General features: G+C 59.3%; 215 protein-coding genes, 2 tRNA genes, 1 pseudogene and 1 other annotated feature (1 of these 219 cut by a window edge). Of the genes and pseudogenes, 47 read left to right on the top strand and 171 right to left on the bottom strand.

Features of this window, described 5'->3' with window-relative positions; genetic code table 11:
- On the bottom strand, positions 1–639 hold the 5' portion of the coding sequence (locus tag E6C55_RS03985) for a CotH kinase family protein (protein ID WP_136368479.1). Its footprint begins 417 nt before the window's first position; 639 of the gene's 1,056 nt are visible here — the first part of the coding sequence; its start codon is at positions 637–639; the stop codon falls past the left edge of the window.
- Positions 640–799: 160 nt separating this feature from the next.
- A complete protein-coding gene (locus E6C55_RS03980) occupies positions 800–1,117 on the bottom strand; it encodes a hypothetical protein (RefSeq protein ID WP_136368478.1) in 318 nt (105 codons plus the stop codon).
- A gap of 179 nt (positions 1,118–1,296) precedes the next feature.
- Here E6C55_RS03980 and E6C55_RS03975 point away from each other — a divergent pair, with 179 nt between their 5' ends.
- Positions 1,297–1,812 (top strand): ferritin, encoded by a 516-nt coding sequence (locus tag E6C55_RS03975; RefSeq protein WP_136368477.1) that lies wholly within the window; start codon positions 1,297–1,299, stop codon positions 1,810–1,812.
- A gap of 162 nt (positions 1,813–1,974) precedes the next feature.
- On the opposite strand, the gene E6C55_RS03970 is transcribed toward E6C55_RS03975, so the two are convergent.
- Genes E6C55_RS03970 through hisS form a run of 3 tightly spaced genes read right to left on the bottom strand, consistent with a single transcriptional unit; the run spans position 1,975 to position 5,905 of the window.
- Positions 1,975–2,742 (bottom strand): tRNA threonylcarbamoyladenosine dehydratase, encoded by a 768-nt coding sequence (locus E6C55_RS03970; protein ID WP_136368476.1) that lies wholly within the window; start codon positions 2,740–2,742, stop codon positions 1,975–1,977.
- A gap of 47 nt (positions 2,743–2,789) precedes the next feature.
- On the bottom strand, positions 2,790–4,610 hold the full coding sequence (aspS, locus tag E6C55_RS03965) for an aspartate--tRNA ligase (protein WP_136368475.1): 1,821 nt from the start codon (positions 4,608–4,610) through the stop codon (positions 2,790–2,792).
- Positions 4,611–4,654: 44 nt separating this feature from the next.
- Complete coding sequence (gene hisS, locus E6C55_RS03960; RefSeq protein ID WP_136368474.1) at positions 4,655–5,905, bottom strand: histidine--tRNA ligase; 1,251 nt, start codon at positions 5,903–5,905, stop codon at positions 4,655–4,657.
- 460 nt (positions 5,906–6,365) lie between these two features.
- Between hisS and E6C55_RS03955 the strand changes: the two genes are divergently transcribed.
- Positions 6,366–6,629 carry a hypothetical protein gene (locus E6C55_RS03955; RefSeq protein WP_136368473.1) on the top strand — a complete coding sequence of 88 codons (264 nt, stop codon included), beginning with the start codon at positions 6,366–6,368 and terminating at the stop codon, positions 6,627–6,629.
- 268 nt (positions 6,630–6,897) lie between these two features.
- Here the strand turns inward: E6C55_RS03955 and E6C55_RS03950 are convergent, their stop codons facing one another.
- The gene (locus E6C55_RS03950; RefSeq protein WP_168735446.1) at positions 6,898–9,240 is read right to left on the bottom strand and encodes an S-layer homology domain-containing protein; all 2,343 of its coding nucleotides are present in this window, start codon (positions 9,238–9,240) and stop codon (positions 6,898–6,900) included.
- A gap of 302 nt (positions 9,241–9,542) precedes the next feature.
- Between E6C55_RS03950 and E6C55_RS33615 the strand changes: the two genes are divergently transcribed.
- On the top strand, positions 9,543–9,944 hold the full coding sequence (locus E6C55_RS33615) for a hypothetical protein (RefSeq protein ID WP_168735423.1): 402 nt from the start codon (positions 9,543–9,545) through the stop codon (positions 9,942–9,944).
- A gap of 35 nt (positions 9,945–9,979) precedes the next feature.
- Here E6C55_RS33615 and E6C55_RS33610 read toward each other — a convergent pair whose 3' ends face one another.
- From E6C55_RS33610 to E6C55_RS03880, 15 genes are all read right to left on the bottom strand, one after another.
- Positions 9,980–10,156 carry a hypothetical protein gene (locus E6C55_RS33610; RefSeq protein WP_168735422.1) on the bottom strand — a complete coding sequence of 59 codons (177 nt, stop codon included), beginning with the start codon at positions 10,154–10,156 and terminating at the stop codon, positions 9,980–9,982.
- A gap of 141 nt (positions 10,157–10,297) precedes the next feature.
- A complete protein-coding gene (gene dtd, locus E6C55_RS03940; RefSeq protein WP_136368470.1) occupies positions 10,298–10,741 on the bottom strand; it encodes a D-aminoacyl-tRNA deacylase in 444 nt (147 codons plus the stop codon).
- A gap of 110 nt (positions 10,742–10,851) precedes the next feature.
- Positions 10,852–13,041, bottom strand: a complete 2,190-nt coding sequence (locus tag E6C55_RS03935; RefSeq protein WP_136368469.1) for a RelA/SpoT family protein — start codon at positions 13,039–13,041, stop codon at positions 10,852–10,854.
- 130 nt (positions 13,042–13,171) lie between these two features.
- Positions 13,172–14,623, bottom strand: coding sequence for a sensor histidine kinase (locus tag E6C55_RS03930; RefSeq protein ID WP_136368468.1), 1,452 nt, complete (start codon positions 14,621–14,623; stop codon positions 13,172–13,174).
- Positions 14,620–15,303, bottom strand: a complete 684-nt coding sequence (locus E6C55_RS03925) for a response regulator transcription factor (RefSeq protein ID WP_136368467.1) — start codon at positions 15,301–15,303, stop codon at positions 14,620–14,622. The genes E6C55_RS03930 and E6C55_RS03925 overlap by 4 nt, the downstream gene beginning before the upstream one ends.
- A gap of 18 nt (positions 15,304–15,321) precedes the next feature.
- Complete coding sequence (locus tag E6C55_RS03920) at positions 15,322–16,488, bottom strand: ABC transporter permease (RefSeq protein ID WP_136368466.1); 1,167 nt, start codon at positions 16,486–16,488, stop codon at positions 15,322–15,324.
- Positions 16,485–17,189 carry an ABC transporter ATP-binding protein gene (locus tag E6C55_RS03915; protein WP_136368465.1) on the bottom strand — a complete coding sequence of 235 codons (705 nt, stop codon included), beginning with the start codon at positions 17,187–17,189 and terminating at the stop codon, positions 16,485–16,487. The genes E6C55_RS03920 and E6C55_RS03915 overlap by 4 nt, the downstream gene beginning before the upstream one ends.
- The gene (locus E6C55_RS03910) at positions 17,189–18,742 is read right to left on the bottom strand and encodes an efflux RND transporter periplasmic adaptor subunit (protein WP_136368464.1); all 1,554 of its coding nucleotides are present in this window, start codon (positions 18,740–18,742) and stop codon (positions 17,189–17,191) included. Before E6C55_RS03910 ends, E6C55_RS03915 begins: the two co-directional genes overlap by 1 nt.
- Before the next feature lie 92 nt (positions 18,743–18,834).
- On the bottom strand, positions 18,835–18,978 hold the full coding sequence (locus tag E6C55_RS33605; protein ID WP_168735445.1) for a hypothetical protein: 144 nt from the start codon (positions 18,976–18,978) through the stop codon (positions 18,835–18,837).
- A gap of 418 nt (positions 18,979–19,396) precedes the next feature.
- Positions 19,397–19,909, bottom strand: coding sequence for an adenine phosphoribosyltransferase (locus tag E6C55_RS03905; RefSeq protein ID WP_136368463.1), 513 nt, complete (start codon positions 19,907–19,909; stop codon positions 19,397–19,399).
- An 80-nt stretch (positions 19,910–19,989) separates the two neighbouring features.
- Positions 19,990–22,422, bottom strand: a complete 2,433-nt coding sequence (gene recJ, locus E6C55_RS03900; protein WP_136368462.1) for a single-stranded-DNA-specific exonuclease RecJ — start codon at positions 22,420–22,422, stop codon at positions 19,990–19,992.
- Positions 22,423–23,006: 584 nt separating this feature from the next.
- A complete protein-coding gene (locus tag E6C55_RS03895; protein ID WP_136368461.1) occupies positions 23,007–23,951 on the bottom strand; it encodes a cation diffusion facilitator family transporter in 945 nt (314 codons plus the stop codon).
- A gap of 76 nt (positions 23,952–24,027) precedes the next feature.
- Positions 24,028–24,933, bottom strand: coding sequence for a protein translocase subunit SecF (gene secF / locus E6C55_RS03890; RefSeq protein ID WP_136368460.1), 906 nt, complete (start codon positions 24,931–24,933; stop codon positions 24,028–24,030).
- Entirely contained in the window at positions 24,923–26,173 is a 1,251-nt protein-coding gene (secD, locus tag E6C55_RS03885; protein ID WP_136368459.1) for a protein translocase subunit SecD, read from the bottom strand. The genes secF and secD overlap by 11 nt, the downstream gene beginning before the upstream one ends.
- Before the next feature lie 174 nt (positions 26,174–26,347).
- Positions 26,348–26,626, bottom strand: coding sequence for a post-transcriptional regulator (locus tag E6C55_RS03880; protein WP_211093514.1), 279 nt, complete (start codon positions 26,624–26,626; stop codon positions 26,348–26,350).
- Positions 26,627–26,891: 265 nt separating this feature from the next.
- On the opposite strand from E6C55_RS03880, the gene spoVB reads away from it, so the two are divergent.
- Entirely contained in the window at positions 26,892–28,484 is a 1,593-nt protein-coding gene (gene spoVB / locus E6C55_RS03875; protein WP_136368457.1) for a stage V sporulation protein B, read from the top strand.
- A 21-nt stretch (positions 28,485–28,505) separates the two neighbouring features.
- Here spoVB and E6C55_RS03870 read toward each other — a convergent pair whose 3' ends face one another.
- Complete coding sequence (locus tag E6C55_RS03870) at positions 28,506–28,715, bottom strand: YetF domain-containing protein (RefSeq protein WP_136368456.1); 210 nt, start codon at positions 28,713–28,715, stop codon at positions 28,506–28,508.
- Between the two features lie 209 nt (positions 28,716–28,924).
- On the opposite strand from E6C55_RS03870, the gene E6C55_RS03865 reads away from it, so the two are divergent.
- Together E6C55_RS03865 and E6C55_RS03860 are read left to right on the top strand one after the other, a co-directional pair.
- A complete protein-coding gene (locus tag E6C55_RS03865) occupies positions 28,925–29,329 on the top strand; it encodes a TIGR04086 family membrane protein (protein ID WP_136368455.1) in 405 nt (134 codons plus the stop codon).
- 119 nt (positions 29,330–29,448) lie between these two features.
- Positions 29,449–30,321: a phosphatase PAP2 family protein gene (locus tag E6C55_RS03860; RefSeq protein ID WP_136368454.1), complete on the top strand. Its 873-nt coding sequence runs from the start codon at positions 29,449–29,451 to the stop codon at positions 30,319–30,321.
- Positions 30,322–30,471: 150 nt separating this feature from the next.
- Here E6C55_RS03860 and yajC read toward each other — a convergent pair whose 3' ends face one another.
- From yajC to hemL, 41 genes are all read right to left on the bottom strand, one after another.
- Positions 30,472–30,786: a preprotein translocase subunit YajC gene (yajC, locus tag E6C55_RS03855; RefSeq protein WP_136368453.1), complete on the bottom strand. Its 315-nt coding sequence runs from the start codon at positions 30,784–30,786 to the stop codon at positions 30,472–30,474.
- A gap of 23 nt (positions 30,787–30,809) precedes the next feature.
- Positions 30,810–31,946: a tRNA guanosine(34) transglycosylase Tgt gene (gene tgt, locus E6C55_RS03850; RefSeq protein ID WP_136368452.1), complete on the bottom strand. Its 1,137-nt coding sequence runs from the start codon at positions 31,944–31,946 to the stop codon at positions 30,810–30,812.
- A gap of 46 nt (positions 31,947–31,992) precedes the next feature.
- Complete coding sequence (gene queA / locus E6C55_RS03845; protein ID WP_136368451.1) at positions 31,993–33,042, bottom strand: tRNA preQ1(34) S-adenosylmethionine ribosyltransferase-isomerase QueA; 1,050 nt, start codon at positions 33,040–33,042, stop codon at positions 31,993–31,995.
- Positions 33,039–35,135 (bottom strand): SpoIID/LytB domain-containing protein, encoded by a 2,097-nt coding sequence (locus tag E6C55_RS03840; RefSeq protein ID WP_136368450.1) that lies wholly within the window; start codon positions 35,133–35,135, stop codon positions 33,039–33,041. The genes queA and E6C55_RS03840 overlap by 4 nt, the downstream gene beginning before the upstream one ends.
- On the bottom strand, positions 35,132–35,665 hold the full coding sequence (locus E6C55_RS03835; protein ID WP_136368449.1) for a thiol-disulfide oxidoreductase DCC family protein: 534 nt from the start codon (positions 35,663–35,665) through the stop codon (positions 35,132–35,134). Before E6C55_RS03835 ends, E6C55_RS03840 begins: the two co-directional genes overlap by 4 nt.
- A complete protein-coding gene (ruvB, locus tag E6C55_RS03830; protein ID WP_136368448.1) occupies positions 35,662–36,666 on the bottom strand; it encodes a Holliday junction branch migration DNA helicase RuvB in 1,005 nt (334 codons plus the stop codon). Before ruvB ends, E6C55_RS03835 begins: the two co-directional genes overlap by 4 nt.
- 42 nt (positions 36,667–36,708) lie before the next feature.
- Complete coding sequence (gene ruvA / locus E6C55_RS03825) at positions 36,709–37,335, bottom strand: Holliday junction branch migration protein RuvA (RefSeq protein ID WP_136368447.1); 627 nt, start codon at positions 37,333–37,335, stop codon at positions 36,709–36,711.
- On the bottom strand, positions 37,332–37,838 hold the full coding sequence (ruvC, locus tag E6C55_RS03820) for a crossover junction endodeoxyribonuclease RuvC (protein WP_136368446.1): 507 nt from the start codon (positions 37,836–37,838) through the stop codon (positions 37,332–37,334). The genes ruvA and ruvC overlap by 4 nt, the downstream gene beginning before the upstream one ends.
- A gap of 221 nt (positions 37,839–38,059) precedes the next feature.
- Positions 38,060–43,939, bottom strand: a complete 5,880-nt coding sequence (locus E6C55_RS03815) for a hypothetical protein (protein WP_168735444.1) — start codon at positions 43,937–43,939, stop codon at positions 38,060–38,062.
- Positions 43,940–44,636: 697 nt separating this feature from the next.
- On the bottom strand, positions 44,637–45,578 hold the full coding sequence (locus E6C55_RS03810; protein WP_136368444.1) for a stalk domain-containing protein: 942 nt from the start codon (positions 45,576–45,578) through the stop codon (positions 44,637–44,639).
- Positions 45,579–45,798: 220 nt separating this feature from the next.
- Positions 45,799–46,503 (bottom strand): BofC C-terminal domain-containing protein, encoded by a 705-nt coding sequence (locus tag E6C55_RS03805; protein ID WP_136368443.1) that lies wholly within the window; start codon positions 46,501–46,503, stop codon positions 45,799–45,801.
- Positions 46,504–46,566: 63 nt separating this feature from the next.
- Positions 46,567–48,327, bottom strand: coding sequence for a LysM peptidoglycan-binding domain-containing protein (locus E6C55_RS35185; RefSeq protein WP_211093513.1), 1,761 nt, complete (start codon positions 48,325–48,327; stop codon positions 46,567–46,569).
- A 412-nt stretch (positions 48,328–48,739) separates the two neighbouring features.
- Entirely contained in the window at positions 48,740–49,174 is a 435-nt protein-coding gene (locus E6C55_RS03795; RefSeq protein ID WP_136368442.1) for a hypothetical protein, read from the bottom strand.
- Positions 49,175–49,485: 311 nt separating this feature from the next.
- Positions 49,486–50,361, bottom strand: a complete 876-nt coding sequence (gene pheA, locus E6C55_RS03790) for a prephenate dehydratase (RefSeq protein WP_136368441.1) — start codon at positions 50,359–50,361, stop codon at positions 49,486–49,488.
- Positions 50,358–51,395 (bottom strand): homoserine kinase, encoded by a 1,038-nt coding sequence (gene thrB, locus E6C55_RS03785; RefSeq protein ID WP_136368440.1) that lies wholly within the window; start codon positions 51,393–51,395, stop codon positions 50,358–50,360. Before thrB ends, pheA begins: the two co-directional genes overlap by 4 nt.
- A 48-nt stretch (positions 51,396–51,443) precedes the next feature.
- Entirely contained in the window at positions 51,444–52,730 is a 1,287-nt protein-coding gene (locus tag E6C55_RS03780; protein ID WP_136368439.1) for a homoserine dehydrogenase, read from the bottom strand.
- Between the two features lie 47 nt (positions 52,731–52,777).
- A complete protein-coding gene (locus tag E6C55_RS03775) occupies positions 52,778–53,215 on the bottom strand; it encodes an ACT domain-containing protein (protein WP_136368438.1) in 438 nt (145 codons plus the stop codon).
- A gap of 188 nt (positions 53,216–53,403) precedes the next feature.
- Positions 53,404–54,747, bottom strand: coding sequence for a GTPase ObgE (obgE, locus tag E6C55_RS03770; protein WP_136368437.1), 1,344 nt, complete (start codon positions 54,745–54,747; stop codon positions 53,404–53,406).
- Between the two features lie 23 nt (positions 54,748–54,770).
- On the bottom strand, positions 54,771–55,541 hold the full coding sequence (locus E6C55_RS03765; protein ID WP_168735443.1) for a Spo0B domain-containing protein: 771 nt from the start codon (positions 55,539–55,541) through the stop codon (positions 54,771–54,773).
- Positions 55,542–55,746: 205 nt separating this feature from the next.
- Complete coding sequence (gene rpmA, locus E6C55_RS03760) at positions 55,747–56,058, bottom strand: 50S ribosomal protein L27 (RefSeq protein ID WP_126958448.1); 312 nt, start codon at positions 56,056–56,058, stop codon at positions 55,747–55,749.
- Positions 56,059–56,063: 5 nt separating this feature from the next.
- Entirely contained in the window at positions 56,064–56,408 is a 345-nt protein-coding gene (locus tag E6C55_RS03755; protein ID WP_136368435.1) for a ribosomal-processing cysteine protease Prp, read from the bottom strand.
- 11 nt (positions 56,409–56,419) lie between these two features.
- Positions 56,420–56,731 (bottom strand): 50S ribosomal protein L21, encoded by a 312-nt coding sequence (gene rplU, locus E6C55_RS03750; protein WP_136368434.1) that lies wholly within the window; start codon positions 56,729–56,731, stop codon positions 56,420–56,422.
- Positions 56,732–56,744: 13 nt separating this feature from the next.
- Positions 56,745–56,823: a sequence feature (ribosomal protein L21 leader region), on the bottom strand.
- 108 nt (positions 56,824–56,931) lie between these two features.
- Positions 56,932–58,167: an Rne/Rng family ribonuclease gene (locus E6C55_RS03745; protein ID WP_136368433.1), complete on the bottom strand. Its 1,236-nt coding sequence runs from the start codon at positions 58,165–58,167 to the stop codon at positions 56,932–56,934.
- A 33-nt stretch (positions 58,168–58,200) separates the two neighbouring features.
- Positions 58,201–59,076, bottom strand: a complete 876-nt coding sequence (locus E6C55_RS03740; protein WP_211093512.1) for a M50 family metallopeptidase — start codon at positions 59,074–59,076, stop codon at positions 58,201–58,203.
- Positions 59,069–60,103 (bottom strand): M23 family metallopeptidase, encoded by a 1,035-nt coding sequence (locus tag E6C55_RS03735; RefSeq protein WP_136368432.1) that lies wholly within the window; start codon positions 60,101–60,103, stop codon positions 59,069–59,071. Before E6C55_RS03735 ends, E6C55_RS03740 begins: the two co-directional genes overlap by 8 nt.
- 131 nt (positions 60,104–60,234) lie before the next feature.
- Positions 60,235–61,383 carry an FtsW/RodA/SpoVE family cell cycle protein gene (locus E6C55_RS03730; protein ID WP_136368431.1) on the bottom strand — a complete coding sequence of 383 codons (1,149 nt, stop codon included), beginning with the start codon at positions 61,381–61,383 and terminating at the stop codon, positions 60,235–60,237.
- Positions 61,384–61,389: 6 nt separating this feature from the next.
- A complete protein-coding gene (minD, locus tag E6C55_RS03725; protein WP_136368430.1) occupies positions 61,390–62,184 on the bottom strand; it encodes a septum site-determining protein MinD in 795 nt (264 codons plus the stop codon).
- Positions 62,185–62,188: 4 nt separating this feature from the next.
- Complete coding sequence (gene minC / locus E6C55_RS03720) at positions 62,189–62,848, bottom strand: septum site-determining protein MinC (RefSeq protein ID WP_136368429.1); 660 nt, start codon at positions 62,846–62,848, stop codon at positions 62,189–62,191.
- 80 nt (positions 62,849–62,928) lie between these two features.
- Positions 62,929–63,456, bottom strand: a complete 528-nt coding sequence (gene mreD / locus E6C55_RS03715; protein WP_136368428.1) for a rod shape-determining protein MreD — start codon at positions 63,454–63,456, stop codon at positions 62,929–62,931.
- Between the two features lie 2 nt (positions 63,457–63,458).
- Positions 63,459–64,313 carry a rod shape-determining protein MreC gene (gene mreC / locus E6C55_RS03710; RefSeq protein ID WP_136368427.1) on the bottom strand — a complete coding sequence of 285 codons (855 nt, stop codon included), beginning with the start codon at positions 64,311–64,313 and terminating at the stop codon, positions 63,459–63,461.
- 71 nt (positions 64,314–64,384) lie between these two features.
- Positions 64,385–65,416, bottom strand: coding sequence for a rod shape-determining protein (locus E6C55_RS03705; protein ID WP_136368426.1), 1,032 nt, complete (start codon positions 65,414–65,416; stop codon positions 64,385–64,387).
- 39 nt (positions 65,417–65,455) lie between these two features.
- Positions 65,456–66,145, bottom strand: a complete 690-nt coding sequence (gene radC, locus E6C55_RS03700; RefSeq protein WP_136368425.1) for a RadC family protein — start codon at positions 66,143–66,145, stop codon at positions 65,456–65,458.
- Between the two features lie 78 nt (positions 66,146–66,223).
- On the bottom strand, positions 66,224–66,814 hold the full coding sequence (locus E6C55_RS03695; protein ID WP_230986517.1) for a Maf family protein: 591 nt from the start codon (positions 66,812–66,814) through the stop codon (positions 66,224–66,226).
- Positions 66,815–67,002: 188 nt separating this feature from the next.
- Positions 67,003–67,245, bottom strand: coding sequence for a DUF4321 domain-containing protein (locus E6C55_RS03690; RefSeq protein WP_136368423.1), 243 nt, complete (start codon positions 67,243–67,245; stop codon positions 67,003–67,005).
- A 244-nt stretch (positions 67,246–67,489) separates the two neighbouring features.
- Positions 67,490–69,127, bottom strand: a complete 1,638-nt coding sequence (locus E6C55_RS03685) for an SPOR domain-containing protein (RefSeq protein ID WP_230986516.1) — start codon at positions 69,125–69,127, stop codon at positions 67,490–67,492.
- 1,021 nt (positions 69,128–70,148) lie between these two features.
- Positions 70,149–70,481: a hypothetical protein gene (locus tag E6C55_RS03675; protein ID WP_136368420.1), complete on the bottom strand. Its 333-nt coding sequence runs from the start codon at positions 70,479–70,481 to the stop codon at positions 70,149–70,151.
- Between the two features lie 166 nt (positions 70,482–70,647).
- Positions 70,648–72,030 (bottom strand): UDP-N-acetylmuramate--L-alanine ligase, encoded by a 1,383-nt coding sequence (gene murC, locus E6C55_RS03670; protein ID WP_211093511.1) that lies wholly within the window; start codon positions 72,028–72,030, stop codon positions 70,648–70,650.
- A 7-nt stretch (positions 72,031–72,037) separates the two neighbouring features.
- On the bottom strand, positions 72,038–73,471 hold the full coding sequence (locus E6C55_RS03665) for a bifunctional folylpolyglutamate synthase/dihydrofolate synthase (protein WP_136368418.1): 1,434 nt from the start codon (positions 73,469–73,471) through the stop codon (positions 72,038–72,040).
- A gap of 15 nt (positions 73,472–73,486) precedes the next feature.
- Positions 73,487–76,153: a valine--tRNA ligase gene (locus E6C55_RS03660; RefSeq protein ID WP_136368417.1), complete on the bottom strand. Its 2,667-nt coding sequence runs from the start codon at positions 76,151–76,153 to the stop codon at positions 73,487–73,489.
- A gap of 974 nt (positions 76,154–77,127) precedes the next feature.
- Positions 77,128–78,813, bottom strand: coding sequence for a LysM peptidoglycan-binding domain-containing protein (locus E6C55_RS35040; RefSeq protein WP_269145533.1), 1,686 nt, complete (start codon positions 78,811–78,813; stop codon positions 77,128–77,130).
- Between the two features lie 182 nt (positions 78,814–78,995).
- Positions 78,996–80,297, bottom strand: a complete 1,302-nt coding sequence (gene hemL, locus E6C55_RS03650; protein ID WP_136368416.1) for a glutamate-1-semialdehyde 2,1-aminomutase — start codon at positions 80,295–80,297, stop codon at positions 78,996–78,998.
- A 79-nt stretch (positions 80,298–80,376) separates the two neighbouring features.
- On the opposite strand from hemL, the gene E6C55_RS03645 reads away from it, so the two are divergent.
- Positions 80,377–81,039 (top strand): Crp/Fnr family transcriptional regulator, encoded by a 663-nt coding sequence (locus E6C55_RS03645; protein ID WP_168735442.1) that lies wholly within the window; start codon positions 80,377–80,379, stop codon positions 81,037–81,039.
- A gap of 14 nt (positions 81,040–81,053) precedes the next feature.
- Here the strand turns inward: E6C55_RS03645 and hemB are convergent, their stop codons facing one another.
- The 8 genes from hemB to E6C55_RS03605 all read right to left on the bottom strand — a co-directional run bounded on the left by hemB (position 81,054) and on the right by E6C55_RS03605 (position 89,467).
- The gene (hemB, locus tag E6C55_RS03640; RefSeq protein WP_136368414.1) at positions 81,054–82,040 is read right to left on the bottom strand and encodes a porphobilinogen synthase; all 987 of its coding nucleotides are present in this window, start codon (positions 82,038–82,040) and stop codon (positions 81,054–81,056) included.
- Positions 82,041–82,109: 69 nt separating this feature from the next.
- Positions 82,110–83,642 (bottom strand): uroporphyrinogen-III C-methyltransferase, encoded by a 1,533-nt coding sequence (cobA, locus tag E6C55_RS03635; RefSeq protein ID WP_136368413.1) that lies wholly within the window; start codon positions 83,640–83,642, stop codon positions 82,110–82,112.
- Positions 83,643–83,645: 3 nt separating this feature from the next.
- On the bottom strand, positions 83,646–84,584 hold the full coding sequence (gene hemC / locus E6C55_RS03630) for a hydroxymethylbilane synthase (protein ID WP_136368412.1): 939 nt from the start codon (positions 84,582–84,584) through the stop codon (positions 83,646–83,648).
- Positions 84,585–84,639: 55 nt separating this feature from the next.
- Positions 84,640–85,299, bottom strand: a complete 660-nt coding sequence (locus E6C55_RS03625) for a precorrin-2 dehydrogenase/sirohydrochlorin ferrochelatase family protein (protein ID WP_136368411.1) — start codon at positions 85,297–85,299, stop codon at positions 84,640–84,642.
- Positions 85,300–85,369: 70 nt separating this feature from the next.
- Positions 85,370–86,194, bottom strand: coding sequence for a cytochrome c biogenesis protein CcsA (ccsA, locus tag E6C55_RS03620; protein WP_136368410.1), 825 nt, complete (start codon positions 86,192–86,194; stop codon positions 85,370–85,372).
- A gap of 45 nt (positions 86,195–86,239) precedes the next feature.
- Positions 86,240–87,646, bottom strand: a complete 1,407-nt coding sequence (hemA, locus tag E6C55_RS03615; RefSeq protein WP_136368530.1) for a glutamyl-tRNA reductase — start codon at positions 87,644–87,646, stop codon at positions 86,240–86,242.
- Positions 87,647–87,936: 290 nt separating this feature from the next.
- On the bottom strand, positions 87,937–88,335 hold the full coding sequence (speD, locus tag E6C55_RS03610; RefSeq protein WP_136368409.1) for an adenosylmethionine decarboxylase: 399 nt from the start codon (positions 88,333–88,335) through the stop codon (positions 87,937–87,939).
- A 235-nt stretch (positions 88,336–88,570) separates the two neighbouring features.
- Positions 88,571–89,467, bottom strand: a complete 897-nt coding sequence (locus tag E6C55_RS03605; protein WP_136368408.1) for a TetR/AcrR family transcriptional regulator — start codon at positions 89,465–89,467, stop codon at positions 88,571–88,573.
- Positions 89,468–89,631: 164 nt separating this feature from the next.
- Between E6C55_RS03605 and E6C55_RS03600 the strand changes: the two genes are divergently transcribed.
- Positions 89,632–91,131 carry an MDR family MFS transporter gene (locus E6C55_RS03600; protein WP_136368407.1) on the top strand — a complete coding sequence of 500 codons (1,500 nt, stop codon included), beginning with the start codon at positions 89,632–89,634 and terminating at the stop codon, positions 91,129–91,131.
- Between the two features lie 421 nt (positions 91,132–91,552).
- On the opposite strand, the gene E6C55_RS03595 is transcribed toward E6C55_RS03600, so the two are convergent.
- The 9 genes from E6C55_RS03595 to E6C55_RS03555 all read right to left on the bottom strand — a co-directional run bounded on the left by E6C55_RS03595 (position 91,553) and on the right by E6C55_RS03555 (position 103,195).
- Positions 91,553–92,143, bottom strand: a complete 591-nt coding sequence (locus E6C55_RS03595; RefSeq protein ID WP_136368406.1) for a non-ribosomal peptide synthetase module — start codon at positions 92,141–92,143, stop codon at positions 91,553–91,555.
- Between the two features lie 181 nt (positions 92,144–92,324).
- Entirely contained in the window at positions 92,325–92,942 is a 618-nt protein-coding gene (gene yihA / locus E6C55_RS03590; RefSeq protein WP_136368405.1) for a ribosome biogenesis GTP-binding protein YihA/YsxC, read from the bottom strand.
- Positions 92,943–92,960: 18 nt separating this feature from the next.
- Positions 92,961–95,396 carry an endopeptidase La gene (gene lon / locus E6C55_RS03585; RefSeq protein ID WP_136368404.1) on the bottom strand — a complete coding sequence of 812 codons (2,436 nt, stop codon included), beginning with the start codon at positions 95,394–95,396 and terminating at the stop codon, positions 92,961–92,963.
- Between the two features lie 188 nt (positions 95,397–95,584).
- Entirely contained in the window at positions 95,585–97,384 is a 1,800-nt protein-coding gene (gene lonB / locus E6C55_RS03580) for an ATP-dependent protease LonB (RefSeq protein WP_230986515.1), read from the bottom strand.
- A gap of 153 nt (positions 97,385–97,537) precedes the next feature.
- Positions 97,538–98,647, bottom strand: coding sequence for a flavodoxin-dependent (E)-4-hydroxy-3-methylbut-2-enyl-diphosphate synthase (ispG, locus tag E6C55_RS03575; protein ID WP_136368403.1), 1,110 nt, complete (start codon positions 98,645–98,647; stop codon positions 97,538–97,540).
- Between the two features lie 140 nt (positions 98,648–98,787).
- Positions 98,788–100,047, bottom strand: coding sequence for an ATP-dependent protease ATP-binding subunit ClpX (gene clpX / locus E6C55_RS03570; protein WP_136368402.1), 1,260 nt, complete (start codon positions 100,045–100,047; stop codon positions 98,788–98,790).
- An 11-nt stretch (positions 100,048–100,058) separates the two neighbouring features.
- Positions 100,059–100,649 carry an ATP-dependent Clp endopeptidase proteolytic subunit ClpP gene (gene clpP / locus E6C55_RS03565; RefSeq protein ID WP_136368401.1) on the bottom strand — a complete coding sequence of 197 codons (591 nt, stop codon included), beginning with the start codon at positions 100,647–100,649 and terminating at the stop codon, positions 100,059–100,061.
- A 225-nt stretch (positions 100,650–100,874) separates the two neighbouring features.
- On the bottom strand, positions 100,875–102,164 hold the full coding sequence (gene tig / locus E6C55_RS03560) for a trigger factor (protein ID WP_136368400.1): 1,290 nt from the start codon (positions 102,162–102,164) through the stop codon (positions 100,875–100,877).
- A gap of 116 nt (positions 102,165–102,280) precedes the next feature.
- Positions 102,281–103,195, bottom strand: a complete 915-nt coding sequence (locus tag E6C55_RS03555) for a HEAT repeat domain-containing protein (RefSeq protein WP_230986514.1) — start codon at positions 103,193–103,195, stop codon at positions 102,281–102,283.
- A 208-nt stretch (positions 103,196–103,403) separates the two neighbouring features.
- Here E6C55_RS03555 and E6C55_RS03550 point away from each other — a divergent pair.
- The 8 genes from E6C55_RS03550 to E6C55_RS03515 all read left to right on the top strand — a co-directional run bounded on the left by E6C55_RS03550 (position 103,404) and on the right by E6C55_RS03515 (position 108,236).
- A tRNA-Gly gene (locus tag E6C55_RS03550) sits at positions 103,404–103,477 on the top strand.
- Between the two features lie 266 nt (positions 103,478–103,743).
- Entirely contained in the window at positions 103,744–103,917 is a 174-nt protein-coding gene (gene sda / locus E6C55_RS03545) for a sporulation histidine kinase inhibitor Sda (protein WP_136368399.1), read from the top strand.
- Between the two features lie 517 nt (positions 103,918–104,434).
- Positions 104,435–104,995 carry a GNAT family N-acetyltransferase gene (locus E6C55_RS03535; protein ID WP_136368398.1) on the top strand — a complete coding sequence of 187 codons (561 nt, stop codon included), beginning with the start codon at positions 104,435–104,437 and terminating at the stop codon, positions 104,993–104,995.
- A 474-nt stretch (positions 104,996–105,469) separates the two neighbouring features.
- A tRNA-Arg gene (locus E6C55_RS03530) sits at positions 105,470–105,546 on the top strand.
- Between the two features lie 391 nt (positions 105,547–105,937).
- Positions 105,938–106,780 carry a YihY/virulence factor BrkB family protein gene (locus E6C55_RS03525; protein ID WP_136368397.1) on the top strand — a complete coding sequence of 281 codons (843 nt, stop codon included), beginning with the start codon at positions 105,938–105,940 and terminating at the stop codon, positions 106,778–106,780.
- A 212-nt stretch (positions 106,781–106,992) separates the two neighbouring features.
- Complete coding sequence (locus E6C55_RS33600) at positions 106,993–107,148, top strand: hypothetical protein (protein ID WP_168735441.1); 156 nt, start codon at positions 106,993–106,995, stop codon at positions 107,146–107,148.
- Between the two features lie 49 nt (positions 107,149–107,197).
- Positions 107,198–107,620: an EamA family transporter gene (locus E6C55_RS03520; RefSeq protein ID WP_136368396.1), complete on the top strand. Its 423-nt coding sequence runs from the start codon at positions 107,198–107,200 to the stop codon at positions 107,618–107,620.
- 4 nt (positions 107,621–107,624) lie between these two features.
- The gene (locus E6C55_RS03515; RefSeq protein ID WP_136368395.1) at positions 107,625–108,236 is read left to right on the top strand and encodes a TVP38/TMEM64 family protein; all 612 of its coding nucleotides are present in this window, start codon (positions 107,625–107,627) and stop codon (positions 108,234–108,236) included.
- A gap of 1,104 nt (positions 108,237–109,340) precedes the next feature.
- Here the strand turns inward: E6C55_RS03515 and E6C55_RS33595 are convergent.
- Together E6C55_RS33595 and E6C55_RS03510 are read right to left on the bottom strand one after the other, a co-directional pair.
- Complete coding sequence (locus tag E6C55_RS33595) at positions 109,341–109,478, bottom strand: hypothetical protein (RefSeq protein WP_168735440.1); 138 nt, start codon at positions 109,476–109,478, stop codon at positions 109,341–109,343.
- 36 nt (positions 109,479–109,514) lie between these two features.
- Complete coding sequence (locus tag E6C55_RS03510) at positions 109,515–109,868, bottom strand: hypothetical protein (RefSeq protein ID WP_136368394.1); 354 nt, start codon at positions 109,866–109,868, stop codon at positions 109,515–109,517.
- A 275-nt stretch (positions 109,869–110,143) separates the two neighbouring features.
- Here E6C55_RS03510 and asnB point away from each other — a divergent pair, with 275 nt between their 5' ends.
- Positions 110,144–111,997 carry an asparagine synthase (glutamine-hydrolyzing) gene (gene asnB / locus E6C55_RS03505; protein WP_136368393.1) on the top strand — a complete coding sequence of 618 codons (1,854 nt, stop codon included), beginning with the start codon at positions 110,144–110,146 and terminating at the stop codon, positions 111,995–111,997.
- Between the two features lie 91 nt (positions 111,998–112,088).
- Here the strand turns inward: asnB and rdgB are convergent, their stop codons facing one another.
- Both rdgB and rph read right to left on the bottom strand, forming a co-directional pair.
- A complete protein-coding gene (gene rdgB, locus E6C55_RS03500; protein WP_136368392.1) occupies positions 112,089–112,727 on the bottom strand; it encodes an RdgB/HAM1 family non-canonical purine NTP pyrophosphatase in 639 nt (212 codons plus the stop codon).
- Complete coding sequence (gene rph, locus E6C55_RS03495) at positions 112,724–113,473, bottom strand: ribonuclease PH (protein WP_136368391.1); 750 nt, start codon at positions 113,471–113,473, stop codon at positions 112,724–112,726. Before rph ends, rdgB begins: the two co-directional genes overlap by 4 nt.
- Positions 113,474–113,745: 272 nt before the next feature.
- Here rph and E6C55_RS03490 point away from each other — a divergent pair, with 272 nt between their 5' ends.
- The 3 genes from E6C55_RS03490 to E6C55_RS03480 are packed head-to-tail and all read left to right on the top strand — an operon-like array spanning position 113,746 to position 117,315.
- A complete protein-coding gene (locus tag E6C55_RS03490) occupies positions 113,746–115,071 on the top strand; it encodes a spore germination protein (RefSeq protein WP_168735439.1) in 1,326 nt (441 codons plus the stop codon).
- 6 nt (positions 115,072–115,077) lie between these two features.
- Positions 115,078–116,223, top strand: a complete 1,146-nt coding sequence (locus E6C55_RS03485; RefSeq protein WP_136368389.1) for a hypothetical protein — start codon at positions 115,078–115,080, stop codon at positions 116,221–116,223.
- Positions 116,224–116,232: 9 nt separating this feature from the next.
- Positions 116,233–117,315 carry a Ger(x)C family spore germination protein gene (locus E6C55_RS03480; protein WP_136368388.1) on the top strand — a complete coding sequence of 361 codons (1,083 nt, stop codon included), beginning with the start codon at positions 116,233–116,235 and terminating at the stop codon, positions 117,313–117,315.
- 8 nt (positions 117,316–117,323) lie between these two features.
- Here the strand turns inward: E6C55_RS03480 and E6C55_RS03475 are convergent, their stop codons facing one another.
- Positions 117,324–118,391 carry a GerMN domain-containing protein gene (locus tag E6C55_RS03475; RefSeq protein WP_136368387.1) on the bottom strand — a complete coding sequence of 356 codons (1,068 nt, stop codon included), beginning with the start codon at positions 118,389–118,391 and terminating at the stop codon, positions 117,324–117,326.
- A 182-nt stretch (positions 118,392–118,573) separates the two neighbouring features.
- Here E6C55_RS03475 and E6C55_RS03470 point away from each other — a divergent pair, with 182 nt between their 5' ends.
- Together E6C55_RS03470 and E6C55_RS03465 are read left to right on the top strand one after the other, a co-directional pair.
- Positions 118,574–119,119, top strand: a complete 546-nt coding sequence (locus E6C55_RS03470; RefSeq protein ID WP_136368386.1) for a phosphatidylglycerophosphatase A family protein — start codon at positions 118,574–118,576, stop codon at positions 119,117–119,119.
- 232 nt (positions 119,120–119,351) lie between these two features.
- On the top strand, positions 119,352–120,029 hold the full coding sequence (locus tag E6C55_RS03465; RefSeq protein ID WP_136368385.1) for a hypothetical protein: 678 nt from the start codon (positions 119,352–119,354) through the stop codon (positions 120,027–120,029).
- A gap of 165 nt (positions 120,030–120,194) precedes the next feature.
- On the opposite strand, the gene E6C55_RS03460 is transcribed toward E6C55_RS03465, so the two are convergent.
- Positions 120,195–121,175: a bile acid:sodium symporter family protein gene (locus E6C55_RS03460; protein ID WP_230986513.1), complete on the bottom strand. Its 981-nt coding sequence runs from the start codon at positions 121,173–121,175 to the stop codon at positions 120,195–120,197.
- 13 nt (positions 121,176–121,188) lie between these two features.
- Positions 121,189–122,181 (bottom strand): MBL fold metallo-hydrolase, encoded by a 993-nt coding sequence (locus E6C55_RS03455; protein ID WP_136368384.1) that lies wholly within the window; start codon positions 122,179–122,181, stop codon positions 121,189–121,191.
- Between the two features lie 192 nt (positions 122,182–122,373).
- Between E6C55_RS03455 and E6C55_RS03450 the strand changes: the two genes are divergently transcribed.
- From E6C55_RS03450 to E6C55_RS03430, 5 genes are read left to right on the top strand one after another with little or no spacing between them, the layout of a single operon-like run.
- The gene (locus E6C55_RS03450) at positions 122,374–123,744 is read left to right on the top strand and encodes a YheC/YheD family endospore coat-associated protein (RefSeq protein WP_136368383.1); all 1,371 of its coding nucleotides are present in this window, start codon (positions 122,374–122,376) and stop codon (positions 123,742–123,744) included.
- Positions 123,719–124,903, top strand: a complete 1,185-nt coding sequence (locus E6C55_RS03445) for a YheC/YheD family endospore coat-associated protein (protein ID WP_136368382.1) — start codon at positions 123,719–123,721, stop codon at positions 124,901–124,903. Before E6C55_RS03450 ends, E6C55_RS03445 begins: the two co-directional genes overlap by 26 nt.
- Positions 124,884–126,263 (top strand): YheC/YheD family endospore coat-associated protein, encoded by a 1,380-nt coding sequence (locus E6C55_RS03440; RefSeq protein ID WP_136368381.1) that lies wholly within the window; start codon positions 124,884–124,886, stop codon positions 126,261–126,263. The genes E6C55_RS03445 and E6C55_RS03440 overlap by 20 nt, the downstream gene beginning before the upstream one ends.
- Positions 126,260–127,435, top strand: a complete 1,176-nt coding sequence (locus tag E6C55_RS03435; protein ID WP_136368380.1) for a YheC/YheD family endospore coat-associated protein — start codon at positions 126,260–126,262, stop codon at positions 127,433–127,435. The genes E6C55_RS03440 and E6C55_RS03435 overlap by 4 nt, the downstream gene beginning before the upstream one ends.
- A gap of 24 nt (positions 127,436–127,459) precedes the next feature.
- Positions 127,460–128,794 (top strand): YheC/YheD family endospore coat-associated protein, encoded by a 1,335-nt coding sequence (locus E6C55_RS03430; protein WP_211093510.1) that lies wholly within the window; start codon positions 127,460–127,462, stop codon positions 128,792–128,794.
- A 66-nt stretch (positions 128,795–128,860) separates the two neighbouring features.
- Here E6C55_RS03430 and E6C55_RS03425 read toward each other — a convergent pair whose 3' ends face one another.
- Positions 128,861–129,571: an HAD family hydrolase gene (locus E6C55_RS03425; protein ID WP_230986512.1), complete on the bottom strand. Its 711-nt coding sequence runs from the start codon at positions 129,569–129,571 to the stop codon at positions 128,861–128,863.
- Positions 129,572–129,844: 273 nt separating this feature from the next.
- Between E6C55_RS03425 and E6C55_RS03420 the strand changes: the two genes are divergently transcribed.
- Positions 129,845–130,285, top strand: coding sequence for a hypothetical protein (locus E6C55_RS03420; RefSeq protein WP_230986511.1), 441 nt, complete (start codon positions 129,845–129,847; stop codon positions 130,283–130,285).
- Positions 130,282–131,361 (top strand): phosphodiester glycosidase family protein, encoded by a 1,080-nt coding sequence (locus E6C55_RS03415; protein WP_136368379.1) that lies wholly within the window; start codon positions 130,282–130,284, stop codon positions 131,359–131,361. Before E6C55_RS03420 ends, E6C55_RS03415 begins: the two co-directional genes overlap by 4 nt.
- 139 nt (positions 131,362–131,500) lie before the next feature.
- On the opposite strand, the gene E6C55_RS03410 is transcribed toward E6C55_RS03415, so the two are convergent.
- The 13 genes from E6C55_RS03410 to moaA all read right to left on the bottom strand — a co-directional run bounded on the left by E6C55_RS03410 (position 131,501) and on the right by moaA (position 143,724).
- Positions 131,501–131,917: a hypothetical protein gene (locus E6C55_RS03410; RefSeq protein WP_136368378.1), complete on the bottom strand. Its 417-nt coding sequence runs from the start codon at positions 131,915–131,917 to the stop codon at positions 131,501–131,503.
- A gap of 391 nt (positions 131,918–132,308) precedes the next feature.
- Positions 132,309–132,824, bottom strand: a complete 516-nt coding sequence (locus E6C55_RS03405) for an InlB B-repeat-containing protein (RefSeq protein WP_136368377.1) — start codon at positions 132,822–132,824, stop codon at positions 132,309–132,311.
- Positions 132,821–133,165 (bottom strand): hypothetical protein, encoded by a 345-nt coding sequence (locus tag E6C55_RS03400; protein ID WP_136368376.1) that lies wholly within the window; start codon positions 133,163–133,165, stop codon positions 132,821–132,823. The genes E6C55_RS03405 and E6C55_RS03400 overlap by 4 nt, the downstream gene beginning before the upstream one ends.
- Positions 133,166–133,296: 131 nt before the next feature.
- Positions 133,297–135,126 carry a helix-turn-helix transcriptional regulator gene (locus E6C55_RS03395; RefSeq protein ID WP_168735438.1) on the bottom strand — a complete coding sequence of 610 codons (1,830 nt, stop codon included), beginning with the start codon at positions 135,124–135,126 and terminating at the stop codon, positions 133,297–133,299.
- A 25-nt stretch (positions 135,127–135,151) separates the two neighbouring features.
- Complete coding sequence (locus E6C55_RS03390) at positions 135,152–135,718, bottom strand: hypothetical protein (protein WP_136368374.1); 567 nt, start codon at positions 135,716–135,718, stop codon at positions 135,152–135,154.
- 22 nt (positions 135,719–135,740) lie between these two features.
- Positions 135,741–136,310, bottom strand: coding sequence for a manganese catalase family protein (locus tag E6C55_RS03385; protein WP_136368373.1), 570 nt, complete (start codon positions 136,308–136,310; stop codon positions 135,741–135,743).
- A 12-nt stretch (positions 136,311–136,322) separates the two neighbouring features.
- A complete protein-coding gene (locus E6C55_RS34510) occupies positions 136,323–136,550 on the bottom strand; it encodes a spore coat protein CotJB (RefSeq protein WP_230986524.1) in 228 nt (75 codons plus the stop codon).
- 177 nt (positions 136,551–136,727) lie between these two features.
- Positions 136,728–136,949, bottom strand: coding sequence for a spore coat associated protein CotJA (locus E6C55_RS03375; RefSeq protein WP_136368371.1), 222 nt, complete (start codon positions 136,947–136,949; stop codon positions 136,728–136,730).
- Between the two features lie 221 nt (positions 136,950–137,170).
- Entirely contained in the window at positions 137,171–138,544 is a 1,374-nt protein-coding gene (locus tag E6C55_RS03370) for a hemolysin family protein (protein ID WP_230986510.1), read from the bottom strand.
- 112 nt (positions 138,545–138,656) lie between these two features.
- Positions 138,657–139,811, bottom strand: coding sequence for a radical SAM/CxCxxxxC motif protein YfkAB (gene yfkAB / locus E6C55_RS03365; protein WP_407923684.1), 1,155 nt, complete (start codon positions 139,809–139,811; stop codon positions 138,657–138,659).
- Positions 139,812–139,922: 111 nt separating this feature from the next.
- Positions 139,923–141,023: an HD-GYP domain-containing protein gene (locus tag E6C55_RS03360; RefSeq protein WP_136368369.1), complete on the bottom strand. Its 1,101-nt coding sequence runs from the start codon at positions 141,021–141,023 to the stop codon at positions 139,923–139,925.
- A 212-nt stretch (positions 141,024–141,235) separates the two neighbouring features.
- Positions 141,236–142,714 (bottom strand): bifunctional metallophosphatase/5'-nucleotidase, encoded by a 1,479-nt coding sequence (locus E6C55_RS03355; RefSeq protein ID WP_230986509.1) that lies wholly within the window; start codon positions 142,712–142,714, stop codon positions 141,236–141,238.
- A 2-nt stretch (positions 142,715–142,716) separates the two neighbouring features.
- Positions 142,717–143,724 carry a GTP 3',8-cyclase MoaA gene (gene moaA / locus E6C55_RS03350; protein ID WP_136368368.1) on the bottom strand — a complete coding sequence of 336 codons (1,008 nt, stop codon included), beginning with the start codon at positions 143,722–143,724 and terminating at the stop codon, positions 142,717–142,719.
- Between the two features lie 129 nt (positions 143,725–143,853).
- Between moaA and E6C55_RS03345 the strand changes: the two genes are divergently transcribed.
- Positions 143,854–144,606, top strand: a complete 753-nt coding sequence (locus E6C55_RS03345; protein ID WP_136368367.1) for a molybdenum cofactor biosynthesis protein — start codon at positions 143,854–143,856, stop codon at positions 144,604–144,606.
- A gap of 120 nt (positions 144,607–144,726) precedes the next feature.
- Here E6C55_RS03345 and E6C55_RS03340 read toward each other — a convergent pair whose 3' ends face one another.
- The gene (locus E6C55_RS03340) at positions 144,727–145,755 is read right to left on the bottom strand and encodes a C40 family peptidase (RefSeq protein WP_136368366.1); all 1,029 of its coding nucleotides are present in this window, start codon (positions 145,753–145,755) and stop codon (positions 144,727–144,729) included.
- 291 nt (positions 145,756–146,046) lie between these two features.
- Here E6C55_RS03340 and E6C55_RS03335 point away from each other — a divergent pair, with 291 nt between their 5' ends.
- Positions 146,047–146,298 (top strand): PLDc N-terminal domain-containing protein, encoded by a 252-nt coding sequence (locus E6C55_RS03335; RefSeq protein ID WP_136368365.1) that lies wholly within the window; start codon positions 146,047–146,049, stop codon positions 146,296–146,298.
- 1,553 nt (positions 146,299–147,851) lie between these two features.
- Here E6C55_RS03335 and E6C55_RS35310 read toward each other — a convergent pair.
- On the bottom strand, positions 147,852–148,286 hold the full coding sequence (locus E6C55_RS35310; protein WP_136368364.1) for a helix-turn-helix domain-containing protein: 435 nt from the start codon (positions 148,284–148,286) through the stop codon (positions 147,852–147,854).
- A 137-nt stretch (positions 148,287–148,423) separates the two neighbouring features.
- On the opposite strand from E6C55_RS35310, the gene E6C55_RS03325 reads away from it, so the two are divergent.
- From E6C55_RS03325 to E6C55_RS03320, 3 genes are all read left to right on the top strand, one after another.
- The gene (locus E6C55_RS03325) at positions 148,424–148,615 is read left to right on the top strand and encodes a hypothetical protein (RefSeq protein WP_136368363.1); all 192 of its coding nucleotides are present in this window, start codon (positions 148,424–148,426) and stop codon (positions 148,613–148,615) included.
- 330 nt (positions 148,616–148,945) lie between these two features.
- Entirely contained in the window at positions 148,946–149,098 is a 153-nt protein-coding gene (locus tag E6C55_RS33590; protein ID WP_168735437.1) for a hypothetical protein, read from the top strand.
- Positions 149,099–149,286: 188 nt separating this feature from the next.
- A complete protein-coding gene (locus tag E6C55_RS03320; protein WP_136368362.1) occupies positions 149,287–149,562 on the top strand; it encodes a hypothetical protein in 276 nt (91 codons plus the stop codon).
- Positions 149,563–149,602: 40 nt separating this feature from the next.
- Here E6C55_RS03320 and E6C55_RS03315 read toward each other — a convergent pair whose 3' ends face one another.
- From E6C55_RS03315 to E6C55_RS03200, 26 genes and pseudogenes are all read right to left on the bottom strand, one after another.
- The gene (locus tag E6C55_RS03315) at positions 149,603–149,866 is read right to left on the bottom strand and encodes a DUF2283 domain-containing protein (RefSeq protein WP_136368361.1); all 264 of its coding nucleotides are present in this window, start codon (positions 149,864–149,866) and stop codon (positions 149,603–149,605) included.
- Positions 149,835–150,152, bottom strand: coding sequence for a hypothetical protein (locus E6C55_RS03310; RefSeq protein ID WP_136368360.1), 318 nt, complete (start codon positions 150,150–150,152; stop codon positions 149,835–149,837). Before E6C55_RS03310 ends, E6C55_RS03315 begins: the two co-directional genes overlap by 32 nt.
- A gap of 71 nt (positions 150,153–150,223) precedes the next feature.
- Positions 150,224–150,505: a DUF3467 domain-containing protein gene (locus E6C55_RS03305; RefSeq protein ID WP_136368359.1), complete on the bottom strand. Its 282-nt coding sequence runs from the start codon at positions 150,503–150,505 to the stop codon at positions 150,224–150,226.
- Between the two features lie 238 nt (positions 150,506–150,743).
- Positions 150,744–151,025 (bottom strand): hypothetical protein, encoded by a 282-nt coding sequence (locus tag E6C55_RS03300; RefSeq protein WP_136368358.1) that lies wholly within the window; start codon positions 151,023–151,025, stop codon positions 150,744–150,746.
- Positions 151,026–151,241: 216 nt separating this feature from the next.
- On the bottom strand, positions 151,242–151,652 hold the full coding sequence (locus E6C55_RS03295) for a hypothetical protein (RefSeq protein WP_136368357.1): 411 nt from the start codon (positions 151,650–151,652) through the stop codon (positions 151,242–151,244).
- A 457-nt stretch (positions 151,653–152,109) separates the two neighbouring features.
- Positions 152,110–152,384 (bottom strand): annotated as a pseudogene (locus tag E6C55_RS03290) (Rha family transcriptional regulator); the annotation flags it as partial.
- 94 nt (positions 152,385–152,478) lie between these two features.
- Positions 152,479–152,751, bottom strand: coding sequence for a Rha family transcriptional regulator (locus tag E6C55_RS03285; RefSeq protein WP_136368356.1), 273 nt, complete (start codon positions 152,749–152,751; stop codon positions 152,479–152,481).
- Positions 152,752–153,399: 648 nt separating this feature from the next.
- On the bottom strand, positions 153,400–153,543 hold the full coding sequence (locus E6C55_RS33585) for a hypothetical protein (protein WP_168735436.1): 144 nt from the start codon (positions 153,541–153,543) through the stop codon (positions 153,400–153,402).
- 659 nt (positions 153,544–154,202) lie between these two features.
- Entirely contained in the window at positions 154,203–154,421 is a 219-nt protein-coding gene (locus E6C55_RS03280) for a hypothetical protein (protein WP_136368355.1), read from the bottom strand.
- A gap of 231 nt (positions 154,422–154,652) precedes the next feature.
- Complete coding sequence (locus E6C55_RS03275) at positions 154,653–157,301, bottom strand: phage tail tape measure protein (protein ID WP_168735435.1); 2,649 nt, start codon at positions 157,299–157,301, stop codon at positions 154,653–154,655.
- Between the two features lie 30 nt (positions 157,302–157,331).
- Positions 157,332–157,844, bottom strand: coding sequence for a hypothetical protein (locus E6C55_RS03265; RefSeq protein ID WP_136368353.1), 513 nt, complete (start codon positions 157,842–157,844; stop codon positions 157,332–157,334).
- A 69-nt stretch (positions 157,845–157,913) separates the two neighbouring features.
- Positions 157,914–158,498: a phage tail protein gene (locus E6C55_RS03260; RefSeq protein WP_136368352.1), complete on the bottom strand. Its 585-nt coding sequence runs from the start codon at positions 158,496–158,498 to the stop codon at positions 157,914–157,916.
- Between the two features lie 142 nt (positions 158,499–158,640).
- Entirely contained in the window at positions 158,641–159,402 is a 762-nt protein-coding gene (locus E6C55_RS03255) for a hypothetical protein (RefSeq protein ID WP_136368351.1), read from the bottom strand.
- Positions 159,403–159,419: 17 nt separating this feature from the next.
- Positions 159,420–160,049 (bottom strand): hypothetical protein, encoded by a 630-nt coding sequence (locus E6C55_RS03250; RefSeq protein WP_136368350.1) that lies wholly within the window; start codon positions 160,047–160,049, stop codon positions 159,420–159,422.
- A gap of 274 nt (positions 160,050–160,323) precedes the next feature.
- Positions 160,324–160,494 carry a hypothetical protein gene (locus E6C55_RS33580; protein WP_168735434.1) on the bottom strand — a complete coding sequence of 57 codons (171 nt, stop codon included), beginning with the start codon at positions 160,492–160,494 and terminating at the stop codon, positions 160,324–160,326.
- Positions 160,495–160,553: 59 nt separating this feature from the next.
- Positions 160,554–161,072, bottom strand: a complete 519-nt coding sequence (locus E6C55_RS03245) for an ArpU family phage packaging/lysis transcriptional regulator (RefSeq protein ID WP_136368349.1) — start codon at positions 161,070–161,072, stop codon at positions 160,554–160,556.
- A 125-nt stretch (positions 161,073–161,197) separates the two neighbouring features.
- Complete coding sequence (locus E6C55_RS33575; RefSeq protein WP_168735433.1) at positions 161,198–161,374, bottom strand: hypothetical protein; 177 nt, start codon at positions 161,372–161,374, stop codon at positions 161,198–161,200.
- Positions 161,371–162,012 (bottom strand): hypothetical protein, encoded by a 642-nt coding sequence (locus E6C55_RS03240; protein WP_136368348.1) that lies wholly within the window; start codon positions 162,010–162,012, stop codon positions 161,371–161,373. The genes E6C55_RS33575 and E6C55_RS03240 overlap by 4 nt, the downstream gene beginning before the upstream one ends.
- Entirely contained in the window at positions 162,009–162,194 is a 186-nt protein-coding gene (locus E6C55_RS03235) for a hypothetical protein (protein ID WP_136368347.1), read from the bottom strand. The genes E6C55_RS03240 and E6C55_RS03235 overlap by 4 nt, the downstream gene beginning before the upstream one ends.
- Before the next feature lie 157 nt (positions 162,195–162,351).
- Positions 162,352–162,534, bottom strand: a complete 183-nt coding sequence (locus E6C55_RS03230; protein WP_136368346.1) for a hypothetical protein — start codon at positions 162,532–162,534, stop codon at positions 162,352–162,354.
- A gap of 133 nt (positions 162,535–162,667) precedes the next feature.
- Positions 162,668–163,033 carry a replicative helicase loader/inhibitor gene (locus E6C55_RS03225; protein ID WP_136368345.1) on the bottom strand — a complete coding sequence of 122 codons (366 nt, stop codon included), beginning with the start codon at positions 163,031–163,033 and terminating at the stop codon, positions 162,668–162,670.
- Positions 163,026–164,018, bottom strand: coding sequence for a hypothetical protein (locus E6C55_RS03220; RefSeq protein WP_136368344.1), 993 nt, complete (start codon positions 164,016–164,018; stop codon positions 163,026–163,028). The genes E6C55_RS03225 and E6C55_RS03220 overlap by 8 nt, the downstream gene beginning before the upstream one ends.
- 341 nt (positions 164,019–164,359) lie before the next feature.
- Positions 164,360–164,683, bottom strand: coding sequence for a hypothetical protein (locus tag E6C55_RS03215; protein WP_136368343.1), 324 nt, complete (start codon positions 164,681–164,683; stop codon positions 164,360–164,362).
- 41 nt (positions 164,684–164,724) lie between these two features.
- Positions 164,725–164,952, bottom strand: a complete 228-nt coding sequence (locus tag E6C55_RS03210) for a group-specific protein (RefSeq protein WP_136368522.1) — start codon at positions 164,950–164,952, stop codon at positions 164,725–164,727.
- Positions 164,953–165,135: 183 nt separating this feature from the next.
- Positions 165,136–165,447 (bottom strand): hypothetical protein, encoded by a 312-nt coding sequence (locus tag E6C55_RS03205; RefSeq protein WP_136368342.1) that lies wholly within the window; start codon positions 165,445–165,447, stop codon positions 165,136–165,138.
- A 73-nt stretch (positions 165,448–165,520) separates the two neighbouring features.
- Entirely contained in the window at positions 165,521–165,772 is a 252-nt protein-coding gene (locus tag E6C55_RS03200) for a helix-turn-helix domain-containing protein (protein WP_136368341.1), read from the bottom strand.
- Positions 165,773–165,953: 181 nt separating this feature from the next.
- Here E6C55_RS03200 and E6C55_RS03195 point away from each other — a divergent pair, with 181 nt between their 5' ends.
- Genes E6C55_RS03195 through E6C55_RS03180 form a run of 5 tightly spaced genes read left to right on the top strand, consistent with a single transcriptional unit; the run spans position 165,954 to position 168,435 of the window.
- On the top strand, positions 165,954–166,547 hold the full coding sequence (locus tag E6C55_RS03195) for a helix-turn-helix domain-containing protein (RefSeq protein WP_168735432.1): 594 nt from the start codon (positions 165,954–165,956) through the stop codon (positions 166,545–166,547).
- 3 nt (positions 166,548–166,550) lie between these two features.
- A complete protein-coding gene (locus tag E6C55_RS33570) occupies positions 166,551–166,706 on the top strand; it encodes a hypothetical protein (protein ID WP_168735431.1) in 156 nt (51 codons plus the stop codon).
- Between the two features lie 57 nt (positions 166,707–166,763).
- A complete protein-coding gene (locus tag E6C55_RS03190) occupies positions 166,764–167,012 on the top strand; it encodes a hypothetical protein (protein WP_136368339.1) in 249 nt (82 codons plus the stop codon).
- Positions 166,996–167,265, top strand: coding sequence for a type II toxin-antitoxin system RelE family toxin (locus E6C55_RS03185; RefSeq protein ID WP_168735430.1), 270 nt, complete (start codon positions 166,996–166,998; stop codon positions 167,263–167,265). Before E6C55_RS03190 ends, E6C55_RS03185 begins: the two co-directional genes overlap by 17 nt.
- Before the next feature lie 21 nt (positions 167,266–167,286).
- Positions 167,287–168,435 (top strand): site-specific integrase, encoded by a 1,149-nt coding sequence (locus tag E6C55_RS03180; protein WP_136368337.1) that lies wholly within the window; start codon positions 167,287–167,289, stop codon positions 168,433–168,435.
- Positions 168,436–168,499: 64 nt separating this feature from the next.
- Here the strand turns inward: E6C55_RS03180 and sufB are convergent, their stop codons facing one another.
- The 6 genes from sufB to E6C55_RS03150 all read right to left on the bottom strand — a co-directional run bounded on the left by sufB (position 168,500) and on the right by E6C55_RS03150 (position 174,435).
- Positions 168,500–169,897, bottom strand: coding sequence for a Fe-S cluster assembly protein SufB (gene sufB / locus E6C55_RS03175; protein WP_136368336.1), 1,398 nt, complete (start codon positions 169,895–169,897; stop codon positions 168,500–168,502).
- Between the two features lie 31 nt (positions 169,898–169,928).
- Positions 169,929–170,378, bottom strand: coding sequence for a Fe-S cluster assembly sulfur transfer protein SufU (gene sufU / locus E6C55_RS03170; RefSeq protein WP_136368335.1), 450 nt, complete (start codon positions 170,376–170,378; stop codon positions 169,929–169,931).
- Positions 170,362–171,588 carry a cysteine desulfurase gene (locus E6C55_RS03165; protein WP_136368334.1) on the bottom strand — a complete coding sequence of 409 codons (1,227 nt, stop codon included), beginning with the start codon at positions 171,586–171,588 and terminating at the stop codon, positions 170,362–170,364. The genes sufU and E6C55_RS03165 overlap by 17 nt, the downstream gene beginning before the upstream one ends.
- Positions 171,589–172,896 (bottom strand): Fe-S cluster assembly protein SufD, encoded by a 1,308-nt coding sequence (sufD, locus tag E6C55_RS03160; RefSeq protein ID WP_136368333.1) that lies wholly within the window; start codon positions 172,894–172,896, stop codon positions 171,589–171,591.
- 23 nt (positions 172,897–172,919) lie between these two features.
- Positions 172,920–173,699, bottom strand: coding sequence for a Fe-S cluster assembly ATPase SufC (sufC, locus tag E6C55_RS03155; protein WP_136368332.1), 780 nt, complete (start codon positions 173,697–173,699; stop codon positions 172,920–172,922).
- Between the two features lie 163 nt (positions 173,700–173,862).
- Positions 173,863–174,435, bottom strand: a complete 573-nt coding sequence (locus E6C55_RS03150) for a DUF1802 family protein (protein ID WP_136368331.1) — start codon at positions 174,433–174,435, stop codon at positions 173,863–173,865.
- A gap of 163 nt (positions 174,436–174,598) precedes the next feature.
- Here E6C55_RS03150 and mtnK point away from each other — a divergent pair, with 163 nt between their 5' ends.
- Both mtnK and mtnA read left to right on the top strand, forming a co-directional pair.
- Positions 174,599–175,834, top strand: coding sequence for an S-methyl-5-thioribose kinase (gene mtnK / locus E6C55_RS03145; RefSeq protein WP_136368521.1), 1,236 nt, complete (start codon positions 174,599–174,601; stop codon positions 175,832–175,834).
- Between the two features lie 55 nt (positions 175,835–175,889).
- The gene (mtnA, locus tag E6C55_RS03140) at positions 175,890–176,963 is read left to right on the top strand and encodes an S-methyl-5-thioribose-1-phosphate isomerase (protein ID WP_136368330.1); all 1,074 of its coding nucleotides are present in this window, start codon (positions 175,890–175,892) and stop codon (positions 176,961–176,963) included.
- Positions 176,964–176,984: 21 nt separating this feature from the next.
- On the opposite strand, the gene E6C55_RS03135 is transcribed toward mtnA, so the two are convergent.
- Positions 176,985–177,305 carry a YunC family protein gene (locus tag E6C55_RS03135; RefSeq protein ID WP_136368329.1) on the bottom strand — a complete coding sequence of 107 codons (321 nt, stop codon included), beginning with the start codon at positions 177,303–177,305 and terminating at the stop codon, positions 176,985–176,987.
- Between the two features lie 219 nt (positions 177,306–177,524).
- Between E6C55_RS03135 and E6C55_RS03130 the strand changes: the two genes are divergently transcribed.
- Positions 177,525–177,944, top strand: a complete 420-nt coding sequence (locus E6C55_RS03130; protein WP_136368328.1) for a hypothetical protein — start codon at positions 177,525–177,527, stop codon at positions 177,942–177,944.
- A gap of 126 nt (positions 177,945–178,070) precedes the next feature.
- Here the strand turns inward: E6C55_RS03130 and E6C55_RS03125 are convergent, their stop codons facing one another.
- Together E6C55_RS03125 and E6C55_RS03120 are read right to left on the bottom strand one after the other, a co-directional pair.
- Positions 178,071–179,765 carry a sensor domain-containing protein gene (locus E6C55_RS03125; RefSeq protein ID WP_136368327.1) on the bottom strand — a complete coding sequence of 565 codons (1,695 nt, stop codon included), beginning with the start codon at positions 179,763–179,765 and terminating at the stop codon, positions 178,071–178,073.
- 94 nt (positions 179,766–179,859) lie between these two features.
- Positions 179,860–180,234 (bottom strand): DUF423 domain-containing protein, encoded by a 375-nt coding sequence (locus E6C55_RS03120; RefSeq protein WP_136368326.1) that lies wholly within the window; start codon positions 180,232–180,234, stop codon positions 179,860–179,862.
- Positions 180,235–180,487: 253 nt separating this feature from the next.
- On the opposite strand from E6C55_RS03120, the gene yhbH reads away from it, so the two are divergent.
- Positions 180,488–181,633: a sporulation protein YhbH gene (gene yhbH / locus E6C55_RS03115; protein ID WP_136368325.1), complete on the top strand. Its 1,146-nt coding sequence runs from the start codon at positions 180,488–180,490 to the stop codon at positions 181,631–181,633.
- Positions 181,634–181,738: 105 nt separating this feature from the next.
- Positions 181,739–181,927 carry a hypothetical protein gene (locus E6C55_RS03110; protein ID WP_136368324.1) on the top strand — a complete coding sequence of 63 codons (189 nt, stop codon included), beginning with the start codon at positions 181,739–181,741 and terminating at the stop codon, positions 181,925–181,927.
- Here the strand turns inward: E6C55_RS03110 and E6C55_RS03105 are convergent.
- The 11 genes from E6C55_RS03105 to E6C55_RS03055 all read right to left on the bottom strand — a co-directional run bounded on the left by E6C55_RS03105 (position 181,903) and on the right by E6C55_RS03055 (position 195,087).
- Positions 181,903–183,252 carry a sensor histidine kinase gene (locus E6C55_RS03105; protein WP_136368323.1) on the bottom strand — a complete coding sequence of 450 codons (1,350 nt, stop codon included), beginning with the start codon at positions 183,250–183,252 and terminating at the stop codon, positions 181,903–181,905. The genes E6C55_RS03110 and E6C55_RS03105 overlap by 25 nt on opposite strands.
- Positions 183,249–183,920 carry a response regulator transcription factor gene (locus E6C55_RS03100; protein ID WP_136368322.1) on the bottom strand — a complete coding sequence of 224 codons (672 nt, stop codon included), beginning with the start codon at positions 183,918–183,920 and terminating at the stop codon, positions 183,249–183,251. The genes E6C55_RS03105 and E6C55_RS03100 overlap by 4 nt, the downstream gene beginning before the upstream one ends.
- Positions 183,902–184,399: a Fur family transcriptional regulator gene (locus E6C55_RS03095; protein ID WP_168735429.1), complete on the bottom strand. Its 498-nt coding sequence runs from the start codon at positions 184,397–184,399 to the stop codon at positions 183,902–183,904. The genes E6C55_RS03100 and E6C55_RS03095 overlap by 19 nt, the downstream gene beginning before the upstream one ends.
- Positions 184,400–184,798: 399 nt before the next feature.
- Entirely contained in the window at positions 184,799–186,031 is a 1,233-nt protein-coding gene (gene efeB / locus E6C55_RS03090; protein ID WP_136368320.1) for an iron uptake transporter deferrochelatase/peroxidase subunit, read from the bottom strand.
- Between the two features lie 15 nt (positions 186,032–186,046).
- Positions 186,047–187,195 carry an iron uptake system protein EfeO gene (efeO, locus tag E6C55_RS03085; protein ID WP_136368319.1) on the bottom strand — a complete coding sequence of 383 codons (1,149 nt, stop codon included), beginning with the start codon at positions 187,193–187,195 and terminating at the stop codon, positions 186,047–186,049.
- A gap of 48 nt (positions 187,196–187,243) precedes the next feature.
- Positions 187,244–188,737, bottom strand: coding sequence for an FTR1 family iron permease (locus tag E6C55_RS03080; protein WP_136368318.1), 1,494 nt, complete (start codon positions 188,735–188,737; stop codon positions 187,244–187,246).
- A 206-nt stretch (positions 188,738–188,943) separates the two neighbouring features.
- Complete coding sequence (locus tag E6C55_RS03075) at positions 188,944–189,474, bottom strand: DUF2812 domain-containing protein (protein ID WP_136368317.1); 531 nt, start codon at positions 189,472–189,474, stop codon at positions 188,944–188,946.
- Positions 189,471–189,818: a PadR family transcriptional regulator gene (locus tag E6C55_RS03070; protein WP_230986508.1), complete on the bottom strand. Its 348-nt coding sequence runs from the start codon at positions 189,816–189,818 to the stop codon at positions 189,471–189,473. The genes E6C55_RS03075 and E6C55_RS03070 overlap by 4 nt, the downstream gene beginning before the upstream one ends.
- A gap of 316 nt (positions 189,819–190,134) precedes the next feature.
- Positions 190,135–190,770, bottom strand: a complete 636-nt coding sequence (locus E6C55_RS03065) for a TrkA C-terminal domain-containing protein (RefSeq protein WP_230986507.1) — start codon at positions 190,768–190,770, stop codon at positions 190,135–190,137.
- A 37-nt stretch (positions 190,771–190,807) separates the two neighbouring features.
- Positions 190,808–193,909 (bottom strand): hybrid sensor histidine kinase/response regulator, encoded by a 3,102-nt coding sequence (locus tag E6C55_RS03060; protein WP_136368316.1) that lies wholly within the window; start codon positions 193,907–193,909, stop codon positions 190,808–190,810.
- Positions 193,906–195,087, bottom strand: a complete 1,182-nt coding sequence (locus tag E6C55_RS03055) for a response regulator (protein ID WP_168735428.1) — start codon at positions 195,085–195,087, stop codon at positions 193,906–193,908. Before E6C55_RS03055 ends, E6C55_RS03060 begins: the two co-directional genes overlap by 4 nt.
- A 158-nt stretch (positions 195,088–195,245) precedes the next feature.
- Here E6C55_RS03055 and E6C55_RS03050 point away from each other — a divergent pair, with 158 nt between their 5' ends.
- A complete protein-coding gene (locus E6C55_RS03050) occupies positions 195,246–199,391 on the top strand; it encodes an S-layer homology domain-containing protein (protein ID WP_136368314.1) in 4,146 nt (1,381 codons plus the stop codon).
- A gap of 52 nt (positions 199,392–199,443) precedes the next feature.
- Here the strand turns inward: E6C55_RS03050 and E6C55_RS03045 are convergent, their stop codons facing one another.
- Positions 199,444–200,184: a ThuA domain-containing protein gene (locus E6C55_RS03045; protein ID WP_136368313.1), complete on the bottom strand. Its 741-nt coding sequence runs from the start codon at positions 200,182–200,184 to the stop codon at positions 199,444–199,446.
- 185 nt (positions 200,185–200,369) lie between these two features.
- Between E6C55_RS03045 and E6C55_RS03040 the strand changes: the two genes are divergently transcribed.
- Positions 200,370–201,302: an AraC family transcriptional regulator gene (locus E6C55_RS03040; protein WP_168735427.1), complete on the top strand. Its 933-nt coding sequence runs from the start codon at positions 200,370–200,372 to the stop codon at positions 201,300–201,302.
- Positions 201,303–201,324: 22 nt separating this feature from the next.
- On the opposite strand, the gene E6C55_RS03035 is transcribed toward E6C55_RS03040, so the two are convergent.
- The 18 genes from E6C55_RS03035 to E6C55_RS02945 form a co-directional block, all read right to left on the bottom strand.
- Positions 201,325–202,491 carry a sn-glycerol-1-phosphate dehydrogenase gene (locus E6C55_RS03035; protein WP_136368311.1) on the bottom strand — a complete coding sequence of 389 codons (1,167 nt, stop codon included), beginning with the start codon at positions 202,489–202,491 and terminating at the stop codon, positions 201,325–201,327.
- Positions 202,492–203,385: 894 nt separating this feature from the next.
- The gene (locus E6C55_RS03030) at positions 203,386–204,417 is read right to left on the bottom strand and encodes a Gfo/Idh/MocA family protein (RefSeq protein ID WP_136368310.1); all 1,032 of its coding nucleotides are present in this window, start codon (positions 204,415–204,417) and stop codon (positions 203,386–203,388) included.
- 51 nt (positions 204,418–204,468) lie between these two features.
- Positions 204,469–205,293, bottom strand: a complete 825-nt coding sequence (locus E6C55_RS03025) for a carbohydrate ABC transporter permease (protein WP_136368309.1) — start codon at positions 205,291–205,293, stop codon at positions 204,469–204,471.
- Complete coding sequence (locus E6C55_RS03020) at positions 205,290–206,174, bottom strand: carbohydrate ABC transporter permease (protein WP_136368308.1); 885 nt, start codon at positions 206,172–206,174, stop codon at positions 205,290–205,292. Before E6C55_RS03020 ends, E6C55_RS03025 begins: the two co-directional genes overlap by 4 nt.
- A gap of 156 nt (positions 206,175–206,330) precedes the next feature.
- Positions 206,331–207,743: an ABC transporter substrate-binding protein gene (locus E6C55_RS03015; RefSeq protein ID WP_136368307.1), complete on the bottom strand. Its 1,413-nt coding sequence runs from the start codon at positions 207,741–207,743 to the stop codon at positions 206,331–206,333.
- 252 nt (positions 207,744–207,995) lie between these two features.
- Positions 207,996–209,039 carry a response regulator transcription factor gene (locus tag E6C55_RS03010; protein WP_136368306.1) on the bottom strand — a complete coding sequence of 348 codons (1,044 nt, stop codon included), beginning with the start codon at positions 209,037–209,039 and terminating at the stop codon, positions 207,996–207,998.
- Positions 209,036–210,787, bottom strand: coding sequence for a sensor histidine kinase (locus E6C55_RS03005; protein ID WP_168735426.1), 1,752 nt, complete (start codon positions 210,785–210,787; stop codon positions 209,036–209,038). Before E6C55_RS03005 ends, E6C55_RS03010 begins: the two co-directional genes overlap by 4 nt.
- 159 nt (positions 210,788–210,946) lie before the next feature.
- Positions 210,947–212,272: an LLM class flavin-dependent oxidoreductase gene (locus E6C55_RS03000; RefSeq protein WP_136368304.1), complete on the bottom strand. Its 1,326-nt coding sequence runs from the start codon at positions 212,270–212,272 to the stop codon at positions 210,947–210,949.
- Positions 212,273–212,306: 34 nt separating this feature from the next.
- A complete protein-coding gene (locus E6C55_RS35180; RefSeq protein WP_330999591.1) occupies positions 212,307–213,317 on the bottom strand; it encodes a GNAT family N-acetyltransferase in 1,011 nt (336 codons plus the stop codon).
- Complete coding sequence (locus tag E6C55_RS02985) at positions 213,314–214,495, bottom strand: amidohydrolase (protein ID WP_136368303.1); 1,182 nt, start codon at positions 214,493–214,495, stop codon at positions 213,314–213,316. Before E6C55_RS02985 ends, E6C55_RS35180 begins: the two co-directional genes overlap by 4 nt.
- A gap of 19 nt (positions 214,496–214,514) precedes the next feature.
- A complete protein-coding gene (locus tag E6C55_RS02980; RefSeq protein ID WP_136368302.1) occupies positions 214,515–215,528 on the bottom strand; it encodes an LLM class flavin-dependent oxidoreductase in 1,014 nt (337 codons plus the stop codon).
- 60 nt (positions 215,529–215,588) lie between these two features.
- On the bottom strand, positions 215,589–216,341 hold the full coding sequence (locus tag E6C55_RS02975) for an amino acid ABC transporter ATP-binding protein (RefSeq protein ID WP_136368301.1): 753 nt from the start codon (positions 216,339–216,341) through the stop codon (positions 215,589–215,591).
- Positions 216,338–217,048: an amino acid ABC transporter permease gene (locus E6C55_RS02970; protein ID WP_136368300.1), complete on the bottom strand. Its 711-nt coding sequence runs from the start codon at positions 217,046–217,048 to the stop codon at positions 216,338–216,340. Before E6C55_RS02970 ends, E6C55_RS02975 begins: the two co-directional genes overlap by 4 nt.
- On the bottom strand, positions 217,045–217,860 hold the full coding sequence (locus tag E6C55_RS02965) for an amino acid ABC transporter permease (protein ID WP_136368299.1): 816 nt from the start codon (positions 217,858–217,860) through the stop codon (positions 217,045–217,047). Before E6C55_RS02965 ends, E6C55_RS02970 begins: the two co-directional genes overlap by 4 nt.
- Positions 217,861–217,936: 76 nt before the next feature.
- A complete protein-coding gene (locus tag E6C55_RS02960; RefSeq protein WP_136368298.1) occupies positions 217,937–218,842 on the bottom strand; it encodes a transporter substrate-binding domain-containing protein in 906 nt (301 codons plus the stop codon).
- A gap of 186 nt (positions 218,843–219,028) precedes the next feature.
- Positions 219,029–219,910, bottom strand: coding sequence for a LysR family transcriptional regulator (locus E6C55_RS02955; RefSeq protein ID WP_136368297.1), 882 nt, complete (start codon positions 219,908–219,910; stop codon positions 219,029–219,031).
- Between the two features lie 472 nt (positions 219,911–220,382).
- Complete coding sequence (locus tag E6C55_RS02950) at positions 220,383–221,174, bottom strand: lipase family protein (RefSeq protein WP_136368296.1); 792 nt, start codon at positions 221,172–221,174, stop codon at positions 220,383–220,385.
- Positions 221,175–222,369: 1,195 nt separating this feature from the next.
- Positions 222,370–223,467: a lactonase family protein gene (locus E6C55_RS02945; RefSeq protein ID WP_168735425.1), complete on the bottom strand. Its 1,098-nt coding sequence runs from the start codon at positions 223,465–223,467 to the stop codon at positions 222,370–222,372.
- Between the two features lie 138 nt (positions 223,468–223,605).
- Here E6C55_RS02945 and E6C55_RS02940 point away from each other — a divergent pair, with 138 nt between their 5' ends.
- Positions 223,606–224,529, top strand: coding sequence for a proline dehydrogenase family protein (locus E6C55_RS02940; protein ID WP_136368294.1), 924 nt, complete (start codon positions 223,606–223,608; stop codon positions 224,527–224,529).
- A 470-nt stretch (positions 224,530–224,999) separates the two neighbouring features.
- On the opposite strand, the gene E6C55_RS02935 is transcribed toward E6C55_RS02940, so the two are convergent.
- Genes E6C55_RS02935 through helD form a run of 3 tightly spaced genes read right to left on the bottom strand, consistent with a single transcriptional unit; the run spans position 225,000 to position 230,449 of the window.
- Entirely contained in the window at positions 225,000–226,106 is a 1,107-nt protein-coding gene (locus E6C55_RS02935) for a M24 family metallopeptidase (RefSeq protein ID WP_136368293.1), read from the bottom strand.
- Positions 226,107–226,109: 3 nt separating this feature from the next.
- The gene (gene recQ / locus E6C55_RS02930; RefSeq protein ID WP_230986506.1) at positions 226,110–227,969 is read right to left on the bottom strand and encodes a DNA helicase RecQ; all 1,860 of its coding nucleotides are present in this window, start codon (positions 227,967–227,969) and stop codon (positions 226,110–226,112) included.
- Entirely contained in the window at positions 227,966–230,449 is a 2,484-nt protein-coding gene (gene helD / locus E6C55_RS02925; RefSeq protein WP_168735424.1) for an RNA polymerase recycling motor HelD, read from the bottom strand. The genes recQ and helD overlap by 4 nt, the downstream gene beginning before the upstream one ends.
- Positions 230,450–230,686 lie beyond the last annotated feature (237 nt).

The following is a 230,686-nucleotide window of genomic DNA, read 5'->3' as shown; positions in this document are numbered from 1 at the left end:
GGTCAGCACCGCCCCCGCGAGCCAGCGCAAGCTGTTGTCGATATCGAGCCGCGCCTCCAGGAACCGCTTCAGCGCAATTCCGTTCTTCTCGTTCAACCCTCGAATGAAGGCGGTAAGCTTGCCCTTCTCGGTCGCCCCTCCGAACCGGTGCTCGTAGCCCGCCAGAAGCGTCGGCTTGTAGCGGCTCGTCTCCGGAATCCGCAGGCCGAAGTCGGCGTTGTTGTTGACCGCATAGAACAGGGAAGAATAGCCGATGCCCCGACTGTGGAAGAACCTCCGCCCGACCCCCTCGATCTCGAGGTACACCCCGAGCGGTTCCCCGTTCCGATAGAGCATCACGTGCTTCGCGCGCGGGCTCGGCACCCCAATCGTCGGCAGAAAATAAAACGAAAGAGCGTTGCGGATCATCGATGGATCGTCAAATTCGGCATTGTAGTGGAAGGTTCGCCCTGCGCGCACGATCTCGTAAGAACGCTTCGGGTATCCTCTCGTATGACCGCCCCGGTAGCGGACCTTCACCTTCGCCGATTGCCCGTTCGTCCGCATGACCGCCGACACGAACCGATCGTTCCACAAGTTGCTCTCCAGTTCCTCGCTCTCCGGCTCTCCGAGGAGAAGGTTGCGCACGGGTAAAGTCATGCCGTCTCCGCCTTTCTGTGGGCAGGGCTGTCGTTCCCGTATAACGTATGAACGCCCGGCATTCGCGGAAACGGCATTCGTCTAGACGGCATAGGCATCCCCCGCGAAAAAAAAGCCACCATCCCAAAGAGATGAATGGCTTAAAGGCGGATATTGCCGATTATTCTTCTCCGTGGCAGCCGCAGGTGCGGTGCCCGCCTGTCCGATGTCCGCCCGTGCGATGGCCGCCTGTCCGATGACCTCCCGTGCGATGGCCTCCCGTGCGGTGACCTCCTGTGTGATGGCCGCTCTTATGATGGCATCCGGTTCGATGGCCCCCCGTATGGTGGCCTCCCGTGCGATGATGACCGCCCGAATGATGGACCTGGCGGCATACGATTCCGCTGAGCCAGTCGCCCGGGATCACGTAACCGCATTCCAAGCGCGCGTGCCCGGTCTTGCAGCAGGACTTGTGCTCGGAGCGAATCTGCATCTTCATCTCGATACACCTCCTGAATAATAAGGATGATTCAATCTATGACAGGACTGGCAGGTTAGATAGAGACAATCGTATCGCCACTGGCAAAAGGGGCACCTTGTCCGGGCGAGCGGTGTCGGTAAAGGGGCGTTGTTCGTTCGCGGGGAATGTCATATAATGGGGAACAGGAGGTGTCAACCATGCTCAATCAAGCTCTGTTGGACAAGCTTAACGATCAGATGAACTATGAGTTCTATTCCTCGCAGGTATACCTGGCCATGGCCGCGTATTGCTCTGCCGAGAGCTATGACGGGTTCGCCAACTTCTTCGTGGTGCAAGCGGAAGAGGAGAAGTTCCACGCCATGAAGATCTACCACTTCATCAATCAGATGGGCAAGCGAGCCGTCGTTACCGGCATGCCGAACCCGCAGGTTGAATACGAATCGCTGCTGGATGCGTTCGAGCATTCCTACAGCCACGAGCAGACCGTGACGCAGCGCATCTACGCGCTGTCGGACGCCGCATGGGAAGATCGCGAGCACGCGACGATCAACTTCCTGAAGTGGTTCATCGACGAGCAGGTCGAAGAAGAGGATACGTTCGATTCGATTATCCAGAAGCTTCGCCGCATCGATATGGACAGCAACGCGCTCTACATGATGGACGCGGAGCTGGCTGCCCGCTCGTTCACGCCGCCGGCGGGCGAAGCCGAGTAAGTTCGTTCTAAGTTCTCGGGCGGCTCGCCTAACGCAGACAAGCCCCCATTATCGCCTTTTGCCGGGCGGTAATGGGGGCTTGTTCGTGTTTGCTTGTGCTTGCTCATGCTTGCTTGTGATTGGGCTTGAGCAGGGGGTGAGCCGGAGCGTTCCCGTGCGGGATCAGTCGTTCTCCCGCTTCTGCTTGCCCTTCTCGACCAATTCGCGGAACACGACGCCGACCATGATCAGCCCCGCTACCGGCGGCACGAAGGCATTGCTCGCCGGAGGCTGCTGCGCCTTGCGGATCTCCTTCGGCGCGGTATCGGGCACGATCCGCTGGGTGACGTCCTCAAGCGGCTTCAGCGGCTCCTCCTTGGAGAAGACGACCTTCACGCCCTTCTTGATGCCTTCCTTCCGCAGCTTCAATCGAATCACGCGCGCGATCGGATCGACGCTTGTCTTCGAGATATCGGCCACCTCGAACCGGGACGGGTCCGTCTTGTTCGCCGCGCCCATGCTGGAGATGATCGGAATTTTGCGCTGCAGGCATTGCTTGATCAGATGGATTTTGTACGAGATCGTATCGGAGGCATCGACGACATAGTCGAGCGGATACTTGAACAGCTCCTCGTACGTCTCTTCCGTGTAGAACATCCGCAGCGAGATCGCGTCGCAGTCCGGATTGATCAGCTTGATGCGGTCGCGCATCAGATCCGCCTTCGGCTGCCCGACGGTCGTCGTCAGCGCGTGAATCTGCCGGTTGATGTTCGTGATGTCGACGACGTCCTTGTCGATCAGGATAAGTCGGCCGACTCCCGACCGGGCGAGCGCCTCGGCCGCAATCGAGCCGACTCCGCCGATTCCGAGGACGGCCACGGTGCTTCCCTTCAGAATGTCGAGCCCGTCCGGTCCGATCGCAAGCTCGGTTCTCGAGAATTGATGCAGCATGATGCTCGTTCAACTCCTCCATGGATAATGGAATGCCGCTTGCCGGATTACTCCGCCGCGCCTTCTTCCGCTGCCGGAGCGGCCGCCTTCGCTTGGGCGGCGAGCGCCTTCGCGGACAAGCGGATATGCAGTTCTTCCATCTGGCGATCCGCGACGGTGGACGGCGCGTCGGTCAGCAGGTCGGTCGCGCTTGCCGTCTTCGGGAACGCGATCGTCTCGCGCAGGTTCGTGCGGCCGGAGAGCAGCATGATCAGACGGTCGAGACCGAACGCGATGCCGCCGTGCGGAGGCGTGCCGTATTCGAAGGCGTCCAGGAAGAAGCCGAACTTGTCCTTCGCTTCTTCCATCGTGAAGCCGAGCGCGGAGAACATCTTCTCCTGCACGTCGCGGCGATAGATCCGCATCGAGCCGCCGCCCACTTCGTAGCCGTTCAAGACGATGTCGTACGCTTGCGCGCGGATCGCGCCCGGATCGGTATCGAACAGTGCCAGATCGTCGTCGTGCGGACGGGTGAACGGATGGTGCAGCGCCACGTAGCGCTTCGCTTCTTCATCCCATTCGACGAGCGGGAAGTCGACGACCCACAGGAACTTGAATGCGCTGTTGTCGATCAGGCCGAGCTCGCGGCCGACCTTCAGGCGCAGGTTGCCCATGACATCGGCAGCCGTCTTCAGCTTGTCGGCGGAGAAGGTGAGCAGATCGCCTTCTTCGACGTTCAGGCGCTCGGTCAGCGCGGCGATCTCTTCCGGCTTGAAGAACTTGACGATCGGCCCCTTCCATTCGCCGTCCTTGATCGTGATCCAGGCGATGCCCTTGCCGCCGTAGCGGGCGGCGAACGGCTGCAGATCGTCGAGCTCCTTGCGGCTCCAGCTTGCGCAGCCCTTCGCGTTCAGCGCCTTGACGACGCCGCCGGAGGCAGCGACGGAAGCGAACACCTTGACGTCGCTGCCCTTGACGATGTCGGTAACGTCCTTGATCTCGAGGTCGAAGCGAAGGTCCGGCTTGTCGGAGCCATACTTGTGGATCGCGTCATGATACGTGAGCCGCTGGAACGGGGTCGGAATGTCGACGCCGACCGTCTCCTTGAACAGGCGAGCCATCAGCTCTTCCATCATCGCGAGCAGTTGATCCTGGGACAGGAAGCTCGTCTCGATGTCCACCTGGGTAAATTCCGGCTGGCGATCCGCGCGCAGGTCTTCGTCGCGGAAGCAACGAGCCACTTGATAGTAGCGCTCAAGTCCGCCGATCATCAGAAGCTGCTTGAACAACTGCGGAGACTGCGGGAGCGCGAAAAATTCGCCCGGGTGCACACGGCTCGGCACGAGGTAGTCGCGCGCGCCTTCCGGCGTGCTCTTCGTCAGAATCGGCGTCTCGACGTCGATGAAGCCGTTGTTGTCGAGGAAGTCGCGGAACACCTTCGTCGCCTTCGAGCGGAGGCGCAGCGTCTTCTGCATCTCCGGACGGCGAAGATCGAGGTAACGGAACTTCAGGCGAAGCGACTCATCCACCTCGACGCCGTCCTCGATCGGGAACGGAGGCGTCTTCGCGCTGTTCACCACTTCGACTTCTTGAACCTGAATCTCGATCTCGCCGGTCGCAAGGTTCGCGTTGAACGTCTCCGGATCGCGCTCGACCACCTTGCCCTTGACGGCCAGAACGTACTCGTTCCGGGCGCGGCTGCCGACCTCAAGCGCCTGCTTGTCGAATTCCGGGTTGAAGACGATCTGGACAATGCCGGAGCGATCGCGAAGATCGATGAAGAGCAGGCCGCCGAAGTCGCGCCAGCCTTGCACCCACCCGTTCAGAATGACCGTTTCCCCTACGTGTTGTTTCGTTAACGTGCCGCAGTCGCGGTTTTTGAGCATCATGTCGTTTGTTCCCCTTTACCTGATCGGTTGTGTGTATTCGTTCGTTAGTTGCCGCGAATCGCGGCTTCCAGCTCGCCTAGCTTGACTTGACGCTGCTCTTGCGTAGCCAGGTGCTTCAGCGCGATCTCGCCCCGGTCCAGCTCATCGTCTCCGAGAATCGCGACGTACGTGGCACCTGCACGCTCTGCGGCCTTGAACAGGCTCTTCGTCTTGCGCCCCTGGAAGTCTTGCTCGACGGCAAGCCCCGCATTCCGCAGCCGCTGGACGATCGCGGCCGATTCGCGGGCCGCACGCTCGCCGAGCGTCATGACGAACACGTCGACCGGCGAGCCGGAGTCCGGCTTCACGCCTTGGTTCTCGAGCAGCATCAGCGTGCGCTCAAGCCCGATGCCGAGGCCGACGCCCGGCCGGTCGTCCCCGCCGATGTCCGCCACAAGGCCGTTGTAGCGGCCGCCGCCGCCGACGGTATCGATCGCGCCGATTCCTTGGGCCTTGTACTCGAACGCGGTGTGGGTGTAATAATCGAGCCCCCGCACCAGACGGGAATTGATCCGGTAAGGAATGCCCATCCCGTCCAGACAAGCCCGAACCGTAGCGAAGTGCGCTTCGCACGCCTCGTCTAGGCTGTCGAGAATCGACGGCGCGTCCGCGAATTTGTCCTGATCCACCTTGCAATCCAGGACACGCAGCGGATTGCGTTCCATGCGCGATTGACAATCCTCGCATAGGCTATCCTTCATCGGAGTCAGGAATTCGAGCAGCTTCGAGCGGAACGCCGCGCGAACCTCCGGCGTACCGACCGAATTGATCTCGACCGTAACGCCTGTAAGCCCGACTTCCTTATAGAAGTGGTAGCCGAGCGCGATAACCTCGGCATCGAGCGCCGGGCTGTCGGAGCCGATCGCCTCCACGCCGAACTGGTGGAACTGGCGATACCGGCCCGCTTGCGCCCGCTCGTAGCGGAACATCGGTCCGATGTAATACAGCTTCGCCAGGTCCGGCTCGCCGTACAGCTTGTTCTCCACGTAGGAACGAACCGTTCCCGCCGTCCCTTCCGGCCGGAGCGTCATGCTGCGGTTGCCGCGGTCCTCGAAGGTGTACATCTCCTTCTCTACGATGTCGGTCGTCTCGCCAACCCCCCGCTTGAACAGCTCCGTCATCTCGAAGATCGGAGTGCGGATCTCGCGGAAGTGATACCTGCGGCAGATCTCTCTCGCCGTCTTCTCCACGAACTGCCACGTCTCCGACTTGCCGGGCAGAATATCCTGCGTACCCGGCGGTTTCTGGAACGCCATGCTTGATCCTCCCTTTCTTCCTCTTCCATCTGCCACGCGGGTGCGATCAAAAAAAGCCCCCGTCCCTGAAGGCAATCGCCTGTCAGGGACGGAAGCTCTTACTCCTCTTCCGCGGTACCACCCGTCATTCGAACGGTGCGAATCCAGCTCAATCGAGCCGACCGCGCACGTTCGCGCTTGATCCGGTTAACGCCCGGCGACGCCGCGAAGCTAATGAGCAGCTCATCCCTTAAATGCGGCGTCATTAGCCTAACAACTTAAGCCTGACGCATTCGCGGGTAAGCCTGCCGTTCGCAACGGGTTCTCGGGGAGGTCGTTCGTCCGGTCATCGTCGGAGAGCTTGCAGCCTGAAGGCTCTCCTCTCTGGGGACCTGGGTCCGGAGTACTTCTTCCCGTCATGGAATCCATGGCTAGATACAATTGTTACTTATTCTAATACACCGCGGCGAGGCGTGTCAACTTGGATGATGACTCTGGACTGGATGGCGACGGTGGAGGATGGCTTGGTGTGGGCGATGGCTTGTCGGGCGGCGGCTTGGCTTCGTTACAGCAACATGCAATTTATGTGGTTTTTCACATTCGTTGTTTGGATTTCCGCATGATCGAGGTGTTTTATGTGAATTTTAGCATATATAAGGGCAGTTCGAGGCGAAACGGCCCTTATGAATGTGGTTTTTCACATAAAATCATCCAAATCACCCGTTTCGGAGCAGCACCAATGTGAATTTTCACATACATCTTCGTTCCCCATCGCCATCGCCGGGCAGCACCACCCTCGCCGACTCCATCGTCTTGATTCGCAGCGTCCTTCCCCCTGTTCGTCTCCATGACAAAGAAAATAACCTGCCGAATCACCGGCAGGTCCAAATGAATTATATTAAAAAAAGGGGGTCGCTATTTATAATAAGCCATTTGTTTTAAAGAACGATGTTACAAAGATTACGGTTTGGTTACAAAAAAGGAAGCGCTATTATCGATTCAAACCCGCTGCATCACCACGGAGGCAAAATAATCCCGCCGCCTGGGAGCCCTCCGGAGCCGCCGCTTGCGTAATCCGCCTCAACCACATTCGAGCGATAAGCGCCGTCCACAACTACGAAGTAAATCTTGGCTGACTGCATCGACAACATTAGTTCATTAATGGTGAGAACATTCATGTTAGTGGACGACATACCGTAAGTAATGACATAATCCGCCGATGGAGCAGTCGGTTCTACCGAATCATAGGTCTCAACCAAGTAATAGATATTGTAATAAGAGCTTGTGTAACCCACCGTCGCTTGAATACCGTCCAAGGTCACATCAAACTCATTCAGCACGCTGTCCGTCCGATAATAAATATAAGTCGACAACGAACCCGTACCGAGCGTATTAGAGCCGACAGCATACAAATAGTAGGTTTTATTCGAGTCCAGATTATCGAGCGTTACCGTGAACCCGTTGCCCGCCTTGGTCATCGTGCCTGAGCGGATCGCCGCTCCCCCGCCGGCATTCTTGCCTTCCAAGATAAGAGCTTCCGACATTCCCGCTTCCATGCTGTCCACAAGAACGTAATGCACCGTATCGGCACCGTCGGAGGTCGCTTGAGCCGTAATCGTACTGGTCGAGCCCGATTCCGTACGCAAGGTTCCCGCTTGATCGAACGTTGCCGTGTATGGAGCGGCAGCAGCGGCAGCGGCGGTCGTGAACGATTGGTAAGCAACCGAGGTCAAGCCGGAGGCCGATTCGCCGACAATATAGACGGTATACGAAGTCGCAGCCGCGAGAGCGTCGTCGGACACGGTCACCTGGCTGTTCGTTACGGGAATAGACGAATCCGCCGTGCCTTTAACGGTCTCTGCATTATAAGAAGAATTGTAGGCGCCCGGAACAACGAAGTAATACAACGTCTCAATCTCCGCCGACGCAGATACGCTTAAGCTGAAGCCGTGAGAGTCGGTCGACAGGCTCGAAGTATCGATCGAGATCGTCGGCTCTTGCGGTTGCTGCGGTTCCTCTTGCTCCTCCTCCGCCTCGAGCGTCGTGAACGCGTTGGACGCAAGAGCGGAGTTCACTCCGGACGAATTGCGTTCGAATGCGTAGAGAACGTAGGACGTGTTCGGCGTCAATTCGGTCAGATCGATCGTGAAGCTCAATTGCTCTGCCGCCGCCACATGGCTGCTTCCTGCATCCATGATCAGATCCAGCGACGGAGCTGACGCAACAGACGGATAAACAGCGTAGTACACTGTTCCCGCAACGGAAGCCGTAATGCCGAAGTGAGCGGAAGTCGAGGCAACCTCAGACGCGGAAGAGATAACAGGAACCGCGACGCTCGCCGGAGGCGTATAAGGTGTCGTCGAGGTCGTCGTCGTTGTCGCCGAAGACGTCGATCCCTTCGGAGCGGTCGTTACCTTGACCGGAATCGGCTGCGAATCATCGTTCTTTACCTCGTTGCCGAAAAGCGTCTTTAATCCGTCCGCCTTGACGACAGGGTCCGTCGCCGTATCGATCGTGAAGCCGTCGTGGAGAGTGATGACGATGGACTTCTTGTCGTCGGACAGCTTGAAGCTATCCTTCGTCGGGTCGAGAGCTTTGCCGTTCACCGTAATCTTCGATAGGTCGATCGAGCTCTCGTCGATCCCCCCGCTTATCGTCAGCTCCAGCGTATTCCCTTCGCCGAACTCGGCCCCGCTCACTCTGAGCGGTATCAACTCTTCGTAAGTGACCTTCGTTTCGTATGAGCCCAGCACAAGCAGGTCACGAGTGGCGTTGGTCGTTCCGCCAAATTTGCCATCCGCGCCGTTGGACAGCAATTTTAACTCAATGGCCTTCGCCACATAGCCTTTCGCCCAATCGGAGACGCTACCATCGTTCACGCCGGCGGTTTGCTCCGCTTCCGTATCCTTGCCGAGAATGCGAACGAGGAACGTCGCCAACTGTTCCTTCGTCACCTTGCCTGCCGGGTTGAACTGGCCTTCGCCGATTCCGTCCGTAAGTCCCGCTTGCTTCAAGGCCTCGATGTAGGGCAGTGCATACCCGTTCGCACCGTCCGCCTTCACATCGCTGAAGCTCGAAGTTGTCGCATCGGCTTTAAGGTCCAGAATCAATGCGGCTACCTTCGCGAATTGTGCGCGATTCATCTCCTCTTGAAGTCCGAAGCTCGTGTCGCTGACCCCTTCGAAGATGCCTGCCGCGATCAACGCGTCGAACTTCGCCTTTGTGGCGGTGTCGAGATCCTTCAAATCCGTGAAATCAGCCGATGTTGCCGCCAAGCTCGTTTCCGCGCCTGCCGCTGATACGGCCCCCAGTCCGAGCGCAAGCGCCGCAGACCAAACCAACGTTTTCTTCTTCAAACTCCCGCCTCCAATTTGAAAAAAGAAATCCATCCGTTCCTTAAAAAAAACGACACGTCGGTATTCTAAATGATAGTATCGCTTTTCTATTCCATTTATCGGATAAAAACTAACGCTTCATGAGACAAAAGTTGCTCTTATTCGAAAGTTTTATCCATTTTTCGTGACTTTGGACTTAGCGCGGCGAAATGGTTCGAGGGAATGGTCTGAGGGAATGGTCTGAGGGAATGGTCTGAGGGAATGGTCTGAGGGAATAGTTTGAGGAAATGGTGCGGCGAAATAGGGGGGGGATCCGAGGACTTTTGCGATTTTATGTGATTTTTCACATTCATTGGCTTGAATTGGCGGCAATCGAGGCGTTTTATGTGATTTTTAGTGTACATCCGGCAACTCGAGCTGACATTTTCTTTATGTATGCTGTTTTTCACATAAAATCGCCCAAACTGCCATTATTAAGCCGCTCGAATGTGATTTTTCACATAAAATCCGACAGCCAGCGACATCGACAGAGATGGCGAGATGGTTGTCGGGGCGACGGGGGTGGCGGGGTTGCTGGGGCTGCGGGGTTGCTGGGGTTGCTGGGGTTGCTGGGGCTGCTGGGGTTGCTGGGGTTGCTGGGGTTGCTGGGGTTGCTGGGGTTGCTGGGGTTGCTGGGGTTGCTGGGTTGGCCCCCACTGTCAAAAAAAGAGCCGCGCCGTCCTTAGACGGCCAGCCCCTTCTTCCGTTGCCACGTTTGCTTCTAGCCGCGGGACATCGGCGGATGCCTCCGGCCGTAGCCGGCACCGCTTCGAACGTCCTCGCCCAACTCGCCCGCGAACTCGGTACCGGCCTGCATGGCCAGCGCCGCCCGGCGGTCGAGCGGCTCCCCTTCGCGCATTGCGCGCTGCAGCTTCGCTTCCTTCGCCGCTTGCCTCACTATCCGTCGACTTCCTTTCCACAACAAGGGATCGACATGTAGTGTTGCCAACGAAGCGCCGCTTCAATCATTCATCGCACAAGACAAGCCGCCAACAGCAATCTTATTCCGTCCGTCTTCCTTCTGACCACTCCCGCCTTCTCACTCCGGGCTGTCCAGAATAAGCGTGACCGGTCCGTCGTTCACAAGCGAGACGTCCATCATCGCACCGAACACGCCGGTCTCGACCCGGATGCCCTTCTCGCGCAGCATCGCGTTAAACCGGTCGTACAGCTCCGACGCCAGCTCCGGCTTCGCGGCACCCATGAAGTTCGGCCTCCGGCCCTTCCGGCAATCTCCGTACAGAGTGAACTGCGACACCGATAGAATCGCGCCTCCGATGTCCTCGAGCGACAGGTTCATCTTGCCCGCCTCGTCCTCGAACACCCGCAGGCCGGCAACCTTGTCCGCCATCCAGCCCAGTTCCTTCTCGCCGTCGCCCGGCGCGATTCCGACGAGAAGCAGATGCCCCTTGCCGATCTCGCCGACAACCCGACCTTCCACGCGAACGCTCGCTTCCGCCACTCTTTGCAGTACGACTCTCATTGGCTGCCTGATGCCCTCCGGCCTGTCGTCCAAGCGAATCCAACGCCTCGCCTGGCCCTTATTCCATACTCCTCGCTTTGTTCCCTGCTCCTCGCCTCTGTTCCTATCGCCTACTGCATCATCCGCTGAACGGAGAAAATATCCTTAACCCGCTTGATCTTCTCCACAACGGTATGAAGATGATCCTTGTTGCGGATCAGAATCGTCAGATGGATGATGGCGACCTTGTTGCGATCCGAACGGCCCGAGACGGCCGCCATGTTCGTCTTGCTCTCCGACACCGCCTGCAGCACCTCGTTCAGCAAGCCGCGGCGATCATGCCCGAGCACCTCGATCTCGACGCTGTAGTTGGCTTCAACCGCCTCTTCCCACTCGACCTCGATAACGCGCGCCGCCTCTTCGCCCTCCGTTGCCTGCGGCAGGTTCGCGCAGTCGGTCCGATGGACGGAGACGCCCCGGCCGCGGGTGATGTAGCCGACGATCTCGTCGCCGGGAACCGGATTGCAGCAACGCGCGAAGCGAACGAGCAGATTGTCGACGCCCTTGACGACCACGCCGCTCGACGGCCGATTCTTCCGCTCCGGAATCGCCTTCGCTTCCTTGTGCACCTCGCCGGTAAGCTGAATCTGCTGCGCCTCTTCCATCTCCCGGCGCATCTTCTCCGTCAGCTTGGTGCAGATCTGCGCCGCGGTGATGCCGCCGAAGCCGATTGCGGACATCATGTCCTCGATATCGTTGAACGTGAACTTGCGCGCCGCTTCGAGCAGCTTCTCGTCCGTCATCCATTCCGACGGCTCAAGGCCGATGCGCTTCAGCTCGCGCTCGAGCGAATCCCAGCCCTTCTCGACATTCTCCTCGCGCTTCTCCTTCTTGAACCACTGCCGGATCTTGCTGCGGGCATGCGACGATTGGGCGATCTTCAGCCAGTCCTGGCTGGGCCCGTAGGAGTGCTTCGAGGTCAGAATCTCGACGATGTCGCCGGTCTTCAGCTTATGGTCGAGCGGAACGATCCGCCCGTTCACCTTCGCTCCGATCGTGCGATTGCCGACTTCCGTATGAATGCGATAGGCGAAGTCGAGCGGCACCGAACCGGCGGGAAGCTCGAACACCTCGCCCTTCGGCGTGAATACGAACACAAGATCGGTGAAAAAATCCATCTTCAGCGACTCCATGAATTCGGCCGCGTCCCTCGTCTCCTGCTGGAGCTCGATGATCTCGCGGAACCAGTTCATTTTGTCCCCGAAGGAGCCTTGAACGACGCCCTGCTCCTTGCCTTCCTTGTACGCCCAGTGGGCCGCGATCCCGTACTCGCTTGTCCGGTGCATCTCCCACGTTCGGATCTGCACCTCCGTCGGCTCGCCGGTCGGACCGACCACCGTCGTATGGAGGGACTGGTACATGTTCGCCTTGGGCATCGCGATGTAATCCTTGAAGCGCCCCGGCATCGGCTTCCACAGCGTATGAATGATCCCGAGCGTCGCATAGCAATCCTTGACGTTATCGACAAGGATGCGAATCGCCAGCAAGTCGTAAATCTCGTTGAACTGCTTGTTGCGGGTCGTCATCTTCTTGAACACGCTGTAGATGTGCTTGGGACGGCCGGAGATGTCGCCTTGGATGCCCATCTCCTCGAGCTTCTCGCGGATCTTGGCGATGAGGTCGGAGATGTACTGCTCCCTCTCCGTTCGCTTCTTCTTCATGAGGTTCGCGATTCGGTAGTATTGCTGGGGGTTGAGGAAGCGCAACGCGATGTCTTCCATCTCCCACTTGATCGCGCTGATCCCGAGCCGGTGGGCGATCGGGCAGTAGATCTCCATCGTCTCGTGGGCGATGCGGCGCTGGCTCTCTTCGCTCTGATACTTCAGCGTGCGCATGTTGTGCAGCCGGTCGGCGAGCTTGATCAGGATGACGCGGATGTCGTTCGCCATGGCGACGAACATCTTCCGGTAGTTCTCGTTCTGCTGCTCTTCCTTGGAACGGAATTGGATCTTCTCCAGCTTCGTAAGGCCGTCGACAAGCCCTGCGATTGTCTCGCCGAAGTGCTCCTTCAAGTCTTCCAAGGTGACGTTCGTATCTTCGACAACGTCGTGAAGCAGCGCCGCGATGACCGTGACCACATCCATCTGCATGTTGACGAGGATCTCGGCCACCGCGACCGGATGAAGAATATAAGGTTCGCCGGATTTGCGCAGTTGTCCCCGATGAGCTTCGTCCGCGTATTCGAACGCTTCTCTCACCCGCTGCAAATCCTGGTCTCTCATATAGGTTGAAGCTTTCTCGAGCAATTGCTCCATGCCCATTGCTTTGATTCCTTTCCGCAGGCCGGAGGCGCCGCCGCTGTGCCAAGAAGTTATTCCTTACATTATGCCTCTTGGCGGCAGGAATCGTCAACCGACACAGGGCAACTCCAGACCTTCCGGGCATACGTTCCTACTCTTCCAGCGGCTCGCGTCCCACATAGTGACGGGCCGATGCGGGGGGCTCCACCGCCTCCAGCTCGAACCAGAAGCTCGTGCCTTCTCCCAGCTTGCTCGACACCGTTGCGCGGGTTCCGTGCTTCTCCAGCACGTGGCGCACGATCGACAGACCCAGCCCGCTTCCGGAATGCGCCGACCGCGCCTTGTCCGACTTGTAGAACCGCTGCCACACCTTGTCGAGATTCGCCTCCGCGATGCCGACGCCATGATCGTGAACTCCGATGAGCGCGACATCCCCGCGCCGCTCGATCGACACCTCGACCGACTTGCCGTTCGGCGAGAATTGGATCGCGTTGAGCAGCAGATTCGACAGCACTTGATCGATCCGGTTCGGATCGGCCTTCACCCATACGTCCTCCTGGTCGCCAAGCAGCGAGAAGCCGAGATTCCGCCGGGTAAAGTCCGGGTCGAGTCCGGCGAGCAGCCGGCGCACCCACTCCGAGATATTGTAATTCGCCGGATGGATGTCGAGCTGCCCCGCTTCCATCCTCGCCACCTCGAGCAGATCGTTCACGAGCCGATTCATGCGCTGGGTCTGCTCGCGGATGAGGCCCAGGTAGATGCCGCTTCGCTCCTGGGGAATGGCCCCGTCGATCATCGCCTCCACGTAGCCTCCGATCGAAGTGAGCGGCGAGCGGAGATCGTGCGACACGTTGGCGAGGAATTCCCGGCGCATTCGGTCCAGACTCGCGAGCTCCTCCGACATGTGGTTCAAGGAGTCGGCCAGTTCGCCGAGCTCGTCCTTCGGCTTCGCAGACAGCCGGATATCGAACCGCCCCTTGGCGATCATCCGCGCCGCTTCGCTCATCTTCCGAATGCGGGAGCTGAGCTTCCCGGACACGAAGGCGACAATGACGAACCCGACGACGAAGGCGGTAATCATGATCGAACGGAACCCGCTGTTGAAAAAAAACAAAGGACGCGGCTCGACCACCGTGCGGATAACGAGATACTTTGCTTCCATGTCGTCCGTTCCGTTGATCGCCGTCGCAGACAGCGAGACGCGCGGGTCGGCGAGCGACGGCACGTCCAGGAACGGCTTGCCTTCCTCCAGCTCTTCCCGTGCGACTTCCCAGTCGTCCAGGTCGAGCGTCTCGGCATCCTGGGAGCCGGTCTGCATAAGGGTCTCGCCTTGCGCGTTCAGCACGAACAACGTGCGGTTGATCGGCCCCGAAGCGAGCCGAAGCGCGGCCCTCATCATGCCGGGGTCCCAATTCTCCCGGTAAGAGCTGCGGACAAGCGCAGCCGCGACGCTAAGCTGATCCTTCTCGAAGCGCACATTCCGATCGTTCAGCTCCGTGCGCACGAACCAGGAAGAGAACAACGCCGTCGAGGCGAACGAGATGACCAGAACGGCGAAAAAGGCGAGCAGCAGCTTGGCGGTGATTCCGTTCCACCGCATCATGCTCCGCCCACCTCGAACTTGTAGCCGACTCCTCTTATCGTCTCGATCCGGTAATTCGGCGTCGACCCGATTTTCTCCCTGATTCGTTTAATATGAACGTCCACCGTCCGCGGGTCCCCTTCGAAGTCGTAGCCCCATACCCGATCGAGCAATTGCTCTCGCGTCAGCACCCGGTTCGGCATCGTGGCGAGCGTGTGCAGCAGCTCCATCTCCTTCGGCGGCAGCGTCAGCTCCGCGCCCCCGCACTGCACGATGTAACGGTCCAGGTCGATCACGAGGTCCGCATACCGCACCGGCTCCCGGGCGAAGCCCGGCTTCAGCCGCTTCATGACCGCCTTGATCCGGGCCAGCAGTTCCTTCGGGTCGAACGGCTTCACCATGTAATCGTCCGCTCCGAGCTCGAAGCCCTTCAGCTTGTCGTAGCTCTCGCCCTTGCCCGTCAGAATGATGATCGGCGTCGATCGCTCGGACCGGATCTTCTTGCACACCGCGAACCCGTCGAGGCCCGGAAGCATCAGATCGAGGATGACGAGTTCCGGCAGCTCGGAGAGGAAGAGCGCGATGCCTTCCTCCCCGTTCGCCGCGACGGAGAACGAGAAGCCCTCGCGCCCCAGGTACAGTCCGATAAGCTCGCTGATATAAGGATCGTCTTCGATGATGAGAATATTGGCGATGGCCATATCGGGCTGCACTCCTTCTTATTGTCTCAACGCGTCTACCGGATTCAATCTCGAGGCCCGGCGGGCCGGCAGGAAGCCGAACAGCACGCCGACGCCCATCGAGAACAGCAACGCCAATACCATAATATTAACCGAAGGCGATGCCGGCGAGTCCATCAGCTTCCCTGCGAAGTTGGAGCCGCTGGCGCCGACGACAACGCCGACCAGCCCGCCGAGCCCTCCGATCATCGCAGCCTCGACCAGGAATTGGAACAGAATGTCCCGCTGCTTGGCGCCGAGCGACTTCCGGATTCCGATCTCCCTTGTCCTCTCGGACACCGAGGTCAGCATCATGTTCATGATGCCGATCCCGCCGACGAGCAGGGAGATCGCCGCGACGTACGTCAGCATCGTGGACATGGAGGTCGATACCTCCGTGATCGTCGCGAGCAGGTCCGCCTGGTTGAACACCGTATACGAGTTCTCGTCGTTGCGGAAAAACGTCTGCAGGTTGAATTCGAGCATCGTCTGGACGAAGTCGACCTTCTCGCTGCTCTCGACCTGCACGTAGATCGTGCGGATCGCATCCGTCTTGAGCGCCACGCGCGCAGTCTGGATCGGAATGATGACGACGTTGTCGCTGGAGCCGGTCGTGGTCGAGCCCTTTGACTCCAACACGCCGATGATCTTGTACAAACTGCCGTTTAAGCTGATCTTCTGGCCGACCGGATCGTCGATGGACAATTCCTCGGCGACTTCCGAACCGATAACGGCAACCTTCTGGGAGAACTCCCCGTCGATCTCTTTAATGAATCGACCTTGAGCGACCGTGTAGTCCCGTACTTCGGCGAAATCCGGCGTGGTCGCCTGAACCGAAGCGCTGTACGTCGTCGTCTTGTACTTCGCGGTCACGTTGCTTGAGATCACGGGCGCATAGGCTTCAACGCCATCGATGTCCGTCAGCGATTCCGCGTCCGCCAGGGTAATGCTCGTCACGGCGCCGCGGCCGACAACGTTCGCCGTCAGCATGTTCGTGCCGAGCCCTTGCATCTGGCTCTTGACCTGCTCCGCCGTCCCGTTCCCGATCGCGACCATGATCGTAACGGAGGCAACGCCGATCATAATACCAAGCACCGTGAGCAAAGTTCTCATCTTCTGAGAGCTTACGCTGTGCCAAGCCATCTTGACACCTTGGGATAACTTCACGATGCTTCAGTCCTTTCCTCGGTCAATTTCCCGTCCTGGATGCGGACGACACGCTTCGCCTGCGCGGCTACGTTAGGATCGTGGGTGATGATGACGATCGTGTTGCCTTCCGCGTTCAACTCCTTGAGCAATCCCATAACGTCACGACTCGTCTTGCTGTCGAGCGCCCCGGTCGGCTCGTCGGCGAGCAGAAGCGGGGGAATCCCCGCCAATGCCCGCGCAATCGCCACACGCTGCTGCTGCCCGCCGGATAACTGATTCGGAATATGGAACATTTTCTCCCCGAGGCCGACCTTCGTCAGCGCCTCCTTCGCCCTCGCCCGGCGTTCGCTTGAAGACAGCCCGCGATAGACAAGAGGCAGCTCGACGTTATCGACAGCTCGCAGCTTCGGCAGCAGATGGAAGCTCTGGAAAATGAATCCGATCTTCGTATTGCGAATCGCCGCCAGCTTCCCTTCGCTCAATTCCTCGACCTCCTTGCCATCAAGGAAGTACTTGCCGCTTGTCGGCTGATCGAGGCAGCCAAGCACGTTCATCAAGGTCGACTTCCCGGAGCCGGACGGCCCGATGATCGCCATGAAGTCGCCGTGGTAGACCGTAAGGTCGATTCCGTCGAGCGCGTTGAACGTCTCTCCGGCAAGCGTGTATTGCTTGTAAATATTCTCGAGTCTAATCAGCGGAGCTTGTTCTTGGCTGCTCATTAGCGTCCGCCTCCTCCACCGAAGCTGGCGCGGGTCGTGCCTCCACCTCCGCCGCCTCCGCTGAAGCCGCCTCCGCCTCCGAAGTTGCCGCCTCCGCCGAAGTCTCCGCCCATACCGCCCATGCCGCCCATCATGCCGCCCATCTGGGTCGTTGTGGTGGATGTGCTGACGATAACCGGAATCAGAACCGTATCGCCTTCGCTCAGACCGGTCAGAACTTCGACTTGCGAATCCGTCGTAATGCCGACCGTGATCTCCTGCATCGTGAATTCGCTGCTGCTCGATTGATTTGACGTGCCGGTCATTCCGCCTTGACGTCCGCCGCCCTGGCCGCCGCCGAAGCCGCCGTATCCGCCTTGACCGCGGCTGCCGGATTGCCCGCTTTGACCGGACGCACCGGATTGGCCGTCCTGGCCTCCGTTAGCCATCTGGCTCGGGTCGAAGCCCTCCGGCATGTTCTCCGGATCGTAGCCCTCCGGTGCGCCGCTTGGCATTGCCCCGTCCGCCGGCGCTCCGCTCGGCGCCGCTTCGCCGCTGCCTTCGGAAGCCGTTCCACCGGAAGCTGCGCCGCCGGAAGCCGCTCCGCTGCCCGTGCCCGTTGTGCTGCTCGTGCCGTCGTTCGGCACGCGAACGAAGTACTTGCCGCCGATCGATTCCACCGCGTCGACGGAGACGATAAGCGCGTCCGTCTTCTGCTCGATAATGATCGTGATGTCCGCCGACATGCCCGGCAGCACGTTCTCGATATCGTTCAGCGTGACAATGACAGGGAACGTCGCCACCCCGTTCGAAGAGCTCCCGTTCTTGGATATCTCAGTCACCGTGCCGGTAATCTCTTGCCCGGAGAGAGCTTCAATCGAGACGTCGGCCTCTTGTCCGACCTTCAGCTTGGTAATGTCGAGCTCGTCGGCCGAGATCGTCACTTCCAGCTTGTCGTAGTTAACAAGCGTAAAAGCAGTCAGACGCGCCGACACATCGTCACCGGCCTTGATGTCCACGTTCGTAACCGTGCCGTCGATCGGCGCCACAATCGGGTCCGGAGCTTCGGCCTTCTCCTGATAATCCTGAATCTCCAGCTTCGTCTGCTCGATGTTGAGCTGAGCCGACTTGATGCTCATCTCCGCGGAGGCGATCTCTTCTTCGCTGCCGCCCGAGATCTTCAGGTTCTTCCACTTCGTCTGCGCCTGCTCGAGCGTCATCTCCTGCTGCTGCAAGCTCAGCTTGGCTTTGTTCAGCGACAGGGTCACATCCTCGCCTTCGAAGGTGGCCAAGACGTCGCCTTTCTTGACGACATCGCCTTCTTCGACGGTTACCGTGCTGACCGTCCCCGCTTCGGACACAATCGCATCCTCGGTCTCGCTGACGGCGACCGAACCGGAGCCGGATACGCCATTGGTAATCGTCCCCTTGGTGACGCGGGATTGCTGGAAGGTCTGCGCCGCGGCTACCGTGTCATCCTTCGTGTAGTACCAGTAGCCTGCGCCGCCCGCAGCGCCGAGAACACAAACGATGAGGACCCAATTGATTATCTTTCTGATGCGCTTCTTCTTCATTCCTCGTGAGCCTCCCAATATCAAATCCAAACTATGTAGAAAATATTAACTGAATACTATCACTCCTAAATGAACGGACGATGAATTCCAGCTTAAGCCCACATGAAAACGGGGGATCCAGACGAAGGGGATTCGGGCGAATTCCTTACCTCCGCGCGCTCTCTCCCTGCCCTTCTCTTCATCTTCCTCTTCCTCTTCATCTTTATCTTTATCTTCATCTTCATCTTCATCTTCATCTTCCCCATTCCTCCGCCATCCCCCCGAGCTTCGCTGACCATACTATTCGCCCCCGATCCAATGACCTTTGCGATTTTATGTGGTTTTTCACATTCGCTGGCCCGGATTCGGGGTGACTCCAGGTGTTTTATATGATTTTTAGCATACATCCGGCAATTCGGGCCGGAATCTTCTCCATGAATGTGATTTTTCACATATAATGGCCCAAACTGCCCGCTATCGAGCTGCACGAATGTGATTTTCCGCATAAATTCCTGATCTCCGGCGAGATTCGGCGGCTTCGCGGGCTTTAGCGGCTACCTTATTCTAGGAACATTGATCCCCCTACCGATAGGCCAACAAAAGACGGAAACAGCAAAAAAAGCCCTCCTTCCGGTCCGATCATCGGAACCGAAGAGGAGGGCTTGCATCCGTTCGTTAATATTGCACGAGAGAGCGGGTCTCGATATCCGTCAGCTTCGCGCGGCCGTCCAGATAGCCGAGCTCGATCAGGAAGGCCGCCCCGACGATCTCGCCGCCGAGCTGGCGGACCAGTTGCGAAGCGGTAGCGATCGTGCCGCCCGTGGCGAGAAGATCGTCCGCAATCAGGACGCGCTGCCCCGGAGCGATCGCATCCTTATGGACGGCGAGCTTGTCCTTGCCGTACTCGAGATCGTAGCTCGCTTCGATCGTCTCGCCGGGAAGCTTGCCGCTCTTGCGGATCGGGACGAAGCCGACGCCGAGCGCAAGTGCGAGCGGTGCTCCGATGACGAAGCCGCGTGCTTCGGGCCCCGCCACCACGTCGATCTTCAGGTCCGCGACGAGTTCCTTCAGCGAATCGATCGCCGCTTGATACGCCTTGCCGTCCTTCAGCAAGGTCGTAATATCCTTGAATCGGATTCCCGGCTGCGGGAAGTCCGGAATAACGCGGATGTATTCTTTGAAGTCCATGCTTCGCACATCTCCTTCCGTTCTTATCATGAATAGAATTATACACATCCGTCTGGCCGATAGCTATTGCGCAAGCCCGCCTACTCCCGCAGAAGCCAACGCTTCAGCTCCCGAACCGGCAGTTGCGCCAGCGAAGCCAGTTCGGCCTGCGCCTTCGACCGCCGATACCTCTCGGACAGCTCCAGCCCTCTTCGCGGAGGCGAAGCAACGCAGGCGATCTGCGAGCGATTCGATGTGAGGAAGCCCAGTTCAAGGAACACCTCCTGCATCATCCGTACGACCGCAAGCGACAAGCCCATCGAATCCGCCGCCCGTCTCAGGAACCCGTCCGGGGCATCGACCCAGCTCTCCTGCTTCCGGAACAGCTTGTAGACGTCCCCGAACCGCTCCCGGTCCGGGAACGCTTCGTTCCTCTCCGAGCCGCCGTGCTCTCCCGCGAAGAGAACGATCTCGTCCAGCCGGTCCCGGTGGCGCGCGATCGTTCGTCTCAGCGCTTCCGCTTCTTCCGGCGTGTCCGGCAAGCCGGCGAGCGCCAGCGTCCAGCCGGCCGCGCCGCCATGCCCGGCCGCCGGAGCCCGGCTCGCCGCAGGCTCTCCGGTTCCCTCCCCGCCCGGCCACTCAAGCTCCGAGGTCGCCGAGGCCAAGGCGGAATAAGCGGCCACGAATCCCCCGTCCGCTTCGGCGCGCTCCCGCAGTCCCCGCTCTATTCCGGCCGGGCAGAAGACGGCCAACTGAACCGCTCCGCCCCGGAGCAGATCGCTTAAGCGGTCGCGCAGCGACGCTCCCCGCATGTCACGAACGGCAGGCTTGCTCGCCTTGAGATCCTGCAGCATGAATTGGACACGGCGGCTGCCGTTCCACTCGTTGACCGTCAGCTCGCCGAGAAGATCCATCGCGGTTCCCGAGCGGAGCAGGTCGAGCGAGTCCGCCATGCCGAACCCGACCGCCTCGATGCGGCGCCCGCGGCAAGCGGCGACGAGCCGGACATGGTTGCCTTCCTTGCCGAGCGCCCGAGCGTCCGCGATATCCGCCTCCCTAAGCACAAGGCGCGGAGTCGGATTGCCGTTGCCGAACGGCTCCAGCAGCTTTAAGCATTCGGCCGTCTCCAGCGTCAGCTCCTCCGCGGAGCAGACGAGATCCGCCTTCTTGCTCGGAATCCAGTCCTCTGCCGCTATTCTCTCCTTCGCCAGGCGAGACAGGCGGATACCGAGCTCCTTCACGTTCTCCCGGACAAGCGTCATTCCCGCCGCCGCTTCGTGGCCGCCGTAATGGTCCATCAGGTCCGCGCATTCGCTCAGCGCCTCGTACAGGTTAAACCCTTCGATCGAGCGGGCGGAGCCTTTGCACTTGCCGGTCTCGGGATCGTGGGCGAGAATGACGGCCGGCCGGTAGTACCGCTCCACGAGCTTCGAGGCGACGAGGCCGGCAATGCCGGCATTCCAGCCGTCGCCCGCCAGCACGATCGCTTCCGGCATCTCGCCTCCGCATTCCCCGATCTGCGCCTGCCAGAGCTCCTCGGCTTGCAGAGCCGTCTCGTCAACGAGCAATTGCCGCTCCTTGTTCAGCTCGTTCAGCTTGTCGCTAAGCTCCCTCGCTTCGTCATCGCTGTCCGTCACGAGCAGTTGCACCGCTCCGTCCGCCCGCTCCAGCCGTCCGCCCGCATTAAGCCGCGGGGCCAGGCCGAATGCGATCCGTCCGCTCGACAGCTTGCCGTATTCGGTCCCGCTTACTTCCGCCAAAGCGCGAATGCCGGCGGACGGATCGTTCACCATCCGGCTTAGCCCGAGCTTGACGAGCGCTCGGTTCTCTCCCGTCAGCGGCATAAGGTCCGCCACCGTTCCGATCGCCGCGACGTCCGCGAAGGCTGGCTCGAGCTTGCCAAGCAAAGCATGCGCCAGCTTGAAGGCGACTCCCGCTCCGGAGAGTCCCTTGAACGGGTAGCCGCAGTTCGCTTGCTTCGGATTGACCAGCGCGACAGCGGCTTCCGGCAGCACGGCGGGCGGCTCGTGGTGGTCCGTCACGACGACATCGATGCCGCGTTCCTTCGCATACGCAATCTGCTCCACCGCGCTGATGCCGTTGTCGACGGTCACGATCAACCGCACGCCGGCATCGGCCGCGAGATCGATCGCCTTCAGATTCATCCCGTAGCCTTCCAGGCTGCGATGAGGGATGTACGTGTCGAAGTCCCCGCCCAACCGCCTGAGCAGGCGAATCATCAGCGCGGTCGACGTGACCCCGTCGGCGTCGTAATCTCCGTACACCCGTATTTTCTCGCGATCCGCAAGCGCTCTTCGAATCCGTTCCGCCGCAGCCTCCATGCCTCGCATCAAGTAGGGGTCGTGGAACTCCTCTTCGCCGGAGCGCAGGAGCGTCTCCGCCGCCTCCGGCGTCCGATAGCCTCGCGAGACGAGCAGCCGCGCCACCAGGGAAGGCAGCTTCAACGCTGCAGAGAGCTCCTTCGCCTCCCGTTCGTCGACCTCTCCCAGAAGCCAGCGGTACGATTTTCTCATTCCTGAAGCCCCCTCTTCCTTCTCTCCGTCTTGCCTAGAACATACTCTCTTACGGCACCCGCACGTTGCTCCCGTTCGCGAACCGACGAACGAACTTCAACACTCGCCGCCTGGCCGCCCGCTCGAATTGCCGCTTTATCCGCTCGGGTCGCCGCTTTATCCACTCGGGTCGCCGCGTCATCCGCTCGAATTGCCGCTTTATCCACTCAGACCAACACTTTTTATGCTATTTCTCACATTCGTTCCCCTGCTTTCTGCACGAACTGAGGCGTTTTATGTGATTTATAGCATTCGTTGGCCCGTCGCCCCTCTGATTTGCAGCGTTTTATGTGATTTATAGCATATATGTAGTGATTGCGGCCGGAATTCGGCTCGCGAATGTGAATTTTAGCATAAAACCAGCAAATCCGCCGCGTTCCAAGACACTGAATGTGATATATCGTATATATCGGCCCTCGCCCGTGCGACAAGGCGCCCAGACAGACCAACTCCGCCGACTTCCGGCCCGGGCCCGGGAAGACGTTCGCTTCCTCTTAGGGCAGGCCGCTTATCGGCGGAGCTGTTCCTTCCTTCGTTATGGAACGCTATTGCACGAATACGCCCAATTCTTCTTCCTGGTGATTGGACTTGTACGGATAACCGGGGTCGAACGGCTGCACATGGATGTTCGCGTCGGCGACGTGCAGGAATCGCTTGGTCAGTTGCCGCCTCACCCGATGGGCGATGTCCTGGCCTTCGAAGACGGTAATTCTCGGGTTGACCCGGATCGTCAAGTCGACGATGATGTAATGCCCGAGCTCTCTCGCCCGCAGGTCCTCGACCGCCACGACTCCATCCACCCTCTGCGCCGCCTCGAGCAGCGTCTGCACATCCATCTCGTTCAAGCTGTCGCTCTCCGTGGAGCGGATAACCCCATGGACAAGCTGATAGCCCGACTTCATGACGAAGACGCCAATGACGATACCCGCAGCCGGATCGAGAAAATAAAGCGACGGAACGTTCACGATATCACCGGTCATTGCCCCTACTGAGCCGACTAGCGCGGTCAGGGAAGCGAAGATGTCGGAGCGGCTCTCCCCGCGGGCGGAATCCGCCCGCATGCCGAGAGTCGATTCGTATCTTCGGCGATACCGAACAAGTCCCTCCCGGGCGACGATGCCGAGAATAATGACCGCGACGGCGCTCCAGCCCGGCGCTTCGTTGACCCCTCTCACCATCTTGCGAACGGAGGAGAGTGCGATCTCGATCCCGCCGACAAGCATTAGAGCGGAGAACACGATGCCGTAGATCGCTTCCGCAGGCAGCTTCTGCTTGTCCTGCATCGCCCGCGGAGCATGGCCGACTCTCTTCATCTTCAGATATACCGTCGTCGCCGCGGCCGTATCCGCCGCCGAATGGCAAGCGTCCGCGAGCAGAGCCTTGCTGCCCGTCAGCCAGCCGGCCCCTCCCTTGAGAATGGAGAGCCCAAGCAGCCCTAATGCGGACATGCCCGCTCCGTGCTCTGCGCCGGCGAACCGTCTCTGAGACATATCGAGCCCTCCCTTGATCTTGCTATCTCTCTGAACTGTCCGACTGTCCGACGTTCGAATCCGTCCGCGCCTCGCGTTACGGCGCGGTCTGCGGCTTCGGCTTATGAGGCTTGGCCTTGCGGCGAAGCAGGTGCCAGAGCGGGCTGGCGATGAAGATCGAAGAAGCCGCGCCGATGAGCAGGCCGAGCAGCATCGCCAGCGAGAACATCTTCAGCGCTTCGCTGCCGAAGGCGAACAAGCAAGCGGCGGCGAACGCGACGGTGACGACCGTGTTGATCGAACGGGTCAGCGTCTGGCTGATGCTCTTGTTGACCACTTCCGTCAGGTCGGAATCCGTCTTCAGCTTCGCGAAGCGAAGGTTCTCGCGAATTCGGTCGAAGATAACGACGGTATCGTTGATCGAATACCCGATGATCGTCAGAATCGCCAGGATAAACGGCAGATTGACCTCCAGTCGGAACAACGAGAAGATCGTGATAACCATAAACGCGACGAACAGCAGGGAAGCGACCGCGGAGATCGCGAAGCGCCACTCGAAGCGGATGGCAACGTAGATGACGATGCCGACGCTCGCGATCAGAATGCCGTACAATGCGTTGAGCTCCTGCTCCTTCGCAATCTCTACGTCTACAATATTAATCTCGAAGGCGGCCGATTCATCGAATTTCTCCTTGAAGTCGGATTCCAGCTTCGTCTGCTGCGCTTCGGTGAGCGCCGCCTCGAAGCGGATCGACACCCGCTCTTCGCCGGAGGTGAACGTATACTTGCCGAATTCCTCGCCGTTCAGGAACTCTTCTACCTTGGCCTTGTCGATCGGCTTGCTGACCGAGATATCGACCGAGGAACCGGACTTGAAGTCGATTCCGTAATTCAGCCCGAACAGGGACAGCGAGAGAATGCCCGCCAGCACAAGGACAATCGCGCCGATGAACACCGGACGGGCTGCCTTGACGAAGTTGAAGTCCTTCCACTTATAGCGCACGGATCTCACTCTCCTTCACGCCATAATAAGACGGCTTGTTGAAGCGACCGCTCTTCACTACAAGCTGAAGGAAGAACCGAGCCAGGAAAAGATTGGTCGCGATGTTGATGATGATGCTCGCCAGATGCACAACGGCGAAGCCCTTGACGGTGCCTTGGCCGATGAAGTACAGCACGGCGCCGACGATAATGTTCGTGATGTGCGCGTCGATAACCGTCCGGAAGCTGTTCTTGTTGCCCGAGCGAAGAGCGGAGGAGATGCTCTTGCCGTTGCGAATCTCGTCCTTGATTCGTTCCGCGGTAATGATGTTCGTATCGACGGCGATGCCTATGCCCAGAATGAAGGCGGCGATGCCCGGCAGCGTGAGCGTCGCGTTCATCATCCAGAACACGGCGAGCAGCACCCAGACGAACACGAGAAGACAGATGCAAGCGATAAAGCCGGGCAAGCGGTAGAACACAAGCATAAACAGCAGAATGACGATAGAGGCGACGATGCCGGCGAGAGCCGTCTCTTCGAGCGACTTCTGGCCGAGGGTTGCTCCCACGCTCTGCGAATACTTCTCGGTCAGGCTGAGCGGCAACGCCCCGAGATTGATGACGTCGGCGAGCTCCTTGGCCTCCGCAATCGTGCGTTGGCCGGAGATGGTCGCCGTTCCGTCCGTCAGAGCCTGCTGAACGACCGGATCGGACAGCATGTCGTCGTCAAGATAGATCGCGAGATTCTTGCCGACGAGGCGGGTCGAGATCTCGGCGAATTTCTCCTTGTCCTTCACTTCGATCTGAATAAGCGGCTCGTTCAGGCTGTTGTACACAACCTTGGCCGCCCCTTCGACGAAGTCGCTGCCGAGGAGCTCGACCTTGCAATAGCCCGCGTCGGCTTCGCAGCCGCTGGCGCTGCGGAATTCAAGCTCGGCAGGCTTCTTCATGATTGCCCGAACGGCTTCGGGGTCGCTGACTCCCGCGATCTTGACGCGGATTCGATTGCTCCCTTCCGTCGTAACTTCCGGCTCGGATACGCCTGTCTTATTGGCGCGCTTCTCCAAGCTCTTCGCGGTCTCCTTAAGCGATTCCTTCGTGACGGTTCCGCCTTCCGTAAGCGGTTGCGCCTCGTACAGAATCTCGAAGCCGCCCTTCAGGTCGAGACCCAGCTTTGTCGAATGAAGCAATCCAGGGCTTGACCATACAATAACCCCGAATGCCACAACGACGACTAGCACGAACGTGAGCAGTCGTTTCATTGTGCGTTGCGATCCCCTTTCGTTCTCAATGTTCCTATTATACCTACGCGTTAAAAAGGAAGTCAATTTGTCGAAAAACGGGCAGCCGCTCCCAAAAAAAGCAGGCAGCCGGGACGGCATGATCGCCCGGCTGCCTGCGCTTGTTCGATCGGATCGCATCGGCGGGAGCGACGTCTACCGCTTCTCCCCGCGATACAAGCTCAGCGTTATGTAGTTCATATACTGGTTCACTTTAAGAGACATGATATCGTTCACCATCACGTGAAGAGCCGGCGTTCCCGACTTGTAGTACCGATCGCTGACGCACTCCCAGATATCCGGTCCGGTTACCTGCTCGTAGCCGATCATTCGGAACTCCTCCGCCTTGTTCACGCACAGTTGCTCGATCATGCGATTCCTCTCCGCTTCGCTGAGAACTTCGCTTCGAGCCGCCTCATCTTCGTTATCCGGCATGCCAGTTCCTCCTACCTGTCCGCGAGACTTCAACATCGGTGAGTATTAACTTCGATACCTTGCTTGCGAATTCCTCCCTGCTTAAGCAAAAACGCCTTCAGCCCGCTCGCAGCGCCCTCGTCCTCGACATCCTCCAGCCCTCTTCATCTTCGGCTTCCTCACTGCGCATGGACAAATCGCCATCGCCGCGGACAACTTCAGGCATCAAGCGGGCAGGCGGCAGCATAGCATGTACTATTCACGTCTGCCGCGAGAAGGGGTTGCCATGTCCAAGCGCAAGCAATCGTTTATTCAGGGTGCGATGATCCTGCTGGCGGCGGGGCTGCTGAACCGGCTGCTCGGCTTCGTCCCGAGAATCGCGCTGCCGCGCATTATCGGGTCCGAAGGAGTCGGCCTGATCCAGCTCGTCTATCCGTTCATGATCGTCATCCTTACCGTCATTACCGGAGGTCTTCCCCTCGCCGTGGCCAAGCTGGTCGCCGAAGCCGATTCCCGCGGCAAGCTTCGGCTTGTGCGGCGCATTCTCCGAATCGCGATGGGAATGTCGGTCGCGGTCAGCCTCGCCACCGCCGCTGCGTGTCTGGCGATGGCCGACTGGATCTCCACGACGATCATGACCGATCCCCGGGTCGGCACCGCGTTCGTCACAATGATTCCGGCGCTGCCCCTTGTCGCGATATCGTCCGTCTGGCGCGGGTACTTCCAGGGCAAGCAGAACATGATTCCGACCGCCATCTCCCAGACGACGGAATCGCTTGTCCGCATTGTCCTCACGCTGCTGCTGACGACGCTGCTGCTTCCTTGGGGCCTCCATGCGGCTGCCGCCGGAGCGATGGCCGGGCTCGTCATGGGCGAGCTCGCCGGCCTCCTTATCTTGTGGAGACAGCTCCGTCTCGATTCCAGGGCCAGAGCTTCAGGGGATTCGGGCGCCGCTTCCGATCCTTCGTCGCCGCTTGCGGACTCCGTATCACCGGAAGAGGAGAAAGCCCTTCCCCGCCGCCTGCTCGGCATTGCGCTTCCGGTGACGGGCAGCAAGCTGATCGGCTCGCTCTCCTACCTCTTGGAATCGATTCTGACCGCCAAGAGCCTTGTCGCGGCCGGAATCGCGGTCGCCGCCGCCACATCGCTCTACGGAGAACTGCAGGGCATGGTCATTCCGCTGCTTATGCTGCCCGGCGCCTTGACCTATTCGCTTGCCGTCTCGCTGGTTCCCGCGCTGTCGGACGCTGCCGCGCAGGGCGACTGGGCGGGCATTCAGAAGCGGCTGCACCAGTCGATGCGCCTTGCGGTCGTCACCGCCGCCCCGTTCATCATTCTTATGGCGCTGCTGGCGGGACCGATCTGTTCTCTCCTGTACGGGAACGACTCGATGGCATGGATGCTCCGCCTGCTCGCCCCGGTCGCCGTCTTCGTCTACATGCAGGCTCCGCTTCAAGCGGCTCTCCAAGCGCTGAACCGGCCGGGAACGGCCCTCGTCAATACGTTCGCGGGAGCGCTCGTCAAGCTGTTCCTCATTGTCCAGCTTGCCAGCAACCCCAGCCTGGGCATTCGGGGCGCGATTATCGCGGTAGCCGTCAACATGGTGCTGGTCACGCTGATGCATTGGTTCAGCGTCGCGAGACTGACCGGCTTCCGCCTTCTTCCCGCCGACTTCCTGAAGGTCGCGCTGGCGATGCTGATCACCGGAGCTTCCGCCTTGGCCATCTGGAACTCGGCGATTCCCGCGAACGATCCGCTGCGGCTGGTCGCCGCCTCGTTCGCCGCGGTTGCCGTCTATGTGCTGCTGCTGATCTGGCTCAAGCTCATCGATCGGCTGGACATCCAGCGAATTCCCGTGCTCGGCCGAATGTTCCGTTGATGCTCCGCCCCGCCGCTTTTTTCACCTGGCAATATATAATTTTCCACGTCGGTCGATGCTGCAATAGTACACGCTCTTGAAGCTGCGGATTCCCCGCTGACGCAATTGGCTTCGCAACCAGAACCGGTTCCTGCCGAGCTTATCCAGATTGTCGTCCCGCACCTCGCCGTCCATAATGAGCACGTACGGCAGAGGCGCGAACCGAATCTTCGCGGACAACGTCTGATCCATGATCCGATCCCTCCGGTTCCTTGAAGGTGACGCCTGCGGCGCCTGTTATTGTCACCTTCCCCGAACGGCCTCATACGGGCAACCCGGTGGTAAAAATGGCCGTTCCATCCGTCTCCGAACGCCGAATGTCGAGCTGGGCGAGCTAGGTGTACTAGCATTCCGTTTGCGGCCATAGGCTGATACAAACCCCTATCGAAGGAGCGTGTCCCATGAAGTCCATCCCCCAAGTCACCGGCTTCCGAATTGCGTCTCCGGTCGTGTCCGGAATCCTGTGGGCCATCATCTGGCTTGCGGCCGGAACTTTGCTCGTCTCCATTATGCTCTACGGCTCGTCCCTCGGCGAGAACGAGATCGTCCCATGGGTATTCGGCGTGCACGGCTTCGCCTCCCTCTGCGGAGGGTTCGTCTCGGCTCGCCGCTCCGGGAAGAGAGGCTGGTACGTCGGCTTCGCCACCGGCCTGCTATATGCGCTGCTCGTCCTTGCCGCCAGCTACTTGGCCAGCGATATCGGCTGGACGCCGCGTATCCTCTCCATGCTCGGATTGTGCTGCGCGGCCGGGGCCTTCGGGGGCATGTTCGGGGTCAATACCGGGTCGGCAAGCAAGCGAAGATAAGACAACCAACGGGGCAAAAAGCCGAGCGAGCCGCAAGCCAAACGGAGTTTCGTGTTCGCCCCCCTAATGTGCTATACTAAGTCCGTATTTCTACCTTCAGATAGCGGGGGAGTTACCAAGTGGTTCTGTTCCATTCCATGCTTAGCATTTCGCTCTATACGGCGATTGCCGTCGCCATTCTGCTCTGGTTCGGAACGGGCAGGCAGCCGTTCGCGGCGGCCGCGGCTTTCATAAGAATGCTGTTCTCGTCGTGGTCCGGGCTGATTTTTTTCCTCTTGCTTCTGGCGATTCTCTTGGTCAATAAATTCGAACTCGAGCTGGAAGCCATGTTTCCGGTTCCCTATAACCTGACGTCGGCGCTTACCGGCTGGGAGGGCAGTTGGCAAGCTTCCTTGCAGAAGGCGCTTGGGTCGGACTACCTGACGGTTCTCTGCTCGATCTTCTATCTTGTTATGTTCCAGGCGGTCATCGTCTCGTCCGCTGCCATCTATGCGTATCGGAAGGATTACAAGCTTTATTACGCTTTCTGCACCGCCCTGCTTCTGAATTACTTGATCGCGGTGCCGTTCTTCCTGTTCGTACCGGTCGACGAAGCCTGGTCGGCCTCGCCGCGTATCCACTTCCTTATACTTGAGGTGTTCCCGCAGTTCGAACAGCAATATCGCCACCTGTCGGGGCTGGACAACTGCGTTCCGAGCCTGCACACATCCATCTCGGTGACGATGGCGCTGCTTGCGGCGCGCTCGGGAATCCGCCGGTGGGCCGTCTTCGCCGGCATCAATGCCGTCGTCATCGTGTTCTCGATCTTCTACCTCGGCATTCACTGGTTCACGGACATGACGCTTGGCCTCTGCCTCGCCGCAGTCTGCGCAGCGGTCGGCCTGAAGGTCGGCGCCTGGGCGGACCGCCGAACCGCGCTTGCTCAGCGCAGCTCTCCGTCCGACGCCTCGCGCCGACTGGCTCGCTCCGCCTCCCGTTCCACCGGCTCCTGAACGCGAATAGCCGACAATGGCAAGAGCCCTTCCCGGACGCTTCGACAGCGTATCCCGGGAAGGGCTTCTTTGTTTGTTCCGCATTGCGCTTTCGCGCAAGAGAGGTCGTTGCGCTTCCTCGCTAACGATTCTGCGCTTGCGATCCCTTGCTTACGATTCTGCGCTTGCTTCGGTTGTCGCTTCGACCTTCTCGGCTTTCTCCAGCTTGACCGGAGACGCCTCGACGACGTTGTTGATCGCCGAGCGATCGAACGTCAGCTTCGTGACGTCGTTCACCTTCAGCACAACCGTATCGTCCGTAATCTCGGCGATCGTCCCGTGAAGGCCGCCGATCGTCGTAATCTTGTCGCCCTTCTTAATGGCACGAAGCATTGCATTGCGCGTCTTCGACTTCTTCTGCTGCGGACGGATCAGCAGGAAGTAGAAGATAACGAACATAAGCACGAATGGCAATAAAGCTGTCATTGTATGTCCCCTCCTCTCTACACTTAGAAACCGCTCTCGTTGCTGGCCATTCCGTATTTCTCGAAGAACTCGTCGCGGAAATCTTGCAGCCTGTCCTGCCGAATCGCTTCCCTGACTTGCTCCATAAGATGAACGAGGAAGTGCAAATTATGAATAGTCGTCAAGCGAAGGCCGAACATCTCATCCGCGCGAATCAGGTGACGGATGTATGCCCGGGAATAATTGCGGCAAGCGTAACAGGAGCATTCCGGGTCCAGCGGACTGAAGTCGCTGACATACTTGGCGTTCTTGACAACCAATCTTCCTTGGCTGGTCATCGCCGTTCCGTTGCGGGCGATTCTCGTCGGGAGCACGCAATCGAACATGTCGATGCCCCGCATGCTTCCTTCCACCAAGCAATCCGGCGAGCCGACGCCCATCAGATAACGAGGTTTGTTCGAAGGGAGCAGCGGAACGGTCTCCTCCAGCATCTCATACATGAGATGCTTGGGCTCGCCTACGCTCAGTCCACCCATAGCATACCCCGGAAAATCAAGCGAAGTCAAATCGAGAGCGCTCATCTTGCGCAAATCGGCATGCATTCCTCCTTGAACGATGCCGAACAGGCCTTGATCGTGCGGACGCCGGTGCGCCTTGAGGCATCTCTCCGCCCAACGGCTCGTTCTCTCGGTCGATTGCTTGACATATTCATAGGTGGCCGGATAGGGAGGACATTCGTCGAACGCCATCATGATGTCCGAGCCGAGCGAATTCTGAACGTCCATCGCAACTTCCGGGGACAAGAACAGCTTGTCGCCGTTCAGGTGGGAGCGGAAGTGAACCCCCTCCTCCGTAATCTTCCGATTCTCGCTGAGCGAGAACACCTGGAAGCCTCCGCTGTCGGTCAGAATCGAACGATCCCAGTTCATCATCTTGTGCAGGCCGCCCGCTTCCCGGACGAGCTCATGGCCCGGCCGCAGGAACAGATGGTACGTGTTGCTGAGAATAATGTGGGCGTTAAGCTCCTTAAGCTCCTCGGGGCTGATGCCCTTGACGGTCGCCTGCGTGCCTACCGGCATGAACGTCGGCGTCTCGATAACCCCGTGCGGCGTATGAACCCGTCCCAATCTTGCCCCCGTCTGGGCGCATGTCTTGATCAATTCGTAGCGTATGGCTGACATAAATGCGTTAATCCTCCCGGCCTCTTCCGACTCTTGCGGATGATTGCTAAACGATAAACATGGCGTCGCCGAAGCTGAAGAAGCGATATTCCCCTTCGACCGCCTCGCGATAAGCCTTCAGCACGTTCTCTCTTCCCGCAAGCGCGCTGACAAGCATAACAAGCGTCGACTTCGGAAGATGGAAGTTGGTCAGAAGGGCATCGACCACCCGGTAGGAGTAGCCGGGGTAGATAAAGATGTCGGTCCATCCGCTGCCTGCGGAGACAGGACCGTCGCCGGAGCGCTGGCCGATCGTCTCGAGCGTCCGCGCCGAAGTCGTTCCGACCGCGACGATCCGTCCTCCCTCCGCCTTCGTCCGATTCAGCAGCTCCGCACTCTCTTCGCTTACCGAGTACCACTCCGAATGCATCTCGTGCTCGTCGACGCTCTCCGCCGATACCGGCCGGAACGTGCCGAGACCGACATGAAGCGTAATCCAGCATAGCCGGATTCCGGCATCCTGCAATTCCTTCAAATACGATTCCGTAAAATGAAGCCCGGCGGTCGGAGCGGCAGCGGAGCCTTCGTGCTTGGAGTAGACGGTTTGGTAACGCTCGCGGTCTTCCAGCCTTTCCTTAATATAAGGAGGAAGCGGCATCGTTCCGAGCTTGTCGAGCAGCTCGTTGAAGATGCCCTTGTAGCGGAAGCGGATCTGCCGAGCTCCCATATCGCCTTCCGCTTCGACTTCTGCGGTCAGATGAGGCTCCCCCGTCGCATCGTCCGCCCCAAAGTGGAGAATCGCTCCGGATCGGATTTTTTTCCCCGGTCGCACCAGCGTCTCCCAGACATCTCCCTCAAGCCTCTTCAATAGCAGAAGCTCGACCTTGGCACCGGTATCGGCCTTCACGCCGTACAGTCTCGCAGGCAGCACCCGGGTGTCGTTCAGCACAAGCGTATCGCCCGGCTTCAAGAATTGCTTCAAGTCCGTGAACGTTCGGTGCTCCGTCTCCCCCGTCTCCTTATGGAGCACGAGCAGCCGGGACGACGTCCGGTCGGCTAGCGGGGTCTGGGCGATGAGACGCTCGGGAAGTTCAAAATCAAAGTCGCTTACGTTCATTGCCGGCCATCCTTCTCGATCTTTACGTCCTTGTAGTAGTATAGCAGAATAGATTGGTAGTCATACCCCTGATCGGCCAAGCCCTTGGCTCCCCATTGGGACATGCCCAGCCCGTGTCCGTATCCCTTGCCGCTGATGACGAAGCCCGGCTCCGTCGTGGCGGCCCGCAGCGCGCCATCCGCGCCAAGAATAACATAATTGCCGGAGAGAGTGCCCGTTCCGCCGGCTCCGATCACCTGAAACCCGGAAGTGGACGTCTTCTCCTGCGTCTGCCCGTTCGATTGAACGAGTGCGATTCGTCCCGTCTCCTCGATCGTGAACAGCGTGCTCTTGATGCCGCCGAGCGCTCCGCGCAGGTTGTCGGGATAGCCGACGTCGACTGCCTGTCCGTTCACCTTGATCTCGATCGCTCTGCCGGAAGGTCCCGTCTGCGACACCTCGAGCGTTCTCAGCGGACCGTCGATCTTCGTCTTCGCGCGCTTGTTGATTGCGGTCAGCAGCTCGTCCGGCGTCACCGGAGCTTCCCTCCAACTGTACGCCGTATACTCCGGCACAACCTCCAGCGTCACCACCTTGTCGCCCTTGTTCGCTCTTGCGATGGGCTCGACGCTCGATACCACCTGCGGGCTGGAACGAACGGCGACGCCGTCGCCGGTTACTTCGAACAGTTTGATTCCCGCCTCATTCATCGTGCCGCTTTCGCGAAGCAGGTCGCTTCGGATATACCCGGTCTTCCCGCTCTCCAGAACAACCCGGTTCCAATTCAGCAAGCCTTCCTGCGGCCCCTCGTCCGGGCTCGGAATTCCTCCAACCAGATAGTTGGTCACGTTCCTCCAGACCTCGGTAGCGTTATCTGCCGTAACACCGCCCGAGTTCGCGGAGAACACGGCGGAGATCGGCTTGCCGCCGTAGGTCATCACTTCGCCTTCCGTCGCCTGGACGGCCGCGATGGCTTGCTTGCTCTCGCCGCCCATCCCCGTATACATCTGGCTCAGCGTCGTATCGACAACATTCGCAATCTGGAAGCCGACGCCGAGGGACAGCGAATAGGTGCGAGCCGCAACCGCCTGCGCCTTCTGCGCTTCCGCCGGCCATGACGAATAAATCTCGGAGCCGACAACGGAATACAGATATTGCTCCAGATCGACCTCGTTGACGACCGCGAGATTGTTGTTCAGCGCGCTGAGCTCGATGCTTCCGCGATACGTCTGTTTGCTCCGCTCGACGACTTGAATGCCCGCGCTGCCCGCCGGAGATGCAGTCAGCGCCGCCCCGGAGCCGACGGCATACAGGTTCACCGGCTTGTTCTGGGCTCCGTTCACCGTCATATCGTTGCGCAGGATCGCGTAGGAGCCCGTCGCGTCCGCGTTCTTGGCGGTGATGCCGGCCGCGCCCGCCTTGAGCTGAATCGCGCTGAGCGCAGTCGCATCGGCCGCCTGCCCGATGCGGACGTAATAAGCCGCCTTGCCGCTTGCCGATTTATACGCGAGGAACGCGTCAAGCCCTGCGCCGCCGAGCTTCGTCAAGGCATCCGATGCGGCAGCCTCGCTCGCGTAAGGCCCCGCCTCCACGGCCAGCGGCCCGACGACCGCAGCCGGAGTCAGCGTCGTCGCCCCGAGCGTGTACGTCGGCGTGTTCCACTTCGCAAGCGCGGACGTCGCCGCTGCGGCGGTGGCGTAGTTGCCTTCCGTTACCTGGTAGACCGCCTTGCCGTTCTTCGACAGCATCGTGACATATGCGGCGTTGGAGCCGGTCTGGATTTTCTTGAGGACGGTGATGGCCGTCGTCAGATCGTTCGTCTCCAGCACCTTCGCCTTGTAGCCGTCAACCGTGAAGCGAACCTGCTGTCCGCCCGCCGCCTTCCCGAAGACCGCTCCGCCGAGCGCAAGCTGCAGGCCGGTATCGGACGCGAGCGTCGCGACGGGAGTCGTCAACTGGTAGCGGGAGCCCAGGTCGAGGAACAGGGCGACCCGAATCGTGTCCGGCACCGTTATCGCGGTTGCAACCGCCCCTGTCGAGCCTAGCGTGACGGCAGCCAGCAGCGTGCCGAGCAGAGCCGTGCGTCCGTATGAGTTACGGATTCGGTATGTCATGGTGATGGACCTCCGCCATTCGATTTCGATTTGGATTTTGTTTGGGATTGCGGTTGGGATCGCGTTTGGGATCGCGTTTGCGGAAGCGAGCAGACGCCATCCGAACACGAGTCGTTCTTCCCGAACAGCCGGTAGCGATGCCTCGCGATCAGCTTATAGAGCAGCCGGCTCATTCCTCTGAACCCCGGCCACTCGCCGACGATGCCGATCCACCTCATCGAGGGGACGTTCCTGAGCAGCCTCATGACGCCTTCCGATCCGGAATGCAGCCGGGAGGAGCTGCCGCTGCCGCCCGCTTCCTCTATGACATGCATCTGGGAGAGAAGCTGCTCCAACGGAAGGTTCGCGAGCGCGGGCGGAAGCCGGTCCTTCTCGCCCATGCAGCTCTGGATCGATCTCCATTCGACCGGAATTGCGCTGTTCAGCTTCTCCAGCTTGCCCTTCGTCGCCAAACATAGGTTGCACTCGGAGTCGTAGAGGGCGATGAGGCGACGCGGTTCGTTCGGCTTCGAGCCCCAGTCCCTGTTCACGACCGCTCCGGAATCGGCAGCCCGAGATGCCGATAAGCGGCCGCCGTCACGGTTCGGCCACGCGGCGTCCGCTGGAGGAACCCGATCTGCAGCAGATACGGCTCGTACACGTCCTCGATCGTCTGGCTCTCTTCGCCGATGGAAGCCGCAATCGTGTCGACGCCGACCGGACCGCCCTTGTAATTGGCAATCATCGCGTGAAGCATCTTGTGATCGATGGCATCGAGCCCCATCGGGTCGACCTGAATGCGCTCCAACGCCTCCTGCGCCAAGCTCTCCGTAATCATGCCGTCGCCGCGAACCTGCGCGTAATCGCGCACCCGCTTGAGGAGACGGTTCGCGATCCGCGGCGTGCCCCGCGATCGCCTTGCGATCTCCCGCGACGATTCGCCGATGATGCCGACGTCCAGCAGATCCGCCGTCCGCGAGACGATGAAGCTGAGCTCGTCCTCGGTGTAGAATTCCAGGCGGCTGACGACGCCGAACCGGTCGCGCAGCGGAGCGGACAGCAGGCCGGCGCGCGTCGTCGCGCCGATCAGCGTGAACTTCGGCAGATCGAGCCGCACCGACCGGGCGCTCGGCCCCTTGCCGATGATGAAGTCGAGCGCGAAGTCCTCCATCGCGGGATACAGCACTTCCTCCACCGTGCGGTGCAGACGATGAATCTCGTCGATGAACAGGACGTCGTTCTCCTGCAGATTCGTCAGAATCGCCGCCAAGTCGCCCGGGCGTTCAATCGCCGGACCGCTTGTCGTCCGGATGCTCACGCCGAGCTCGTTGGCGATAATGTTCGAGAGCGTCGTCTTCCCCAGCCCCGGCGGACCGTACAGCAGCACGTGATCGAGCGCTTCGTTGCGCATTTTCGCCGCTTCTATGTAGATCTTTAAGTTGTCCTTGACCTGAGCCTGGCCGATGTACTCCGTCAAATATCGCGGACGCAGACTGAATTCCGCCGTCTGGTCCTCCATCATCAGGTTCGCCGTGACGATCCGGTCCTCCATCGCTTCCCCGCCTTCCTTCTTGCCTCTGAACGCTATACGATCTTATCCTTGGAAAAGTTGCTGAAGCGCCTTCTTCATCAATATGTCGGTCGACTCGTTGCCGGTCAGGTTATCCTTCATCTCGTTCCATGCTTTATCGAGCTCGACCTCGCGATAGCCGAGGCCGCCGAGCGCTTCCTTCGCTCCCGCCCATGCCTCGTTCGTCTCCGGCTTCGTCGGCGCCGCGTCCATGGAGAGCTGCAGCGTCGTTGCCGCCGCCCAGCGCTCGTCGACCGCCCCGAGCTTGTCCTTGAGATCGAGCACCATCCGCTGCGCCGTCTTCTTGCCGATGCCCGGCAGCTTCGTCAGGAACGCCAGGTTCTCCGACTGGATCGCCGCAGCGAGCGTCTCCGGCTTGCTGCCGGCGAGGGCGCCGAGCGCGACCCGCGGACCGATCCCGTTCACGTCCAGCAGCTTGCGGAACATCGCCTGCTCGTCTCGGGTAGCGAAGCCGAACAACTGGATCGCGTCCTCTCGCACATGATGATGGATAAACAGCGTAACGGGCTCCCCCGATCTTGCGAACTGATACGGATTCGGCGTGAACACGCGGTAGCCGACATCCCTCACGTCGATCACGACGTATTCGGTGTCATAGTGGACAACCTTGCCCCTTACAAAATCGATCATCTCGTCGGAGTCACTCCGTTCATTCTATCATTCATTCCGATGGAATGGGCATGGCAGATCGCAACCGCCAAGGCATCCGCCACGTCGTCCGGCTTCGGAACGACGGACAGCTTCAGCAGCCGCTTCACCATCTCCTGCACTTGTTTCTTCTCCGCGCCGCCATACCCGACGACGGATTGCTTGACCTGCATCGGCGTGTACTCGCCGACCGGAATATTCCGCTGCGCCGCGGCCAGAAGGAACACGCCCCTCGCTTGCCCGACGACAAACGCGTTCGTCACGTTCTTGCTGAAGAACAGCTTCTCCACCGCGATCGTCTCCGGTTGGTAGCGGTCGAGCAGCTGGCACGATGCTTCGTAGATCTGAACCAATCGCTGCTCCGTCGGCGTTCCCGCTTCCGTCTGGATGCAGCCGTACTGGACGGGAACGATCCGATGGCCGAGCTTGTCCACGAATCCGAAGCCCATAATCGCGATTCCGGGGTCGATTCCCAGCACCCGCATAAGGCTATCCCCGCTCTCTCTTATCTTGAAAGGTATAAACTTGATTATAGCAAATGTACGCCCGAATGAGAACAAATAGACGAACATCCTTTCGGATGCCGAAGGGTTACCGAAGCATCCAAACAGGCCGTCCCCGGCGGTGATCCCGCGGGGCGGCCTGTTTGAAGCTGCAAAAAGACGCTTCTATTCTATAGATTCGTATGATCAGGTTCGTATATTCGTTAAGATATTCGATGCACTTGCACATAATTGCCGACCTGGTCCACAATCCGGATCGTCACCGCTGCCGTCTTCACCGTTCCGTTGCTGTACTTGGCCGTAAATATGAAGGTATAGAGCCCTTCCGACAGTTCGCTTAACGGCTGTCCCGCTTCCTTGCTTCCGAGCAGACTCTTCCACTGGACCGTGGATGCAGGAGTTGCCGAGGCGAGAGAGGCTCCAAGGATCGTCTTCGAGTCGAATACCGCCTCCGCCGTCACTTCCACCGCCTTCGTAGCCGAGCTGCCCGTATCCGTCGTCGCCGCCTCGAGCACGAACGCTTCTCCGGCCCAGAACCATTCCGCCGGCCTCGAAGATCCGGGGTTCTTCTCATTATAAGCGAGGCGGTTCGCCTCCCACGCCTCCGTATGCCGGACAAAGCCCGTTACGCCCAGTGGCAGCACGGTCATCGGCTTCGTCACGGTGACGAACTCTTGGCCGTCGCTGACGATCATCTTGACCGTCCAGACGCCCAGCTCCAGCACCCGAAGATTTGGGCCTTCGGCATCGTACGGAAACGTCTTCGACAGGCTGAACACCTGCGCCGTGCCCGAAGGAGACGTCACCGTGAACGTCACCGTCAGCGCATCGCCGTCTGGATCGTCTACGGTCGGAATAAAATTGACCGTATCCCCTTCGTACACTGGGGTCGGCGTCCATGTAAAGTCGCCGGTCGGCGGGCTATTGAGCTTAAAGTATTTAACCTCGCTCCAATCGCTCCAGAGCAGCCCATCATAGGCCATTGCCCGGACATACATCGTCGCGTTCTTCGGCAGGTCGGCCGTCGCCGTCCAGCTAAGCGCATCCCCCGTCTTATTGCCGGAATCCAGCAGCAGCACATTGTCCGAGGCCCGATACACCTGTACCCGATAGATCTGCTCCGGATCGCCGTCCTTATCGTAATAGGTCCAGACAAACTCCGGCCGCACGCCCTTCATAAGCGTCGGGCTTGCCGCGCTTGTGCTCGACGGCGTCGTGATCGTCACGACCGGCTTGGTGCTATCCAACACCTTGAAATACTTCGGCGAGCTCCACTCGCTCCAATCATAGCCGTCGTAGACCCGGGCCATGACGTACATGGTCGTATTCTCCGGCAGGTTGGCCGTCGCCGTCCAGGTGAGCGCCGTTCCGCTTAACGTATTGCTATTAAGGAGCAGGGTTCCGCTCATGCTGTAGACTTGCAGTTGATACATGTTCTGCGCATCGCCGTCCGCGTCGGCATAGCTCCACATGAAGGCAGGCTTCAATGTCCGGTAGAGCGTCGGCGCTGCAGAATCGGCGCTGGCCGGTGTCGTCACTTCCGCGGTCGGCGGCCGGTTGATCACCGATACCGTATGGCTGACCTCCGCCGACAGTCCGGAGCTGTTCGTGACGAGCTGCCGGATCGACATGATCCCGAGACTGTTAAAGACCTTCTCCCACGTCGTGCGGGAATCGGAAGCGAGCGCTTCGGCTCCGGCCGTCGTCACATTGCGGATGTACCAGGCATGGACCAGATTCTCGCGCGATCCGTCGACCGGATCGTTCGCATAGGAGTCGATCAGCACCGCTTCTCCCCGGTATGTCGTCTCCGGAAGCACGTAGAAGCCAGGATTCGGCGGCAATGCGGGCGCTCCCTCAATCGTCAGCGTGACCTCGGCCCAATCGCTCCAAGCGCCGTATTCATCCTGCACGGCCTCTTCGATGACGAACGTGCCGTTCGGCAGCTGCGTCGGCTTACCGTCGATGTACGAATCATTATTGACGCTGCGGTACCGGAATGCGCGGTTCACCGCCCCGTGATTGCTTGCATAATCAATGCCGGTATCCTCCGTCGAATAGGCCCCCGTCGTCGGATTGTACCGATCCGGGTCGTAGGAATCATCCGTATATGTGACGTTGCCGCTGCTGTCCACGGTCGCCGCCAGCACCGCAATCGGCTTGCGGTGTACGCGAATGCGGCCCGTCACTTCGTTGGACTCCTCCCGATACTCACTGAACACGCTGCTCGGATACAGGTAGCTCGAGTTCGGATCGTCCTTCGTTTTGAACGTGAACGTGTATTCGCCAGGAAGCGAGAATGTCGTCATCGGGGCGCTCAAGGACGATCCGGAGCCGGTCCACGTCCCAAGCGAATTCAGGAACACGTTCGGGTTATGCGTATACGTCCAGGATTCCCCGGCAGTAATCCGCGGATCGGTCTCGGGATCATCGAAGTAGACGTCGTAATCGAGCGTGCCGTCGACCAGCACAACACCGGAGATGAACCCGATCATCGCCCCCGCCGCTACCGTCTCCACGTTGCCAAACCTTACGCCGTCCTGGCCGCGGTTAATGAGACCGTATTTACCGCTTGTCCATGTTCCGTCAGTAATGTCGAATTGCTTGATCCGATTGACGTATACGCTGAAGCCGGTCGCGGTTGGAACGAACTTCACCGTGTAGCGATTCCCCCGGACAAGCGTAAAGCTCTTCGAGTTAAGCGTAGTGGCCGTTCCGCCCACCGTCTTTTTCACGACGAGCTTCCCCGCCTCAAATTCGGCGCTGTAATAGTTCTTGCTGTCCTGGACGCGGTACATATACCCGACACCCTTCGAGGCATTAGCGGTTGTCGTCGAGATCAGATCGCCGCTTACGGAGTCGGACGCATCGACGGCCGTTCCGATCCACATGTCGTTGCTCGGCGTTCCGATCTCGAATTGCTTCGGGTAGGTCAACGATCCGCTTGCGCTTATCTTGAAGACAAAATTTATTGATGACGGCGAATTCGCGTAAGCACTGATTACGATGGACTGATCACCATTCGGAACCGCCGACCAGATACCAATTGCACCCGCAGTCGTATACGAATAGCCAGTAAATAAATTAGCGCTTCGGATTACCGTCCCCGTGTCCGGATCGTACACAATTAATTTGACGTAGATCTCATTGGTCGACGTTTTCCTGTCCAAGCGAATAAAACTGACCAAACCGTCTGAGCCAATAATAATTTTGCTTTGATAAGCGTTCATCCCCGATTCAGGAGCGACGGAGATCTCATATTTCGAATTACCTTGGGCATCGACTGCCTTGATCTTGCTTGTTCCAACGGTAAAAACAAAATTGTTGTTGGAGTCTACCCCGATCGCCGTTGCAGCCGTATAAGTAAGATCGGATGGTCGCACGGTTCTGGAGAGAACGGTCCCTTGCGGGCTCAGTTTCGTGAGGTACTGGAATTCTGGATTGTACCCTGTTATCGCATAGTAGTTCAGCTCTGAGTCTGTCCCCACGAGCTGATTGATAAAGCCATTGTTTGTGGCGGTGTCATAATGGCTTGCCGCCGTACCGTCCTGGTTGTAGATGAAGTCTCCTCCCGAGCCGACATTTACTGCATATCCGCCGAAATTGTACTTGTACAACGTATTAAACAGGGTCGTGCTGTTCTGATGCGCCCACAACGGTACATAAGCGTACGTTTGCGAATACATCGAGGCATACGAGTATTGGTTGACCAAATCGAAGGAATACCTCATGGGGTTCGACCCGTAATAGGGAGCCGGTACAATGATGCCGAGATCATCTGCAACAGCGTTTACTGAGCTGTTATCGCCAGATCGGTAAGTTTGAACCGGACCACTGATAATGTCGCCTGTCTCTCGATTGATGGTTACAATATAAGATGTCCAATAAGAAATTGTCGTGTCATAACTGAGGTAGAATGTCGAATAGGGTATAATCAGCAAATTATCTTTAACAAATGGGTTCATCACATTGAAATCACTGGTAAATATCGAGAACGTCTTGCTCCAGACAATAGCCATGGTGCTGCTGTTGTAGGCCGTAATCGTTTTATCGCTTTTACTGAGGACATACGTATATTTCTCATCAGCAATGATAGAGAAGTTGTTGTCGTAGGTCTTCGTCAAAACCGTCGTTATCGACGGTGTGTTTTGGATGGAAGCAAACACACTTTGATTGGCGATCTCCGTACCTAAGTAAGACGGGTAAGGGCTATCGTTTCGCGATGGCCTGAAGGAATGAAGATTCGTCTTGTACGTCTTCGTCGTCAGCATCCCGTCTTGCAGCAACCAATTCGCCTTTGTGCCCGTCCCATAGGTGTCCAATGAAACGATGGTTCCAGTATTATACAAATCGGTCATGGAGAGCAGGTTCTTTTCCTGCATCCCTGTCTGGCTCGATGATGTCACCACGTCGATCGTCGGCGCCAGATTAAGCACATTAACCGTCCGCTCTGCTTCGGGTTGACTGTCCGTGTTGCCGGTCTTCCCGTAATCCTCCGTCGCTGTCCCGCGGAAAAGATACTTGCCGATCCTCGACGGCTTGAACGAGTACGTGTCTTCCAAGCCCGTCTGAACCGTTGTCCAGGTGTCGTCGGCAAACCCGTTATTGTTCGAGTCGTACTTCATCTCCAGCACAATCGAAGCAATTTGATCGCTGTCCGTACTGAAAGCGTTCGCCTTCACGGTGACGGTTCCAAGTCTCGTCTCTTCCTCCGGGACATCCAGCGTAATGACCGGCGGCTCGTCCGGAATGACCTCAATCGTATGGGTCGTCACCTCCGAGGATCTGCCTCTCTCATCCTTGACCCAAAGCGTAACCGTCTCTTCTCCGACATCCGGATAGCTCGTCGCCTTGTTCGTCCAGTTCTCCTCCACGATGTCATAGCCGAGAGGGCTGTACGACTTGGACTCAATCGGCGGGTTCACCGTGCGGCCCTCCTTGACGCGACCGGCTCCGCTGATCGCCGCGATCGGATCGCCGGAGAGAACCGTGAGCGACGTCTTCGCCGTATAGGTTAATCCCTGGCTGTCCGCTACGGTCAGATAGACGGTGTGCTGCCCCAAGGCGTTGGCCTGACGGAACGAATAGCCCGGCGCGATGGTGGTTGGCGGACTGTCGTTGATCCAATCGCTGAAGTCCCAGCTTTGAATCGTGACCGTGTCGCCGTCCGGGTCTTTCATCTCATCAATCTTCAGGTCCACGTACTTGCCTTGCTCGATCCCGCCTGTCGGCTCCCCCGTCTCCCGATCATAGAAGGAGATCACCGCATAGGGCGGATTGTTGACGGCCGGCTCCGGCGACGGCTCCGGCTCCGCGTCCGACGTGACCGTCAGCGTCTTCGGGCCAACCCATGTATCGCCGCACGCTGTTTTGACCAGCATCATGACCTCATAGGTGCCCGGCCCGGTCACGACGGACGGGTACTTGGACGCATCGGCGAACGTGATCGGCGTAAACATCGAGGCCGTCTGATCGCTATCCGCCGTCTTCGCGCCTTGCATCGTCCGGAACGTGATGTACTTGTACGTGCAAGACCCCACTTCAACATCCTTCGGTTTGTACTTGAACGATTCGCCATACTTGACCGTGCTCGGCACAATGTCGAAGTCGGCCGTCACGCCCGTATCTTCCCTCTCGTAGAAAAAGCTCACGTAAGCCGTCTTCTTCGAGGCCGTCAAGCTGACGCTCTGCGACTTGCTGCCGGAGACCGTATCGCTGTAGCCGCTGCCGTAGCTGATGCTGCTGCCGACGACATTGCCGTAAGTCGAGGTCGGCGATACCGTCTGCGTGTTCGGCAGCGAGGCTACGGCGATGGTGCTCGTGCCCGCCTGGGCGTAGGAGCCGGTGGAGCCGGTCCGCACCATGTGGCGGACGTTGATTGTTCCTCCGCTTCCCTTCTGGTAGTAGAGGATCAGGTGGTACCGGTTAAAATTCTCCGTATACGTAAAGGCCGGAGGACTGCTTCCGCTCACGATATTGGCTATGGAAGGAACAGCTCCGGTCGTTGTCTTGGCATAGCCGACATACGTGTAATTGGCGTTCGTCGGCGGCGTGACGTTCCCATAGGTCTGCCCCTTGACCATCTTCGTCTCGCTCTCCCCGAAGGTAGACTTCAGGTTGTTACCGCTCGTATCGAAATACTGGACGTAGATGGTAGGCTCGACTTTGATCGTGATGAGCATGGGGAAGAAGATGTGGATGTAATGTTTTCCTGGTATTGTTGAACTAACTATTGGGTCCGGAGAGCTTGATTTTAAGATCGAACCTCCGGTCAGTGTGAGTGTAAACGAAATACTCGAAGTTCCTTGCCCAGACACGCCGGAGGTTGATGCTTTATAGGTCGTGCTTGTAGTCATATTTCTAGAAACAGTATTCCAATAATAATCTGATCTTGATGCTAGGTAAACGTTATTCCAAGCAGTCTTCTCAGCTCCGGTGTAAGTATTAAGATTAAATGGAGTTACGGAAATGTCAGCGACCTTCAACCCGTTTGGCATATCAAAGTTGTAGGGGAAGCTTATTCCGTCCGCAGATTGTCCCCAATTCTCGTATGATCCGTCGTCCTTCTCGGTTAAGGGTTTATCGAACATGGCGACAAAATAGAAGTAATTGGGGTTAGTCGATACCCCTGCATCCTTGCCATTAATATAGGGAATGGTGCCTGCTTCGGCTGTCTTGCTGCCGGAGAATGAAGGAAGCGTAATCGATGTAATTAACAGTAAAAATGCGAGCAAGAATTTCAATAGTCTTCTAAAATTAATCAATTCATTGCCGCCTCCCTTAATACCAAAAAGACTTTATAAGTACAATGTTTTTGCTATCAATCGAAAGCTGTACATACTTAACATCTATAGGTTTATACGATGCCCATTTGGCGTCATTATAGAAAGTCTTATCGCCACTCGAGACGATAGGATAATAGTCAGTAAAACTACCATCATCATTTATAGTATGTTTTTCAGCAGCTCGGCCACGCGGGTATCCATCATTACCTAAGAGACAAATTGCAAGAGAGTAACCTGAATAATGGACTCTAAAAAAATTTTCTTTATCGATTTGAACTAAAGAGAAGCTATATAGCTGTTTATCCCATCGCGACAAGTCAAGCGTATCCGTTGAGAAGCCATATGGAATATAGATAGGGAAACTTGCTTCATCGAGCACCTGTATAGTCGTTCTTCCACTAGCATCGTAATTAATAAGATCTGGAGTTTGTCGATAGAGAACCTTATACGCATCCGTACTCTCCACCGGAATCGTGTTCTCAATATTCGGCAGCGTCTTCTCCCCAATCCACACATACTGATCCACGCTATCCCAATCCACCGCCTGCCCAAGCTGCTCGCTCACGAACCGAAGCGGCACGAACACACGGCTGCTCTTGACGGTCGGCACGCTGTCCAGTGAAACGGCCTTCCCGTTTACGCTGGCCGTCTTGCTCCCGATCGTCAGCTTGACGACCGATGAACCCTGCGAGATCGTGACCACGTTGTTGCTGTAATCCACCTTCGCCCCCAGGTTCTCGCTCACCACACGAAGCGGTACAAGTACCCGGCCGCTATCGGCGTACGGCTTCGCATCGACGAAAGCGATGCGTTTTCCATCCAGAATGACTTGGATGTCGCTCGACGCCGCTACTGCGGAAGCGGCATTCATTGTGGACACAAGCGTAAAAACAGCAGTCATGCCGACAAGTACAGACTTCACACACTTCATTTTCATAAGAACATCTCCTCGTCAATTTTTATCGAATTGGTCCAAATAAGTCCGCAAAACAAAAAAAGGAAGCACACGCACAGCGATTCTCTCGTCTGCGGGTTCTTCCTCGCGATAACTCTTATGTACGAACTTTACTGCCAACAACCTCGTTGCTTTTCTTTATTATAGTTAAATATTCCATTTTCCGTCAATACGTTGTCGAAAAAAAACAGCAAAAAGGCCGTCAAGGCGACGGCCTCATGACATGCTCGGCGCGATCCTTCGCGAAGTCGCTGAACGATGCCACCACACTGTTGTACTCCTCCCGATCGGTAATCCGGATACCGTCCGCCAGCTCGCGCAGCTTCTCCTTGGACATGCTGCTCTCCAGCGATTTGATGTCCATCTGGAAAAACGTTCGCAAAATCTTCTCCTTGCGAGGAGGTCCGTCGAACAGCGACAGGTTGCCGTCCTTGTCCAGGGAGATATAAGCGGACTTACGGCATTCCGGCGACAGATCGTCCACCTTCTCCTCCAGACGAACGGTGCCGCCCGACTCGAAGATCGGAATCCAGTCCCGATGAGACTTGATCAGATTCATCGTCTCCAGCGCGCTATGCCTTCCGAGCATCCGAGTCTCCTCGCCGCACAGGTACTCCCGATGAAGAACGATGGAGACGTCCGAATTCCACCCCGCCAACGTATCCAGCACACTGCCTCGCTGCGAATTCTCGGGGTCGTAAGAGACCGGGTAGCTAAGCTCGTCCGCGAACGAGGAATCGACCGCCAACGAGGCAGGCCGAAGATAATCGTTCACGAATTGGCCGGACACCCATGTCCCTGCCAGAGCGGAAGCCGCGACGACTCCCGCCCATAACCCCAATGTCCATACCGGACGCCGCGTGCGCTTGAGACGCTTCTTGATTCCCTTGATGCGTAATCCAAACACCGGAATCCCCTTCTTTGCTTTTTTCCTAGTGTTGCCCAGGGATTCCGGCGTTATGCTGATTTCTTACCAATTCACCCAAGGAAGGCTCGGCTTGCGCTTCGCAGCATGCGAACTCGGCGCTTTCTTCGTCTTCGACTTCACTCGCGCCTTGGCCGCAGCCTTCTTGGCCGGAGCCGCTTCGGAAGCCCGCGCCTTCCCGCCGAGCTTAGCTTCGGAAGGCGCCTGGCCGGCATCCCTGCAATCGTCGATTGGCGCTCCCATAGGAGGCATCGGAGGCATTGGAGGGATAGAAGGGAACGACGGAATCGGAGGAATCATGCCGAAGTCGGACACTCCTGCCGTATACGGATAAGCCCCCGGATAGCCGATGCCCGCATCATTGATCGGTGTTGCAGCCATCGGCGATTCGGTCGAAGCCGGCGAGACGAATGTCGGAGCGGCGTTCATTCCCGGATATGCCATGGCCGGAGAGATACCGGGCATCCCGTATTGGCTCGTCGTTGGCCAAGTCTGAGCGGTCGTCATCGCAGGGGAGACGGAAGTAGGCGCGTATGAAGTCGGTCCGAACGAAGACGGTCCGAAAGTCGCCGGGCTGACAGCCGTTCCCGCTCCCGGCCAGGCCGGCGCCGCTCCCGTGCAAGTATCGCAAGGCTGATACGTCATCGTCGGAGACAGGCCGGTCGGCATCATCGAAGCCGGACTGACAGAGGTCGCCGGTTGTCCCGTCGGTACTCCGGACATGACGGGCGGGGAGACGGACGGAACGATATTTCCCGGAAAATATCCGCTGTAAGACGGTTCTCCGGTCCATCCGTAGCCGTGCGTTCCAGAGTAGGTTCCCGCGAACGCCTCCGTCGGGAAGCTCATCGGGTAAGCTCCGAGTCCCGGTATCGGCGGGTATCCCTGGTTGGGGAAGCTGCCGAAGCCGCCCTCCCAGCCTCCGACGGAACCGCCGCCGTAGCCATGGCCGTGTTCAGCGCCGACTTGGGCAGGCAACCCGTTCGTCTCGACGCCGCCGACTTGCCCATATTGCCCATACTGTCCATACTGCCCATATTGACCATACCCCGTGTTCATCACGTACTCCGTTGCTATCGGAGCGGTCGCTTCCGTCGCCGGAATCGGATATTGGAGGAAAAGATCCGTCGTCTCCTGTTCAACCTGAACCGGCGCATACGTATGATGGTGGTGGTAATGCGACTCCTGATAAACCGGCTGCTGGATCGGATACGGGGCCGGAGCCGGGGCTGGCTCCAAAGGAGGCGTCGTCTCGACCGGAGCCACCGGGGCAGGAAGCGGAGCGACGGGCTCTTCCGGCGCAGGTGCGGGCGCGGGCGCGGGCTCGATCGGCTGAGGCATCGGCATCGCTCCCGTATTTTTCTTATGCCCTGCTCCCGGCAATACTCCCGTATTCGTCTTGCCTCCGGGCATCCAACCGCCGTTCGCGCCTCCTGCGGACGGAGCGGCGGCGGAGGAGCCCGCGCCGCTCTCGGCTCCGGAGGCAAGCTTCGGAATGTTGACGACTTCTCCGGTCAGCAGCACATTCGGGTTCTTGAGCTGTGGATTCGCCTTAATCATCGCGTCAAGCGGAACTCCCCAAGCCTTCGAGAGCTTCCACAGCGTATCGCCTTGCTGAACCGTATGCTGATGCATGATCTCGTAGGCCGGCGTGGCGGGCATCGGAATCTTGATCTTCATCCCGACGTCGATAACGTCCGGGTTGGCGATGTTCGGGTTCGCCTGCAGCAGCTCTTCCAAGGTAACTCCGTACTTCTGGGCAATGGCGTACAGGGAATCCCCTTTTTTGACCATATGGATCTTCAAGCCGTTCCCTCCTGATCGGGCTAGATTCGCATACGGGCGAATGCCCCGCCCGCATAATCCATACATCCTATGCAGGAATACCGGTACACGTGCCTAAGGGTTTGCGGGGGTTGTCAGGATTCCAAGGATATCAAGGGGTTTCGGGTTCGGGGTGATCGCTCTTCATTTGAATGAATGACGTTTATCAGGCTTTTACAACAGTTTTTTGCGACGATATACCTTATCATAACAAGCATTCTCACATCCCAAGCAGATGGAGAACCTTAACACTTGACCATCGTCAACTATCTCTTCAACTTCCTCCAGACTTCACCCCCACCTATTGAGCTGATACCGGGTTTTTATCGCTTAATTATTACCTGTTACGTAAAGAACCCGAACCAAAGGTTCGGGTTCTTTACTACTATGGAGTTTAACCAATGGTGAGAATGTAACTGTCTGTCGTGCTAACATCGGCGCTGGTATGAGGATACACTCTAATATAAATGATACTTCCAGGAGAAATTGCATACCCTCCCAGATTATCGACCCCTCCGATTCCCCCTGTGGTGAATGTGGACGAACTGAAGCCCGTAGGAGTGATCCAGATCAACTGAGCATCAAGGTCCGTACTAATTGGAGAAATTAATCTAGGGTAAATGGGAGAAGATGAAGTTGTGCCTGTATTCTCAAAAACATACCAGTCGTTATCGGAAGCTGAATCGATATATCCAAAATAATTAGAGCCCTTTGTAACAGGATTAGCAGTCGCAGGGCCATCATATTGGCCAGTTGTGGCAAATGCCGACTGAACACCAATCATCATAACGCAGAGGCAAACTAATAACATGATTCTAAGCTTTCTCATCAGCACACCACCTATTAAAATTTGTAAATCCGGCCGGATTCATATAAAATATACATTAAAAATGCAAAAAAGTCACCTAATTATCATTCAATCAAGGAAATTTCAAGAAATTATCCCTTAAAATAATTTTCGTCTTCTCTGTAAATATTCAGTAACTTCATATCAAATCAGCTTCCTATCGCTCTCCCTAAAGATCTCGTTGGAATATCTATATAACGAGTAGACGGCACATTTCCACACAAACAATTGTCAAAACAAAAATCCTCCGTCGGCTATCCTCAGCTCCGACGGAGGTATTCATCTTTCTTCAACTATTCCACGTAAGGAAGGCTCGGGTACGAGCCCAGCACCCGAACCTGGCAGCCGATCGCTTCGATCTCGGCGATGGCGGCCGGGAGCAGCACGGAGTCCATCGACATCAGGATGTCGATGAAGAAGTAGTAAACGCCGAGCTTCTTCTTCGTCGGGCGCGACTCGATCTTGGACAGGTTGATCCGCCTCCATGCGAACGCGGACAGCACTTGATGCAGCGCCCCCGGATAGTCGTCCGGCAGCGTAATCAGGATGCTCGTCTTGTGCGTCGTCGCCTTCGGGTTCTCGTACTCCCTGTTCCCGACGAGCAGGAATCGCGTGTAGTTGTTGTCGTGGTCGGTGACGCTCTCCTGCAGTACGTCCAGGCCGTACTCCGCCGCCGCCGTCCGGGTGCCGATGGCCGCCCAGCCCTTGCCGGGGTTCTCGGAGACGGTGCGGATCGCTTCGGACGTGCTGCTGAGCGTCTCCAGCTCGGCGTGGGGCAGCGTCGCTCTCAGGAACTCGTAGCACTGCGCCATCGCCACCGGGTGGCTGAGCACCTTCGTGATGTTGTCCGGGTGCCAGTCGCCGCTCTCGCCGGACAGCTCGCCGCGAAGGCCGACCAAATTCTGCACGGCGGGATACACCCACTCGGCGCGAATCGGCAGGTCGACTTCATGCACGAGCCAGTCCGTATGCAGGCTGACGGAGCCGTCGATCGTATTCTCGATCGGAATGACGCTCCAGTCGGAGTCCCCGTGCTCCGTCGCGCGGAAGACGTCCGAGATCAGCTTATGATACACGTGCTGCACGTCCCGATCGCGGAAAAAGTACCTGGCAGCTTCGTCCGAGAATGTTCCCTTGGGGAGACTTGCGACTCTTGGCGTTGCGCTCATGGCTGCACCTCCGCTTCGGCGGGGACCGGCAGCAACTCCGACAGCTCGAGTCCGAACCTCGGATCGTCGGAGCGAACAACGACCGCTTCCGCACCTTGCGTCCACGGAAGCAGCCAACGGGCCGTCACCGCGATGCCTTCCGCGGCCATGACGTCCGTCGCGAAGCGGACCATCTCCTCGCGGTCGGAGGAGCCGGCGTCGGCGAGCAGCAGCAGCGTCGGGCCAGCGCCGGACAGCACCGCGCCGAGCGCGCCGTGATCCGCCGCCTCCCGCAGGATCGTCTCCATGCCGGGAACGAGCGCCGCCCGGTACGGCTGATGGAGCCGATCCCGCATCGCATGGCGAAGCACGTCCAGCCGCCCGGTCGCCAGCGCAGCCGTCAGCAGCGAGCTGTGGCTGACGTTGAATACGGCGTCCTTCATCGACAGCTGCTGCGGCAGCACGTTGCGCGCCTTCTTCGTCGACAGCTCGAATTCAGGGATGACGACAAGCGCCTCGAGCGCCGAAGGCGGGTCCAGCCGGACCGCCTCGGCCCGCTCGCCGTCCCATGCGGCGGCGACGATGCCGCCGAACAGGGAGGCGCCGACATTGTCGGGATGGTTCTCGATGGCGCTGGCCATCTGGAACAGCTCGTCCTTCGCGAGCGGAGCGCCGATCAGCTCGTTCGCGGCGACGAGCGCCCCGACGATTGCGGAGGCGCTGCTGCCGAGGCCGCGGGTGAGCGGGATGTCGCTGCGAAGCGCGATGTGCAGCTCGGGAAGCGGCACACCGGCGCGCGCGAACACTTGCTGGGCAACGACATAGACAAGATTGGACTTATCGGTCGGCAGGCTGCCTGCTTGCTCGCCTAACAGCTCGATGGTCGTGCCTTCCACGGCCGTCGACGGGCGCAGATCTACCCATGAGAATAAGGACAGAGCCATGCCGAGCGAATCGAAGCCCGGTCCGAGATTGGCGGTGCTGGCGGGAACCCGGACGACGACGCGATCCTTCACGTTCCTCGCTTCTTGCGTCTGCTGCTCTTCTAGTTTCATTTTCGCTACCTCTTCTGGCTTGATGTTGGAATGCGGATCGTTCGGGCTTCAGCCCTCAAGGCGATAGACGCTCTTGACCGTGCGGATCGCCGACAGCTTCCCGAACTCGGCCAGCACCTCGTTCAGCGAGGCCTTGGATGCGTTATGCGTCGTAATGATAAGCTCGGCGCCGAATTGGTCCGGTGTCGCCGGCTGCATGACCGACTCGATGCTCACATCCACGCGGGAGAACACGTTCGCGATCTGCGCCAGAACGCCGGCGCGGTCTTCGACGTGAAGCAGCAGGAAGTACTTCGCCGCAATCTGCTCGTCGCTCTTCAGCTTCTTCTCCTTGTAAGCGAGCGCGGCTTGGCGACCGTTGACGCCGAGCTTCGAGTTCTTGATGACGGCGACGAGGTCCGATACGACGGACGTTGCCGTCGGCATCTCGCCGGCGCCGGGGCCGTAGAACATCGTCTCTCCAACCGCTTCGCCGTGGACGTACACCGCGTTGAACACCCCGTTCACCGAAGCGACCGGGTGGCTCTTCTTGACCATCGTCGGCTGCACGCTGACGCTGATGAAGTCGTCCTGACGCTCCGCGATGCCGAGCAGCTTCACCTCGTAGCCCAGCCGCTTCGCGTATTGGATGTCCTCCTGCGTAACCGAGCTGATCCCCTTCACGTCGACGTCTTCGAGCGCGACGTTCGCACGGAAGCCGAGCGTGGACAGAATCGTCATCTTGCGGGCGGCGTCCAGCCCCTCCACGTCGGAGGTCGGGTCGGACTCGGCATAGCCGAGCGCTTGCGCTTCCTTCAGGACGTCTTCGTACGCCGCGCCTTCCTGGCTCATCTTCGTCAGGATGTAGTTCGTCGTGCCGTTGACGATGCCCATGATCTTCGTGATGCGGTCCGAGGAGAAGCCTTCGATCAGCGTCCGGATGATCGGAATGCCGCCCGCCACGCTCGCCTCGTACAAGACGTCGCAGCCCTTCTCGCTAGCCTTCGCCAGAATCTCCTGGCCGTGCAGCGCCATCAGATCCTTGTTCGCCGTCACGACATGCTTGCCGCGCTCGAGCGCTTCGAGAATATATTCCTTCGTCGTTCCGATGCCGCCCATCACTTCGATAATAATATCGATCTCCGGATCGCGTACGATCTCCCACGGGTCCTCCGTCAGCTTCGACGAATCGACGGCGATGCTGCGCGACTTGGTGCGATCCTTCACCAGAATCTTCGAGATGGCGATCGGCGAGCCGACCTGGCTCTGCAGATCCTCCTGATGGCCTTCCACGATGCGGACGACTCCCGTGCCGACCGTGCCTAATCCGAGCAATCCTACTTTAACGGGCTTCATCACATTAGCTCCTTCTCTTGCCGATGCAAGACTTTATCCGTTATCGTCTAGCTCCTGCCGACGATGTGCGTGCGCTTCACTCCGTCTATCGCCTTCAATTGCCCCACAAGGTCCGACAGCGGTCCCGACAAGCCGGAGACATCGAGCGATACGACGACGTTCGCCAACCCCTGCATCGGGATCGACTGCGAGATGGTGAGCACGTTCCCTTCGCTCGACGCCAGCATCCCGAGCACCTTCGACAGCACGCCGGAACGATGCTCCAGGTCCATGGACAACGTCGCCATCCGTTCGCGGGACGTCTGCTCGAGCGGGTATACCCCGTCCTTATACTTATAGAAGGCGCTTCTGCTAAGCCCGACCTTCTCCGCCGCCTCGTGAACGGTAGCCGCCTCTCCCCGGCGCAGCAGCTCCTTCGCCTGCTCCGTCTTGAGAATTCCATCCGGCAGCAGGTCCTCTCGGACGACATAATATTGCTCTGCCATATTCCGTCCTCCCAGGAAAGACGAATGTATGTGTATAGTGGACATTATATCGAATGAGCCACCCCCGCGCAATAGGAAAAAAACCAACCGGGCCGCCCGATTGGTTCTTCTCCGCAATTCCGTGATTCCGTGTCTCTGTGGTTCCGTGGTCCGCGGCCCCATGTTCCGCGATTCCGCCGGCCAACGCGTCAGCGTTCTTCGTACAAGTACGCGTCCGAGCCGCCTTCGAAGAACTCGAACTCGAAGTCGCCGATGCGAATCGTGTTGCCGTCCTTCGCTCCCCGCTTGCGCAGCTCGGCATCCACGCCGGCATTCCGCAGAATGCGGCCAAACCGCATAACCGCCTCGTAGGAGGCGAACTGCGTCCGCTTCAGCAGCTTCTCGATCGACTCGCTCTCGACGACGAACACCTCGTTGTCGCGCGAGATCGTGAACTCGTAGTTGTCCGACGTCTCGTCGAAGCGATAGACAACGCCTTCCGCCTCCTTGGCCAGCCGCGCTTCTTCCGCGGCAACCTCCATCGGATCGGGAAGCGTGTCGAGCAGATCGGCTACCCGGTAGAGCAGCTCGGAGATGCCCTTGCGCGTCAGCGAAGAGATCGGCATAACCTCCATGTCAGGGCGCTCGGCAACGATCTTCTCCTTGAAGGCGGCGAGGTTCTCCTCGGAATCCGGCATGTCCATCTTGTTCGCGGCGACGATCTGCGGGCGTTCGGCCAGCTTCGGATTGTACAGCTTCAGTTCCTCGTTGATCTTCACCCAGTCGTCGTACGGATCGCGTCCTTCCATGCCGGACATGTCCACCACGTGCACGATGATTCTTGTCCGCTCGACGTGGCGCAGGAACTCGTGCCCGAGGCCGATGCCGGTATGCGCGCCTTCGATCAGTCCCGGCAAGTCCGCCATTACGAAGCTGCGCTCGTCCGACACTTGAACGACCCCGAGGTTCGGCGTGATCGTCGTGAAGTGATACGCGCCGATCTTCGGCTGCGCGCCGGAGACGACCGACAGCAGCGTCGACTTGCCGACGCTCGGGAAGCCGACGAGGCCGACGTCCGCCATCACCTTCAGCTCAAGCGTCACCCAGCGCTCCTGGCCGTCTTCTCCGTTCTCGGCGATCGCCGGAGCCGTATTCGCCGGGCTCTTGAAGCGCGTATTGCCGCGCCCGCCGCGCCCGCCCTTGGCGATGACGACCTCCTGCCCCTGCTTCGTCAGGTCGGCCAGCATCTCGCCGGTGTCGTCGTCGAATACGATCGTTCCCGGCGGCACGCGCACGATCAGATCTTCCGCATTCGCGCCATGCTGCGTCTTGTTCTTCCCCTTGACGCCGCGCGGAGCCTTGAAGTGCTTCTGGTAGCGGAAGTCCATCAGCGTCCGCAGCCCTTCGTCGACGCGGAAGACGACGTCGCCGCCCTTGCCCCCGTCGCCGCCGGCAGGACCTCCCTCCGGAACGTACAGCTCGCGGCGGAACGCGACGAGCCCGTCGCCTCCGTCTCCGCCTTTGACGAAAATTTTCGCTTTGTCTACAAACATGCTTTGTTCACTCCGTTATCGAGTCAGCCGGCTTGCTCCCGCAAGGGGAACGCGACAAGCATTCGCTGCCGCGAGCCGGTCGGCTCGGAATTTGACGCCCGGTTCTCCTCCGACAAGCGTCCGATCCCTCGAAGCGCCTGGCCCATATCGAAGGGAAGGCTGTCTCTCGCGGTCAGCGTGCCGTCGTATCTCATCTCCAACAGAATCTCGCTGCCTGTGGAACGGAAGCGAAGCCGCAGCACATTCTCTTCCCCGTGACCGGAGCTTCCCGCCCTCTCGCGAACGGCATCGACAAGGCCGATGACCGCATCCGCGAAGGCCGACCGCTCCGGTCCGCCTGTAGGATCGAAGTCCTCGTCGATCTCCACATCAAGCTTCATCGTGCTGCAGGTCGTTCGGAACGTTAGCAGATAGTGGGCCAGCTTGGGGGTGCCAAGCCGGGACAAGCGGCTGTCTCCCGCCATCTGTCCCTTTATTCTCTCCACGACATCGATCGCTTTATCGGGCTTGTTCAGCTTCAGGTAACCGTACACGAGTTGAATCTCGTTCATCCAGTCGTGCCGATGATGCTTCAGCGTGTCGATCGTCTGCATTCGCATCGCCTCGGCCATAAGCTCGCTCCCGCGGCGCAGCTCGCGCACGGTCGCCATCAGCACCCAAGCGGCCGCAGCCCCCGTCCAGATAACGAACAGCGCATAGGTCCAAACGTTGTCCGGCCATATGCCGATCAGGGCTCCAGGCAAGATTAAAGACAGAGCGGCGCAGACCGCCCTGACGATTCCTCTTCTCGACATGCTCGACGACTCCGTTCCGCCGCGGGCCGGGACCTTCTTCCCCCTAGATCGGCCGCTTGCACCCACGGGCTTCTTCATCCTTGCTCTAGTGCCTAGTATACCATGCAGCCGGCGATTGCCATATGGCTTTATCTGCAACACCCGGCCCCGAACAATAAGAAACCCCGGCCTTATGCAGGACCGGGGCTTGAGGAGCGGAAGCCGATTAGACTTCCAAGGCAGCCGCTACGGGCGCCAGTTCAACCGGGTATACGCTCACTTTCTTGCGATCGCGTCCCCAACGTTCGAACTTGACTACTCCTTCGACGAGAGCGAACAGAGTGTCGTCCTTGCCGATGCCGACGTTGTTGCCCGGGTGAATCTTCGTTCCGCGTTGGCGAACGAGAATCGAACCCGCAGTAACCGTCTGGCCGTCCGCACGCTTCGCGCCGAGGCGCTGCGAGCGGGAATCGCGTCCGTTCTTCGTCGAGCCTACGCCCTTCTTGGAAGCGAACAACTGGAGATTCAGTTTCAACATGAGTGTCAACCTCCTTCTTTAACGAGTGCTTGCTTTATCTTCACGTGCTTGCCGTATTGTTCTTCGATAGACTCCAGACCGACGACCATGCCTTCCAATAACAATTGGACTTGGTCGTTCCGAACGGCTTCGCCGCACTCCGGCGCGCTCGCCGACAACCAGCCGGACTTCATCTCGGCATCGGGGACAAGTCCCGTCAGCTTCTCGATGGCGTTGACGGTACCGACCGTAATCGCCGATACGCCCGCGCAGACGATGTCCTTGCCCGGATCGTCGTACTTGGCATGCCCCGTGACGGAGAATCGCTTGATCCGGTCATCCCTTCCACGATAGATCGTAATCGTGACCATAAGGCACCCGCTTACGCCTTGATGCTCTCGATCGTTACCTTCGTGTACGGTTGACGATGACCTTGCTTCTTGCGCTCGTTCTTCTTCGGCTTGTACTTGAAGACGATGATCTTCTCGCCCTTCACGTGCTTCTCGACCTTAGCCGTAACGGATGCGCCGGCTACGAGCGGAGCGCCGGTTACGAAGCCCTTGTCGCTGGATACCGCGAGGACCTTGTCGAACGTCACGCTGTCGCCTTCGCTGGCGTTCAGCTTCTCGATGAAGAGAACGTCTCCGGCTTGTACCTTGTATTGCTTGCCGCCTGTTTCGATGATTGCGTACATGTGTGTGCACCTCCTCATATCTAAGACTCGCCTCTGGAGGTGCCGATCGGAATCGGTCTTCTTAACCTGGCTGAGAGCGGTTGTAGCATGCCGTAACTAATAAGCACTCTGCACGCACTATAAGATAGTATCACATCCTGGGCCCTAACACAACAACAAATCTTCATGACGGCTCTTCATTGCCTCGAATGAGGCTCCGATTACCGGATATAGATCTTGCCCCGCCCCTTGCAGGCCGCGCACGTCTCGTACAAGTAGCTCTCGACGTTCGCCCGCGCCTTCTTTCGCGTAATCTCGAGCAGCCCGAGCCTTGTCCACCCGAGCACCTGGCACTTCGTCCGATCCCGCTTCATCGTAATCTCGAGCTGCTGTACGACGAGCTGCCGATGCTCCTCCGTCTCCATGTCGATGAAGTCGACGATGATGATGCCGCCGACGTCCCGCAGCCGGAGCAGCCTTGCGATCTCCTCCGCCGCTTCCAGGTTCGTCCGGAACACCGTCTCCTCGAGATCGACCTCGCCCGTATACTTCCCCGTGTTCACGTCGATAACCGTGAGCGCCTCGGTCTGATCCCAGACCAGATAACCGCCGCTGCCGAGCCAGATACGCGGCTTAAACGCCTTGTCGAGCTGCTCGTTGATGCCCATCTTGTCATAGAGGGGCGCCGATTCCTTATACAGCCGAATGCGCTCCGCCAAGTCCGGCGCCGTTCGCTTCAGATAAGCGGTCGCTTCCCGGCAGGCGTGCTCGTCGTCGATGACGAGCTCCTCCGTATCCGGAGTGAAGACGTCCCGCACGAGCCTCTGCACCAGCCCGAAGTCCCGGTGAAGCTCCACCGGGGCGCTCAGTCCGACGGAGCGGGCAAGAATATCCTGCCACGCCTCCCGCAGCGCCGTCAGGTCCTCGAGCAGCGCGTCTTCGCTCGCCCCCTCCGCGTTCGTCCGCAGGATCATCCCTTCGCCCGGCTCGCGAAGCTGCTCGGCGAGCGACTTCAGCCGACCCCGCTCATGCTCCTGCTCGATCTTCTTCGAGACGCCTACATAGTCCGCATGAGGCATATAAACAAGCCAGCGGCCGGGCAGGGAATAATGCGTCGTCACCCTCGCTCCCTTGCCGCCGAGCGGCTCCTTCATTACTTGAACGATATGCTCGTCCCCCGGACTCAGCAGCTCCGCGATCGAAGGCTTCTCCTTCGGCTGCTTGTCCAGATGGGGGTGCAGCGCGTCGTCCACATACAGGAACGCATTCTTCGGCAAGCCGATATCGACGAATGCCGCCTGCATGCCGGGCAGCACGTTCACGATGCGGCCGATGTACAGATTGCCGACAAGCGATGTTCCCTCCGACTTCTCCACGTTGTATTCCGCCAGTCGACCGTCTTCCATGAGCGCCGAGTGAGTGGCGTTGCGAGTGCAATGGACGAACAACTGCTTCATGCCTACCTCCCGTGCCCGCGTCTTTTCTTCATTTTACATGAAAAAACGCAAATCCGCATGCCCGTTCGTCAAAGCGCTCAGAAAACGATCGATGAGCTGCCCCTCGGGAACGACGCGCTGGACCGCCCCCTGCCTCATCACGTAGACGAGATGGTACCGTTCCTTCATCAGCAGCTTGACCACCTCGGACGGCTGCCGCTGCTCGGCGACGACAATCGGCTGCGCGAGCGTCCCGCGGTCGATGCGCCCTTCCGAACGCCTGGCCCGGTGAACGAGGAAGCGCAGGAAGACGAACGGCACGTTCCTCCGGTACGTCCAATTCGAGGCGCACAGGAACAGGCCGACCGCGAGCACGTTAAGCTGCGGGACCTGCCCCTGCAGGAGCGGAACGAAGGCATACAACACAACGGCCGCGCTGCAAAAAAGACTGAGACGGGAGCTCCATAAGAGAACGCGGTGGTACGGGATTCGGTGGCTCAGCCACGCTTGGGCAATCTTCCCTCCGTCGAGCGGCAGGATCGGAAGAAGATTGAAGAGCGCGATCAGCGCGTTCGCCTTCATGAAGCCTTGCGCCCAAGAGGCGTCCACAAGACCGGCCCAGGACGCTCCGCCGGCGAAGAGCGCCAGCAGCACGTTCTGGGCGGGCCCCGCAATCGCGACCCATGCCTCTTCCCGGGCGGGAACCGTTCCCGCTTCCTCCACCTCGAGCACGCCCCCGAACGGCAGCAGCTTCACCTCCCGAATCGTCCAGCCGAATCGGCGCGCCATCCACAGGTGGCCGAGCTCGTGCAACAGAACGATTCCGAACAGCGTCACGATGCCGAGCCACTCCCCCATCGCCAGCGACAGCAGCATAAGCATGACGAAGAGCGGATGCAGCTTAAATGTGATGCCTCGCCATTTAATCAAACGGAATCACTTCCGACGGATCGAGCGATTGACCGTTCTGTTGAAGTGCGAAGTAGAAGCTCCCTTCCTCGGCCCCGCCGTCCCCCGCCGCAAGCTCTCCGATCGCGGCGCCCGTCTCCACCCAATCGTTCGCCTTGACGTCCACGCGGTCCAGCCCCCCGTACACCGATACGATCCGGTTCGGATGCTGAATCAGCACCGTAGCGACGCCATGCGCGTCCGTCGTCACCTGCGTGACCCGACCGGCATGAACGGCCCGGATCGGACTGCCGGCAGGGGCCGTCATCCGGATGCCGGCGCCGTCCTGCCCGAACGTCTTCACGATCGTTCCGACGAGCGGAACCGCGATATCCTCCTTGCCCCAATCCGCCGATACCGCCTCCGAGGAATCCGGCCGATTCAGCAGCTCCAAGAAGGCGGGGGCGCTCCCGAACGTCTTCTCGTACCATTCCTGCACCGCAATATAGTTCATGTCCCGAGTAACCGCCTGCGCCGTCCATGCCTGCGCCTGCCCGCTTCCCGGGAGCTCCAGGCGGAACCAGACCCAGCCCGCGCCGAGCAGCAGGGCGGCGACGGCCGTACGAAGAAGCAAGCTGCGGAGAAATCGCCCGAGCGTTCCTCCGGCTTCCGGATAGGAGGGCCCCTCCCGCCAGCCGCTACCCCCGCTTCCCGCCAAGTTGGGGAAGTCGCTCAAGCGCTTGATCGAGCCTATGCCTCCCGCCCCTCGCTCCGCTTCGCTCCCGCCGCGGACCGGATTCGAGAATTGCAGCCGCTGCCGCTCCTTCCACCACTTCTCCGGGTCCTGCTCGAGGTAGCGGTCCAGCGCGTCCAGACTGCCCGTCGCGTCCGGAGAATTCGCGGCTTCCGCAGCCGGCTTCGGCTCGTGGCGAGCCCCTTGGCTCGGAATCAGATTCGCCGTCGTGCGAATCTCCGCCTCGCGAGCATCGGTTCCTTCTTCGTCCAGGCGCCTCGATAACTGCAAGATGCGATTTTTCCTCCGCTCGCGAACGTTCTTCCGTACCTGCATCCCCCGTTCCTCCCTTGTCCCGCTTCTTATTATCACGATATGGCAAGTCCATCGCGTTTAGAAGCGCATAGCCCGAGACAGCCAAAGACGGTACCAAGGATCTTCTCCCTGATACCGTCTTATGCCGATTATTACGTATCCATCGTGTACTTCTCCTGATGAGCCCGAATGCTGAAGACAAGCCCGATCGAGAGCATGTTCAGAATAAGCGAGGTGCCTCCATAGCTGATGAACGGGAGCGTAATCCCGGTGATCGGCATAAGGCCGATCATCATCCCGATGTTCTGGAAGATCTGGAACACCAGCATGGAGGCGATGCCAATGATAATGAACGAGCCGCGAAGATCGTAGCACTGATAAGCGATAATAATCATTCGATAGATGAAGATAAAGTAGAGCAGCAGAAGCACCGCCGCCCCCTGGAAGCCGAACTCCTCGCCGATGACGACGAAGATCGAGTCCGAATACGGGTACGGGATGAACTTGCGATTCTTCGATTCCCCTTGCATATAGCCGTCCCCGGACAGCCCGCCCGAGCCGATGGCGATCTTCGCGTTCTCGGACTGGCGCCGTTGGTCGGCGGACGCTTCTTCCGGGTGAATATACGTATTGATCCGTTCATACCAGTGCGTCTTGCTATGGTCGGACAAGTAATCCTTGATCTCGGTATTGTACGCGTTGAACAAGCTGACGAACAACACGAGGCCCCCGATGACGGCGCCGAGGCCGATAACGACATACGCATAGCGAACATTCCCAATCCAGAGCATCCCCAACACGATAAAAATATAGATCATCGCATTGCCCAGATCGGGCTGGATCATGACGAGCACGAACGGGACGAACGAGACGATAAAGATGGCCGTGACGTCGGTCCTCATGCGAAGAGGATCGCCCTGCCGCCTGCCGAGAACCGCCGCTACCGCAATGATCAGGAACAGCTTCATAAGCTCGGCCGGCTGAATCGTAAGCCCCGAGCCCGGGATCTCAAACCAGCTTCGCGCGCCGTTCACTTCGGGAGCGAAGAAATAAACGGCGATAAGGGAACCGATTCCGATGATGTACCAGATAAACCATCCCTTAACCAGCAGCCGATAATCGATAAGCGTCATCACCAGAAGGACAACGAATCCAACCCCGTAATACTCGAGGGTTCGAATGTCGAAGTTGACGTAATTCGTGTTGTGCGTCGCGCTGCGGACAACAAGCGTGCTGATGACCATGAACGCGCCCAGAATCAGAACCATCAGCCAATCGATTTTCTTAATTTGGTTCAGCAAGTCGGCTCATCCCATTCCAAGAAACTTCTTGACTCGCCCGAACATGCCAGTCTTCTCTTCAAGCTGCATCAGCGGAACCGTCTCGCCGAGAATCCGCCTCGCGACGTTGCGGTAAGCGATCGCGGCGCGCGAATTCGGGTTCATGACGGTCGGTTCGCCGTGGTTCGACGCTCGGATAACAAGCTCGTCATCGGGAATGATGCCGATCAGGTCGATCGCCAGCACCTGGCAGATATCGTCGATCTCCAGCATATCCCCGCTTCTCATCATGCTCGGGCGAATTCGGTTGATGATCAGCTTCGGTGACTTGAGCCCGCGCTTGTCCAGAATGCCGATGACGCGATCCGCGTCACGAACGGCGGCGTTCTCCGGAGTCGTCACAATGATCGCCTGGTCCGCGCCGGCGACGGCGTTGTCGAAGCCTTGCTCGATGCCGGCCGGGCAATCGATGATGACATAGTCGAAGTCGGGCTTCAGCTCTTCGACGATCTTGCTTACTTGCTCGGGGGTCACATCGTGCTTGTCCTTCGTCTGTGCGGCAGGAAGCATATAAAGCTCCTCGAACCGCTTATCCTTAACAAGCGCTTGGGGGAGTCGGCAACGGCCTTCCGCGACATCGATCAGATCGTACACGATCCGATTCTCGAGCCCCATCACAACGTCCAGGTTGCGCAAGCCGATATCGGTGTCGACCATGCACACTTTCTTGCCCAAGAGAGCCAACGCGGTCCCCAGATTGGCCGAGGTCGTTGTTTTCCCGACGCCCCCCTTACCGGACGTAACGACAATCGCTTCTCCCATCGCTTTACACTCCTTTAAATAACATGGCTTCCTTGCGATAATGATGCAGATGGGTCAACTTGTCGATCTCCATCGCTCCGTTGCGTAAATACGCGTATTCCATCCAAGGCTCGGCCGACGCCCACTCCTCGGGAGGACGGCTGATCACCTCGGCGATTCGAAGCTGGGTCGGGGTCATCAGCGAAGCCGCGATGATCGAGGTCTCGTTCCCTTCGCAGCCGGCATGCGCCATCCCGCGCAACGCCCCCATCACGAAGATGTCTCCCGTGCTGTAGATCGCTCCGCCCGGGTTCACATCGCCGATGAACAGGAGGTGGCCGTCATGGCGAACGACCTGTCCCGAGCGAATGATGCCGGTTAAGGTCTGCAAGCCAAGCGGAGCGTCCTTCTGCTTGTCCGCCTCCGGAGCGCTCTCGATGCTCTGCACCAGGAAGTTCCCTTGCCGGCGAATGACGCTGCGGATCTTCTCGATATCCTCATCCTCCAGGCGACGGGCTCCGAGCTTGACGAAGACGTGAACCATCGGACCGGTCAACTGCTGCTCGTGCTTGTCCAGCTTCGCGTTAAGTTCGTCCAGAAGAGCGGCGAATTCGCACTCGTCGTCCAGCAGGAAGATCAAGCCTTCCTTCGTTCCTTTGATCGTTACGGCCGATTTGACGCTCACGACTTCCGCTCCCCTCCCTACAGTAACAACAATTCTGTCCGGCCGCTTCGATCTCCTTCCGCGGCGGCCGGCTTTCGCGGCTAGGCAGCCGTCTTCTCTTCGCCCGAACCCGCTCCGGCCTTCGCCAGCTTCCTGCGGATCGGCACATAGAGGAGCAGCGCGAACGCGATATGCGCGAGCAGCGTCGGAACGATCTGCCAGTAGAGGGCGAACAAGTACGTATCTCCTGTTAACCGGAACATTTTATAGACAAAGTAGACGATCGTATCCATGGCCAAGCTGCCGACTCCGATAGAGATCAGCATGAAGCTGATAAGGTGGCTCCTCCGTTCGCCGACAAGGCCGATGAAGTACCCGATGAACGCCATGGCGAAGCCGTAGGTGCCCAGCAGCTCCCCGAAGAAGAGAACGTCCTCCAGCAAGCCGAAGCCGAGCCCGAAGAAGAACGCCTTGTAGCGCCCTCCGAACAAGGCGACGAAGACGGTCATCACAAGCGGCAGGTGAGGGAGCACCCTGGCGCTCCATGAGGAAGGAACCAGCCATGGGAAAATCGAGGTTTGAACCATCAGCAAAAGCAGCGTCAGCAGAATCGTTCGGTTCATCCTCATCGTCAAGGCGCTTCCATATCCGACGTAACGACGACGAACACCTCGTTCAGGTGGTCGAACTTGGCGGCAGGCTCAATCGTTGCCGTATGCGTAAGTCCGAAGTCGCCGACTTGATTGCTCGTGACCGTGCCGATGATGAGCCCCTTGGGCAGAACGTTGCCAAGCCCTGACGTCACAATCAGATCCCCTTCCACGACCTGATCGTCCTCGTCGATCTTGCTCATCTGGAGCACGCCGTTCTCCTTGTCGTAATCGACGATGCCGAACGACTGGTTCTCCCTGCCGAGAACCGTCGCCGCGATCGAGATCGCCTCGGTCGAGGTGGAATCGAGCTCCGACAGCGGAGTTACCGTCGAAGTGAATTCCGACACCTTGCTGACCAGACCGACGAGTCCATCCACCGTGATGACCGCCATCTTCGGCTTGATTCCGTCGTTCGCGCCAAGGTTGATCTTGATCGTCTTGTCGTAAGGATTCGAGCTGTTGCCGATCACTTGTGCGATCAGGTAACGATAATTGTCATATAATTGCTTCTGTCTCTCCGTAAAATCAAGCTCTTCCTGCAGCCTCTTGTTCTCGTTCTCGATCATGTTGTAGCGTACCTTGTCCTGCGTGTAGCGGGCGACCGTCTGCCGAAGCTGTTCGTTCTCTTCATACACGTCGGAAAGCCGGCCGAGGTCGCGGAAAAAATCCGAGACGGCACCGACCGGCCGATACAACGCTTCCTGAACGGTTCCGACAGCATCGTTGACGAAGCGCTCGGGCCATGTCAATCCGGTACGTCCAGACGAGAATCCCAGCAAAGAGACGAACAAAATGAGCCCGATCATCAGGATAAACAGTCTTTTGTTGCGCATGATTTTAAAGATAACCCATCACCTGCTTTCCCTGCCGCCGGGCTCCCTATCCGTTCTAATATTGTTCCTCTCTAGCGCTTGCGGGAGGAGGAATTCCCTTTGCTCTTGAATAGATGGATGTTCTCAAGCGCTCTTCCCGTGCCGATCGCCACGCAATCGAGCGGATTCTCCGCCACAAGAACCGGCATTCCCGTCTCTCGGGCGAGCATCTTGTCGAGGTTGCGCAGCAGCGCCCCGCCCCCGGTCAGCACGATGCCCCGGTCCATGATGTCCGCGGACAGCTCCGGAGGGCACTTCTCAAGCGTCACCTTCACGGCGTCCACGATCGCGTTAACGGTATCGGACAGCGCTTCGGTAATCTCGTCCGAGGTGATCGCCAGCGTCTTCGGAAGGCCGGACACGAGATCGCGGCCGCGAATCTCGATCGATTCCACCTTGTCGAGCGGAAGCGCCGAACCGATCTCCATCTTAAGCTGCTCGCTTGTCCGCTCGCCGATCATCAGGTTGTACAATCTCTTAATGTATTGCATGATCGATTCGTCCATCTCGTCTCCGGCCACGCGAATCGAGCGGCTCGTCACGATGCCTCCGAGCGAGATGACCGCGACTTCCGTCGTGCCCCCGCCGATGTCGACGACCATGCTGCCCGTCGGCTCCCAGACCGGGAGATCGGCTCCGATCGCGGCTGCGAACGGCTCTTCGATCGTGTACGCCTCGCGGGCGCCCGCTTGCTTGGTCGCGTCCTCGACGGCGCGCTTCTCGACGGCCGTGATGCCGGACGGCACGCACACCATGACGCTCGGGTGGCGCGGCGGGAAGGAGCGTTCCTTCTGCGCTCTGCGAATGAAATATTTAATCATCGTAGCCGTCGTGTCGAAGTCGGCAATGACGCCGTCCTTCATCGGGCGAATGGCGCGGATGTTGCCGGGCGTCCGCCCGATCATCTTCTTCGCGGCTTCCCCTACGGCTTCGATCTTCTTCGTATCGGTACGCAGCGCGACGACGGACGGCTCCCTGACTGCGATTCCTTTGCCTTTAACGTATACCAGCGTGTTGGCCGTGCCCAAGTCGATTCCTAAATCTCGTGTAAATCCTCCAAACATATGCTGCTACCTCCTGTTGGGACAATCCTTCTTATTATATTACAAGCATCCGCTTTCCTTCAAACTAATATATCGATTGTCACCGATTACCAAGTGGTCCAGCAGCTCGATGCCGAGCAGTTGCCCCGCCTCCGCCAGCCGTTTCGTGATCTGAATGTCCTCCGGACTCGGGCTCGGGTCCCCGCTCGGATGGTTATGCGCGCACAGAATCGAGGCGCTGCTGCGCCGAATGGCCGCCCGGAACACCTCGCGGGGGTGCACAACCGAAGCGTTCAGGCTGCCGATCGACAGGGTCTGTCTCCCGACGACCTGATTCTTGGTGTTGAGGAACAGGCAGATAAAATGCTCCTCGCGATAATGGCGCAGCTCTTCCATGAGGAGCTCTGCCGCGTCCTGGGGCTTCGTGATGCGAGGCATCTCCGGCAGCCTCGAGCGGGCGACTCTTCTGCCGAGCTCGATGGACGCCTGCAGCTGCAGCGCCTTCGCCGGGCCGATGCCGCGCAGGTGGGTCAGCTCGTCCCAGCTCTTCTCCGCGAACCGGCGAAGCCCGCCGCAATCGGCGAGGATGCGCTGCGCCAGATGCACCGCCGACTCGCTGCGGGTTCCCGTCCGCAGCAGAATGGCGAGCAGCTCGGCGTGGCTGAGCGACTCCGAGCCTTGCCGCATCATGCGTTCGCGCGGCCTCTGATCCTCGGGCAATTCCCTTATCGTATAAGCGCGTTGTTCCATTCCGCTTCCTCTTCCCGTCTATCCGCGTCGGCCGCGGGAATCGTCTGAGATCGCGAGGTCAGATAACATTGAAGCGGTTCAGGGCAGCACGATATCGAAGCTCTCCAGCATTCCGGCCACAAGCGAGACGGGCAAGCCCATGACGCCGTAGAAGTCGCCTTCGATGCTCTCGACGAGCAGAGCTCCTCCGCCCTGAATGCCGTAAGCCCCGGCCTTGTCCATCGGCTCGCCGGTCGCGACGTAGCGCCGGATCTGCTCCGGCGAGAGCGTCTTCATGCGAACCTTCGTCACTTGGTGCCGGGTGACGGCACGTCCCGTGCCCGGGTCCAGCAGCGTGACTCCGGTGTATACCTCATGGCTTCGGCCTTGCAGCCTGGAGAGCATCGCTTCGGCGTCGGACTCGTCCTTCGGCTTGCCCATCGCTTCGCCGGCCAAGGCGACGATGGTGTCGCTGCCGACCACGATGGCGAGCGGCGCGCCTCCCGCAAGCTCGCTGCGATCGGTCGCTTCGGCAACCGCCCTGGCCTTGCGCAGCGACAGCTCCTCCACAATCGTCGCCGGGCTCCAGTCCGGCGGCGTGTTCTCATCGGCATCGCTCGGGCGAATAATGACCGGAAGCCCGAGCTTCGCGATCAGCTCTTGCCTTCGCGGCGAAGCGGAGGCGAGCACGAGGGTCGCCGCAGGAGCGCTCGTTGGCTGCGTTTCGTCTGATTGCTGATTTTCGTCTAATTGCTGATTTTCGTCTAATTGCTGATTTTCGTCTAATTGCTGTCGTTCGTCTAATTGCTGTCGTTTGTTCGGGCGTTGCGGTTCGCTTGTTGTCATTGCGAATTTTTCCCTTTCCGGTTCGTTCAACCTTACATTCGGCGATAGGCCCAGATGGCCGCAATCGCTCCGATAATGCTGAGGAGACTGATGTCGAGTCCGATATGGATCGTATAATTCAAGACAAGCAGGTCGGCGGACGGTGACCAGTCGATCTTGAACGACCGCGTCAGGAAGTCCAGGCCGGGGACGTCATCCAGCCACCTTGCGACCATCGCTCCCGCCAACAAGCCGATAAAAACGAGCAGTACCAGAACCCATGCGCTTTTCTTCACGATTCAACGTCCCCCACCATTTTTTGACACTTGTCCATTCATTATACGTTGACAGCGAGGACGGTTCAATGCGTAATTGGACCTCATTCTCGGAACTCGCTTGCCAAGCGCCTGCGGGCCCGCGGCAATCGGCAATCGATACTCATACATCGTTCGCCGGCGCCTCTCCATAAAAGAGGGTTGCCTCTCCGCAAAACTGCGGTTCTGAGACAACCCTAATAATTCGATAGATTCGCTCGACCGCTCAGCCGCCTGCTTGCAGCTCGATAAACGACCGCAATTGCCGGTCTGCGAACACCGCATTCATGGTTGCGGTCTGCGCCTTCCACAGCAGCTCGTCCTCGGGCGATTCGCCGTACGAATTAAGCAAGCTTACGGCCGCGTTAAGCTGTTCGATCTCGGTCTGGGAGTACGTTCTTGCCGTCTCGATCCACGAAGCGGCGGGCCCCGTCTTCTCAAGCCACACCTGGTGAGCGGTTCGGATCGACGTCAGATCGTTGTCCGTCGAAGGAGTCTGTCCCGTCAGCGTTGCCGACGCGAAGCCGGCGATCTTGCCGTACAGCTTGGCGCTTGCGTCCAGGAAGCCGATATATTCGTCCACGTCCTCGACACCCGCGATCTGGAACGAATCGCTGCTTAGCGCCTTCACGTAAACCTCCGTTCCCGCCAACAAGGACACAAGCTCGTCCGCCTCCGACTTCGTCGGCGAGATGCCCGCATACACCCGGTATCCGTCCGAGGCATCCGTTGCGGCTGCGATCCCTTGAGCCCGGAGCTTCTCCGCCGCCTCGTTCATGCTCTCCTCCGAGCGGAACACCCCGTGCTGCAGCACGTACAGGCTGACGCTGGGAACAACTTCGCCCGTCGTCGGCGTCTCCGCCTGCGCCGTACCTTGCGCGCCTGCTGCGCTTGCCGAAGCCCCGCTTCCATCGGCTTCGGTTGCCGGAGCAGCAAGAACGGGAACCTCCCCGTTCGCCGCGACGGTCCCTTGTCCGCTCTGAGCACCTTGCGTCGGAAGCAGCGGTTCCCCCGTGAACAGCGTGAGCAGCAAGTAGCCGAACAATCCTCCGGTCGCAATCGCGCCGACGACGGTGATGAACACGCGCATCCAGGACGGACCGTCCTGGCGGTGTCCGCTCCTGTCGTGAAGCCAGCGGTAGCTGGTGTCGTCGAATGGGTCCGGCGGTTCCGGCGGCTCGGGAATCTCAAGCGGATCGGGCGAATCGGACTCCGCGATATCGGCTGGACGGCGCCCCTGGTACGGCTTCGGGAACGGAATCGTCTCTCCCCGCTTCGCTGCGGACGTTTGGCTCGCCGGGCCGGACGAACGTTCCGCGCCTGCTTCTCCCGCTCGTGCCGGCCCGCCCTTGGAGAACCCCCTCGCCGGCCGTTCTTGAAGCTCGACCATGCCGTCCTTAGCGGCCGCCGGCTCCCTCTCGGTCGTGCGAATCATCTCTTCGAGCGCGTAAATATCGTCCTGGTACGGACTGTTCCACGCCTGGAAGTCCGCGCCCGAACCTGGAGCCGAAGGCGCCTTGCGCGCCGCCCCGGCGTCCTGCTGCGTACGGGCGTTCTGCTGCGTAAGGGCGTTCTGCTGCGTAAGGGCGTTCTGCTGCGTAAGGGCGTCCCGCTTCGCGCGGGCGGCTTGCTGCGGATGGGCGCGTTGCGCCTGGCCGGCGATCGGCACGTCGTCCCCCGCCTGCTTTCGCTTCTCCGCGCGGCTTTCGGTCGCCGGCACCGCAGGGTAATTGTCCGCTCCCCGTCCCGCGTCATCAAACAAGCTCGTCTCGCCTTGCAGTTGCACGGGAGGCTGCGCGGGAGATTCCTTGACGGCCGGCGCCGCGTTATCGAAACGGAAGGTCATTCTCGCTTTAGGCTGCATAAGTCGGTCTCTCCCCTTGTCCTCTAATCTACTAACAGCCTATGAGAGCCGGAGGGGGATTATGAAGAGATTATGCAGGGATTCGGAGGAAGCCCGCCGAGAAAACCGAATTCGCCAGCCCCTTCCCCATCGCGCCACACCGCGCCGCCCATCCGCCCAATGCGCCGAATCTCCCCATACGCCAGAGCCGCTCCCCGGGCACCGAATGCTCAAAAATTAGCCATTCACTTTCCGATAGTCGCTCACGAGCCACTGAATGCTCAAAAATTGACTATTCACTCTCCGACAGCCGCTCCCGAGTCACTTAATGCACAAAAATTGACTATTCACTCTCCGATAGCCACTCCCGAGCCGCTGAATGCTCAAAAATTGACTATTCACTCTCCGACAGTCGCTCCGAGCCGCTTGTCGTCCCCGTAACTCCATCCTCATGACCTCCGTTTCGCTCCCAAATGATCTCATTCGAAACTAACTTCGCTCCTGCCTGCCTCGATCCCCGATCAAGCAGATCCCATACGCAGTTTGTTTCGCCCCCGTCGCGACTCCACGGTCGAGTTAGTTCTATCCGAGGCCCATCGTCCCTCGTCATCGCCCCTCATCTTGCCATTTTATGTGATTTTTCACATTCGTCGGCTTGGTTGGAGAGGGAATTGAGTTGTTTTATGTGATTTAATACGAAAATTAACCTCCGCTAATGGCACATCGCCCTCGCCAACTGCCCCTTCGGAGCGTCGTTGTACGGATTTCCCGTACATCTCCCTCTCCAACTGCCTCTCCAGAGCATCGTTGTACGGTTTTCCCGCACATCTCCCTCTCCAACTGCCTCTCCAGAGCGTCGTTGTACGGGTTTCCCGCACATCGCCCTCGCCAACTGCCGCTTCGCAGTTGGCTTTTCATCACTGCGGATGACCTCATTCGAAAAATTTTCATGGTAGGGGGTGACAACTGTCCTTGTTGTCATAGTGGTTTTTCGCATACATCCAGCAGTTCGGGCCGGAAATTCCTCCACGAATGTAGTTTTTCACATATAATCGTTCAAATTGCCCGTTTCGGGCTGCGCCAATGTGATTTTTCGCATAAAACTCGGTAGCCAGCGGCACGGCAGGGAGCCAGCAGGTTCGGTCGCTTTGGCGGGTTCAGCAGGTTCGGTGAGTTTGTTGGGTTCAGCGGGTTTTGTAAGTTTTGGTGGGTTCAGCGGTTCAGTGGGGTCGGCGGGTTCAGTATATGAGTTTGTTGGGTTCAGCGGGTTTTGTGAGTTTAGTGGGTTCAACGTGTTCAGCAGCTTCAACAGGTTCACCAACTTCAGCGGGTTCACCAACTTCAGCGGGTTCACCAACTTCAGCGGGTTCGCCAACTTTATCGCCGGGGCCCGTTCCTCTCGGATAGATCCGAATGGGGGCGCTGCGGCTCTGCGATAAAGAAAAGAGGCCGCCCGAGCAGGCAGCCCCTTTCTTCCGCAATCCGTCAATTCGCAATCCGTCAATCCGTAATCCATCAATCCGCAATCGTAACGGTTGTCGCTACGCCTGCTCGCGAAGCTCGCGGGCCAGGCTGTCCGCGACTTTCCAGATGTCGCCGGCTCCCATCGTAAGAACGAGATCCCCCGGCGCGATCCGTGCAGCGAGGTTCGCCTGAACCTCTTCCTTCGTCGGAATATACGCCACGTTCGGGTTGCTGTTCGCCGCGATCAGCTCCACGAGCTTCTGGGAGGTCACGCCCTCGATTCTCTGCTCGCCGGCCGGCGAGTAGATGTCGGTGATGATGACCTCGTCCGCTTCCTTGAAGGCTCGGCTGAACGCGTCGAGCAGGAAGAACGTCCGCGTGTAGCGTTGCGGCTGGAAAACCGCGATGATCCGCTTGCCTGTCGCCTTGGCCGCCAGAATCGTCGCCTCGATCTCCGTCGGGTGGTGCGCGTAATCGTCGATGATCAGCATGTCCTTCACTTCGCCAAGCACGTGGAACCGCCTCTTGGCACCGCGGAACTCCACAATCGCTTCCGCGATCCGCTCAAGCGTGAGGCCGGCTTCCAAGCAGACGACAACCGTCGCCAGCGCGTTGTAGACGTTATGGCGGCCCGGCACGGACAAGCGAACGTCGCCAAGCCGCTGACCCGCGCGAACGACGCCGAACGACGCACAGCGATCGCCCAGCTCGATGTCGACGGCGCGGTATTCCGCCTCCTCGCTGTCGATCCCGAACGTGATCGCTCGCGTCGAGGACGCTTGCGGCAGAATGTCCCGCACGTTCCCGTCGTCCAGACAGACGACCGCGCAGCCGTCCGGTCGCACGTTGTTCAGGAACTTGACGTAAGCTTCCTTGAGCTTGCCGAAGTCGCCCTCGTAATTCTCGAGGTGATCCGGCTCGATATTCGTAACGACGGCGATGGACGGGCGGTACTGCAGGAAGGAGCCGTCGCTCTCGTCCGCTTCCGCCACGACGTATTTGCCGTTCCCCGCCTTGGCGTTCGTGCCCACGTTGACGATCTCGCCGCCGATAATGTAAGTAGGATCGAGCTGGCTGTTCTCCATCACCAGAGCGATCATCGAGGAGGTGGTTGTCTTGCCGTGCGCTCCCGCGACGGCCACGCCCGCGCGATCGTTCAGAATTCGGGCCAGCATCTGGGCGCGGTGCAGCGTCGGAATGTTGAGCTGCTCCGCTTCCTTGCGTTCCACGTTGTCGCTCGAGAGCGCCGTCGAATAGACGACCAGGCTCGCCCCGTGGACGTTCTTCGCCTCGTGTCCGATCGAGATGCGGGCGCCCTTCGCCGCCAGCTTCTCCGTGAGCTCCTGGCGGGCGACGTCAGACCCTGTGACTTCATACCCCATCTCCAGCATGACACGGGCGATTGCGCTCATCCCGTAGCCGCCAATGCCGATAAAATGTACGCGCTGTTCCGTTCGCAACGACGTTTCACCAGCCTTTGTCTGATTTCGTTTGATGGAGCAGCCACGAACGGACATCGGCAATCAGGTACAGCGTACCCGTGACAACCGACAACGTTCGCTCGCCTCCTTGCTCTGCCATCTCGCCGAGAAGGTCAAGCGCCTTCTTCCAATCCGGCTCGACGACGATATTCCGGGGACCTCCAAGCTCGCTCCTCAGTTTCTCCGCCAGCTCGGCCAGATCCTCGGCTTTCATTTTCCGATGGAAATCCGGTTCTGTAACGATCAACGAATTCGCCATTGGCAGTATATGCTTAAGAGATTGATCGTGATTCTTATTCGGCATCATCGCGACCATTACATTAAGCGTATCGAACGAATATACGTCTTCCAGAGCGTCGGCCAGCGCCGCCATCCCTTCCGGGTTGTGCGCGCCGTCGAGAAGAATACGCGGATTCGTCCCCGCCATCTCCAGCCGCCCCGGCCAGCGAGTATTCGCAAGCGCCTCCGACAGCGTCTCCTCGTCGACCATCGTCGCGTAGAACTGCCGCAGCACATCAAGCGTCATGACCGCCGTGGCGGCATTCGTCACCTGATGGGAACCAACCAGCGAGATATCGAGCGAATCGTACTGGCGGAACGTGCCTTCGAACGAGAACGACTGCCCTTGCTCGGAAGCAAACAACCGCTCATAGGAAAATTGCTCGCCAAGCAAATACAACGTCGCCTTCTTCGCCGCCGCCGTCTTGCGGATCACTTCGACAACCTCCGGCTGGCTCGCGGCAGAGACGACCGGAACGCCCGACTTGATGATGCCGGCCTTCTCGGCGGCGATCTCCTCCAGCGTCGAGCCCAGAATGTCCATGTGATCGTGGCCGACGTTCGTGATGACGCTGATCAGCGGAACGACGATGTTCGTCACGTCCAGCCTGCCCCCGAGTCCGGTCTCCCATACAACGTAGTCCGGGAACGCCACCGTCGCGTAGTACAGAATCGCGATCGCCGTCGTGATCTCGAACATCGTCGGAGGACCCCATTCGGTGCCCGCGACCTCCTCGGCGAGCGGCTTCAGCCGATTGGCCAGCGCGAGCAGCGTCTCGTCCGCGATATCTTCCCCGTTGTACATGAACCGATTGGCGTAAGACGTGATGTAAGGGGACGTGAACATCCCCACATCGTAGCCGTTATGCCGGAGCACGCTCTCCAGATAAGAGCAGACGGAGCCCTTGCCGTTCGTTCCGGCGACATGGATAAACTTCAGCCTGCGCTGAGGATTGTTCAGCTTCTCCATCAGCAGTTCCATGCGCTCGAGGCCGGGACGGATGCCGATTGTCGGCGCCAGTCCCGTGATCCACTCGACGGCTTCGGCCGCCGTCCTCAGCTCGCCTTGCCGCTCATTGCCTTGGCGTTCACTGTCTTCGTGTTCACTGTCTTGCCGTTCACTGCCTTGCCGTTCACTCATGCTGCTGCGCCTCCATTAGCCGCGAAGCTCGGCGATCCGAGCGAGCACCTTGTCCCGCTTATCCCGGTAATCCTCGCCCTTGGCCCGCTCCTGCTCCACGACGTGGGCAGGCGCCTTCGCGATGTAGCCTTCGTTCGACAGCTTCTTCTCCACCCGCTCAACCTCGGAATTAAGCGACGCCAGTTCCTTCTCAAGCCGCGCGATCTCCTGGCTGATGTCGATCAGGCCGGCGAGCGGCAGGTACAGCTCCGCGCCCGTCACGATAGCCGTCATCGCCTTGTCCGGCGGAGTGAGCGCATCGTCGAGCGTCAGCGAGGAGGTGTTGCAGAAGCGGCGCAAGTATTCCTCGTTCCGCTTCAGAATGCCGCTTGTCGCTGAGTTCGTCGGCTTGACGAGCAGTTCGACCTTCTTGCCCGGCGTCACGCCCACTTCCGCGCGAACGTTGCGCACGGCGCGAATCGCATCCATGAGCAAGCCCATCTCGCTCACCGCTTCCGGAGCCTCGAACGCGGCATTGTACTGCGGCCATGCGGCCAGCGTAATCGTCTCTCCCGGCTCGTGCGGCAAGTGCTGCCAGATCTCCTCCGACAGATACGGCATGAACGGATGCAGCAGGCGCAGCGTGCGGTCCAGCACGTAGGCGAGCACCGATTGCGTGCTCTTCTTCGCCGCTTCGTCCGTGCCGTACAGCGTCAGCTTGGCGAATTCGATGTACCAGTCGCACAGATCGTCCCAGATGAAGTTGTACAGCAGGCGGCCCGTCTCTCCGAACTCGTAGCTCTCCATCAGACGCGTGATGTCTCGCGCCGTCTCGCCCAAGCGATGCAGAATCCAGCGATCCGCCGTCGACAGCTCGCCCGACAGATCGATGTCTTCCGCCGCGAAGCCTTCGAGGTTCATCAGCGCGAAGCGGGAGGCGTTCCAGATCTTGTTCGCGAAGTTGCGCGCCTGCTCGACCTTCTCCCAGCGGAAGCGCAAGTCCTGCCCCGGCGTGCTGCCGGTGGAGATCATGTAGCGCATCGCGTCCGCGCCGTACTTCTCGATCACCTCGAGCGGATCGACGCCGTTGCCGAGCGACTTGGACATCTTGCGCCCCTCCGCATCGCGAACGAGACCGTGAATGAGCACATCCTTGAACGGGATGGATTCGGTAAATTCGAGCGCGGTGAAAATCATCCGAGCCACCCAGAAGTAAATGATGTCGTATCCGGTCACGAGTACGTCGGTCGGGTAGTAGCGCTTAAGGTCATCCGTATTCTCGGGCCAGCCGAGCGTCGAGAACGGCCACAGCGCCGAGCTGAACCACGTGTCCAGCACATCCTCGTCTTGCCGCCATGGAGAGCCTTCCGCGTCCGCTCCCGCCGGAGCTTCCGTGCCGACGAACAGCTCGCCGGTCTGATCGTTGTGCCAGGCCGGAATCCGATGGCCCCACCAGAGCTGACGGGAGATACACCAGTCGCGAACGTTCTCGATCCAGTGCAGGTAGATCTTCTCGAAGCGATCCGGCACGAAGTTCACGCCTTGGCCCGACTTCTGCGAGGAGATGGCCTTCTCAGCCAGCGGCATCATCGCGACGAACCACTGCGTCGACAGGTACGGCTCGACGACCGCGCCGGAGCGCTCGCTGTGGCCGACCTGGTGAACGTGGTCCTCGATCCTGATGCAGACGCCCTGCTCCTGCAGGTCCTTCACGATCGCCTTGCGGCAATCGGCGCGGTCCATGCCCTGGTACGGGCCGGCGTTCTCGTTCATCTTGCCGCTCTCGTCCATGACGATGATCTGCGGCAGATCGTGGCGGCCGCCGACCTCGAAGTCGTTCGGGTCATGCGCCGGCGTGATCTTGACCGCGCCGCTGCCGAATTCCTTCTCGACGTATTCGTCGCCGACGATCGGAATCTCGCGGCTGACGATCGGCAGCTTCAGCATCTTGCCGATCAGGTGCTTGTAGCGCTCGTCTTCCGGATGAACGGCAACCGCCGTATCGCCCAGCATCGTCTCCGGCCGGGTCGTCGCGACCGTCAGGAAGCCGCTGCCGTCCGCGAGCGGATATTGCAGGTGATAGAGGTGGCCGTTCACTTCCTTGTATTCGACCTCGATGTCGGACAGGGCCGTGCGTGCGGCCGGGTCCCAGTTGATGATCCGCTTGCCGCGATAGATCAGCCCCTTCTCGTACAACCGCACGAACACTTCGCGAACCGCCTTCGACAGCCCCTCGTCGAGCGTGAAGCGTTCACGCGAGTAGTCGAGGCTCAGGCCCATTTTCGCCCATTGGCTCCGAATCGTGCCCGCATACTGATCCTTCCACTCCCATACCTTCTCCAGGAACGCCTCGCGCCCGAGATCGTAGCGGCTCTTGCCTTCCTCGCGCAGCTTCTGCTCGACCTTCGTCTGCGTCGCGATGCCGGCATGGTCGGTGCCCGGCAGCCACAGCGCGTCGAACCCTTGCATCCGCTTGAAGCGGATCAGAATATCCTGCAGCGTGAAGTCGAGAGCATGGCCGATGTGAAGCATCCCCGTCACGTTGGGCGGCGGGATCACGATCGTGTATTTGGGGGCGTCCGGCCGAAGACCGGCCTTGAAGTATCCGCCCGTCATCCAAGCGTCGTACCACTTGCGCTCGGCATTCGTCGGGTCGTAAGTCGTAGGCATGCTGATCGTATTCCGTTCTTGCGCTTCGCTCATTAACAACATTCCTCCATAGGGACAAAAATCAGGGACAGCAATCAAAGGAACAACGAGATTAGGGTCAAAAAAATACAAAAACCTCCCGTCACAAAGGACGAAAGGCTCGCTTCCGTGGTACCACCTTCATTCCGACGGACCTCTTCGCCTTGAATTGGCAGAGGTTGGTCGGCGCTCGAACGCATGTTAACGGCTGCCGCCGCCCCGCTCTACGGCTCCTGCTTCAAGCAGTTGCTTCGAACGAGAGACTCCAGGGCGACTTCTGCATCGGCCAGCCTGCGGAACCTTGCAGCGATGCTCACGTGGGGCACCGGCTCCGCTCTCTGTAGGGGCGAGTGGCATACTATTCCCTTTCCTCGTCTTTATTCCACTATGATACCTTTTTTGCGGGGGGTCAGTCAATACGGCATGGCGGAGATGAGCGAACGGGGGGTGGGAGGCGGAACGAGAGGCGGAACGAGAGGCGGAACGAGAGGGGCGGGGTTTGGTTCTCATGCGGAGCGCAGCAAGTCCACATCGGCGTTCAGTTACTCGTCTGCACCCGCCATACGAGCTCCGATGCCGCACTTGAGTAACATTCGCTGCTCTGTCCCGCCTCGCGCCTATAGTTACTTCATATGGGTCGTGGTTCGCTTCCCCGGAGGCCTAAGTGGCTCGCGACTCGTCGATTTTATGTGGTTTTTCACATACATTCTGCGCAAATCCCCCTCTATGGCTGAATGTATGTGGTTTTTCGCATATATTCGGATCAAGTGGCCTTCCGTATGCCGAATGAATGCGGTTTTTCGCACAAAATCCTTAAATTGCCCCGTTTGGGGGAGCGGCGAATGTGGTTTTTCACATAAATTCGGCACATGGCCCCCATAGACGGGGAGGCGGACAGGCGGCAGAAGCACACCGGCAACAAAAAACGGCGGTAACAGGGAGGTTCGCTTCCCTGTTACCGCCGTTTGTGCTCTCGCAGCCGTGCCGCTTTACGGAATGTACAGCACTTGCCCTTCCGACACATGCGGCTCCGTGAGCCGATTGTGAAGCTGCAGCTCGCGCGTCTGCACGTTGTAGCGGCTCGCAATCGCATCCAGCGTGTCCTCGCGCTGCACGACGCAGAGCTTGAACTTGCGGAACGAGTTCGCCGAATCGCTCTTCGCCAGGAAAAGCCGCGTCCATTCCACCTCGTCTCCCGACGCTTCGGATGACGCAGACGACGAGGACACCGCGGGCGCCCCGGGAGCCGCGGCTGCGGACGCTTGAGTCGCTTCCTCCGCCAAGCGAAGCTCGGCTTCGCGCTTCGCTCCTTTGTCTCCGAGCTGGGACAGCAGCCCGACGCCGCTGCCTTGGATCGCGGGCGCCGGCTCCGCCGCCTTCGAGTTAACGGCGACCTTGAGCTCCTGCTTCTCTTCGGCAGGCGGCGCTTGCGCCGCAGAAGCTGCGGAAGCCGGCGAGGCCTGCGGAGTCTCCGGCAGCCATTCCTGCTCCGTCTCCGGCCGATCCAGCGTCACGTCGCCCCATGCCTGCTGATCCGCCGGGGCGGCGGCGTTCGACTGGCCGTGCGAAGCGGACTCCTCCGGCCGATAGGCGGAGGCAGCATAGTCCGCCTGGCCGGGCAAACCGGCAGGCGGAGCAAACGGAACGGAGGTCGGCGGCTGCAGAGGCGATGGTGCAGAAGCCGACGCGCCGCCGTATTCCGGCTGCGCTGCGCGTTCCCGGTCTCCCTGCTGGTTATGCGAACCGAACCAATAATCCGCGGAAGGATACCCCGTCGATGCACCGCCGGCACCCGCACCGGCTCCGGCTCCGTACCCACCTTCGGCCCCCGGTCCGCCGCCGGCCCCGGAACCCGCGGCAAATCCGTCCCATTCGCCGGCGCCTGTCCCGGTCCCCTGACCCGACCCAGCGCCAGCTCCTGCACCGCCCAATCCCGCTCCCGTTCCGCCGCCTGCTCCTCCAGCACCTTTTCCTGCACCTGCACCTTTTCCGGCCCCGGCTCCTGCTCCTGCTCCAGCGCCCGGACCAGTTCCTGCACCTGCCCCACCTGCACCTGCCCCGTAGCTCTGCCCAACGCCGGCCCCGGACCCGGCACCTGCGCCCGTCCATCCGCCTGCCCATTCTCCCGCTCCGCCGCTTCCTGCGCCGACATCGGAACCGGCTTCAGCCTCCGCCCCGGGCTCGTTCCGACTGTTCGCGAACCCGCCCAGCCCGTAAGGCCGAGGAGCCTCCAGCGGCGCCTGATGCACTACCGTGAAGCTGTCCTCCTGCCACACCGGCGCTTGCGGCACCGACACCTGCAATCCTTTTAACCCCAGAACGCCCGTGACGTTAAGCGACCGAGTGGACAGCAGATCGACGTCGAAGTTATCAATCTCCACCGCCAGATCTTCCAGCCTCTCGACCCGGCCGAGCGGAAGCGAGATCTCCACGGGAATCCAGTGCTCCAACTGCCTGACCTCGGACCGTTCTTCCTCTTGCGCCAGATCGTCTTGCGATTGATAAGAACCGGTCAGCAGAAGGTGGCCGCGCAGAACGATCTGATCGCCGATCGGCAATGCTTGCATATGCGGAACCAATTCAATCTCCTCGAGCTCCTCGATGGCGGCTACATCCTCCGGAAGATGCACTCTCTCGAAGATATCGAAGCGCAGCCCGTTGTACGACTCTGACAAGCGTAGTCCTCCTTTCGGGGGGAGTTGTCTCTGCCTACCGCCCATGCGGGGTTGGCACAGCTTACTACTTATCTATATGCCGCGCGGAGTCGGGCATGCCTATAGATATAGACAAAGCAAGAAGCCCCCGGGCAACGACCCGGAATCGGGCCGTCGGCGGGAGCTTCCCTATAAGACAGACATCAGAGAGCGGACAGGGCGGCGCGGAACGCTTCGATCGACGTGTCGATGTCGGCTTCCGTGTGGGCGGTGGACAGGAACCAGCCTTCGAACTGGGACGGCGGAATGTTGATCCCTTCGTCCAGCAGGCGCGCGAACACGGCGCGGAACCGGTCGGTGTCGGACGAGCGGGCCACTTCGAAGTTGATAACCTGCCGCTCGGTGAAAAACGGGCAAACCATCGAGCCCACCCGGTTGACGGTTAGAGGAACTCCGAATTCGGCCGCGGCGTCCTCGAGCCCCGCCTGAAGCCGAACCGCCAGGCGCTCCAGCTCGCGATAGGAGTCGGCCGTCATGCGGCTGAGCGTCTCGTAGCCCGCGGTCATCGCGAGCGGGTTGCCGGACAGCGTGCCCGCCTGGTAGATCGGCCCGACCGGCGCCATCCGCTCCATAATGTCGCGGCGTCCGCCGTACGCCCCGACCGGCAGCCCTCCGCCGATGACCTTGCCCATGCACGTCAGGTCCGGCAGAACGCCGTACAAGCCTTGAGCGCTGTGATAGCCGACGCGGAAGCCGGTCATGACTTCGTCGAAGATAAGCAGCGCGCCGTACTTCGTCGTCAGGTCGCGCAGCCCTTGCAGGAAGCCGGGCAGCGGCGGCACGACGCCCATGTTGCCGGCGACCGGCTCCACGATGACGGCGGCCAGCTCCTCCCCGAACTTCTCGAACACGAGCTTGACCGACTCGATGTCGTTATAAGGAACCGTAATCGTATGCGTCGCCACGCTCTCGGGCACGCCCGGGCTGTCCGGCAGGCCAAGCGTCGCCACGCCGGAGCCCGCCTTGATCAGAAGGCTGTCCGCGTGGCCGTGGTAGGAGCCTTCGAACTTCAGGATTTTGCTGCGTCCCGTGTAGCCGCGGGCGAGCCGCAGCGCGCTCATCGTCGCCTCCGTGCCCGAGTTGACCATGCGGACGATCTCGACGGACGGCATCCGCTCGCACACCAGCTCGGCCATCCGCGTCTCGAGCTCGGTCGGCGCGCCGAAGCTCGTTCCCTTGGCGGCAGCCTCCTGCAGCGCCGCGACAACCTCCGGATGGGCGTGCCCGATGATGAGCGGTCCCCAGCTCAGCACGTAGTCGATATAGCTCTGTCCATCGATATCGTAGATGCGGCTTCCTTGCCCGCGTTCGATAACTATCGGCGTGAGGCCGACGGACTTGAAGGCGCGAACCGGGCTGTTCACTCCTCCCGGAATGACAAGCTTCGCGCGTTCGAACGCTTCTTTGGAACGGGAATCGGAGCGGATTCGACGAGTTTCTGACATGTTCGACACATCCCTGCTATCTGAATTGGAAAACTCTGTGGTAAACTATTTGTAACCGATACCCGGAAGGATGATCTCCATGATTCAATGGCTGCGCAAGGTTCCTCTGTTCGACGGCATGACCGACGAGCAGCTTGAGCGCGTCCTGCAGATTGCGACGAAGCGGACGCTCTCCGCAGGCACCGTCTTATTCCGCGAGAAGGAGCCCGGCGACCGGTTCTACGTCATTCTTCACGGCTCGATCAAGATCTACAACCGCAGCTCCTCCGGCGAAGAGAAGGTGCTCACCGCCCTGGCCGACGGCGAGAGCTTCGGGGAGCTGGCGCTGCTTGACGGACGCCCGCGCTCCGCGACCGCCCAGACGCTCGAGCGGACGATGCTGCTCGAGATCTCGAGCGACAGCTTCATGGGGCTCCTGCGGGAGCACTTCGATATGGTCAGGTGCATCCTCAAGGAGCTGAGCCGCAGGCAACGCGCGACGAACGAGCACGTGAACGACCTCACGTTCCTCGACGACCGCACCCGCATCCTCAAGAACCTCATTCTGCTCGCCAACAAGCACGGGCGACGGGAAGGCTCCTCGATTATTTTCCGCGTCTCGCTTAATTACGAAGAACTGTCCCGGATGGCGGGCGTCTCCATCTCGGCGCTGCGCGAATCGCTGCTCGAGCTTGAGATCAAGGGCATTCTGCTGATCCGCGACCAGGAGTACCGCCTGCAATTGGACAAGCTGCGGGCATAAGTTCGCTGGCCGTCTTACGACCGCAGCCACCTGGCCGCATCCTTGGCGTGGTACGTGATGATCATGTCGGCGCCCGCCCGCTTCATCCCGGTCAGCGTCTCCAGCACGATGGCCCGCTCGTCGATCCACCCTCGCAGCGCCGCGGCCTTCACCATGGAATATTCGGCGCTGACGTTGTAGACGGCCACCGGCAGATCGAAGCGGTCCTTGAGCAGCCGGAGGATGTCCAGATAGGCGAGCCCCGGCTTCACCATCAGCATGTCCGCTCCCTCTTCGATATCGGACTGCGCTTCGCGAAGCGCCTCGCGCGCGTTCGCCGAGTCCATCTGGTACGTCTTCCGGTCGCCGAATTGCGGAGCCGACTGGGCCGCCTCGCGGAAAGGCCCGTAATAGGCGGAAGAGTACTTGACCGCATACGACAGAATCGGAATGTCCGCGAAGCCCGCTTCGTCGAGCCCCTTGCGGATCGCGGCGACGAAGCCGTCCATCATGTTCGACGGGGCGATGATGTCCGCGCCCGCCTGCGCCTGGGAGACGGCCGTGCGCACAAGCAGCTCAAGCGACTCGTCGTTGTCGACGACGGCGCTGCCCGCCGTATGATGCACCACGCCGCAATGGCCGTGATCCGTGAATTCGCACAGGCACGTATCGGCGATGACGACGAGCTCCGGCGCGAGCTCCTTGATCCGGCGGGTCGCCTGCTGAACGATGCCGTCCTCCCCGTATGCCCCCGTGCCGACGCTGTCCTTGTGCTCGGGAATGCCGAACAGCAGCACCGCCTGGATGCCAGCTTCCGTCAGCTCGCGCACCTCTTCCTCCAGCCGATCGATCGACCATTGATAGACGCCTGGCATGGACGGGATCTCGTTCTTGACCCCTTCGCCGTAGATCACGAAGATCGGCGCAATCAGATCGTTCACATGCAAGTAATGCTCGCGCACCAGGTTCCGCATCGCGGCGGAACTGCGCAATCGGCGATGTCGAATCGTTGGGAAGCTCATGCCTGTCATCTCCTTGTTCGTTCTAAAATTCCATTCGTTATGACTCCGTTCGTCGTCGTTCCAGTCCAATCAGAGGCTGTCGATCAGCGTCTGCACGAGGCCGTCAATCGTCGATGCTTCGGAGCAGGCGGCAACGGACAGACCGTACTTCTCCGCCGTCTTCGCCGTAATCGGACCGATGCAGACAAGCTTCGCCCCGGCCAGCAGCTCGGCCGGCGCTTCCTCGCCCATCCCCTTCAGCGCCTCGATCAGGTTCGTCACCGTAGAGGAGCTTGTAAACGTGACCGCGTGAATGCCGCCCTCCCGAAGAAGCTCCAGCAGGAACTCGTCCTTCCGTCCCGTCGGCACCGTCTCGTAGACGTCCACGGACACCGCCTCCACACCGAGAGCGCCCAGCTCCTTCGGCAGCAGCTCGCGGGCGAGATCCCCGCGCGGCAGCAGCGCCTTCTGCCCGGCCTTCACGCGCCCGCCGAGACTGTCCAGCAGGCTCTCCGCGTGGAACTTCTCCGGCAGCGGGCACGGCGTGATGCCCCGCGCGCGCAGCGCCTCCGCCGTCTTCGGCCCGACGGCCGCGAACTCGGCCTTGTGGAAGCGGCGAATGTCCGTGCCGGTCCGCTCCAGCCAGCGGAAGAAATACTCGACTCCGTTCACGCTCGTCAGCACAACGAGGTCGTACGCTTCGGCGCAAGCCAGCGCCTCGCGAATCGCTTGAACGGCTTCCGGCCGCTCCGGCAGCCGCGTCTCGATGACCGGGAACTCGTAGGGCTCGCCCCCGAGCTCGTCGATGCGGTCCGCCAGCTCGCTCGCCTGCGACCGGGCCCTGGTGACGAGAACCCGCCGGCCGAACAGCGGCTTCCTCTCGATCCACTGCAGCTCCTCGCGCTGCTTCACGACATCGCCCACAACGATAACGGCCGGAGGCTGGAAGTTCGCCTCCTTGACCTTCGCCTCGATGTCGGCCAGCGTACCGACAAGCGTCGCCTGCTCGGCTCTCGTTCCCCAGCGCACCAGGGCGACCGACGTCTCCGGGGGCCTCCCGTACCGGATCAACTGCTCGCTGATGTAGCCGATCTTCGCGACCCCCATCAGGAAGAGCAGCGTCCCCGTCGCGTTCGTCACCTTGTCCCATTGAATCGAGCGATCCAGCTTGTCCGGGCTCTCATGCCCCGTGACGACGGAGAAGGAGGATGCCAGCTCCCGGTGCGTGACCGGAATTCCGGCATACGCTGGCACCGCGATCGCCGACGTGATGCCCGGAACGATCTCGTAATCGATCCCGTGCTGCCGCAGCAAGCCCGCTTCCTCTCCGACGCGGCCGAAGACGGTCGGGTCCCCGCCCTTCAGCCGGCATACCGTCTTGCCTTGGAGCGCCAGATCGACCAGCAGCCGATTGATCTCCTCCTGCTTCATCGTATGGCGGTCGGGACGCTTGCCGACGTAGATTCTCTCCACATGATCCGGAATCCGGTTCAGCAGTTGCGGTCCGGCCAGCCGGTCGTAGACGACGACCTCGGAGCGCTGAAGCGCCTCGAGGCCCCGCACCGTGATCAGCTTCGGATCGCCGGGCCCCGCCCCGACCAGATATACTTTGCCTGTGGGCATCGCCTATTCCCTCGCTTCGTCCAGAATTCGGTCCGCGCCTCTGGCGAGCAGCTCCTTCGCCACTTGGCTCCCAAGCTCGAACGGGTCGGTGCCCGTCGCCTCGGCGCGCAGCACCGAGCTGCCGTCCGGGGAAGCGACCATCGCCGTCAGCTTGATCGCCGAGCTGGCGTCGCCCGAGGCCGCTTCGGCATAAGCGCCGATCGGCACCTGGCAGCCGCCGTTCAGCAGCCCGAGGAAGCGGCGCTCCGCACGCACCGCGCGCTCCGTCCGCGGATCGTTCAGCAGGGCGAGCAGCGCCGTCACCTCGGCGTCGTTCTCGCGGCATTCGATCGCCAGCGCCCCTTGGCCGACGGCGGGAAGGCAATCTCCCGGCTCGATCAGCGCCGTGATCCGATCTCCCCAGCCCATTCGCCTGAGGCCGGCGGCAGCGAGCAGAATCGCGTCGAAGCCTTCCGTCTCCAGCTTCTTCAGCCGGGTGTCGATATTGCCGCGCAGCGATTCAATCTTAAGATCCGGACGGAGCGCCATAAGCTGGGCTCCGCGCCGAAGGCTGCTCGTCCCCACCTTGGCTCCCTCGGGCAGCTCCCGAAGCGAGCTCGCTTCCCGGCTGACGAGCGCGTCGCGCGGGTCCTCGCGCTCGGGCACCGCGCCGATGGTCAGCCCCTCCGGCAGATCGAAGGGCATGTCCTTCATGCTGTGAATGGCGCAATCGATCTCCCCGTCCAGAAGCGCCTGCTCGATCTCCTTGACGAACAGCCCCTTGCCGCCGACCTTGGACAGCGTGACGTCCAGAATGCGGTCGCCGCGCGTGACGATCGGCTTCACCTCGAACGCATAGTCGAGCCCGGCCGCGGCGCAAGCCTCCTTCAACCGGTCGATCGTCTGTCCCGTCTGGGTCATGGCAAGCGCGCTCTGTCTGCTTCCTACGATAATGGTACGCATGACGTCCTCCTGTATTGGAACGTAAGTGGTATGTAATGGCGAAGCGATCTGATCTCTATGTCTCTTTGTCCTTCTCTTTATCCAGCCGCAGCAGCAGCCCGAGCAGCTCGCCCTCCGGGACGTCCGCCGGGCACGCCTTCCACAGCTCGATCGCCCGGTCCGCGACGGCCTCCCGCAGCAAGCTCCGCCGCCGCGCCGGATCGCTCACGGAGGCGAGCACCGCCCGGCGCAGCTTATAGAGCTGCTCCGCGAGGCGGGCATACTCTTCCCCGTAGCGCTCGGACAGCTCCGCCGCGAGCCGGGAGGCGAACGCCGGCCCCGCTCCCGACGCGCTCACGGCGAAGAGGAGCCGGCCGCGGCGCACGACCGCCGGGGTGACGAAGTCCCCTTCGTCCCCCCGGTCGGCCAGGTTCGCCGGAATGCCGCGAGCTCTCGCCTCCTCCGCAAGGAGACGATTGATCTCCGGCTTGTCCGTTGCGGCGAACAGCAAGGCGGCGCCGTCGAGATCGCTTGGCTCGGCCGCCCGCTCTATCGTCCGAATTCGGCCTTCCTCCGCCCACCTCTTCAGTTGCGGCGCAAGCGTCGGCGCGACAACAAGCACGCTCGCTCCCGCCTCCAGCAGCCCCGCAGCCTTCCTCTCCGCCACCGCGCCGCCTCCCGCCACGACGCACAGCCGGTTCTCCAGATGGAGCACGACCGGGTATCCGGGTACCATTTTGGCCCACCTCGTCTTCCTGCCATCGCTCTTCTTCCAACAACCGCCCGTCTTCTGCAGCCAATAGCTTCTACAGCCAATTATGGAACTCCGACAGAGAACTCGCGAAGAAGCCGACGATCAGCAGCAGGTACCCGTACAGATTCCAGCGCGCCCCCTTCGTGCCGGCGTTCGGATTCGTCCCCTTGCGCACGAGATAGACGATGTACACGGCCGCAGCCGCGAACGACAGCAGCACCCGCAGGTCGAAGATCCGGGAATACCGCTCCTCCAGCAAGAACGCCGCCGTTCCCGTCGACAGGGAGATCAGCAGCAGCGGGACGCCGACGATGCTCGAATGGAACGAGATCTTGTCCAGCGTCTCCAGGCTCGGCATTCGCGTGATCAGCAGCCCGAACCGCTTCTTCTTCAGCCGCTCGTTCAGGAACAGATGCATTCCCGCCAGCAGCGCGGAGATCGTCAACGCGACGAATGCCAGGGTGACCATCGCCACGTGAATGATCAGCAGCCGGTGAGCGACCTCGCCCGATGCCAGCGACACGCCGCCTCCTTGCGGCCTTCCGAGCAGGTTGACCACGAACACCGCGAACGAGACGACGTTGACGAGCAGCACCAGCAGCTGCGCCTTGAAGAACAGATCGATGACGAAGGAGACCGACAGCAGAATCCAGGAGACGAAGAAGACGTATTCCTGGAACGTCACGTCCGGGTTGTCCAGATGGGAGAACAGCAGGTTAAGCAGGAAGAACGTCTGAAGGATCCATGCGAAAACAAGCAGCCCTGTGCCGATCCGTCTCCCGCTCCGCTTGCCATAGGCAACGTCGGATACGAAGAACAGCAGGCTCAGGGCGTAAATATACAGTACGGCATCGGTTAACCAATCGTTCGTCAACATTCGAGAGTCCCTCCCGTGTCCCTTCACGGGATATGAGGCGCTTCGTCAGCGAAGCGCTCCGGCTAATTGGGAGAGCAAGGAAGCGCCCGCCGTCTGCTTCTCGCCTGGCTTCGCTTCTCTGCTCGCGGAGTAATCGGCCGCGCGGGACTTCTCCTGCGCGTTCATCTCCGCCTTCAGACGGTCGACATCCTCCTCCAGGGCGAACAGCTCGGTGAAGGTGTCCATAACGGCCCCGCCGCGCTTCTCCGCGGACATCTCCTTGACCTTCAGGATCGGGTCGTGAATAACTTGATTGAGCATGCTCTTGGTCAGCTTGCTGATGACCTTGATCTGGTGCTCGTCCAGATCGGGCAGCTTGCGAAGCAGGCTCTCCATCGTCCGTTCGTGGACGGAAGCCGTCTTCTCCTGCAGCCCGCGGATCAGCGGGGCGACCCCAAGCGTCGCATACCACTGGCGATAGGCTTCCCGCTCGTCCGAGATCATCGTCTCGATCAGCTCCGCTTCCTTCTTGCGCTTCGATAGATTCGTCTCCACAATGCCCTCCAGATCGTCGATGTCGTAGAGGAACACGTTCGCAAGTCCCGCGATCGCCGGATCGATGTCCCGGGGCACGGCAATGTCGATCAGGAACATCGGCTTGCCCTTCCGCTTCTGCATCGCTCTCTCCACGATGTCCTTGCTCAGCATGTAGCGGTTCGCGCCCGTGCTGCTGATGACGATGTCCGCCTCGTGCAGCTTGTCCATGGCGGCTTCCAGGGGCATCGCAATGCCGTCGAACTTATCCGCCAGCTCCTCGGCCCGGGAGAAGGTCCGGTTCACGACCCACACTTCCTTCGCTCCGTTCGAGCTCAGATGGCGCGCCGTCAGCTCGCTCATCTTGCCGGCCCCGAGAATCATGACCTTCTTGTTGTCAAACCGTCCGAAGATCCGCTTGCCGAGCTCGACCGCCGCATAGCTGACCGAGACGGCGTTCTCGCCGATCGACGTCTCGCTGTGAGCCCGCTTGGCGACGGTGATCGCCTGCTTGAACAACTTGTTGAACAGCGTTCCGGTTGCGCCCTGCTGCTGGGCGAGCAGGAACGCGTCCTTCACCTGGCCGAGAATCTGCGTCTCGCCGATCACCATGGAATCGAGGCCGCACGCCACCTTGAACAGATGCTCGATCGCCTGATCGTCCTCGTACATGAACAGGTAAGGATTAAATTCCATCCGCGGGACGTTGAACCACATCTCCATGAAGGAGCGGATGAAGTGCCCGCAGAGCGTATGCCGATCCACGACAGCGTAGATCTCCGTACGGTTGCAGGTCGCAACGATGACTCCTTCGAGGATGCCCATCGTGCGTCTGAGTGCCTTCAGCGCTTGAGGAAGGTCCTGCTCCGCTAACGCGAACTTCTCCCGTACCTCGACGGGCGCCGTCCGGTAGTTCAAGCCGACCACGATCAAATGCAAGGCCATTCACCTGCCTTTCCGTAAGAGTGCTGCACGCTGCAATTAACTTTCATTATTATAGCATAGTTGTCGCGCACGTCATGAAGGTTTTATGAAAAGTTTGCGAACATGCGAATTCGCGCTTGCCAGTCCATGCAATCCCGTATTTTACCTATTGTTGCCCGAGCGGCGATCATCTTATTCGGGGACGGACGCGGAACGCATAGGAAAAAGCCATAGGAGAACCCCCATGGCTTTGTTGAATTCGCAGCGTCGTTATTGTATGCCGGAACCGTTCGGCCAGCTTCGGATTAAACCAGCTCCGCTTGCTTGCGGGCCGGATCTTCGACCTTGATCTCGCCGAGTCCGCGGACCAGCTTCTTGGCGTGTGTGCTGACCGGCTTGAGCACGCCAACCAGGTAGTCGATCGCAAGCTGGGGATCGACCGTCTCGCCGCATGTGTAGCAGTCAATTGCGGCAAAACCTCTCTCCGGATACGTATGAATGGAGAGGTGACTCTCCGACAACAGAACGAGAACCGTCGCGCCTTGCGGCTCGAATTGCCTGGCCTGAACCGAGAGAACGGTTGCGCCGCAGCTTTCCGCAGCTTCAACCATGTGCGACTGGAGAACTTCCGCGTTGTTCAATAGGTCGAATTCGACACCCCAAGCATCAACCGTAACGTGTCGCCCGAAAGTAGAGTATTCCATCTTCCGGTTCCCCCTTCCTAGGAATAAAATGTGAAGCTCGATTTCATCCGCTAGGACCTACGTCATTCACTTCTCGAGGGAAATTGCATCTCACCGCAATCCATTCCTGAGTGAATCCTGGTTCCTATTGTGTTGTCAACGAAACTAAAAATAACATCTATTCGCCCGAATTGCAACTCCTTTTTATGGGTGAATTTCCAATTTGGACATGCACGCACATACCCGCCGATCAAGCTCAGGATTTCACCAGTTTCTCCACCCACATCCGCATCTGGAGCGCATACGGCTCGAGCTCGCGCTCCTTCGCCAACTCGTTCAGCAGAGCCAGCAGCAGGAACCTCCGGGGCTCCGGGTTCTCCCCCTCCTGCTTAAGCAGCTCCACCACCTGCTCGAGGTCCCGCTTGCGGGAATTCGGCACCTGCAGCTCCGCAATCGTAGACGCAATCCGCTCGAGCACAAGATTCTTGCACCGTTGCGCCGTCTCGCGCAGCGTCTCCGGCGAGCACGACGCGATCTCCGCCATCAACGTATCCGTCAGCATCGGCTTGACTTCGCGCTTCAGCAGCCCTTGCACCAGATCGTCCATCCGCTCCGCGATATAGGGCGACAATTCCTGTACGCTTAGCGGCTTGCCCGATGCCGCAACCTGGAACAGAAATTCCTTGGCCATGGCGGTGAGCATAACGACGGCGTCCCAGGAGAGCTGCCTCAGCTCTTCCCCGTACTGCCGAACGAGCAACTCGCGATTGTAATTCATAAGGCGGGCGCGCATCTGGAAAAGATAGGGACCGATTCGATCATTCTCCTGCGGCATCCGTTCGCCGCGAGCATTTGTTACGAAGAGCTTGTGCGTAAGAAGGAACTGCAATTGGCGCTCGATCTCGGCAACGTACCTCTCGCGGGACGAGAGCGACGCAGCTTCATGGATGCGCTCCATCTGTTCGATCATCTCCAGCCGCCGCTCCTCCAATATTTCAATGAAGAGATCTTCCTTGGATGAGAAAAATTTGTATAACGAGCCTTTGGCGATGCTGCAATCGTCCGCGATATCCTGAATCGAAGTCGCGTCGTAGCCCTTCTCCGTGAACAGCCGCTCCGCGGACTCCACGATTTTTTTCTTCATGATACTCATGGACGACCCTCCGTTTGCAAAAATAGGGGTTGACAAAGCTTTCCGAAAAGGATAAAACTAGGCCACGGACATTTTTGACCGTTCGGTTCTACAGAAAACCATACGGTCAAGATATCGCAAATGAGGGAAATCGTCAACGGTTCCCCAGGAAAGAAGGTTAATTTATGGCAACCGATTCCGTATCAAGCTCACCGAGCGCCGCGCCGTTCTCGATGAAAAAACTGCTCCCGCCGCTCCTTGCCATCATCCTCGGCATGTTTATGGTTATTCTCGATACGACCGTCGTGAATGTCGCGCTGCCGACTCTGGTCGACGACTTCGGCAGCACACTCCATGCGCTGCAGTGGGCCGTCACCGGCTATACGCTGGCGCTGTCGGCCGTCATCCCGCTCGCCGGCTGGATGACCGACCGGTTCGGCTCCAAGCGGGTATTTATCGCCTCCATCGCCCTGTTCACGGCAGGCTCCGCTCTGTGCGCGCTCGCCGGAAGCCCGGAGCAACTCGTCTTCTTCCGCGTGCTGCAAGGACTCGGCGGCGGCATGGTCGCACCGATCGGCATGGCGATGGTGTTCAGAATCGCACCTCCGGAACACCGGGGATCGGTCATGGGCACGCTCGGCATCCCGATTCTGATGGCTCCGCCGCTTGGCGCGGTGCTGTCGGGCTACTTCGTCGAATACGTGTCGTGGCAGTGGATCTTCCTCATCAACGTGCCGATCGGCATCGCCGCGATTATCGTCGCCCTGCGGTTCCTGCCCGCGTTCGCGGCCGGCAAGGCGCCGGCGCTCGACATTCTGGGCATGATCCTCGGGCCGATCGCCTTCGCCCTGCTCGCATACGGCGTCAGCGAGGGCGGGAGCGACTGGGGCTCCGCTGGCGCGCTGACCGGCAGCATCGGAGGCAGCATCGCGCTGCTGCTGTTCATCGCGGTCGAGCTTCGCCACCGCCAGCCTCTGTTGGAGCTGCGCGTGTTCCGCTCTTTCGCCTTCTCGCACGGCATCATCCTGTCCTGGATTCTGTTCGCCGCCCTCTTCGGCTCGATTCTTCTCGTTCCGCTTATGCTGCAGCAGGTCAAGGACTATACCCCATTCCAGACGGGACTTATCCTGGTCCCGCAGGCACTCGGCTCGATGCTGTTCATGCCGATCGGCGGACGGCTCTTCGACCGCATCGGCGCGCGGCCGATCGTCATCGTCGGCACCGTCTTTATCTCCTCGGCTCTGCTCCTCATGTCGCAGATCACGCTTGAGCGCCCGCTCTGGGTGATCATGCTGAACCTGTTCCTGCTTGGCGCGGGCATGGGGCTGTCGATGATGACGATGAACACGTATCTGCTGAACACCGCGCCGCGCGACCTGGTCGGACGGGTCACCCCGTTGACCAACTCGGCCCAGCAGGTTATCGTCTCCTTCGCAATCGCCGGGCTGACCGGCTATCTCTCCAGCCACTCGGCCCAAGTCATGGAGGCGTACAAGGGACCCAATCCGCTGGAAGCGGCCATCGGCGCCTTCGGCGACACCTTCCTCGTGACGGCAAGCCTCGCGCTGTGCGGCTTCGTGCTGAGCTGGTTTATCCGCCGCATCAAGCCGACTGCACCGCAGCAGCAAACGAGCGAACACCAGAACGCGCCTCGCCCCGAGGAGACGATGCTGGCTGGACATTGATAACTCTATTATAATCGAACATCAGGGATAATCGAACTTTAAGGCGCAATTGAAAGGCGTAATCGAACATCAGGCTAATCTTCAGCCTCTCTCTCGGGGGTTGAGGATTAGCCTTTGGGCCCGATTGGCGGGCGGTTCGGACTGCGCTTGGGGCTTGGAGCTTGGAGCTTGGGGGTTGGGGCGAGACATTTTATATGATTTTTCACATTCGTTGGCCCGGAATGGTGGAAATCACGGCGTTTTATGTGATTTTTCGCATATATACGGAAGCTCGGGCCGGAATCCCCTCCATAAATGTGGTTTTTCGCATAAAATCGTCCAAAGTACCCGTCGTCGGCGCGCGCCAATGTGGTTTTTTACATAAAATCCGGCAATATAAAGAAGCCTTCCTGGGAAATCCGGACAGGCTTCTTGTTGTTGATTAAGCTTCCAGAGCGAACAGCAATTGGCTGTGACGCTTCAATCGGGCATCGATCTCGGCGATCTCCGCCTCCGCAACCGCACGGTTCCGCAGGTCCAGCAGCTCGTTGACCGACTGCCAGGCGATCCCGATCTCCCGTTCCACGTCGCACAGCTTAAACTGCTCTTCCATCAAGCCAATCGAATTGCGCTGCTCGAACACGGTGCGAATCTCGCCGCCCTTGCATTCCGCAATCCGGACTACCTTGCCGCTTCGATAATGGTACACCATCGTAAAACCGGTATAGATTCGATTGACGACCGCATCTCCCCGGAAGGTCGATACGAGCTTGCGCAGGAAGTTCGTCAACCTCGGCTTAACGACCCGGCAGCTCAAGGCGCATACATATATTCCGTTCTCGCGCTCGAAGCTCAAGCGGAGCGATTCGCCTGCGGAATCGTCCTCGAGAACCCATTCGTGGCTCCCCGTATCCAGCACGAACACTTGATGGCGCAGCTCCAGCGAATCGCTCAGAGCGAAGAGGGCTTGCATGTCGGCTTCCGTCAGCTTCAAGGTTGCGTTCACATACTCCGTGGCTACTCGCTCAGCCATAAGAGATCTCCTCAATTCCATTTTCCTGCAAGGTTGTATCGCACGATTCTTTATTCATTATACGATAATTGCGGGAACGTTTCTTGCTTGCGAGCCGCGAATTTCAAGGATAAACGCTTAAAATTCGAACTGTCCGGGATTTACCGCGAGCTATTGCCCGTTATCCTCGATTTCCTGCGGGTCATTCTGCGGATTCCGCGGGAGTCTCGCCGGGCAAACCGGCCGCTTGCTCGATAATGCTCCATAATTCGTCCCTTCCTTGACCCGTCTCCGAGGAGAAGAGCACAAGCGGCTGCCCCTTGGGCATGCCGAGCGTCTCCCTCACGATCTTGCCGTGCTTCGGCATCTGACTCTTCGTGAGCTTGTCCGCCTTCGTTCCGACGATACAGATCGGAATGCCGTAATGCGAGAGCCACTCGTACATCGAGACGTCGAGCGCAGTCGGAGGATGCCTCAGATCGACGAGCTGAAGAACAAGCTTCAAGGGCTCCCGCTCGCGGAGGTAATTCTCGATCATGCGTCCCCATGCCTCGCGTTCCGTCTTCGATACCTTCGCGTAGCCGTAGCCGGGAACATCGACGAAGAACAGTTCTTCGTTGATGCGATAGTAATTGAGCTGCTGCGTCTTGCCGGGCTGGGAGCTCGTCCGCGCCAGGTTCTTGCGAAGCAGCAGCTTGTTGATCAGCGACGACTTGCCCACGTTCGAGCGACCTGCCAGAGCAATCTCCGGCAGGCCATCGTCCGGATATTGCTTCGGACTTACCGCGCTGATAACGAATTCGCTGGATTTAATTTTCATAAGGTCGCCATTCTCCTGTCAATGTGCGCCGAGAGGCGGAATGTCTCCGGCGTCTTCGGGCGCGCCCCCGAGGGCAACGTTCTCCGCCGACAGCGCCTCCGATTCGTCGCCTTCCCCGAGGCTCGGCAGCGGATCGGACAGAGCGTGCAGCAGAACCTCGTCCAGGTGGGCAACCGGAACGAACGTCATCTCCTGCATGATGCTGTCCGGAATGTCGCGCAGGTCCCGTTCGTTGTCCTTCGGAATAAGAACCTTCTTGATGCCGGCGCGATGGGCCGCAAGCGACTTCTCCTTGAGCCCGCCGATCGGCAGCACCCGGCCGCGCAGCGTGATCTCTCCGGTCATCGCGACCTCGCGGTTCACCCTGAGGCCGGTAAGCGCCGAGACGAGCGCAGTCGCCATCGTGATGCCGGCGGAAGGTCCGTCCTTCGGAATCGCTCCCTCGGGAATATGAATATGAATATCGTTCTTCTCATGGAACTGGGGATCGATTCCCCATTCCTTCGACCGGCTGCGGATATAGCTGAACGCCGCCTGCGCGGACTCCTTCATGACGTCGCCGAGCTTGCCCGTAAGCGTCAGCTTGCCCGCCCCCGGCATGACCGTCACCTCGATAACGAGCGTGTCGCCGCCGACTTCGGTCCAGGCCAGCCCGGTAACGGCTCCGATCTGGTCCTCCAGCTCGGCCATGCCGTAGCGGTACTTGGACGGCCCGAGGTATTCCCTCAGCTTCGCCTCGTCGATGACGATCGGCGCCGCCTCCGGATTCGCGACGATCTCCTTCGCCGACTTGCGGCAGATCGCGGCGAGCTGCTGCTCGAGATTGCGCACGCCCGCTTCGCGGGTGTAGTCGCGAATAAGCATCATGAGGACGTCCGTGTCCATGGTCATCTGCTCCGGCAACAAGCCGTGGTCCTTGATCTGCTTGGGAAGCAAGTGCCTGCTTGCGATCTCCAGCTTCTCAAGCTCGGTGTAGCCCGGGATGTAGAGAAGCTCCATCCGGTCGAGCAGCGGACGCGGAATCTGATGAACGGCGTTCGCCGTCGTAATAAACATGACCTTCGAGAGATCGAACGGCATCTCGACGTAATGGTCGCTGAACGTAGAGTTCTGTTCCGGATCGAGCACCTCCAGCATGGCCGAGGCGGGATCGCCGCGGAAGTCCATCGCCATCTTGTCGATCTCGTCGAGCAGGAACACCGGATTCTGCGTGCCCGCCGTGCGCATGCCCTGAATGATTCGTCCCGGCATCGCCCCGACGTACGTGCGGCGATGTCCGCGAATCTCCGCTTCGTCCCTTACTCCGCCGAGCGAGATTCGCACGAACTCCCGGCCGAGCGACTTCGCGATCGAGCGGCCGAGCGACGTCTTGCCGACGCCCGGAGGACCGACGAGGCACAGGATCGGCCCCTTGAGCTTCTTGACAAGCTGCTGGACGGCGAGGTATTCGAGCACCCGCTCCTTCGGCTTGTCGAGACCGTAATGCTCTTCGGCGAGCAGCTTCTCCGCGTCTGCGATATCGAGGTGATCCTCCGTCTCCTTCGTCCACGGCAGGGCGAGCAGCCATTCCACATAGGTGCGGATGACTCCGCCTTCCGCAGAGGAGGCGGGCATCTTCTCGAGGCGATCGATCTCCTTCATGACCTTGGCGGCGATCTTCTCGGGGAGCTTCGCCTCTGCGAGCTGATTCCGCAGCTCCTCGACCTCGCCGGCGCGCCCTTCCTTCTCGCCGAGCTCCTTCTGGATCGCCTTCATCTGCTCGCGCAAGTAGTATTCCTTCTGCGTCTTCTCCATCTGCTTCTTGACGCGCTGGCTGATCTTGCGTTCCAGCTCGAGCACCTCGCGCTCGTTGTTCAGGAAGTCGAGCAGCTTCTCCAGGCGCTTGCGGACGTCGACCGTCTCGAGAATCTCTTGCTTGTCTTTGATCTTCAGCGAGAGATGGCTTGTGATCACATCGGCGAGACGGCCCGGCTGCTCGATATCGGAGACGGCGGCCAGCGTCTCGGGCGTGACCTTCTTCGAGAGATTGATGTAGTTCTCGAACTGGCTGAGCACGGCGCGCATCAGCGCGTCCAGCTCGGGGTCCGAACCGTTCTGCTCGCCCAGCTCCTTCACGACAACCTCGTAAAATTGCTCGTTAGGCAAATATTGCTCGATCTCGGCGCGGGTGACCCCTTCAACCAGCACGCGGATCGTTCCATTCGGCAGTTTAAGCATCTGTCTGACTTTGGCGATCGTGCCTACCTTGTAGATATCCTCTTGCGTCGGCTCCTCGATGTTCACTTCGGACTGCGAGCAGAGAAGGATCATGTGGTCGTCGATCATGCATTGCTCCAACGCCTTGATCGACTTCTCCCGTCCGACGTCAAGATGCAGCACCATGCTGGGGTAGACAAGGAGCCCTCTCAGGGGCAGCAGGGGCAGGGTACGGCTTTTGGATTTAGGCGAACCCATGATCCGACACCTCCAAAGATGTAATAAATAAGCTTGAGATCGGCTTCTTCAGTCATTGTATCAAATGTTATCGGCAGTCGCAAAAAAGCCCGCCTCACTCGCCTATGGCAAGAGAAGGACCAAACGGCACGAATCGGCCGCTTGGTCCTGGAAGCGCAAGCCGTTATGAGGTTGTCGCGAGGGTCGGATCAGCCCGGCGCCGTCGCGCCCGGAGCGCCCGCAGACGGATTCGCGTGCCCGCCCGGCGGATAAATCGGCGGCGCGGCAAGCTCGGCCTGCGGCGCGAGACCTCCCGCGTGAAGAACGGAGATCGGGACCGCGGCGAACGGCTCGACCGCCGCCCGCTCGGCCTCTTCCTTCTTCGAGCTCTGCATGAAGGTCTCTCCGAACACGCGGGCGTACACTTCCTCGATCGTCTCGACCGGGATGACCTTCACCCCTTCGAGCCCCTCGAAGATGGCCTGCCAGTTCTCCTTCGGGACGAGCACCGTCTCGGCGCCCGCCTGGAACGCCGCCTCCACCTTGGCGATGACGCCGCCGACCGGCTTCACGCGGCCGTGGATGCTGATCTCCCCCGTCATCGCCAGCTTATTGTCCACCGGCCGTCCCGTGATCGCCGAGGCGATCGCCACCGTCATCGCGATGCCGGCCGAAGGCCCGTCGACCGGCGTTCCTCCCGGGAAGTTGATGTGCAGGTCATAGTTCTCCGGCCTGAGCCCGAACTTGCGCGCGATCGTCAGCACGTTGTCGACGGAGCCCTTGGCCATGCTCTTGCGGCGCAGCGTCCGCCCGCCCCCGCCCAGCTCCTCCTCGTCGACGACGCCGGTGATCGTGAATTGCCCTTTGCCCGGCGCGGCGGGCATCGCGGTCACTTCGATCTCGAGCAGAGCGCCCATGCTCGGTCCGTACACGGCCAGCCCGTTCACGAGCCCGACTTGCGGCTCCGACGGAATCTTCCGATCCGGGCGCGGCGGAAGCTGGCTGCTGTTGACGACCCACTCCACGTCGGATGCCGAGATGCCCTGACGGTTCTCCGACAGCGCAAGCCCTGCCGCGAGCTGGATGATGTTGACCGCCTCGCGGCCGTTCGTCGCGTATTGCTTCACGACTCCTACCGCATCCGGCTGCGGCGGGAAGCCGATCTTCGCGATCGCGTTCTCTGCGATCTGACCGATTTCGGACGGAAGCAGCGGACGGAAGTAAATCTCCATGCAGCGGCTTCTCAGTGCCGGAGGCAGCTCGTTCGGGGACCTGGTCGTCGCGCCGACGAGACGGAAGTCCGCCGGCAGGCCGTTCTGGAAGATGTCATGGATATAGAGCGGAATGTTCGGGTCCTCCGCATGGTAATAAGCGCTCTCGAGATACACCTTGCGATCCTCGAGCACCTTCAGCAGCTTGTTCATCTGGATGGGATGCAGCTCGCCGATCTCGTCGATAAACAGAATGCCTCCGTGCGCCTTCGTGACCGCTCCGGGCTTCGGCTGCGGAATACCGGCCACTCCCATCGCTCCCGCGCCCTGATAGATCGGATCGTGCACCGAGCCGATCAGCGGGTCGGCGATGCCGCGCTCGTCGAAGCGGGCGGTCGTCGCGTCGATCTCGGTGAACTTCGCATCGAGCCGGAAGGGGGACGCCGAATTCTTCTTCGCTTCCTCGAGCACAACCCGGGCCGCAGCGGTCTTGCCCACGCCGGGCGGGCCGTAAACGATGACGTGCTGCGGATTGCCGCTGCACAGAGCCGCCTTAAGCGCTCTCAGCCCTTCCTTCTGCCCGACGATATCGCTCATCGAGGCAGGGCGCGTCTTCTCAGACAGCGGCTTCGTCAACGAGATCGAACGAAGCTTGCGCAGCTTGTCCATCTCCTTGCGCGATTCCCGGTCGACGGCCGTCCGATTGCTTTTCTGATTGCGAAGCAGATTCCAGAAGTAGACGCCGATAACGACGGCGAAGAACACTTGCACCAACATAAGCAGCGTACCTAAGGTCAATTCGATCCCATCCTTTCCGTGCATAAAAAAACCGGCATCCGGGCTACTACATGGTAGTATTGCCCGAATCCCGGCGGATATAGTCATGGAAGCCCTTAAAGCTCGTGAATTGGCGGCAACACGCGAGTTCGCGAATCGCCTCCCGGAATTTTCTCAGTGCGGCTGGTGCTGCTTGCGTCCGGGAATCTCTCCCGTCTCGGCGTATACGGCCGCAATGTGGTCGATCTCCTTCTTCAGCTCGGACACAAGATCGGCTTCGGGGATTTTGCGAACCATCTCCCCGTAGCGGAACAGCAGGCCTTCGCCGCGGGCGCCGGCGATGCCGATGTCCGCTTCCCTCGCTTCTCCGGGGCCGTTGACGGCGCAACCGAGCACCGACACCTTGATCGGCACCTTCAGCTTGGAGAGATACTCCTCCACTTCGTTGGCGACGGAGAACAGATCGATGTCGAGCCGTCCGCACGTCGGACAGGAGACAAGCGTCGGCGCGTCCGTGATCAAGCCGAACGTCTTCAGCAGCTCGCGGGCGACCTTGATCTCCTCGACCGGGTCCGCGCTAAGCGAGATGCGCATCGTATTGCCGATGCCGGCGTTCAGAAGCACGCCGAGTCCGGCCGCGCTCTTCACCGTTCCGGAGAACAGCGTGCCCGCTTCGGTAATGCCGAGGTGCAGCGGATACTTGATGATCTGGGCCGCCTTCGTATAAGCTTCGATCGCCATCGGAACGTCGGAAGCCTTCAGAGAGACGATGATGTCGTGGAAGTCGAGCTCCTCAAGAATTCCGATATGGAACAAGGCGCTCTCCACGATCGCATCGGCAGTCGGATAGCCGTACTTCTCGAGCAGATGGTTCTCCAGCGAGCCGGCGTTGACGCCGATCCGGATCGGAATGCCCTTCTCCTTGCACGCCTTGACGACGGCCTCCACCTTCTCGCGGCGGCCGATATTGCCCGGATTGATCCGTACCTTGTCGATGCCGTTCTCGATAGCCAGGAGAGCCAAGCGATAGTCGAAGTGGATGTCGGCGACGAGAGGGATCGAAATCCTCTTCTTGATCTCCTTGATCGCTTCCGCCGCTTCCTTGTTGTTTACCGTGACGCGAACGAGCTGGCAGCCGGCTTCTTCCAGCCGCTTGATCTCGGCTACGGTCGCCGCAACGTCGGCCGTCTTGGTTGTGCACATGCTCTGCAGCAGCACTTGGTTGTTCCCGCCGATCGTCAGGTTCCCCACCCGGACGGGCACGGTATCGGTACGTCTATACATGTCTCCCAATCTCCCCGTATACGCCAAATCCCACCCTCCGCTCGCGCGAACGCGAACTCGGGGTGGAACCGGCAGACTTCAACGCAGGTAAGCCGGCAACGTCGTTCCGCTCGCCAGGAGCCGGAAGCTTCCGCTTGTTCTTACGCGCTTTCTTCTTTTTTCTTGCCTTTCTTCGTCGTCAGCTCCGGAGCGATCTTCTCGCGGACGACCTTCTCGGTAATGACGCAGTTCGTCACGTCCTCGCGGGACGGGATCTCGTACATTACCTCGAGCAGGAAGCCTTCGATAATGGCGCGAAGACCGCGTGCTCCCGTGTTGCGCTTGATCGCCTCGCGGGCAATCTCCTCGAGCGCGCCTTGCTCGAACTCGAGCTTGACGTTGTCCATCTCGAGCAGCTTCTGATACTGCTTGACGAGAGCGTTCTTCGGTTCGGACAGAATCCGTACGAGAGCGGGCTCATCCAGCGGCTCCAGCGAGGAGATGACCGGCAGACGGCCGACGAATTCCGGAATCAGGCCGAACTTCAGCAGGTCTTCCGGCTGCACCAGGGACAGGTATTCGCCCGGCTTCAGATCCTTCTGGCCTTCGGCTCCGGTGCTGAAGCCGATGACCTTCTTGCCGATGCGGCGCTTGATGATCTGCTCCAGGCCGTCGAATGCGCCGCCGCACAGGAACAGGATGTTCGTCGTGTCGATCTGGATAAACTCCTGGTGCGGATGCTTGCGTCCGCCTTGCGGAGGAACGGAAGCGACCGTGCCTTCGAGAATCTTCAGCAGCGCCTGCTGCACGCCTTCGCCGGAGACGTCGCGCGTAATCGAAGGGTTCTCCGACTTGCGGGCAACCTTGTCGATCTCGTCGATATAGATAATGCCGCGCTCGGCCTTCTCCACATCGTAGTCGGCCGCTTGGATCAGCTTCAGCAGAATGTTCTCGACGTCCTCGCCGACATAGCCCGCTTCCGTCAAGGAAGTGGCGTCCGCGATCGCGAACGGAACATTCAGAATCTTCGCCATCGTCTGGGCGAGCAGCGTCTTGCCGGAGCCCGTCGGGCCGACGAGCATGATGTTGCTCTTCTGAAGCTCGACGTCCTCGATCTTGCTCTGCGAATTGATCCGCTTGTAGTGGTTGTAGACCGCTACGGAGAGGGACTTCTTCGCTTGCTCCTGGCCGATGACGTATTGGTCCAGGATGTTGCGGATATCCTTCGGCTTCGGGATATCCTTCAGATCGAGCTCTTCCTCGTGCCCGAGCTCCTCTTCCACGATCTCGGTGCACAGCTCGATGCACTCATCGCATATATAGACGCCGGGACCGGCGACCAGCTTGCGAACCTGGTCTTGCGACTTGCCGCAGAAGGAGCACTTCAGTTGGCCCTTCTCGTCGTTGAATTTGAATCCCATGGGATCACTCCTTAACCGTTGATGGGAGAGGCGATGACCTTATCCACAAGTCCGTAAGCGCGGGCATCCTCGGCGCTCATGAAGTTGTCGCGATCGGTATCCTTCTCGATGGTCTCGTAGCTCTGACCGGTACGTTCAACATAGATGCGGTTCAACTTCTCCTTGGTCTTGATAATCCAGTCGGCATGAATCTTGATGTCGGCTGCCTGCCCTCTGACACCGCCAAGCGGCTGGTGAATCATGATCTCGCTGTTCGGAAGCGCGAAGCGCTTGCCCTTGGCTCCCGCTGTCAGAAGCAAGGACCCCATGCTCGCGGCCATCCCGACGCAGATCGTGCTTACATCCGGCTTGATGAATTGCATCGTATCATATATTCCCATTCCGGCCGTAACGGAACCGCCGGGAGAATTGATATACAGGCTAATATCCTTCTCTGGATCATCTGCCGCCAGGAAAAGCAGTTGGGCAATGATGGAATTGGCTACATCGTCATCTATTGCACTTCCGAGAAAAATTATTCTGTCCTTGAGCAGACGGGAATAAATATCGTACGATCGTTCTCCGCGGTTCGTCTGTTCGACGACGATCGGTACCAAGTTCATGGATTCCAACCTCTTTTCTCTAATGGACTTAAATACATTTGGTGGACTTAAATGCAGTGGTGGCCTTGAATGCGTTGGACTTCGAGTATCGGTAATATTCTAACACGTTCAATGCGCAATGTCATGCGAGCGGAAAGTCCGTATTCGGATTCAGGCTTATGTAGGGTGAAAAACAAGGCACGCGGGAATGCCACGTGCCTTGTTCGATGTAGGTACCGATATCGATTACGCGTTCTTGCTGTTCTCAACGAGGAACTTAACCGCTTTGCGTACCTTCAGATCGGCTGTCAAGGTGCTGATGTAACCGTTCGAGGTGAAGATGTTGCGAAGCTCGTCCGCCGTGCGGCCGTACATCTTCGCGAGGTTCGCCAGCTCCTCGTCCAGCTCTTCGTCCGTTACTTCGAGGTTCTCAACCTTCGCTACTTCCTCAAGGACAAGATTGTTCCGGACGCGCTTCTCGGCGTCGGTCTTCATCTGACCCTTCAGCGCAGCTTCGTCCTGGCCGCTGAACTGGAAGTACAGCTCGAGCGTCATGCCTTGCTGGCGGATGCGGCTCTCGAAGTCCTTGAGCATGTTGTCGACTTCGTTATCGATCATCACTTCCGGCACGTCGACTTCCGCGCCTTCGGACGCTTTCTCGATGATGGCGGATTCGCGAGCGACTTCGGCATCCTTCACCTTGCGCTCCTTAAGCTTGCTCGACAGATCGGCTTTGTATTCATCCAACGTATCGAATTCGCTGACATCCTTCGCGAACTCGTCGTCGAGTTCCGGCAGATTCTTGCGCTTGATCTCGTGCAGCTTCACCTTGAATACGACAGGCTTGCCCGCGAGCTCCTCGGCTTGGTAGTTCTCCGGGAACGTCACTTCGATGTCCTTCTCTTCCGCGATGTTCAGGCCGACCACTTGGTCTTCGAAGCCCGGAATGAACGAGCCGGAGCCCAGCTCGAGCGAATAGCGCTCGCCCTTGCCGCCTTCGAACGGCACGCCGTTATCGAAGCCTTCGAAGTCGATAACCGTCATGTCGCCCAATTGAGCCGGACCTTCGTCGATCACGACGAGCTCGGCATGGCGCTGCTGCAGACGGTTCAGTTCGGCCGTCACTTCTTCTTCGCTGACTTCGGCGTCGGCGGCAGGAGCTTCCAGCCCCTTGTACTCGCCCAGCTTCACTTCCGGCTTGACGGTTACCTTGGCCTTGAACTTGAACGCTTGGCCCTTCTCGAATTGCTCGACGTCGACGCTCGGACGGTCGACCGGCACGATGCCGGTTTGGTCTACCGCATCGCTGTACGCGTCCGGCAGCAGAATGTCGATCGCGTCCTGATACAGGCTTTCTACGCCGAAGCGAGCTTCGAAGATTGCGCGCGGCACTTTGCCTTTGCGGAATCCAGGAACGTTAACCTTCTGCACGACTTTCTTGAACGCCTTGTCCAGCGCGCCCGCGACTTGCTCCGCATCGATCTCGACTTCGAGCAGACCGATATTCTTTTCTATTTTTTCCCAAGTTGCTTTCATAATTTGCATTCCCCTCCGAAGACGGCTTGCCGACCTGGCGGCAGCTTTACATAAACCATTCTATTATAAACAACCCTACTCATCATTTCAAGGGCCGAATGCTGCCACGTGTGCAATCATGCATCCGGGGCCAATTCGCCGGCATACATCCGCAGCCACCGCAGCGCCTGCTCGTAGCGGAACCGGAGATCTCCCGTTATGCCGTACTGCTCCCGCACCCAGTCGTCTCCCTGCTTCCCGTGCAGCTTCTCGGTGAGGAACTGGTGGACCGCCGCAGCCCAAGTATCGGTCGCCCCGTCCTCCTCCTCGATCATGTGCCGATAAATCGGCGTGCCGAAGGCGACCTGAATGCATTCCTTCCACATCTCCTCGGCGAAGTAGCTGAGCGTCGGATCGGACACTTCCGCAGTCTGACGCACGCGATCCAATACGTCCGACACCGCCGGCGGGAAATCCGCGAATTGCAGAGGAACCGCCTCCGCCTCCGCCTGCAGCAGCTCCCCGCCGCGAAGGAAATGAACGGCCCCCGCCGCCCCCTGCCTGCGAAGGGTCTGCAGCGCGCGGAATTGAACGATGGCGTGATGCTCCGAGTCAAGCAGCCACTTGCGAAGCGCGCCTTCGATCTCCGGATGCTCCACATAGGAGAGCTGCCCCAGAATCATCAGTTGCTGCTCCGGGTCCTCCGATCCGCCCAGCCCGGCGAGCAGCCTCGGAATATATTCGGCGTCCTGGCCCGTTCGCTCGGCAAGCCTCTGCCTCAGCGTCTCCTCCGCGTCTTCCTCCTCGTCCTCCAGCAGCGCTTCCCCGGAGAAGAAGCCTTCTCCCGCCTCCGGGAACGCCGCTTCCAGCCAGCCGAGCAGCGCCTGCCACTCCGTATGATGACGCTCCGCCTCGCCTCCGCACTGAAGCAGGAATTGGAGCAATCCCTTGGCGTCCGCGTATCTCTCGGTCTCGAGCATTCTCGTTAATTGTATCTGATAGTAATCCAACGTCTTGGGGAACAAGACCAAGTTATCCTTCGCTTCACTCACAAGGCGAACCCCTTCCTGTCGGCCGTCCGGCCTTCGGTTGCCGATTCCCCCGCATTATACCATGAACTTCTTCGAAAAAGGAAAATCCTCCAAATCTTCAAACGCGCATCGCATGGAACACATCGTATCGCTTGGAACGCCCATTGTTCGAACATGCATTGTCATGGCTCGGCGGGTATGCTATTATAATCTGCACGGGAACCATCCTGCGGGTGTAGTTCAATGGCAGAACGCCAGCTTCCCAAGCTTGAGGCGAGGGTTCGATTCCCTTCACCCGCTCCAGTTCATGCGACAGAAGCTCTGCGATGCAGAGCTTTTTTAGTTTGATTCCGCTTTGTCGACAGGGCTGGAATATACTTGATATTATTAGATAATTGCTGCAAATATTGATTCAAATTGGGCGAAAATGGACAAAAATCAAGTAGCGTCACAGTCGCACAGGTCCGTCTTGTTCAGATTGTTAACACTTCTCTAGCGGATTATCCATCTTTTTCTAACAATTGTCTGGTAGGCTGTCTCTATCAAGAATCGTTAGCGGAGGGATCCCCATGAGGAATATGGAGACGACTGTACATTCGCTCGACAACGAGAGGCTGCTGCACGAATTCCGGGACGCGTCGGAGCGTTCCATGGACGATGAATTCATCCAGATTCTCCTTCGGGAGATCAAGGAACGGCGGTTGACGATCGAAGAGGTCATTCGCGAGATCGGCTTGCATTGAGACCGGCAGTGTCACGGATTCGGGACCGGGCATAGGCTGATATCATCCTGATTGTGGAGGAATCGATATGGCCCTTGGCCCCTTCGGCCCATACCCGCCCTACCCGTATCCTTATCCGCCGTATCCGTACCCTTACCCGTACCCGCCCGCACTGCTTCCGATCCCGTTCGGACCGTTCTTCCCCGGCGCCGGATTCGGCCCCGGCTTTCCCGGCCCTGGTCCCGGTCCGGGCTTCGGTCCCGGATTTCACGGTCCGGGCTTCGGTCCCGGATTTCACGGTCCGGGCCCCGGATTCCACGGCCCCGGACCCGGCGCACACATCGGCGGCTTCCATCGCGCGCAGGCGAAGGAATAGCGAGCGGAGCACCGCCCGGCCCGGACAACCGTCCCGACCGGATAATCGTCCCAAGTCGTCTCTCCCGTCGCTTCGACGGGCGGGGCGGCTTTTTTCCGAGATAATAATGGACAACCTAGCAACACCGCACCTCCCCATCACGAGCCGACAGGAGAACACACGATGACAATCCGACCTGCAACGCCGCGCGACGCCGAGCCCGTCGTCCGGCTTATCGTTCGCGCCATACACGACATTGCCCTGCAACTGACCGGCGAGACGTCCGAGCAAGCGGCCGCGCGGCAGTTGGAGCAGTATTGCCAGACGGAAGGCAACCGCTTCAGCTACCGCAACATTCTGGTTAAACAATCGGAAGGCGAAGTCGCGGGCATGATTCTCTGCTATCACGGCAGCGACGCCCCGAGCCTCGACAAGCCGATCCAGGACCGGCTGCGCGCAACACTCGGCGATGCGAACGCCGTCCTCGATGTCGAAGCCGACCCCGACGAATTTTACATCGACTCGTTCGCCGTGTTCGAGGACTATGCGGGGCGGGGCTTCGGAACCGAGCTGCTTGACGCCGCCGAAGCCTGGGCTGCGCGGCTGGGCCACCGCAAGCTCGCGTTAAACGTCGACTACGCCAACGAGAGAGCGCATTCCCTCTACCTCCGCCTCGGTTACGTCCAGAACAAGGACGTGACGATCAACGCGCTGCCGTTCCGTCATATGGTCAAATTTATATAGCTGCCTGCAGCCCATCTATCCGCCAATGAGCCGTCCGCCCACGTGCCCGCCCTGCGCCCTTACGCCCATACGCCCATGCGCCCATACGCCATGCACCCATGCGTCCATGAGCTCGCCCATCCGCCCTCCGATCCGATGATCCACGCGATTTTATGCGTTTTTTCACATTCGTCGGCACGGATTCCGCATATAGTCGGGCGTTTTATGCGATTTTTAGCATACATCCGGCGCTTCGGACCGGAATCGCCGCCATGGATGCGGTTTTTCGCATATAATCGCCCAAGTGACCCGTTATGGAGCTGCGCCAATGTGAATTTTCGCATAAAACCCGTCATCCGCGCCCAAAGCTCGGGATTGCCGGGCCGGGCCGAATCGGGGCCAAGGGATAAGGCGGGAGCTCGAGCGTATCCGGTCCATTTTTCCCAAAAATGTACTTGAGCTCGCGAGCGCCCTGTGGTAATATAATCTGGCTGTGTCCCAGTAGCTCAGTAGGATAGAGCACTCGCCTTCTAAGCGAGTTGTCGGGGGTTCGAATCCCTCCTGGGACGCCATTTATCCAAGAGATAAGCAACGTCGACAAATATTCAAAAACCTCGGATGCCTTGATACATAAGGAACTCCGAGGTTTTTCCTTGTTATCCTCTCTGGCTATATTGGCTGGCAGGCGGAATCGTTGTTGCGGCGGTCATTCATTTTATGTTTAAAATCTCCCGCAATCGCCTATATAGAGTGGTGGTCGTTGTGCTTGGATTGGCCGCATGGGCTGCAGTCGGGATAAATATGATTCTATATCCGGACACATGGTAGAACCGACTGCGCGCACTGCCACCCGTCGAACCTCCTCTCTCGCAATCCCCCGTTACGCCGCGGAGGCTGTTTTTTAATCCGTGCCGCTCGGGGTAATAACGATCATACATTCGAACGGAAGGGAGGCGCTGCCCCATGAATCCGATGAGAACGCTGATGAACCGGCTGCCGCCGCGCCTTCGCGGCTTGATCGCGCAATTCAACGAGACGGACGTCCTCTCCTTGGGCGCCCAGCTCAGCTATTACTTGATTCTGGCCTTCTTCCCGTTCCTCATCTTCCTGATCAGCTTGATCGGCTACTTCCATCTATCCTCGGATACGCTGATGGACATCTTGACACGCCTTCTGCCGAACGCTACCGGAAGCTCGGTGCGGGACGTCGTCGGCGAAGTGACCGCGAACCAGAGCGGGGCGCTGCTCTCCGTCGGTCTGCTCGGCTCGATCTGGTCGGCCTCCGGCGCCGTGAACGCGATGATCAAGGGACTCAACAAAGCCTACGGCGAACAAGAGCAGCGGGCGCTCTGGAAGATGCGCGGCATCTCGCTGCTGGCCACTCTCGTTCTCGCCGCGATCATCATCATGGTTATGGCTCTGCTCGTGTTCGGACAGACGATCCAGGAGGAGCTGTTCACCCGGCTCGGCGTGCCGGATCATTGGTCGAGAGTGTGGTCGGTGCTCCAGGTCGTCGCTCCGGTCGTCGTTCTTTTCTGCGTGTTCCTGCTGCTCTACCGCATGCTGCCGGATCGCCGCCTCACCTGGCCGGAAGTGATGCCGGGCTCCATCTTCGCCTCGGTCGGCTGGATCGCCTCCTCGCTGCTCTTCTCGTTCTACGTGAACAACTTCGGCAACTACAGCCGGACGTACGGAAGCCTCGGCGGCGTCATCGTGCTGCTGATCTGGCTGTACCTCAGTTCGATCATCCTGCTCGTCGGGGGCATCGTCAACGCGGATATGGCGAACAACAAGCGGCAAGCGTAATTTTTCGCGGGAATGCGGTCCTCGCCGATTGCTTGTCTCCTCCCGATTCGGTACCATAATAGCTGGAACCCAATTCGACAGCCGGAGGCTCCCCACGATGATCTCGTTCCTGCTCACCGTCAAACGCACGCTGACGGACTTCGCCACTCCTTCAAGGACAAGCGCTTCCGCAGCCTGTTCCTGACGACTCTTCTCATCCTAAGGTGTTCACGATGATTTACACGCTGGCGGGAATCGGCGTCGTCTTCGGCTTCGTGTTCTGCATCACGAAGGGGATTCACTTCTCCAAGGAGGACAAGGACGAGAAGAAGGGCGAAGAGAAGCCTGCCGGGAAAAACGGAAAGGGAGCGCCCCGTTCGCACGGGTAGCGTGCCCCGGCTCGTCTGCGGAGTCGGAACGTAAGGAAGGTGATGGCCCATGTGGCTCGTTTATGCGTTGCTCTCGGCCGTAATGGCGGCGCTTGTCGCCCTCTTCGGCAAGATCGGATTAAAGGACCTGGACGCGAATGCGGCCACCGCCATCCGATCCGTTATCATGGCCGTGTTCTTGGTGGCCGTCGTCTTCGTTCAAGGCAGAAGCGAACAGCTCGGCGAGATTCTCGCCAATCGCAAGGCGCTGCTCTTCATCGTGCTGAGCGGAACCGCCGGGGCGCTGTCCTGGCTGTTCTACTTTATCGCGCTCAAGAACGGCAAGGTGTCGCAGGTGGGCCCGATCGACAAGCTGAGCGTCGTCTTCGCCGTCCTGCTGGCCCTCCTCTTCCTGGGGGAGAAAATCTCGCTGGTCAACGGAATCGGAATCGCGCTTATTGCGGTCGGAGCCATTCTGGCGGCGCTGAACTGACGGCATGAGACGCGTATGCGCCATTGCGGCGGCGCTCGTCGCCGCGGGATTCGTCGCGGCTTATCGGAACGAGCTGCTGGCCTTCCTCGGCGAGGCCGATTATGCGGTCGTCTACCTGATCGCGCTGGCGCTTGTGCTCGTCCCCGCGGTGCCGTATAAGGTCGTGATCGCGACGCTCGGCTACGCGCTCGGCCCGCTCGCCGGGGCGCTCGTCAGTTGGCTGGCGGCCACGACCGCTTCGCTCCTCGTCTTCGCGCTGGCGCGGTATCTCTTCCGCGAGCCGGCGAGCCGTTACCTCGGCCGCTTCTCCGGCACGGCCAAGCTGGCGGAGGCGATGGAGCGCCGGCCGTTCCTCGCGGTGCTGACCGTACGCCTGATTCCCGTCCTGCCGCAGGCGCTCGTCAACGTCTACCCCGCGCTGACCAGAATCGGGATCGGCCCTTATCTGCTGGCGTCCGCCCTGGGCAAAATCCCGTCCATCCTGCTGTTTGCCTATCTCGGCAAGGACATGTTCTCGGACCCGTCCAGCTTCCTGCTGTTCCTCGCCGCCTACGCGCTGGTCTTCCTGATCGGGTACGGGGGCTATCGCAGATGGGCAAGGGAGAAGAGAGCATAAGCGGCCGGACGACTTGGACGATTTTACTTTTGCGATTTCTTTTGCGATTTTATATGAATTTTTGTGCCAATGCGATTTTTCGCATAAAGTCCGGCAACCAGCAGCGATGGCGACAAAACAGGCGACAAACAAAGCGATAAGAAAAACGCCTAACGGTCCTTTGAGTGCGAGCTTTTGTACTCTTATCCATCGACTCCAGCGTCATGCAGCAAGGCGCTATCCCCCTTCTGCTCGTTTATGCCTCTTCTCCCAACCGCTCAGGAACCTCTTGGATCTTGGCTCTTCGCCGCCCCCCTCCCCCCCGCCGGGTGATCCCCACTCCCTCCCCTCCTGAACGAGCGGGAGAGGAGACCTAATGCTGCTAGAGGGGGAGAAGAGCGGGGGGAGAAGCGGGGAGGCGTTGCCGCGTACCGGATTCATGGCAAGCTGATCGCTATGCGTTGGGTGCGGCGCTCCTCTCCCGCTCCGTGAGCCTAGATGGCAGGGTGGGACAGCCGTTCGGGTTGTCATAGCGGTTTTTCGCATAAGGAAGACGGTCGAGACATCGCGTCCTGACCGTTCCACCCCACGCTGTTCGCACCTCCGGTCCACCGGCTTTTATCCTCTGATCCGCCGGCTTTTGCCCTCTGATCCGCCTGCTTTTGCGATTTTATGTGGTTTTTCACATTCATCGGTTTGAATGAGCCGCGATCTCGGCGTTTTATGTGATTTTTAGCATACATGCGGCAACGGGAGCCGGAATTTTCTCTATATACGCTATTTTTCACATAGAATCGTCCAACCTGCCCGTTATCGCGCCGCTCGAATGTGAAATTTCACATACATTCCTCGTATCCGGCGAGTCCGGCGAGATGCCCGGTCTCCCTCCCGCACGATTCAAAATGAGCTGCCCCAAAACTTATAGATTCTTATATGTCAAAAACAAGCAGCCCCATTCCGCGTCCAGGCGGGGTGGGGTTGCTTGTTCGGCATAACGGCTCATTCGGCGCAATGCTCTCTATGCATAACTGCCCGCCCGGCGGACTGCTCGTCCGGCGCGATTGCTCTCCGTGCCTAGCCGCCGGCCGACACGACAGCTCATCCGGCGCCGGAGCGGCCGCCGCTTCAACGATTATGCGGCGTTGCCGGCGCGTTCTGCGCGGGATGCGGCTCCGCATTCGTCACCTTGACGACGTTCTCGGCGAACTGCTCGCCTCTGACCGCGTAATCGTTCCCCTTGTTTTTTTTCCTTCCCTTGGCCATTGCGATTCCTCCTTAGCAGGTCTTCGTCTCAATTGATCAAAGAAGCTGCCGATCCAATTGGCTGCGAATGTCCCCGTATTCGAGAATCCGCCATCCGAACTCGGCTCGGTCCTCCAGCGCCCCGTGGTTCGGTCCGGCGAACAGAACCGACGTGAGGTCAAGTAATTCCGGCTCGCTGCGCCTGCTGCTCTCCGCTCTCGCCTCGTCCTCTTCTGCCGCCGAATCGTTCAAGATGATCCGAACGAGCTGATAGCGACCGCTGCCCTCCCTGCGGAAGTAGGCAAGCAGTTGCGGCGCGCTCGACTGGTCGGTCTCGAGCTCGACTTCGGCGAAGCGCTGGCCGCCCCGGTCGAGAATCCGGCGGAATGCCGCCTTCCGAATCGTAATCATGCGAGAATTCCTCCGATTGCCTTCCTGAGCTCTCCAGATCCGCGTGCTGGTTCCCATTCAGCTTGCCCATTTCCCCGGATCTTATGTCGCCCTTCGCCGACTCCCCGGCGCCGCCGAGGGGCAAAACGGCGGTTAGCGGAATATGGTGTAAGCGGGATGTTTATCTCGGTTCGTCTCGGTAACTCTCGGTAAATCTCGATAACTCTCGAGAAGTCTCGTTTCGCTGTCGGCCGCTTCGGACTGCGTCGGCCGATCTCTAGGGAGGAATGCATGACATGTGCGGGATAACGGGCTGGATTGATTGGCAAGAGGATCTGACGAAGCAATCGGAAGTCGTCGAGCGCATGACGCGAACGCTGGAGCTGCGGGGCCCCGATGCCTCGGGAACGTGGCTGTCCCGGCATTGCGCCTTCGGTCATCGAAGGCTCAGCGTCATCGATCCCGTCGGCGGAGCCCAGCCGATGGTCAGACCGTCCAAGCAAGCGGAGGACCACGATTGCGTCGTCGTCTACAACGGGGAGCTGTACAACGCCCCCGAGCTCAGGAAGGAGCTCGAAGCGCTCGGATACTCGTTCCGCACGACGTGCGACACGGAGGTTCTCCTCCTCTCGTACGTGGAGTGGGGACCCGAGTGCCTCGATAAATTCAACGGAATCTTCGCCTTCGCCATCTGGGAGACGGAGAAGGAGCAGTTGTTCCTGGCGCGGGACCGGCTCGGCGTGAAGCCGCTGTTCTTCCGCCGGGAAGAAGGGCGCCTGCTGTTCGGCTCGGAGCCGAAAGCGATTCTCGCGCACCCGGACGTCCCCGCGGAGATCGACGCCGAAGGGCTCGCCGAGCTGTTCATCATCGGCCCCGCGCGCACGCCCGGCCAGGGCGTCTGGAAGGATATGTCGGAGCTGAAGGCGGGACACTGCCTCATCTACAATCGCGACGGCATGCGAATGTCCGCCTATTGGAAGCTGGAGAGCCGGCCGCACGAGGACGACGAAGCGGCGACGGCCGAGCGCGTCGGCGAGCTGCTGCTCGATACCGTGGAGCGCCAGCTCGTGTCGGACGTTCCGCTCTGCACCCTGCTCTCCGGCGGCCTCGACTCGAGCGCGTTGACCTCCCATTCCGTCCGGTATTACGCCCGGACCGGGCACGACCAAGTCCACACGTACTCGGTGGATTACGTCGACAACGACAAGTACTTCACCGCGCACGCCTACCAGCCGAATTCGGACGCCCCGTGGATCAAGAAGATGCACGACTACCTCGGCACCGAGCACCACTACGTCACCTTCGATACCCCGGAGCTCGTCGGCGCGCTGGAAGCGGCTGTGCTCGCGAAGGATTCCCCCGGCATGGCGGACATCGACGCATCGCTCTACCTGTTCTGCCGGGAGATCAAGAAGGGCGCGACGGTCGCTCTCTCCGGGGAGGCGGCCGACGAGATCTTCGGAGGCTATCCGTGGTTCCACCGCCCCGAGGCGCTGAATGCCGGAACGTTCGGCTGGTCGCTCTTCCCCGAGCTGAGAGAGAGCGTCATGTCCGACGAGCTGCGGGAGAAGGTGCGGCCGATGGACTACCTCGGAGACCGGTACGCCCAAGCGGTCGCGGAGGTTCCGCATCTACCCGGGGAATCCGACGCCGAGCGCCGGATGCGTGCGATGTCCTATCTGAGCATCACCCGCTTCATGCCGACGCTGCTCGATCGGAAGGACCGGATGAGCATGGCGGTCGGCCTCGAGGTGAGGGTGCCGTACTGCGATCATCGGCTCGTCGATTACGTCTTCAACATCCCGTGGGAGCTCAAGATGGCCGGCGGTCGGGAGAAGGGCATCCTGCGCAAGGCGCTGACCGGCGCGCTTCCGGACGAAGTTCTGTATCGCAAGAAGAGCCCTTATCCGAAGACTCATAATCCAGGCTATCTGAACACCGTCAAGAGCCTGCTGCTCGAGAAGCTTGACGATTCCTCCTCGCCGCTCCTTCCGCTGATCAACGTGCCGAAGGTTCGCGAGATGGCGATAACCGCAGACAGCACCTCCCACCTGCCCTGGTTCGGGCAGTTGATGTCCGCTCCGCAACTGTTCGCTTACCTGCTGCAATTCGACTTCTGGCTTCGCCACTACAAGGTCAGAATCGTCTGATCGAAACAGAAACGGTCGGACCTCCGCCCTCCCATAGCAAGACGGAGGTCCCCCGGGCCGTCGCGGCCTGGGGAACCCCCGTCGATATCGCTTATCTGAGCTTGTCCAGCAGAAGCCGCAGCGCGCGGCCGCGATGGCTGATCTCGTTCTTGCGCGCCACGCTCATCTCGGCCATCGATCGGCGATCCTCCGGCACGTAGAACAGCGGATCGTAGCCGAAGCCCCCGTCGCCGCGCTCGCCGTCCATGATATAGCCTTCGATCGTTCCCCTCGCCGTCGTCCGCTCTCCCGTAGCCGGCTCGTACAGGACAAGCGAAGCGACGAACCGGCCCGCGCTGAGCAGCCGCCTTCCCGCCGGCGCTTCGATGTCGATCGCTGGAAGCTCGGGAAGGGCGCTCAGCTCCCGCAGCAGCTTCGCGTTGTTGTCCGCGTCCGAGCATCCCGGACCGGCGTAGCGCGCCGAATAGACGCCCGGCTCCCCGTCAAGCGCGTCGACGCACAGCCCCGAGTCGTCGGCCAGCACCGGCAGGCCGGTCAGATCGGCGACCGTCTTCGCCTTGATGAGCGCGTTCTCCTCGAACGTCGTCCCCGTCTCTTCGATGTCCGGAATGTCCGGAACCTCCCGCAGGTCCTTCACGGCGACGCCGAGCTTCGCGAACGCTTCGGCGAACTCCTTCGCCTTCCCGCCGTTGCGGGTTGCGATCAACAGCGTATCCCCGGGTCTGATCATGCTTGCATTCCCCCGATCTTAAGTCCCGCTTCTCCGAGCACCTCGCGCTGCCAGGCGATCAGGCGCCCGATGCCGCTCTCCGCCAGCTCCAGCATCGCGTCCAGCTCCGCCCTCGCGAACGGGGAATCCTCTCCCGTCCCCTGAACCTCGACGAACGCTCCTTGCCCGGTCATCACGACGTTCATATCCACCTTGGCCTTGGAATCCTCCTCGTAGTTCAGGTCGAGCAGCGCCTGTCCGTTCAGCATGCCGACGCTTACGGAAGCCAGGTAATCCGCGAGCGGATACTTGGCGCCGAACTTGCCCGCTGCGGACAGCTTGTGGACGGCAAGCGCCAGCGCGAGGAACGAGCCCGTGATCGAGGTCGTCCGCGTCCCTCCGTCCGCTTGCAGGACATCGCAATCGAGCATAATCGTGCGCTCTCCGAGCGCCTCGAGGTTCACGATCGATCGCAGCGCCCGGCCGATCAGCCGCTGAATCTCCATCGTGCGGCCGCCCAGCTTGCCTCGAACCGACTCGCGGGGATTCCGCACCTGGGTCGCCCGCGGCAGCATGGAGTACTCCGCATTGATCCACCCCTTGCCCTGTCCCTTCAGGAACGGCGGCACCTTCTCTTCTATCGTGGCGGTGCAGAGCACCTTCGTATCTCCCATCTCGATAAGAACGGAGCCTTCCGCGTATTTATTCGGCTGAAGCGTAACGGCGAACGGCCGCAGATCGCGGGGCTGCCTTCCGTCTCCTCGCATCGTCATTCCTCCTGACACCAACTTTTCGATCGTCAAACCTCCCCCATTTTACCAAAGTATTCGTACAAAAGCATCCGAGGCCGTTCGCCCGCAAGCCGCACGCAAGCCCCTCGCAAGCCGTCCGTCCATCCATCCATCCATCCATCCGTCCATCCGTCTATCTGTTCGTCCAGCTGTCCGTCCATCCGTCCGTCCGCTCTCCGGCATGATATCCGCGAGAACGGGCAAGCTATCCATTGGTGGGAATGGGAGCCAGGAAGAGAGGACATCCGATGATCGAGCAGATGCGCGCCGAATTCGGCGATTCGAAGGATATGGTCACGGAGGTTCTCGACAACGGATTCTCGCGCCTGGAGCTATGCTTCTTCCCCGGCATGTGCGACATCGTTCAGGTCAAGGATGCCATCCTGGTCCCGTTCTCCTATCGCTTCGATCCGGACGAATTCAGACGAATGCTGAAGACGGGCCTCTCGTTTATCGAATCCGACGAGCCGAAGAAGTGGCCGGAGATGCTGCTCAAGGGCTGCGTTCTCCTCCAGTACGAGGAGAAGGTTTACTCCTTCGCGGCCATCCGCAAGATGCAGAAGGAGCCGGGCAATACCGAGGTCGAAGCCTCGCTGCAAGGGCCGCAGTCCTCCTTCACGGAAGACCTCGACATGAACATGTACCTGCTGCGTCTCCGGTACAACGTCCCGAGCTTAACCGCCGAGCAGTTGCAGAAGGGCGAGCTGTCGGGCACGCGAATCATGGTCGTCTACGACAGGCTGAAGGTCGACGGCGGCTCGCTGGACGAGCTTCACAAGCGGTTGGACAAGATCAGGCCCAAGCTGATCCAGGCGGCGGGTCAGCTCGCCATGTTCATCGGAAACACCCGCTTCAGCATGTTCCCGATCACGCTTCAGACGGAGCGCCCGGATCGGGTCGCCCAGCTCATACAACGAGGCAAAATCGCCATCCTGGTCGACGGGAGCCGATTCGCCGTTACGCTTCCCGTTCGGTTCTTCGACTTCATGCACGCGATGGACGACGATTACGAGCCTTATTGGATGGGGAGAATCATTATTTTTTTCCGCTATCTTGGCATGATTCTGTCGATGACGCTGCCCGCCCTCTATATTGCGGCTTGCTCCTACAATCCCGAATTCTTCCGCGTGCAATTGGCGTTCTCCATCGACGGAAGCCGGGCCGCCGTTCCTTACCCCTCCTTCGTGGAGGTGTTCATCATGCTGTTTATGATCGAAGCGCTGATCGAATCGAGCATCCGGCTGCCCCGGTTCGTCGGCTCGACGGCCGCTACCGTGGGCGGGCTCATTCTCGGGCAAGCCGCGCAGCAAGCGGGACTGGTCAGCAGCATCATGATCATCGTCACGTCCGTCGTCGCCATCTCCAACTTCGTCATTCCGAACAGCTCGTTCAGCTACAGCATCCGGGCTCTTAAGTATGTTTTTGTCCTGGTCGCCACGTTCTACGGAATGGTAGGCATCATCGTGGCCATCTTCCTGATCGTCGTCTACCTCTGTCACCTGCGCAGCTTCGGGCAGCCTTATCTGGCCATCAATCTGAAGCGGGATCAGCGGCAATCGCAACAATCGAGGTGAGTTGTCTTGAACCGTTACTTCTATTACCATGTCTTCTACATCGGCATGATGAACGTCATGCTGTTCGTTCCGTTTATCCTCATTCAGAATCGGTTCAATGGCGCCGTCAGCGGCATTCTCTTAAGCATTGCGATCGGAACGGTCATGTCCATCGGAACGATCCGCAGCTACCGGCAGTTCCCCGAGATGGGGCTTCCCGAGATTCTCAAGCGCTTCATGCCGCCATGGCTTGTCGCCGTCATGCTCTACCTGTCCAGCCTGCTGTGGCTCGGAGGAGCCGTTATCGTCACCTATACGTTCTCTCAGACGATCGGGATGTTCTTCAACCCGGACATGAACCATTATCAGTTCCTCCTGCTGGTCATCGTGGCAAGCGTCTTCGCCGGTTCGCGATCGACCCGGACGGTTCAGTTCGCGAACGAGATTCTGTTCTGGCTGTGCCTGCCGTTCCTCGTGTTTATTCTCGCCAAAGCGTTGACCAACCCGTATATGAGCTGGGATGCCGTGCGGGTCGTCGCCGGGTACGTGAGCGAGTTCCCCTCCTTCAAGGTGCTGGCGGCGGCGACGTTCTTCTTCACCGGCTACCTGAACCTGACCCTGTTCAACCGGCTCTTCCCCGCGAACTTCCGGATCAACCATCTGTGGGCGATTCCGCTGCTTGGAGCGTTCTTCGGATTCGTGTCGTTCTTTATCCCCATCGGCTTACACGGCACGGTCGGCGTCGAGCAATATGTTTACGTGTGGAGCGTAACCGCCGATTCGATGTTCCTGAAGTACGGCTTCATTCAGCGGGTGCTGTTCCTCTTCCTGATCATGTTCACCCTGCTGTCGCTCATGTTCATGATGAACGTGTTCCATGCGTCGATGGAGTATATCAAGGCCAGCCATCCCCGCTCCAAGCCTCAGCCGGAGCAGGTGCCGGTACCGAAGACGAATTGGCTTCTCTGCTCCGTGTTCGGGGCGCTCTGCTTCCTGTTCTCGCTCTGGGCCAACCAAGGAAGGAGCCAGTGGGCGACCGGCGCGTGGCTGAGCGTCCGCTTCCTGTTCGAGATCATGAGCTTTATCCTGATCGTCGTGCTGGCGATTATCGAGAAGCGCCGGGCGGCAACAAGACCGCATTCTCCCCCGTCGTCCGCGTCCAGCGGGCAGTAGGAGGCGCCGATGAAGAGAATCGTCCTGGCCTTGATCGCGTGTGTGCTCGCAAGCGGCTGCGGCATGAAGGATATCGACAAACGATTCTACGTCGTAACGACGGGCATCGATATGACCGACAATCCGGAGAAGCCATATCGCATCTCTCTGAGGCTCGCCATCACGGCGGCTCGAGTGGAGAGCGGTTCCTCGCGAACCGAGATCCAGACGGTCGATGCCCCCTCCATTGCGGAAGGGGTTCGGCTGCTGAAGTCGCATGTGGACAAGGAGCTGGAATTCGGCCACTGCCGAATGTTTATTCTGGGCAAGTCCCTGTTGGAAAAGGCAACCCCCGAGACGATGAGCTGGTTCTCCAGACGGCGCGACATTCAGATGATCTCGTACTTCGGCGTGGGCGAGCCCGATGCCCTTGCCGTCTTGAAGGTCGAACCGAAGTCCGAACGCTATCCGGGCAATGCGCTGTTCCTCAGCTTCGGCAACGAGGGGACGGAATCGCCTTATACGATAACGACGTTCCTCTTCGATCTGGTTCGCAAAATCAAGGAGCGGGGAATCGATCCGATCCTCCCTATTATCCGGGCGCACAATCGAACCTATGTGATCGACAAATCCGTCGTCGCCAACAAACAGGGACAGCGCCTCTTCCTTAGTGCGGAAGAGACGCAGCTCTTTAAGATGACCTCGGCGGATTCCTCCAAGTCGGAGCTCGTGCTGCCCATGGAGGATGGAACGCGGGTCGTGATGTATGTGTCCCAGATCCGCACCAAAGTCCGCATCTCCGCCGGGGATGCCCCCACCGTCCGGCTGAAGATCAAAGTCAGCGGCGTCCTTGAGGAGAGCGCGCCCGAATTGCTGGAGAAGGATTGGCACGGGCTGGAGCAGCGGATGGGGCAGCGCTTCTCGAAGCAGGTCGAAGAGCTGCTCGTCAAGCTCCGGGATGCGGACGCCGATCCTTACGGCTTCGGTCTTCGTTATCTGGCCCAGCACTTCGGCAAGGACAAGGAATTCAAGGCTTGGGAAGCATCCTACCCCGAAGCGAAGTTCCAAGTGTCCACCGACGTTCGCATCACCGGCCCCGGCGTTATCCGCTGAGGGAGGCTTTAGCGCTCCAGAGCATTGATCTCCAGCGGACGGCTGATCGGTTCGACGTACGATTGCTCGTTCGTGTCCTTGAAGGAGTCGGTTCCGTTGATCGCAAGCTTGATCTTCGGCTCTCCGCTCACCTCGGTCAGCGTAAGGACAACGGCTTGGACCGTCGTCGCCGGAACGAGCATCTCCGGCTCCCAGGAAGCGTCCTTCAGCTCGACGTTCAGCAGGCCGTCAGCCTCGCCGACCTTATCGATCGCGATGCTGGAATCGACGACCGGCTTGAGCACGTTCGTATTCAGCGGGCCGCTGATCAGCTCCTGCAGCGCCGCCCGGTTCTTGTCCGGTTGGCGATCGACCAGACGGGTGACCGGCACGAAGTAGCCTTCGCCGTCCGTCGAGCGCGCCGCGAAGTACAGCGTCACCGCCATGGAGCGGCTCGGCGTAAGTCCTGCCGCCTGCTCGACGTTGATGCCCATCGATCGCGACATCGTCTTGTCGATCGGCAGCTTCGAGGCCGGCAGCAGCAGCAGCGGCTCTCCGTCGACGGTGAAGAGCACCTGCTTGACGTTCGGGAGCTCCGTCATCGTCCAGACAAGAGCCTCGATCGCCTTGCGCTCCTGGTCGGCAGGCATGGCGGGGAACGTCCCGTCGAAGTCGATCGTGACGGAGGAGGCTTGCTCGTCCTTCGTGACGGAGCGGATCTTGGAGCCTTCGGGCAGCAGCGGCGTGAAGCCCGCCGGCAGTTGATCCGCCGCGACCTGCCCTTGCGTCATCCAGGCGATCGCCTGCTCCTCCTTCGACTTGCCCGAAGCCTCCTCGGACAGCCGCAGCGTCATCGGGGCGACGAAGCCGTTCCCGTCCTGCAGGTACACGGTCAGCCCGTCGCTGTCCGATGCGAGCGAAGCCATCGCGGGATCTGCGGCTGCGTTCACCATCTGCTCCTCGAGATCCGACGGCGGCGGATCGATCGCCGCCGTGCCCGGAGACGAGCCCCCCATGCTGCAGCCCGCGGCGAACGGCAGCAGGAGCAATACGGCTAATGCCTTGCGAACATGTTTACGGCCGGTTATCGGCTTCATTCCAATTCCCCCCAGCAGGGTTAGACCGGTATCACCGACCTCCCCGAATGTAGTACTATATATACGAGACCCCAACCTAATGTATGAACGGTTTGTCCTTCGAATCGGCCAAGTTTAGCCGCAGAGCTTAGCCGCTCGGAGGCGGAACGATCAAGACGGGGGTCGGAAAAGAGGTGTCGTTCATGTCGGAAGCGAACGGTTATCGACTGAACAGCAAGGAAGTCGCCGAGGCGACAGACCAGTGGCTCGCCAAGCGCGGAGTTACCAAAGGCCAGATCGGGCAATTGGTTATGCTGCTGCAGAAGGATTATTTTCCGGAGTTGACGCTCGACGAATGCATCGCGAACGTAGAGCGCGTGATCTCCAAGCGGGAGGTTCAGAACGCAATTCTGACCGGCATCCAGCTCGATATGCTGGCTGAGGAAGGCAAGCTGCTGCCCCCGCTGCAAGCGATGATTCAGAACGACGAAGGGCTGTACGGGTGCGACGAAGTGCTCGCGCTCAGCATCGTCAACGTATACGGCAGCATCGGCTTCACCAACTTCGGCTACGTCGACAAGTTCAAGCCGGGGATTCTGAAGAAGCTCAACGATAAGAACGGCAAGGACTGCCACACCTTCCTCGACGACATCGTCGGCGCCATCGCCGCCGCAGCCTCCAGCCGCATCGCGCACCGCAAGCAGGCCGAACGGGAAGCCGCCCTGGAGGCGATTCAAGCGGAGGAGTGAGCGGGCGACGACCACAGTCGACAGTCACGGTCGACAGTCACGGGCGACAGTCCGAGCCGGAAGACTGGACACCGGGTCCGCTCTGTGGCAAATTCTAGTAAACGCGTCTCGTCGCACAAGTTCGTTATTCGATAAGCAGTATTGCGCATGAAGCACATGCCGTTGGCCTCCCTCAGGAGGCTGGCGGCTTTTTTTATTGCTGTGCTTAATTTGAGAGGGTGGGGGCAGGGATATGACGTTGGAGAGAAGAATCGAAGCTTTTATCGAGGAGCAGAAGAAGCACGCAACCGGGCAGAGGCTGGAGATGCTGAATCGGAATCAGAATCTGAACGGAACAAGAAAACTGCTCGCATTGCTGTGGACGGTGCTCAAATCGTTCGATGGACTGATTCTGGAATACGAGATGGTCAGCAATACAGGCGTCCGAATCTACATCGATATTTTCCACGATCCGCTTGTCATCGGGTTCGAGGCCGAAGGATTCGTCGCCCACGAAGAAAAGTTAACGAGGGAACGATTCAGCTTCGAGAGAATGCGAATCCGAACGCTGGGCAATCGCCAGTTTACCTTTTACCCGTTCAGTTGGGACGAGATGGACAAGACGCCGGACGCTTGCCGCCGCGACCTCTACGAGCTGATCGGCAGCAGAAGGTTGATAGCCGATTCGAAGCTGGTCAAGCTTCCGGTATACGAGCGCGAAGTTCTGCGTTTCGCAATAATCCGGTTCTTGCCGTTCACGATGGGCGATACGCGCCGCTGTTTGCACCTCGGCGACGATGCGTGCAGAGCCGTCCTGCGAAGCTTGATCGCGAAAGGGTACATTCGGCGTGTCGGCGGAAGCGAATCACGAAGCTACGGATTCGAGATTACGCATGAAGGGCGCGAGTTGTTTAGAAGCGGCATGAATTGAGCAACTGGATGTGCGGGTTTCCCGCTCATCGACGCACGAATCGAGCCAGCACCCGAGGCGTTAGGCCGATTTGACGTACATCGGCGCTCGAATTGGGCCCGGAAACGAGGCGTTAGGCGGATTTGACGTACATCGGCGCTCGAATTGAGCTCGCGAACGGGGCGCTTAGATCCGCCCCGAATCCGGCTCCGACTTCCGCCTGCTCCGGCTGATGCGGTAGCCGAAGGTCGCCGCGAGAAGCTGCTGGAACAGCATGCCGGAGATGACCGGGAGCGAGACGGAGGCCGGGAAGTACTGGATGGCGAGCACCGCGCCGGCGCTCAGGTTGCGCATGCCGGAGTTGAATTGCACGGCTATCGAGTCCTCGAGGCTCCAGCGTCTCCAGGCGGACACGCCCCAGCCGATCAGATAGCCAAGCACGACGGTTGCGAGCGTCACGAGCACGATCTCCAGCAGCCTCGCATCGGCGTGCTTCAGGTCGGAAGCGATCGTCGAGCCGTTGATGGCGACGACGGAGAACAGGCCGACCTTAACGAAGGGAGCCAGCGGCGGACCCCACGTGCGGTTGACGTTCCCGCGCGTCCACTCATTGAGCAGCATCCCCGCCAGCGACGGCAGAACAACCATCCAGAGCAGTCCCTTCATCATGCTCCACGTCTCGATCGGAACCGCCGTGCCCATCAGGACGTGAAGGGTCGCGGGAACGAGGAGCGGCGAGAGCAGCGTATCGATCAGAATGAGGGCCAACGTAAGCGCCAGATTGCCGCTGTAGATCGTCACCCAGACGACGCTGACGACGCCGGTGGGGATCGCAAACAGAAGGACGTAACCCGTGACGAGATAAGGATCATCCGGGAAAAAAAGCCGTCCCGCCCCCCATCCGATCAGCGGCATGATGATATGCAGAATCAGCATGAGAGCGATCAGTTTGGTTGGTCGAGTGAGTACGCGCAGCATGTCTGCGAAGCCGATTTTGAGGCTGCCGACGAGCGTCATGAAGGCGAATATCCAGGGCACCCAATGCTCGAACGAGCGCAGGCGCCAATCGAGCAGCACGCCGACGGCGATGGCGGCGGGCGTAATAAGCGGCATGATCCGCTCCAGCGTTCGGTTGATTCGGGACAAGCCGGACAAAATTCCGTTCATCGAGCGCTCCCCCTCACGCCTTGCGGTAGCGCACGGGCGAATGGCCCGCGGCGTCAGCAACGGCGGCCGTTCCGGCGAAGACGAGGCGCTCGGCGTGGGCGATCGTCTCCGACATCGCGAACCGATGGTTGTGCGAATTGCCGCGGATGCGCTCGCTGAAGAGCCTGTCGCACAGCTCGAAGCCGGTGAGCGGGCCCGCTTCGTCGAGAAGGTCCGCGATCTGCGCCAGCCGCCGCTCGTGATGGGCGATCAGCTCGCGGAGGCGGCCGTCGAAGTCCGCGAACGGGTCCATATGGCCGGGAAGCGCAAGGCTGACGCGCAGCCCCAGCATCCCTTCCAGGCTGCGAATATATGAGCCCAGGGGATCGGGATCGCCTCCCGGCAGCCAGGCGATGTTCGGCGTGATGCGCGGGAGCACTTGATCTCCGCACACCATAACTCCCGATTCCGGCTCGTACAGCGCGCGATGGCCGGGGGCATGTCCCTCGCCGGCGATCGGCTCCCACGACAGGCCGGCCAGCCGGAAGCGCTCGCCCGGCTCGGGCAGCAGCGCAAGCTCGCGCGGGCGCGGCGCGACCTGACGCTTCACGCCGGCCAGATGCGCCCGCATTCCTTCGGCCAACTCGTCCGGGAAGCCGTGCCGCGCCAGCGCGGCCAACAGCTCGCCGGAGAAGGTCTCGACTTCTCCCCACATTCTCTCCGCCCAGGCAGCGGACGTCTCCGAGATCCACACCGGGGCGCCCGTCCGTTCCTGGAACAAGCCGGCGAGGCCGTAGTGGTCCGGATGGTGATGCGTGAGGACAATCGAGTCGATGTCCTTCCACGCGATGCCAAGCTCCCGAAGAGTCCTCTCCCAGAACGCTTCCGTCTCCTCCGTCCTCAGCCCGGGGTCGATCACCGCCCATTTTCCACCGTTGCCTGCTAAATAGGCGTTCACCCAACGCAAAGAGAACGGAAGCGGCACCTTCGCCTGCACCCATCCGTTCGCAAGCCTCGTTGTCAACATCGCGGCCTTCCTCCATCCTGTCCATTCGTTCCGATTCTCTATATCCGTTAACAGTATAGCGGTTTTCGACAAGAGTGGCCAATCACCGATAGATATTCGTCCTCATACAATGGAGTATTCTCGCATGCACCCGGGAAGGAAGCCTACGAGTGCCTACGCCACAGAATTCGACAAGGTGGAAGGAGATCGAATATGTCCACCCCGAAAATCGACGTCCAGGTCATCAGCTCCGGAATACTGTCCGAGGACGTCCTCATGCTCGGGGAGTCTGTGATCAAGCAAGCGAAGATCCCGGTTCAGCAGCAGCTTCAGCTTCAATTCGGCTCCTTGCGGCAATCGGTCACGGTCGTCTCGGTTCCCCGTTACGACGGCTTGCGCATCGGTCACTCGCTCGCCAGAAGGATGGGGGTCAGCTCCGGCACTCCGCTGCGCCTGCAGTACCGGTCGGCATCACGCTCGCTCGCCTTGGGGCCGCTCATCGGCGTACTCGTCAGCCGCGATTATCCGGACCAGCCCGATAAGCCGTTCGGGGCGATCACGATGTTCTGCCATGAGCTCGTCGACACCTGCCGCGCCCAAGGCGCCTTCGTGTACTTCTTCACGCCCTCCGGCATCCAGGAGAGCCTGCGAAGCGTACGCGGCTGGGTGCTCGGCTCCGGCGGCTGGCGCCAATCCGACTTCCCCGCGCCGGATGTCGTCAACAACCGGCTCACGAGCCGCAAGCTCGAGAATCGGCCCATCGTTCAGCAGTTCGTGTCCGAGATCAAGTACCGGTATGGAGCTATCGTCTTCAACGAGAAGTTCCTCGACAAGTCGGAAGTATTCGAGGCTCTCAAGAACGACTCGTCCGTGCTCCGTTACTTGCCCGAGTCGCACTCTCTGCGCAACTTCACGACGCTCAAGAGCATGTGCTCGCGGTATTCGGTCGTCTTCCTGAAGCCGGTCAGGGGGAGTCTGGGCAAGGGAATCATCCGTCTTAACCGCTTCGGATCGGAAGGCTGGCAGGCGTCGTTCACAACGGTGAACGGAACCCGCAAGGCGACGTATCCGAACCTGCTCAAGTTCTTCTCGGTCATCTCCGGCAAGATGAAGACGGTTCGTTATCTGATTCAGCAAGGCCTTGCCCTGATCGATTCGGGAGGCCGGCCGATCGACTTCCGGGCGCTCACCCAGAAGAATGCTTCCGGCAAGTGGGTCGTCACCTCCATCGTCGGCCGGATCGCAGGCAACCAGCATTACGTGTCGAACCTCGCACGCGGTGGCACTCTCGCCACCGTCCGGGAGGCAGTCGCGCGCTCCAACCTTCCCTCGACCTATCGGGGGGAGGCGACCAGCAGGCTTACCCGCGCGGCGCTCGATATCTCGCGGGGGATCGACACGCATATTCAAGCGCACTTCGGAGAGCTCGGCATCGACCTGGCCATCGACACGTCCGGCCGCGTCTGGCTGCTCGAAGTGAATTCCAAGCCGTCGAAGAACGACAACACCCCATTAAACGAAGGGAAAATCCGCCCGTCGGTGCGGACGATGATTCAATATGCCCGTTATCTGTCCGGTTTCTAGGGAGCCGTTCTCGCCTTCCCCGCCGCCCTCTCTCTCTCTTGGGGTTGCCGTCTGCGAGCGTGAGGGGAGTCCCCCGTTCGCCGAAGCGTCCTTCATCCGGCGGCTGGCGGCCGCCGGCCCGAGGCATGGGCTCCGCGTGTTCGCCTTCTCCCCGTGGACTCTCGACGAAGAGAGCGGCACCGTGACGGCTTGGCTGCCTGCGGGTTCAAGCTGGAGCCGCGAGACGGTTCCGGCACCGAGCCTCGTCTACGACCGGGCATGGCCCGGCGACCCGCTGCAGCGGCGGCGCTTCCGCTCCGGCCTGCGGCGCCTTCAAGGCAGCGGACGCGCCCGGGCGGCGCTGCTCAACGGCCGCCTTCCCGGCAAGCTCGGCGTCTTCCGCGTTCTGAAGGCGGACGCCCGGACGGCCTCGCTGCTGCCGCCGACCGCCGAATACGAAGGGCCGGATTCGCTCGCCGACTGGCTGTCCCGGCATAACGGGGCCGCGTTCCTCAAGCCCTCCAACGGATCGAAGGGGCGGCGGGTCATCGCGGTGTCCCGTCACCCGGACGATCCGGAGCGGCTGCGCGTCCGGGGACGCAACGGGGCGAACGTTCCCTTCCGGATCGAGAAGCTTCCGGCGGGGGAAGCGCTTGGGCGCATCGACCGGGCAATCGGAGGCAGGCCGTATATTATGCAGCCGTACCTGGATCTTCGGGGACCGACGGGCGAATCGTTCGACATGCGCGTCCTGATGCAGAGGGACGGCAACGGAGGCTGGACGGAAGCGGGCATCGCCGCCCGCATCGGCCGGTTCGGAAGCGTCACCTCCAACCTTCACGGCGGAGGCACAGCCGCTAACGCATCGGATTATCTCCGCGATCTGTTCGGCGACTCGGAGAGTGCAAGCCTGCTTGGAGAGATGCGCCGTGCGGCTCGAGACGTCATCGGTCGGCTCGAGGGCTCCTACGGGATTTTCTGCGAGCTTGGTCTCGACTTCGGCATCGACCGATCCGGAAGACTGTGGTTTCTGGAAGCGAACACCAAACCCGGGCGCGCCTCCATGGCGTGCGCAGGCGAATCCGCGGCCGCGAGTGCCGTCGAACGTCCGCTTGCTTACGCCCGATATATCCTGCTACGACCACCTGGGAGGGTATTTCATGAGTTTGACCCAATGTAACGTTCATTTCACGCAGCAAGCGGAGCGAGTCGTATGGTTCTCAAGCCCCCTTGCGAAGCTGCTCAACCTTGGCGGGCGCAGAACGATCAACGTCAAGCTCGGGCGGGATATCGTGCCGGCCACCGTCAAGACCATCAAACGCAAAGGCAATCACGTCTTCCTCTCCGCCGGTCTCCGCCGATCCGTTCGCGTGCCGAAGTCCGGCAACGTCTATATCGCGAACGCGAACAGCGAGGAGGTGCAGCTCGGCCCGCTCATCGGCATTCTGACGGACAGCGCCGTGCGCTCCTCAGGCTCTCCGTTCGGCATGAGAACCTCGTTCGTGAAGCAACTTCTTATGCTCGGACAGAGGAAAGCCTACTTCTTCGCCTTCACGCCGAGAGACATCGATTGGCAGCAGGAGACGGTCAACGGCTGGTTCCTCGACGGCGGCGGGGGCTGGATTCGCAAGGTCGTTCCGCTTCCCGACGTCGTCTACAACCGCCTCCCGAGCCGGAGGGCGGAGACGGGAGCGACGATCACAACGCTCCGGGACCGCTTCGTCAGACGCCGAATCCCGTTCTTCAACTGGAGCTTCTTCAACAAGTCGGACGTCTACTCCTTGCTCGACAAGGACCCCGAGGCGCTGCAGCACCTGCCCGAGTCGATCAACAATCCGGACGCGGAGCGGATACGGGAGATGCTCGAGAAGCATCACTTCCTGTATTACAAGCCGACGGGAGGCAGCCTCGGGAACGGGATCTACCGCCTGACGTATCATCCGCGGAGAGGCTACTTCGCCAGGTATCGCCGGAACGGCCAGAACGTGCTGCTGCGGTTCTCGAACTTCGCCAGCCTGATGCGGATGCTGCGGGCGCGGCACGGCAGCGGATTGTCCGGCTACGTCGTGCAGCAGGGCATCCGCCTTATGGAGATCGACAACTGCCCGATCGACTTCCGCTTCCACATGCACAAGGACGGCAACAACGAATGGGTCGTCGCCGGGATCGGCGCCAAGAAGGCCGGACGCGGCAGCGTCACGACCCACATCAAGAACGGCGGCTCCCTCATGACGCCGGAGCAGGCGCTCGGACGCACCTTCGGCGAGAAAGCGTCGGAAGTGCTCGGCAATGCCAAGACCGTCGCCATCCGCCTGTCCGAGGCAATTGAACGCAACTATTCGCATACGCTCGGCGAGCTCGGGCTTGACATCGGCATCGACCGGGACGGCGAAGTCTGGATGTTCGAAGCGAACGCGAAGCCCGGCCGTTCGATCTTCAAGCATCCGGCCTTGAAGGAGCAAGGCAAGGCTTCGCTCGGCTACATTCTCGATCATTGCCTGTATCTCAGCAAATTCCGCAGGAAGGATGAGTCGTCATGAATCCGATTCTCTCCTCCCCCGAGATTGTCGTTCGTTCCAACTACAGCTTCGGAGACAAACCGATTCTGGCCATCCTGACGATCGACGACGATACCCAGATGTTCCGGGGCAATCGGCAGAACTTCGCGGATCTTCTCGCTACGGGAGAGAAGCTGGGCTTCATGACGTATGTCGTCACGATCAAGCATCTGAAGCTCAGCCGCTCCACGGTGCTCGGGTACACGTACGACATAAACGAAGACGTCTGGTCGAGAGCCTACTTCCCGCGCCCGAACGTCGTCTACAATCGCATCCCGCTGAGGGAGGACGAGAGGCTGCCGAGAGTGCGGAAGAAGCTCATGGCCCTCTCCCGGCATCCGAACATCCAATTGTTCAACCGTCGTTTTTTCAACAAGTGGTCCTTGTTCCAATGGCTGAACGACGCCAAGACGACGAAGGCCTACATCCCGGAGACGAGAAGACTGACCGAGATAGCGGTGCTGAGCAGCCTGCTGAGGCGCCACTCCCATCTGTACTTGAAGCCGGTAAGGGGCAAGGCCGGCGTCGGCATCATGTCGGTCAGGGTGCAGCCCGAGAAGAACCTCCCCTACACGCTGCAGATTCAGGAGGAGAAGGGCAGCCGCACGTTCCGCTGCGCGACGCTTGCCCGCCTGTGGAATCGGGTGCTGAAGCAGTCGTCCGTGATCGGAGAACCGTATATCGCCCAGCAGGGCATCTCGCTCGCTTCCATGAACGAACGGCCCTTCGACCTCAGGGCGCTGATCCAGAAGAACGAATTCGGCCAGTGGGAGCTGACCGGAATCGGGGCGCGCGTGGCCGGCGACACCAGCATCACGACCCACGTCCCCCGCGGCGGCTACATCGAGGAGCCCGAGAAGCTGCTCATCTCCGTCTTCGGGCAAGACAAGGCGCGCAAGGTGCTGAGCAAGGTCAAGAACACCGTCGTCACCCTGGCCCGGCAGATCGAGCGCTCCTCCAAGCACAAGATGGGGGAGATGTCCATGGACCTCGGCGTGGACGTCTCGGGTCAGGTGTGGTTCTTCGAGGCGAATTCGAAGCCGATGAAGTTCGACGAACCCCATATTCGGAAGAAGTCGCTCGAGCAGATCTTCTATTACAGCCAGTATCTCCATGCGGCCGCGCTTAAGCAGAGCGCCGGCACGTCAGTGTAATGCCCAACGCGAGGTGAACTCCGGTTGACGCAACCTGCTCTTGGCATTCTTACGTTGTATCTGAACGATAACAAGGTGCTCGAAGAGAAGAGGGTTTATGAGAAAATGATCGCCGCAGCCGCCAAGATGGGCCTTGACGCCTTCGTCTTCACGCCGGAGGATGTGGAGGACCGGAGCGGACGCATTCATGCGCTGATCTACAGCCCCGACTCGAGAAGCTGGATAAGACGCTGGGTACGGTTCCCAAACGTGATCTACGATCGCTGCCGCATTCAGCGAAGCAAGCGCTTCGATCAGTTGCTCGCGTTCCGGAAGAGGTATGCCCACCTCACCTTCCTGAACCGGCCGCTGCGGAACAAGTGGACCATCTATCGCGCGCTCTGGCGAGTTCCCGCCTTCCGGGACCATCTGCCCGTCACGCGGCTCTACCAATCAAGCGAAGACGTCTCGGTCATGCTCGTCAAGTTCCCGCTGCTCTACGTGAAGCCGATCAACGGGACGGGGGGACGGGGCATCCTGCGGATCGAGAAGCAGCGCAACGGGACGATCCTGCTGCAAGGGCGGGATCATCGGCGGAGAATCGTCAGCCCGAAGCGAATCTCCCGCGAGAATCTCTCCTCCGAGCTGCTTCAATGGGATATGAACGGGGACAAATATATCGTTCAGCAAGGCCTCAACATCAAGCTGCCGAACGGCCGTGTGCACGATTACCGGATGCTCGTTCAGAAGAACGGCTCGGGAGAGTGGGAGGTGACCGGCTGCGCGGGGCGCGTCGGTCCTTCGGGAAGCATCACCTCCAACCTGCACGGAGGCGGCCGCGCCTCGACGATGAACAACCTGCTGCGCCAGTGGGTCGGCAGCGAGGCGAAGATCGCGCAGATCCGCGAGACGGCGGAGTCGTTCGGCATCGCCGTCGCGAAGCACCTCGAGGCGACCTACAGCGCGCTGTGCGAGCTTGCCCTCGATCTCGCGATCGACCGCGGCGGCCGCGTCTGGCTGCTGGAGGTCAACCCGAAGCCTGCTCGCGAGGTATTCCTGCGAGCAGGCGAACGCGAGGTGTATCGCCGCGCGATTACCCGACCGCTCGAATATGCGCTGTGGGTGTACCGCCAGAAGGGCCCGGATCGGCAGGGCCGCACCGGCCAGCGTTCCCGCTCGCGGTCGCGCGTCTTGCCGGGAGCGGGGGCTAGTGTGGGGCCGGGTATTGGTTCAGGTGTCGGTTCGGGTGTCGGTTCGGGCAAGGGGCCGGGGTCGGGACTGCGAGCCGATTCGGGCGCGAATTCGGCGGCCCCGGTCTCGCTCGTCTCGGACAGCGCCTCCGGCAAGGAGCTGCGGCGCTGGTACGAGGGCGAGGATTAACAACAAACAACCGTCAGGGAGCAGCGCCCTGACGGTTGTTTATGAATGCGGACAACCCCCTGCTCCCTACGCCTCGGCCGCCGCGTCCAGCAGCGTCAGCAGCTCCGGGAACTCGCGGATAACTGCGCCCGAGCCGTCGAGCTCCCCTTCCTTCCGGAAGCCGGCATAGTCGCAGCCGACGACGAACAGCCCGTTGCGGAGGCCGGCGTCCACGTCCGAGGAGCGGTCTCCGATCATCCAGGCGGAGCGGATTCCGTGCTTCTCGAGCAGCAGTCGAACGAGCTCGGCCTTCGTCGCCGTCTCGTATTCGCCCGCGCTGTAGAACCCCTCGAACAGATCGCCGATTCCTCTCAGGCGCGGCACCTCCTTCACATAGCTCTCCAGCCCGTTGCTCGCCACGAACAGGCGAATGCCCCGCTCCTTCAGCGTTCGCAGCGTCTCCGGCACCCATTCGTACAACTCGCCGACGCCCGCCTCCAGCTCCTCCAGCTCATACTGAAGCAGCAGCTCGTTCGCCCGCTGCCGCGCCTCGGTCGAGCCGTCCGGCATGACGCGCAACCAGATGTGGTCCAGCAGCATGCCAAGCGAGCCGAGCAGCCTCTCGATCGGAGGCTCGGGCTCCGTGTACAGCCCCTCCTCCCGAAGCGTCTCGAACACCCGCCGCTGCACCGTCACAAGCAAGGACTCCGTCTTGAACAGCGTTCCGTCGAGATCGAACAGCATCGCTTCGGGTACGTTGCCCGTGCTGCGCCCTTCCAATTGTCGGTCGTTTGCCATCTGTCTACCACTCCTGAACCCGAATATGATATCCCCCATAATATCGAAACGTTTCGATTCTGGCAACTTATTCCCCTCCGCGCGCGTCTATCCTTCTGGAAACGCCGTTTGACGATAAAATCCGTCTCGACTCGACTCCAGGCGGCTCCAATCGCTTTTTAACGAGCTGTGAGTTGTCGGTTCCAGTAATTTCTTGCGGCGCCATTTCCGCCAGGTTGTGCTACAATATACTTTCATCATCGGTAATGCCGAAATACGAGGTGGTACATTCTTATGAGTCCTGCATCTACAGCACACAAGCTCGCCTCCGCTCCCGAATCGTCGTCCGAGCTGTCTCCCCGCCGCTCTCCCAAGAAGCGGCTGTGGCCTTTTTTTCTCCTATGGGTCGTCTTGATCGGCGCCGGCGTCTACGGTACCTACTCTTATACCGAACAACAGCAAGAGCAGCTAACGCTCGAGCTTCAGCAGCAGACGGATCGGCAACTCGAAGCAATGCGGCAGAGCTACGAGCAGCGCCTGGACGAGCTCGAAGCCAACTATACCGAACAGATGGCGCAGCTTGAGTCGAAGGTCGAAGCGCTGAACGAGCTGCTGACCTTCAACCAGGACAACGTCAACGATAAGACCGACAGCAGCAATAAGCTCTATACACAGATCAGCGAGCTCAAGAAGCAGATTGACGAATTGAAGAAAAACCTGGACGTGCTGAAATGATAACCGCGGCTCAACGCTTCAACCGAACGATGCTGCTCGCATCCGCCCCCTTCGTCGGGATGATCGTCTGGATCGCCTTCGTCTCCTTCACGATTCAGGCGCCTGGGATCGATTATGCGGCGGGCGGCGGCGCTTCCACGCTCCCGAATATGGCGGAGGCGGCGGCCCCGACGTTGGATGGGCTTGAGGATGCTGCCGTTATTGCCAAGGAAATATCGGCTTCGATGAAGAAGGTGTCCGAGCTGTACACCAAGACGAATGCCAGCATGAGCGCGATCATGACGACAGCCAAGGCCCAGGTGAGCCGTCCCGCGCTGATCTACGACAAACGAATCACGCACCGGCTCGGAACGGTGTCCGACTCGGTCACCTCGACCAAGCTGACCGCCCAGTTGTTCCGGATCAAGGCGCAGAACTTCAGCGGTTACGCGCTCAAAGTCAAGCTCAAAGCCGCCGGCGCGATGGACATGACGCTCGGCAAGGACACGTTCGGCGGCTCCGAGACGACGCTCGCCGCGGTCAAGCGAACGGGAGCGATCGCCGGGGTCAACGCCGGAGGCTTCGCCGATTCGAAGGGCAAGCGCTATCCGCTCAGCACGACCGTCGTGGACGGCCAGTACGTCAGCGGCTTCGAAGCCAGCTTCAACGACCTGTTCTTCGTCGGCCTGAACGACCGGATGGAGCTCATCGGCGGCAAGTTCAGCAGCAAGGACCAGCTCGACAAGCTGAAGCCGCAGTTCGGCGCCTCCTTCGTGCCGGTCCTTCGCAAGAACGGCGTCAACCTGACGATTCCGGACAAGTGGCGGACAAGCCCCCTGCGGGCCCCGCGGACGATCGTCGCCAATTACAAGGACGACCAGCTATTGTTCCTCGTCATCGACGGCCGGAACGAGAACGGAAGCTCCGGCGCCACGCTTGAGGAGATCCAACTGCTGCTGACGAGATACGGGGCCATCGACGCCTACAACCTCGACGGCGGCGGCTCGTCGACCCTCGTGTTCAAGGGAAACGTCGTAAACAGCCCCTCCGACGGTCGGATGCGCCCCTTGGCGACGAATTTCCTGTTCTTTAAATAAGGCGGCAGGCATGGCAAGCGGCGCCGGTAAGCAATCCCGGCGCCGCTTGGTGAGGCGTGACAGAGGACCTGTCCCCTCTATCTGAACGCTTATGCCTCTTCTCCCCGAAGCTCAGGAACCTTCCCTTCCGATCATGCCCTTACTCCCCCGCCACCTTCAACTGCTTGCCGAACTCATAGTGCTCCTCATCGCTGTAATACATATGGATCGTAATCACATAATCGCCCGCCTTCGGGAACGCGTACGCGACCGAGTAATCGTCCCCCTCGCGAACCGCGTCGAGCAATTGGGGCAACGTGTTCCTCGAATTGATCTGAATCTGAACCGTCGCTTCCCGATCCTTGTACTTCCCGTTCTCCACTTGGACGGTCAGCTTCGTATCCGGACCCGCCGTCGGCTCCGACGGCTCGGCGACCAGCTTGACCTCGTCGAAGCGGAGCTTGTCCTCCTGCGCGCATCCTGCCAGTGCCATTATCGACAGCAACAGCAAGGGCAACGCGATAGCCAGCCTTCTTGCCGCTCTGCCGCATCCTCTTCCGTTCTTCATTGTTCTCACACTCGTCCCTTCTCCTTCCGCAGGCCATCCGGATGGCCTCCCTCTCCCTTCTCTCATCATACTCAAATAATCGTTCTCGCATATGCCCCGTTCCACTATAGATGCGGCAATTCGGTTACGGATACGTGGGGGAAATGTGGCGAAATTTTTCGCTCATACGCCGCCTCGGTCCAACGTTACTACGCGCAAACCAGTATTTCTTCCCTCAATCGGCTTCCGGATCGCGTGTCCGCTCAAACCTTCTTGATCGTTTTTGTATTTTGGCAGAGGCTCTAAAATTTATTTTTTTCCATATCTTCTTGAACCAGTTCTTCAGCTCGGTCGTCGTCGTTGATCGTGAATCGAATGCCAAGCCCCCCAGCTTCGTCGTAAGACACAATATCTCCTTGAATCAGTTCTCTCGTTCCGTCGTTATGCTCGATGAACACGCTCGCCTGCTCAAGGCGCCATCTGTCGCAATCTTCAGGTTGATGCCCCCGTCCGCCAGCAGCTTTGCCGCCGCTGCCGCCACCTCGTCCTTCGGATCGGGCAGAACAAGCCTTGCAGATACCGACCCTGCCGCTGTCAACTGCTTCACCGTCCTAGCCGCCAGTTCCGCCGTAAAGATCACTAAGTCCGTCTTCTTGCCGTTCGCATCCGTCGTGCGGGTAACCGTCATCTGCGTCACAACGAAGCCGCTCACCTGCTCACCGTTCTCCACATTCACCACAACATGTTCGATTTGAGAAGCGTTCGTGGACGACGACGATGTTTTCTTTATCCATTGCGCGTACAGCGTCACATCGCCGGTAATGGCCGTATCGAACGAGAACATTGTCGTCAACGCCTCATCCGCGTACCAGCCCGCGAACGTGTAGCCCGTTCGCGACGGCTCCTCCGGAACCGTCGCATTGCCGCCATAGCTCACCGTCTGGCTATCTGCCGCCGAACCGCCGACGTGTTAGATGCTACGTTTGCCGAAAATCCGGCGTTGCCCACCGGCTCCCAGCCCGTTCCGTCGTTTCTCATGACGGTGGCTTTGTTGCTGTTTGCAATGTCTCGATAGGCTACATAAACAGTGCCATGATCTGCAACAATCGAATTATATCGGACACTGCCTGCCGAGAAGCCGGCGCTGCCTACCATTATCCAGCCTTCTCCATCCGCATAAGCATGACCTCCCCCCGGCGCAAACCAACCCGGAATGCCGCCCAGCAGGATAAACATCGCGAGAATCGTCATTCCGGCTTTTTTCCAAATACAGTTCATTTCTCTCCCCCCGATTCCGTAATCAATCCCTATCCCGAAAGCTTCGATACCCTCTATTGTAAAAAATGTCGAATCAACAAAAAACTCCCCCCCTGTATAGACTGGAGGGCAGCCTCGAATGAAAGCAGCGGTCAGAGACCCATCGATTCGCCTTTATGAATCGCTTCCGGGCGAGTTCTCACCTCAAGCTTGCTATAAATATTGTTGATATGCGATCTGACCGTGCCGTAGCCGATCTGAAGCCTCGCCGAGATCTCCTTGTTCGTCAGCCGTTGCGCGATGAGTCTCAGAATCTCGGTCTCTTTAGGGGTAAGAAGCAGGGAGAGCTCTGCAGACTCTCCTCCGGTCGCCGGGTCTCTCCCGAAGGCCGCCAGCTTGTTCGCCAGTTCCTCAGCTTGCTCGTACCGCTCCTGAAACATCAGAAATCGGAGCAAAGATTGATATTCGTAAAGGCGCGATGCCGTAACGGGATCGTTCTCCGTCAACCGATACATCCTCATCCACTCCGCAACGGCGCTTGCATCGCCTTCGCACAAGTCCAGCCAGGCCCGCTCGGCATCGCAATAAATAAGCGTCGTAGCCAGCCCCAGATCGATAAGCTCGCGTCTGGCGCTGCGCAGCGTCTCCTTCGCTTCGTCGTATAAGCCGCGTGCTTGCTGAATGCGAGACAACACGAGACGTGAAGGAAACAGCATCTCCAGAAGCATCGGATTATTGACATCGGCCGATTGGATCGCTCTTTTGATTGTTTGCTCCGCCTCGTCCATCTCGTTGTATTCATAATAGCCTTCCGCCAGGCAAACGAGAGATGAATCGGCCAGACCGGCCTCTTCAAAGGTGTCGATCATTTGATTGAGGAAGGAGACGAGAAATGGCCTGTTGACTAATTGGCCTGAATGCTCCTTGAAGATTGACGGCTTGCCCGCAAACCTCGATTGACGTGCAAAGATCAAGCGGGGTCCATGAGGCCTGTACCGCTTGGACAGCATCATGTTATGGATCACCTGATGCTGGTCGCCAAGCACGAGAGCCGCATACAGCATTTTATTGAAGTAATAACTCGCCCAGAAGTCGTTCTTGCTCTCCTCCGTCCACTCTCTCGCCGCAGCCTCGTAATGCTTCTCCGCATAGCTCAGCAATCGATCCACACTCGCGGCCTGCTCTTCATGAAGCAGCAATAAATGAATATACGAGAAATACAGAAAAGGATGCTGCAGCAGGGTCGGCTCGGGAATACGCGCGAGTTGGGAGCGCAGCCAAACAGTGGTGTTCATCCGCACCATTTGGGACGTCATCTCTTCGAGCAGACCGATCGCCCGTTTATAGAGCTTGCCGGTCAAGTAATATTCGAGCCCTTCTTCCAGCAGCCCCTCCGCTTCGCAATGCTCCCCCGCAGCCTCCAGCAAGACGGGAAGGCGGTCGGGCTTCGTTCGCAGCATACGATTGTACAGAAACTCCGCAAACAGATGATGGAACCGATACCAGCCCTTGCGATTATCAAGCGGCACAATAAAAAGCCGGGCCCGCTCAAGCTGCTCAAGCTGCTCCTGGCAGTCGTCGAACCCGGTCAGGGCGCGGCACAGTTGAGCGTTCATCCGCTTCAGAATCGAGCAATCCATCAGCAGATGCCGGATCGGCTCGCTTTGCCTGACGAATACTTCTTCCATTAAGTACTGGTCAATCAGGTGGGATGCCCCGGAAAATTTCCGCAGCAGCATGGAAGGATCGTCCTCAGCTCGATGCGACAAAGCGGCCAGCTTCATGGTCGTAATCCAGCCTTCGGTCTTCTCCACCCATTCATGCGCTGCCTGCTCCGGCAGTGCGAGCGCCATGCAGGAGCGATAAAACTGCTCCCCTTCCCGATTCGTGAAGCGCAGGTCGGACGTATCCAGACGAATCATCAGTTGACGGCTGTGGAGCCTCGCGGACGGGAACGGCAGCTCCTCTCTGCTGGCGATCACAAGATGAACGCCCTCCGGCATATATTCAATGAAAAATAACAAAGGAAGCAAGCAAGCTGGCGTCGGCAATCGTATGGAAATCGTCCATAACGAGCGCAATCGGCTCAGCCGGCGAATGCAGCTCGTTCACCAGCATTGTCAACGCCAGCTCATATTGCTCAGGCCGAATAAGCTTGAGAACGTCTCCCGCCCGCTCGCTGAAGCCAAGATGGAGCCAATCGATCGAGGAGACAACATATTGCCAGAACCGTGACAAATCGTTGTCTCCCTGATCGATTGAGAACCATGCGGGCCGTATTGGGGACTGGCTCGCCCAATGCTCCAGCAGCGTAGTCTTGCCGAAGCCCGCTGGCGCGCACACAAACGAAACCTTGCCTCGCATCCCTTCATTCAATCGGTCAATCAGCCGTGGGCGCCGCACCGCTTCCTGAGTATCCCCGGGAATATGGATTTTCGTCATCAATATCGGCGTTGCGCCATACAAGCCAATAAATGAGTGCGATTGTTCATGTAATGTCCGCGAGCGACCGCAGAGCGCACCAAGAAGCAGCCCCAAGCCGCCTCGCGGCAACCGGAGCTGCTTCTTCAACATGCCTTCTATTCGAATACATCTCCTAATACACCTTCTTCTGCTCCCGATCCGCCTTCAGAATCTCGACCGCCTCGCGGAATCGCAGCGAGTGCACGATCTCCCGCTCCCGCAGGAACTTCAGCGCGTCCTGGATGTCGACATCGTCGGTGTAGTCGATCAGCCACTGGTACGTCGCCCGCGCCTTCTCCTCGGCCGCGATGTCTTCGTACAGGTTCGCGATCGGATCGCCCTTCGCCGCAATATACGTAGCCGTGAACGGGACGCCCGCCGCGCTGTTGTAGAACAGATCGCCGCCATGGTTAACGAAGTCCGCACCGAGCCCCGCCGCTTCAAGCTGCTCCGGCGTGGCGTCCTTGGTCAGCTTATACACCATGGTAGCGATCATCTCCAAGTGGGCGAATTCCTCCGTTCCAATATCTGTAAGTAATCCAATCACCTTATCCGGAATCGTGTATCTCTGATTCAGGTAGCGAAGCGCCGCAGCCAGCTCCCCGTCCGAACCTCCGTACTGCTCGATCAGAAACTTCGCCATCCTCGGGTCGCATTTGCTGACCCTGACGGGGTATTGCAGTTTTTTCTCATAAACCCACATCGCCGCTCCTCCTCATACCTGCCATGGCCAGGGCGTCTCGATCCATTGCCAAGGATACTTGGTGAAGCTGTGTCCGTATTGAAGCAGCGGGCCATATTGCATCTCGAACGCATGGGCCAACTGTCCCCGTCGCTGCGCCAACTGATTAAACTGCTGGATGGCCTGCATGTCGGCGGGATGGGTGTCCAGATACAGCGTCAGCTCGACCAACGCGAAGTCGACTATCTGCAGTTGCTCCAGCTCGGCACGGTATCGCTCATCCCCCGCAACCGGCCGCTGCGGCTCCGGCTCCGGCTCGCTCTTGCCCGAACGATCCTTGTCGCTCTCGCGCCTATCGTAGCGATCATAGCGATTCGCCCGTTCATATCGGTCTTCCCGCCCGTAGCGGTCGTAACGGTCCTGTCGTTCTGCCATCGCTCACCCTCCCTTGGGCGCCCTGCGCGAAGGATACGAGCTGTACAGCGCAGGCCACAGCGTCCCTCTCCGCAGCGCTTCGTCAAGCGGGAATTGCGGCAGGTTCATCGGTTGAAAAGGAATAAATTGATTGGGCGGCACCACGTACCTCTTGATTCTTATCGGTGGACAGGGGTCTAGCGGACTGACGTACGGCTTCCATTCTCTCCATTGATTGTCGTACACCGGCTCTCCTCCTTGCGTTCCCGGTTCGCTCGTTTGGGCGCATACTCTAGGTATATGAGGGAACCGACCGCAACTTGCGACCCCGCCGCAGAAAATATCCGTCCGCTCGTCCCCGCGTACGACAAAAAAACAGCCCAAATCCGAAGATAGGGCTGCTTCTTGCTTGCTTCTTGTCCGTCATGTCGAACGCCGTATCCAACACCGAGACGGCTTGCGGCTACCTAGTCCTCCGAATCGGCCGGCTCGGAGGACGACTTGAACCGCCGCCGGCGCTCCTTGCGCTCTTCCCGTTCTTCCTTGCCCAAGTCCGCGCCTTGCGATTCCACCTTCTCCGCGACCTTCTGCTTGTAGATGTGCACACGCAGAACGCGCAGGCGCTCGGTGTGGGCGATCTCGAACACGTAGCCGTCGTGGAACCACTTCTGGCCCTTGGAGATGTTGCCCTCAAGGTTGCGGAACAGCCAGCCTCCGATCGAATCGACCTCCTCGTCGTCGATCTCGAGGCCGAACATGTCATTCACTTCCTCGATCAGCATGCGTCCTTCCACCGAGGTGATCTCTCCCTTGGTCACGATGCTCGGAGGCTCGTTGTCGAATTCGTCGTGAATCTCGCCGACGATCTCCTCGAGAATCGTCTCCGCGGTCAGCATCCCCGCCGTGCCGCCGTATTCGTCGATGACGATGGCGAGCTGGGATTTGCGCTTCTGCATCAGCTTCAGCACCTTGCTGATCTCCATCGATTCCGGCACGCTCAGAATCGGACGCATGAATTCGCGCAGGTCGTGATCCTCGTCGGGATCGGCGGTCAACAGATCGGTAATATGGATGAAGCCGATGATCTGGTCCTTGTCGTCGACCGCGAGCGGATACCGCGTATGCTTCGTCGCGTAAGCCATCTTCATGTTCTCTCGCAAGGACTGATTCGTGAACATGCAGTCCATGTCCGTTCTCGGCAGCATAACCTCGCGCGCGACGCGATCCGCGAACTCGAACACATTGTCGAACAGCGTCATCTCTTCCTTGTCGATAACGCCGCTCTTCGCGCTCTCGTTCATCAGAATGCGAATCTCTTCTTCGGTATGAACCTCGTGTTCGCCCGCCGGTTCCACGCCGATTGCCCTAAGGAGCAGGTTGGCCGCTCCGTTCAGCAGCCAGATCGCCGGCAGGAAGATCCGGTAGAACATCAGCAGAGGCCAGGACAGCCACAGCGAGACGCCTTCCGACTTCTGGATGGCAAGCGACTTCGGCGCGAGCTCCCCGAGCACGATATGCAGGAACGTAATCGAGATGAAGGCAATGACGACCGCGACGGAATGAATGACCGTCTCGTCCGTTACATGAAGCTGGTGCAGCAGCGGCTCGACGATCAGCTCGGCGATCGCCGGCTCGCCGACCCAACCGAGTCCGAGCGAGGCCAGCGTAATGCCAAGCTGGGTGGCGGACAGGTAGACGTCCAGCTTCCGGTTCACCTTAAGCGCGTACTTCGCCCGCGTATTCCCTTCGTTGAAGAGCTGCGTGAGGCGGCTCTGCCGCACCTTGACAAGCGCGAATTCGGCGGCCACGAAGAAGCCGTTCAAGAACACAAGAATTAACACGACAAGCAAATTCGCGAATATAGAACCCCATAAGAATTCCGTATGCAAGGCAGCGATTGCACCCCTTCGAATAGATAAAATCCCGTTCCATCCTCCCCATGACCGGAAGAGGTCAGATCAAGGAATGGCGACGGGTAAAATCGACGTCCTTGAAGTACATGTCCTTGACAAGCAGATTCGGGCCGCAGCATCCTGCGGAAGGACAGTGGCAGGCGACCATCTTCTGCATCGGATGCTCTTGCCACTTCGCGAACACGTCGCCCAGCTTCTCGCTCTTGATGTTGCCGAAGGGCGGGATCGCCGCGAAGTCGGTTACGTACACGTCTCCGCTGAACAGGTTCACGTTCACCCGGTTGCGTCCGTCCGGATCGCCCCGGACCGTCACGTTCGGCTCGGAGCCAAGCCGGCGGACAAGCGCCAATTCCTTGTCGTCGCGGCCGCAGGCGAAGAACGGCAACGTGCCGAACAGCATCCAGAGGTCCTTGTCCCTGCTGTCGAGCAAGGAATGGATCGCGTCCATCATCTGCTCCCGCGTAATGACGGGCAGGCCTGAAGCGAACGAGCTCGGGTACATCGGATGCACCTCGTGCCGCCTGCAGCCCATCTCCACAATCATCCGGTGAATCTCGTTCATCTTCTCGTGGGTCCGGTAATTGATCATGGACTCCGCCGACACGAAGACGCCGTCGTCCGCCAGCCGCCTCGCGTTCTCCATCATTCGCTCGTACATCCGCGCTGTCGCTGCCGAGCCGACATTGCGCCCGGTGCGCGCGAATCCGACCGCGTGGAAGTCGGCTGCCTCCGTATAGTTGAACGAGATGTGCATCACGTCCAGATAAGGGGCGAGCATCTCATAACGGGCGTAGTCCAGCGTAACGTTGGAATTAAGCTGGGAACGAATTCCGCGGGAGCGAGCGTACTTCAAGAGCGGAACGAGTATGTCGCGCACGGTCTCCAGACGGAAGGTCGGCTCTCCACCGGTCAAGCTTATGGTCTCCAGGTTCTCCACTTCGTCCAGACGGCGCAGAATGAGCTCCATCGGAAGGTGGGGCAGTTCGGTCATCGTCAAGCTGTCGCCGACCGCGCAATGCTCGCAGCGCATGTTGCACAGGTGGGTGACGGTGAACTCGACGCTTGTGAGCGCATGCCTTCCGAAGCGCTGCAGCGAACGAATCGGATCCCAGGGATCGTATTCGGGCGTCAGAGGCGCAAGCTCGGCGGGAGGCGCGAAGCGCGGGCTCAGATTCATAGCGGCAAAGCCGTGCATGGCAGATCTCCTGTCTTAAATCCGTATATATCGTTTATTGTACTTGTCGATCCGCGGGAAATCAAACACGGAAGCTCCCGGAACGGCGGCCCCGGAAGCTTCGATCGTCTGTCAGCGGTCCGAAGGTCCCGCGTCGATTCGTTTGATCATGACCGACAATTGCTTGGACAGGTCCAGATCGTAGGGCGTCTTCAGATCGGCTCCGCCCTCGTCGGTAAGCACCCGGACGACCGGACGATGGACGCTGGCCGAGTTGATATCGACCACAACCGCCGTCTGCCCCGAGCTGAGCGTAACGGTGATCCCGACCGGATAGATCGCCACCTTGTCTCGGAAAATTTTCAACATGGAGGTGTCGTACAACGTCCCGCTGCCTGCATACAGCGTCTCGGTCGCCTGATGGGGCAGCATCGGCTCCTTATAGATGCGATGGCTCGTCATCGCGTCGTAGGAATCGACAATGCCGATCCACTTCGCGTATTCGTGAATCTCGAAGCCCTGGATTCCCCGCGGATATCCGGTTCCGTTCAATCTCTCGTGATGCTGGTACGCGCAATGGGCCACGATCAGAGGAATATTCGGCTCGTCCTTGAGCAGATAGTAGCCCCTCTCCGTATGCCTCTTCATCTCGTTGTACTCCTCCAACGACAAGCGTCCCGGCTTAAGCAGCACATTCATCGAGATCTGCGTCTTCCCGACATCGTGAAGCAGCGCGCCCAGACCGAGCGTCATCAGCTCGTCCGAGCTGTAGCCGTACGCCATTCCGAGCAGCACCGTGTAGACGCACACGTTCAAGGAATGCATATACAGGTAATGATCGACCGTATGCATGTTCATCAGCATGATCAAGGCGTCCCGATTGCGCTGCAGATCGTCCATAACCTGATGCATGAGCTGGCGCACTTGCTTGCCTACGTAAGGGTACGTTCCCGTGTGCCGCTTGCCGGGCTGATCCACCAGATCGCGGAATACGGAGCGGATTGTTACCACACCCTGCCGGCTCGTCTCTTCCCGCAGCAGCTCCGGAACCTCAATGCCTTCCGTTCGCGGATCCTGCACGTACAGATAGTGAATGCCCTTATCGCCAAGCCTGCGCAGCATGGACCCGGTCAACTCGACTCCTTCTGCCAACAGCACGATGCCTTCGTCTGAGAAGATCTTCTTCCCGAGCTTCATCCCGGGAACTATGGAGGCCAGCGGCATCATGCGCATTCGTCATCTGTTCCCCCTCTCTTAGCTGTATGGTTCTGCGTGCGTGAATCTCTATATGATTAATGTAAGAGATTTGGAAGATTAGTACAAGTTATTTTCAGCCTATATGCGACATAATTCGTCAGGTTCATACACAATAATCACAATTTCTCCGTGTAAAAAAGAGCTCGGGCCCCCATTCGCACAGGCGGGCCGACGAGCTCTCTTCTTATTCAGTCGTTCCGACGAAGCGTTGCCCCATCCCAGCTTCCTTCCTGCACGGACGCCCGGAGCCGGCGCGGACGCCGGCAATCCCGCAGCATCGCCTCGTCGCGAAGCGCCGGAACGAGAAGGTCCCGAAGGAATTCCGGCAAGTAATACTTCTCCACCCGCCCCTCCTTCAGGCTGAGGTAGCCGATGCCGAACGTGAACATGTCGAGCGTCCCGACCTCGTACTCCGCCTCGTCCGCCAGCGGCTCCCCGCCGACGAACGCCGAGACGACTCTCTCGCGCGGCGGCTTCGTCTCGTCGACGGTCCATTCGATTCCGTCCACGCTCAGCGTGCCGAGCCGGTCGCCCCGGAAGCCGAAGCCGTGGAACTCGAAGCCGATAAATTCCGGCAGCAGGCTCTCCTCGAGCGCTTCCCGAATATGGGCCCCGCTGAGGAGGATACGGCACGCGTTGATGGGCGACGGGCAGGCGGAATGCAGGTCCAGCCGGGTGACCGCCCCGACCGGGAAGCCGCGCAGCAGTTGGCCGGAATTGACGAGCCCGATCCGCGCTCCAGTCGCCTTGCGAACCGTAGCGGCGAGCAGCGTTCCCAGCGGGGATTCCTGTTCCCAGCTTAACTCCAGCGGCTCCCTTAACGTCGCCACCGTGCCGCTCATCGCCGCCTCTGAGCGCTTCCGGTACTCGCCCACAAGCTGCTCCGCGAGCGGGTCCGTCGGGCAGTTGTCCGTCGGACCCGCGCCGCCTTCGATCGTCAGCCTTCCGCTGCGCAGCTCCTTCCGGATCGTTACGACGCCGACGTGCCGGGCGAACTTCCCTGCCGCGCAGACGACCGTCTCTCCGAATCGAAGCGGCGCTTCGAGAAGATGGTGCGTGTGCGCCCCGAGGATAAGGCCGATGCCTTCGATCGACGTCGCCATCAACTCGTCCTGGCGAATGCCCAGGTGGGAGAGGATCACGACGAGATCCGCCTGGCGCTTCAGCTCCGGCACATAACGCCTTGCCGTCTCGAGAGGATCGGCCGTCTTCCAGCCGAGCAGCTCGTAGAACGACTCGTAAGGAGCCGTCAACCCGAGCAGCGCGATTCGTATGCCGGCTCTATCCACGATCGTGTACGGCTTCATCCACTCCGGAGGGGCGCCGGTATCGGCATCGACCAGGTTCGCGCACAGCACCGGGCACGGAGCGTCCGCGAACAGCCCGGCAAGCTGCTCCTTCGTATAGGACAAGCCTTCGTTATTGCCCATCGCAGCCGCGTCATACCCCATATAATCAAGAAGCGCCCGATTGGCGGCGCCTTCCGTTCCTTCCGTCTCCATCCGTGCGCGATCCAGGAAATCCCCGCAATCGAGAAGCAGCAGGCTGTCCGCCGGCACCTTCTCTCTCATCCGCTTCACGAAGCCCGTCACGCGGCAAGCTTCCTCGAAGTGACTGTGAATATCGTTCGTGTGGACCAGCGTCAATGTACGAATGCTCTCGCTCATCGTTATCCTCCGATTTGGGACATTCTCCGCTCGGTCGGAACATGGGATTGAGCCTCTCCGGCGAGCAAAGCCGCCATCTCGTGATTCTCCGGCTTGATGTCCATCGCCCGGAGGAACAACCGGCGTATCTCGTCCCGATCTCCCAGAGCCGGCCTCACGTTCAATTCGTCCATCCAGTACAGGCACGGCTTGATATTGCCGTCGGCCGTCAACCGCAGCCGGTTGCAGCTCTTGCAGAAGTGTTCGCTGATCGGATGAATGAGGCCGAACGTTCCTATTCCTCCGCGTATGCGCCAGTTCTCGGACGGGCCGCTTCCCTGCGGCGCTTCCGCGTCCGCCGCATCAATGGCGTGCCCTTGCGCCTTGGCGACTTCGAGCACGCGGCTGAGCGGCAGATAATGATTGCGCCAACCGGCGTCGTCATGGCCGATCGGCATGTATTCGATGAAGCGGATATGCAGCGGCCGCTCGTATGACATTCGCAGGAAAGCCGCGATCTCGTCCTCGTTGATTCCCTTCAGCAAGACGCAGTTAAGCTTGATCGGACCAAGCCCGGCTTCCGCCGCCGCCTCGACCCCTTCCATGACGCGCTGCAGCTCGCCTCTCCTGGCAATAAAGCGGAACCTGGCCGGATCGAGGGTATCCAGGCTGATGTTCACGCGATTCAGGCCTGCGTCCCTCAGCTTCTGCGCCTGCTTGGCGAGCAGCAGGCCGTTGGTCGTGAGCGCTATCTCCCGGATGCCGTTCACAGCGGAGAGACGGCCGATCAACAGGTCGAGGTTGGGCCGCACGAGCGGTTCTCCCCCGGTGATCCGCAGCTTGGAAATTCCGAGCTCCGCCGCCGTCTTCACGACTTCCACGATGTCGTCGTAGCTGAGCAGCTTGCTCTGTTCCATGAACGTCATGCCCTCTTCGGGCATGCAATAAAGACAGCGAAGATTGCAGCGGTCCGTCACCGAGATTCGCAAGTAAGTGTGTTTTCTGCCATATCTGTCGATCAATTCCCGCATGCCCAGACCTCCTCTGCCCCTGCGCCGACGTGCCGTTTCGTTTCTCTAGCATAACATTTTCACCGGCATTATGGTATGCTTGTGTGAGGAAATCTCCCTAGAGGAGCAAGGAAGGACGGAAGCCTGCCGATGCGCACTTGGACAATCGCCTTATTCGCCGGATTGGCCGAGCGGCTCCAATCGAGAGCGCTCAGCCTTGATTATGATGAGGAAGCGATGACGGCCGCGGAGCTGAAGAGCCGCTTGAAGGAATTGTACCCCGACCATGCCGGGCTGATCGCCGTATCGTTCGTTGCCTGCAACCGGACGTTCGCGGCCGACGACGCCGTGCTTCGCCGCTCCGACGAGCTCGCGATGATTCCGCCGGTATCCGGCGGCTCGGGCGACGACGGAAGCGCGGCTCAGCCGGACGAGCCGACAGGCGGACGGTACACCATCATGGAAGATGTTCTCGACGCGGAAGCGGTGCAACGCCAGGTCGCCCATCCCGATCACGGGGCGTCCCTCCTGTTCATCGGAACGACGCGGGAATGGACCGCCGGCTCGCGCACGCTGACGCTGGAATACGAGGCCTACGTCCCGATGGCGCTGCAAGCGATGGAGACGATCGGCGAAGAGATTGCGCAGCGCTGGCCCGGCGCGCTCGTCTCGATCCACCATCGCATCGGCCGCGTCGACATCGGCGAAGCCAGCGTCATCATCGGCGTCTCCGCTTCGCACCGGGCCGACGCCTACGCGGCCAGCCGCTATGCGATCGACCGCCTGAAGATGACCGTCCCGATCTGGAAGAAGGAAGTGTACGAGGACGGCTCGGAATGGAAGGGCCACCAGACGGGCCCATGGAATCCGCTCGCCCCCTTGCCCGAATTCGAATCGAACTGACGCCCGCGCCGCCGCTTCGCCTCCACCACGAAGAGCTACCCTGCACGGTCGGGAGCGACCGGGACAGGATAGCTCTTTTTTCCCCGCTTCAGCTTGTTGTCCGAGTCGGCTGAGACTCGCTTAGTCCGGAAGCACCCGCTTCGCGAACAGGAACGTATCGGCCCAATACGCCTTGTCGATCGGCGTGATCTGCACGCCGTCCTCCGGCTTCGGACTGGCGTGGATCATGTTGCCGTCGCCCATATAGATGCCGACGTGACCGACCGTCTCGTCGCTCTTGAAGCGGCCCGGCACGTAGAAGAACAGCAGGTCCCCCATCCGAAGCTCGCTCCGCGCCACCTTCTTCCCCCGTTCCGCCTGATTGCGGGCGACCCGAGGCATATCGACGCCGTACTTGGCGAACAGGAGCTGTACGAAGGACGAGCAGTCGAACTTGCCCGTAGACGCGTAATCGCCGGCCCCGAAGTCGTATTGGATGCCCAGGTACTTCCTCGCATCCGCGATCAGCGCCTTGGCGTCGCGGCTGCCTTCCGACGTGTTCGCGAACGGTATGACCCCAAGCTCCCGAATTCGTTCCCGCTCGGACGAGTCGTTGCGGGACGGGCGGGTCGCCTGCGCACGAATTCCGTTCTTGAGAAGGTGGTCCGTAGCAGGGTAGAAGGAGACCGCCTTCGCCTCCGAGCGGAACACCGCCGTCTTGCCGAACAAGGCTTGCAGCGCCTTGACGGGCACATAGAGGCGATTGCTCATCTTAACCGCAGGCGCCGGCAGCTTCACCGTATCGTCTCCGAACCGGGCCGAGCTCTCCCCCGGCTTGAACGTCCACGCGGCGTCATTGTCGCCGACCCCGTAGCTGCCGTCCGGCAGCCACTGCGCATGGAAGCCGATCGCCCGGGCGACGTCGCCGAGCGCGACATAGTCGCTATGATGGATCGTCTTCATCCGCACAACGCTCGGCGAGGCGGCTTCCTCGGCCCGCGTCTGCTCCAGCGTCTTCACCTTCACCTTGGAGGAATACTGAGCGGCGTCGCCGTGCGCATCGTTCCGATAGCCCGAACATCCGGACAACACCAACACCAGCGACAACACCGTCGCAATTCCTGCGACGGCCAGATTCGTTCTTTTTTTAGAACCGTGTAATCGCTCCACCTTGCCCCTCTCCTTGCCATGCCGGAATGATGTGCCTCCCGTTAGGATGGATGAGTCGGGCGCGGATTATCCAATAATGAGGGCAAGCTGATTTTTCTCCACTCTCGCACAATGCGGTTCACAGGTTCTCACAATGCGTTTTGCAGGTTCTCACAATGCGTTTCGCAGGTTCTCACAATGCGTTTCGCATAATACGCTTGCGGTAAATTTGGGATTTTCCGGAACATAACCGTTGCAATCGCGTACTAACCCTACAAACACATTTCTCGCGCGGCAGGAAGGAGCACCTCTATGGAATCTTTGGACACCTTTTCCGGAAGCGGCTTCGTTGGCGGAGTTATCGTCTTCATGCTCGTCATGTCCTTTATTCTCTTCGTTCTTCATATTCTCATCTGCGTGTGGGCATACCGCGACGCCAGAAGAAAAGGGAGAAGCCAGGAATTCTCCCTTGCGGTGGTCCTCGGCTTGTTCTTCTTCCCCGTTCTCGGGCTGATCGTCTACCTGCTCATTCGCAACGACAACAATCCGCGTCCCCCGTACTGAGCTTGCTCAAACCGGTTAGCCCCACACACGCTAACGCTATGCCGGAGCAGCGAGGATGTGAACGTGGGGGCTGATGTGGATGGGGGCTGATGTGGATGGGGGCTGATGTGGACGGGGGGACTTGACTGAGGTGGACGGGAGACTTGACTGATGTGGACGGGGGCTGGGGCTGATGTGGACGGGGGACTTGGACGGAACCCTGGTCTTGCTGCTTCCTGCTCTTCGGCAAGAGCCGCCCTTAATGGGCGGTTTATTTGTTTGCGTTGGCGCCGAGCTGTATCCGTTCGGAGCGCTCTTTTGGAGGTGGATGATGCGACCGTGGATTCGGGTGAGGGTCGATGAGGCAGAGATGGGTTCGGAGATGGATATGCGGCGGTGGATGATGCGGAGGTCGATTCGGTGGTCGATTCGGTGGTCGATTCGGTGGTCGATGCGATTTTATGTGATTTTTCACATTCGCCGGCTTTGAATGGGCTGAATTGGTGCGTTTTATGTGGTTTAATACGAAAATTAAGTCCCGCTAATGGCGTTCTGTACCGGATTGGGACAGAAAAGTCCCGCCACCATCTAGCACCGCCGGAGGCGCTATCCCTCTTCTGAACCCTTATGCCTCTTCTCCCCTTGGATCAGGAACCTCCGCTTGCCAATCATGCGCTTGGGTCTTAGGACAGCCCATTCCCCCTTGCGCATCCTTATCCTGAACGAAAGGGAGAAGAGACCTAATGCTGCCAGAGGGAATACACGCATGGGGGAGTTTCATCACTTCGGATGACCTCATTCGAAAAATTTTCATGGTAGGGGGTGACAACTGTCCTTGTTGTCATAGAGGTTTTTAGCATATATCAAACATTTCAGGAAGAGATTTCTCCCATATATGTGGTTTTTCACATTCGTTGCGCTTTTGGCCCCTCTTTTCTCCAAACGAATGTGATTTTTCGCATAAAATCGTTTAGTCAGAGCCCCTCGTTGCCAAGCTGCGCCACTATGATGTGATTTCGTCTATACTTCGAGTAATCTTCGCATCACCAGCACCGCCGTCACGTCGTCCCCAACATCTCCGTCATTCTCAGCGCCGCGATCGACCACCAACACCGTCAACCATCGACCATCAGCACCATTAGCCGCCACCGCCATCGACCACCACCGTCCCCCTTGGCCATCAGCACCATCGGCTACCATCACCATTGACCACCACCATCGGCCGTCACCGCCACCATCACCACTGCCGCAACTAACTTCAACATCTTCGGCATCACGAGCTTCAGCCCAGGCTTGCCTTGCCTTCCGGCCGGAAAACAGACAGAATCCGCAGAACGGCGTTCTGCGGATTCCAGTGGCTCTTGTATAGACGGGGCCTTAACCGATGGAGCCTTCCATCTCGAACTTTATTATTTTCGGCTCTCACTGGGGCTCTCTGAATATTTCCCTTCCTTTATATAGCGGCATTTTTCATTTCCCCACTCATGCCGCATCACTCTATTTCATAACAAACCGGACAAAAAACGGGCAAGATTTCAAGTACTTTCCGAACAAATTAAACTGCATAATTTGAGTCATTTCGAACTCTCCAACCATCGGAAGAAGGCGTCTCTGGATACCCTGATAAGACCTCTTGCACCGACCCTCTGTACAGGAAATGGCGCATTTTGAATGAGCTCATAAGCCCCGCGTCGACCTATCCCTAATATCCTCTGAATGTCGGATACCAATAAAACTTCGGGGTTCTGTTTCTGAGTCTGGTTCGGAGTCTGGGCTTGTTCCTCATTCGAGGTTGAGTTAAACTCGGAGATCGCCGGCAGCTCCTTCGGCGAATCGGGCTGTTGAACGTTTTGTTTGGATTCACTCTTTTTCTTCGTTTCGCGTTTCTTCGGCTCGGCACTTGTGATTTTGATTTCGATGCCATAGCGTTCCTTGACATCCTTTTCAATGCGACGAGACAGCCATTCGATCAAGGTCAAATCTTCCTTTTTCAATTTGAGGCTTAACATGCAATATCCTCTCCTTTGCGTTTGGTGGGAACCATCATGTGGCTCGCGGACAATAAAGGGAACTCGAATTCCGGTTTGCTGGAGTGCGTCGGAAGCGACATACCGCTCTAATATTACCCCATATGGAGCAACCGCTTATGGCCCCAGAATCCGGGCAAAGCAACGGTATCCTGGTCGAGAGCCAGTTGACGGGCGGCTTCGGCTTGATTGGCGCGAAGTTCGGCTTCGCTAGCCCGTTTCTCGGCGCCTTACAGGGGCTTCTTGACCTCGCAAAGCTCGTTCTTGTTCATCTCATAAACCATCTTCTGTTCGTTATGGGAAGCGTTTGATTTAGAAATAACTCTTGCTTATCGGTAAATGGTGCGCATGCGCGCTGTTCCGCTTCCTTGAGCAACTTCTTGCCTTCGCGGAGTTCCTTCACCGTCATGTCGTCGACTGTCTTCGAACTTTTCACGGTCGATAGATTCAGGTAGTGTTAGCAGACTAAACATCTTAGCAATCCCAAATCATGCATCGATTCACGATTTGGAAACTCTTCATACACCGCTTGCCCCGCGATCTGCTTGAAGCTGTTGATCTCGGCGGTGATGGAGCGCGCTTCGAACTGTTGGGCCTCCGGTTCCTCCTCCGGCAGGCAGGGAAGGCGGGAGCAGCCGGCCATGTTCGATATCTTCGCTCATGGCATTCGCGTTCACCGCTTCCAAGCGGGGACTTATCGACCTGTCAACCGGATCTATGTTTATGATCAAATAGAAATGAATCTACGCAAGCCGCTCGAGGGAAAAGACGGCCTTTCGGAGAAGGTGGTATGATTGCCAGGAGGGCTCTCCTAACGAGCGCAGGAGGGACTACGGGGCCGTCGTGGACGGTCCGAAACCATATATTGCGCACTTGCGCGGTATGGTCGCGGGAACCCGCCACAAGGGAGCTTACATCTCCCCTTTACATAGATTGCCCTTTGAAAATACAATAGGCTTATCCATTCTCCAGGAGGCACATCATGAGCCAATCCCTAAGCGAAACGTTCAGCATACCGAAAGAACTGCACCCCCTCTGGATTCGCTATATCGAAAAGGCCGCTTCGGATGAGGAATGGGACAAGGTGAACAAGGTCGCCGTAAAGCTCCTGAGAGCGAAGGGGAATACGATCGGTTCCGTTCTGGCGATGAGCAAGGAGGAGCTGCGGTTGATTCGGGGGTTTACTGGGAAGGACGAGGTCTTGCTGCTTGAGATTCTCGGGCGGATCGCTGATCGACCGGAACTGATAAGGAAATGAAAAAAAAGCCGAGTCCGAAGACCCGGCAGATTCTTTACCTTTAATGGAGAAAATCTAATAGCCCTTGATCGTCATCAGCAACAATTTTTTCTGAGACAATAAGATCGAAAACTTCTCCTTTAAGTCGTTTCGAGTAGTCTAAGATGGTTATTCCGATCAGAGTGTCAGTCTCCATGTCATACCTAGCGTAAATTCCGTCTCCGACATCGTCCGAATAGGAGGGGCGATTATCTCCAAAAACGATATACATGACGTCACCGGTCTTGTCGTGCTTAAACTGAATCGATTGCTTTTTTCTTGTCATAAATAACCGCCCCCTCCTTCTCCGGAGTAATTTTTTTCTGAAACATACTTGTTACGATAAATCCGAAGTTCTCATCCGAATGATCCACCACAGATTTAATAGTTAGCCAAGGCATTGTCGACTCGGAACTCTTTCCGTAATATAAGTATCTGTTAGGGATCTTGTTACTTTGCACTACGAGATACGGATTCTCGACAGAATGCTTAATTGCCTCTTCATTACCGGCTAATTCCTTATGTCCAGTTGCTGGATCGATAATGTGATCCTCAAAACGATTTTTCTCCAAAATAATTCTCTTTCCAAACCTGTCTGTTGTATCGATTAACAGTATACCCGGTGGGTCACTAGGTCGATACATCATTGTCGAACACCAGCAAGAACCTGAATCGCTCCTTTTTCTTGCAGTTCTTTGATTTTATCCGAGTTTGGCTCCAAGTTGATCGATCCGAAAAGCTCTTCGTACATACGAACATTCTCCGCCAGCGCAATTAACAAGCTTTTGGCATGCTGCGGGCTAATATAGACATTTGCTTGATTCTCAACGGCGCCATCAACGCCAACCATATTAAGCGACAACGTGAAGTCCATCGGTTGCATAGCAAGTTGAATTTGGTTTGTATAGATTATTTTCTTTTCCATTGTATTATGCCACTCCCATTCATTGATATGAATAGGTAATTTTCTCTATAAGTTTAACATTTCCTTCCGAACATTTGTTTTGTTTATTAAAAATACCACAAAAACAGCCAAAATAAACGAAAATCTTCGCAGTTACTGCGTGAAACTCAAGCATCTCATATATAGATGGCATTCGTCCGACAAACAAACAAAAAAACCGAGAGCCGAAGCCTTCGGTCAAGCGTAGAGTCAACTGAGATTAGCTCTCTGACATAATTACCTCGAATTTTCCATGCCCCGGCGGATTGCACTTGTACTCATCACTACTAAATATAAAATGAGCCATGGTTGTAAACTGGCCGCTAAACATCACACTACCATCTTCTTGAACTTCGTGTTCTATGCTCCACGAATAACCCTTGTTAGCAATCTCAAACGGATCTACATTAAGCAGCTCTTCAACACCACCATTTGTTAAATCCCTGATTCTGTAATCAACCTTTTTCCAGCCTTGTTCGTTTGCATAATCGATAGGGGTCATCTCATTCATCTCCTTTATTGCAGTATTCGACATCTCAACGAAAATCCCTATTCAACCGAACGAGCCCGAACGAATTATTTCCTCGTTATGGAATTTTGAGAGTACGTATTCTCAGACTCAAACGCATCCTCTCCCGCGTCCGACGCGGAGCGCCTGAAGCGCCTGCTCCGCGAGTTGGAACAGCTCCGGCAGCAACTTGAGCGGCAGCGCCGGGCTTTATTCCGTTCGCACAGCCAAGCCAGCCAGCGGGCCCTCGCGACCTCGGAGCGGCTCAAGCCATCGCTCGCTTCCCGCTCCGTGCGCTCCCGTTCTCTCCGGAGGGTGCTGCGCTTGCGCTTGCGATCCCGTTCCCGCTCTCGGTCCATCAGGGCCCCCCTCCCGTTCTTTCCACTCCAAGCGCTGAATCCGCTCCTGCACGGCATGGCGGGCTTGCCGCCAGAAGGTGTCGCCCGCCATGTCCGAGAAAAACCAGGACGCGAGCCGCTCTTGCCCCGCGAACAGCTTCGCTGCCGCGGGCTTCCTCCCGCGCCTCGGCCCATCTCCCTTCTCCCCGCCGCCGCATCGCCGGCCACAGGCCGTCGTGCGTTCCAGAGCGCGAACGCCGCCAGGCACGCGGCGAGCACGCAATAGCCGCGACCGCCAGCAACGCCGCCAGGGCGCTCACCCAGCCGGAGCGTGAACCTGCCCCGGAGGTGTCCGTTCGCTCTCGCCGGGAAGCCTTCTTCCTGCCCGCGCTCACGTCCTTGCGCCTGATCCGGCTCGCCTGTCTCCGGGCCCCACAGCTCCGGACGCCGGGGCTGCAGCCGCCGCCAGCCGCCGCCCCGCGTACCGTTCCCACTTTCTCCGTGCGTAGTTTCTGAACCATACGCAAATTGAGGCTGGTTCGAATAACGCTCTGCGGCGCGCCGGTCCTGCCCAGCCAGCATCACGTTCCGCTTCAGGATCCGCGTCCCGGCTGGCAAGACGCTCCGAACCGCCCCGTTTCGCGACGTTCCGCCGATCTTGCTCGGTTTTCAATTCTGCACGAGCTTGATGATGGTGTCGGGGTTGAGAAGAAATTGCTCGACATTGCTCGGCTTGGACAGTTCCTCTCGCATCCTCTTGAACTCATCCAAGAACCGGATTTTCATCTTCATCGTTTCAGGAGTGACATACGCCATAGCTACCAATGCAAAGCTGTCTTCCGTCATGTTGATTTTCGTGTACCACTGTTTGTTCTGCGGGTGCTGGTATTGGGTGTGCTCAAAGTTGAGCGACCCCCATTTGCCTTCTCCTACCTGATTACAATTTCTCGATTTGGGTTTCTATGTCACGAATCACATGGAAGTGCTGCTTACCGAACGTCTCGGCGACGATCAGACTCTTCGCACATCCAGGCGCCCTTTTCGGTCCAGAGGTAGAGCCTGTTCATAATTTGGCAAAAAATCAATTTGATTTTTTGCCCTAAATTCCCTCAGACCATTTCCTTGAAGCGAGCAGCTTCCTTGCCGGTGTAGCCCATGACGAGGAACGCGAATCCATCTTGCGTGATGAGGTACTTCGGCAATTTCCTGTTCTGAACCGATCTGTACGACGACAATCCAAAATTGGATGCTCGGAATCCTTCGCTGCATTCGAGACTTTCGATGTCGCGAATTACATGAAAGTGCTGCTTGCTGAATGTCTCGGCGATCCTCAAGCTGTCCGTCACCAATCGACCATTTTCAATGAATACGAGTTGTTTCATTGGTCACCATCCTATCAATTCAGATAACCGGCAGCCCGCATCATGTTTTCGCGAGGAACACCGAAAACGTCGGGTAAGCTCAGACTGCTCAGCTACGAACTGATTCGCTTCTCCACCCTCCGGAAAATTTTCCGTACCCTCCGAATCCATTCGCTCCCTTGCCTTCAGTCGCTCAACCTCTTCCAGTCGCCTCGCCTACTCTACCCGTACCACTCAACGGCAGCCGTCGTGAATTTCTTGACGGCGGCGAACTCCGGAAGCGGCTCGGCCTGCGGGTCCAGAAGCTCCTGCGCCAGCTCCGCTTCTTCCAGCCGCAGCGCTTCGCTTCGCAGCTATTCCGCCCGCGCATTCGCCGCGCCCCGGGCGACCGCTGCTTCCTGACGCAGGTCAGGCAGCCGCCATTCCGCCGCCCGCAGCTCGCGGTCCGCTTCCTCCAGCTCCATGACCGCTTCATTGTACGGCCCGATGCCCTTGCGGCTCTGCCGCAGCTCCGCTTCCTCTTCCTTCGGCGCGCTAGCAGCCGCTCCAGCTCCGCTTGGGTCAGGAGGCTCTCATTACAGGCTTCATCCCGCGGCGTAACCGCCAGCCCACCGCGTCGGCTGGGCGCATCCCCGTACCGTTCGAGTTGCCAGTCCTTCTCTCCGTCCGTCAGCACCAGACGGCCGCCGTGCCGGCCGCCGCGAACCGGTTCTGCGCGTTCCACCGGCTGGCCCCGGTTCGCGAAGCCGTACAGAAGGCTGCAGATGAAGCAGTGAATTCTTGGAGATCGACCATCTTGGGAAGAGGCAGCATCTCTAAATATCTTCTCTACTTTCATAATCCGCAGACGTCTGCGGTTTTGAAAACTGCTCGTAAGCGTAATCTAGTACGAATCGGTAGACGTCTGCCGATTGCTAACGGGCATGTGACCGCGAATCGTTCCCTCGCAAAATCAAATGTCGTGACGTCGGTAAATTTGATGAGTAGCGCAGTTAGAGGAGCAAATCTTACGACGTCGTACGCTTTAACCAAGAGAACCACGAAACAACTCACTTCCGCTTTAGCAGTTCGTAGTGGCAGGTTGGATTTACAGACGTATTCGAAGCGAAAAATAAAAACCGCTCTCCAGAGTCCTCTCAGACCCGGAAGCGGAAGTGAAATTTCCAACTAAAATCTAGCGCTATTCTGCGGTCACGCGCACCCGCACCTTATCCCGCCCCCAGAAGGACCCGCGACATTCCGACATGCTCCCTTGACGCTCTGTGCGCCTCATTCAGCCCTCTTAGCCCCGTGGCAGCCCCTTTCCCGCCACTCTCTCAGAACGTCTATACGCAGGCTGAGCAAGCCTTCTGAATCAACAAACTTTGCAATGCGTGTATGGTCCGAAAGATGCTCTCATGACATGCTCGCCCCATCGTTTACAACGCCTCGTGTCACTTTAGGTCAAAAGAAAAAGCACCCGAAGGTGCATCTCATTCGTTCCACTTATCGTGTTTCTGCAAAACAGTTTTAAGATGATTGAACAAATTGGGATGTCCTCGTTTCGAAACCTCTCTATCGTTGACAGTGGTGTGAAAAAACTCTCCCGGTCCTTTCCCGTCGTCATATACGAGATGTATTGACCCGTCCTTGTCTAGCCAGAACTCAACATCAATCCTTACATATTTCCCCTTTTCACTGACGATTGCCATGGCCAACGCCTCCCTGTTAAATATTATGCGTTTAACAGCACTCTATTCCTTATCGCAATTTCCTCCGATGGACGATACGCCTCTCGCCCATACATATAAAAACCCACAGCGTCAAGTCAACTGTGGGTAAACATTCCGTATGAAACTCAATGTGATTCTGACGCCTCAATCGGCGACGCTGATCCTCGATCATTTGCGAACGCCGGGGAAGAGAGGCTTTACGCTGCTCTCTTAGGCAAATGACACCCGCCTTTGCTGAGCTTTATACGCCTCAAACTCCTTGCGGAAATCGCTGCGTGTCCGTTGCTCCATCTGCTCAACGGCCTGCTGATCGGCAGCGCCGTAGAAGTTGTAGGTCGGCGAAAAGTGGAAGTCCCCTCCGGATCCGCTGCCGTCAGTTGTCGCCCCGATGCTCTGGCCGGCCGCTTGCCACAGGTCCCGGCTTCGCTGGCTGTTGTTCTCGGGGATGATCCATTCGTTGCTGCCGCCCTCGCCGACCCATGCCAGCTCCGGCTTGGTGACGTAACCACCTGCAGCATATCCGCCGACGTGCTGAAGCTCGGGGATATTGACGCCGAATGTCCCGCCGCCCAGAAAATCAGGGATGTCGAAACTGATCTTGTTGACCTTTTGAATGGCCTTGTTGATCAGATCGATCGCGAGATTGATAGGCGCGGCAAGGACGGAGCCGAGCGTGCTGAATATGCCCTCGAAGATCGACCGAACACCCTCCCACGCCTTGCCCCAGTCGCCGGAGAAAACACCGGTTATGAAGTCAATGACACCGCCGAGCGTGGTCAACAACCCGTCAATCACACCGCTGATCATCTTAATGGCCGTCATGACGATGTCCTTGATCGCCGGCCACGCATATTCAAACGCGGCAAATATGCCGTCCAGAAACGGCTTGACGGCGTTGAATATGGCGCTGATCATCGCCCCGATCTTGTCGACCACGGTCATGATCTTGGGCAGCAGCGCGGTGATAGCCACCGATATCGCCGGCATGACCTCTTGGGCGATGAAGGCGTAGACCTTCGCCCAGATCGGCAGCATTTTTTGCAACAGATAGGAGACGATCGGGGCGATGGAAGAGATGATTTTACGGCCGATTTGCTGGATTGCCCCGGCAAGCTTGAATACAATCGGAATTACTTGTTTGATAATGGAACCGATGGACGACACGACGCTCATCGCTTGCGGTTCGATCTTCTTCCACGTCTTCGCGATTGCAGCGGCGAATTCCTTAGCCGTGTCCATGATGTCGAAGAAGTAATCTTTGTACAGGGAGACCGCTTCGCCCCCGCCGACGCCCGACCATAGCCCGGAAATCTTGTCCGCTATCTGCGAAATCACGGGTCCGATGCTGCCGAACGCCTTTTGAATCGCCGGCATCTTATCTGTGACCCATCCGGCGAATTGTTGCGCGACTGGAAGAAGCGCTTTGGTCATCGGGAGGATTAGCCCGGTTTGAAGCGTCCGGCCAATCGCCCCGAATGCCTTGCTGAGCGTGTCATATTTGACGTTTGCGACCTGCTCCATCGTGTTTTTTGTCGAGTCGAACTGTTTCTCGACATTGGCGTACGCGCCGATGACCCGAGCCTCGAGATCCTCCGCCTGAGTGCCGAACAACTGCACGGCAACCGCATTCTGCTTGACAGGGTCCTTAACCGCGGCAATAGCCTTTGCCGTCGTCAGGAACGCCTTCTGCGCCGTCTCCCCGCCTGCCGCGAATTGCGCCGTCATCTGCGCCCCGCTAAGCCCCAGCGCCTTGTAAGCGTCTAATGACGCCTGTGAGCCGTCCTTGGTCCGGATGCCGAACTCCTTGATACCGTCCCCGACCTTGTCCAGATTAAAGGCACCTGCCTCCAAGCCGGCGGCGAAGGTGTCGAACATCGACTCCGCCGAGAATCCGAGCTTGGCGAAGTACGGGCTGTACTCGTTCGCGGTGTCCAGCAGCTCGCCTGACTTGTTAAGGCCCTTCTGCGCCCCCTGCGCGAGCAGGTTGTACGCCTGGTCGGAGGTGATGCCGAAGTTCTTCATCATCGTGTCGGCGGCCTTGATCGACTCCGTGATGTCCTCGCCGAACGTGTCGCGGTAGGCAATTGCGTTCTTCGTCGTCGCTTCCAGCTCATCGCCGGTCATCTGGGTGACTTGCCGGACCGTACCAACCGCCTCCGCCAAGTCGTACCAGTTTTCTCCGAGGTTCTTGTTGTATAGGCTCTCGGTGATTTTGCTGAAGTCCTGCATCTGCGACTCAGATGCGCCGGTCGATGCCTGGATTTGCGCCATGGCCGTGGCGTATTCGTCCGAAAAGCTCAGGAACCCAGCAGCGGCGAGCCCGACTCCAGCGCCAACAGCCAGCGCGGCCCCGCCGACGATTGCCGCGCCTCCAAGTGCGCCGCCGAGACGACCGACACCACTCCCGTTACCGCCACCTCCACCGCCTCCTCCACCTCCGGAAGGTCCGTGCATATCCTGCAGCTCGCGCATGCGGCGCTCCATCTCTTCGATCTGGCGCAAGTAGTTCCGCATGTCGTTGCCGAACATGTTGCCCGGCATCCGGATCGTCGAGATTTGACGGAGATTGCGGAGCAGATCGGCGCTCAATGTCTTCGCCTCTCTCAACTCGGTGAGCATGTTGGAAAAAATGCCGGTCGGGGTCGGCGATGTGCGTATTTGACGCAAATCGCGCTCGAGGTCTTGCAGTCCATCCCTCAGCGGGCGGACCATGTCGCCGGATATGCGGAGAGCGTTCAACTCCCGGGCTTTTCTATCAATCTCCGCGAGATCGTGATAAGTTTTGTTCATCGCCCCCTCGTACGTTCCCTCCAGCTTTGCTGCCAATTCGAAGGCGACTTGATAGATTTTTTTCGCCATGCTTTCACCTCGTTTTCCTTACATCGAACATCATAAATCGTGTTCCACTTTCGCGATTAAATCGCCTATTTCAATAGCTCCTGCGTTCAGAAACTCAGAGAGAAACGGGAGATCGTCATTCGCTAGAAGATGAATCGCAACCAATTCCGATTGTGCCGCTTCGATGTCCTCTTTACTCAATTGCAATGAAAAGCGTTCAACTGTTCTGCGCAAGTGCAACAGCGATTCGCGTTTCAACGTCACGGCTTGCGCGACTATCTTCATGATCCGTCTGTATTCATTTCCAACCTTCATTCCCGAGAACACGCGGCAGGTATTCTCAAGGTTGTGAAGCAACTGCCTGGACAAACGGAGTTCTACCAGTTGAACGAGGAGCGAAAATGGAAGAGACTTTTGTAATACACGCCGCTGCCCGTTATCGCTCTTCCACTTCAGTTGCCTTTTCAGGCGTTTGTTGCGAGCATCTCCGTAAGCGGCTAACGCTGCGATCCTCGTCCGAATGGTTTCCGTGTCGAACTGTTTCGCTTCTCGGCTATTTTGCAATTTGTCATCACCGCCGTTCCGTTGATTTTAATGGCAACCGCCTACGTATAGCTTCTTGCTCAGGTAGCCTCATCTCAATATCCGCTTTATCTCGTGGTCAAGTTGCTTAAGCATCCGCTCTCCCGCTTGCTCCTCAATATGCTTGATGACCTGCGGTTCGTTGAGCATACGCGGCACGGCCGGGCCATGGATCTCTTCGATCGGCAATTCTGGGTAATCCCCCTCCTCGTTCCTAACGCGACGCCGGCCGCTCTGCCCGGTTGGCTTTTGCCGTTTGAGGACGCGGAGCCGGCCGGAGCCGGGGTGCAGATAGGCTGTCTTAAGCCGCTTCTTCTCGCCGCGGCGGACGGCCACAGTCACGGCCTTTGGTTTGCGTGGATTTGGAGCCTTTGGGGTCAACTTGTAGTGCAGGAGTGGCAGGTTCGAGCCTTTGGCTTTAATCCGCACTTCGCCGGCTCCAGGCGCTGAATAGAGGGGAGAGAACGCCGCCTTAACGTCTTGATCTTTGATGTTATACGTCTCGCGGACCTTGCTACTGGCTTCGGTCATGACACCTTTGCCAACCCGGTTGAGCGCCGTGCTCGCCGCCGCCTGCATTTGATCGCGCATCTTCTTGATATCGCGTTTGGCTGCACTTAGGCCCTTTACTTTCATTCTGCATTCGCCTCCGATCGGAGCCCAACGGACTGACGGAAGGAAGAATCCATCAGCCCTTGGAGCCGGAAAGCGATGCCGTATTCCTTACTTCGCCCGGCCATTTATGATGCTCCTTTCATTTCGATCCATCTACGCCCGCTTAACTCTTGCCGCCGAACAAGCGAGCAAACAGATTCTTCCTCGATTGATCGCCCTTTGTCTCGGCTTGACTCCGGAGCTCGTTTACAGTGGCGTTGGTGACAACTTCGCCCGTTTCCGCGTAATATTCGATCCAGCGCGGAAGCTCCCCATATCGGTAAGCCTCCTCCAACTCTCTAGCAGTCGGCAAGACACATTTGTCTGTAACCCCCCCCTTCATAAAGGCTGGGTTATATTCAGATGTCAGCGGATGTTCTGGAATTCCTAATTGTTTCGTTTCCCTGTCATTGCCCAAACCAGCAAGGCTCTCGGCCTCGTTAAGCAGCCCGCGAAGCTCCGATGCTCGGGCGTAGTGCTGGTTCCCCTCCGCAATCTTCAGCGTCAGCTGCGCTCTAAGCTCCCTCGCTTCTTCAAAGACTCGCTCAACTTGCGGTGCGATGAGTTCGACTTCGCGACGCCATCCGGCTTGGACATCTTCCAGGAGCGACTCCAGTTGTTCCGGCTTGCCCTTCTTCACCAATTCGATTCGTTCTTCCATCACTCCGATTTCAATGGCAAGCCTGTCCGCCCTGGCCTTAACATCGCTGATATCGGCCGTACTGTGGGACTTGATGCCGGAGCTGTCTTCGACAAGCATCTCTTGATAACGGCTCATTGCTTGTTCTCTCTCGGTACGTTTATCGTTCAATTCACGCTGAAGCTCATCGCTTCGTTTGTTGAGGTTCGCAACCGCTTGTTTAAAAGCTTCATACTCACGAAACATCCAATAGCCTCCTCGAATTATCCTCTTAATCTGTTGGCCGCATTGGCGACCATGTCCGTAACGTCCGGATCGGAAGCAGCCTGGGACGATTGCGGCCCTTGCGGCTGTTCACGAGAAGAATTAATGTAGCCGGCGATCATATCCGCGTTTTCCTCGTCCAACTCTTCCTGCGACTTCAACAGCCCGGCCTTCACACATTCCAATGCGGCTGCTTCCGGCTGCATGCCGGACTTAATTGCCAGGTCGATAAAATGGCTGTTCTGACGGTTCCGGATGGATTCCAGTTCTTGAATGCGCTGGCTCTCTGTTCGAGGCTTTGTCGCATTCGAGTTACCTGAAGCGTCTTTGCCCGGGTTGTTCCCCGTGCTGGTTGGCACACGGCTGAGTGGAATGCGATTGGAGTTAGATCCGCCTGCCGCATTAACCCTGGTAGCCGCCAACTCGTTAAGTTGCGCCATTGCCGTCCTTGCTGTATCCAACGCCATCGACATCGGACTCGGACTCTTGTCAACCCATTCGCCAACTACTCGGCCGGCACCGGCTCCATTCTGCTCGATAGCCATGAACGATTCCTTCATCCTGTCCAGCGTGTCAGCCATCTTCCGAAGTTCCGAAATTTCTCCATTCCATGTCCCGTTCAATCTCATCACCCTTCCTTCCAGTTTCGCTTGAATTCGATAGGCGACTTTCGCTTAATGCTCAGTAGACTAATGTGCATTCTGGAACGCAACAATTCGAAGCGATTTTTTCGATTGGGGTCCGCCTCGAGCGTCTGAGTAGAAAGAGAAAGGCAAAATTCGAATTAAAAATTAGAGAGATTCTGTGCTCACGCGCACCCGCACTTGGCCGGGGTCCTGGAAGGACCCGCTCGCCCACGCATGCCGTTGTCGCCTCGCAGGAGCCGTTCTCCCGCGTCCGAATTCATTCCTTGGTTTGTGTGTCATCGATCACGTACACGATCTCCAGCATCCTGCCAGGGCCCCCATTCGTCTCCAAGATTCGAGCGCCGGGGTTCTGGGCTTGCCACTTCGCGACGGTCGCCTCCGGATGGACCAGCGTAACCCTGCGAATCTGCTTATCATTGTTCGACATCGTAATCACCTCCCTTCATAGGCGATAACTATCAATACAGAAAACCAGATAGCCTCTGCCTATTTATCTGTCGCGTCTGAAGCCGCCCTTCCTCTCCGAGCCCTGTTCCGATGCGGCCAGTCGCTTGACGGCACATCTCCATTCTCATCGATCAACCCGAGCTGATAGGCTATCTTCTGCATCGCCCGGTCCCGAATCCTAGCGTACTTGCCCTCGCTGATCGGGGGATCGAACACCATCTGATAGATGGAATAGTCCGTGATGTACTGGGACTCTCTTGCCAAGTACCGTTCCTGAATGAGGAACTGTTCCTGCTTCGGAAGACGCTCGACGACGCGGTCGATGGCTTCGCAGAACGCGCGCCGGCGTTCCGGCTCATCAACGTTGTGCGTTGCGATGTTCCCGGTCTGGTCGCTGACCTTGTTCGTACGGCCGCCTTCATGGGGCTCGTAACTCGCGGTGATGCTGGCTTCGCGCGCCTGGAACCCCAGGTACTTGTAAATCCGATACTGCTCCAGCCTGGCCTCTACTTCCCGGCGAATGGCTTTGTTCTTGGCTCTTGGCAATGTGTCGATCATCTCTACCATCCCTTGTCTGATGAATGATGTCCGAGCAAAATGGTACGGCGCTCTACCGACTCCCTCTCGGCGGAGCCGGCCTGGGTGGCTGCAGCGTTCATCTGCGGCCTTTGTAGCTGCCAGGGTTACGCGAGAGCGGTTTGCTTGTTCTGCCGCTGCTGCAGGTGCCTCTCTGCCGTTTGTCTAATCGCAGAGATGCCCGGGCCCTCTCTCGTCAAGCCCTCTATGAACGTCTGGAGGAGCTCCAACGGCAACGCCGCGCACAGCCGATCGATTACCGGTTCAATGTCGATGGTCTTCATTCCCTTGTCCCCTCCCTTAGCCCGTTCATGATGTCCATGATCTCCTGATCGGTGACGAATTGCTTAAACGTCCATCCCGCCCAGCGGAGCGCCTCCTGCTTGCCCATCCGGCGAACCTCCTGCCTGATCGCCGACGCCGTCTTGCCGTAACGCTTGGAAGAGAGTAAACGGTAATAAGCGTCCATGAACTGAATCCCCTTCGGATTGTTCTCCAGCAGTTGGAGCACGGCGTATTTCAGAACGCCCCGTCCCGAGAGCAGCATGCTTTCCGGATTGTCGGGATTCGGCGCGGCATCGGCGCCGTTCAGCGGGAGTGAGCGGTCAGCATAGAGCTTCTTCATGCGGCGCATGGTCACGTCCGGGGCATTCATCTGAGCCTCATAAAACGCGAACCGGACGTTTCGCTCATAATCGTCGTCCATGCCACTCTCCTCGAAGCCCTTGAGCGTCTGGTAGATGCACTTCGAGGCTTCCTGTACGGTAAGCGACTCGGGGTAGATACGGTAGCCGGTTCCCGTGAAGACGGTGACAGCGTATTTCGAGAACGGATTCTCTTCTTCGACCGGGAACGCGATGATCGTTCCTCCGAGCTGCTTGCGAATGGCGTCGGCACGTGCCTCAATAACAGGGAAATTCATGGGTTCGCCCCTTCCTTCTCCAGTTCAATCGCCGGCCGCCAACGCAGCCGCTCTTCCTGCAGACGCTTGTTCAGCGCTGCCTTGTACCGCATGATCCGGTTGAAGCGATGCGGCCAGCTCCGGCGCAGAGCACTGTACTGCGCGGCCTTCCTCGTGTAATAAGCGATGCGTTTCAGGTGCATGCCTTTATCCTCCTGCCAATGGGATTTTGGTTTGCTGCGCGATTGGCCCCGCCCCGGCCGAACTGCCTGATGTGCGCCTTTGGCGCTAGCAACTCGGCAGGGCATTCGATGGGGTCGCCCGCATGGATTAATCTCGCGCAGTCAGCGCCTATGATTCTTAGGCCTTGGCGACGGGCCTTCTATCGGAGAACTCTCGAAGAAGAGCCGGCACGCTCAGCACGTCTTTTTCGAACTGCTCGAGCTCCACTTCGTTCATGTCCCGGGTCAGTTCGGAAAATAACTGGACAGCAGCATAGAAGAACTCACGTTCATTCGGCGAATTGCCTTCAATCGATCGCATTCGTATCGCTCCTCTGCATTGGGTAGATGAGGGCCTTCCGTTGTTCGCCAGCCCGCCGCTCAACGGACTAAGAACGGTCTGCCGTGGCTACTCAATGAGTTTGGTATTTTCTCCAGATGTGGAGAACGCGCTCTTATGAATCAAGCTTGCTAATCCAGTTGCTGGGTAGAAGCTCGAGGCTTTCCTCGTTCTTCTCGGTCCAAACGAATTGATTCGGGTCGCCGCCGCTGTCTATCCACTTGATAACTGCATCATGTCGTTCCCATTCCAGCTCCTTCCGCCTCTTTTCCTCCGCCTTCGGATCGTAGCGAACGATGTCCGCGATGGTAGGCGGGAAGCGACTGGAAGCGATGTGCTCGTTCAGGTGAACCTGAGCTCGATCGAAGGGGACCTGCTTCAAGAATTCCAACCAGAGTGAGGCCAATGGCTGCGTAATTTCAAATGACGGATAGGCAATCTTGATGACCGACAGCAGCTTAGCGGTCTCCTGCTTATTCATTCTCCTGCTCTCCTTCCTCGTAGAGCTGCCTTAAGATATCCATTTGCGCATCGTCCCGTTGTTGTCGGGCGGAGCGAGAATGATTAGCGGGCTTCGAATCCATCTTCATCGCCAGTTGCGTATACTGCTTCCGCAACGTGGCCGCACTCAGAATGTTTTTCTGCCAGAACGGGTCTGCCGTGCACCAGTCTATGACTCGTTTGAGCTCCTGAGTATCACGCTTGTCCAGCTCGATCATTTTCCGGAAGTCATCCGACCATGCTTGTAGGTTAGCGTTCTTCACCAGATGGGCTTTGTTGTTAAGTGCTGCTTGCTCCATGACTCGTTGATGAAAATACAGAGCCATCTGATAGTACCCGCTGTCCTCGGAATAAGCGGGCTTCTTATTGCGAGGAGAAGTATTTAAATCTTTTATTTCTTTATCTATATTCTCTGTATTATTAAGTCTATATTCTTTTGTGGTTAGTCTGCCGGTTAGTCTGCCGGTTAGTTCGCCGTTTTTCTGCTGGTTGCTCTGCCGGTTGGCATGCCCGTCAAAGCCTTGATGCGTAAGGGATTTCTGCCGGTTAGTCTGCTGGTTGCTCTGCTGGTTAGTCTGGCGTTGCTCTGCCGGTTGTTCTGCCGGTTGGCTTTTTCCCTCTTCTGGCATGCTCAAATGGTTGAATTTCGCATAGTTTTTCAGACGATAGATGCTGAATTTGTTGTACCTTTTGACCAGTTCGATCATATCGTCATCAACCAATTTCGCAATCAATGTCCGGAGTCGTTGCTCTCCAATTCCGAGGCGTTCACTCCACGCCTGGCGGCCAAAAACGAACTCGCCATAGTTGATCTGCACCTGCTGCCCTTCAATCAATTCGGCCACAGGATCAGCCGAGAACCTCGCGCGGAACAACATGTCCATCCATACGTGAAAGTACTGCGCATCGCGGTATATCCAGTGCTTTTGAATGTTTCGATTGACTGGCAAGAAATTCTCTACCACACCACCACCCGCTTATGGATTGTTTGTAATCTCATGCAAATGCTTTAAACCAGAGAGAATCGAGCGTTGAACAGCTTTTTCGGTTCGCGTTCGCGGCCTATCGAGAGGGCGTATCCACGTATGGTCCTCGTACCCGCTCTTATCGATAGAGGCAAGAAACTGTACTGCTTGAAGGCGTTCGTTAACATCCGTCCATCGAACATAAAAGTGAACGTCCTTGCTCGGATCGGATAAGTGCTTAAGCCAGAATTCGTGATACAGCGTTGACCTCTTAAACGTTCTCTTTTCCTGGCTGTCCATCTTGAATTCTGAATAAAAACCCCGTTGCCGTTTGATTTTTCTCATGTCGCCTCCGCGGGCTCGCCTTGCTGTTGATTGATGCGCTCCCGCCTCGACTTCTCTATCCGTCCGTGCAACTCCCGCAGACATTCGTTCATTCCGATGTCGTCATCGATGTACTGCATCAGCGGCTCGATAATCCATGCCGCCATGCCATCGTTCTTGTGAACGTCGTTGGCAAGCAGAATCAGGTTGACGGAGTCAAGTTCCGCTTGCTCGAGCTGCAGGATTCGGACGCCCGATTCCTCCAACTGATCGAATTGCTGTTTCAAGCGTTTCGCCAGCTTCAAAAGCGCGATGGTCATCATGAGCTTTGAACTTTTCACCCTCGTTGCACCTCCCTCGTAGTTCGGATTCATCCCGGCGTTTATTGTTCCAGCAGCCACCGCTCCAGGAACTGCCTGGTTTCGCGGGCCGGGAATAACCACTTCGAGCCGATCTTGCGTTTTGGAAAATCAGGATGGTAAAAGAATTGCTCTACGATGAAGTTCCAGCTCATGCTCGTGCGACGTCGCAATTCTCTTGAATCCCAGAAAACCAAATCGTAATCAGCCTCTCGCAGCATTTCACGAATCTTTTCCTGGCACATGCGCATAACTTCGTTCTGATCGACTTGAACGTTCACTGCGACAAAGTTATTCACTTGGCAAATTCTCCTCCTCCCACGTTTGACTGTTGATCGCTGTGCCTATGCCTCATGGCAAATCGCAGTAACCCACTCCACCTGTACCGGCATTACTTTGGGCCGCTTACGGCTTCCGCTTCCCTGAAGCACTGGCTATTTTTTTCTTTCAACGGCAAATCGAGCGCCCTCCTTGTATTGCTCAAACGCCCAATTCGCCAGCTTCCAACGTTCTTCAAGTTCGCGATGGCATTCCTCAATCGCATGAAGACGCTCCAGCGACTGGTACAATTCAGCGGCGATTTCCGCCTTACCGATATTGGCGTCGGTATCGCTCAGCAAGAAGATTGCCATTGCAATCTGCGTCTTCACTTCCGTGATCCGGGCCAGGTCTAACACTTCATCGGCCATCGTCCTTTCGGGCAGCTTGAAGCTCGTTTGCGGGATAGACAAATCCGATTTTTCCACGTTGCTCTTCCTCCTTTGCGTAGTCGTGACTAGCTCAAATTGCTTATGAAGTTGTCAAGGTGCAGCAGGCCAATTACTTCGTAACAACTTGCGAATGCTGATTCGCTTTCGGATCACGAACGATTTCGAAGATGTCCGACCATTCGCATTCAAGCACTTCGCAGATACGCTTGGCTGTTCGAGGGCTGGGATTACGGTCGCCGTTAGTGATCTGGACTGTCATTGGATGAGAAGACCCGATCTGCTTGCTGAAGTCCAATTTGTTGAAGCCCTTCATAATCAGAAGGGTGTTCAATCGATCGGTGTCTTTTACTCTGATTTTCAACTTGCCACCTCCTAAATTGTGCAATATGCGCAATCACAATATACGATATAATTGCGCACATTGCAACATTATCCTCAAAATATTTGCGCTATCCCTAAATCGCCATGAAAATAATTGCGCTGTTTGTTAAATTAGCGCTATAATTGATTTCAAAAGAAATCTAATGGGCGGTGTGAGTAAGTTGGGTGAATCGTTTGGACAATATCTAAGGAATCTGCGGAAGCAGGCGGGGCTTACACTAAAAGAACTGGGGATGTCAACTGATCTGTCGTACTCCTATTTATCTCAGCTCGAAAGGGGAGAGCGTGGCGGGGTCAAAAAAATACCATCACCTGAAATTCTTAAGAAGCTTCATAAGCCATTAGGAGTAAGGTACGCTGAATTAATGGTCAAAGCAGGACATATGAAATATGAGGATTTAGATGACTACTTGCTAGGAGAAGAACCCGAACTGGACGACGAATCGAAACAAATGATCTTGATGGAATCCATGGAGAAGAAGGAACGCATCGAAAGAAAAATAAGGGAGATTGAAGAAATACAAATTGAAAATAAAATAATACTCAAAGCCCTTGAAAGAGACTTGGAATGGGTGCTGAATAGATCGTCTGCGACATACAAAGGTATACCCATTGATGATAATGATCGATATGACATTAGAAAGTTTCTTGAATATCACTTTCATGAACGAACAGCGCCAGATAAATCGGAATGGCCTTTGCCAAGCAATTGGAAAGAAATACATTTCCCCACATCAGAAACAACGGAGGAATGACACATGGCCAACATCCAAAAGCGTGGCGAGTTGCTCGAATTGGAAAGGAATCACATCGATCTCCAGTGCACTTTTGACGTGCCCAAAGTTCTATTCCCCGACTATCAGCCCCCCGACAAAGCGGACGATAAAGGAGGTGATGCGGACGACGAACGATAGCTTGAACCGTCGTGCCCACAGCGCGTGGATTGAAATTAACCGAAAGGACTGAATCAAATGGCAATCGACAAAGACAAGAGGCTGTTGCACCTGTTCCACCAACTGCCCGAGCCCGATCAGAACTCGACTCTGGACTTTATGGAGTACCTGGCCCAGCGCAAGAAGCAGGAGGCTCACGAAGAATGGGAAGCAGATAACTCACCGCTCACCGAAGACGAAGCGCAGGCCATCAAGCAAGCCGAACTGGACATTGCGAACCATGAGCTTCTAGATTGGGAGGACATTAAACGTGACCTCCACCTATAAGGTGAAATTCACCAAAGAGGCGTTCAAGGCGCTCCAGAAGCTCACCAGCAAGAGGCAGCAGCAAGTAGGGAGCATCGTCGAGCAGTTGGCCCGTAATCCCTTTATCGTGCCTGATGTCAAGCCATTACAGGGGACCCTAAACGATGATTATCGTGTGCGGATTGGGTCCCTTCGCTTGATTTACCGTATCGAACAGAATGAGCTCATAATCACTGTGCTTCACTTGGGTTCACGCGGCGATGTCTACAAATAACGAACCAGAGGAGGACAAGACGTGGCCTTTTACAGAAAACGCGGCTCGACGTGGGAATATCGAATCAGCTACATCGAACGCAAAACGGGCAAGCAGAAGGAGAAGACGAAGGGAGGATTCACGACGAAGCCGGAGGCGAAGATAGCCGCGGCGGCCGCCGAGCTGGAGCTGGCTTACTACGGCTTCGCGCCCGACGGTAACGAGCTTGTCAGCACATTCTTCGACAAATGGCTGGAGGTATACAAGAAGCCGAACGTCAAGCCGATCACGTACAGCGTACAGGAGCGCAATGTGCGGCTTAACATTCTCCCGCGCTGGGGCCATCTGAAGATGAGGGACATCACGAGGAATGATTACCAGGAGTGGATTAACGAGCTGCGGCAGCATTACAGCGAGGGAACGACTCGGCGGATTCACAGCATCATGTCCAGCGCTTTGAATGACGCCGTTCACGACTTTAACATCATCAGGGAAAACCCGCTGCAGAAAATCAAGATCCCGAAAGAGACGGAGGCGACCGGCAAAGTCCAGTATTTCACACGCGAGCAGCTCGACCTATTCTTGCAGCACACCAAGCCGGTCAAGAATTCGAAGTATCAGGAGTCGATGCAGTACACCGCCCTATTCACACTCCTGTCGCGCACAGGGCTGCGGATCGGCGAGGCTCTGGCTCTGACCTGGAATGACATCGATCTGGACAAGAAGACGCTCACCGTGAACAAGACACTTGTCTATCCGATTAACTCGAAGCCTTACCTGTCCACGCCGAAGACCGCGACCAGCGGCCGCACGATCAAGATGGATGATGCGGCTATAGCGATCCTAAAGAAGCATCGGATAAACCGGAAAGAGGTCGTACTGCGGTATGCGCATTACAAGGCCCCGGAAAGCGACATCGTATTCTTCCAGCAAGACGGCCGCTGGCTGCGTACCAACGTTGTCCGCGACTATTTCAAAACGGTCTGTAAGCGCGCCGGGGTCCCCGTCCTCTCTCCGCACGCGCTGCGGCATAGCCACGCCGTTCACCTGCTCGAAGCCGGCGCAAATATAAAATACGTGTCCGAGCGCCTTGGACACAAGAGTGTCAAGATCACAGCGGACACGTATTTGCACGTTACGCAGAAGATTGAAGACGACGCCCTGAACCTCTACGCACGATACGTCCTCTAAACAAGACCGGACAAAAACCGGACAAATCCCCCAGTGAGAGCCGAAAAACCTTGATATATCAAGGTTATCCTATGCTCCCCTCCATCTCGAACTTGATAAGTCGATTCATCTCGACCGCGTACTCCATCGGCAGTTCCTTCGTGAACGGCTCGATGAAGCCCATGACGATCATCTGGGTCGCTTCGGCTTCGGAGAGGCCGCGGCTCATCAGGTAGAAGAGCTGGTCCTCGGACACCTTGGAGACGGTCGCTTCATGCTCGAGCGTGACGTTGTCGTTCATGATCTCGTTGTACGGGATCGTGTCGGACGTCGACAGGTTGTCGAGGATAAGCGTGTCGCACTTGATGTTCGACTTCGCGCCCTCGGCGTTGCGCCCGAAGGACGCGATGCCGCGGTAGGTGACCTTGCCGCCGTGCTTGGAGATCGACTTCGAGACGATCGTCGACGTCGTGTCCGGCGCCAGGTGCAGCATCTTCGCGCCGGCGTCCTGGTGCTGGCCCTTGCCGGCGACGGCGATGGACAGCACCATGCCCTTCGCTCCGCGGCCCTTCAGGATGACGGCCGGGTACTTCATCGTCAGCTTGGAGCCGATGTTGCCGTCGACCCACTCCATCGTCGCGTTCTCTTCGGCGACGGCGCGCTTCGTGACGAGGTTGTAGATGTTCGGGGCCCAGTTCTGGATCGTCGTGTAGCGGACGCGGGCGTCCTTCTTGACGATGATCTCGACGACGGCGCTGTGCAGCGAATTCGTGCTGTATACCGGAGCGGTACAGCCTTCAACGTAGTGAACGAAGCTGCCCTCGTCGGCGATGATAAGCGTGCGCTCGAATTGGCCCATGTTCTCCGAGTTGATGCGGAAGTAAGCCTGCAGCGGAATTTCGCACTTGACGCCCTTCGGCACGTAGATGAAGCTGCCGCCGGACCATACCGCGCTGTTCAGAGCGGCGAACTTGTTGTCCGCAGCCGGAACGACCGTCGCGAAGTATTCCTTGAACAGCTCCGGATACTCGCGAAGCGCGGAGTCGGTATCCATGAAGATAACGCCTTGCTTCTCGAGGTCCTCCTGCATGTTGTGGTAGACGACTTCGGACTCGTACTGCGCGGAGACGCCGGCGAGGAACTTCTGCTCGGCTTCCGGGATGCCCAGCTTGTCGAAGGTCGCCTTGATCTCTTCCGGCACTTCTTCCCACGTCTTGCCTTGCTTCTCGGACGGCTTGACGTAGTATTGAATGTCGTCGAAGTCCAGTCCGTCGAGATCGCCGCCCCAACGGGGAAGCTTCATCTTATTGAATTGCTCCAGCGACTTGAGACGGAAGTTCAGCATCCATTCCGGCTCGCCCTTCATCTCCGAGATCGTGCGCACGATCTCCGGAGTCAGCCCCTTGCCCGATTGGAAAATGGCCTTGTGCTCGTCGCGGAAGCCGTACTTGTACTCTTCCATCTCAGGCATCTGCTTCGCCATGACGATCATCCTCCTTCTATGCTTAGTTTAGTTATTGTTCGATTCCTTCATGCTCGCCTTGACCGCTCTCGACGCCCTTGCGCAGCGCATTCCACGACAGCGTCGCACACTTGATGCGAGCCGGGAACTTGTTCACGCCCGCCAGCGCGTCGATATCCTCGTACTCGTCGAACTCGGCCGCCTCGCCCTTCATGAGAGACGAGAACTTGTCGGCCAGAGCGAGCGCCTCTTCGGTCGTTCTGCCCTTGACCGCATCGGTCATCATCGAGGCCGAAGCCATGCTGATCGAGCAGCCTTCGCCCGTGAACTTCGCGTTCTTCACGACCCCGTCCTCGATGTGAAGCTGCAGGCTGATCCGGTCGCCGCACGTCGGGTTGTTCAGGTTGACCGTAACCGAGCCGTCGTCCAGGGAGCCGCGATTGCGGGGATTCTTGTAGTGGTCCATAATGACGCGGCGGTAGAGATCATCTAACGGGTTCATAGCCGAAAAACTCCTTTGTCTTCCATAGCGCTTCGGCGAGACGGTCCACGTCTTGTTCGGTATTGTACAGATAAAAGCTTGCCCTTGCCGTAGCGCTCTGTTCCAGCCATCTCATAAGCGGCTGGCAGCAGTGGTGGCCGGCGCGAATGGCGATGCCCTCGGTATCGAGCACCGTCGCCACGTCGTGCGGGTGGACGTCGCCGAGGTTAAACGTCACGAGGCCGACGCGATCCTCTCGCGGTCCGTAGATCGAGATGCCGTCGATCGCCGACAGGCGCTCGATCGCGTACGTCGCCAGCTTCTTCTCGTGACGGTCGATCTCGTCCAGGCCGATGCTCTCGAGGAAGTCGATGGCCGCTGCGAGTCCGACGGCTCCCGCGATGATCGGGGTGCCACCCTCGAACTTCCACGGAATCTCCTTCCAGGTGGAGTCCTGCAAGCCGACGAAGTCGATCATCTCGCCGCCGAACTCCATCGGCTCCATCTTCTCCAGCAGCGCCGCCTTGCCGTATAAAGCGCCGATTCCGGTCGGAGCACACATCTTGTGGCCCGAGAACGCATAGAAATCAACATTGAGCGCCTTCACGTCGACCTTCTTGTGAGGAGTGCTCTGCGCTCCGTCCACGACGATGATGGCTCCGTTCTTATGGGCAATCTCCGCGATCTTGGCGACCGGGTTGACCGTCCCGAGAACGTTGGATACGTAGGCGATGGAGACGATCTTCGTGTTCTCCGTAATCGTGCTCTCGACATCGGCCAGCGAGAGCGTGCCGTCCGGCTGCAGCGGAATGTACTTCAGCGTCGCCCCGGTCGCCTTGGCGGCCTGCTGCCAGGGAATGACGTTGCTGTGGTGCTCCATGTGGGTGATGACGATCTCGTCTCCCGGCTTCAGCACTTCGCGGGCGTAGCCGTGGGCGACGAGATTAAGACCGGTCGTCGTTCCCCGCGTGAAGACGATCTCCCGGCTCGCTGCGTTCAGGAACCGGGCGACCTTCTCGCGGGCGCCTTCGTAAGCGTCCGTTGCGCGCGAGCCGAGCGTGTGCACCCCGCGGTGCACATTCGCGTTATCCCATTCGTAATAACGCTTGACCGCTTCGATGACACTGCGCGGCTTCTGGGAGGTCGCCGCGTTGTCCAGGTAGACGAGCGGGTGGCCGTTGATATCCTGGTTCAGAATCGGGAACTCGGCTTTAAGCGCGATCGGATCCATTTACCCCAGCTTCCTTTCGAGAATGCGTTGCAGTTGCTCGCGAACCCCTTCGACCGGAATCTCGGAGACGACCGGGTCCAGGAAGCCGTGGATGATAAGACGCTCCGCTTCTTCCTTGGAGATTCCGCGAGACATCAGGTAGTACACCTGCTCCGCATTGACTTGGCCGACGCTGGCGGCGTGGCCGGCTTTGACATCGTCCTCGTCGATCAGCAGGATCGGATTGGCGTCGCCGCGCGCCTTCGGGCTCAGCATAAGCACCTTCTCGGTCTGCTGGCCGTTCGCCTTCGTCGCGCCCTTCTCGATCTTCGTAATGCCATTGATGATGGCCGTCGCTTCGTTCTTCATGACGGCGCGGGTGATCATGTCGCTCTCGGAGGAGAGGCCGTAGTGAACCGCGCGCGTCGTGATGCTCATGCGCTGCGAACCCGTTCCGACGGAGATGATCTTCGCATCGGACGTCGAGCCGTTGCCCTTCAGAATCGACTTCGTGTCGACAAGCGTGTTGCCGTCGTGCAGCTCGCCGATAATCCATTCGATGCGGGCATCCTTCTCGAGAATCGCGCGGCGGTACGTCACGTCGATCGCCGTGCTGTCCATATGATGCACGGATGCGTAGCGAACTTGCGCGCCCTGCTTCGCGAACACTTCAACCGCGGCGTTGTGCAGCAGCGTTGCCGCCGGAGCGTCGCCCAGAGCGGAGAACGTGTGCTCGACGACGGTCGCCTGGCTGTTCGCGTCCGCGATGACCAGAATATGAGGGACGAACGTCGCTTCCGCGTCGTCCGCGAACAGAATCGCCTGAATCGGCTCCTCGATCACGACGCCGCGCGGCACATACAGGAAGACGCCGCCGTTCCAGAGCGCCGCGTGCAGCGCGGACAGCTTGTGCTCGTTGCGCTCGTACGCTGTCATCAAGTGCGCGCGAACGAGCTCCTCATGCGTGCGAGCCGCTTCCTCCAGGCTGGTCAGAACGACGCCCTTCGCCTTCAGCTCGTCGGACAGACGGGTGTAGACGACGGAAGAATTGTGTTGAACGACCAGGGCGCCGATCTCCTGCGCCGGGAGCTGAGAAGCGATTGCCGAAGGAAGCGATGCCGTCGCGGAGACGGTCGTTCCCGGGCGATGAACGCCTTGCACGTCCAGCGTCCAGCGCTGGATCGGCGTCTTCTCCGGATGCGGGAGCTCCAGGGTGGACGCCCATTCGCCGGCTTCCTCGCGCCAAGCGACGAGCCATGCGGGCTCGTTCTTGCTGCGAGCGAGCGCCGCTGCCGCTTCGCGGCTAAAAGAGGTGGTCGGAGTACTCATGGTTGCTAACCTCCTTTATCCTCTTAGGCCTGGCCGACCGTCTCGTCGACGATGCCCAGTTCTTCTTTAACCCAATCGTAACCTTCGGCTTCCAGACGCTCGGCCAGTTCCGGGCCTCCTGACTTCACGATGCGGCCTTGCATCATCACGTGGACGAAGTCAGGCTTGATGTAGTTCAGCAGGCGCTGGTAGTGGGTGATGATCAGGAAGCTGCGCTCTTCGGAACGCATCGCATTCACGCCGGCCGCAACGATCTTCAGGGCGTCGATGTCGAGACCGGAATCGATCTCGTCGAGGATGACAAGCTTCGGATCGAGCATCATCATCTGCAGAATCTCGTTCCGCTTCTTCTCGCCGCCGGAGAAGCCTTCGTTCAGGTAGCGGTGCATGAACTCGGGGTTCATCTCGAGCTCCTTCATCTTGCCTTCCATCAGGCGGACGAACTTGATCAGGGAGATCTCGTTGCCTTCGCCGCGGCGAGCGTTGATCGCGCTGCGCAGGAAGTCGGCGTTCGTGACGCCCGTAATCTCGCTCGGGTATTGCATCGCGAGGAACAAGCCGTTAAGCGCGCGCTCGTCGACGCCCATCTCCAGAACATCTTCGCCTTCGAGCAGAACTTCGCCGTCCGTCACTTCATATTTAGGGTGACCCATAATGGAAGAAGCAAGGGTGGACTTGCCGGTGCCGTTAGGTCCCATGATCGCGTGCACCTGGCCCCCGCCGATCTTAAGATCGAGGCCCTTCAGAATCTCTTTACCTTCAATGGCCGATCTCAGGCCACGGATTTCGAACAAGCTGGACATATCGTTTCCCTCCAGGTGTCAGGACTCCAAGAATCCTTATTTATAATTATTTTAATTTGATTCTCACTGATTCTCAACCTACATTTTATGAAAAAGCAATGAAAAACGCAAACTTCCTGATATTGCGTGTGATTTCGATCACAGACAGCGGCGCCGCACACCCTTATTTTCCTGCGATGGCGCGCTTGACGGCGGCGACGCGCTCGGCGAATTCCTCGTCCCCGAGAACGGCCATTCCCTTCGGAACGGGAACCTCGTCCTCCAGCGCCAGCCACGACTTGCAGCCGCCGTAGCTGCTCTTCATCGCAACGACCGCCGGCTCCTCCAACTTGTACATTCTCAGCAGCAGCACGTGGAGCGGCTTTGTTTTTTTCCACTTCAACCGTTCCTCCGCATACTCGTCCGTCCAGATATGAAGCCCGGACAGCCGGGCCAGCGTCTCGGAATCCGTCACCTCGATATCCTCCGCAACCTCCGCATACGAGCCGATTCTCACTTCTCCCGGATGGCTCTCCGCCTCCGCGATCGAAGCGCCGACGCCGCCTCTCGCCTCCGGCTTCACCAGCTCCGGACGCTGATGCTCGTACGAGGGGAACAGATAGAAGCGCGGGCTCTCCAGCCGGAACTCCTTCGTCTCTTCCGCAATTCCGCCCTTGCGCAGCACGATGATCTGCCTCCCGCTCTCGAGAGCGTCGACTGCGACAGCCCACTCTCTGAGCGCAATGTCCTGAAGCAATGCCGTTCCACTCCTTCCTTCTCTATATTCGAATTATAACATAACGGTTATTGCTGGATGAAACGTTCCGCTTACCTTATAATAATGGGATGTGGAATGGGCGGACTTGCGAATGGAGACAAGCAAGACGACTGTGAAGAAGATGCATCGGAGGTTGAATGGAATGAGCCACTATCATCCGCTCAGCGAAGCGGAAGCGATTGAGATCGCGCGCTCGATCAAGGAAGTATTCCCGCAGGACGGGGAGTTCGTCTGCCGGGAGATCGGGGACGGCAACCTGAATCTCGTCTTCCATATTACGCAGCCGGCGACCGGAGCCGGCATCATCGTTAAGCAAGCATTGCCTTATGTCAAGGTATTCGGAGAGTCGTGGCCGCTTACGGTCGACCGCGCCCGAATCGAGAATCAGGCGCTGATCAAGCAGGGAGAGATCTCGCCCGGACTCGTTCCGAAGGTGTACAAGACCGACACCGAGATGGCGCTGACGGTCATGGAGGATCTGAGCGATCACGTCATTATGCGCAAGGGGCTGATCGAAGGCGGCGTCTACCCGGCGTTCGCGGAGCAGATCTCCGAGTTCGCCGCCCGCACGCTCTTCTTCACCTCCGACCTGGGCATGAGCCCGCAGGACAAGAAGCTGCTTGTCCAGAGCTTCGTCAACCCGCATATGTGCAAGATCTCCGAAGACTTGATCTTCGAAGAGCCCTACTATGATGCGAAGGCCAACAACATCGACGAGGCGATCCGCGACGCGGCCGAAGCGAACTGGGCGGATGAAGAGCTGAAGCTGGAAGTCGCCCTGCTGCGCGAGAAGTTCCTCGTCAGCGCCCAGGCTCTGCTGCACGGCGACCTTCACACGGGCAGCATCTTCGTCACGCCGGAATCGACCAAGGTCATCGATCCCGAGTTCGCCTACTTCGGACCGATGGGCTTCGACATCGGCGCCATCCTCGCGAACCTGCTGCTGAACTTCGCCGCGCAGGAGCATTGGAGTGCGGACGAAGCCGCTCGCCGCGACCGCCGCGCCTATCTGCTGAACACGGTCCGCGACGTCTGGACGCTGTTCGAAGCCAAGTTCCGCAAGCTGTGGAACGAGCAAGGGACGGATCGCCTGCTTGGCTCGGCCGCCTTCCAGGACGACTATATGCGCCGCCTGCTGCAGGATACCGTCGGCTTCGCCGGAGCGAAGACGGTTCGCCGCGTATACGGATTCGCGCACGTCGCAGACATCGATTCGATTCCGGACGCCGCCGCCAAGGAACGGGCACAGCGTCTGGCGCTTGCGATCGGCACTTCCCTGATCAAGGGCAATCGCCAAGCGTCCTCGATCGAAGACGTTATCCGCATCGCCACGGAAGCGGCAGCAACAACAACAGCGGCAGCAACGGCAGAGAGCTAAGAGAGGGGCTCGTCCCCCGATTCGTATCGGCAACTAACGAGAGGAGTCACGCAACATGAGCAAGCAAGACACATCCGCCGCTTCGACAATTTTGCAGCCGGTCGTCTGGGCGGACGGCACGCTGGAGCTGCTTGACCAGCGCCTTCTTCCCGGGCAGATCGTCTATCTGAAGCTGACAACGCCGCAGGACGTCTGGGAGGCGATCCGCGAGCTGAAGGTGCGCGGCGCTCCGGCGATCGGCATCTCCGCCGCCTTCGGCGTTGTGCTCGGCGTTCAAGGCTTCAAGGGCACCGCCCGGGAGCTGGCGGAGGAAGCGCGGCGGCACGCCGAGCACCTCGCCACCTCGCGGCCGACGGCCGTCAACCTGTTCTGGGCGCTCGATCGCATGAAGGCGCGCGCCTTCGCACTCGCGGAGGAAGGGTTGTCCGCCGAGAGCGCGGCCGCCGCGCTGCTGGAAGAGGCCAAGCGCATCCAGGCCGAGGACGTGGAGACGAACCGCCGCATCGGCGAGCACGCCTTGACGCTGTTCGCGGACGGCATGGGCGTTCTCACCCACTGCAACGCGGGAGGGCTTGCCACGTCCAAGTACGGAACCGCGCTCGCTCCGTTCTATCTCGCGCTTGAGCAAGGCATCGCGCTCAAGGTGTTCGCGGACGAGACGCGCCCCGTTCTCCAGGGCGCGCGCCTGACCGCATTCGAGCTTCAGCAAGCGGGCGTCGACGTGACGCTTATTACGGACAACATGGCGGCTCACGTCATGTCCAAGGGATGGGTTCAAGCCGTCATCGTCGGCACGGACCGCGTCGCCGCCAACGGCGATGTCGCGAACAAGATCGGGACCTACGGCGTCGCCGTGCTGGCCAAGGCTCACGGCATTCCGTTCTATGTCGCTTGTCCGCTGTCCACGATCGACCTGTCCACCGCGATCGGAGCCGAGATCCCGATCGAGGAGCGTCACGCGGACGAAGTGACGAGCGCCTTCGGGCGCCGAACCGCGCCTGAAGGCGTCAAGGTGTACAACCCGGCCTTCGACGTCACCCCGCACGAGCTCGTGACCGCGATCATCACCGAGCAAGGCATCGTTCGCGCGCCTTACGAGGCGAATCTCAAGGCTCTGTTCGATAAGTAAAAGAATCGAGGCGGCGATGGATCAGGAGCGGGAAGGCCGCTCCGCCATCGCCGCTATCGCATCATAGCCCTTCATGCCGGGAACGATGCCGAGCTCGCGCGCGGTGTCGGTCACGGATTCGAGCGGCGCCTCGAGAAGCTGATCGAACGTGCGCACGCCGACGGCGCGCCCCGCGATGATCTTGCGATCCTTCAGCCGTTCGTTAAGCAATTCCACGTCCAGCGCTCCGCACATGATATAGCCGTCCTTGATCGTGATGGCGAGCAAGGTCGTGCCCGGAAGATGAACTTCCACCCCCGTGGCCGTATGGCCGCCTACCTCGATCGGAACGAGTCGCATCATCAACATCACCTCCCTATGGCACGAATGAAAAGGTCTATTCGCTCGCCCCATAGTCTTTTCGAATCATTTTATGCGCCCGATCCGGTATTAGGTCCTATTTCCTATCAGGGAAAACACCCATTTTGTACTATTTGAACCATCGGAAACATGGTATATTATTACTAGCGGTATCTTCGGTGATATCGGAATGCTGTTTGAACTCGGGGGATTGGATCAGCCATGACAACCAAACAAACTTCGGCAGACGGTTCTTACCTCTTCCAAGTCGACATCTTGATCCGGGCATCGAGCAACGGTATCGCAATGGAGAAATTACTTCATCTGCTTAACGAAGGCGAATTGGCGGACTATCGGATCGTATCGGGCGTACAGCTTGGAGAGACCATCCGGAAGGAGCTGGAGCGCACGGAACGGCCGCGGCCGATTCTGACGGACAGTCTGGATGAGAAGATACGGGGATATATTCAATCGAACAAGCTCATCCGGGTCAACCTTAACCGCGGCAAAGGGATCAAGCAATCGATGCCCTGTCGGATCGTCAACTTCGATCCGGATCAGACGCTGCTCACGCTCTATCATGTGGACGAGAAGAGGGTCTACTCGATTTACTTGAACGAGATCGACGACTTCGTCGAATAAGAATGCAATGCGCGGAGGCCGCGCCTTAAGGGGACTTAGGGCGCGGCCTCCGGCCGTTCGTTCAAATCCGTTCGAATTCGTTCATGCCCGCTCAAACGTTCGAATTCGTTCATGCCCGCTCAGCCTTCAACAGGAGAACGAGGTCGCTTCGAACAGCAGGCTCTCGATCCCCGCCTTGGGCAGCGGAGGGCTGCCGTAATAGCCCTGCATCTCATCGCAGCCGTGGCTTCTGAGGAAGCGGACCTGCTCGAGCGTCTCGACGCCCTCGGCGATCACCTGAAGCCGCAGGTTATGCGCCATGGCGATGATCGCCGCCACGATGGCGGCATCGTTCGGGTCCTGCTCGATGTCTCGCACGAACGAGCGGTCGATCTTGAGGCTGCCGATCGGGAAGTTCCGCAAGTAGTGGAAGGAGCTGTACCCCGTCCCGAAGTCGTCGATGCTGATGCCGACGCCGAGCTCGGCCAACTGCTCGAGGAACAATGTCGCCCGCTCCACATCCATCGTCACGCTCTCCGTGATCTCCAGCTTCAGGCACTTCGGGTCGAGCCCCGTCGCCTTCAGGACGCGGCCGATCTTCCCGATCAGGTTGCGCTGGGAGAATTGGCGCACCGACAGGTTGACCGACACCGGAATCGGCGCCGCTCCGGCGTCCTGCCATTCCTTGTTCTGGCGGCAGGCCTCTTCCAGAACCCAGTCGCCCAGAGGCACGATCAGGCCGCTGTCCTCCGCGGCCGGGATGAATTCGCCCGGCGGCACGAGCCCGCGGGTCGGATGAAGCCAACGAACGAGCGCTTCCGTGCCGACGATGCGGCCCGTTGCCAAGTCGTATTGAGGTTGATAGTGGAGGAGGAACTCGCCGTTCTGGAGAGCCTTCATCAGTTCGTGCTGCAGCGTCAGGCGGTGGTAGGCTTGCTGGTCGATATCTTCCGAATACAGGTGATAATCGTTGCGCCCGTTCTCCTTCGCCTTGTTCAAGGCCGTATCGGCCTTCTTGAGCAGCAGCGGAGCGTCTTCGCCCGCGCCGTCGGACGTCATGATGCCGATGCTCACCGATACTTGAATGGGAGATTCCCCGAGCAGGAACGGTTCGTCGAACACGGCCAGCAGGGCGGCCATCCGGTTCGCGAGATCCTCTTCGTCCCGAATGTCCGGAAGAATGCCCGCGAACTCGTCCCCTTCCATACGGGCCAGATCGCCTTCGCCGCGGAAGAATTCGGAGAGCCGGGCCGCGATAAGCAGCAGCAGCATGTCTCCCGTATCTCTGCCGAAGGAGGCGTTCACGAGCTTGAAGCGATCCACATCCACGTAGCAGACCGCAAGCGTTCCGCCGCGTTCGTTCGCCTCCCGCAGCTTGTCCTCGAGATATTGCAGGAACAGCCGGCGATTCGGCAGCCCCGTCATATCGTCGTAGTGGGCCAGATAATGATTCCGCTTCAGCGATCTCTTATGTTGGGTAACGTCCTGCATGACGAGGACAACTCCCTGAATGCCGTCGCCTTGCCGCATAGGAGACAAGGTGACGTTCAAGTCCACGGGATAGCCGGACTTATGGACGACGCGTATGTCCTGAGAGACGCATTCCCCCCGCAGCGCTGACCTCATCGCTTGCACGCCGTCATCGTAATAAGACGGGTCAAGCCATCTCGAGAACTTCTCGCCGATCATCTCCGCGCGGGAATACCCGAAGAATTCGCTCAGATCCTGATTCAAGTCGAGCAGATGTCCTTCGACGCTTAAGACGGCAATCGTGATCGGACTGTTGTAGATCGAGTTAAGCAGCTCCAGTCGATAAGACGTTCTGTCGGACCATCCGTTCACAATGCTACGTCCTTCCTCCCGTCTGGGAAACATGACAAATGATGTGCGATATTCATTATATAGCAATTTTCGACATTTTCCTACCTTTTTCTACCTATTCCGGACGGCGAATCGCCAGAATAAGGCAGAGCCAACCGGCGATAAGGGACACGCCCCCGAGCGGAGTGATCGGCCCGAAGAAGGCGAGGCCCGTCAGCGACAAGCCGTACAAGCTGCCGGAGAACAGAATGACGCCGAGCAGCAGCAATCTGCCCGCCCACAGCATGCTCTTGCCCGAACCGAACCGGTCCGCCAGCAGAGCGACCAGCAAGATCCCGAGGCCGTGATACATCTGGTATCGAACGCCCGTCTCGAACGTCTTCAGATCGTCTTCCGAGAGCGTCTCCTTGAGCATGTGGGCGCCGAATGCCCCGAAGATGACGGCCAGCAGCGCTATGGCGGCCCCGGTCATCGCATACTTTCTTACCAATGGGAATCCTCCTTAAGTGGCAATTCGTGGTGAACTGATCTCATCATACCCTTTTTCCCCCTATCCGCGCCATGACCGAAATCGGACAATTATTCCATCCGAATGCCCCAATATTATGATCGGAATCACAGCTTAGAAAAATCGCACACATCGTTTATCGAATCTAGAATATATTGAATAACACACGATTTGAATACCACACGATGAACACACACGATGAACACACACGCTTAATAAAGGTGGTGTCCGCGCCATGACTGAACCGGCATTCATCCTGTCGCGCGAAGACTGGTCACTGCATCGCAAGGGATACCAGGATCAGTCGCGGCATCAGCAGAAGGTTCGCGAGGCGATCAAACAGAATCTGCCCGACCTGCTGTCGGAAGAGAACATCGTCCTCTCGGACGGGAAACAGATTATCAAGATCCCTATTCGCAGCATGGAAGAGTATCGCTTCATCTATAACAACGGCAAGCGCAAGCACGTCGGGCAAGGCGACGGGGACAGCCAGGTCGGCGACATTCTCGGAACCGATCCGCAGAGCGGCAGCGGCAAGGGGGAAGGGGCCGGCGACCAGCCGGGCGACGACGTGGTCGAAGCGGAGATCTCCATCGCCGAGCTGGAGAATCTTCTGTTCGAGGAGCTCGAATTGCCTTACATGAAGCGCAAGGAGAAGCAGGAGATCGAGACGACGGACGTTCGCTTCACCGACGTTCGCCGCAAGGGCATCATGTCCAACATCGACAAGAAGCGGACGATTCTCGAGAACCTGCGCCGCAACTCCCGCGAGGGCCGCCCCTTGATTGCCGGCATCTCCCCCGACGATCTGCGCTTCAAGACGTGGGAGGATATCGTGAAGCCGCAGAACAGCGCCGTTATCATTGCGATGATGGACACGTCCGGATCGATGGGCTCCTTCGAGAAGTACTGTGCGCGCTCGTTCTTCTTCTGGATGACGAGGTTCTTAAGGCGGCAGTATGAGAAAGTGGAGATCGTGTTCATCGCGCACCATACGGAAGCCAAGGAAGTGACCGAAGAGGAGTTCTTCACACGCGGCGAGAGCGGCGGAACGATCTGCTCGTCCGCCTACATCAAGGCGCTCGAGATCATCGACAGCCGTTACCCCCCGTCCCTCTACAACATCTATCCGTTCCACTTCTCCGACGGCGACAACCTGACAAGCGACAACGAACGCTGCGTTCGGCTTATCAAGGAAATTCTGAATGTTGCGAATATTTTCGGCTATGGGGAAGTTAATCAGTACAACCGCTCCAGCACGCTCATGTCCGCTTACAAGCATCTGGAGCACCAGCAGTTCCTGTACCACGTCATCAAGGAGAAGACCGAGATCTACAGCGCCCTCAAGACGTTCTTCAAGAAGAGGGAAGCCGTAGGGTAAAATGAAGCAAAAGCGATCGTCCCCCCGGTCCGGGAGGCGATCGCTTCTTCGCTTGCGCGTCTGCGCACGGTTTGCTATTAATCGGAGGAAGAGGAGGTGAGCCTCATGATCGCATGGGGCCGCATCGTTCGCAGTATCACGCTCGGCATGGTCATCGCGGTGCTCGCCATCGGTCTGCTTCCGTTCCTGCTCGTCTACGCGCTCAGCGACATGAACGGAGTGATCGATCTGGACTCCACGCCGTTCTGCTTGTTCCTGAGCCGGTTTATTCAGCGCGGCAAGCGCGGCAGGTAGCTGCCGCCGCCTTGCTTGGGATACCGAATCGCGAAGCACACGCGGCCGCCCTCATTGCGGGCCTCGATCGTCCCGCCGTAGAAGTCCGCGATCTTCCTCGAGATGCTTAAGCCCAACCCGAAGTTGCCTTTGGCGCCTTTATAGAACGACTTGAACAGTTGGTCCCGATCGTCCTCCGACAAGAGCGGGCCGTCGTTGCGGATCTCGATTATCCAGAACGGGCCCGCCTCGCGGAGTGCGACTTGGACGGTCTTGCTCGCGAACCGGAGCTGATTGTCCAATATATTCTCGATAGAGACCCGAATGCGATCGGGATTGCCCGACATGGCCGCAGGGCGCGATTCGAGCTGCAATTCCCAAGTCAATCGAGGAGCGACGGCTTTGAAGTTCGCAACGAGGTAGGAGAGCAGCTTGTCCAGCAGCACGTCCTCGCTCAGCTTATCGTTCTCCAGCATGTAGTCGAGCGTATTCAGGTATAAGATCTGTTTGATTTTCCGCTCGAGGCGGTCCGCTTCCGCCTTGATAATCAAGGAAGGCTCTTCGGAGGGGCCCTCGTACATCCCGTCTATCATCGCCTGGGCATAACTTGAGATGATCATGACGGGCGTCTTCAAGTCGTGCGAGATGCTCTGCAGGAACTTCCGTTCCTCCTCATCCGCGATCCTCAGCGCTTCCTTCATTGCCTTCATCGAGTCGGCCAGCCTGCCGATCTCGTCTTCCCGTTCGATGGCCAGCTCGCTGCCCCAGTCCTTGTCGGCGATTCGCTTCGTATAGGCTTCCAATTGCCTTAGCGGCTTGCCGATGCGGGTGGCGATGAGCTTGGAGATCGGCAGACTGAGCAGAATAATAACAATTCCCGCGAAGATAATCTGCTTCATGTCTTCATTGAACGCGAGCGGCCGGTAGGAGAACAAATAGGATTGAGCATCGGCGCGGCTGATCTGTACGAGGTAGGATCGGCGATCGATTCGCTGCGTATAAACCGGGGTGTCGCCGCCTGCGGCGAGGGCCATCCCCTTCGGAATCAGCGAATCGGCGATCCTGCTGTTATGGCCGGTAATGTAAGTGCGTTCGCCATCTTGCCGATTATAGAGGAAGTGGGTAATGTTCTCCCGCTCGATCGAACCGAGCAGATCGCCCTTCGACGTTATCCCCTGTACATCGTTCAGCACGACCGAATGCATAAACGCAAAGAGATGGCGGGAGCCTTCTTCGTCATTGTCTTTAAGAACCAGCGCGAAGACGATCAGGAAGGCGAGCACAACCGCGCATATAAACCCCGAGATCATGACCCAGATTCGGAGCGTCAGGGACTTGAACTTCATCCGGACACCTCGAGCTTGTACCCGAATCCGTAGATCGTCTCAATGTTGATTCGGGGCAGCTTCTTCCTCAATCTCCGGATCGTATCGTCGACGACGCGATCCGATCCGAAGTAGTTGTCCCCCCACACTTTCTCGAGAATTTGCTCCCGGGTCACGACCGTATTCCGATTCTCGATAAAGTAGAGCAGCAGCACGAATTCCTTATTGGTCAGCACGATCTTGAGCGTGCCGTCGAACACGGCCCGCTGCTTGCGATCCACGGCGTAGCCCTCCAGATGGGCAACGGAAGGAACCTCGTCCTTGCTGCCGTACAATCGCTGCATGAGATTGTTCGTGCGGATAACCAGCTCCCTCGGCAGGAAGGGCTTCGACAAGTAATCGTCGCTGCCGAGCTCCAAGCCGACGACGCGGTCCAGCTCCTGATTTCTTGCCGACATGAAGATGACGGGCGTCAGCGGATTCGACTCCTTGATCGCCTTGATCAACTGATAGCCGTCGATGTCGGGCAGCATGATGTCCAGAATCCACAGCTCCGGCTGCTTCGCGATCGCTTGCATGGCGGATTCCCCGTCATGGAAGGAGACGACGCAGTACCCTTCCTTCTCCAAATAAATCTTCAGCAGATGATTTAATTTGTCCTCGTCTTCGACTAAGTGAACGGTGTACATGAACACGACCTCCGGGGCGCCATAGACCTGCTAGCATCATCGCAACTATTATTATACCGACCAATAAAGATTAAATGGTGATCCAGAACCCGGAAACCGTGAATTTGTTCGATCCGTTCTTCCAGCTCTCCCAGCCAATCCTCCTTGATCGTTCTCGCTTGTTTGCACCGGCTGCACAGCAGTTGGTGATAGGCATGCTTCTGATCCGGCTCGCGAAGCTCATACCTTGCGACCTCGTTATCGAAATGATGCTTGTCAATGACTTGACGGTCCGCTAACAGCTCCAAGGTTCGATATACGGTCGCGCGTCCGACCACCCCCGGTTTGCGTTTGAACACCGCCACCATATCATCCGCCGTGACGTGCTTGCCCCGATACTGCAGCAATAAATGAATAATCGCTTTTCTTTGAGAAGTGACCCGAATTCCCATTTGCTCGATACGATGACAAAGATCGGATAATGGTTCCGAGATCGACATGTTCATCCTCACTCCTTGTGACCGACATAACCGACCACGAACGGCCGGATTGGCGAACCGCCCCTTGTCGGACGACTGTTGCGATTTTATGCGATTTTTCGCATTCGTCGGCTTGAATCGGAGGGAATTGCGGCGTTTTATGCGATTTTTCGCATACATACGGCAACTCGATCCGGAAAATCGCCTATGAATGTGGTTTTTCGCATAAAATCGCGCAAAGTCCCCGTTACCGAGCCGCTCGAATGTGAATTTTCACATAAAACCCGATGCGCCCGTGGCTTCCGCCGCACTATCGGCCGCGCCGGCCGGGAGAGACAGCGACCGGCCGGGATGAAGCAGGCCCCTCCGCCGAAGCATGGAAGCTTGACAGAGGGGCTTATACGGTGCCGGATATACAGCCTACGCTTCCAGAATGGATTGGCCGATATAGCGGCCTGCGCTCAGCCCCGCAGGGCAGGCGAACATGGCGCTGCCGACATGGGCAACGTAGCTGTTCAAGGCATCGCTGCTCTGCATCAAGCGCAGCATGGGCAGGAATTGTTGATCCGGGTTGCGCTGGTAGCTGATGAACAGCAGCCCCGCGTCGACATTGCCGGTTCGCGGATCGACCTTGTCCGTATAGGAATAGGCGCGCCGATGAATAAGCTGTCCGGTCTGCTTGGCCAATCGCACATGCGAATCCGTCGGCAGCTTCGCTGCGTCGAACGTGTCGAACTCCCCCGAAACGCCGAACGCCGCTCCGGACACCTTCTTGCGGCCGAAGGTAGCCTCCTGATCCGCCAGCGAGGTGCGATCCCAGCTCTCGATCTTCATCTGGATTTTCCGATAAGCCAGGTAAGAGCCTCCCTGCATCCATTCCGGCTCGTCGCTGCCCGCCCACACGACCTGATCGTAACCGGCGGGGGAATCGTGCAGTTGATTCGCCGTGCCGTCCTTGAAGCCGAACAGATTCCGCGGCGTCTTCCCCGGAGTGCCGCTGGCGAAGCCTTCTTGCATCCACTTTAACGAGGCTTTGCCGGTCGACAAGCGAATCAAGTTCCTCACCGCGTGAAAAGCGACCTGTTGATCGTCCGCGCAAACCTGAGCGCAGATGTCCCCTCCGGAGATCGACGAATCCAGATTGTCCCGCGGCATACGAGGAATGTCCTGCAAGTGCCGCGGGGTCAGCTTGGAGAGGCCGAAGGCGCCGTTGCCGAAGAAGGAAGGGCCGAAGCCGAACGTTACCGTCAGCCGCGCAGGCGGCAGATCCAGCGTCTCCCCCGTATCCGTCGGCGGCACAAGAGCGCTGTCGCTGAGCTTCATGGTGCCGCCCGCCGCACTCAAATCGCAGAACTTGGTCCAATCCTTCAGCATAAGGATCAAGTCCGACTTGCTTTGCGTGGTCACGCGGAAAGCCGCCAGATACAAGTACGTCTGCTGCGGGGTCACAATGCCGGCTTGATGCTTGTCATAGAAAGGCACGATCCCGTCCTTCGGGTCGGCCGATGAGGGCGATGAGGGCGCGGCGGACCCGGAGAGCTTCGTCATCTCCACAATCGCGCCGAGCCCCGAAGCGCCCAGCGCCAATCCCGCGCCGGCCGCCGCGGACAACTTCAGGAATTCCTTGCGGGACATCCCGGGTCTCGATTCCATCTGCGCGGCCTCCGCTTAGAGAATGGCGGCGGTCTGCGACATCAGGTCGGACAACGTGCCGAGCTGATCGCTGATCTCGCGGATTTGCTCCGTCGTCAGTTCGGTATAGAGCACGTATTGCCCTTCCTTGACATAACCCGCAAGAAGTTGCTCCATGGACTGGAACGCGCTGTCGAGCTTGTCGGCCAGCTCGTTGTTGTTCTCGTTCAAGGCCGGAATAATGGACAGGTACACCGTCTTCGAGCCGTCCACGTTGGCCGCGAGGTCGACGAGGTCGATGTGGGAGTACAGCTCTTCCTCGCCCGTAATCTTCGACGTCGCCGCCTCGTTGAGCAGCTCCATCGCGCCGGCGACAACCGTCTTCGGCTCCAGGGTCAGCTTGCCGACTTCCGCTTGCAGCGCCTTGACATCGGCGATCAGTTGATCGGCGAACGCAGCCTGGCCGGCGAGCGAGTTGTCGACCCAGAGCGCCTTCTCGATCTCGTGGAAGCCGGTCCAGGCGCTCGGGTCGTCCACATCGGCGAGGCGGGCGTCGATCTTGGGGTCGAGATCGCCGAAGCTCTCGGCGATCGGCTCGATGCTCTCGTAGAACACCCGCGCCTTCACGTACTCGGCCTTCGCCGCATCGATGTCTCCGGCCTTGACCGCGTCGACGAACACTTGCGTCTGAGCCGTCAGCTTGTCGGTCTGATCGACGACGTATTGCTCGTACTTCTTAACGGCTTCAAGCAGCAGCTCGGACGAGCTTGCCGTGGACGGCTTCGCGTTCTGCAGCGTCGTCAAGGCGTCGATCAAGCCTTGCGCATTCTGTGCCAGCGCGGCGAAGTCGATCTTGTCGTAAGCGGAGGCGGAGAAGATCGGCATCTCGTACTTCTCCACGTCCGTGTATTCCAGCGGGAATGTCTGGCGAACCGTATTCTCGTACGACAGCCAGGTATCGTTGATCGTCTTGCCCAGCTCCTTGACTCCGTCGGCGTCCTGCTTGGCAATCACATCCTGCAATTGCTTGATTTGCTCCAGCATCTTGGACGTGCCGTCCTGGATCACGCCGGAGCCGCTCGCTGCGTTGTTTGTTCCGTTGTTCGTCCCGTTGGAAGAATTGCCGCATGCGGACAAGGCAAGGACACTCGAGAGGGCAAGCAGAGCAACCGTCGATTTAAACATTAGGGATAACCTCCAATAAGTTCGCGATATACGCTTCCGTTTTATTTTCTACTGTGGAGCAACCGTTCGTTGGCGTCTCGCCGATACCAGCGACAAGAAGACAGCCATGCAGCCGGCAGCGAGGAAGAGCAATTGAGGCAGCGTGCTGTACCACGAGGGATACAGGCTCAGAGCCGTGAAGTCGGGCAGCCCTTCATCCACCGTCGCCGGCAGAACGCCCGCCATCTGCAGGCTGTGAATGCCGGAGCCCATAAACTTGAAGCACAGATAGAACACGATGGCGCTGGAGACCAGGAACACGGGACGAATCGGCAAGCGCGAGCCGGCCTTGAGCATAAGGAACGCCGCGATCGCCAGAACGCCGAAGCCTGCCGCTATTCCGGCGGTCAACTGAATCGCGGACATCTTGCTCGCCATTCCGATGAGGAAGATAACCGTCTCCAGCCCTTCCCGCACAATCGCGAAGAAGGAGAGCAGCCCCAGGGAGAACATCCGCCCTCCGGTAAGAGCCTTGGAGCTCTGCTCGGCCAGGAACCGATTCCAGCGCTTCGCGTCCGAATTGCGATGAAGCCAATAGCTGACATACAACAATAAGGCGCTGGCCAGAACTCCCGTCCACCCGTTAATGAGCAGGTTGTTATGCCCGAACGCGCTGGAGGAGAGGAGCATGACGACAGCAGAGCCGACTACGACACAAGTCAGCAGCCCCGCCGCGGAGCCTCCGATTACCCACCGCTTGGCCGGCTTCGAGTCGGCTCGCTTCGCGTACATCAGCAGAGCACCGACAACGAGCAGCCCTTCGAACCCTTCCCGAATCGGAATCAAGGCTGCGTCCCACCAGGAATATCTCGCATCCGCGAGCGGAGCCAACGCTTCGACCATCCGGTCGACGATCGAAGCCGCCTGATCCCGCTTGCCGGAATTGCTCAAGTATCCGTCCAGCAGGACCAGGTCGCGTTCGGTATCGTTGTACACCTTCTGCGATTGGCTGACCACGTCTCCCTCGACGGTCAGCCATTGGCGCTGGAGCAGCTTGACCTGCCCCTGAGCCTCGTCCCATCGCTGCTTCCCGATCAAATCCCCCGTATTCCGCAGCTTAAGAATGTACGCGGAGAGCGTCATCCCGCTCTGGCCGTCGTTGTCGGTGAACGCGCCGTCCCGCAGATTGAGGAGGGAGAATCGGAGATTGCTCGCCTGCGTTAACGCTTCGTCGTTCGCCTCGCTTACCAGCGCCAGCGACAGGCTCGCGATCTGTCGGTCAATCTCCATCGCAAGCGGAAGCGAGCGCTGCTTGACATCGTTCTTGTGAAGCACCCACCACTTCTTGACCGCCGCGAATTGCTCTGCCGCCGCATCGGCGCTGCCGCCCTCCAAGCGGTTTATTACTTCTCCCACTTGGGTCGACGCCTCTTCCGCTCCTATATCGTCTGCCGAGACTGCAGCCCAAGCAGGCGGTCCCGACAAGCTCATCCACCCGATCAGAATGAGACAGATCGCCAGCATAACCCTTTTCTTCGCGGCAACATAAATTGATCTTTGCAAGTTGATGCAGCCACCTCCGCATTTACCAAGAGGCAATGATTATCATTATCACAAAAAGAATCAACGACTATCTATCAGATTACTAAGCGATTTTCGCGTAATTTTCGTGGAATTATGTGAAGAATATGTGTTTTGCGGCACGACAAAGCGACCGCCATGCCCGAGTCCGGGAAGCGGTCGCCGATTAACGCTCATACGTTCTGCCATTACTTCGAGATCCGTTTGATCTTCTTCCCGAGCCTGAAGTACCCCGTGCCCAGCACGGCGAAGAGGAAGACGTAGAGAACAAGCAGCGAGTAGCCGAGCACCCCTCCCCTTATCGTGTTGAACACCATAAAGAAGAGGTTCATAAAGAACATGACGGCAATCATCGCCTGGACGCGCTTATACAGTCCGGCCAGCGACTCCGAATCCGTGTACAGCAGTTGCGCTTCCTCTCCCTCCTCGTACGGCCTGCGGAAGTAGTGCCACATGGCGCCGTAGGAGCTCACATACTCCCAGCCCGCGTCGCGGTACAGCTCGATGTATTCCTCCTTGCTCATCGTCTTGCCGAATCCGCCCTGGTAATCGAGGCGATACGTGTACCGGACCGAAGGGTCTCTATCGAACGTATACTTGACGAGGCTCAGCTTCTTGAAGTGAAGCCCCTCCGCCGAGCGGGCGTTCAGCCACTCCTCTTCCTTCTCGTGCTCCCAGCTTAGCGACAGCCGGTAACGTTTCTCCTTGGCCGTTGTCATGTTCCGCGCTCCTCCCCTATGCTCAGTGCTTGCTTGCCGGACTTGAGCAGCTCTTCCAATCTGGAGATCTCCGCTCTCACGACAGCGCGCCCCTCATCGGTAATTGCGTACATCTTCCGCCGGGAATCCGTCCCTTCCGGCACCGGATAGTTGTCGATGACCCCTCTGCCCAGCAAGGTGTTCAGCGCCGTGTACAGCGTGCCCGCCCCGATCTTCACCCGCCCGCCGCTCATCCGCTCCGCTTCCTGCATGATTCCGTAGCCATGCGACGGTTCCACGTACAAGGCGACGAGAATATAGTAGAAGGCTTCCGTCAGCGGCAGCATATCCTTCCCTTTCTCCAATCGAGTTCCCCCCTTATTCGGAAAATTTGTATCGACGCGCTTTATATTGCCACGAAATACATCGTCAGTCGATATATCGTATGTCTGTATATTAATATGCGATACATCGTTTGTCAATATAGTGGTGCGTCCCCTTAGTCCGACGCCTGCATGAAGGCGATTTTTCGCATAAAATCGTACAAAGTGCCGGCAGCGAGCCGCTCCAATGTGAATTTTCGCATAAAATCCGGCAGCCACCGATCTCACTCGCACAAGCAAAAAGGCGGCCCTAAGGCCGCCCCGCTTCGGTTGCTTCGATATGATCTGCTGCCCGAGATCAGGAGGGGTCCCCGCGCTTCCCGTTAAGGAACTCCTCGGTCTTCTCGTACACCTTGTCGTTCCCGACGACGATGAGCACATCGCCTTCGAGCAGGACGACATGCGGCCCCGGCGAGATCGAGACGTTCGTCCCCCGGCGAAGGGCGATGATCGTCGCCCCCGTGTTCTGCCAGAACTGCAGGTTCGCGATGGACATGCCGATGACGGGCGAATCGGACTTGATCGCAAGCTCCACCGGATTGTACGGCTTCAAGTTCTTCATCCGGTCCGACGTCTCGATAATCTCGAGCAGCAGCGACTCGAACCGGCGGTCCATCACCTGCTTCTCCTTGAGCAGATGCTGAAGGTCCTGCCGCAGCGAATGCGCCGACTTCAAATAATTGTTCTTCGTGATATATTCGTATGCCCGCGACACGGAGACGATGGCGATCTCCTTGCCCTGCGACACGGACACGATATTCTCTTCCTTCAGCAAGCCGATCGCCTTGCGGATCGTCTCCGGCGACACATGGTACTGCCCCGCCAGAATCGAGCGTCCCGAGATCTTGCTGCCTTCCGCAATCTCCCCGCTGACGATTCTTTGCGCAATATCGAGCGCGATCGATTTGTAGCCCGCTTTTTCCATATCCGACATGATTGTACGGTTCACCCTACCCTAACGAGCGGAATAATCAACCACCAGCATACGACTTTCCGCGGGAAAAGTAAACCGGAATCCGAACAATGACGACCGTTCCCTCTCCCTTGGCACTGCGGATGTGCAAGTCCCGATTGTACGTTCGCATCAAGCGGCTGCGAATGTTCTCGAGCGCGATGCCTTGCCTGCCGCCTTCGGCTTCCCGCGACGCCTTCTCCTCCATCCCGACGCCGTCGTCCCGAACCTCCACAACGAGCTCGTCCCCCTCGACGGCGGCCCGCACGGCCAGACGCCCGCCTTGCTCCTTCTTCATGATGCCATGGTAGATCGCATTCTCGGCGAGCGGCTGCAGCAGCACGGAAGGAATCGGCACGTTCTCCGCGGCAGGGTCGATCGTCAGCTCGACGGCCAGCATGTCCCCGAACCGGGCCTGTTCGATCCCCAGGTAAGCCCGCAGCAGCTCCATCTCCCGCTTCAGAGGGATGAACGCCGAAGCCTCCTTGAAGTCGAACGAATTGCGAAGGTAGAAGCTGAAGTCGGCCAGCAGCTTGCGCGAGCGGTCGTGGTCGGTGTAGCTGAAGGACAGAATCGTATTAAGCGTGTTGAAAATAAAATGGGGTTTGATCTGCGCCTGCAGGAACGACAGCTCCTTGCGCAGCAGCTCCTCCGCGGATTTCTTGAGCTGGACAAGCGTTCCCACCCGGCTTCGCAGCTCCAGATGATCGTACGGCTTCTCCAGGAAGTCGTTCGCTCCGGCGAGGAAGCCGGCCGCCATATCGCTGTATTGGTTTTTCGCCGATACCATAAGGATCGGAAGCTCAAGCAGCGAATAGCTCTCGCGAATTCTTTTGCACGTCTCGTAGCCCGACATCCCCGGCATCATCAGATCGAGCAGGACGAGATCGTACGTCCGTCCCTCGTTCAGCAGAGCCAGCGCTTCTTCGCCGCCCGACACGGCGGTCACCTCGTATCGATCCAGGCGAAGCAAGTTCGTGAGCGCACGCAGGCTGCTGTACTCGTCATCGACCGCGAGGATCGAGTAGCCGCTTCCTTCGCTCGTCGCCGCCAGCTCCTGCAAGGCTGCGCCGGACGGAACGGAGGCGAAGTCGGCATACCGCGCGCCGGGCGACGAGCGCTCCCGCTCCTCTCTGCCTACGGAGCTCCGCTCCCCCGCCCGGACGGAGAACGTGAACCGGGAGCCCTTGCCGACCTCCGAGCTCACCTCGACGGTTCCTCCGTGCAGCTCGACGAGCTGCTGGGTAATCGCAAGACCCAGGCCGATGCCGCCGTAGCTCCGGGCAATGCCGGAATCGACCTGCTCGAACGACTTGAAGATGTCGCCGAAGCGGTTCTCCGGAATGCCGATCCCCGTATCCTCCACCGTCAGGAATACGGATTCTCCCGACTGCCGTCCCGTAATCGCGATTGTGCCGGACGGAGTATACTTCACCGCATTGTCCACGAGATTGTAGACGATCTGCATAAGCCGGTTCTCGTCGGCGCAGACGATAAGCTTGCCCCGGGGCAGCCGGTTCTCGATCGTCAGCTTCTTGCCGCGAATCACATGGGCGAACACCTCGACAACGGCATCCGCCACCATGCGGCAATCGAAGTGCTTCAGATGGAGAGTCAGATCGTGATTTTTGATTTTCGAATAATCGAGAATGTCGTTCACGAGCGTCGACAGCCGCTTGCCCGTATCGACGACAAGCTTCAGGTCTCCCGAATGGGCCGGGCTCATCTCGCCCCCCGCCCCTCTCAGCAAGGACTGCGAGATGTTGATCATCGCGTTAAGCGGCGACTTCAGCTCGTGGGACGTCTTCGCCAGGAACTCGTCCTTCATCTTGTCCAGGGTCGACAGCTTGGCCGACAGCTCCTGGACGGTCTCGAATGCCCGCGTGTATTGCTTGGAGACGTAGAGCGCCTGGGACATGACGATGATCGGCAGCGCCACAGGGAAGAAGTAGTGCTCCTCCAGCTTCCAGACGTTGTTCAGCATGTTGACGACGACGAAGTCGAGCGTGCCGATGATGCCGATGTACAGGTAGGCGGAGCCGTACGGGTCCCTTCTCGCGGCCACTCCCATGAAGAAGCTGTTGACGAGCATGACGAACAGAATCAGGAAGGACAACGACAGGACGAACGGGCCGTTGTAGCTGGCCGAGGTGAACAGGACAACAACGATCCCGATCGCGGCAAGCGTCTCCACGACGTAGAGCACCGCCCGCGGATAGAGATGCGGGAACGAGTGATAGACGTAACGCGAGAAGAAGCTGAACATCAGAATCGACGAGATGTCTTCGATGTACAATTGGGCTTCGATCGACAGCTCCGGGAACATCTGCGTAAGCAGGCGCTCGGAATGCGTAAGAATAAACGCCGTCGTCGCCAGGCAGCTCAGCGCGAAGAACAGCAGCTCCTTGTAGGAGCTTCTCTGGAAGAAGATTCCGATAAAATAAATCGCCATGACGAAGAAGCCTGCGGCCAAGCCTCCGTCCAGCGCGTTGTTGTAATTGTTGAACGAGGAGATCGCATGTTGGCTTCCGAGCGAGATCGATTGGACAATGCCGCTGTTAAAGCTCTTATAGCTGGCCACCTGAACGACGATGTCGATCCGCGGCTCCCTCACCTCGAAGAAGGCGGTATACGGCGTATTCCGGTGAACGATGCGGTCCGGGGACGACGACGGATCGCCGCTGCTCCCGACAAGCTCGCCGTTGACGTAGATTCGGTTCGATGCCCGAATGTTCGACGTCTTGATCCCGTAGATGCCCTCATGGCCTGCGGGCATGTCGATATGAAGCCGATACGTCGCGTACCCGCTGTCGGGGAGGCTCTTCCCGTCATGCTTAATCGTGTCCCAACTGGAAGGCACGGAGATCCGCTCCGGAGCGGGAGCCGTCGCCGCCAGATCTTGCGGCGTCAGCAGCGAGTTCCAATAGAATTCCCATTCCCCGTCGAGGCGAATCGTCTTGGAATGCTCGGGGACCCAGCTCCGCAGATCGAGGACGCCGCCTTCGGCGCGCGGCTCCGGGTGCTTCGCATCCTTATAGAGGGGAACGGCTATCGTCAGAAGCACAATTGCGACGGAGCACCAGAGGAGCGCCAACGACAAACGGTTCGACAGGGGACTCACGGCGCCGCCTCCATCATCTTCTCGTACAGCTTGCGGATCGAAGGCTGCGGCGACAAGCCGAGCTCCGATTCGAACAGCTTGCTCATTCTCTCATAATGGCGCAGGAAGGAGACGCGATCCTTCTTCCTGGCGTAGATCGTCAGAAGCATTCCGTTGGCCTCTTCGTCCAGCGGCATCTGCTCAAGCAGCTTCCGTGCGACCGGCTCGGCGTCGTCCAGGCGGCCCCGTTCGAGCTCGAAGACGGCCAGCCGAAGCGACAGACTCCGGAAGCGCTGGGCGAACTTCTCTTGTTCGCTCACGCACCATAACGAATCCCAACCGGCGAGCAATTCTCCTTCATAGGAATGGAGAACGGCCCGATGCCGGTCTGCCGCTTCGTTGTCGAGCGGAGAAGCCGACAGCGCAAGCTTCTTCAGCTCCTCCGCGTCGACCCATACCGAATCTCCCATCCGGATGCCGTAATTCTCCATCGATTGCTCGATCGCGATGTCGGCGGAAGCTTCCCGCAGCGCCTTGCGAAGCTTGTAGACCGTCGTGTACAGGTTCGTATGCGCCCGCTCCTCATCGCTGTCGGGCCACAAGCTGTCGAGGATGTCCCACTTGGACACGAAGGAGCCGCCTCGGAGAACCAGGAACGCGAACAATTCCTTGGTCTTCGCCGTCCTCCAGTGAACCGGCGAACCGTTCGGCCCCTGAATGCGGAAGCCTCCGAAGAGCCGAACGAGGGTGGAGTTCTTGGCCGCCCCGGACGAGCCTGCCGCGGGCGTCTCCCGCTCGGCGTTCCCCGTCCCCTTGCCCTTGCGCCGATACAGCCTGTTCACGGCTTCCCACACCGCCTCCGGAGTAAGCGGCTTGAGAATGTAGTGAAGCGCCGTGTACTTGAAGGCGTCAAGCGCATATTTGTCGAAGGCCGTCGTGAAGACAATCTCAATATCGTCAATTCGAGCGATCAACTTCTCCGCCAGCTCCAGCCCGTTCATCGCGGTCATCTCGATATCGATAAAAGCGACATCCGGCTTCAGCCCGCCGGCCTCGTCCAATGCGTCCTTCGCCCTGCGGTAACTTCCCGCTACCTCGAGCCGGCCGTCCTGCTCCAGGAACACCCGCAGAATGTCGAGCGCCGGCTGTTCATCGTCAATAAGAATGGCTCTCAATACTTGCACCTCGGCACCCGACAAAATAATCTCTCTCCTGTTAATTTTCGACGGATTCTCCCAAAATCCTTTTCGCCAATAGGCCCTTGGTCCCTGGATGTCCAGAATTTGTCCAACCCGTTGTGGTAATCTCTCTCTGGAATTCGATACCAAAGTATTAGGAATAAGGGGGAACGACATCCGTGACACACCGAGCAACATCCAGCAAAGCGGCACCCTTCGCATCAGCCGTCCGTCTGCTCGTCTGCCTGGCCTTGGCCTTCGGCTTGACGACGACCGGCTACGCGCACGCGGAACCGATACCGGCTCCAACGATCGACAGCTCTTACGAGCCGGTCTTCGATGCCATCGCGGAAGACTCGCTCGGAGATGAAGGGCTGCTGATCGGCGATCTGCTGAACGGCAGCGCGACGAGCTACAACGAAGGCTCGCTTGGCATCGCCCTCGTCGGCATGACGGGACAAGGCACCTGGGAGGGCTATTACAATAACACCTGGTGGAACATGGACTCGCTCTCGCCGGAGACGGCCATCATGCTCAAGAGCGACATGAAGCTGCGCTTCGTGCCCGCGGCCGATTGGAACGGCACGGCGACGATCACCTACCGCGCGTGGGACGTCCGCAACGACGGGCCGCCTAACGATCTGAGCAGACTGCGGTACGACGTGACAGAGAACGGAGGCAGCACTCCGTACAGCGCGGACACGCAGACGGCATCCATCGAAGTTACATCGGTCAACGACGCGCCTCGGGTTATTTTCCCGCAGACGCCGAAGCTGCTGAACTTCAACGGGTCGACCGATTACGTGACCGTCAACAACCTGTCGCTCAAGGGCGAGATGACGTTCGAAGCGTGGGTGTACTCGGTGAACCCGTACGCCACCTGGTCGCGCCTGTTCGACTTCGGCAACGGCTCCCCGGGTCAGAACATCATGGTCGGCTTCAAGGCGGGCAGCGGTCAGATGTTCCTGCACAACTACACGATGGACAACCAGAGCCGGGAGATTCTGGTCGGCGAGACATTCCCGACGAATGATTGGGTTCATGTCGAGGTCACCATCGACGAGAACGGCGTCGGCACAATTTATTGGGACGGCGTCCTGAAGGCAAGCGGCGACGTCGGCCCGATCGTCGACATCTACCGCAAGATCAGCTATATCGGCCGAAGCCATTGGGGGCAGGACGCCTACTTCAATGGCAAAATTCGCGACATCCGGTTCTGGAATTACGCCCGCACGCCGGAGGAGATCGCCGCCGACAAGATCAGCATCCTGACCGGCAAGGAAGAAGGCTTGGTCGGGTACATGCCGATGCTCGAGAGCGAAGGCACGTACCTGAACGACCTGACGGGCCGCGATATCAGCGGCAACATCGTGGAAGCGGACTGGGTGGAGGACGCGGACGCTCCCTTGGCCGTCACCATCCAAGAGAACACGAACACGGGCGATCTGCTGCACGGGATCTATACGACAGATCCGGATGCGGAGGACGACCCGCAGGGCAAGATCGCCGTGCGCATCTCCGTTCCCCGCGGTTCGATTCACTTGCCCGAGGACGGAATCGAAGTCGTCGCCGGAGCGAACGACAGCGACGATCTGACGATCGAAGGTCCCAAGTCCGCGGTGGACGCGGCGCTTAACGAGCTGCTGTATACGCCGCCGGCGAACTTCTTCGGCACGGTCAAGATGCACTTCGACCTGGACGACAACGGCTATACCGGGGAAGGCGGAGCGCAGACGGGAGAACGCGATCTGTTCGTCGTCGTCCTTCCGAATACGCCGGCCGTTACGCCGATCGACGATCAATTCCTGTTGACCGATGAATCGACCTCGCTGCTCCCGTTTACGCTTAGCGGAGGTATTCTCCCAGCCGATGAGCTTGTCGTCACCGTGCAATCGAGCAACCTCACCCTGCTGCCGCTCTCGGGCATTGAACTCGGCGGAACCGGAGCGAACCGGACCGTGCAGATCACGCCAGCAGAGGGGCAGGAAGGCGAAGGCTTCGTTACGCTGACCGTCAGCGACGGCAGAACGTCTTCCTCGACCACGTTCTACGTCCTCGTCGAGAGCGATCCCGACAACTGGCTGGACGGCTGGCTCGAAGACGACGAGGAGGATGCGACCTTCGTTCCCGGAGATTCGCTCACCCTGTATGCGGCAAGCTATTATTATGCGGTGAGGGTAACGGCCGCGATTGGCGACCAGACGTATGAGCTCGAACTGCTCAACTCCCGAACTTACTCGGCGGACGGATACAAGTATTGGGGGTTGCCGATCGAGATGCCGTTCGTCGAGAGCGGCGAACACCTCGTCGCGTTTACCGCCTATGACGGCCGAGGCAACGTCCTGCCTGCGGAGGACGAGGACTGGCTGTACGACAATTACTATATCCTCTATACGCCGCCGGCCGGAATAACGACGGCCGCCGAGGATATCGGCACGACAACCGCGACCGTCCGTTCTTCCGTCGTCAGCGACGGAGGCGGAGAAGCGGTCGCCGAGCGCGGCATCGTGTACGGCTTAAGCGGCGACGACCTGAACCTCGAGACCGGCACCGTCGCAACGGACGGAGACGGCGGTCTCGGCGAATATTCGCTGCCGCTCTCCGGACTGACTCCGGGCGCCGTCTATTATGTGCGGGCCTATGCCGTGAACGAATACGGCGTCGGCTACAGCGCCGTCGTCTCGTTCCGGACACTGCCCGTTCCGGCCGGCGGTGTCACGGCCGCTGTCGAGACCGTCGGCTCCTCGACCGCAACCGTCCTCTCCGCCATCGCGAGCGACGGCGGAGCTCCGGTCACGGAGCGCGGTGTCGTCTACGGCTTAACGGAGGAGCTTACGCTTGAGACCGGCACTGTCGTCCCGAACCAAGGAAGCGGCACCGGAACGTTCTCGACTCCGCTGTCCGGCCTGACTCCTTCGACGGTTTATTATGTCCGCACTTACGCCGTAACGGAGGCAGGCATCGTCTACAGCGAAGCCGTCCGCTTCGAGACATCGGCCGCCCCGGCAGCGACAACTTCGCCGTCGGCCACCCCGAGCGTCATCGTATCGCTCGGAGGAGGAACGTCGAGCTCCCTGTCCACCGTCACCCGTCTCATCGGCAGCAGCCTGCCGGTTACGGGCCGCGTCTATTCGGCTTCCGGGCAAATCTTGTCCGAAGCGATCGAGATGAGCGCGGACGGCACGCTCAAGCTGGGCAGCCTGGCGCCGGGCGAATATCGGCTCGCTCTTCTCGTTACCGCTCCTAACGGAGAGAAGCTGGCCGGGCAGACGGCCAAGCTGACGGTAGACGGCAACGGCAACGCGACGCTGGAAGCCGAATTGATCGACCCTTACGGCACGATCACCGATCGCGTTACCGGAACCTCCGTTCCGGGTGCCAAGGTCGTCTTGTATTGGGCGGATACGGAGCTGAATCGGTCGAAGGGCCGCGTTCCGGGCACCGAAGTATCGCTGCCGGCTCTTCCGGACTTCGCGCCGAACCAGAACGCCAATCCGCAATTCAGCACCGAAGACGGCAAGTACGGATGGATGGTTCCCGCCGACGGAGACTATTACCTGATCGGCACCCAAGACAATTATGTGACGTTCGACAGCCGCGAGGATCTTCGCGACGAGACGTACGGCATAGACAGCTATATCAAGGACGGAATTATTCACGTCGGGACGACGATCGTTCCGTTCAGCTTCACCATGATGCCGGAGCTGCTCTCCTCCGGCGAGCACACCCCGTATATGAAGGGCTACCCGGACGGGCAGTTCAAGCCGGAACGCGGTCTTAGCCGCTCCGAGCTGGCCGCCATCCTGAGCCGCATCGCAACAGCCGACCCGTCCGCCGCCGCAGCGGCAGCCTTCTCCGATCTTCCGGCCGGCCACTGGGCCGCCAAGGCGATTGCGCTCGTCGCCCGCCAAGGCTGGATGAACGGCGTCGGAGACGGCAAGTTCGCTCCGGAACGCGAGGTCACCCGCGCGGAGCTCGTCCAGACGCTGGCCAATCTCGCCAAGTGGAGCGATGCGTCCAGCGGCGCTGCCAGCTCCTACAGCGACGTCGCCGGCCACTGGGCCGCCAAGGCGATCGCCGCGGCGGAAGCGAACAAGCTCGTGTCCGGTTATCCGGACGGAACGTTCCAGCCGAACAAGGTGATCACCCGCGCGGAAGCGGTAGCGATTATCAACAAGTTCCTGAACCGCCGTCCATGGACGATTCCGACAGCGCCCGCATGGGAAGACGTGTCTCCGACCCACTGGGCATACTCCGAGATCATGGAAGCGTCGGTTTCGCATTCCTACAAGCTGTACAAGACCGGCTCGGAGAGCTGGGAATAACGAATAGAAGAAACCGTCAGGGAAGCTAGCCCCTGACGGTTCTTTTAATGCGTTATTTTTGCGATAGCTCAGACCGAATCTCCTCGAGAGGCTTCGCGTTGCCGTATGTCGGGTATTCGCGCTTCACCGGAGCCGCCCACTTGGCGGCGTTGCTGATGACGCGGCGAACCTGCGGGTTGTAATACGTCGGGTAGGTCTCGTGGCCGGGGCGGAAGTAGAAGATCTTGCCCGCGCCGCGGGAGTAGCAGCAGCCGCTGCGGAACACTTCTCCGCCCTCGAACCAGCTCACCATCACGAGCTCGTCCGGCTGCGGGATGTCGAAGTGCTCGCCGTACATCTCTTCATGCGGAAGCTCGATGTACTCGCCAATGCCGTCCGCGATCGGATGAGCCGGGTTGACGACCCAGATGCGCTCCTTCTCGTTCGCCTCTCTCCACTTCAGATCGCACGATGTCCCCATGAGCTTTTTGAAAATCTTCGAGAAATGCCCCGAATGAAGCACAACCAGCCCCATGCCCTCAAGCACCCGCCGATGCATCCGCTCGACAATCTCGTCGCTCACGTCTCCGTGCGCCATATGTCCCCACCAGATGAGAACGTCGGTATCGTTAAGAACGTCGGCCGTGAGGCCGTGCTCGGGCTCGTCCAGCGTCGCCGTCCGGATCGTGCCGGTCGTCTCCAGTCCTTCCGCAATCGCCGCGTGCATTCCGTTCGGATAGACGGAAGCGACCTTCTCGTTCGTCTTCTCGTGTCGATATTCATTCCAGATCGTTACATTCACATTCGTGCTCATGTTCACACCTCGCCATAGGTTGTTCATTTCTCCTTCATTGTAGGGAAAGCGTTCTCAGCGGGCGATTGCAATTGAGATGCATTTTATCCGGAATTGTGTTATCCCCTGTTCTCGAAGTACTATCTATGCTAATCTACTCTTACGTAATTCTGCGAATTGTGCTTCCTAGGAGGAGAGCTGCCGCCATGTACCCGGACATGCGTTACGAGCACGTCGTCTATCAGAATCCGTTCCTTGCCATCCGAATCTGGCAGATCGACGGTCCCGCCGAGCATCGGGTTTCCGACGAGCTTCGCATGAGGATTGAACAGAATTGGCAACAATCCCGCTACTCCGGCTGGCACTATCACGAAGAGGTCGAATTCCTGCTTGTCCTAAGCGGCGAACTGACGGTGTTCTGCAAGGAGGAGAGGATGGCGCTGCGACCGGGCGACGTCGTCGTGTTCGGCTCGTCCGAGCCCCACACCACCCTGCAGACGAGCATGGAAGGCTTGAGCTACATCGTGTTCCAGATCGACCTGCGCAAGTACTGGGACCCCAGCACGCTCAGCAGCATGCAGCACTTCTCCGAGGTGATCCGGCCGCTTAGCTCGGTCAATTATATTTTCCGGGAAAATGACGACGTGAGGCGGAGGATCGAGGAGCTTATTCGGGAGATCTACGACGAGATGAACGAGGGCAGGGTCGGCTACGAGCTCGCCGTCTCCTCCGCGATCAAGAGCATGCTGCTGCAGCTTCTGCGCAGCGACGCCCGGCAGCAGCTTCATTACAGCAACAACAGCCTGCTGACGCGGCTCCAGCCCGCTCTTGCTTACGTCGAGGAGCGCCTGGACGAGAGAATCTCGGTCGCCGATGCCAGCAGGCTGGTGAACATGAGCTATACTCACTTTATCAAGACGTTCAAGAAGGGCGTCGGCATGTCGTTCACCGACTTCGTTGTGCTCAAGCGCATCAAGAAAGCGGAGCAGCTCCTGCTCACGAACGACTCCTTAAGCATCGCCGAGATCGCCGAATCGGTCGGCTTCACGAACATCGGCCACTTCTACGATATGTTCCGCCGGTACAACGACTGCTCGCCGAAGCAGTTCAAGCTGAAGCTTCAGGAGAACTCGGGCTGAGGGGGACGGCGAGCCTCCCCCGTCAGCGGCTCTCATTATAGGCGCGCAGCAAGGTGAAGCGGTTCGGCCGGATGCGATGGGCTTCCTTCAGGCTTCGCGCCAGAAGCTCTTCGCTGACGCCAAGCTCCTCCGTCTCGGCCGGACCGCCGATCTTCCGCAGCCAGCCCTTGATGACGTCGGCGGGCGGAATCGCCGCCAGCGCTTCCCGAATCTCGGCCTGCTTCTCCGCCGGCAGCGACGGCAGCGGCCCCTCGTCCGCCCATCTCTTGTACCGATCCGCGATCACTCCGCAGGCGACTCCAACCTTCGCTCCGTGCAAAATCTGTTTGCGCCCCGTCCGCAGGAATTCCATCTCCCAATAATGCGACAGATGATGCTCCGCCCCCGAGGCGGGATGGGATTGTCCGAGCAGAAGCATCGCGAAGCCGGACTCCACCAGCGCTTCCGTGAGCACGCGAATGCCGTCCGGCGTCCGCTCCGCAATCGCCTCCACGTTCGCGACACACTTCTCAAGCGCCCTTCGCGTCATGTCCGCCACGACGTCGGAATAGATCTCGCCCGCCGCAGCCCGCCCGAAGCTCCAATCGAACAGCGACGTGAACTTGCCGAGCATGTCGCCGAAGCCCGCCGCCACGAGAGGTGCCGGCGCCTTCGTCAGAATGTCCAGGTCGGCGAAGATCGCGATGGGGCCGATCGTCTGGATCGTCGTCTTGTCCCCGCGCAGAATAAGCGGGGCCCCGACCGAATTGAAGCCGTCGACCGAAGGCGCCGTCGGCACGGAGACGAACGGCACGGAGATCGCGTAGGCCGTGAACCGGGCGATGTCGTGCAGCGTTCCCGAGCCGACGGCCAGAATGACCTCCGCGCCGAACCTCTTGGCGTCGAGTATCAACTGGACAAGCGAAGCCTCGTCCGCAATGACGTCGCCTTGGGCGTTCGGGGCGATCAGCGTCGACTGCACTTGAACTCCGCTGCCGGCGATGGCGGCTTCGAGCGCCTCGCCCGCAATCGCGTATGTCGTCCGGTCGGCAACCAGGCCGACCCGCTTGAAGCCCTTGCCGCTCAAGTACGGCGCGACGCGGGCAATGGCCCCGACTTCGATCAGCACGGGATCGATGTCCAGCGAAGCGAAGACGGCTCCGGGCATACGCGCCGCCGCCTCGCGGACTTGACTCATCATGTCGCTCATGGTACTCCTCCTCGCATGACGACGAGGCGGCCGCCACTTCCGCCGCCTCGCCAATCGTTGATTGATGATTACCTTGGTTATATCATCCTTTATTCATGGCTGGCAAGCTTGGCTGGAGGGCATGGTTGGAGAGCATCTGGACGGCAGCGGTATTCCGGGACGTCAGAACCGCCGCTCCGCCGCCTCGCAACCATTGTCCGCAGCCCACCCTCTCGCACCCCCTCCTTTCGCAGCACCATATCCCCCTCTTCCGGCATTATGTCTCTTCTCCCTCTCGCTCAGGTAGAGATGAGCAGGGAACACTCGGCGGCACTTGAGTAATGGCGACTCATCTTGGTCCCTCTGCGCGCCTATCGTCGCTTCGGTTGAGTCGTGGCGACTCATCTCGGACCCTCAGCGCGCCTATCGCCGCTCCAGTTGCGTCGTGGTTACTCATCTGCACCCACCATGCCCGCTCGGACGCCCGCACTTGAGTAATGGTGACTCATCTTGGGCCCTCCACGTGCCTGCCGCCACTTCGGTTGGGGCGTGGTTACTCATCTGCACACCATGCCTGCTCGAACGCCCGCACTTGAGTAATGGCGACTCATCTTGGGCCCTCCACGCGCCTATCGTCGCTCCGGTTGGGGCGTGGTTACTCATCTGCACCCACCCTGCCCGCGCGGACGCCCGCACTTGAGTAATGGCGACTCATCTTGGGCCCTCCACGCGCCTATCGCCGCTCCGGTTGGGGCGTGGATCTGTCAAATAAAGTTGCCGCGCGGAGGACGTGATCCGCGAGGAGATGAGGTTCCTGATCCAAGGGGAGAAGAGACATAATGTGCAGAAAGGAGATGTCGCCACGACATAGGACAAGAAGGCTCCGCCGAATTCGGCGAAGCCTCCGCTGCCTTACTAGTATTGAACGACGACCGGCTGGCGGGTGCGGGCCGATTCCATGATGGCGAGAATGACCATCGTCGTGTTGAACGCATCGTCCGTCGAGACGAGGAACGGCTCGCCGGTGATGAGCTGGTCGACGAAGTGGCGAATGCTCTCGTATGCGAAGCCCTTCGGCTTGCCGTGGATGAAGTGCCGCACGAGCAGGTCCGGCCGATCCGCCTTCGTCTCCGTGAAGCGCTCGAGCATCTGGCTGTGCGTCGGGTCGATGTTGAACATGCCCTTCGTGCCGGTGATGTTCAGCTTCATGTCGTTCACGTTCGGGTTCGTGTTCGGCGTGATCCAGCCGTTCTCCATCGTCGCGATGCCGCCCTTGCGGAACTCGAGAATCGTCTGGTAGACGTCGGTCGTGTCGACGCCGAGATCCTTCAGGACGCCGGCGCGGGACACCGAGTACACCCGTTCAACCTCGTCGTCGAACAGCCAGCGAAGCACGTCCACGCTGTGATAGCCGAGGAACCAGAGGATCGACGAGCGCGCCGCCCACGGCAGCAGGTCGGTGGCGACCCACTTGATGTCGTTGAGCCGGTAATACGCGCTGTACGGCTCTCCGATATCCCCGTCGACGATCGATTGCTTCGGAATGGCGAACAGCGGGCTCCAACGGCTGTGCAGGTCGACCATCATGCGCACGCCGTTGCGCTTCACCGCTTCGAGAATCTCGAGCGCTTCCTCGCGGCTTGTCGTCAGCGGCTTCTCGATAATGAAGTGCTTGCCCGCATTCGCGCAGTCGACGGCGATGCGGGTGTGGGCGAAGTCCGGCGTCACGATCGCCACCGCGTCGATGTCCGCCGAGCGCAGCATCTCTCCGTGATCGGAATAGACCGCCGATTCGGGCAGGTTGAACTTGGCGGCGAGCGCCAGGGCGCGTTCGCGGTTCAGATCGCAGATCGCCGCGAATTCGGCGTTCGGATGATCGTTATAGATGAAGGCATGAGTCTCCCCCCACGTTCCTGCTCCTACGATACCCATTTTGATTTTCGACATGTGATCCATCGCCCTTCCATGATGTGAAGTTGAACGAGATAATATAACGGTTTATTTAACCCCGCCGAACGTAAGCCCGCGAATCATGTACTTCTGCACGACCATCGCGAAGATCAGCATTGGGAGGATGGTGACGACCCCGATCGAGGACATCTCGCCCCAAGCGACACCGGACACGGACAGGAACAGCGTTACGGTTGTCGGCAGCGTGCTCGCATGCGAGCTCGTCAGGAACAGGGCGAAGACGAATTCGTTCCACGAATTGATGATGCAGAAAATCGCGGTAGCGATCAGCCCCGGAACAGCGAGTGGAAGAATGATCTGCACGAACACGCGGAAGCGCGACGCTCCGTCCACGAAGGCCGCTTCCTCGAGTGCGACCGGAATCTCTTCGAAGAAGCTGCGCATCATCCAGATGGTGAACGGAATGTTGAACAGCATGTAGGCGACAATCAGCACAAGGTGCGTGTCGAGCACGCCGATCAGGCTCGCCATGACGAACAGCGGAATGACGGAAGCCATCGGCGGCAGCATTCTCAGGCTGAGCACCCAGAAAGCGCGGTTCTCCTTCTTCTTGAACTCGAACCGAGCGAAGCCGTACGCGGCCATGCCGCCGATGAAGATCGAGACAATCGTGGTCAGCACAACGACGATGGCGCTGTTCTTCAAGTAGTCGACGGCATTGCGGTTCTCGAACACCGCCTTGTAGTTCTCGAACGTCGGCGAGAAGAACCAGACGCTCGAGTCGTATGTGAGAGCCTTCGACTTGAGGCTGACGAGAATCATCCAGAACATCGGGAAGATGCACAGGATGCAGACGACAAGCAGCAGGAGACCGGTTCCGATCCCGAGTTTTTTGCTTCCGTAGGTGCTCATCCCCGGTTCTCCACTCCCTTCCGATAGGCGCGAATAAGCAGCCAACTGATGACCGTGATCAGGACAAGCAGGACAACCGAGACGGCGGCCGAGCGGCCGACCCAGCCGGTCTGCGCGAAGCCGAGCCGGTACACGTGCATGCTGAGGAATTCCGTGGAGCTTCCGGGCCCGCCCTGGGTCAGCGAGTACGGAATGTCGAACGTCTTGAGCGAATCGATCGCCCGGAAGACGACGGCGAGCAGAATCATCGGCAGCAGCAAGGGCATCGTGATGTAACGGAACACTTGCGTCCGGTTCGCGCCGTCGATGGCCGCCGCCTCATACGGCTCGGACGGAAGCGAACGCATGCCGGCGTAGATGATGAGGGCGACGAACGGCGTGTTCTGCCAGACGTCAACCATTACGGTCGAGAGGAAGGCATTGTCGGCCGACAGCCAGATAACCTTGCCCCCGACGAAGCTCAGCAGGTAATTGACGACGCCGTTCTCCGCATTGAGCATAAGCTTCCAGATCTGGCCCGTGATGCTTGGGGTCATGGCGATCGGCACGATCAGGCAGGCGAAGGCCAGCGGCTTGAGCTTGAACTCCCTGTCGAGCAGGACGGCGAGACCGAAGCCCAGCAGCAGCTCGATGGCCGTGACGATGATCATGAACCCAAGGCTGATGCGCACGGAATACCAGAATTCCGGGTCCTGCCCGGAGAACAGGCGGACGAAGTTGTCGAGCCCGATGAACTTGAAGTCTTGGTAGCCCAGCTCATAGTTGGTCAAGCTCAGCCCATAGAGGAAAATCGTAGGAACGAACGTCAAGATTCCGAGGATGAAGATGGCCGGTCCGATATAGACGAGGTGCGGCCGGTTGTGGAAATAACGGCGAAGCATCGATTGGTTCTCTCCTTTCCGGAGGCCGTCCGAACGGCTCTCGCGAGCCGCCCGGGCGGTTAAGCTGTTTCTGGTCTTGGTGTCGGTCTTGGTGTCGGTCTTGGTGTCGGTTTGTTGTTGCGGTTGTGAGCGCAGCGCAGGGCCGGCTCCTTATCCTTACTCGCCGGTAATGTCCGCGACTTCCTTCTGCGCCTTGTCGGCCGCCTCTTGGACGGTCATCTCGCCGAACATCGCGGCGCTGACGTAGTAGCCGACGCGGTCGAGAATCTGGCCAAGCTTCGGGCTCGGCGGAATCCAGGAGATTCCTTGCTCGACGAGCACGTTCGCGTCGTTAAGCGCTTCGAGCTGCACCGGGTAGGAGATGTTCGCCGCCGCGAGCTCGGCGTCCTGGTAGACGGACGTGCGGACCGGCACGCCGCCGCCTTGCACGTATTCCTTCGCCTTCTCCTTGCTGTTCATATAGACGACGAACGCCCATGCCGCTTCTTGCTTCTTGGAGAGCGAGGAGATCGACATGTTCCAGCCGGCCAGCGCGCTTGCGCGTCCTGCGGGACCTTCCGGCGTCGGCACGAAGGCGACCTTGTCCGCGACCTGCGAGCTGCTCGGATCGAGAATCCGGTTCGCCAGCGCCGTCGCGTCCAGCCACATCGCAGCCTTGCCCGTCGTGAACGCGGACAGCGCCTCTTCATGCGTATAAGAGCTGACGTCCTTCGGCGCGTTCTTGAGCAGATCGACGTAGAACTGCATCGCTTCGACCGTCTTCGGATCGTTCATCGTCGCCTTGCCCGTCTTCTGGTCGAGGAAGCCGCCGCCGAAGTTGTACAGGATGCTCAGCAGGCCGGAGGCTGCGTGCGTGCCGCGTTGGGCGCGCATCGAGACGCCGTAGAGCCCGTCTTCCTTGCCGTTGAAGAACTGCGCCAGCTCGAGGAACTCGTCCATCGTCTTCGGCGGCTCCTTGCCGTACTTCTCGAACAGGTCCTTGCGGTAAGCGATGAACCGGGTCTCGCCGGCCGTCGGAATGCCGTAGGTCACGCCTTCGTACTTGCTGATGCCGTTCCGGTAAGCGGGCACGATGTCCTCGTAGTCGAACCACTCCGGAGTCAGCGTCTTGTCCGCGATCAGATCGTCCAGCGGCTCGACGACCTTCTTGGCGCCGTATTCGCTCATCCAGAAGCCGTCGACCATGAGCACGTCGTACGTTCCGGTGCGGCCCGTGAAGTCAAGCAGTTGCTTGTTCTTCAGATAGCCCTCTTCCATGACCTCCCACTTGACCTTGATGCCGGTCAAGTCTTCGAATTCCTTCGTCATCTTCTGGAAGGAATCCGTCGAGGGATGGCTCGCGAACGCCAGGTTGATCTCCGTGCCGTCGTATTTGCTCTTGATCGTCTGGCCCCACTCGGCGAGCGTAGCCGTCGAGCCTGCGCCCGATTCGGAAGGCGCCGCGACTCCGGACGCGCTCGGGCTCTCGCTCGCGCTGGGGGATGCCTCGTTGTTCCCTCCGTTCGAACAAGCTGCCAGCGAGACGGTCAGGACGGATGCCGCCGCGATTTGCATGATTTTCTTAGCCAATGTCGTTCTCCCCTTCTCTGGTTAATCATGATGAGTTCATCCACCGATAGGACTTCAACGCCGTTTGTGCTTCAAACCTGACATGTCAGCCGAGGTACAAAACAAATTCTAGTTGTTGCAAAGGGTTTCAACAATGTACTCTGACACCGGTTCTTGTCTTCTCGCAACTAAATCGGTTGTCCAAACAAAAAAAACAAACCTTGACGTCAAGATTTGTCACATGCAAGTATGCGGTTGCAGGGAATCGCCCCTTCAGTTCTTCTCTTTGTATTCGAGCGGCGAGATGCCGTAATGCTTCTTGAACACCTTGGAGAAGTACGGATAATCGTTGAATCCGCACTCGTCCGCAACCGCCGCGATCTTGATCTCCGGCTGCTCCAGCAGCATCAGCCGCGCCTTCTCCAGCCGAAGCTCGTTCAGGTACTGGGTGATCGGCCTTCCCATGATCTCGCGGAACATCTTGCTCATGTACGCCGAGCTTACGCCGGAGCGGTCGGCAAGCGCCTGCAGGTTCAGCTCCTTGTCCCCGTATTGGGCTTCCATCTGCCGAATGGCGTCGTCCACGACCCGCTTGTTCCTCGGCGATCGCTTCTCCGCGACGGAGGCGATCAACTGTTCCAGATAATGTTCCCAGTAACTCTGCAATTCATGAGCGGAGGCGGCCGGGCGCTGGCTGTCCAGGGAGGAATCCTGCGGGTATTCCTTCAGCACGAGATACAGCTCGGAGCGGAACAACAGCTCGAAGTGGCCCATGATCCGCTTCAGCTCCGTCCAGGAATAGCCCTTGCCGCGGCAGAAGCCGAACCAACTGTCGAGCCTGCGGCGCATCTCCCCCCGGTTCTCCGCCAGCACATCCTTCGCCAGCCCCGCCGCCGCGCCCGACATCTCCCGAATCGTATCGTTGTCCATCCGGGACGTCCACTTGGCGGGGTCCTTCAGCAGCGTTTTCGAGAGTACCTCATTCAGCCCCTCTTGCGTGATCGGCTTCAGCAGGTAGTCGGCCACCTGGTTGCGAAGCGCTCGCTGGATATAGTGAAAATCCGCGTGGCCGGTCAGCACGATCAGCTCGATCTCGGCATGGGAACGGCGAATATTCTCGATCAGGTCGAGGCCGTCCATCACCGCCATCTGGATATCCGTAATGATCAGGTCGGGCTTCGTGCGGGAGACGGCGGCCAGCGCCTCCTCGCCGTTCTTCGCTTCTTCGATCCCGGTAATCGCAATATGGCTGTTCTCGAGCAGCTTGATAATCCCCTTGCGAATGACGGCTTCGTCTTCAACGATCAGAATTCTCATGCGTTCCCCCTCCTCTTGGGCAGCAGTATTCGAACGAGGATGCCCCCGGACATCGATTCTTGCATCGTCAGGCCATAGTCGGCTCCGTACTTGAGGCGCAGCCGATCGTGCACATTCGCGAGGCCGATTCCGACCCCGGAATCGCCGGTTACCGACTCGAATCGGCGATTGATCGCCTCCAGCCGCTCCTCGTCCATCCCTTCCCCGTTGTCTTCCACAAACAAGGCGTACGAATCCGGGCCCGCATCCTCGGCGTAAATCCGCAGGTAATAATCGCGGCTACCCTGAAAAGCATACTTAAACGCATTCTCGACCACCGGCTGAAGCGTCAGCTTCGGAATCGGATAGTCGCCGAAGGTGTTCAAGCCGTCCATGTCGATCTCGATATCCGGATACCGTTCGTGCTGGATGTCCAGGTAGGTCGCGACGTGCGCCGCTTCCACCCGCAGCTCGACCTCCGCCATCGGGTTATCGACGGAATAGCGGAAGAAGTCCGCCAGCGCCTTGCTCATCCGGCTGACGCTCGGCACCTCGTGGATGATGGCCTGGCAGTTGATCACCTCGAGCGTGTTGTACAGGAAGTGCGGGTTGATCTGGTTCTGCATCGCATGCATCGTCGCGTCCTTCTGCTTCACCTCGGCGCTGAGCTTGTCCATCTCCGCCCGGTGCGCCTTCTCCATGGAATCGGTCATCGTGGCGAGCATCCGGTTGAAGCCGTTGCCGAGCACGCCCACCTCGTCCGTGAACTTCCCGTTGAAGCGGACGTCCAGATCGCCAAGCTCCGCCTGCTTCATCAGCCGGAGCAGCTTCTTGATCGGCCGGACAAGCGAGAGCGACAGAATGGCCGAGATGGCCAGCGTCATCAGGACGACCAGTACGAGGACAAACGGCTGCAAAATCTTGATTTTGCTCACCGTCTGCTCGATATACGACTTCCGAATGTGCGCCTGGATGCGGAATCCGCTCTGGCTCAGCGTGGAATCCATCCGAATGTCGTCCTCCGAATCGTAGGCTTCGGACGGGGCGAACGAGGAATAGACGCTCTGCCCGGATGCGTTCAGCAGCTCGATGTTCAGGTCTCTCGTCACCAGAAGCCGGAAGGCGTCGTTGAACATCTTGCCGTTCAGCCGGATGACGAGAATGCCGTCCCGCCCTTCGGCATCGTAACGCGCCATCGTCAGGTAAATCGTCGTCATCGAACGGTCCTGATAGAACAGCAGCTCCTGCGTCGGCTCCGACCAGAAGTTGACGCTCCCGGCGATGAAGTCCCGGTACCAGCTCATCTCGCGATAGTCCATGTCCGGCACCGGGTCCAATTCGGGGTCGTGGAACAGCGTCTCGTTCCCTCCGTCCCGGCGATCCCGCAGCAGGAAGAACGCCGACTCCAGCTCGCTCGAGTACTGCATGCGATAAGCGCCCAGCGTATTCTCCGCCCAGCTCTTATCCTCTCCCGCTTCCGCGGAGCCGTCTGTGCGCAGCTTCATGAAGCGGTTCTCGTTGCCCGAATACTCGAAGAAGTAGTGGACATTGCTCACGATCCGGTACATCTGGTTGTCCAGGTTGAGGCCCGCTTGGTCGATCGAACGCTGCACCCGGTAGATCTCGTTGTCCGTCAGCACCCGGCGGAAGTATTGCTGGTAAACGAAGGCGATGCTGAACACGCCGATGAAGGCGACAATCGTAATCGAGACGAAAATCTTCGTGAAAAACTTCCGGTCCATGACCAGCTTCAGCAGCTTCTCCTTCACCGTTCGCTCCCCCCTCCCCCCGGCCGATCGTTTGTTGATAGCCATTATAACCATATTTCACGGAGGTTGTCTTCGATATTTTGCGCAAAAAAAGCCGAGCTCGTTCCCCTGCGAACAGGAGAAGAGTCGACTTTATTCGGGAGACGGGGCAGCGGCGGATCAGCCGCGAACGTTCTCTAACGTATGGCGGTTCGCCGGAATCGGCAGGCCGAGGTTGCCGCGCAGCGTGTCGGCCTCGTATTCGGTGCGATAGATTCCGCGTTCCTGAAGAATCGGCACGACCAGCTCGACGAAGTCCGTCAGTCCGCTCGGGATGTTGGAATGGATGATGAAGCCGTCCGCGCCGCCTTCCTCGAACCAGAGCTGAATCCGGTCCGCGACCTGCTCCGGCGTTCCGAAGAATTCGCCTCGCGGCGTCGCCGCCTGGAGCGCGACCTGGCGAAGCGTCAGCCCCTTCTCCTTCGCCTGCTTCTTGATCTTGTCGGTTCCGCTGCGGAAGCTGTTGCTGCCGAGGTCCCCGATATCGGGGAACGGCTCGTCGAGCGGGAATTGCGAGAAGTCGAAGTGCTCGAAGAACCGCCCCAGGTAGTTCAGCGCGTTCTCGATCGAGACGAGGCCGGCGATCTCCTCGTACTTGCGCTCCGCCTCCGCCTCCGTCCGGCCGATGATCGGGCCGATGCCCGGCAGGATGACGATATCGTCCGCCGAGCGGCCCTGTTCCACGGTCCGGCGCTTCACGTCGCGGTAGAACGCCTTCGCTTCCTCCAGCGTCTCGTGGCCGGTGAACACGGCGTCCGCTCCCTTCGCCGCCAGGCTCTTGCCGCTCTCGGAGGAGCCCGCCTGGAACACGACCGGGTGCCCCTGCTTGGAGCGGGCGATGTTCAGCGGACCTTGAACGGAGAAGTGCTTGCCCTTGTGATTCAGCGTGTGCAGCTTCGCCGGATCGAAGAAGACGCCGCTCTCCTTGTTCCGCACGAAGGCGTCGTCCTCCCACGAGTCCCACAGGCCGCGCGCGACCTGCAGGAATTCCTCGGCGATCTCGTAGCGCTCGTCGTGGCTCGGGTGCTTCTCGCGGCCGTAGTTCAGCGCCGAGCCCTCGAGCGGCGAGGTCACGACGTTCCAGCCGCCGCGGCCGCCGCTGATATGGTCGAGCGAACCGAACTGCCGCGCGACCGTGAACGGCTCGGCGTACGAGGTCGACAGCGTGCCGACAAGCCCGATCTTCTCCGTGGCGGCCGCCAGCGCCGACAGAATCGTCAGCGGCTCGAAGCGATTCAGGAAGTGGGGAATCGACTTCTCGTTGATGTACAAGCCGTCCGCGATGAACACGAGATCGAACTTGCCTTCCTCCGCCTTCCGCGCCTGACTCTTGTAGAAGTCGAAGTTCACGCTCGCGTCCGTCGGAACCTCCGGATGCCTCCAGGCCGAGATGTTGCCTCCGACGCCGTGAATCAATGCTCCGAGCTTCAGTTTTTTCCCTGCCATGGCCATCGTTCCTCCCTGTATTGGATAATCTTCGCTATTGGATAACTTTCTCTCTCACATGCAGCTTGTAGCTCTTCACGAGAATGTCCCCTTGCTGCACGTCCTTATCGTGATCCCGCTCGAAGCCGAGATATTCGTACAAGCGGACGGCCGGAGCCATCACGTCGGACGTGTGCAGATGCAGCGTATCCGCGCCCCATTCGGCCGCCCTTCTCGCGCTCTCGCGCAGGATCGCGGTCGCGATGCCCTGGCCCCGATGGGCCGGGGAGACGGCGAGCAGCCTTACGATCGGATTGCGGATGTTAAGCTCCGGGTTCCCGTACGCTTCTTCCGAGGAGCCGAAGAGCAGCGCGCTGCCGACGATCTCCCCGTTCCGTTCGGCGACGAGCCTCGCCTTCGGGCTGCCCCCGTCGACGGAGGCCAATATCGACTCCTTGTACTCCTCCCAGCGGTGAGGGATATCGCCGGCATACTGCTCGTAGGCCGCGACCAGAACGCTCCGCAGCGCCTCGCGGTCCTCCTCCTTCGCATCGCGGATGAGAACCGCGGCGCCTGCGTCCGCAGCGGCGGGAAGCTCGGCAGGCAGCGCCCGCTTGATTCGGTCGATCTGGCCGAGATGATGGTGGACATGCTCGACGAAGGAGCGGACGACCTGCGCAAGCGTCACGACGTCTCCCTTGGCGTTCACCGCCGTCTTCTGCCCGTCTTCCGCAGGCAGCCTCCGGAACAATTGCGCGTTGTATGCGAGCAGAGAACGGTAGAAGGCCAGAAGCTCGTCTGCCGCAGCCTCGTTCCCTCGCTGCCCCTCCACCCACGGGTCTTGCCGGAAGGCGGGCAGCCGCTCGGGCGAACCCGACAGAATCTCGCGAATGCGGAACGAGACGACGATATTGTGATCCGCGAGATGCGTCAGCACCTCATTCACGCTCCACTTGTTCGCCGCCTCCTTCCACCGGAGCTGCTGCGGGGTCAAGCCCGCGATCGCCGCTTCCAGTACAGCATGGGTATCCAAATAACGGTTGATCTCGTTCTCGCTAAGGCTCATGGCTCTTCACTCCTTATCTGGTTTGGGATCAAATGGTCTTCCGCCAACCGGGCAAGGAAGGCAGCCGTCAGCGGCAGCGCCCGCTCGTCGACGTCGAATGCGGGGTGATGCCATTCCCGCGGCCCCGACGTGCCCATGAAGAAGAACGCCCCCGGCACCACGCGTTGATAGAACGCGAAGTCTTCCCCTGCCGGCGACGGCGTCGGCTCCAGCACCTGCAGACCGACGCTGCGGGCCGACGCCTTGGCGGCTTCCGCCAGCTCCTTGTCGTTGTGCACCGCCGGAGGGCCGTCGATCCACTTCACCGCCGCGGATACGCCGAACGAGGCGGCGATTCCCGCCGTTACCTGCTCGAACCGCTCCCGCACCCGGTCTCTTATGGCCGGATCGAACGTGCGGATCGTCCCGTCGAGCAGCGCCTTCTCCGGAATGACGTTCCACGACGTGCCGGTATGAAGGCGCGTCACACTGATGACGGCGCTCTCGAGCGGGCCCACGTTGCGGCTGACGATCGTCTGCAGCGCCGTCACGAGGTGCGCCGCCGCCACGACCGGATCGACCGCCGCTTCCGGCACCGCCGCATGGCTGCCGACGCCGGTCAGCTCAACCACGAAGCCGTCCGCCGCCGCCATCAGCGGCCCTTCCTTGATGCCGATCGTGCCGACCGGCAGGTCCGGCTTGTTATGAAGGCCGTAGACGGCGCTGACGCCGTCCAGCGCACCGCTCGCGATCACTTCGAGCGCACCCTTCGCCTTCTCCTCCGCCGGCTGGAAGATGAGCCTGACGGTGCCGCCCAGCTCACTCTCCCGTTCCTTCAGCAGGTAAGCGGCCCCGATCAGCGAGGCCGTGTGGTAATCATGGCCGCACGCGTGCATCCTGCCCGGTGCTCTGGAGGCGAACGGAAGCCCCGTGTCCTCTTGAACGGGCAGCGCATCGATGTCGGCCCTCAACGCAATCGTCGGCCCCGGCTTCGCTCCGCCGATCTCGGCGATCACACCGGTGCGGAGCGAATAATCGAGAAGCCGAATGCCCGCTTCCGCAAGCCATCCCCGAATGGATTCGGTCGTGGCGAATTCCTCGTGCGACAGCTCGGGGTTCGCGTGAAGCTGCCGCCGTATGGCGACCAGCTTCGCCTCGAACACCTCCCGCTGCACAATCTCGGCCAAGCTTCGGCTCATCCGTATCCCCTCCTGCGTCCTACGTCTGCGGGATCGGCGCGAACGCTTCGCTCAGCAGCTCGACGGAGCGCTTCCGCAAGTCGAAGCCCTTGATCGCCGTCGTGACGATGAATTCGTCGACCTCGTAGCGGGCCTGCAATTCAAGCAGCCGAGCGCGCACCTGATCCTTCGTCCCCTTCGTCACGTCCGCTTCCTTCACCTCGATCTCGTACGGCTCATTCGCCTGACGAACGAACTCCGCCGCCTGCTCGAGGGTGCCCACCGTCACCGTGCGGCCGCTCTCGAGCTTGATCTTCACGTTCTTCAGCTCCTCGGCCAGCTCCGCCGCCTGCGCTTCCGTCTCGGCGACGAGCACCGAGAGCGCCAGCAGCGCGCGCGGCGCCGTCCCTTTCGCCGGATCGAACCGCTCCCGATAGACGGTCAGCGCCTGCTCCGCCACGTCCAGGTCGCTGTTGATGAACAGCGCGAACACATACGGCAGCCCGAGCTCCGCGGCCAACTCCGCGCTGGCGACGCTGGCGCCGAGCAGAATCAAGTCCGGCGCGACCTCCGGCTTCGGCGTCACCTTGATGCCGGCCAGCGGATGATCCTCCGGCAGCGAACCGCTCAGGTAGCGCTCCAGCTCCGCCAGCTTCTCGTTAAGCGTGATCGGCTCCGTAACGCCGCGCTGCAGCGCCCTCGTGGAGTTCGGCAGCCCGCCCGGCGCCCGCCCGATGCCGAGATCGATGCGCCCCGGCGCAAGCGCCGACAGCAGGTTGAAGTTCTCGGCCACCTTGTACGGGCTGTAGTGCTGAAGCATGACGCCTCCCGAGCCGAGCCTTATCCGCTGCGTGACCGCGGCGAGATGCGAGAGCAGCACCTCCGGCGAAGAGCCGGCCAGTTGATCCGAATCGTGGTGCTCGGATACCCAGAAGCGATGATAGCCGAGCCGGTCGGCCAGCTTCGCGATCTCGATCGTATTCCGCAGCGCTTGCTCCGCCGTGTCGCCGGGGGCTATCAAGCTCTGATCCAACAAGCTAAGCGTCAAGGCCATTCGTATCTCCTCCGAATCTTTTGATCGTATCGAATCTATTGGTCGTATCGAATCTATTGGTCATATCGAGTAATTGGGCTCCGGCGTAATCCGCTTCAAGAATTGCTTCGTTCGCTCTTGCTTCGGCTTGGCGAAAATCTCCCTAGGATCGCCCTCTTCAATGACGGCCCCTTCGTCCATGAACACGACCCGGTTGGCGACGTCTCGCGCGAAGCCCATCTCGTGCGTGACGACAACCATCGTGATGCCTTCCTTCGCAATCCGGCGGATGACCTCGAGCACCTCTCCGACAAGCTCCGGGTCAAGCGCGGACGTCGGCTCGTCGAAGAGGATCACCTCCGGCTCCAGCGCCAGCGCTCTGGCGATGCCGACCCGCTGCTGCTGTCCGCCGGACAACTGGCTCGGATAAGCATCGATCTTCGCACCCAGGCCGACCTTCTCCAGTACCTCGACGCTCTTCGCTCGCGCCTTCTCTTTGGGGATTTTCCGAACGATGACAAGCCCTTCCATCACGTTCTCCAGCGCGGTCTTGTGCCGGAACAGATTGTAATGCTGGAACACCATCGCGGACTTCAGCCGCAGCTCGCGGATGTCCTTCTTCGACGGGTGCTTGCCATCCGCCTTGGCCTCCCCGATCGCCACCGTTCCTCCGCTCGGACGCTCTAGGAAGTTGATGCACCGCAGCAGTGTCGTCTTGCCCGAACCGCTCGGCCCGAGAATCGCGACGACCTCTCCCTTCCCGACGTTCAAGTCGATGCCCTTCAGCACCTCGTGGCGGCCGAACGACTTCGTGATACGGCTAAGCTGGATCATGCGACCCCTCCTCGGTTGTAGACGTTGATCCGGCGCTCGACGCGCGCCGCGATTCTCTCGATCAGAACGGTGAGCCCCCAGAAGATCAGCGCCGCGGCCAGATAAGCCTCGAAGAACTTCCAGTTCGTCGAAGCGACGATCTGCGCCTTCGCCATGATCTCGACGACCGACACGGTGAACGCCAGCGTCGAGCCGTGCAGCATCCCGATCAGGCTGTTCGTCAGATTCGGAAGGCTCGCGGCGAACGCTTGCGGGAAGACGATCCGGCGCAGCGCCTGCGGCGTCGTCATGCCGATCGAATGCGCGGCCTCCAACTGCCCGCGGTTGACGGCAAGCAGGCCGGAGCGGACGACCTCGGACATATAAGCGCTGGCCGTAATCGTGAAGGCGATCACCGCGAAGACGAAGTACGGAACCGAGACCGAGCGGAACGACCAGCCGAAGCTCTCCGAGACGACATCGATGATGGCCGGCAGCCCGAAGTACACGAGGTACAGATGCACCAGCATCGGAGTTCCCCGGATAAACGTCACGTACCCGGAAGCGATCTGGCTCAGCACCGGAACCCGGTAAATCCTCAGCAGCGCGATTCCCGTCCCGAACAGCAGTCCGGCGAGCACCGAGATGACCGTCAGGTACAGGGTTATCGGAATGGCTGGCAGCAGCTTGACGAAGGCGGTCCAGATAAACGCGGGATCGAGCTTCATGCTTCCGACCTCCCGTCTCGGGCCCGGGCTCCGCCTCGGCCGCGGGTCGTTCCAGTGAGCAGGTTGCGGAGCGTAGGAGCGCTTCTCCAGCCGAACCTTCGTCCCGTCCCCGCCCCCGCCTCCTGCCGTTCATGCTTCAGCAGTCGACGTTCCAGCACGTAGAAGATTTTCTCCAGGATAAAACTGATGACGAAGTAAAGGATGGCGAGCGCGATGTACGTCTCCACGAAGTGCTGGCTTAGCGTAATGAGCGTCTGCGCCTTGCCGGTCATCTCCATCACCCCGAGCGAGAACGCAAGCGAAGTGTCCTTGAGGGTCGCGATCACCAGGTTGGCGAAGACGGGCAGCGAGATGGCGAGCGCCTGCGGCAGCACGATGCGCACGAAGGCCTGGAAGCCGCTCATCCCGACGGAGTACGCCGCTTCGACCTGCCCCCGGTCCACCGCCGTCACCCCGGCCCGGATCATCTCGGAGATGTACGCCCCTGCGTGCAGGGAATACGTCAGAACAACGAAGGCAAGCACCGGCGTTCGGGTAACGTCGACGGAGAAGAGCTTAAGAACTTCGGGCAGACCGTAGTAGATCAGGAACAATTGAATCAGAATCGGGGTCCCGCGGAAAAAAGACACGTAAACCTGGGACACTCGCTGCAGCACCGGTACTTTGTAAAGACGGGGAAGGGCGACGAGAAAGCCGAAGCCCAATCCCAGCAGAATGGACAGACCTACGATCGTTAGCGTAAGGCTGAGCGTGGAGAGCTGCTTGGGAAAATAATCGAACACGTAATGAATATCGAATTTGGCTCCTGGCATTCCCGTTCTCCTCCCCTAAGCCTGATCGGTGCGCACGCGGCGGCATGTGCGCATTCGCCTGCAGAAGACGGATTGATTATTGGATATCCTTGGTGAAGTCCGAGCCGAGCCATTCCGTGCTCAGCTTGCCCAGCGTGCCGTCCGCCTTGAGCTCCTTGATCGCCCCGTCGACCGCGTCGGCAAGCGTCTGCTCATCCGGATCGTCCTTGCGGAAGACGAACAGAATGTCCGCCGCGCTGAGGTGCTCGCCCGTCGACTTCAGCTTGCCTTCCGGGTCGATGAGCGGCAGCGTGAAGTCCGCTCCGATCGTCGCATCCACCCGGCCCGAGGAGATCTGGCTGACGAAGTCCGAGGAGCCTCCGCTCGAGTACACGATCTTGATCGCGTCTTTGTGCTCCTTGTTGTAATTCTCGACGATCTGCGCTTCCGCGCTCGTTGCGCCGACGATCACCTTCTTGCCTTCCAGGTCCGCGAGCGTCTGGATCGAGTCGTTGTCCTTGGCGACGATGAGCTTGTTCTGCCAGTGCGCGTACGGTTCCTTGTTGAAAAGATACTTCGCTTCGCGCTCCGGATTCTTCTCCATCTCGTGGGCGACGAAGTCGATCTTCTTCGTCTCGAGGCTAAGCAGCAGGTTGGCGAAATCGTAGGTTTGCAGCTCGAATTCGTATTGCGGCAGGCGATTGTCGATCTCGCGCACGAGCTCGACGTCGAAGCCGGTCAGCTTGCCGCTCTCGTCGAGGAAGGCGACCTTCGGGAACTGCGTGCCCGTGCCGACGATGATCTTCTTGACCTCCGCGGGCGCCTCGCTCGACGCGGAGGCGGTCGATGGGGATGCGGCCGGGGACGCGGACGACGGAGATGCGGCTGATGGGGATGCGGACGAATTCGCTCCGGCGGAATTGCCGTTGCCGTTATTGCCGCAGCCTCCGAGCACCGCGGCCAGGCTGATGACGGCTGTTGCGATCGTTAATGTTTTTCTCATTTGGTAGACCCTCCACCCATGTCTTAGTGATAACTTATAATTCCTACCCGATAAGTGAGAATTATGATGAACTAAATTTATCACCCGCCGCGGGCAGCGTCAATGCAACTTCCAATAGAGATCGTCTATCGATAAATTCAACTTTTGAATCGAGATGCGGTGGGCTTGGTTAATGGGGCGGTTTAACTACGCACTCGTTCGCGCCTTAATCATGGCGGTCAGCTCCTGAACGAAGTCCGTGTTCTCGCCTTGAAGCGTCAGCGCACACGTCTGCATCGAGATGCCGGACGTCTCCGCGAAGTCAATCGGGAACAGCCTGCCCTCCTCCACCTCTTGCCGCGCGCAGATGCCCGGCAGGAAGCAGATGCCGGCTTGCTGCAGCACGAGCTTCTTGGCCGTCTCGGAATTGTCGGTCTGAATCTCGATCCGCGGCGGCCGATCCAACGATTCGAAAATCCGATGAATCCGCAGCCAATCGAGCGCTCCGCACTCGAAGAAGACAAGCGGCTCGCCCGCCAGCGCCTCGATGCCCAGATTGTCCTCGAGCAGGAAGGGATGCCCTTCGTACACGTGAAGCCGGATCGGATCGAGCAGCAGCCGCGCGGCGCGAAGCTCCGGATGGTTCACCGGGCGCGCCAGGGCGAGATCGATCTCCTTGTTCAGCACCTTCGCCGCCAGCTCATCGGTCGTGCCGGTCTGCAGCTTAAACCGGATCTCCGGGAATCTCTCCCTGAGCGCAGGCAGAAGCCCCGGAATCAAATAATTGGCCACGGATACCGTGCAGCCGATTCTCATCTCGTTCGGAAGCTGCTTTTTATACTGAACGTGCTGCTTGCCCTTGCGATAAATCTGCAGCAGTTGCTGCGCGTATGGAAGAAACCGCTTGCCTTCTTCGGTAATCTGAACCTGCTTGCCGACCCGGTCGAACAGTTGGCAGTTCAGTTCCCGTTCCAGCGACTGAATGCGCGCCGTCACCGAGGGCTGCGACAGGAACAACGCATCCGCCGCCTTATTGAAGCTGCCGTAATGGATCACGTACACGAACGCTTCCATGTTTTCGATGTTCATCCGATCACACATCCTACTTTTCCTATTATTTAACTTGGTTATATGGATGGCCTAATGGTACGCCGGATTGGCTGGATCTGTCAATATGGTGCTTATGGCAACAACGCGGGGAGTTGGCGGAAAAGTAAGCTGTGAGAGGATGGGCAGGAGAGCGGCGGGAGAACGGTAGGAGAGTGTGGGGCAGGACAAGTGAGCGGTGGGATGCTGACAGGAGAGCGATCGGATGCGAGAATTCCGCCATGTGCGGATTTTCCGTACATCGGAGCTCGATCCGACCTTGCGGCCGCGGCGTTGTGCGACTTTTCCGTACATCGGAGTTCCATTCGGCCCTCCGGAGGCGGCGTTGTGCGGTTTTTCCTTACAACTGCTGCCCAACTAGCCGCCATGCTGTCTGCTTCCCGACTTTCGCTCCGCATAACGAAGAGAAGGCGGCGTTCCCGGCTCAATTAGGCCGCTACGCTGCCTTCTCTTCTTATTGGGGTCGCGCCGGGCAGAAGCCCGGATTGGCCGTGCACAGAGCAGTCGCGTAGGCGGAGTCCTTCTTCGCCAGCTCCCAGAAGTAGCTGCCGATCACGTGGTTGCCGGACATCGTCCGCTTGCGGAACTCCATCGGATAGACGGTCCGCACGTGCCGATACTCGTATACCTTGTCGCTTCTCGGCAGCCGGAAAACAGTCGGCGGAAGATAAGGAACCGCATCGAACAGATTGCTGACCCGATGGGAATTCGGCACCGCTTCCGAATAAGCCCGGACGAACGCCGGATCCCCGACCCGCGGCGAGCCGAATGAATACATGCCATGGGCGCGGAAGGGACAGTTCGCCGCGACATCCATCACGCACAGCGTGGCCAACGCCCCACCAAGGCTGTGCCCCGTGACGTAGATCCGCTTCTCCTTGCCTATCCCGTGCAGCACTTCCATGATGTCGGCCCGTGCGGATTTATAGATCTGGGTGAAGCCCCGATGTGTCTGCCCGGCGTTCTTCGCATAAGGGAACTTCATCTGGTATGCGATCGCGTCGGACAGCCAATCGGATGTCGAGCTCGTTCCCCGGAATGCGACCACAACCTCTTCGTCCGATTCCAGAATGAAGCCGAACGACTCTCGATTGCGATTCAGCGACTGGGCGTCGAAGACAGCCACCGCCCGGTAAGGGGAAGGAACGATGAAGCCGCCGTCCGGATGATCGTACTGCTTATACGTCTGGCTGCAGACGCCCGCCAGCAATATGGCGCGACGTGCGTCGAATCCCTTCGTTCCCATGCGCCTTCCCCCTCTCACCTATATTTTATTAGGCGCAGGGAGAGGCGGTGCTTGACCGTTTATATACGAAAAACCGCACACAATCGCCGACCAACCGCCTCCGACGACCATTTCTATGCGAAAAATCGCACACAATCGCCGACCGTCCGCCTCCGACGACCATTTCTATGCGAAAAACCGCACACAATCGCCGACCGTCCGCCTCCGACGACCATTTCTATGCGAAAAACCTCTATGACAACAAGGACAGTTGTCACCCCCTACAATGAAAATTATGCGTATGCGGTGATCCCTCGTCATGAAGCCTACAGTAGGGGAAGTTGGGTGGGGAGACTGGGTGAACGGGGTTAGTGAAGAGGCATACAACGACACTCTGAAGAGCCTGTTGAAGGGCCAATAAGCGGGAATCCCGCCTAACGATGCCCTGAAGAGCCGATTGGAAGGGCTGATGAGCGGCTAACTCGCCTAACGTTGCTCCGAAGGGCCGGTTGGAGGGGCCAATGTGCGGCAAAAACCGCCTATCGACCGTTCGTTTCCGCTGGCCATCCCGTTCGGCACCTCTCCCCTCTCCCCTCTCCCCTGCGTCCTATTCCCTCTGGCGGCATTAGGTCTCTTCTCCCTTTCGTTCAGGATAAGGAGGTGCAAGGGGAACAGGCTGACCGAAGACCAGAGGTCATGATCGGCCAGCGGAGGTTCCTGAGCCACGGGGAGAAGAGAGATAAGTGTTCAGAAAAGGGATAACGCCCTCGCTACACCCATAATATGGGGATCGATTCGCCAACTCACCAACATGCCGCCCGCGCCGAGCCGATGCTAGACGCTGGTGGGACATTTTTATCCAAATGAGCTCCAAACCGCCATTAGCGGGACTTTATTTTCGTATTAAACCGCACACAATCGCCGACTAACCCCCTCCGACGACCATTTCTATGCGAAAAACCGCACACAATCGCCGACCAACCGCCTCCGACGACCATTTCTATACGAAAAACCGCATATAATCGCCGACCAAACGCCTCCGACGACCATTTCTATGTGAAAAACCGCATATAATCGCCGACCAAACGCCTCCAACGACCATTTCTATGCGAAAAACCACACACAATCGCCGACCAACAGCCTCCGACGACCATTTCTATGGCGAAAAACCGCACACAATCGCCGACCGACCGCCTCCGACGCAACGCTCGCCCGATTACTCGTCGGAGCCGGAGCTCGAGCCCGAGCCCGAATCGGCGTCCGGAGCGAGCTCCAGCGATACCGGCTTATGCACCTCCAGTGCGAAGCCCGTCGGCGCCGGCATGCCGTCCTCCCCGAGTCGGAAGGAGACGACCGAGTTCGAATCCTGCAGCGCGGACAGCAGCCAGCGATCTCCGTAGACGGCGAAGCTGCGCGGCGTCCGGCCTCCCGCAGGCACTTGGCCGCGCGGCTCGAGCGTCCCGTCCGCCAGCACGCGGTGCACCGCCAGGCTGTCGTCGCCCCGGTTCGACGCGTACAGATAGGAGCCGCTCTTCGTCAGATGGATGTCCGCGCACGTATTGTCGCCCTCATAGCCGTCCGGCAACGTAGACACCGTCTGCAACGGGACCAGTTCGCCGGCTTCGGCCCGGTATTCGTAAGCGGACACCGCGCAGCTCAGCTCCTCGACGACATACACGATCGGCAGCGCCGGATGGCAAGCGGTATGCCGGGGTCCCGCTCCCGCCGCCGTGTCCGTGCGGCTGCGCAGCACGAGCTTGCCCGCCGCTTCGTCGATTCGATACACGTACAGCCCGTCCGTGCCGAGGTCGCAGACGAGCCAATCGTCCGTTCCACGAATCGGGAAAACCGAGTGCGCGTGCGCCTTCTCCTGCCGATCCGCCCTGACGCCGCTTCCTTCATGAACCGCCTGATCCGCCAGCGGACCAATCGTTCCGTCCTCGCCAAGCGGGTACAAGCAGACGCTTCCGCTCGAGTAATTGACGGCGAGCAGCCACCGTCCCGACGCGGCGACACTCAGGTGGCAAGGCGCGTCCCCCCGCGAAGGCTGCCGATTCAGCTCCGCAAGCGCCGACTCTTCCTCGGAATACCCATAAGAGACAACGGCTCCGTCATCGGTCTCGCTCACCGCGTACACTCTCGGCATCGTTGGATGGATGGCGATGAACGAAGGATTTTCGATACCGGCTGCCCCGCCGATTCGCTTCAATTCTCCTGTCCCGGCATCAAGGGCGATCAAGTGGACCCCTTCCCGGCCGGACGCTTCGTACGAACCGACCACGATCGGGCCGATCCGTTCCTCATTGAACAACATGGCATGAGACCGCCTCTCTGAACATAGATGGCATGACCCACTCATTATATCATTTTTGGCGAATCTGAATCGGGGGGCACGAGAATAGACTAGGGATAAATTCCAAGCAGCACGGGGGCAAAAAGGAGCGGGGGACGAATGGGATGGGGAAGCGAGGGTTATCGGAGGGGAATGCGGGCTCTCTTCGCGAACCGGACGGTCGCGAGACGACTCGCGCAGCACGGCGCCCGGCTGGCTGAACGGTTCGTCGCCGGGCGGGATCGAACGGCCGCCTTGCTCGTCGTCCAGCGGCTGAACCGGCTCGGCATCGCGGCGACGCTCGACCATCTGGGAGAGTCGGTGCGCAGCCTGGACGAGGCGACGGCCTGCCGCGAGGAGTACATGCGGCTGCTCGAAGGCGTCCGGCTGCAGCGGGCGGACTCGACGGTATCGGTGAAGCCGACGCAGATGGGGCTGGCGCTCGATGCGGAAGCCTGCTGCCGCAACGTCCGGCTCATCGCGGAGCGCGCGCGGAAGGCGGGCACGTCCGTCTGCCTCGACATGGAGGACGCGAGGTACACGGACGCCACGCTGGAGCTTGTCCGAAGGCTGCGCGCGGAAGGCTATGCGAACGTGACGACAGTGCTCCAAGCGTACCTTCGGCGCAGCGAGGCGGACGCCGCACGGCTGCTGGAGGAGGGCGTCCCGCTGCGCCTCGTCAAGGGGGCCTACCAAGAGAAGAAGGAGATCGCCTTCCCGAATTCGGGGGACGTTCTCCATCAGTTGAACAAGCTGATTCGGCTTCATCTGGACGCCGGGGCGTTCGTCGCCATCGGCTCGCACGACGAGCGGGTCCTCCGCGCGGTCCGCTCCCATGCGCAGCAGGCCGGCATCGACAAGAGCCGGTTCGAGTTCCAGATGCTGTACGGCCTCCGCATGGAGGAGCAGGCGAAGCTGGCGGCACAGGGCTACCGCGTTCGCTGCTACGTGCCGTATGGTCAAGACTGGTATCCCTACTTCACCCGACGGCTCGCGGAGAAGCCGGCCAACCTGTGGCTTGTGCTGCGGAACCTGTTCCGGTAGGATGGCGGAGATGCTCATCGGGCTTGTGTTGCAGCGATTCCGCTTGGAACACGTTCTCCGCCTCCTCGCAAGACAATTCCCATATTTTGGTGAAGACAAGGCCGCTATCCCCCTCCTGCGCGCTTATGCCTCTTCTCCCCTTGGATCAGGAACCTCCGCTTGCCGATCATGCCCTTGGGTCTTAGGACAGCCCATTCCCTTGCACCTCCTTATCCTGAACGAAAGGGAGAAGAGACCTAATGCCGCCAGAGGGAATAGACGCCTGGGGAGTGGGAAGCGATGCCGGGCGGGATGGCAAGTGGAACGAACAGTCGATAGGCGGGTTTTCCGCTCCTCCTGCCTCTCCGCAGTTGGCTTTTCATCACTGCGGATGGCCGCATACGAGTCCGGCGAGATGCCCGCTCCCCCCTCCCGCACGATTCAGAATGGGCTGACCCGTTGCTATCGGATTCTCGCTATGCGAAATCCAATCACCCCAGCCGAATCAGATGCTTCGTGAACGAGGTGATCACCTCGGCGGTGCCGTCCTCGCGGATGTACAGGTCGTCCTCGATGCGGACGCCGCCGATCTCCGGCACGTAGATGCCCGGCTCGACCGTGAACAGCAAGCCCGGCTGGATCGGGTCCGGGTTGCTTCCGTGCAGGGAAGGGTACTCGTGGATGTCCATCCCGAAGCCGTGGCCGACGCGATGGGTGAAGTACGGGCCGTACCCCCGCGAGACGATCTCGTCCCGCGCCGCCTTGTCGACGGCGGAGAGCGGACGGCCCGCCTTGGCCGCTCCGATGCCCCGCAGATTGGCGGCGCGGACGGCCTCATAGATCGCCTCCTGCTCCGCCGTCCCTTCGCCCATGATGAACGTGCGGGTGATGTCCGAGCAGTAGCCCTGCTGAACGACGCCCATGTCGATCAGCAGGAAGTCGTTCTCCGCGAGCTTGGCATCGCCCGGAACGCCGTGCGGCAGCGCAGAGCGGCGGCCGGTCAGAACAATCGTCTCGAACGACGGCTTCTCGGCGCCGAGGCGCTTCATCTGGAATTCCAATTCGCCGGTCAGTTCGAGCTCGGTCATCCCGACAACCGCGTGGGTCAGCGCATGGTTCATGACCTTCTCGACCGTCTCGACGGCGAGCCGCACCTTCTCGATCTCCTCGCGCGTTTTGCGCATTCGCATCCCTTCCAGCAGCGGCGTCAGGTTGTGAAGCCTCACGCCCGCCATCGCGGCCTGGAGACGCTCCGCCTTGTCGACCGTGACGTGGTTCTTCTCGATCGCCAGCCCCGAGACGGACGGGCCCAGCCGCGCCTTCAGCTTCTCGTACGGGTTCTCCGTATCGCCGATCGGGACGATAGCCGCTACCGTGCTCATCTCGCCCGCCGCCCCCGCGTCCAGCTCCGGCGCGAACAACGTCTCCTCGTCCGAGCGGGCGTCGAGCAGAAGCGCGAGGAACCGTTCGTGCGGGTCCGAGCGGAAGCCGGTCGCGTAGTAGACCATCGACGGGGACGTCACCAGCGCCGCCTCGATCCCGTTCTCCTTCAGGTGGTGGATTACCCGCTGCCTTCTCAGGCGGTAGATCTCGCTCATCGCTCAGCCTTCTTTCTTGTAGTCGAGGATGGCCTCGAGGAATTCCGTGCCGTACTTCGCATACTTCGCCTCCCCGATCCCCTTCACGCCGCGCATCTTAGCCTCGGAATCCGGAAGCTGCTGACACATCTCTCGCAAGGTCGCATCGTTGAAAATAATAAAAGGAGGAACGCCTTCCCGTCCTGCCAGCTTCTTGCGCAGCTCGCGCAGACGCTCGAACAGCACCTCGTCGTAGGGTCCGTATTGGTCGCCGCGGCCGCCGGAGCCGTAGCGGGAGCGGCTTCTCGCCGCTTCCTCGATCCGCTCCACGCGGCTCATCACGCGCTCCGTGCCTTCGAGAACGCCGCGCGCCCGTTCCGCAAGCTGCACGACCGGGTACTGGCTGTCCGTCAGCTTCAGGTAGCCGTCCGCGATCAGCTCGTGGATCAAGCGAACAAGCTCCTTCTCCGAGGTCGTCTTCATCATGCCGTACACCGTCAGCGTGTCGAAGCCGAACTGCCGCACCTTCGCATCGTTCGCCCCCCGCAGCACCTTGGCCGTCAGCGTCACCCCGAAGCGCTGGCGCATGCGCGCAACGCAGGAGAAAATGATTTTGGCCTCCTCGGTCATGTCGCGAAGCTCTCTCGTGTCGGTGCAATTGCCGCAGCGTCCGCACGGCTCTCCACCCTCTTCGCCGAAGTAGCGCACAATGCTTCGCTGCAGGCAATCCGACGTGTTCGCGTATTCGACCATGTCGTTAAGCAGCCGATAGTCGTTGCGCTTGCGCTCCTCGTCCGCTTCGCTCTGCTCGATGAAGAACTTCTGCGTCACCGTGTCCGCCGCGGAATAGAGCAGCACGCATTCCCCCGGCTCGCCGTCCCGGCCCGCCCGGCCCGCTTCCTGGTAATAGGCTTCCAGGTTCTTCGGCATGTTGTAGTGCACGACATAACGGACGTTGGACTTGTCGATGCCCATCCCGAACGCGTTCGTCGCGACGATGATCTGCAGGTCGTCCTTCAGGAAAGCGTCCTGGACGTCGGACCGCTCCTCTTCCGTCAGCCCGGCGTGGTACTTGCCGACGCGCAGACCGAGGCCGGCCAGATGCTGCTGGCACGCCTCGACCTCCCGGCGGGTTGCCGCGTAGACGATGCCGGACTGCCCGGAGCGCTCGCGGACGTACCTTGCGAGGAAGTCGCGCTTGTCCGCGTTGCGGACGACCGACAGCGCCAGGTTGTCCCGCGCATAGCCGGTCGTCACGCGGACGGGCGCTTGCAGGCGCAGCCGGACGAGGATGTCCTCCTTGACGACATCGGTCGCCGTCGCCGTGAACGCCGCCATGATCGGCCGGCGCCCCAGGTAAGGCAGAATGCGCACGATGCCCATGTAGCTCGGGCGGAAGTCGTGCCCCCACTGCGAGACGCAGTGGGCTTCGTCAACGGCGACAAGCGGCACCTCGATGCGGCCGAGCAGCTCGAGGAACCGCTCCGATTCGAGCCGCTCGGGAGCGAGGTAGACGAGCTTGTAGCGCCCGTCCTCGATGCCGCGCAGCCGCTGGCTCGTCTCGCGCGCCGACAACGAGCTGTTGATGTAAGTCGCCGGAATGCCCGTCTCGGTCAGCGCGTCGACCTGATCCTTCATCAGGGAGATCAGCGGCGACACGACAAGCGTAATGCCCGGCAGCAGAACGGCCGGGAGCTGGTAGCAGATCGACTTGCCCGCCCCGGTCGGCATGATGCCAAGAGCGTCCCTTCCTTCCAGCAGCGCCTGGATAATTGTCTCCTGTCCCTTCCGGAACGAGTCGTAGCCGAAGAAGCGCCGCAGCGCGCGCCTGGCGTCGTCCATCCGGTTCGAACTCGAATAAGCTTCGGCACTCGTCTCACTCATCTCGTCTCCACCTCCCGATCCAATCCCTTCTGATCCGATCCGTTCTGATCCGATCCAAATAGCGGCGAACGTTCTCCGACGCAATAAACGTTGAGCACGTGCAGCGCCCTCGTGCACACCGTATAGAGCAGCTTGCGGTCCTGCTCCCGCCCGTAGCGGGCGGCCGAAGCGTCCCACACAAGCACCGCATCGAACTCGATTCCCTTCGACAGATAGGAAGGCAGAATCGAGACGCCCGGAGGCAGCTTCGCCGATCCTCCGGTCACGAGCGTCACCGGCGTCTTATCCGGCAGCCGCTCCTTGATCAAGGCGCTGGCATCGCCGCATTCCGCCGCCGTCTTCGCGATTACGCCGATCGTCGCATAGCCCGCGGCGAGCAGCTCCTCCGCCTTCGCCGCGACCTGCTCCGCCAGCTCGCGATTGTCCCGGCAGCTCCGGACGCTTGGCTCCTCGCCGTCGCGGTTGAACGCGGAGATGCCCTCCGCGTCCTCGGGCCTTAGAATCCGCTTCGAGAATTCCACGATCGGCCGCGTCGAACGATAGCTCGTCGTCAGCCGCCAGACGGCGGTGTCTTCCTCCGCGACGAGACGCGTCCAGCCGCCGAAGCCGCCGCTCTCTTCCGCCTGGGCGTAGATCGCCTGGTTGAAGTCGCCGAGCACCGTCAGGCGCGCATGCGGGAACCGCCGGCGCAGGAACGCGGCCTGGAACGGCGAATAATCCTGGGCCTCATCGACGAACAGATGCTTCACGTCGCCTTCCACCTTGCGGAAGCCTTCGAGCGCCTCCATGATGAACAGCAGCGGGGTCGCGTCCTCGTGGTCGATTATTTTCCTGCCCAGCGTCTCGTCGGCCCGCAGCACCATCCATTCGTACCTCGGAGGCAGCTTGCCGTCCGGCGCGCAAGCCGTGAACAGCGTCCGGCTGCGGAACAGCTCGCGGTAGGTCGCCATCGGGTCCATGAAGCGGAAGCCCTTCACCGCCTTGCGCAGCGGGCCAATGGAGTTCTCGGCCACCCGGCGCAGCAGCAGCTCGGTCATGCGGTCCTCGTCGTCGAACGCCTCGTCGTGGAAGCCGCCTTCGCGCCGCAATTGAACATAGGTCCGCTGAATGTCCTCCTCGCTCGCCAGCTCCGCCGCTTCCTCCAGCCACGCTTCGCCGATCTGGCTCTCGATCCAGCCGTTCAGCCGCCCGTTCAGCCATCTCCTCAGCTTGATCAGGCGTTCGCCGAAGTCCTCGTGCCCGAGCTCGCCGTAATACCTCGCCGCCATCTCCTCCGCGGAGACGATCGTCTCTCCCCGGAAGCGGAGCGGTCGGAAGCGCACGCCGGACTTCTTGAGCCGCTCGAGATAGTTCCCCGCCGTCGCGAAGAAGTGCTCCGAGCCCTTGTAGCGTGCCGCCGCCTCGCGCGATTCTCCCTCGGCCGTTCCGCTCGTCGCGGCCAGCTCCTCCGTCTGCGCGAACAGATCCTCGACCTCCCAGCGGCGGCCGAGCCTCGCTTCGATCAGCTCGCGGAACGTCATCTGCCTCATGTTCGCCTCTCCGAGATCGGGAAGCACCCGCGAGACGTAGCCCTTGAACACCGGGTTCGGCGAGAACAGAATGACCTGCTCGGGCGTCAGCGTCTCCCGGTATCGGTAGAGCAGGTAGGCGACCCGCTGCAGCGCCGCCGACGTCTTGCCGCTGCCGGCCGCCCCCTGGACAACGAGCAGCTTGTGCTTCTCGTCGCGGATGATGCGGTTCTGCTCCTTCTGAATCGTCGCGACGATGCTCTTCATCGACGTATCCGACCGCTCGGAGAGCACCGCCTGCAGAATATCGTCGCCGATCGTCTCGTCGGTATCGAAGACATGCTTAAGAACGCCTCCGCGAATAACGAACTGACGCTTCAGCGTCATCGTCCCGGAGGCCATGCCGCCCGGCGTCTCGTAGCTGACGGGTCCCGGCTCGCCGTCATAGAACAAGCTCGATACCGGCGCCCGCCAATCGTATATATAGAAAGTCTCCCCGTCCTCGCCGATCAGCGAGGAGCGGCCGATATAGATGCTCTCGACCTTGCCCGCAGCGGCCGTTCCGCCGCCGCTCGCTCCTTCCGCGCCTTCGCTCTCCTCCACGAAGTCGATCCTCGCGAAGTACGGGTTGTCATGCTGCCACGCGAGCCGTTCCACCGACGTCGAAGCGACGCGATGGCTGCGCTCCCGCTCCGCCAGCAGCTCCGCCTGCTGCACGATGCTGCTCCACGTCTCCCCGAGCTCCGTCGCGTCGGAGAAGTTGAAGCTCACATCGTCGAAGAACTCCTGCCGGATGCCGACGACATCTCCCCTCCGGTTCCCGAGCACGGACAGCTCCTTGCGCAGACGCCTGTCGATCACCCCGAGCACTTCGACCAGCCGCGCCTTCTCCTCCGCCCGGATGGCTTCCTCCTTATCCACCGCTTCACGCCCTTCCTGCTTGCGAACATCAATATCCCTTTGTTTTATCATGCTCCCGGGAAGAGTGCAAGCTCCCGTCCGGAAGATTCCAATCGGAGCGACCGCCCGGAGCCGCCATCCGGAAGCCGCCGTCCGGAACGAGCGGGCCGCCCGCATCCCTCCTCGTATAATCGTACTTGTAAGATCATTTTGTTCTTTTTCCAGTTGATCCGGACGACTGAAAAGGAACGAAGTGAATTTCCAGTAGGTGACCGGGTGGAGGGCGTAGCCGAACCCGTACCGCAGCCC

It is taken from the genome of Cohnella fermenti, from assembly GCF_004801405.1.
GTDB classification, from domain to species: Bacteria; Bacillota; Bacilli; order Paenibacillales; family Paenibacillaceae; genus Cohnella; species Cohnella fermenti.
The sequence above is the reverse complement of the archived record's forward strand: the minus strand, read 5'-3'. Positions and strand labels throughout refer to the sequence as shown.

Excerpts from the sequence above, each read along its gene's own strand:
- E6C55_RS33600 (WP_168735441.1), top strand. The coding sequence starts at position 106,993 with ATGATTTACACGCTGGCGGGAATCGGCGTCGTCTTCGGCTTCGTGTTC.
- E6C55_RS02940 (WP_136368294.1), top strand. The coding sequence starts at position 223,606 with ATGGGATGGGGAAGCGAGGGTTATCGGAGGGGAATGCGGGCTCTCTTC.
- E6C55_RS02950 (WP_136368296.1), bottom strand. The coding sequence starts at position 221,174 with ATGGGAACGAAGGGATTCGACGCACGTCGCGCCATATTGCTGGCGGGC.
- E6C55_RS03930 (WP_136368468.1), bottom strand. The coding sequence starts at position 14,623 with ATGATGCGGTGGAACGGAATCACCGCCAAGCTGCTGCTCGCCTTTTTC.
- E6C55_RS03255 (WP_136368351.1), bottom strand. The coding sequence starts at position 159,402 with ATGTTTCGTGAGTATGAAGCTTTTAAACAAGCGGTTGCGAACCTCAAC.
- E6C55_RS02945 (WP_168735425.1), bottom strand. The coding sequence starts at position 223,467 with ATGTTGTTCAATGAGGAACGGATCGGCCCGATCGTGGTCGGTTCGTAC.
- E6C55_RS03095 (WP_168735429.1), bottom strand. The coding sequence starts at position 184,399 with ATGTCGATCTCGGAACCATTATCCGATCTTTGTCATCGTATCGAGCAA.
- hisS (WP_136368474.1), bottom strand. The coding sequence starts at position 5,905 with ATGGCGTTCCAGAAACCGCCGGGTACGCAGGATATTCTGCCCGGCAAG.
- sda (WP_136368399.1), top strand. The coding sequence starts at position 103,744 with ATGAGGAATATGGAGACGACTGTACATTCGCTCGACAACGAGAGGCTG.
- efeB (WP_136368320.1), bottom strand. The coding sequence starts at position 186,031 with ATGGAATCGAGACCCGGGATGTCCCGCAAGGAATTCCTGAAGTTGTCC.
- helD (WP_168735424.1), bottom strand. The coding sequence starts at position 230,449 with ATGATAAAACAAAGGGATATTGATGTTCGCAAGCAGGAAGGGCGTGAA.
- E6C55_RS03040 (WP_168735427.1), top strand. The coding sequence starts at position 200,370 with ATGTACCCGGACATGCGTTACGAGCACGTCGTCTATCAGAATCCGTTC.
- efeO (WP_136368319.1), bottom strand. The coding sequence starts at position 187,195 with ATGTTTAAATCGACGGTTGCTCTGCTTGCCCTCTCGAGTGTCCTTGCC.
- E6C55_RS03225 (WP_136368345.1), bottom strand. The coding sequence starts at position 163,033 with ATGAATAAGCAGGAGACCGCTAAGCTGCTGTCGGTCATCAAGATTGCC.
- E6C55_RS03250 (WP_136368350.1), bottom strand. The coding sequence starts at position 160,049 with ATGAGATTGAACGGGACATGGAATGGAGAAATTTCGGAACTTCGGAAG.
- hemB (WP_136368414.1), bottom strand. The coding sequence starts at position 82,040 with ATGAGCTTCCCAACGATTCGACATCGCCGATTGCGCAGTTCCGCCGCG.
- E6C55_RS03335 (WP_136368365.1), top strand. The coding sequence starts at position 146,047 with ATGGAATCTTTGGACACCTTTTCCGGAAGCGGCTTCGTTGGCGGAGTT.
- E6C55_RS03645 (WP_168735442.1), top strand. The coding sequence starts at position 80,377 with ATGATTCAATGGCTGCGCAAGGTTCCTCTGTTCGACGGCATGACCGAC.
- mtnA (WP_136368330.1), top strand. The coding sequence starts at position 175,890 with ATGAGCAAGCAAGACACATCCGCCGCTTCGACAATTTTGCAGCCGGTC.
- E6C55_RS03735 (WP_136368432.1), bottom strand. The coding sequence starts at position 60,103 with ATGCAGGTACGGAAGAACGTTCGCGAGCGGAGGAAAAATCGCATCTTG.
- E6C55_RS35180 (WP_330999591.1), bottom strand. The coding sequence starts at position 213,317 with ATGAGCCTTAGCGAGAACGAGATCAACCGTTATTTGGATACCCATGCT.
- E6C55_RS03280 (WP_136368355.1), bottom strand. The coding sequence starts at position 154,421 with ATGGCAATCGTCAGTGAAAAGGGGAAATATGTAAGGATTGATGTTGAG.
- rpmA (WP_126958448.1), bottom strand. The coding sequence starts at position 56,058 with ATGTTGAAACTGAATCTCCAGTTGTTCGCTTCCAAGAAGGGCGTAGGC.
- E6C55_RS03450 (WP_136368383.1), top strand. The coding sequence starts at position 122,374 with ATGTCCACCCCGAAAATCGACGTCCAGGTCATCAGCTCCGGAATACTG.
- E6C55_RS03520 (WP_136368396.1), top strand. The coding sequence starts at position 107,198 with ATGTGGCTCGTTTATGCGTTGCTCTCGGCCGTAATGGCGGCGCTTGTC.
- E6C55_RS02960 (WP_136368298.1), bottom strand. The coding sequence starts at position 218,842 with ATGAGAAAAACATTAACGATCGCAACAGCCGTCATCAGCCTGGCCGCG.
- mtnK (WP_136368521.1), top strand. The coding sequence starts at position 174,599 with ATGAGCCACTATCATCCGCTCAGCGAAGCGGAAGCGATTGAGATCGCG.
- E6C55_RS03705 (WP_136368426.1), bottom strand. The coding sequence starts at position 65,416 with ATGTTTGGAGGATTTACACGAGATTTAGGAATCGACTTGGGCACGGCC.
- E6C55_RS03815 (WP_168735444.1), bottom strand. The coding sequence starts at position 43,939 with ATGGTCAAGGGGCAGACCTATGGGAACGTCACGCCGCCGACGAACGCC.
- E6C55_RS03840 (WP_136368450.1), bottom strand. The coding sequence starts at position 35,135 with ATGACATACCGAATCCGTAACTCATACGGACGCACGGCTCTGCTCGGC.
- rdgB (WP_136368392.1), bottom strand. The coding sequence starts at position 112,727 with ATGATCAGACCCGGGGATACGCTGTTGATCGCAACCCGCAACGGCGGG.
- sufU (WP_136368335.1), bottom strand. The coding sequence starts at position 170,378 with ATGAACCCGTTAGATGATCTCTACCGCCGCGTCATTATGGACCACTAC.
- E6C55_RS03230 (WP_136368346.1), bottom strand. The coding sequence starts at position 162,534 with ATGCGATCGATTGAAGGCAATTCGCCGAATGAACGTGAGTTCTTCTAT.
- E6C55_RS03510 (WP_136368394.1), bottom strand. The coding sequence starts at position 109,868 with ATGATTACGATTCGGAAGGCGGCATTCCGCCGGATTCTCGACCGGGGC.
- E6C55_RS03795 (WP_136368442.1), bottom strand. The coding sequence starts at position 49,174 with ATGAGAAAGCTTAGAATCATGTTATTAGTTTGCCTCTGCGTTATGATG.
- E6C55_RS03320 (WP_136368362.1), top strand. The coding sequence starts at position 149,287 with ATGAGCCAATCCCTAAGCGAAACGTTCAGCATACCGAAAGAACTGCAC.
- thrB (WP_136368440.1), bottom strand. The coding sequence starts at position 51,395 with ATGAAACTAGAAGAGCAGCAGACGCAAGAAGCGAGGAACGTGAAGGAT.
- E6C55_RS03970 (WP_136368476.1), bottom strand. The coding sequence starts at position 2,742 with ATGCTGCATCAATTCTCGAGAACCGAGCTTGCGATCGGACCGGACGGG.
- E6C55_RS03135 (WP_136368329.1), bottom strand. The coding sequence starts at position 177,305 with ATGATGCGACTCGTTCCGATCGAGGTAGGCGGCCATACGGCCACGGGG.
- E6C55_RS03260 (WP_136368352.1), bottom strand. The coding sequence starts at position 158,498 with ATGAAAGTAAAGGGCCTAAGTGCAGCCAAACGCGATATCAAGAAGATG.
- E6C55_RS03870 (WP_136368456.1), bottom strand. The coding sequence starts at position 28,715 with ATGGATCAGACGTTGTCCGCGAAGATTCGGTTCGCGCCTCTGCCGTAC.
- E6C55_RS03525 (WP_136368397.1), top strand. The coding sequence starts at position 105,938 with ATGAATCCGATGAGAACGCTGATGAACCGGCTGCCGCCGCGCCTTCGC.
- E6C55_RS03925 (WP_136368467.1), bottom strand. The coding sequence starts at position 15,303 with ATGGCCATCGCCAATATTCTCATCATCGAAGACGATCCTTATATCAGC.
- E6C55_RS03130 (WP_136368328.1), top strand. The coding sequence starts at position 177,525 with ATGACAACCAAACAAACTTCGGCAGACGGTTCTTACCTCTTCCAAGTC.
- lon (WP_136368404.1), bottom strand. The coding sequence starts at position 95,396 with ATGGGTTCGCCTAAATCCAAAAGCCGTACCCTGCCCCTGCTGCCCCTG.
- E6C55_RS03980 (WP_136368478.1), bottom strand. The coding sequence starts at position 1,117 with ATGAAGATGCAGATTCGCTCCGAGCACAAGTCCTGCTGCAAGACCGGG.
- E6C55_RS03465 (WP_136368385.1), top strand. The coding sequence starts at position 119,352 with ATGACGTTGGAGAGAAGAATCGAAGCTTTTATCGAGGAGCAGAAGAAG.
- E6C55_RS03755 (WP_136368435.1), bottom strand. The coding sequence starts at position 56,408 with ATGGTCACGATTACGATCTATCGTGGAAGGGATGACCGGATCAAGCGA.
- E6C55_RS03660 (WP_136368417.1), bottom strand. The coding sequence starts at position 76,153 with ATGAGCGAAGCGCAAGAACGGAATACGATCAGCATGCCTACGACTTAC.
- queA (WP_136368451.1), bottom strand. The coding sequence starts at position 33,042 with ATGAACGTAAGCGACTTTGATTTTGAACTTCCCGAGCGTCTCATCGCC.
- spoVB (WP_136368457.1), top strand. The coding sequence starts at position 26,892 with ATGTCCAAGCGCAAGCAATCGTTTATTCAGGGTGCGATGATCCTGCTG.
- rph (WP_136368391.1), bottom strand. The coding sequence starts at position 113,473 with ATGCGAGGAGACGGAAGGCAGCCCCGCGATCTGCGGCCGTTCGCCGTT.
- yfkAB (WP_407923684.1), bottom strand. The coding sequence starts at position 139,811 with ATGCACGGCTTTGCCGCTATGAATCTGAGCCCGCGCTTCGCGCCTCCC.
- E6C55_RS03445 (WP_136368382.1), top strand. The coding sequence starts at position 123,719 with ATGCCCGTTATCTGTCCGGTTTCTAGGGAGCCGTTCTCGCCTTCCCCG.
- sufB (WP_136368336.1), bottom strand. The coding sequence starts at position 169,897 with ATGGCGAAGCAGATGCCTGAGATGGAAGAGTACAAGTACGGCTTCCGC.
- E6C55_RS03435 (WP_136368380.1), top strand. The coding sequence starts at position 126,260 with ATGAATCCGATTCTCTCCTCCCCCGAGATTGTCGTTCGTTCCAACTAC.
- clpP (WP_136368401.1), bottom strand. The coding sequence starts at position 100,649 with ATGAACTTGGTACCGATCGTCGTCGAACAGACGAACCGCGGAGAACGA.
- E6C55_RS03245 (WP_136368349.1), bottom strand. The coding sequence starts at position 161,072 with ATGATCGACACATTGCCAAGAGCCAAGAACAAAGCCATTCGCCGGGAA.
- E6C55_RS03765 (WP_168735443.1), bottom strand. The coding sequence starts at position 55,541 with ATGTCGAGAAGAGGAATCGTCAGGGCGGTCTGCGCCGCTCTGTCTTTA.
- E6C55_RS03190 (WP_136368339.1), top strand. The coding sequence starts at position 166,764 with ATGGCAATCGACAAAGACAAGAGGCTGTTGCACCTGTTCCACCAACTG.
- E6C55_RS03385 (WP_136368373.1), bottom strand. The coding sequence starts at position 136,310 with ATGTGGGTTTATGAGAAAAAACTGCAATACCCCGTCAGGGTCAGCAAA.
- E6C55_RS03045 (WP_136368313.1), bottom strand. The coding sequence starts at position 200,184 with ATGAGCACGAATGTGAATGTAACGATCTGGAATGAATATCGACACGAG.
- dtd (WP_136368470.1), bottom strand. The coding sequence starts at position 10,741 with ATGAGAGTCGTACTGCAAAGAGTGGCGGAAGCGAGCGTTCGCGTGGAA.
- E6C55_RS03605 (WP_136368408.1), bottom strand. The coding sequence starts at position 89,467 with ATGAGTATCATGAAGAAAAAAATCGTGGAGTCCGCGGAGCGGCTGTTC.
- E6C55_RS02965 (WP_136368299.1), bottom strand. The coding sequence starts at position 217,860 with ATGCCAGGAGCCAAATTCGATATTCATTACGTGTTCGATTATTTTCCC.
- E6C55_RS03865 (WP_136368455.1), top strand. The coding sequence starts at position 28,925 with ATGAAGTCCATCCCCCAAGTCACCGGCTTCCGAATTGCGTCTCCGGTC.
- E6C55_RS03470 (WP_136368386.1), top strand. The coding sequence starts at position 118,574 with ATGTCGGAAGCGAACGGTTATCGACTGAACAGCAAGGAAGTCGCCGAG.
- recQ (WP_230986506.1), bottom strand. The coding sequence starts at position 227,969 with ATGAGTGAGACGAGTGCCGAAGCTTATTCGAGTTCGAACCGGATGGAC.
- E6C55_RS03315 (WP_136368361.1), bottom strand. The coding sequence starts at position 149,866 with ATGACAAGAAAAAAGCAATCGATTCAGTTTAAGCACGACAAGACCGGT.
- E6C55_RS03030 (WP_136368310.1), bottom strand. The coding sequence starts at position 204,417 with ATGTCGAAAATCAAAATGGGTATCGTAGGAGCAGGAACGTGGGGGGAG.
- E6C55_RS03915 (WP_136368465.1), bottom strand. The coding sequence starts at position 17,189 with ATGAGCAGCCAAGAACAAGCTCCGCTGATTAGACTCGAGAATATTTAC.
- E6C55_RS02955 (WP_136368297.1), bottom strand. The coding sequence starts at position 219,910 with ATGAACATCGAAAACATGGAAGCGTTCGTGTACGTGATCCATTACGGC.
- E6C55_RS35310 (WP_136368364.1), bottom strand. The coding sequence starts at position 148,286 with ATGTTAAGCCTCAAATTGAAAAAGGAAGATTTGACCTTGATCGAATGG.
- E6C55_RS03810 (WP_136368444.1), bottom strand. The coding sequence starts at position 45,578 with ATGAAAATGAAGTGTGTGAAGTCTGTACTTGTCGGCATGACTGCTGTT.
- E6C55_RS03105 (WP_136368323.1), bottom strand. The coding sequence starts at position 183,252 with ATGAAGTTCAAGTCCCTGACGCTCCGAATCTGGGTCATGATCTCGGGG.
- E6C55_RS03020 (WP_136368308.1), bottom strand. The coding sequence starts at position 206,174 with ATGCTTCGCCGTTATTTCCACAACCGGCCGCACCTCGTCTATATCGGA.
- E6C55_RS02985 (WP_136368303.1), bottom strand. The coding sequence starts at position 214,495 with ATGAGCCGAAGCTTGGCCGAGATTGTGCAGCGGGAGGTGTTCGAGGCG.
- E6C55_RS03455 (WP_136368384.1), bottom strand. The coding sequence starts at position 122,181 with ATGTTGACAACGAGGCTTGCGAACGGATGGGTGCAGGCGAAGGTGCCG.
- E6C55_RS03475 (WP_136368387.1), bottom strand. The coding sequence starts at position 118,391 with ATGAAGCCGATAACCGGCCGTAAACATGTTCGCAAGGCATTAGCCGTA.
- E6C55_RS03440 (WP_136368381.1), top strand. The coding sequence starts at position 124,884 with ATGAGTTTGACCCAATGTAACGTTCATTTCACGCAGCAAGCGGAGCGA.
- E6C55_RS03240 (WP_136368348.1), bottom strand. The coding sequence starts at position 162,012 with ATGAATTTCCCTGTTATTGAGGCACGTGCCGACGCCATTCGCAAGCAG.
- E6C55_RS03100 (WP_136368322.1), bottom strand. The coding sequence starts at position 183,920 with ATGTACACCGTTCACTTAGTCGAAGACGAGGACAAATTAAATCATCTG.
- E6C55_RS03390 (WP_136368374.1), bottom strand. The coding sequence starts at position 135,718 with ATGTTGAAGAAGCAGCTCCGGTTGCCGCGAGGCGGCTTGGGGCTGCTT.
- E6C55_RS03685 (WP_230986516.1), bottom strand. The coding sequence starts at position 69,127 with ATGCAGCCTAAAGCGAGAATGACCTTCCGTTTCGATAACGCGGCGCCG.
- E6C55_RS03000 (WP_136368304.1), bottom strand. The coding sequence starts at position 212,272 with ATGGCAGGGAAAAAACTGAAGCTCGGAGCATTGATTCACGGCGTCGGA.
- E6C55_RS03665 (WP_136368418.1), bottom strand. The coding sequence starts at position 73,471 with ATGAGTGAACGGCAAGGCAGTGAACGGCAAGACAGTGAACACGAAGAC.
- E6C55_RS02975 (WP_136368301.1), bottom strand. The coding sequence starts at position 216,341 with ATGATCCAGCTTAGCCGTATCACGAAGTCGTTCGGCCGCCACGAGGTG.
- ruvC (WP_136368446.1), bottom strand. The coding sequence starts at position 37,838 with ATGCGGGTGCTGGGAATCGACCCCGGAATCGCGATTATGGGCTTCGGA.
- tig (WP_136368400.1), bottom strand. The coding sequence starts at position 102,164 with ATGAAAGCAACTTGGGAAAAAATAGAAAAGAATATCGGTCTGCTCGAA.
- E6C55_RS03025 (WP_136368309.1), bottom strand. The coding sequence starts at position 205,293 with ATGAGCACCTACGGAAGCAAAAAACTCGGGATCGGAACCGGTCTCCTG.
- E6C55_RS03420 (WP_230986511.1), top strand. The coding sequence starts at position 129,845 with ATGAGTCCTGCATCTACAGCACACAAGCTCGCCTCCGCTCCCGAATCG.
- hemC (WP_136368412.1), bottom strand. The coding sequence starts at position 84,584 with ATGCGTACCATTATCGTAGGAAGCAGACAGAGCGCGCTTGCCATGACC.
- E6C55_RS33590 (WP_168735437.1), top strand. The coding sequence starts at position 148,946 with ATGTTCGATATCTTCGCTCATGGCATTCGCGTTCACCGCTTCCAAGCG.
- E6C55_RS03515 (WP_136368395.1), top strand. The coding sequence starts at position 107,625 with ATGAGACGCGTATGCGCCATTGCGGCGGCGCTCGTCGCCGCGGGATTC.
- ruvA (WP_136368447.1), bottom strand. The coding sequence starts at position 37,335 with ATGATCGATTTTGTAAGGGGCAAGGTTGTCCACTATGACACCGAATAC.
- E6C55_RS03935 (WP_136368469.1), bottom strand. The coding sequence starts at position 13,041 with ATGGGCATGGAGCAATTGCTCGAGAAAGCTTCAACCTATATGAGAGAC.
- E6C55_RS03625 (WP_136368411.1), bottom strand. The coding sequence starts at position 85,299 with ATGGTACCCGGATACCCGGTCGTGCTCCATCTGGAGAACCGGCTGTGC.
- recJ (WP_136368462.1), bottom strand. The coding sequence starts at position 22,422 with ATGAGAAAATCGTACCGCTGGCTTCTGGGAGAGGTCGACGAACGGGAG.
- E6C55_RS03325 (WP_136368363.1), top strand. The coding sequence starts at position 148,424 with ATGGCCCCAGAATCCGGGCAAAGCAACGGTATCCTGGTCGAGAGCCAG.
- obgE (WP_136368437.1), bottom strand. The coding sequence starts at position 54,747 with ATGTTTGTAGACAAAGCGAAAATTTTCGTCAAAGGCGGAGACGGAGGC.
- clpX (WP_136368402.1), bottom strand. The coding sequence starts at position 100,047 with ATGGGATTCAAATTCAACGACGAGAAGGGCCAACTGAAGTGCTCCTTC.
- E6C55_RS33570 (WP_168735431.1), top strand. The coding sequence starts at position 166,551 with ATGGCCAACATCCAAAAGCGTGGCGAGTTGCTCGAATTGGAAAGGAAT.
- speD (WP_136368409.1), bottom strand. The coding sequence starts at position 88,335 with ATGGAATACTCTACTTTCGGGCGACACGTTACGGTTGATGCTTGGGGT.
- E6C55_RS03300 (WP_136368358.1), bottom strand. The coding sequence starts at position 151,025 with ATGACCCCTATCGATTATGCAAACGAACAAGGCTGGAAAAAGGTTGAT.
- E6C55_RS03305 (WP_136368359.1), bottom strand. The coding sequence starts at position 150,505 with ATGGAAAAGAAAATAATCTATACAAACCAAATTCAACTTGCTATGCAA.
- E6C55_RS03110 (WP_136368324.1), top strand. The coding sequence starts at position 181,739 with ATGATCGCATGGGGCCGCATCGTTCGCAGTATCACGCTCGGCATGGTC.
- E6C55_RS03880 (WP_211093514.1), bottom strand. The coding sequence starts at position 26,626 with ATGCCGGATAACGAAGATGAGGCGGCTCGAAGCGAAGTTCTCAGCGAA.
- ispG (WP_136368403.1), bottom strand. The coding sequence starts at position 98,647 with ATGTATAGACGTACCGATACCGTGCCCGTCCGGGTGGGGAACCTGACG.
- yhbH (WP_136368325.1), top strand. The coding sequence starts at position 180,488 with ATGACTGAACCGGCATTCATCCTGTCGCGCGAAGACTGGTCACTGCAT.
- E6C55_RS03910 (WP_136368464.1), bottom strand. The coding sequence starts at position 18,742 with ATGAAGAAGAAGCGCATCAGAAAGATAATCAATTGGGTCCTCATCGTT.
- E6C55_RS03745 (WP_136368433.1), bottom strand. The coding sequence starts at position 58,167 with ATGAAGCAGTTGTTCGTCCATTGCACTCGCAACGCCACTCACTCGGCG.
- radC (WP_136368425.1), bottom strand. The coding sequence starts at position 66,145 with ATGGAACAACGCGCTTATACGATAAGGGAATTGCCCGAGGATCAGAGG.
- rplU (WP_136368434.1), bottom strand. The coding sequence starts at position 56,731 with ATGTACGCAATCATCGAAACAGGCGGCAAGCAATACAAGGTACAAGCC.
- sufD (WP_136368333.1), bottom strand. The coding sequence starts at position 172,896 with ATGAGTACTCCGACCACCTCTTTTAGCCGCGAAGCGGCAGCGGCGCTC.
- E6C55_RS02980 (WP_136368302.1), bottom strand. The coding sequence starts at position 215,528 with ATGGCCTTGACGCTTAGCTTGTTGGATCAGAGCTTGATAGCCCCCGGC.
- E6C55_RS03035 (WP_136368311.1), bottom strand. The coding sequence starts at position 202,491 with ATGAGCGACATGATGAGTCAAGTCCGCGAGGCGGCGGCGCGTATGCCC.
- E6C55_RS03285 (WP_136368356.1), bottom strand. The coding sequence starts at position 152,751 with ATGAAACAACTCGTATTCATTGAAAATGGTCGATTGGTGACGGACAGC.
- tgt (WP_136368452.1), bottom strand. The coding sequence starts at position 31,946 with ATGTCAGCCATACGCTACGAATTGATCAAGACATGCGCCCAGACGGGG.
- E6C55_RS03065 (WP_230986507.1), bottom strand. The coding sequence starts at position 190,770 with ATGTCGGATATGGAAAAAGCGGGCTACAAATCGATCGCGCTCGATATT.
- E6C55_RS03535 (WP_136368398.1), top strand. The coding sequence starts at position 104,435 with ATGACAATCCGACCTGCAACGCCGCGCGACGCCGAGCCCGTCGTCCGG.
- E6C55_RS03360 (WP_136368369.1), bottom strand. The coding sequence starts at position 141,023 with ATGCGCATGATGCCGCTGGCCTCCATAGTTCCCGGGATGAAGCTCGGG.
- E6C55_RS33595 (WP_168735440.1), bottom strand. The coding sequence starts at position 109,478 with ATGGCCAAGGGAAGGAAAAAAAACAAGGGGAACGATTACGCGGTCAGA.
- E6C55_RS02935 (WP_136368293.1), bottom strand. The coding sequence starts at position 226,106 with ATGAGCGAGATCTACCGCCTGAGAAGGCAGCGGGTAATCCACCACCTG.
- secD (WP_136368459.1), bottom strand. The coding sequence starts at position 26,173 with ATGAAACGACTGCTCACGTTCGTGCTAGTCGTCGTTGTGGCATTCGGG.
- yajC (WP_136368453.1), bottom strand. The coding sequence starts at position 30,786 with ATGACAGCTTTATTGCCATTCGTGCTTATGTTCGTTATCTTCTACTTC.
- E6C55_RS03600 (WP_136368407.1), top strand. The coding sequence starts at position 89,632 with ATGGCAACCGATTCCGTATCAAGCTCACCGAGCGCCGCGCCGTTCTCG.
- E6C55_RS03895 (WP_136368461.1), bottom strand. The coding sequence starts at position 23,951 with ATGTCTCAGAGACGGTTCGCCGGCGCAGAGCACGGAGCGGGCATGTCC.
- E6C55_RS03415 (WP_136368379.1), top strand. The coding sequence starts at position 130,282 with ATGATAACCGCGGCTCAACGCTTCAACCGAACGATGCTGCTCGCATCC.
- E6C55_RS03400 (WP_136368376.1), bottom strand. The coding sequence starts at position 133,165 with ATGAACTGTATTTGGAAAAAAGCCGGAATGACGATTCTCGCGATGTTT.
- E6C55_RS03775 (WP_136368438.1), bottom strand. The coding sequence starts at position 53,215 with ATGGCAGAGCAATATTATGTCGTCCGAGAGGACCTGCTGCCGGATGGA.
- E6C55_RS33605 (WP_168735445.1), bottom strand. The coding sequence starts at position 18,978 with ATGAAGATGAAGATGAAGATGAAGATAAAGATAAAGATGAAGAGGAAG.
- mreD (WP_136368428.1), bottom strand. The coding sequence starts at position 63,456 with ATGAGGATGAACCGAACGATTCTGCTGACGCTGCTTTTGCTGATGGTT.
- yihA (WP_136368405.1), bottom strand. The coding sequence starts at position 92,942 with ATGAAAATTAAATCCAGCGAATTCGTTATCAGCGCGGTAAGTCCGAAG.
- asnB (WP_136368393.1), top strand. The coding sequence starts at position 110,144 with ATGTGCGGGATAACGGGCTGGATTGATTGGCAAGAGGATCTGACGAAG.
- cobA (WP_136368413.1), bottom strand. The coding sequence starts at position 83,642 with ATGCCCACAGGCAAAGTATATCTGGTCGGGGCGGGGCCCGGCGATCCG.
- pheA (WP_136368441.1), bottom strand. The coding sequence starts at position 50,361 with ATGAGCGCAACGCCAAGAGTCGCAAGTCTCCCCAAGGGAACATTCTCG.
- aspS (WP_136368475.1), bottom strand. The coding sequence starts at position 4,610 with ATGATGCTCAAAAACCGCGACTGCGGCACGTTAACGAAACAACACGTA.
- E6C55_RS03975 (WP_136368477.1), top strand. The coding sequence starts at position 1,297 with ATGCTCAATCAAGCTCTGTTGGACAAGCTTAACGATCAGATGAACTAT.
- E6C55_RS03075 (WP_136368317.1), bottom strand. The coding sequence starts at position 189,474 with ATGACAACGGCCAAGGAGAAACGTTACCGGCTGTCGCTAAGCTGGGAG.
- E6C55_RS03460 (WP_230986513.1), bottom strand. The coding sequence starts at position 121,175 with ATGAACGGAATTTTGTCCGGCTTGTCCCGAATCAACCGAACGCTGGAG.
- E6C55_RS03010 (WP_136368306.1), bottom strand. The coding sequence starts at position 209,039 with ATGAGAATTCTGATCGTTGAAGACGAAGCCGTCATTCGCAAGGGGATT.
- hemL (WP_136368416.1), bottom strand. The coding sequence starts at position 80,297 with ATGTCAGAAACTCGTCGAATCCGCTCCGATTCCCGTTCCAAAGAAGCG.
- E6C55_RS03165 (WP_136368334.1), bottom strand. The coding sequence starts at position 171,588 with ATGGATCCGATCGCGCTTAAAGCCGAGTTCCCGATTCTGAACCAGGAT.
- E6C55_RS03480 (WP_136368388.1), top strand. The coding sequence starts at position 116,233 with ATGAAGAGAATCGTCCTGGCCTTGATCGCGTGTGTGCTCGCAAGCGGC.
- E6C55_RS03595 (WP_136368406.1), bottom strand. The coding sequence starts at position 92,143 with ATGGCTGAGCGAGTAGCCACGGAGTATGTGAACGCAACCTTGAAGCTG.
- E6C55_RS33575 (WP_168735433.1), bottom strand. The coding sequence starts at position 161,374 with ATGAAGACCATCGACATTGAACCGGTAATCGATCGGCTGTGCGCGGCG.
- E6C55_RS03210 (WP_136368522.1), bottom strand. The coding sequence starts at position 164,952 with ATGCGCATGTGCCAGGAAAAGATTCGTGAAATGCTGCGAGAGGCTGAT.
- E6C55_RS03355 (WP_230986509.1), bottom strand. The coding sequence starts at position 142,714 with ATGAGCGAGAGCATTCGTACATTGACGCTGGTCCACACGAACGATATT.
- E6C55_RS03275 (WP_168735435.1), bottom strand. The coding sequence starts at position 157,301 with ATGGCGAAAAAAATCTATCAAGTCGCCTTCGAATTGGCAGCAAAGCTG.
- E6C55_RS03425 (WP_230986512.1), bottom strand. The coding sequence starts at position 129,571 with ATGGCAAACGACCGACAATTGGAAGGGCGCAGCACGGGCAACGTACCC.
- E6C55_RS33585 (WP_168735436.1), bottom strand. The coding sequence starts at position 153,543 with ATGCTGCCTCTTCCCAAGATGGTCGATCTCCAAGAATTCACTGCTTCA.
- E6C55_RS03235 (WP_136368347.1), bottom strand. The coding sequence starts at position 162,194 with ATGCACCTGAAACGCATCGCTTATTACACGAGGAAGGCCGCGCAGTAC.
- sufC (WP_136368332.1), bottom strand. The coding sequence starts at position 173,699 with ATGTCCAGCTTGTTCGAAATCCGTGGCCTGAGATCGGCCATTGAAGGT.
- ccsA (WP_136368410.1), bottom strand. The coding sequence starts at position 86,194 with ATGTTGACGAACGATTGGTTAACCGATGCCGTACTGTATATTTACGCC.
- E6C55_RS03780 (WP_136368439.1), bottom strand. The coding sequence starts at position 52,730 with ATGAAGCCCGTTAAAGTAGGATTGCTCGGATTAGGCACGGTCGGCACG.
- ruvB (WP_136368448.1), bottom strand. The coding sequence starts at position 36,666 with ATGGAGGACCGGATCGTCACGGCGAACCTGATGATGGAGGACCAGACG.
- E6C55_RS03490 (WP_168735439.1), top strand. The coding sequence starts at position 113,746 with ATGATCGAGCAGATGCGCGCCGAATTCGGCGATTCGAAGGATATGGTC.
- E6C55_RS33580 (WP_168735434.1), bottom strand. The coding sequence starts at position 160,494 with ATGTCGAACAATGATAAGCAGATTCGCAGGGTTACGCTGGTCCATCCG.
- mreC (WP_136368427.1), bottom strand. The coding sequence starts at position 64,313 with ATGCGCAACAAAAGACTGTTTATCCTGATGATCGGGCTCATTTTGTTC.
- moaA (WP_136368368.1), bottom strand. The coding sequence starts at position 143,724 with ATGCGGGAATTGATCGACAGATATGGCAGAAAACACACTTACTTGCGA.
- E6C55_RS03345 (WP_136368367.1), top strand. The coding sequence starts at position 143,854 with ATGCGCACTTGGACAATCGCCTTATTCGCCGGATTGGCCGAGCGGCTC.
- E6C55_RS02970 (WP_136368300.1), bottom strand. The coding sequence starts at position 217,048 with ATGAAGCTCGATCCCGCGTTTATCTGGACCGCCTTCGTCAAGCTGCTG.
- E6C55_RS03905 (WP_136368463.1), bottom strand. The coding sequence starts at position 19,909 with ATGGACTTCAAAGAATACATCCGCGTTATTCCGGACTTCCCGCAGCCG.
- minD (WP_136368430.1), bottom strand. The coding sequence starts at position 62,184 with ATGGGAGAAGCGATTGTCGTTACGTCCGGTAAGGGGGGCGTCGGGAAA.